General features: G+C 71.5%; 191 protein-coding genes, 1 tRNA gene, 2 pseudogenes and 2 riboswitches. Of the genes and pseudogenes, 102 read left to right on the top strand and 92 right to left on the bottom strand.

Annotated elements, in window-relative coordinates; translation table 11 throughout:
* Nucleotides 1–45: 45 nt before the first annotated feature.
* The 4 genes from MCBMB27_RS05395 to MCBMB27_RS05410 all read left to right on the top strand — a co-directional run bounded on the left by MCBMB27_RS05395 (nt 46) and on the right by MCBMB27_RS05410 (nt 4,171).
* A tRNA-Met gene (locus tag MCBMB27_RS05395) sits at nt 46–122 on the top strand.
* A gap of 536 nt (nt 123–658) precedes the next feature.
* Entirely contained in the window at nt 659–1,144 is a 486-nt protein-coding gene (locus tag MCBMB27_RS05400) for a Ros/MucR family transcriptional regulator (RefSeq protein ID WP_043347515.1), read from the top strand.
* 126 nt (nt 1,145–1,270) lie between these two features.
* Nucleotides 1,271–2,728 carry a Do family serine endopeptidase gene (locus MCBMB27_RS05405; protein WP_043347519.1) on the top strand — a complete coding sequence of 486 codons (1,458 nt, stop codon included), beginning with the start codon at nt 1,271–1,273 and terminating at the stop codon, nt 2,726–2,728.
* Between the two features lie 99 nt (nt 2,729–2,827).
* The gene (locus tag MCBMB27_RS05410) at nt 2,828–4,171 is read left to right on the top strand and encodes a replication-associated recombination protein A (protein ID WP_043385987.1); all 1,344 of its coding nucleotides are present in this window, start codon (nt 2,828–2,830) and stop codon (nt 4,169–4,171) included.
* Nucleotides 4,172–4,209: 38 nt separating this feature from the next.
* On the opposite strand, the gene MCBMB27_RS05415 is transcribed toward MCBMB27_RS05410, so the two are convergent.
* Complete coding sequence (locus MCBMB27_RS05415; protein ID WP_043385985.1) at nt 4,210–4,674, bottom strand: Lrp/AsnC family transcriptional regulator; 465 nt, start codon at nt 4,672–4,674, stop codon at nt 4,210–4,212.
* 254 nt (nt 4,675–4,928) lie between these two features.
* On the opposite strand from MCBMB27_RS05415, the gene MCBMB27_RS05420 reads away from it, so the two are divergent.
* Both MCBMB27_RS05420 and ggt read left to right on the top strand, forming a co-directional pair.
* The gene (locus tag MCBMB27_RS05420; RefSeq protein ID WP_043385983.1) at nt 4,929–5,939 is read left to right on the top strand and encodes a 1-aminocyclopropane-1-carboxylate deaminase; all 1,011 of its coding nucleotides are present in this window, start codon (nt 4,929–4,931) and stop codon (nt 5,937–5,939) included.
* A 217-nt stretch (nt 5,940–6,156) separates the two neighbouring features.
* Nucleotides 6,157–7,926: a gamma-glutamyltransferase gene (ggt, locus tag MCBMB27_RS05425; RefSeq protein ID WP_075380021.1), complete on the top strand. Its 1,770-nt coding sequence runs from the start codon at nt 6,157–6,159 to the stop codon at nt 7,924–7,926.
* Nucleotides 7,927–8,086: 160 nt separating this feature from the next.
* On the opposite strand, the gene purD is transcribed toward ggt, so the two are convergent.
* The 3 genes from purD to MCBMB27_RS05440 all read right to left on the bottom strand — a co-directional run bounded on the left by purD (nt 8,087) and on the right by MCBMB27_RS05440 (nt 11,101).
* Nucleotides 8,087–9,361 carry a phosphoribosylamine--glycine ligase gene (purD, locus tag MCBMB27_RS05430; RefSeq protein WP_043385979.1) on the bottom strand — a complete coding sequence of 425 codons (1,275 nt, stop codon included), beginning with the start codon at nt 9,359–9,361 and terminating at the stop codon, nt 8,087–8,089.
* Nucleotides 9,362–9,457: 96 nt separating this feature from the next.
* A complete protein-coding gene (locus tag MCBMB27_RS05435; RefSeq protein WP_075380022.1) occupies nt 9,458–9,793 on the bottom strand; it encodes a hypothetical protein in 336 nt (111 codons plus the stop codon).
* Nucleotides 9,794–9,877: 84 nt separating this feature from the next.
* Nucleotides 9,878–11,101: an oxalate decarboxylase family bicupin gene (locus MCBMB27_RS05440; protein ID WP_075380023.1), complete on the bottom strand. Its 1,224-nt coding sequence runs from the start codon at nt 11,099–11,101 to the stop codon at nt 9,878–9,880.
* Nucleotides 11,102–11,292: 191 nt separating this feature from the next.
* On the opposite strand from MCBMB27_RS05440, the gene MCBMB27_RS05445 reads away from it, so the two are divergent.
* Both MCBMB27_RS05445 and MCBMB27_RS05450 read left to right on the top strand, forming a co-directional pair.
* On the top strand, nt 11,293–12,564 hold the full coding sequence (locus tag MCBMB27_RS05445; protein ID WP_043756683.1) for an efflux RND transporter periplasmic adaptor subunit: 1,272 nt from the start codon (nt 11,293–11,295) through the stop codon (nt 12,562–12,564).
* Between the two features lie 211 nt (nt 12,565–12,775).
* On the top strand, nt 12,776–15,202 hold the full coding sequence (locus MCBMB27_RS05450; protein ID WP_075381877.1) for a membrane-bound PQQ-dependent dehydrogenase, glucose/quinate/shikimate family: 2,427 nt from the start codon (nt 12,776–12,778) through the stop codon (nt 15,200–15,202).
* A 94-nt stretch (nt 15,203–15,296) separates the two neighbouring features.
* Here MCBMB27_RS05450 and MCBMB27_RS05455 read toward each other — a convergent pair whose 3' ends face one another.
* The 6 genes from MCBMB27_RS05455 to MCBMB27_RS05480 form a co-directional block, all read right to left on the bottom strand.
* Nucleotides 15,297–16,232: a dihydrodipicolinate synthase family protein gene (locus tag MCBMB27_RS05455; RefSeq protein WP_075380024.1), complete on the bottom strand. Its 936-nt coding sequence runs from the start codon at nt 16,230–16,232 to the stop codon at nt 15,297–15,299.
* Nucleotides 16,233–16,348: 116 nt separating this feature from the next.
* Entirely contained in the window at nt 16,349–18,613 is a 2,265-nt protein-coding gene (locus MCBMB27_RS05460) for a xanthine dehydrogenase family protein molybdopterin-binding subunit (RefSeq protein WP_051044588.1), read from the bottom strand.
* 10 nt (nt 18,614–18,623) lie between these two features.
* Nucleotides 18,624–19,667, bottom strand: a complete 1,044-nt coding sequence (locus tag MCBMB27_RS05465) for an FAD binding domain-containing protein (RefSeq protein ID WP_043756687.1) — start codon at nt 19,665–19,667, stop codon at nt 18,624–18,626.
* Nucleotides 19,664–20,155 carry a (2Fe-2S)-binding protein gene (locus MCBMB27_RS05470; RefSeq protein WP_043345413.1) on the bottom strand — a complete coding sequence of 164 codons (492 nt, stop codon included), beginning with the start codon at nt 20,153–20,155 and terminating at the stop codon, nt 19,664–19,666. Before MCBMB27_RS05470 ends, MCBMB27_RS05465 begins: the two co-directional genes overlap by 4 nt.
* A 116-nt stretch (nt 20,156–20,271) precedes the next feature.
* Entirely contained in the window at nt 20,272–20,502 is a 231-nt protein-coding gene (locus MCBMB27_RS05475; protein ID WP_043385962.1) for a hypervirulence associated TUDOR domain-containing protein, read from the bottom strand.
* Between the two features lie 100 nt (nt 20,503–20,602).
* Entirely contained in the window at nt 20,603–20,866 is a 264-nt protein-coding gene (locus tag MCBMB27_RS05480) for a hypothetical protein (protein ID WP_075380025.1), read from the bottom strand.
* A 157-nt stretch (nt 20,867–21,023) separates the two neighbouring features.
* On the opposite strand from MCBMB27_RS05480, the gene MCBMB27_RS05485 reads away from it, so the two are divergent.
* The 3 genes from MCBMB27_RS05485 (at nt 21,024) to MCBMB27_RS28780 (ending at nt 24,099) form a co-directional block, all read left to right on the top strand.
* On the top strand, nt 21,024–22,268 hold the full coding sequence (locus MCBMB27_RS05485; RefSeq protein WP_043345408.1) for a sensor histidine kinase: 1,245 nt from the start codon (nt 21,024–21,026) through the stop codon (nt 22,266–22,268).
* Nucleotides 22,269–22,396: 128 nt separating this feature from the next.
* On the top strand, nt 22,397–23,515 hold the full coding sequence (locus MCBMB27_RS05490; RefSeq protein ID WP_083683397.1) for a hypothetical protein: 1,119 nt from the start codon (nt 22,397–22,399) through the stop codon (nt 23,513–23,515).
* A 308-nt stretch (nt 23,516–23,823) separates the two neighbouring features.
* Nucleotides 23,824–24,099, top strand: a complete 276-nt coding sequence (locus MCBMB27_RS28780) for a CsbD family protein (RefSeq protein ID WP_236952911.1) — start codon at nt 23,824–23,826, stop codon at nt 24,097–24,099.
* A 69-nt stretch (nt 24,100–24,168) separates the two neighbouring features.
* On the opposite strand, the gene MCBMB27_RS05500 is transcribed toward MCBMB27_RS28780, so the two are convergent.
* The 7 genes from MCBMB27_RS05500 to MCBMB27_RS05530 all read right to left on the bottom strand — a co-directional run bounded on the left by MCBMB27_RS05500 (nt 24,169) and on the right by MCBMB27_RS05530 (nt 32,916).
* Nucleotides 24,169–24,618: a BA14K family protein gene (locus MCBMB27_RS05500; protein WP_075380026.1), complete on the bottom strand. Its 450-nt coding sequence runs from the start codon at nt 24,616–24,618 to the stop codon at nt 24,169–24,171.
* A gap of 910 nt (nt 24,619–25,528) precedes the next feature.
* Complete coding sequence (locus tag MCBMB27_RS05505) at nt 25,529–27,235, bottom strand: DEAD/DEAH box helicase (protein ID WP_075380027.1); 1,707 nt, start codon at nt 27,233–27,235, stop codon at nt 25,529–25,531.
* A 9-nt stretch (nt 27,236–27,244) separates the two neighbouring features.
* Complete coding sequence (gene cobF / locus MCBMB27_RS05510) at nt 27,245–28,033, bottom strand: precorrin-6A synthase (deacetylating) (protein ID WP_043345401.1); 789 nt, start codon at nt 28,031–28,033, stop codon at nt 27,245–27,247.
* A gap of 47 nt (nt 28,034–28,080) precedes the next feature.
* Nucleotides 28,081–29,019 (bottom strand): ornithine cyclodeaminase family protein, encoded by a 939-nt coding sequence (locus tag MCBMB27_RS05515; protein WP_043385948.1) that lies wholly within the window; start codon nt 29,017–29,019, stop codon nt 28,081–28,083.
* Between the two features lie 142 nt (nt 29,020–29,161).
* The gene (locus MCBMB27_RS05520) at nt 29,162–30,283 is read right to left on the bottom strand and encodes a DSD1 family PLP-dependent enzyme (RefSeq protein ID WP_075380028.1); all 1,122 of its coding nucleotides are present in this window, start codon (nt 30,281–30,283) and stop codon (nt 29,162–29,164) included.
* A 59-nt stretch (nt 30,284–30,342) separates the two neighbouring features.
* Nucleotides 30,343–31,482: a threonine synthase gene (locus tag MCBMB27_RS05525; protein WP_043385943.1), complete on the bottom strand. Its 1,140-nt coding sequence runs from the start codon at nt 31,480–31,482 to the stop codon at nt 30,343–30,345.
* Nucleotides 31,483–31,653: 171 nt separating this feature from the next.
* Entirely contained in the window at nt 31,654–32,916 is a 1,263-nt protein-coding gene (locus tag MCBMB27_RS05530; RefSeq protein WP_075380029.1) for a D-amino acid dehydrogenase, read from the bottom strand.
* Nucleotides 32,917–32,981: 65 nt separating this feature from the next.
* Nucleotides 32,982–33,090, bottom strand: a riboswitch (glycine riboswitch).
* A 3-nt stretch (nt 33,091–33,093) separates the two neighbouring features.
* Nucleotides 33,094–33,196: riboswitch (glycine riboswitch) on the bottom strand.
* 168 nt (nt 33,197–33,364) lie between these two features.
* Here MCBMB27_RS05530 and MCBMB27_RS05535 point away from each other — a divergent pair.
* The 3 genes from MCBMB27_RS05535 (at nt 33,365) to MCBMB27_RS05545 (ending at nt 34,851) form a co-directional block, all read left to right on the top strand.
* A complete protein-coding gene (locus MCBMB27_RS05535; RefSeq protein WP_043345389.1) occupies nt 33,365–33,700 on the top strand; it encodes a hypothetical protein in 336 nt (111 codons plus the stop codon).
* A gap of 191 nt (nt 33,701–33,891) precedes the next feature.
* A complete protein-coding gene (locus MCBMB27_RS05540; protein WP_043345387.1) occupies nt 33,892–34,149 on the top strand; it encodes a hypothetical protein in 258 nt (85 codons plus the stop codon).
* A 96-nt stretch (nt 34,150–34,245) separates the two neighbouring features.
* Nucleotides 34,246–34,851 (top strand): glutathione S-transferase, encoded by a 606-nt coding sequence (locus MCBMB27_RS05545; protein ID WP_043345385.1) that lies wholly within the window; start codon nt 34,246–34,248, stop codon nt 34,849–34,851.
* A gap of 22 nt (nt 34,852–34,873) precedes the next feature.
* Here the strand turns inward: MCBMB27_RS05545 and MCBMB27_RS05550 are convergent, their stop codons facing one another.
* Nucleotides 34,874–35,347, bottom strand: coding sequence for a DoxX family membrane protein (locus MCBMB27_RS05550; RefSeq protein ID WP_043345382.1), 474 nt, complete (start codon nt 35,345–35,347; stop codon nt 34,874–34,876).
* 149 nt (nt 35,348–35,496) lie between these two features.
* Here MCBMB27_RS05550 and MCBMB27_RS05555 point away from each other — a divergent pair, with 149 nt between their 5' ends.
* Nucleotides 35,497–35,826, top strand: coding sequence for a hypothetical protein (locus tag MCBMB27_RS05555; protein ID WP_043345379.1), 330 nt, complete (start codon nt 35,497–35,499; stop codon nt 35,824–35,826).
* 63 nt (nt 35,827–35,889) lie between these two features.
* Here MCBMB27_RS05555 and argE read toward each other — a convergent pair whose 3' ends face one another.
* Nucleotides 35,890–37,122, bottom strand: coding sequence for an acetylornithine deacetylase (gene argE, locus MCBMB27_RS05560; RefSeq protein ID WP_075380030.1), 1,233 nt, complete (start codon nt 37,120–37,122; stop codon nt 35,890–35,892).
* Between the two features lie 184 nt (nt 37,123–37,306).
* Between argE and MCBMB27_RS05565 the strand changes: the two genes are divergently transcribed.
* The 7 genes from MCBMB27_RS05565 to MCBMB27_RS05595 all read left to right on the top strand — a co-directional run bounded on the left by MCBMB27_RS05565 (nt 37,307) and on the right by MCBMB27_RS05595 (nt 44,524).
* Complete coding sequence (locus tag MCBMB27_RS05565) at nt 37,307–37,609, top strand: hypothetical protein (protein ID WP_043385927.1); 303 nt, start codon at nt 37,307–37,309, stop codon at nt 37,607–37,609.
* Nucleotides 37,610–37,674: 65 nt separating this feature from the next.
* Complete coding sequence (locus tag MCBMB27_RS05570) at nt 37,675–38,541, top strand: alpha/beta hydrolase (RefSeq protein WP_043385924.1); 867 nt, start codon at nt 37,675–37,677, stop codon at nt 38,539–38,541.
* 165 nt (nt 38,542–38,706) lie between these two features.
* A complete protein-coding gene (locus MCBMB27_RS05575) occupies nt 38,707–40,626 on the top strand; it encodes a sensor histidine kinase (RefSeq protein ID WP_075380031.1) in 1,920 nt (639 codons plus the stop codon).
* Nucleotides 40,627–40,981: 355 nt separating this feature from the next.
* The gene (locus MCBMB27_RS05580; RefSeq protein WP_051044734.1) at nt 40,982–41,311 is read left to right on the top strand and encodes a hypothetical protein; all 330 of its coding nucleotides are present in this window, start codon (nt 40,982–40,984) and stop codon (nt 41,309–41,311) included.
* Between the two features lie 178 nt (nt 41,312–41,489).
* Nucleotides 41,490–42,167 (top strand): carbonic anhydrase, encoded by a 678-nt coding sequence (locus MCBMB27_RS05585; protein ID WP_043385918.1) that lies wholly within the window; start codon nt 41,490–41,492, stop codon nt 42,165–42,167.
* Between the two features lie 3 nt (nt 42,168–42,170).
* Nucleotides 42,171–43,739, top strand: a complete 1,569-nt coding sequence (locus tag MCBMB27_RS05590) for a SulP family inorganic anion transporter (RefSeq protein ID WP_236952912.1) — start codon at nt 42,171–42,173, stop codon at nt 43,737–43,739.
* A gap of 419 nt (nt 43,740–44,158) precedes the next feature.
* Complete coding sequence (locus MCBMB27_RS05595) at nt 44,159–44,524, top strand: hypothetical protein (protein ID WP_075380032.1); 366 nt, start codon at nt 44,159–44,161, stop codon at nt 44,522–44,524.
* Between the two features lie 49 nt (nt 44,525–44,573).
* Here the strand turns inward: MCBMB27_RS05595 and MCBMB27_RS05600 are convergent, their stop codons facing one another.
* From MCBMB27_RS05600 to MCBMB27_RS05610, 3 genes are all read right to left on the bottom strand, one after another.
* The gene (locus tag MCBMB27_RS05600; RefSeq protein ID WP_043351523.1) at nt 44,574–44,804 is read right to left on the bottom strand and encodes a hypothetical protein; all 231 of its coding nucleotides are present in this window, start codon (nt 44,802–44,804) and stop codon (nt 44,574–44,576) included.
* A gap of 182 nt (nt 44,805–44,986) precedes the next feature.
* The gene (locus tag MCBMB27_RS05605; protein WP_043756715.1) at nt 44,987–45,652 is read right to left on the bottom strand and encodes a hypothetical protein; all 666 of its coding nucleotides are present in this window, start codon (nt 45,650–45,652) and stop codon (nt 44,987–44,989) included.
* Between the two features lie 118 nt (nt 45,653–45,770).
* On the bottom strand, nt 45,771–46,865 hold the full coding sequence (locus tag MCBMB27_RS05610; RefSeq protein ID WP_043385909.1) for a replication protein RepA: 1,095 nt from the start codon (nt 46,863–46,865) through the stop codon (nt 45,771–45,773).
* An 814-nt stretch (nt 46,866–47,679) separates the two neighbouring features.
* Here MCBMB27_RS05610 and MCBMB27_RS05615 point away from each other — a divergent pair.
* Together MCBMB27_RS05615 and MCBMB27_RS05620 are read left to right on the top strand one after the other, a co-directional pair.
* On the top strand, nt 47,680–48,537 hold the full coding sequence (locus MCBMB27_RS05615; protein WP_043385906.1) for a TrmH family RNA methyltransferase: 858 nt from the start codon (nt 47,680–47,682) through the stop codon (nt 48,535–48,537).
* 169 nt (nt 48,538–48,706) lie between these two features.
* Nucleotides 48,707–48,946 carry a hypothetical protein gene (locus tag MCBMB27_RS05620; protein ID WP_085987657.1) on the top strand — a complete coding sequence of 80 codons (240 nt, stop codon included), beginning with the start codon at nt 48,707–48,709 and terminating at the stop codon, nt 48,944–48,946.
* Between the two features lie 278 nt (nt 48,947–49,224).
* Here the strand turns inward: MCBMB27_RS05620 and MCBMB27_RS05625 are convergent, their stop codons facing one another.
* Complete coding sequence (locus MCBMB27_RS05625) at nt 49,225–51,273, bottom strand: methyl-accepting chemotaxis protein (RefSeq protein ID WP_053610469.1); 2,049 nt, start codon at nt 51,271–51,273, stop codon at nt 49,225–49,227.
* Nucleotides 51,274–52,054: 781 nt separating this feature from the next.
* Here MCBMB27_RS05625 and MCBMB27_RS05630 point away from each other — a divergent pair.
* Nucleotides 52,055–52,480, top strand: coding sequence for a cupin domain-containing protein (locus MCBMB27_RS05630; RefSeq protein ID WP_053610489.1), 426 nt, complete (start codon nt 52,055–52,057; stop codon nt 52,478–52,480).
* A 3-nt stretch (nt 52,481–52,483) separates the two neighbouring features.
* On the opposite strand, the gene MCBMB27_RS05635 is transcribed toward MCBMB27_RS05630, so the two are convergent.
* A complete protein-coding gene (locus tag MCBMB27_RS05635; RefSeq protein WP_053610468.1) occupies nt 52,484–53,665 on the bottom strand; it encodes an MFS transporter in 1,182 nt (393 codons plus the stop codon).
* Between the two features lie 454 nt (nt 53,666–54,119).
* Between MCBMB27_RS05635 and uvrA the strand changes: the two genes are divergently transcribed.
* The 7 genes from uvrA (at nt 54,120) to MCBMB27_RS05670 (ending at nt 63,804) form a co-directional block, all read left to right on the top strand.
* A complete protein-coding gene (uvrA, locus tag MCBMB27_RS05640) occupies nt 54,120–57,239 on the top strand; it encodes an excinuclease ABC subunit UvrA (protein WP_075380033.1) in 3,120 nt (1,039 codons plus the stop codon).
* A gap of 686 nt (nt 57,240–57,925) precedes the next feature.
* Entirely contained in the window at nt 57,926–58,906 is a 981-nt protein-coding gene (locus MCBMB27_RS05645; protein ID WP_043345625.1) for a transporter, read from the top strand.
* Nucleotides 58,907–59,171: 265 nt separating this feature from the next.
* Nucleotides 59,172–60,146, top strand: coding sequence for a S1C family serine protease (locus MCBMB27_RS05650; RefSeq protein ID WP_043345622.1), 975 nt, complete (start codon nt 59,172–59,174; stop codon nt 60,144–60,146).
* 188 nt (nt 60,147–60,334) lie between these two features.
* Nucleotides 60,335–60,604, top strand: a complete 270-nt coding sequence (locus MCBMB27_RS05655) for a GCG_CRPN prefix-to-repeats domain-containing protein (RefSeq protein WP_043345620.1) — start codon at nt 60,335–60,337, stop codon at nt 60,602–60,604.
* A gap of 283 nt (nt 60,605–60,887) precedes the next feature.
* Nucleotides 60,888–61,034, top strand: a complete 147-nt coding sequence (locus MCBMB27_RS05660; RefSeq protein ID WP_012318555.1) for a DUF1127 domain-containing protein — start codon at nt 60,888–60,890, stop codon at nt 61,032–61,034.
* Between the two features lie 89 nt (nt 61,035–61,123).
* Nucleotides 61,124–62,551, top strand: a complete 1,428-nt coding sequence (trmFO, locus tag MCBMB27_RS05665) for a methylenetetrahydrofolate--tRNA-(uracil(54)-C(5))-methyltransferase (FADH(2)-oxidizing) TrmFO (protein WP_043345618.1) — start codon at nt 61,124–61,126, stop codon at nt 62,549–62,551.
* Between the two features lie 50 nt (nt 62,552–62,601).
* A complete protein-coding gene (locus tag MCBMB27_RS05670; RefSeq protein WP_075380034.1) occupies nt 62,602–63,804 on the top strand; it encodes a Zn-dependent hydrolase in 1,203 nt (400 codons plus the stop codon).
* A 66-nt stretch (nt 63,805–63,870) separates the two neighbouring features.
* On the opposite strand, the gene MCBMB27_RS30880 is transcribed toward MCBMB27_RS05670, so the two are convergent.
* Together MCBMB27_RS30880 and MCBMB27_RS05680 are read right to left on the bottom strand one after the other, a co-directional pair.
* Nucleotides 63,871–64,590, bottom strand: coding sequence for a CatB-related O-acetyltransferase (locus MCBMB27_RS30880; protein ID WP_043345613.1), 720 nt, complete (start codon nt 64,588–64,590; stop codon nt 63,871–63,873).
* Nucleotides 64,587–68,540 (bottom strand): glycosyltransferase, encoded by a 3,954-nt coding sequence (locus MCBMB27_RS05680; RefSeq protein WP_075380035.1) that lies wholly within the window; start codon nt 68,538–68,540, stop codon nt 64,587–64,589. Before MCBMB27_RS05680 ends, MCBMB27_RS30880 begins: the two co-directional genes overlap by 4 nt.
* Before the next feature lie 330 nt (nt 68,541–68,870).
* Between MCBMB27_RS05680 and MCBMB27_RS05685 the strand changes: the two genes are divergently transcribed.
* The 4 genes from MCBMB27_RS05685 (at nt 68,871) to MCBMB27_RS05700 (ending at nt 72,440) form a co-directional block, all read left to right on the top strand.
* Nucleotides 68,871–69,503, top strand: a complete 633-nt coding sequence (locus tag MCBMB27_RS05685; RefSeq protein ID WP_075380036.1) for a PadR family transcriptional regulator — start codon at nt 68,871–68,873, stop codon at nt 69,501–69,503.
* Nucleotides 69,504–69,533: 30 nt separating this feature from the next.
* A complete protein-coding gene (locus MCBMB27_RS05690; protein WP_075380037.1) occupies nt 69,534–70,451 on the top strand; it encodes a glycosyltransferase family protein in 918 nt (305 codons plus the stop codon).
* A complete protein-coding gene (locus MCBMB27_RS05695) occupies nt 70,448–71,404 on the top strand; it encodes a glycosyltransferase family 2 protein (protein ID WP_043379762.1) in 957 nt (318 codons plus the stop codon). The genes MCBMB27_RS05690 and MCBMB27_RS05695 overlap by 4 nt, the downstream gene beginning before the upstream one ends.
* Before the next feature lie 112 nt (nt 71,405–71,516).
* Nucleotides 71,517–72,440 (top strand): hypothetical protein, encoded by a 924-nt coding sequence (locus MCBMB27_RS05700; protein WP_075380038.1) that lies wholly within the window; start codon nt 71,517–71,519, stop codon nt 72,438–72,440.
* 9 nt (nt 72,441–72,449) lie between these two features.
* Here MCBMB27_RS05700 and rutD read toward each other — a convergent pair whose 3' ends face one another.
* The 4 genes from rutD to rutA all read right to left on the bottom strand — a co-directional run bounded on the left by rutD (nt 72,450) and on the right by rutA (nt 75,606).
* On the bottom strand, nt 72,450–73,250 hold the full coding sequence (gene rutD, locus MCBMB27_RS05705) for a pyrimidine utilization protein D (protein ID WP_075380039.1): 801 nt from the start codon (nt 73,248–73,250) through the stop codon (nt 72,450–72,452).
* The gene (gene rutC / locus MCBMB27_RS05710; RefSeq protein WP_043756735.1) at nt 73,250–73,636 is read right to left on the bottom strand and encodes a pyrimidine utilization protein C; all 387 of its coding nucleotides are present in this window, start codon (nt 73,634–73,636) and stop codon (nt 73,250–73,252) included. The genes rutD and rutC overlap by 1 nt, the downstream gene beginning before the upstream one ends.
* Before the next feature lie 114 nt (nt 73,637–73,750).
* On the bottom strand, nt 73,751–74,512 hold the full coding sequence (gene rutB / locus MCBMB27_RS05715; RefSeq protein WP_043379752.1) for a pyrimidine utilization protein B: 762 nt from the start codon (nt 74,510–74,512) through the stop codon (nt 73,751–73,753).
* A complete protein-coding gene (gene rutA / locus MCBMB27_RS05720) occupies nt 74,512–75,606 on the bottom strand; it encodes a pyrimidine utilization protein A (protein WP_043756738.1) in 1,095 nt (364 codons plus the stop codon). Before rutA ends, rutB begins: the two co-directional genes overlap by 1 nt.
* A 482-nt stretch (nt 75,607–76,088) precedes the next feature.
* Here rutA and MCBMB27_RS05725 point away from each other — a divergent pair, with 482 nt between their 5' ends.
* Entirely contained in the window at nt 76,089–76,502 is a 414-nt protein-coding gene (locus MCBMB27_RS05725; protein WP_043352578.1) for a DUF4864 domain-containing protein, read from the top strand.
* A 42-nt stretch (nt 76,503–76,544) separates the two neighbouring features.
* Here MCBMB27_RS05725 and MCBMB27_RS05730 read toward each other — a convergent pair whose 3' ends face one another.
* Nucleotides 76,545–76,880 (bottom strand): hypothetical protein, encoded by a 336-nt coding sequence (locus MCBMB27_RS05730; RefSeq protein ID WP_053608222.1) that lies wholly within the window; start codon nt 76,878–76,880, stop codon nt 76,545–76,547.
* A 210-nt stretch (nt 76,881–77,090) separates the two neighbouring features.
* Between MCBMB27_RS05730 and thrC the strand changes: the two genes are divergently transcribed.
* The 8 genes from thrC to MCBMB27_RS05770 all read left to right on the top strand — a co-directional run bounded on the left by thrC (nt 77,091) and on the right by MCBMB27_RS05770 (nt 88,194).
* On the top strand, nt 77,091–78,503 hold the full coding sequence (thrC, locus tag MCBMB27_RS05735; protein WP_075380040.1) for a threonine synthase: 1,413 nt from the start codon (nt 77,091–77,093) through the stop codon (nt 78,501–78,503).
* Nucleotides 78,504–78,663: 160 nt separating this feature from the next.
* Nucleotides 78,664–79,959, top strand: a complete 1,296-nt coding sequence (locus MCBMB27_RS05740; protein ID WP_043379741.1) for a M16 family metallopeptidase — start codon at nt 78,664–78,666, stop codon at nt 79,957–79,959.
* 302 nt (nt 79,960–80,261) lie between these two features.
* The gene (locus tag MCBMB27_RS05745; protein WP_236952982.1) at nt 80,262–83,138 is read left to right on the top strand and encodes an EAL domain-containing protein; all 2,877 of its coding nucleotides are present in this window, start codon (nt 80,262–80,264) and stop codon (nt 83,136–83,138) included.
* 220 nt (nt 83,139–83,358) lie between these two features.
* Nucleotides 83,359–83,598, top strand: a complete 240-nt coding sequence (locus tag MCBMB27_RS30530; RefSeq protein ID WP_236952913.1) for a globin family protein — start codon at nt 83,359–83,361, stop codon at nt 83,596–83,598.
* A gap of 108 nt (nt 83,599–83,706) precedes the next feature.
* Complete coding sequence (locus MCBMB27_RS05755; RefSeq protein ID WP_043352571.1) at nt 83,707–84,075, top strand: hypothetical protein; 369 nt, start codon at nt 83,707–83,709, stop codon at nt 84,073–84,075.
* A 29-nt stretch (nt 84,076–84,104) separates the two neighbouring features.
* A complete protein-coding gene (locus MCBMB27_RS05760; RefSeq protein ID WP_085987674.1) occupies nt 84,105–85,040 on the top strand; it encodes a ferredoxin reductase domain-containing protein in 936 nt (311 codons plus the stop codon).
* 88 nt (nt 85,041–85,128) lie between these two features.
* Complete coding sequence (locus tag MCBMB27_RS05765) at nt 85,129–86,193, top strand: hypothetical protein (RefSeq protein WP_075380041.1); 1,065 nt, start codon at nt 85,129–85,131, stop codon at nt 86,191–86,193.
* A 303-nt stretch (nt 86,194–86,496) separates the two neighbouring features.
* On the top strand, nt 86,497–88,194 hold the full coding sequence (locus tag MCBMB27_RS05770) for a methyl-accepting chemotaxis protein (protein WP_075380042.1): 1,698 nt from the start codon (nt 86,497–86,499) through the stop codon (nt 88,192–88,194).
* 76 nt (nt 88,195–88,270) lie between these two features.
* Here the strand turns inward: MCBMB27_RS05770 and MCBMB27_RS05775 are convergent, their stop codons facing one another.
* Entirely contained in the window at nt 88,271–90,811 is a 2,541-nt protein-coding gene (locus MCBMB27_RS05775; RefSeq protein WP_075381880.1) for a glycogen/starch/alpha-glucan phosphorylase, read from the bottom strand.
* Nucleotides 90,812–91,236: 425 nt separating this feature from the next.
* Here MCBMB27_RS05775 and MCBMB27_RS05780 point away from each other — a divergent pair, with 425 nt between their 5' ends.
* Both MCBMB27_RS05780 and glgA read left to right on the top strand, forming a co-directional pair.
* Nucleotides 91,237–92,823: an alpha-amylase family glycosyl hydrolase gene (locus tag MCBMB27_RS05780; RefSeq protein WP_043379732.1), complete on the top strand. Its 1,587-nt coding sequence runs from the start codon at nt 91,237–91,239 to the stop codon at nt 92,821–92,823.
* Between the two features lie 561 nt (nt 92,824–93,384).
* A complete protein-coding gene (gene glgA, locus MCBMB27_RS05785; protein ID WP_043761084.1) occupies nt 93,385–94,923 on the top strand; it encodes a glycogen synthase GlgA in 1,539 nt (512 codons plus the stop codon).
* Between the two features lie 62 nt (nt 94,924–94,985).
* Here glgA and glgB read toward each other — a convergent pair whose 3' ends face one another.
* From glgB to treZ, 5 genes are all read right to left on the bottom strand, one after another.
* The gene (gene glgB, locus MCBMB27_RS05790; protein WP_053608224.1) at nt 94,986–97,268 is read right to left on the bottom strand and encodes a 1,4-alpha-glucan branching protein GlgB; all 2,283 of its coding nucleotides are present in this window, start codon (nt 97,266–97,268) and stop codon (nt 94,986–94,988) included.
* Nucleotides 97,265–100,543, bottom strand: a complete 3,279-nt coding sequence (treS, locus tag MCBMB27_RS05795; RefSeq protein WP_043379728.1) for a maltose alpha-D-glucosyltransferase — start codon at nt 100,541–100,543, stop codon at nt 97,265–97,267. The genes glgB and treS overlap by 4 nt, the downstream gene beginning before the upstream one ends.
* A 149-nt stretch (nt 100,544–100,692) precedes the next feature.
* On the bottom strand, nt 100,693–104,073 hold the full coding sequence (locus tag MCBMB27_RS05800; protein ID WP_075380043.1) for a maltotransferase domain-containing protein: 3,381 nt from the start codon (nt 104,071–104,073) through the stop codon (nt 100,693–100,695).
* 371 nt (nt 104,074–104,444) lie between these two features.
* Nucleotides 104,445–109,346, bottom strand: a complete 4,902-nt coding sequence (locus MCBMB27_RS05805) for a malto-oligosyltrehalose synthase (RefSeq protein WP_075380044.1) — start codon at nt 109,344–109,346, stop codon at nt 104,445–104,447.
* Nucleotides 109,343–111,148, bottom strand: a complete 1,806-nt coding sequence (treZ, locus tag MCBMB27_RS05810; protein WP_075381881.1) for a malto-oligosyltrehalose trehalohydrolase — start codon at nt 111,146–111,148, stop codon at nt 109,343–109,345. The genes MCBMB27_RS05805 and treZ overlap by 4 nt, the downstream gene beginning before the upstream one ends.
* 264 nt (nt 111,149–111,412) lie before the next feature.
* Between treZ and MCBMB27_RS05815 the strand changes: the two genes are divergently transcribed.
* On the top strand, nt 111,413–112,282 hold the full coding sequence (locus MCBMB27_RS05815) for a lipase family protein (protein ID WP_075380045.1): 870 nt from the start codon (nt 111,413–111,415) through the stop codon (nt 112,280–112,282).
* Between the two features lie 24 nt (nt 112,283–112,306).
* Here the strand turns inward: MCBMB27_RS05815 and MCBMB27_RS05820 are convergent, their stop codons facing one another.
* Nucleotides 112,307–112,582, bottom strand: a complete 276-nt coding sequence (locus MCBMB27_RS05820; protein WP_043357650.1) for a YiaA/YiaB family inner membrane protein — start codon at nt 112,580–112,582, stop codon at nt 112,307–112,309.
* A gap of 48 nt (nt 112,583–112,630) precedes the next feature.
* Nucleotides 112,631–113,317 (bottom strand): PspA/IM30 family protein, encoded by a 687-nt coding sequence (locus MCBMB27_RS05825; protein WP_075380046.1) that lies wholly within the window; start codon nt 113,315–113,317, stop codon nt 112,631–112,633.
* 107 nt (nt 113,318–113,424) lie between these two features.
* On the opposite strand from MCBMB27_RS05825, the gene MCBMB27_RS05830 reads away from it, so the two are divergent.
* Nucleotides 113,425–114,051, top strand: coding sequence for a TetR/AcrR family transcriptional regulator (locus tag MCBMB27_RS05830; RefSeq protein WP_043756762.1), 627 nt, complete (start codon nt 113,425–113,427; stop codon nt 114,049–114,051).
* 222 nt (nt 114,052–114,273) lie between these two features.
* Nucleotides 114,274–115,314 (top strand): ABC transporter substrate-binding protein, encoded by a 1,041-nt coding sequence (locus MCBMB27_RS05835; protein WP_051975949.1) that lies wholly within the window; start codon nt 114,274–114,276, stop codon nt 115,312–115,314.
* Nucleotides 115,315–115,336: 22 nt separating this feature from the next.
* Here MCBMB27_RS05835 and MCBMB27_RS05840 read toward each other — a convergent pair whose 3' ends face one another.
* Both MCBMB27_RS05840 and MCBMB27_RS05845 read right to left on the bottom strand, forming a co-directional pair.
* Nucleotides 115,337–116,914, bottom strand: coding sequence for a DHA2 family efflux MFS transporter permease subunit (locus MCBMB27_RS05840; RefSeq protein WP_043357661.1), 1,578 nt, complete (start codon nt 116,912–116,914; stop codon nt 115,337–115,339).
* On the bottom strand, nt 116,911–118,170 hold the full coding sequence (locus MCBMB27_RS05845; protein ID WP_075380047.1) for an HlyD family secretion protein: 1,260 nt from the start codon (nt 118,168–118,170) through the stop codon (nt 116,911–116,913). Before MCBMB27_RS05845 ends, MCBMB27_RS05840 begins: the two co-directional genes overlap by 4 nt.
* A gap of 77 nt (nt 118,171–118,247) precedes the next feature.
* Between MCBMB27_RS05845 and MCBMB27_RS05850 the strand changes: the two genes are divergently transcribed.
* Together MCBMB27_RS05850 and MCBMB27_RS05855 are read left to right on the top strand one after the other, a co-directional pair.
* A complete protein-coding gene (locus tag MCBMB27_RS05850; protein WP_075380048.1) occupies nt 118,248–118,910 on the top strand; it encodes a TetR/AcrR family transcriptional regulator in 663 nt (220 codons plus the stop codon).
* Nucleotides 118,911–119,111: 201 nt separating this feature from the next.
* Nucleotides 119,112–119,822 (top strand): DUF1013 domain-containing protein, encoded by a 711-nt coding sequence (locus MCBMB27_RS05855; RefSeq protein WP_043352024.1) that lies wholly within the window; start codon nt 119,112–119,114, stop codon nt 119,820–119,822.
* Between the two features lie 150 nt (nt 119,823–119,972).
* Here the strand turns inward: MCBMB27_RS05855 and MCBMB27_RS05860 are convergent, their stop codons facing one another.
* The 3 genes and pseudogenes from MCBMB27_RS05860 to MCBMB27_RS05870 form a co-directional block, all read right to left on the bottom strand.
* On the bottom strand, nt 119,973–121,322 hold the full coding sequence (locus tag MCBMB27_RS05860; protein ID WP_043379718.1) for an MFS transporter: 1,350 nt from the start codon (nt 121,320–121,322) through the stop codon (nt 119,973–119,975).
* Nucleotides 121,323–121,479: 157 nt separating this feature from the next.
* Nucleotides 121,480–122,505 (bottom strand): histone deacetylase family protein, encoded by a 1,026-nt coding sequence (locus MCBMB27_RS05865; protein ID WP_075380049.1) that lies wholly within the window; start codon nt 122,503–122,505, stop codon nt 121,480–121,482.
* Between the two features lie 312 nt (nt 122,506–122,817).
* Nucleotides 122,818–123,918 (bottom strand): annotated as a pseudogene (locus tag MCBMB27_RS05870) (HD domain-containing phosphohydrolase); the annotation flags it as partial.
* Nucleotides 123,919–124,494: 576 nt separating this feature from the next.
* Here MCBMB27_RS05870 and MCBMB27_RS05875 point away from each other — a divergent pair.
* Complete coding sequence (locus tag MCBMB27_RS05875; protein WP_081948571.1) at nt 124,495–125,379, top strand: LysR family transcriptional regulator; 885 nt, start codon at nt 124,495–124,497, stop codon at nt 125,377–125,379.
* A gap of 349 nt (nt 125,380–125,728) precedes the next feature.
* On the opposite strand, the gene MCBMB27_RS05880 is transcribed toward MCBMB27_RS05875, so the two are convergent.
* Complete coding sequence (locus MCBMB27_RS05880) at nt 125,729–126,016, bottom strand: hypothetical protein (protein ID WP_043356965.1); 288 nt, start codon at nt 126,014–126,016, stop codon at nt 125,729–125,731.
* A gap of 122 nt (nt 126,017–126,138) precedes the next feature.
* Nucleotides 126,139–126,549, bottom strand: coding sequence for a DUF1236 domain-containing protein (locus tag MCBMB27_RS05885; protein ID WP_043356963.1), 411 nt, complete (start codon nt 126,547–126,549; stop codon nt 126,139–126,141).
* A gap of 288 nt (nt 126,550–126,837) precedes the next feature.
* Between MCBMB27_RS05885 and MCBMB27_RS05890 the strand changes: the two genes are divergently transcribed.
* Both MCBMB27_RS05890 and MCBMB27_RS05895 read left to right on the top strand, forming a co-directional pair.
* A complete protein-coding gene (locus MCBMB27_RS05890) occupies nt 126,838–128,526 on the top strand; it encodes a thiamine pyrophosphate-binding protein (protein WP_075380051.1) in 1,689 nt (562 codons plus the stop codon).
* 137 nt (nt 128,527–128,663) lie between these two features.
* Nucleotides 128,664–129,107, top strand: coding sequence for a DMT family transporter (locus MCBMB27_RS05895; protein ID WP_075380052.1), 444 nt, complete (start codon nt 128,664–128,666; stop codon nt 129,105–129,107).
* A gap of 47 nt (nt 129,108–129,154) precedes the next feature.
* Here the strand turns inward: MCBMB27_RS05895 and MCBMB27_RS05900 are convergent, their stop codons facing one another.
* Nucleotides 129,155–130,483: an Nramp family divalent metal transporter gene (locus MCBMB27_RS05900; protein ID WP_043357949.1), complete on the bottom strand. Its 1,329-nt coding sequence runs from the start codon at nt 130,481–130,483 to the stop codon at nt 129,155–129,157.
* Nucleotides 130,484–130,639: 156 nt separating this feature from the next.
* Here MCBMB27_RS05900 and mntR point away from each other — a divergent pair, with 156 nt between their 5' ends.
* Nucleotides 130,640–131,101, top strand: a complete 462-nt coding sequence (gene mntR, locus MCBMB27_RS05905) for a manganese-binding transcriptional regulator MntR (RefSeq protein ID WP_020093314.1) — start codon at nt 130,640–130,642, stop codon at nt 131,099–131,101.
* A 24-nt stretch (nt 131,102–131,125) separates the two neighbouring features.
* Here the strand turns inward: mntR and MCBMB27_RS05910 are convergent, their stop codons facing one another.
* On the bottom strand, nt 131,126–132,310 hold the full coding sequence (locus MCBMB27_RS05910; RefSeq protein ID WP_043379837.1) for a zinc-binding metallopeptidase family protein: 1,185 nt from the start codon (nt 132,308–132,310) through the stop codon (nt 131,126–131,128).
* 218 nt (nt 132,311–132,528) lie between these two features.
* Here MCBMB27_RS05910 and MCBMB27_RS05915 point away from each other — a divergent pair, with 218 nt between their 5' ends.
* From MCBMB27_RS05915 to MCBMB27_RS05925, 3 genes are all read left to right on the top strand, one after another.
* Nucleotides 132,529–135,807, top strand: a complete 3,279-nt coding sequence (locus MCBMB27_RS05915; protein WP_053608326.1) for a transglutaminase family protein — start codon at nt 132,529–132,531, stop codon at nt 135,805–135,807.
* A 262-nt stretch (nt 135,808–136,069) separates the two neighbouring features.
* Nucleotides 136,070–138,607, top strand: a complete 2,538-nt coding sequence (locus tag MCBMB27_RS05920; protein ID WP_043357961.1) for a circularly permuted type 2 ATP-grasp protein — start codon at nt 136,070–136,072, stop codon at nt 138,605–138,607.
* Complete coding sequence (locus tag MCBMB27_RS05925) at nt 138,604–139,503, top strand: transglutaminase family protein (protein ID WP_075380053.1); 900 nt, start codon at nt 138,604–138,606, stop codon at nt 139,501–139,503. Before MCBMB27_RS05920 ends, MCBMB27_RS05925 begins: the two co-directional genes overlap by 4 nt.
* A gap of 96 nt (nt 139,504–139,599) precedes the next feature.
* Here MCBMB27_RS05925 and MCBMB27_RS05930 read toward each other — a convergent pair whose 3' ends face one another.
* The 3 genes from MCBMB27_RS05930 to MCBMB27_RS05940 all read right to left on the bottom strand — a co-directional run bounded on the left by MCBMB27_RS05930 (nt 139,600) and on the right by MCBMB27_RS05940 (nt 143,012).
* On the bottom strand, nt 139,600–140,211 hold the full coding sequence (locus MCBMB27_RS05930) for a pyridoxamine 5'-phosphate oxidase family protein (RefSeq protein WP_075380054.1): 612 nt from the start codon (nt 140,209–140,211) through the stop codon (nt 139,600–139,602).
* 22 nt (nt 140,212–140,233) lie between these two features.
* Nucleotides 140,234–141,937, bottom strand: a complete 1,704-nt coding sequence (locus MCBMB27_RS05935; RefSeq protein WP_075380055.1) for a lysine--tRNA ligase — start codon at nt 141,935–141,937, stop codon at nt 140,234–140,236.
* A 205-nt stretch (nt 141,938–142,142) separates the two neighbouring features.
* Nucleotides 142,143–143,012 carry a transporter substrate-binding domain-containing protein gene (locus tag MCBMB27_RS05940; RefSeq protein ID WP_051975947.1) on the bottom strand — a complete coding sequence of 290 codons (870 nt, stop codon included), beginning with the start codon at nt 143,010–143,012 and terminating at the stop codon, nt 142,143–142,145.
* 52 nt (nt 143,013–143,064) lie between these two features.
* Here MCBMB27_RS05940 and MCBMB27_RS05945 point away from each other — a divergent pair, with 52 nt between their 5' ends.
* From MCBMB27_RS05945 to MCBMB27_RS30960, 4 genes are all read left to right on the top strand, one after another.
* Nucleotides 143,065–143,970 carry a hypothetical protein gene (locus tag MCBMB27_RS05945; RefSeq protein ID WP_236952915.1) on the top strand — a complete coding sequence of 302 codons (906 nt, stop codon included), beginning with the start codon at nt 143,065–143,067 and terminating at the stop codon, nt 143,968–143,970.
* Nucleotides 143,971–144,097: 127 nt separating this feature from the next.
* On the top strand, nt 144,098–144,562 hold the full coding sequence (locus tag MCBMB27_RS29465) for a hypothetical protein (protein ID WP_159020304.1): 465 nt from the start codon (nt 144,098–144,100) through the stop codon (nt 144,560–144,562).
* Nucleotides 144,549–144,962 (top strand): hypothetical protein, encoded by a 414-nt coding sequence (locus tag MCBMB27_RS29470; protein ID WP_139231548.1) that lies wholly within the window; start codon nt 144,549–144,551, stop codon nt 144,960–144,962. The genes MCBMB27_RS29465 and MCBMB27_RS29470 overlap by 14 nt, the downstream gene beginning before the upstream one ends.
* On the top strand, nt 144,962–145,420 hold the full coding sequence (locus MCBMB27_RS30960) for a DUF6941 family protein (RefSeq protein ID WP_418287726.1): 459 nt from the start codon (nt 144,962–144,964) through the stop codon (nt 145,418–145,420). Before MCBMB27_RS29470 ends, MCBMB27_RS30960 begins: the two co-directional genes overlap by 1 nt.
* 6 nt (nt 145,421–145,426) lie before the next feature.
* Here the strand turns inward: MCBMB27_RS30960 and MCBMB27_RS05950 are convergent, their stop codons facing one another.
* Together MCBMB27_RS05950 and MCBMB27_RS05955 are read right to left on the bottom strand one after the other, a co-directional pair.
* Nucleotides 145,427–145,861 carry a hypothetical protein gene (locus MCBMB27_RS05950; protein WP_075380056.1) on the bottom strand — a complete coding sequence of 145 codons (435 nt, stop codon included), beginning with the start codon at nt 145,859–145,861 and terminating at the stop codon, nt 145,427–145,429.
* Entirely contained in the window at nt 145,861–146,838 is a 978-nt protein-coding gene (locus tag MCBMB27_RS05955) for an IS1595 family transposase (protein ID WP_075380057.1), read from the bottom strand. The genes MCBMB27_RS05950 and MCBMB27_RS05955 overlap by 1 nt, the downstream gene beginning before the upstream one ends.
* A gap of 112 nt (nt 146,839–146,950) precedes the next feature.
* Here MCBMB27_RS05955 and MCBMB27_RS05960 point away from each other — a divergent pair, with 112 nt between their 5' ends.
* Nucleotides 146,951–147,208, top strand: coding sequence for a helix-turn-helix domain-containing protein (locus MCBMB27_RS05960; protein WP_075380058.1), 258 nt, complete (start codon nt 146,951–146,953; stop codon nt 147,206–147,208).
* A gap of 397 nt (nt 147,209–147,605) precedes the next feature.
* On the opposite strand, the gene MCBMB27_RS29475 is transcribed toward MCBMB27_RS05960, so the two are convergent.
* Nucleotides 147,606–148,358, bottom strand: coding sequence for a hypothetical protein (locus tag MCBMB27_RS29475; protein ID WP_139231549.1), 753 nt, complete (start codon nt 148,356–148,358; stop codon nt 147,606–147,608).
* A gap of 231 nt (nt 148,359–148,589) precedes the next feature.
* Here MCBMB27_RS29475 and MCBMB27_RS29480 point away from each other — a divergent pair, with 231 nt between their 5' ends.
* From MCBMB27_RS29480 to MCBMB27_RS05995, 6 genes and pseudogenes are all read left to right on the top strand, one after another.
* Nucleotides 148,590–149,123: a hypothetical protein gene (locus tag MCBMB27_RS29480; protein ID WP_075380060.1), complete on the top strand. Its 534-nt coding sequence runs from the start codon at nt 148,590–148,592 to the stop codon at nt 149,121–149,123.
* Nucleotides 149,124–149,326: 203 nt separating this feature from the next.
* Nucleotides 149,327–150,451, top strand: a pseudogene (locus MCBMB27_RS05975) (glycosyltransferase family 2 protein); the annotation flags it as partial.
* Between the two features lie 100 nt (nt 150,452–150,551).
* On the top strand, nt 150,552–150,719 hold the full coding sequence (locus tag MCBMB27_RS05980) for a hypothetical protein (protein WP_236952917.1): 168 nt from the start codon (nt 150,552–150,554) through the stop codon (nt 150,717–150,719).
* A gap of 215 nt (nt 150,720–150,934) precedes the next feature.
* Nucleotides 150,935–151,876 carry a nucleoside triphosphate pyrophosphohydrolase gene (mazG, locus tag MCBMB27_RS05985; RefSeq protein WP_075380061.1) on the top strand — a complete coding sequence of 314 codons (942 nt, stop codon included), beginning with the start codon at nt 150,935–150,937 and terminating at the stop codon, nt 151,874–151,876.
* 208 nt (nt 151,877–152,084) lie between these two features.
* Complete coding sequence (locus tag MCBMB27_RS05990) at nt 152,085–152,462, top strand: hypothetical protein (RefSeq protein ID WP_043379694.1); 378 nt, start codon at nt 152,085–152,087, stop codon at nt 152,460–152,462.
* Between the two features lie 331 nt (nt 152,463–152,793).
* Nucleotides 152,794–153,123, top strand: coding sequence for a hypothetical protein (locus MCBMB27_RS05995; RefSeq protein ID WP_043379687.1), 330 nt, complete (start codon nt 152,794–152,796; stop codon nt 153,121–153,123).
* 67 nt (nt 153,124–153,190) lie between these two features.
* Here the strand turns inward: MCBMB27_RS05995 and MCBMB27_RS06000 are convergent, their stop codons facing one another.
* The 5 genes from MCBMB27_RS06000 to pabB all read right to left on the bottom strand — a co-directional run bounded on the left by MCBMB27_RS06000 (nt 153,191) and on the right by pabB (nt 157,369).
* Nucleotides 153,191–153,730 carry a YciE/YciF ferroxidase family protein gene (locus tag MCBMB27_RS06000; RefSeq protein WP_043379685.1) on the bottom strand — a complete coding sequence of 180 codons (540 nt, stop codon included), beginning with the start codon at nt 153,728–153,730 and terminating at the stop codon, nt 153,191–153,193.
* A gap of 295 nt (nt 153,731–154,025) precedes the next feature.
* The gene (locus MCBMB27_RS06005) at nt 154,026–154,532 is read right to left on the bottom strand and encodes a DoxX family protein (RefSeq protein ID WP_043379683.1); all 507 of its coding nucleotides are present in this window, start codon (nt 154,530–154,532) and stop codon (nt 154,026–154,028) included.
* On the bottom strand, nt 154,529–155,392 hold the full coding sequence (locus tag MCBMB27_RS06010) for an aminotransferase class IV (protein WP_075380062.1): 864 nt from the start codon (nt 155,390–155,392) through the stop codon (nt 154,529–154,531). Before MCBMB27_RS06010 ends, MCBMB27_RS06005 begins: the two co-directional genes overlap by 4 nt.
* Nucleotides 155,379–155,984 carry an anthranilate synthase component II gene (locus tag MCBMB27_RS06015; RefSeq protein ID WP_043379680.1) on the bottom strand — a complete coding sequence of 202 codons (606 nt, stop codon included), beginning with the start codon at nt 155,982–155,984 and terminating at the stop codon, nt 155,379–155,381. The genes MCBMB27_RS06010 and MCBMB27_RS06015 overlap by 14 nt, the downstream gene beginning before the upstream one ends.
* Entirely contained in the window at nt 155,981–157,369 is a 1,389-nt protein-coding gene (pabB, locus tag MCBMB27_RS06020; protein ID WP_075380063.1) for an aminodeoxychorismate synthase component I, read from the bottom strand. Before pabB ends, MCBMB27_RS06015 begins: the two co-directional genes overlap by 4 nt.
* Before the next feature lie 376 nt (nt 157,370–157,745).
* On the opposite strand from pabB, the gene rimO reads away from it, so the two are divergent.
* The 3 genes from rimO to MCBMB27_RS06035 all read left to right on the top strand — a co-directional run bounded on the left by rimO (nt 157,746) and on the right by MCBMB27_RS06035 (nt 160,753).
* Entirely contained in the window at nt 157,746–159,107 is a 1,362-nt protein-coding gene (rimO, locus tag MCBMB27_RS06025; RefSeq protein WP_043350679.1) for a 30S ribosomal protein S12 methylthiotransferase RimO, read from the top strand.
* A gap of 143 nt (nt 159,108–159,250) precedes the next feature.
* On the top strand, nt 159,251–160,333 hold the full coding sequence (dinB, locus tag MCBMB27_RS06030; protein WP_043379674.1) for a DNA polymerase IV: 1,083 nt from the start codon (nt 159,251–159,253) through the stop codon (nt 160,331–160,333).
* Nucleotides 160,334–160,525: 192 nt separating this feature from the next.
* The gene (locus tag MCBMB27_RS06035) at nt 160,526–160,753 is read left to right on the top strand and encodes a hypothetical protein (RefSeq protein WP_053608237.1); all 228 of its coding nucleotides are present in this window, start codon (nt 160,526–160,528) and stop codon (nt 160,751–160,753) included.
* Between the two features lie 51 nt (nt 160,754–160,804).
* On the opposite strand, the gene MCBMB27_RS06040 is transcribed toward MCBMB27_RS06035, so the two are convergent.
* The 3 genes from MCBMB27_RS06040 to MCBMB27_RS06050 form a co-directional block, all read right to left on the bottom strand.
* Nucleotides 160,805–161,005 (bottom strand): hypothetical protein, encoded by a 201-nt coding sequence (locus MCBMB27_RS06040; RefSeq protein ID WP_043350668.1) that lies wholly within the window; start codon nt 161,003–161,005, stop codon nt 160,805–160,807.
* A 112-nt stretch (nt 161,006–161,117) separates the two neighbouring features.
* On the bottom strand, nt 161,118–161,744 hold the full coding sequence (gene pncA, locus MCBMB27_RS06045) for a bifunctional nicotinamidase/pyrazinamidase (protein ID WP_043350665.1): 627 nt from the start codon (nt 161,742–161,744) through the stop codon (nt 161,118–161,120).
* Between the two features lie 11 nt (nt 161,745–161,755).
* Entirely contained in the window at nt 161,756–162,733 is a 978-nt protein-coding gene (locus MCBMB27_RS06050; protein ID WP_043379664.1) for a quinone oxidoreductase family protein, read from the bottom strand.
* A 212-nt stretch (nt 162,734–162,945) separates the two neighbouring features.
* Between MCBMB27_RS06050 and MCBMB27_RS06055 the strand changes: the two genes are divergently transcribed.
* The 7 genes from MCBMB27_RS06055 to MCBMB27_RS06085 all read left to right on the top strand — a co-directional run bounded on the left by MCBMB27_RS06055 (nt 162,946) and on the right by MCBMB27_RS06085 (nt 172,262).
* Nucleotides 162,946–163,242, top strand: a complete 297-nt coding sequence (locus tag MCBMB27_RS06055) for an FAD assembly factor SdhE (RefSeq protein WP_043351869.1) — start codon at nt 162,946–162,948, stop codon at nt 163,240–163,242.
* Between the two features lie 25 nt (nt 163,243–163,267).
* Nucleotides 163,268–163,498 carry a hypothetical protein gene (locus MCBMB27_RS06060; protein WP_043351867.1) on the top strand — a complete coding sequence of 77 codons (231 nt, stop codon included), beginning with the start codon at nt 163,268–163,270 and terminating at the stop codon, nt 163,496–163,498.
* Between the two features lie 274 nt (nt 163,499–163,772).
* On the top strand, nt 163,773–167,369 hold the full coding sequence (gene mfd, locus MCBMB27_RS06065) for a transcription-repair coupling factor (RefSeq protein ID WP_053608239.1): 3,597 nt from the start codon (nt 163,773–163,775) through the stop codon (nt 167,367–167,369).
* Nucleotides 167,370–167,517: 148 nt separating this feature from the next.
* Nucleotides 167,518–168,834 carry an AmpG family muropeptide MFS transporter gene (locus tag MCBMB27_RS06070; RefSeq protein WP_075380064.1) on the top strand — a complete coding sequence of 439 codons (1,317 nt, stop codon included), beginning with the start codon at nt 167,518–167,520 and terminating at the stop codon, nt 168,832–168,834.
* Nucleotides 168,835–169,036: 202 nt separating this feature from the next.
* Nucleotides 169,037–170,413 (top strand): tlde1 domain-containing protein, encoded by a 1,377-nt coding sequence (locus tag MCBMB27_RS06075; RefSeq protein WP_075380065.1) that lies wholly within the window; start codon nt 169,037–169,039, stop codon nt 170,411–170,413.
* A gap of 125 nt (nt 170,414–170,538) precedes the next feature.
* A complete protein-coding gene (locus tag MCBMB27_RS06080; protein ID WP_043756806.1) occupies nt 170,539–171,588 on the top strand; it encodes an HpcH/HpaI aldolase/citrate lyase family protein in 1,050 nt (349 codons plus the stop codon).
* A gap of 320 nt (nt 171,589–171,908) precedes the next feature.
* On the top strand, nt 171,909–172,262 hold the full coding sequence (locus MCBMB27_RS06085; protein ID WP_075380066.1) for an endonuclease domain-containing protein: 354 nt from the start codon (nt 171,909–171,911) through the stop codon (nt 172,260–172,262).
* A 7-nt stretch (nt 172,263–172,269) separates the two neighbouring features.
* Here the strand turns inward: MCBMB27_RS06085 and MCBMB27_RS06090 are convergent, their stop codons facing one another.
* Nucleotides 172,270–173,253, bottom strand: a complete 984-nt coding sequence (locus MCBMB27_RS06090) for a GlxA family transcriptional regulator (RefSeq protein WP_075380067.1) — start codon at nt 173,251–173,253, stop codon at nt 172,270–172,272.
* A 53-nt stretch (nt 173,254–173,306) separates the two neighbouring features.
* Here MCBMB27_RS06090 and MCBMB27_RS06095 point away from each other — a divergent pair, with 53 nt between their 5' ends.
* The 3 genes from MCBMB27_RS06095 to MCBMB27_RS06105 all read left to right on the top strand — a co-directional run bounded on the left by MCBMB27_RS06095 (nt 173,307) and on the right by MCBMB27_RS06105 (nt 175,565).
* Nucleotides 173,307–174,050, top strand: a complete 744-nt coding sequence (locus MCBMB27_RS06095) for a DJ-1/PfpI family protein (protein ID WP_075380068.1) — start codon at nt 173,307–173,309, stop codon at nt 174,048–174,050.
* A gap of 96 nt (nt 174,051–174,146) precedes the next feature.
* Nucleotides 174,147–174,485, top strand: a complete 339-nt coding sequence (gene hspQ / locus MCBMB27_RS06100) for a heat shock protein HspQ (protein ID WP_043357318.1) — start codon at nt 174,147–174,149, stop codon at nt 174,483–174,485.
* A gap of 84 nt (nt 174,486–174,569) precedes the next feature.
* Nucleotides 174,570–175,565, top strand: a complete 996-nt coding sequence (locus MCBMB27_RS06105) for a DUF4424 domain-containing protein (RefSeq protein ID WP_043379645.1) — start codon at nt 174,570–174,572, stop codon at nt 175,563–175,565.
* A 122-nt stretch (nt 175,566–175,687) separates the two neighbouring features.
* On the opposite strand, the gene MCBMB27_RS06110 is transcribed toward MCBMB27_RS06105, so the two are convergent.
* Complete coding sequence (locus tag MCBMB27_RS06110) at nt 175,688–176,464, bottom strand: invasion associated locus B family protein (RefSeq protein WP_043379642.1); 777 nt, start codon at nt 176,462–176,464, stop codon at nt 175,688–175,690.
* 454 nt (nt 176,465–176,918) lie between these two features.
* Here MCBMB27_RS06110 and MCBMB27_RS06115 point away from each other — a divergent pair, with 454 nt between their 5' ends.
* Entirely contained in the window at nt 176,919–178,217 is a 1,299-nt protein-coding gene (locus tag MCBMB27_RS06115) for a class I adenylate-forming enzyme family protein (RefSeq protein ID WP_236952918.1), read from the top strand.
* A 162-nt stretch (nt 178,218–178,379) separates the two neighbouring features.
* A complete protein-coding gene (locus MCBMB27_RS06120) occupies nt 178,380–178,724 on the top strand; it encodes a hypothetical protein (RefSeq protein ID WP_043357312.1) in 345 nt (114 codons plus the stop codon).
* A gap of 151 nt (nt 178,725–178,875) precedes the next feature.
* Here the strand turns inward: MCBMB27_RS06120 and MCBMB27_RS06125 are convergent, their stop codons facing one another.
* Together MCBMB27_RS06125 and MCBMB27_RS06130 are read right to left on the bottom strand one after the other, a co-directional pair.
* Nucleotides 178,876–180,120 carry a UbiH/UbiF family hydroxylase gene (locus tag MCBMB27_RS06125; RefSeq protein WP_043756817.1) on the bottom strand — a complete coding sequence of 415 codons (1,245 nt, stop codon included), beginning with the start codon at nt 180,118–180,120 and terminating at the stop codon, nt 178,876–178,878.
* Between the two features lie 491 nt (nt 180,121–180,611).
* Nucleotides 180,612–181,496, bottom strand: coding sequence for an alpha/beta fold hydrolase (locus MCBMB27_RS06130; protein WP_043756819.1), 885 nt, complete (start codon nt 181,494–181,496; stop codon nt 180,612–180,614).
* Nucleotides 181,497–181,593: 97 nt separating this feature from the next.
* On the opposite strand from MCBMB27_RS06130, the gene recG reads away from it, so the two are divergent.
* Together recG and MCBMB27_RS06140 are read left to right on the top strand one after the other, a co-directional pair.
* The gene (recG, locus tag MCBMB27_RS06135) at nt 181,594–183,825 is read left to right on the top strand and encodes an ATP-dependent DNA helicase RecG (RefSeq protein ID WP_170861803.1); all 2,232 of its coding nucleotides are present in this window, start codon (nt 181,594–181,596) and stop codon (nt 183,823–183,825) included.
* 285 nt (nt 183,826–184,110) lie between these two features.
* Complete coding sequence (locus MCBMB27_RS06140; protein WP_043357302.1) at nt 184,111–184,434, top strand: hypothetical protein; 324 nt, start codon at nt 184,111–184,113, stop codon at nt 184,432–184,434.
* 255 nt (nt 184,435–184,689) lie between these two features.
* Here the strand turns inward: MCBMB27_RS06140 and MCBMB27_RS06145 are convergent, their stop codons facing one another.
* Nucleotides 184,690–185,496, bottom strand: a complete 807-nt coding sequence (locus MCBMB27_RS06145) for a DUF502 domain-containing protein (protein WP_374701387.1) — start codon at nt 185,494–185,496, stop codon at nt 184,690–184,692.
* A gap of 116 nt (nt 185,497–185,612) precedes the next feature.
* A complete protein-coding gene (locus MCBMB27_RS06150; RefSeq protein WP_075380069.1) occupies nt 185,613–186,548 on the bottom strand; it encodes a sugar kinase in 936 nt (311 codons plus the stop codon).
* Between the two features lie 743 nt (nt 186,549–187,291).
* Between MCBMB27_RS06150 and MCBMB27_RS06155 the strand changes: the two genes are divergently transcribed.
* On the top strand, nt 187,292–188,245 hold the full coding sequence (locus tag MCBMB27_RS06155; protein WP_236952919.1) for a PAS domain-containing protein: 954 nt from the start codon (nt 187,292–187,294) through the stop codon (nt 188,243–188,245).
* A 137-nt stretch (nt 188,246–188,382) separates the two neighbouring features.
* Here MCBMB27_RS06155 and MCBMB27_RS06160 read toward each other — a convergent pair whose 3' ends face one another.
* The gene (locus tag MCBMB27_RS06160; protein ID WP_043357295.1) at nt 188,383–188,811 is read right to left on the bottom strand and encodes a Ros/MucR family transcriptional regulator; all 429 of its coding nucleotides are present in this window, start codon (nt 188,809–188,811) and stop codon (nt 188,383–188,385) included.
* 608 nt (nt 188,812–189,419) lie between these two features.
* Here MCBMB27_RS06160 and MCBMB27_RS06165 point away from each other — a divergent pair.
* A complete protein-coding gene (locus MCBMB27_RS06165) occupies nt 189,420–190,832 on the top strand; it encodes a DUF4105 domain-containing protein (protein WP_043357293.1) in 1,413 nt (470 codons plus the stop codon).
* Between the two features lie 82 nt (nt 190,833–190,914).
* Here MCBMB27_RS06165 and MCBMB27_RS06170 read toward each other — a convergent pair whose 3' ends face one another.
* Complete coding sequence (locus tag MCBMB27_RS06170; protein ID WP_075380071.1) at nt 190,915–192,147, bottom strand: serine hydrolase domain-containing protein; 1,233 nt, start codon at nt 192,145–192,147, stop codon at nt 190,915–190,917.
* A gap of 364 nt (nt 192,148–192,511) precedes the next feature.
* Between MCBMB27_RS06170 and MCBMB27_RS06175 the strand changes: the two genes are divergently transcribed.
* Entirely contained in the window at nt 192,512–192,838 is a 327-nt protein-coding gene (locus MCBMB27_RS06175; RefSeq protein ID WP_043357283.1) for a DMT family transporter, read from the top strand.
* A 143-nt stretch (nt 192,839–192,981) separates the two neighbouring features.
* Nucleotides 192,982–193,608 carry a cell wall hydrolase gene (locus tag MCBMB27_RS06180; RefSeq protein ID WP_051045108.1) on the top strand — a complete coding sequence of 209 codons (627 nt, stop codon included), beginning with the start codon at nt 192,982–192,984 and terminating at the stop codon, nt 193,606–193,608.
* Nucleotides 193,609–193,668: 60 nt separating this feature from the next.
* Here MCBMB27_RS06180 and MCBMB27_RS06185 read toward each other — a convergent pair whose 3' ends face one another.
* The gene (locus MCBMB27_RS06185) at nt 193,669–193,932 is read right to left on the bottom strand and encodes a hypothetical protein (protein WP_075380072.1); all 264 of its coding nucleotides are present in this window, start codon (nt 193,930–193,932) and stop codon (nt 193,669–193,671) included.
* Between the two features lie 87 nt (nt 193,933–194,019).
* On the opposite strand from MCBMB27_RS06185, the gene MCBMB27_RS06190 reads away from it, so the two are divergent.
* Both MCBMB27_RS06190 and MCBMB27_RS06195 read left to right on the top strand, forming a co-directional pair.
* Complete coding sequence (locus MCBMB27_RS06190; RefSeq protein ID WP_043357287.1) at nt 194,020–194,211, top strand: hypothetical protein; 192 nt, start codon at nt 194,020–194,022, stop codon at nt 194,209–194,211.
* A 199-nt stretch (nt 194,212–194,410) separates the two neighbouring features.
* Nucleotides 194,411–194,818 (top strand): hypothetical protein, encoded by a 408-nt coding sequence (locus tag MCBMB27_RS06195; protein ID WP_043357279.1) that lies wholly within the window; start codon nt 194,411–194,413, stop codon nt 194,816–194,818.
* 288 nt (nt 194,819–195,106) lie between these two features.
* Here MCBMB27_RS06195 and MCBMB27_RS06200 read toward each other — a convergent pair whose 3' ends face one another.
* From MCBMB27_RS06200 to MCBMB27_RS06260, 12 genes are all read right to left on the bottom strand, one after another.
* Entirely contained in the window at nt 195,107–195,652 is a 546-nt protein-coding gene (locus MCBMB27_RS06200; RefSeq protein WP_075380073.1) for a transglycosylase SLT domain-containing protein, read from the bottom strand.
* Nucleotides 195,612–197,138, bottom strand: coding sequence for a flagellar hook-length control protein FliK (locus tag MCBMB27_RS06205; protein ID WP_091954922.1), 1,527 nt, complete (start codon nt 197,136–197,138; stop codon nt 195,612–195,614). Before MCBMB27_RS06205 ends, MCBMB27_RS06200 begins: the two co-directional genes overlap by 41 nt.
* Nucleotides 197,135–198,409 (bottom strand): chemotaxis protein, encoded by a 1,275-nt coding sequence (locus tag MCBMB27_RS06210; protein ID WP_075380074.1) that lies wholly within the window; start codon nt 198,407–198,409, stop codon nt 197,135–197,137. Before MCBMB27_RS06210 ends, MCBMB27_RS06205 begins: the two co-directional genes overlap by 4 nt.
* Complete coding sequence (locus MCBMB27_RS06215) at nt 198,406–199,683, bottom strand: MotB family protein (RefSeq protein WP_075380075.1); 1,278 nt, start codon at nt 199,681–199,683, stop codon at nt 198,406–198,408. The genes MCBMB27_RS06210 and MCBMB27_RS06215 overlap by 4 nt, the downstream gene beginning before the upstream one ends.
* A gap of 2 nt (nt 199,684–199,685) precedes the next feature.
* Nucleotides 199,686–200,342 (bottom strand): hypothetical protein, encoded by a 657-nt coding sequence (locus MCBMB27_RS06220; protein WP_139231550.1) that lies wholly within the window; start codon nt 200,340–200,342, stop codon nt 199,686–199,688.
* Nucleotides 200,315–201,952 (bottom strand): flagellar basal-body MS-ring/collar protein FliF, encoded by a 1,638-nt coding sequence (gene fliF, locus MCBMB27_RS06225; RefSeq protein ID WP_075380077.1) that lies wholly within the window; start codon nt 201,950–201,952, stop codon nt 200,315–200,317. The genes MCBMB27_RS06220 and fliF overlap by 28 nt, the downstream gene beginning before the upstream one ends.
* 169 nt (nt 201,953–202,121) lie before the next feature.
* Nucleotides 202,122–203,288 carry a flagellin N-terminal helical domain-containing protein gene (locus MCBMB27_RS06230; protein WP_043756832.1) on the bottom strand — a complete coding sequence of 389 codons (1,167 nt, stop codon included), beginning with the start codon at nt 203,286–203,288 and terminating at the stop codon, nt 202,122–202,124.
* 267 nt (nt 203,289–203,555) lie between these two features.
* Complete coding sequence (gene fliP / locus MCBMB27_RS06235) at nt 203,556–204,293, bottom strand: flagellar type III secretion system pore protein FliP (protein ID WP_043357262.1); 738 nt, start codon at nt 204,291–204,293, stop codon at nt 203,556–203,558.
* A gap of 58 nt (nt 204,294–204,351) precedes the next feature.
* Nucleotides 204,352–204,834 (bottom strand): flagellar basal body-associated FliL family protein, encoded by a 483-nt coding sequence (locus MCBMB27_RS06240; RefSeq protein WP_075380078.1) that lies wholly within the window; start codon nt 204,832–204,834, stop codon nt 204,352–204,354.
* Between the two features lie 20 nt (nt 204,835–204,854).
* The gene (gene flgH / locus MCBMB27_RS06245) at nt 204,855–205,553 is read right to left on the bottom strand and encodes a flagellar basal body L-ring protein FlgH (RefSeq protein ID WP_043357258.1); all 699 of its coding nucleotides are present in this window, start codon (nt 205,551–205,553) and stop codon (nt 204,855–204,857) included.
* Nucleotides 205,550–206,188 (bottom strand): flagellar basal body protein, encoded by a 639-nt coding sequence (locus MCBMB27_RS28790; protein ID WP_083683405.1) that lies wholly within the window; start codon nt 206,186–206,188, stop codon nt 205,550–205,552. Before MCBMB27_RS28790 ends, flgH begins: the two co-directional genes overlap by 4 nt.
* 400 nt (nt 206,189–206,588) lie before the next feature.
* On the bottom strand, nt 206,589–207,272 hold the full coding sequence (locus MCBMB27_RS06260) for a response regulator transcription factor (protein WP_043357246.1): 684 nt from the start codon (nt 207,270–207,272) through the stop codon (nt 206,589–206,591).
* A gap of 310 nt (nt 207,273–207,582) precedes the next feature.
* Between MCBMB27_RS06260 and MCBMB27_RS29485 the strand changes: the two genes are divergently transcribed.
* Nucleotides 207,583–209,499: a hypothetical protein gene (locus MCBMB27_RS29485; RefSeq protein WP_159020307.1), complete on the top strand. Its 1,917-nt coding sequence runs from the start codon at nt 207,583–207,585 to the stop codon at nt 209,497–209,499.
* 95 nt (nt 209,500–209,594) lie between these two features.
* Here MCBMB27_RS29485 and flgF read toward each other — a convergent pair whose 3' ends face one another.
* Nucleotides 209,595–210,335: a flagellar basal-body rod protein FlgF gene (flgF, locus tag MCBMB27_RS06270; RefSeq protein WP_043348571.1), complete on the bottom strand. Its 741-nt coding sequence runs from the start codon at nt 210,333–210,335 to the stop codon at nt 209,595–209,597.
* 1 nt (nt 210,336) lies between these two features.
* Nucleotides 210,337–211,062, bottom strand: a complete 726-nt coding sequence (locus MCBMB27_RS06275; protein ID WP_236952920.1) for a DUF1217 domain-containing protein — start codon at nt 211,060–211,062, stop codon at nt 210,337–210,339.
* A 307-nt stretch (nt 211,063–211,369) separates the two neighbouring features.
* On the opposite strand from MCBMB27_RS06275, the gene motA reads away from it, so the two are divergent.
* The 6 genes from motA (at nt 211,370) to flhB (ending at nt 216,114) form a co-directional block, all read left to right on the top strand.
* On the top strand, nt 211,370–212,257 hold the full coding sequence (motA, locus tag MCBMB27_RS06280; protein WP_075380081.1) for a flagellar motor stator protein MotA: 888 nt from the start codon (nt 211,370–211,372) through the stop codon (nt 212,255–212,257).
* A gap of 2 nt (nt 212,258–212,259) precedes the next feature.
* On the top strand, nt 212,260–213,189 hold the full coding sequence (locus MCBMB27_RS06285) for a flagellar motor switch protein FliM (protein ID WP_043348563.1): 930 nt from the start codon (nt 212,260–212,262) through the stop codon (nt 213,187–213,189).
* Nucleotides 213,170–213,511 (top strand): hypothetical protein, encoded by a 342-nt coding sequence (locus MCBMB27_RS06290; RefSeq protein WP_236952921.1) that lies wholly within the window; start codon nt 213,170–213,172, stop codon nt 213,509–213,511. Before MCBMB27_RS06285 ends, MCBMB27_RS06290 begins: the two co-directional genes overlap by 20 nt.
* A 91-nt stretch (nt 213,512–213,602) precedes the next feature.
* Nucleotides 213,603–213,995, top strand: coding sequence for a flagellar motor switch protein FliN (gene fliN / locus MCBMB27_RS06295; protein WP_043348558.1), 393 nt, complete (start codon nt 213,603–213,605; stop codon nt 213,993–213,995).
* Nucleotides 213,996–214,009: 14 nt separating this feature from the next.
* The gene (locus MCBMB27_RS06300) at nt 214,010–215,038 is read left to right on the top strand and encodes a flagellar motor switch protein FliG (RefSeq protein WP_043348557.1); all 1,029 of its coding nucleotides are present in this window, start codon (nt 214,010–214,012) and stop codon (nt 215,036–215,038) included.
* 14 nt (nt 215,039–215,052) lie between these two features.
* Nucleotides 215,053–216,114: a flagellar biosynthesis protein FlhB gene (gene flhB / locus MCBMB27_RS06305; RefSeq protein ID WP_075380082.1), complete on the top strand. Its 1,062-nt coding sequence runs from the start codon at nt 215,053–215,055 to the stop codon at nt 216,112–216,114.
* Between the two features lie 290 nt (nt 216,115–216,404).
* Here the strand turns inward: flhB and MCBMB27_RS06310 are convergent, their stop codons facing one another.
* On the bottom strand, nt 216,405–218,567 hold the full coding sequence (locus tag MCBMB27_RS06310; RefSeq protein ID WP_075380083.1) for a malate synthase G: 2,163 nt from the start codon (nt 218,565–218,567) through the stop codon (nt 216,405–216,407).
* Nucleotides 218,568–218,708: 141 nt separating this feature from the next.
* Here MCBMB27_RS06310 and MCBMB27_RS06315 point away from each other — a divergent pair, with 141 nt between their 5' ends.
* A complete protein-coding gene (locus tag MCBMB27_RS06315; protein WP_043379578.1) occupies nt 218,709–219,608 on the top strand; it encodes a LysR family transcriptional regulator in 900 nt (299 codons plus the stop codon).
* 195 nt (nt 219,609–219,803) lie between these two features.
* Here MCBMB27_RS06315 and MCBMB27_RS06320 read toward each other — a convergent pair whose 3' ends face one another.
* From MCBMB27_RS06320 to MCBMB27_RS06340, 6 genes are all read right to left on the bottom strand, one after another.
* Complete coding sequence (locus MCBMB27_RS06320) at nt 219,804–220,613, bottom strand: class II aldolase/adducin family protein (RefSeq protein ID WP_075380084.1); 810 nt, start codon at nt 220,611–220,613, stop codon at nt 219,804–219,806.
* A 515-nt stretch (nt 220,614–221,128) separates the two neighbouring features.
* Complete coding sequence (locus MCBMB27_RS06325; RefSeq protein WP_075380085.1) at nt 221,129–222,412, bottom strand: amidase; 1,284 nt, start codon at nt 222,410–222,412, stop codon at nt 221,129–221,131.
* Between the two features lie 65 nt (nt 222,413–222,477).
* Entirely contained in the window at nt 222,478–223,257 is a 780-nt protein-coding gene (locus MCBMB27_RS06330; RefSeq protein WP_075380086.1) for an SDR family oxidoreductase, read from the bottom strand.
* Between the two features lie 130 nt (nt 223,258–223,387).
* Nucleotides 223,388–223,525 (bottom strand): hypothetical protein, encoded by a 138-nt coding sequence (locus MCBMB27_RS30150; RefSeq protein WP_164706393.1) that lies wholly within the window; start codon nt 223,523–223,525, stop codon nt 223,388–223,390.
* Between the two features lie 576 nt (nt 223,526–224,101).
* On the bottom strand, nt 224,102–224,596 hold the full coding sequence (locus MCBMB27_RS06335) for a hypothetical protein (protein ID WP_043379571.1): 495 nt from the start codon (nt 224,594–224,596) through the stop codon (nt 224,102–224,104).
* Nucleotides 224,593–225,102, bottom strand: coding sequence for a hypothetical protein (locus tag MCBMB27_RS06340; RefSeq protein WP_083683408.1), 510 nt, complete (start codon nt 225,100–225,102; stop codon nt 224,593–224,595). The genes MCBMB27_RS06335 and MCBMB27_RS06340 overlap by 4 nt, the downstream gene beginning before the upstream one ends.
* A gap of 222 nt (nt 225,103–225,324) precedes the next feature.
* Between MCBMB27_RS06340 and MCBMB27_RS06345 the strand changes: the two genes are divergently transcribed.
* Nucleotides 225,325–225,732: a hypothetical protein gene (locus MCBMB27_RS06345; RefSeq protein WP_236952922.1), complete on the top strand. Its 408-nt coding sequence runs from the start codon at nt 225,325–225,327 to the stop codon at nt 225,730–225,732.
* The last annotated feature ends 67 nt before the right edge of the window (nt 225,733–225,799 follow it).

Below are 225,799 nucleotides of genomic sequence, written 5' to 3' on the forward strand. Positions count from 1 at the left end.
CCGCCCATCGCGGCAGGCGCCCCGGACACGCCGAAACACTCTTGGCGCGGGGTGGAGCAGCCCGGTAGCTCGTCAGGCTCATAACCTGAAGGTCACAGGTTCAAATCCTGTCCCCGCAACCAAACACACAAACCCGCCGCGCCCAAAAGCGCGGCGGGTTTTTTCGTTCGGCCGCCCCCTCTGCGCCGAGGGATCTGAGCTGCCCCGACTTCAGGTCGGCCGCCGCGACGCCCAGAATCCACAGGACCTCTCGCGCCGCATTGCGCCCATCACCCGAGAGGGCTCGCTGGAGTTGCTTTCGCCCGCTCGCGATAGCGGCTGGAAATGCATCCTGAGCGCACAATCGACGGGTAACCGCGGGCTTGAAAGCTCTATAGCCCGCGCCGCCGCATCCCTCCGGCTGTAGAAGACGGCCATATCCGACTCGGAAGGACAAAGTGGCAATATCGATTGCGCACAAGCGACGCCCTGGCAGGCATTACTCCTTGAGGTTGAGCGATCAAAATCACTCTTCTTGCGTTGTTTGGACCCTTATACCCCGATCCTGAATTTAAGACTTGACCCATCTTCGAAATGCGATTGTATCAGGCGCCCGAATCGCGACGCAGTGCTTGCGTTCTGGCGAGCTTCGTCATCACGAGAAGGCAACGCACGAGACATGGCTCAGTCGACCGACGGTTCCCTCCGCTTCGTCACTCTCGCCTCTGAGATCGTCTCGGCCTATGTGAGCCACAATCACGTGCAGAGCGCGGATCTGCCCGGCCTCCTCAACGAGGTGCATGCGGCGATCCGAGGGATCTGCGATGCCGGCGCCCCCACCCCGGCCACCAAGGCGACCCCGCAGGAAATCCGGCGCTCGATCACCTCGGATTTCCTGATCTCCTTCGAGGATGGGAAGCCCTACAAGACGCTGCGCCGCCATCTCACCCTGCGCGGCCTGACTCCGGAGGCCTACCGCGCCAAGTGGGGCCTCGCCCCCGACTACCCGATGACCGCGCAGAGCTATTCCGAGCAACGCTCGCAGCTCGCCCGCTCCCTGGGACTGGGGCAGCCGCGCGCGGCGACGGCGGCGCCGGCCCCCGAGCCTGAGCCCGCGCCGCAACCCATCGGGAAGCGGCGGACCCGTAGCAAGGAGGCCGTCTGACGACGCACCGCTTGCCGTGAAGGTGTCGTCGCCCTGCCGCAATCGGCCTCGATAGCGTAGGGCCACAAGGTGCGCCTGCCTTCTCTCGGCCTGGACGGCGCGCCCGCCCCGACGCCGGAGACCTGCATGCTGACCCGCCTCACCCTGCCCGCCCTCGTCGCAGCCCTGCTGGCCGCCAGCCCGGCCGCGGCGCAGATGGCGCGTACGGAGACCCGGGAGCCTGCGAAAGACGGCACGGCGAAGGTCGTGCCCCTCAGCAAGGCCGACGTGCAGCTCTCCTTCGCCCCCGTGGTGAAGCGGGCCGCGCCCTCGGTGGTGAACGTCTACGCGTCCCATGTGGACAAGCGCTCCAGCGCGCGCACCAGCGCCATGGAGGAGTTCATGCGCCGCTTCTTCGGCGAGCCGGAGGGCGGCCGCGGACCCCGGGGCGACCGGGCGCAGCGGTCCCTGGGCTCGGGGGTGCTGGTCGATGCCGACGGGCTCGTGATCACCAACAACCACGTCATCGACAACATGAACGAGGTTCGGATCGCCCTGGCGGACCGGCGCGAGTTCGAGGCCACGATCGTGATGCGCGACACCCGCACCGATCTCGCGGTGCTCAAGATCAAGGAACCGCCGAAGGGCCTCGTGCCGATGCCGTTCGGCGACGCCGACGCCCTCGAGGTCGGCGACTTCGTGATGGCGATCGGCAACCCGTTCGGCGTCGGCCAGACGGTGACGCAGGGCATCGTCTCGGCGCTGGCGCGCACGCAGGTCGGCTCGGCGGACTATCAGTATTTCATTCAGACCGACGCGGCGATCAACCCGGGCAATTCGGGCGGGGCGCTGGTCGATCTGCGCGGCCAGCTCGTGGGCATCAACACCGCGATCTACTCGCAGTCGGGCGGAAGCCACGGCATCGGCTTCGCGATTCCCGTGGGCATGGTCAAGGCCGTGGTCGATGCCGCCCGCGACGGCGCGGGCATCGTGCGCCGGCCCTGGCTCGGCGCGCGCATCCAGAGCGTGACCCCCGACATCGCCGACAGCATGGGCCTCGACCACCCGACCGGCGTGCTGGTGGCGAGCCTGCAGGCCAAGAGCCCCGCCGAGGAGGCGGGCCTGAAGCGCGGCGACCTGATCCTCACCGTCGACGGCCAGGAAGTGGCCGACCCGGAGGCCTTCGGCTACCGCTTCGCCCTCAAGGGCATCCAGGGCAACGCCCGGTTCGGGATCCTGCGCGGCACGACCCGCCAGACGGTGGCGGTCAAGCTCGCTCCGGCGCCGGAGACGCGGCCGCGGGACATGCTCAAGGTGAAGACCCGCTCGCCGTTCCTGGGCGCGACGCTCGTGAACACCTCGCCTGCGGTGGCCGAGGAGATGCAGGTCGATTTCCCCGCCGACGGTGTGGCCGTGCAGGCCGTGGACGAGAACTCCATCGCCGCCCGGGTGGGGCTGCAGAAGGGGGACGTGATCGTAGCGGTCAACGGCGTGCCGATGGCGACCACCAAGGATCTCGACCGGGTCACCCGCAACAGCCTCAATTCCTGGGAAGTGGCGATCAACCGCAACGGCGAGGTCCTGACCTCGGTGTTCGGCGGCTGATCCCGGGCGAGCCCGGCACCGGCTCGCGACCGTGGGCAAGCGTGGGCAAGGTCGGGCGCGCCGCTTGCGCCGCCGGTCGCGCCCGGTGTTGATGCGCAGATGTCCGACCTGTTCGCTTCCGCGGAGCCGCCCTCCGCGCCGGATTCCGGCCGCGCCTCCGGCACCGAGGCGGGCCGCCCCCTCGCAGACCGCCTGCGGCCGCAGAGCCTTGCCGAGGTCGTCGGCCAGGAGCACCTGACCGGGGAGGGCGGGGCGCTCACGCGCCTGCTGCGCGGGCGCAGCCTCGGCTCGCTGATCTTCTGGGGACCGCCCGGCACCGGCAAGACCACCGTGGCGCGGCTGCTGGCGCAGGGCACGGACCTGCATTTCGAGCAGATCTCGGCGATCTTCTCGGGCGTGCCCGACCTGCGCAAGGTGTTCGAGGCCGCGCGCAAGCGCCGGGCGACCGGACAGGCGACCCTGCTGTTCGTCGACGAGATCCACCGGTTCAACCGGGCGCAGCTCGACGCCTTCCTGCCGGTCATGGAGGACGGCACCGTCACGCTGGTGGGGGCGACGACGGAGAACCCCTCGTTCGAGCTGAACGCCGCGCTCCTGTCCCGGGCCCGGGTGCTGCTGTTCCGGGCCCTCGATCCGGGCGCCATCGCGCGGCTGCTGGTGCGGGCCGAGGCGCTGACGGGCCGAGCCCTGCCGCTCACCGAGGAGGCGCGCGGCGTGCTGGTCCGCATGGCCGACGGCGACGGGCGGGCGGCCCTGACCCTGGCGGAGGAGGTGTGGCGCTCGGCGCAACCGGGGGAGACTCTCGATGCGGAGGCCCTGCAGGCCATCGTGCAGCGGCGGGCGCCGATCTACGACAAGGCGCAGGAGGGCCACTACAACCTGATCTCGGCCCTGCATAAGACCGTGCGCGGCTCGGATCCGGACGCGGCGCTCTATTATCTCTGCCGGATGCTCGATGCCGGGGAGGACCGGCTGTTCATCGCCCGCCGGCTGGTGCGCATGGCGGTGGAGGATATCGGGCTCGCCGACCCGCAGGCCCTGGTGGTGGCCAACGCCGCCAAGGACGCCTTCGACTTCCTCGGCAGTCCGGAGGGGGAGCTGGCGCTCGCCCAGGCGGCGATCTACCTCGCCTGCGCGCCGAAATCGAACGCGGTCTACACCGCCTACAAGGCCGCGACCCGGCTCGCCAAGGAGGCGGGCTCCCTGCCGCCGCCGCGGACCATCCTCAACGCGCCGACCAAGCTGATGAAGCGGATCGGCTACGGCGAGGGCTACCGCTACGACCACGACGAGCCCGATGCCTTCTCGGGACAGGATTACTGGCCCGACGCGCTGGGGCGCCAGCACCTCTACGAGCCCACCGAGCGCGGCTACGAGACCCGCCTCGCCGAGCGCCTCGACCGGTGGGAGGCTCTGCGCAAGCAGCGGCGCGGGGAGGCGTAGAGGCGTCCGACGTCATCGCGAGCGCAGCGAAGACAGCGTCATAGGTCGAGGGGCGCGTTGTCGATCACCTCCTTCATCACGAAGAAGGTCCGGGTCTGGCGCACCCCCGGCAGGCCGATCAGCGTGGCGCTGTGGAGGCGGTTGAAGTCGGCCATGTCGGAGACCCGGATCTTCAGCATGTAGTCGAAGTCGCCGGCCACGAGATGGCAATCGAGGAGCACGGGAATCGCCCGCACGGCAGCCTCGAATTCGGAAAAGCTCTCGGGGGTCGAGCGGTCGAGCACGACGCCGACGAAGACCAGGGTACCGCGTCCGACCCGCATCGGATCGATCAGCGCCCGGACCGCCCGCACGAACCCGTCCGCGAACAGGCGCTGGATCCGGCGGTGGCAGGTGGCCGCGCTGGTGCCGACCCGCTCGGCGATCTCGGCATTGGCCATCCGACCGTCCGCCTGGAGCAGGCGCAGGATCTTCTGGTCGATCCGGTCGAGCCCTTCGGACATGGACGATTCTTTCATGTTCGACTGGAGAACCGGACTTTCCTGCGTGATTCTGGCCTGGCAACGCAAGAGACCGGCCTTCGACGCCCAAAGATCGAGAGCACCTTTCATTGCAAATCGGGTAGTTTTCCCTGCGCCTCGAAGATAGGAGCCGGGACCTCACGGCCCGGCCGTTCTCGGGGCCTCGCCTCGATGCATCCGGGCCGGACGGAGACCGCTCCTGCCCCCGGGCGCGTCCCGAGATCTGGAGAGACCCGATGCTGGCACAGTTCGAGCGCTATCCCCTGACCTTTGGCCCGACGCCGATCGAGCCGCTCAAGCGCCTGACGGCTCATCTCGGCGGCGAGGTTGAGATCTTCGCCAAGCGCGAGGATTGCAATTCCGGCCTCGCCTATGGCGGCAACAAGCTGCGCAAGCTCGAATACATCGTCCCGGACGCGATCAAGAGCGGCGCCGACACGCTGGTGTCGATCGGCGGCGTGCAGTCGAACCACACCCGCATGGTCGCGGCGGTCGCCGCCAAGATCGGCATGAAGTGCCGGCTGATCCAGGAGGCCTGGGTGCCCCACGAGGACGCCGTCTACGACCGGGTCGGCAACATCCTCCTGTCGCGGATCATGGGCGCGCAGACGCAGCTCGTGGATGACGGATTCGACATCGGCATCCGCGACAGCTGGAAGCGGGCGCTCGCCGAGGTCGAGGCCGAAGGCGGCAAGCCCTACGCGATCCCGGCCGGCGCCTCGGTGCACAAATACGGCGGGCTCGGCTATGTGGGCTTCGCCGAGGAGGTGCGCAAGCAGGAGGCCGAGATGGGCCTGCGCTTCGACTACGTGGTGGTCTGCACGGTCACGGGCTCGACCCATGCCGGCATGCTGGTGGGCTTCTCCGCCGACGGGCGCGCCCGCAACGTCATCGGCATCGACGCCTCCTGCACCCCGGCCCAGACCAAGGCCCAGGTCCTCGACATCGCGCAGAACACCGCCGCCCTGGTCGGCGCGGGCGACATCGTCGCCGACGACGTGGTGCTCAACGAGGACTACGCCTACCCGGTCTACGGCGTGCCCTCGCAGGAGACCGTGGAAGCGATCCGGCTCTCGGCCCGGCTCGAGGGGATGATCACCGACCCGGTCTACGAGGGGAAGTCGATGCAGGGCATGATCGACCTCGTAAAGAAGGGATTCTTCCCGAAGGGCTCGAAGGTGCTCTACGCCCATCTCGGCGGCGCCCCGGCCCTGAACGGCTACAGCTACACGTTCCGCAACGGCTGAGCCGGGGCGAACGCGCCTCCCATCCATCGCCTCATCCTGAGGTGACCGCGCAGCGGGCCTCGAAGGAGGGCTCCAGGGATCGCAGCGTCCTCTGGAAGGCTCCTTCGAGGCCTCCGCTGCGCTCCGGCGCCTCGGGATGAGGGGGAGGGTGGAGGCCGCGACTCTGGCCTGCAGTCCCCTATATGGCGGCGCGGGACCCGCACCGGAGAGGGCAGGGATGATCGCACCGGCACGCGCGCTGCTCCTGGCCGCCCTGCTCGCCCTGGGCGGCCCCGCCGCGCGGGCCGCCTCGGGGCCGGCCGTGGAGGCCGAGAACGGGATGGTGGTCTCGTCGCAGCGCCTCGCCTCGCAGGTGGGCGCCGACATCCTCCGGGCCGGCGGCAACGCCGTGGATGCCGCGGTGGCGGTGGCCTATGCCGAGGCGGTGGTGAACCCCTGCTGCGGCAATCTCGGCGGCGGCGGCTTCCTGGTGCTGCACGCCGCCGACGGGCGCAGCCGCTTCGTCAATTTCCGCGAGACCGCCCCGGCCGCCGCGACCCGGGATATGTATCTCGACGCGACCGGCACCGTGGTGAAGGGCGCGAGCCTGCGCGGCTGGAAGGCGGCCGGCGTGCCCGGGACCGTGCTCGGCCTCAACACCGCGCTGGCCGAATACGGCACCCTGCCGCTGGCCCGGGTGATGGCGCCGGCGATCGCGCTCGCCCGGGACGGGTTCGTGCTGACCCGGGGCGACACCGACATCCTTGAATCCGGCACCACGCTGTTCGCAGCCCAGGCCAACGTCGCCCGGATCTTCCTGCGCCCGGACGGCAGCCCCTGGCGCCCCGGGGACCGGCTGGTCCAGGCCGACCTCGCCCGGACCCTCCAGGCCATCGCCGATCACGGCTCGGACGCGTTCTACAAGGGTGCGATCCCCGAGGCCGTCGAGGCGGCCTCACGGGCGGGCGGCGGCCTGCTGACGGCGGCCGACTTCGCCGCCTACACGGTAACGCAATCCGAGCCGCTGACCTGCCGCTACCGGGGCGCCACCGTCCTGTCGGCGCCGCCGCCCTCGTCGGGCGGCACCACGCTCTGCGAGATCCTCGGCATCCTCGACGGCTACGACCTGCGGGCGGCGGGGTTCAACTCCGCGCGAAGCGTGCACCTGATGGTCGAGGCCATGCGGCGCGCCTATGCCGACCGCAACCTGCTGCTCGGCGATCCGGCCTTCGTGGCGAACCCGGTCGACCGGCTCCTGTCGCCGGCCTATGCGGAGACGCTCCGGGCCTCGATCCGCCCAGACCGGGCGACCCCGTCCGCCGAGATCCGCCCGGATCCCGGCCTGGAGACGCGGGAGCGGGCCGAGACCACCCACATCTCGGTGATGGACAAGGCCGGCAACGCGGCCGCGCTGACCTACACGATCAACGGCTATTTCGGCGCCGGGGTGATCGCCGCCGATACGGGGTTCTTCCTCAACGACGAGATGGACGACTTCACCGTCAAGACCGGGGTGCCGAACCTGTTCGGCCTCGTGCAGGGGACGAAGAACGCGATCGAGCCCGGCAAGCGCCCGCTCTCCTCCATGGCGCCCACGATCGTGCTGCGGGACGGCAAGGTCGCGCTGGTGGCGGGCTCGCCGGGGGGCTCGCGGATCATCACGATCACCGCGCAGACGCTGATCAACATGCTGGATTTCGGCATGGCGCCGCAGGAGGCCGTGGACGCCCCGCGCATCCACCACCAGTGGCTGCCCGACACGGTCTACGCCGAGCCCTTCGCGCTCTCGGCGGACACGCAAGCGATCCTGCGGAGCATGGGCCACACGCTCGTCGAGCAGAAGCCCTGGGGGGCGCAGGAGCTGATCGCGGTACGCGCCGCGGCGCCCGCGCTCCCCGAGGCGACGTCCTCGGGCAACGACGCTTCGCGCACGCAGGGGATGCGGCCGGGACTGCTCTACGGCGCCAACGACAACCGGAGGCCCGCCGGCGCGGCGGTTGGAGAATAGGGCGCGGTCGGCTGTATCGAAACAACCCCGTCGTGGCGGAACCCGCTCACCAGCACCCTCGACGGTGCAGGCGCGGATCTGCCGGCCGATGCGGGGCGCGCCTGCGGTGCGCCCGAAAAAGGGGGAGGGCCCGGGCTCGTGCGCCCGCGGACCCTGCCGCTCAGCCCTCTCCGGCCTCCCGTGCCACCGCCCGGAACCCGATGTCGCGCCGGCAGAAACCCTCCGGCCAGTCGATCCGGGCCACCGCCGCGTAGGCGCGACCTTGAGCGTCCGTGACGCTGTCGCCCAAGGCCGTGACCGCCAGGACCCGGCCGCCATCGGCCAGGAGCTGCCCGCCCTCGGCCCGGGTGCCGGCCTGAAAGACGTGAACCCCGTCGCCCTCGGCCCCATCGACGCCGCGGATCACCGATCCCCGGACCACGGCACCCGGATAGCCCGCCGCCGCCATCACCACGGTGAGGGCGGCCCGCTGGGCGTCGAATTCTAGGCTTACGCCGGAGAGGTCGCCCTCGCAGGCCGAGAGCAGGGCCGGCACGAGGTCGGAGGCGAGGCGCGGCATCAGCACCTGCGCCTCGGGGTCGCCGAAACGGGTGTTGTACTCGATCAGCTTGGGGCCGTCGGCGGTCAGCATCAGGCCGGCATAGAGGATGCCGGTGAACGGGCAGCCCCGCGCCCGCATGCCGGCGAGCGTCGGGGCGATGATCTCGGCCATCACCCGGGCCTCGATCTCCGGAGTGACCACCCGGGCGGGGGAATAGGCGCCCATGCCGCCGGTGTTGGGACCGCGGTCGCCGTCGAAGACCCGCTTGTGGTCCTGGGCGGTGCCGAGGGAAATGGCCCGCGTGCCGTCGCACAGGGCGAAGAAGCTCGCCTCCTCGCCGAACAGGCACTCCTCGACCACCACCTCGGCGCCGGGCTCGGCGAACAGGGCGGTCAGCGCGTCCTCGGCCTGGTCGAGGGTCTCGGCCACGGTGACGCCCTTGCCGGCGGCGAGGCCATCCGCCTTCACGACGATCGGGGCCCCCTGCTGCCGGACATAAGCCAGCGCCGGCTCCAGTTCGGTAAAGCGCGCGAAGGCGGCGGTGGGGATGCCGCAGGCAGCGCACAAGTCCTTGGTGAACCCCTTCGAGCCCTCGAGCCGGGCGGCGTCGCGGGTCGGCCCGAAGGCACGGATCCCGGCAGCCTTCAGGTCGTCCACCAGCCCGGCGACCAGGGGAGCTTCCGGCCCGACCACCACGAGGCCGATCGATTCCGCCGTGCAGAAGGCCGCCACCGCCGCGTGGTCCGTGACGGCCAGGTCCGGCCGGTTCGTCCCATGGCGGGCCGTGCCGGGATTGCCGGGCGCCGTGAACAGGCGCGTGCAGAGGGGGCTCTGGGCCAGCCGCCACGCCAGGGCGTGTTCACGGCCGCCGGAGCCGATCAGGAGAATGTTCATGCGCACGCCACCATGGACCGAGCTTGTGGGCGAAGCCTGCCGGTGGGCAAAGGTTTTTTTCGGGCTGTCCCCGCTCTGCGCGGATATCCCGGCCGCTCAGCAGCCGATGCAGACGCCCGTGTTGACGCCACCGCGCAGCCCACCCCCGTGGCGACCGAGATGACGGCCTCCATGGATTCCCCTCCGGACTCCCCCCCGGATGCCGCGATAGGGCAGGACGGGTCCGAAGGACTCGAATTGGACGTTGCGCTGGATCGTCTGGTTCAGCGTATTGAAATCCGAGACCCGCTGCTGGTTGAGCGCCCGGATCTGACCCTGCAGGGCGAACGAGGCGTTGGCGGCGTTCGGGTCGTTCTGCTGCACCTGGGCCTGGGCGGCGCCGACCGGGAGGGCGAGCGCCAGGGCGAGGAGCGCGCGGGATGCGGGGCGCATGGGTCCCTCCGTGCAACGTATCGCGATGTATCGCGTGGTCTTTCGAACTCGACGCGCCAGGATCGGTCCGGGTTCCGGGCCGCGTCAACCCGGCACGACCGGGGATTTCGTCTCCGGAAGGGTCTCGACCAGCTTGGCATCCAGCCCGGTATGCGCCTGGACCAGGGGATGCGGGGTCAGAGCCAGCCACTGGGTCAGGGAGATATCGGCATAGCGCGGGCTCTTGAAGATTTCCAAGAATGTCAGTGTCGTGTCGCCGGTATTCTCGATGTAATGGCCCATGGCGAATGGCACGTAGCCCACATCTCCGGCCTGGTAGTCGAAGGTTCGGGCCTTCGATTCCGAGCCGAACACGGTCATCCGGCCCTTGCCCGAGAGGTAGTACTGCCATTCGTCGCCATTCGGGTGCCAGTGCAGCTCGCGCAGGCCCCCGGGCTCGACCTCGACCAGCGCTGCGGCGATCGTCACGGAGGCCGGGAACACCGTGGAATCGGTGATGCGCACGCTGCCGCCCCGGGTGCGGATCGGCTCCTGCGCCAGCATCCGGTGGCTGAACGACTTCGGCACCGGGCCCGAGCCGCCCATCCGGTCGGCCGTGAGCGGGCCGGGCTTCGGCCCGGGGAAGATGTAGAGCTCCTTCTCGGGGATCCGGGCGAAGGCGCTCTCGGGCAGGCCGAAATTCTTCGCGAGCACGTCCTTGGGCGTGTGCGCCAGCCAGTCGGTCAGCAGGAAGGTGGAATCCTCCGAGAAGCCGCCGTCGTCGAACACGAGCAGGAATTCGCAGCCGTCGATCCCGTCGGCGGCGAGCCCCTGGATCGAGTGCGGGATGCCGCCCGGGAAGTACCAGAGATCGCCCGCGCCGACATCGTCCGCGAAGGTGCGGCCGTCTTGGTCGACCGCGGTGATCCGGGCCTTGCCCTTGATCATGTAGGCCCACTCGGCCTCCTTGTGCCAGTGCATCTCGCGGACCGCGCCGGCCTTGAGCCGCATGTTGACCCCCGCCATGGCCTTCGAGACCGGCAGCTCGCGGATCGTGGTCTGGCGCGCCCAGCCTCCCTCCTCCAGTCGCATGTGGCTGTCGCTGAACGACCATTTCAGGTTCGGCATCGTGCCGTGGTCGGTGCCGGGCGGCGCCAGGGTGAACGGCTCCTCGGCGGCCCGGGGCTTATTCTGCGGCCCCAGGATATCGGCGCCCTTGCCCCGGCGCTCGGGGAGGGGCGCGGCCGGCCCGGCGGATTGCGCCGCAGCGGAGGACGCCACCATCGCGCCGCCGACGGCGATGACGGCACGCCTGGAAATCTCGGACATCGCACTCGGTCCCTGCTCTGTCGCAGGGTAACCGGACGCCGGCCGGGAGGATCCGCAACGGGGCACCATCGTGCAGTGCGGCATCTCGCCCGGAGCCTGCGCGCGATCTATATCTTGAATGCACGATCAGACGCGTCCCGATTGGGGGACGAGCGCCCGAGCGGTGCACGGGGCGCGACCCGAGGGCGAGGATGGCGGATCGGGACAGTTCAGCCGCGGGCGAGGCCGGCCGCGCCGCGTCCCACGGCCGCCTGTGGATCGCCCTGCTCGCGCTGGCGGGCGCGGGTCTCCTCGGCTACCGCCACTGGCCGGAACAGTCCCGGGCGGCGAGCTCGGAACCGGCTGCCGCGGCAAAGCCACCGGCTGTGCGGGTCGCCCGGGCCGCCCGGGCCTCCGACACCTTCAGCCTGACCCAGACGGGCACCACCCAAGCCTTCGATACCGCCGGCCTCTATCCACGGGCGACCGGCTACATCGTCGAGCGCAAGGTCGATATCGGCACGCACGTGAAGAAGGGCGACCTGCTGTTCCGGATCAGCGCGCCCGACCTCGACCAGCAGCTGGTCCAGGCGCAGTCGCAGGCGCTTCAGCTCCAGGCGGCGCTGATTCAGGCACGGGCGATGGTCGACCAGGCCGAGGCCAACCGTCACCTCGCCGACGTGACCAACCGGCGGACCGCGACGCTCGCCGGCACCGGGGTCGAGACCCGGCAGAACGCCGACACCTCCCAGGCCGGGGTGCTGGCGCAGACCGCCAATGTCGACGCCGCCAAGGCGGCCGTGAAGGTGGCCGAGGCCAACATCGCCGCGCAGGAGGCGCAGGTCGCCCGGCTCAAGGTCCTGACCGGCTTCGAGGAGATCCGCGCGCCCTTCGACGGGGTGGTGACCACCCGCAACAACGATGTCGGCGACGCGGTGACGGCGGACACGAACACGGGCGCGCCGCTCCTGACCCTGGCGCGGGACGACGTGCTGCGCATGGCGGTGAACGTGCCGCTCTACGCCGCCGACGACGTCCGCGACGGACTCGACGCCAGGGTCGAGGTGGCGCAGATCCCCGGCAGGGTCTTCCCCGGCAAGGTCTCGCGCTCGTCGACGACCCTGCTCTCCACCGCGCGGACGCTGGCGACCCAGGTCGACCTCCCCAATCCGGACGGCACGTTGCGAGCCGGGCTCTACATCACCGTCACTTTGGAGATCCCCCGGTCCTCGCCCGCCGTGACGGTGCCGAACGAGGCCCTGATCTTCGACCAGCACGGGACCCGCGTGGCGATGATCGAGCCGGCCGGGGACGGGACCGGCGTGGTGCGGATGCGCCCGGTCACGATCTTCCGCCAGACGCGCACGCTGCTGGAGTTGCGCGACGGCCTGAACGGCGGCGAGCGCGTCGTCGTGGGGCCGCCGGCCTCATTGCGCGACGGTGACAGGGTCGTCCTGCGTCCGGAGGACAAGGCGGGGGCGTGAACGGCGGCACGCGGTCCAGGGCGATCCGGCCGCTGCTGCCTGCCGCTGCTGCTGCTGCTGCCTGTCGGGCGTCAGGCCCCCCCTGCAGGCGGGCCTGTCCAGCCTTGGGACAGCCACAACCGGCATAAGCCGTCGGACAGACGGTGCTCCGCCGCGGGGTCGACCCCCGGCGCCGTCGTGGCCGGCTGGCTCAAGGATCAGGTTGATCACCGTGGCACTCGGAACCCTCGCACTATCGATCGCGCTGCTTGGCCTGGCCCTGGCATTCTTCGGGGCGAAGCTGGCCTTCGCGGGGGGATCGTCGTTCTACCTCGCCCTGGGGGTCGGTTTGCTGGCCTCCGGCATCCAGCTGACCCGGCGCCGCCAGAGCGGCCTCTGGATCTATGCCCTGATTCTGGCGGCGTCCTTCATCTGGACGATCGTCGAGGTCGGGCTCGACAAATGGCAATGGATCCCGCGCGGCGCCCTGATCTTCGCCCTCGGCCTAGTCCTCTGCCTGCCCGTCGTGGTGCATCGCCTGCGGGACGCGCCCGAACGGGCCTGGGCGCCGAGCCTCGGAAACGGCCCGCTCGCCCTCCGGGCCGTCGTCCTGCTCATCGCGGCCGCGAGCACCGCTTCCTGGTTCGTCGATCCGGTCGAGACGCACGGCATCCTGCCGAAGGTCGCGGAGGCGAGGGCCGCCGTCGATCCGAGCGGCGTCCCCTATCCGGCCGACGACTGGGTCGCCTATGGCGGCACCAATCTCGGCCAGCGCTACTCGGCCCTCGAGGACATCACCGTGGGCAATGTCCAGGGCCTCACGGTGGCCTGGGAGCACCATACGGGCGACCTGCGCGGCGACGGCCGGACGGATTCGAAGGAATTCACCTTCGAGGCCACGCCGATCAAGGTGAACGGGCTGCTCTATCTCTGCACGCCCCACAACATCGTGCAGGCCCTGGAACCCGAGACCGGCCGGCTGGTCTGGGCCTTCGACCCGCAGATGGCGCGGGACGGCCAGTACCAGCACCAGACCTGTCGCGGCGTGTCCTACAACGACTCGACCGGCTACGCGCCGCCGGCGGAGGCGGATCCGGCGACGGCGGGCGCCGTCGCGGCGGCGGTCGCCGAATGCCCGCGCCGGATCATCGCCGCCTCGGTCGATGCGCGGCTCTACGCGCTGAATGCCGATACCGGAGTCCCGTGCCGGACCTTCGGGGCGGACGGGTTCGTCGATCTGACGGCGCAGATGCCGAACCTCCGGCGTGCCGCCTATCAGCAGACCTCGGCGCCGCTGGTGACCCGGAACCTCGTCGTCCTCGGGAGCGCGATCGCCGACAATTACTACGCGGAGAATCCGTCGGGCGTGATCCGCGCCTTCGACGTGCACACCGGCGCGATCGTCTGGAAGTTCGACGCCGGCAAGCCCGACGCGACCGAACCGCTGCAGCCCGGTGCACTCTACGAGCCCAACTCGGCGGTGGCCTGGACGCAGTTTTCGGCCGACGAGGCTCTGGGGCTCGTCTACGTGCCGTTCGGCAACCGGGCGCCCGATCAGGTCGGCGTGTCCCGGTCGAAGGCGGACGAGGCCCTCGTCGACGCCCTGGCGGCTCTCGACCTGGAGACCGGCAAGCTGCGCTGGGCCTTCCGGACCACGTATCACGACCTGTGGGACCGCGATAATCCGTCCCAGCCGGTCCTCCTGACCCTGCCGCAGGGCGACGGGACGCTGCCGGCGATCCTGATCCCCACCAAGGTCGGCAATGTCTGGGTCCTCGACCGCCGCACCGGCGCTCCGATCCGGCCGGTCTCCGAGGTCTCGGTCTCGACCCGGACCGACATCCCGGGAGAGGCGCCGTCTCCGGTCCAGCCGGTCTCGTCGCTCCGCTTCACGCCGGCGCCGCTGAGGGAGGCCGACATGTGGGGCATCACGCCCTTCGACCAGATCCAGTGCCGTCTCGCCTTCCGGTCGAACCGCTACGACGGCAACCCGTTCACGCCGCCGCAGGCGTCAGGCGGCGCGATCATCTGGCCCGGCAATATCGGGGTGTTCAACTGGGGCTCGGTGGCCGTCGATCCGGTCCATCACTGGATGATCGCGACGCCGCAATACCTGCCCTACCTCTACCGCCTGCTCCCGCGCCCGGCGAACGAGCCCGACCGGCGCCTCATCACCACCGATCCGGATTCCGCCCCGGGCAACGAGAATCTCGGCGGCCCCTACGCGGTGTCCATCGCGCACATGCGCTCGGCCCTCGGCGTCCCGTGCAACGCGCCGCCCTGGGGCGTGCGGGTCGGCGTGAACCTCGCGGACGGCACAACCGCCTGGAGGCACCGCAACGGCACCGTCGCCGGGCAGAAGATCGGCGGGGTCGCGGTCCCGATCCCGTTCGCCATGGGTATGCTGGCCCATGGCGGCACCCTGGCCACGGCCGGTGGCGTCGCGTTCACGGCCGCCACGCTCGACGACCGTATCCGCGGCTACGACATGCAGACCGGGGCGGTCCTGTGGTCCATGACGCTGCCGGCCGGCGGTCAGGCCACGCCGATGACCTATCGCGGCAAGGACGGCCGGCAATACGTGGTGATCGCGGCGGGCGGGCACGGCTCGCTCGGCACCACGCCGGGCGATTCGGTCATCGCCTTCCGGCTTCCGTGAGCCGGCGCCCGCGGCGCGAGCCCGGGGATCGCCGGCCTCGCGCCGGAACGGATGGCGCCGGAGGGCCCGGCTCTCCGACCGGGCAGGGGGCGTTCTAGCCCGTGAGCCGCGCCCGCGCGTCGATGCGGGCGAGGCGGGCCAGCAGGTACTCGACCTCGGCCTTCGCCTGCGCGGTGAGCGCCTGCGACGGCTTGCGCTGGGCGTCGGATGAAAAAATTCCCCGGCGCATGAACACGTATTTCCGCACCGCGAGCCCCAGCGGGCCCTGCTGCTGCTCGTAGCGCAGATAGGGGAGGTGGGCGTCGAACAGGTCGTGGGCGGCGTCGCGCTCGCCGGCCCGGCCGAGGCGGACCACGTCGACCAGCATCTCCGGGAAGGCGTAGCCGGTATTGGCCCCGTCGGCGCCGCGCTCGGTCTCGAAATCGAGGAACAGGCCGCCATTCCCCACGAGGATAGAGATGTGGCGCATGGAGCCGTCGCGCTCGAAGCCGCGCAGCGCCGAGATCTTCTCCAGGCCGGGCCAGTCCTCGTGCTTGAGCATCACGCAGGAGGGGTTCTCCGACACGATCCGGCGGATCACCCCCGGGGTCATCTGGACCGAGAAGGTGAGGGGGTAATCCTGCAGCACGAAGGGCACGTCCGGCCCGATCGCCTCGGCGGCGGTGCGGTAATAGCCGACCACCTGATCGTCGGTGCGCAGCGTGTTGGGCGGCGCGATCATCACGCCGGCGGCGCCCAGCTCCATCACCTCCCGCGCGAGGGCCCGCATGGCCGCGAAGCCCGGCGCCGTGACGCCGACGATGACCGGCAGCCGGGTGCGCCCGAGGACGCGCTTGGCCACCGCGAGGCCCTCCGCGTGGTCGAGCTTGCCGGCCTCACCGAGCTGGCCGAGAATCGTCAGGCCGTCGACGGCCGCAGCCCCGAAGAAATCGGTCATCCGGTCGAGGGAGACCTCGTCGATCCGGCCATCCGGATGGAACGGCGTCGGGGCGATCGGCACGACGCCGCGAATGTCGCTGGTGAGAGGCATACCGGTCTCCGTGCTGCTGCGGCGACCGCCGGCCGCCGGTGGGTATGCCCATACTCAAAAATCCCGGGCGCTGCGACGCACCCGGGACGGGATCGGCCTTCGGTCAGGCCGTTCGGTCAGCCCAGCAGCTTGTCCAGGGTGATCGGCATCTCGCGCACCCGAACGCCGGTGGCGTGCCAGACCGCGTTGGCAATGGCCCCCACCGTACCGGTGATGCCGATCTCGCCGACGCCCTTCACGCCGAGCGCGTTCACCACCGCATCGTCCTCGTGGACCAGGATCGCCTCCATGGCGGGCACGTCGGCGTTCACCGGCACGTGGTACTCGGCGAGATTGTCGTTGAGGAAGCGGCCGGTGCGCGGATCCATCTCGGCCCGCTCGTGCAGGGCGAAGGACAGGCCCCAGATCATCCCGCCGTAATACTGGCTCTGGACGAGGCGCGGGTTGATCACCCGGCCCGCCGCGAAGGCACCGGTGAGGCGGCTTACCCGGATCTGGCCGAGATCGGGATCGACCTTCACCTCGGCGAAGACCGCGCCGTGGGCGTGCATGGCGTAGGACGCCTGCGCGGCCGGATCGGCCCCGGCCTTGCCCTGGCCCTCGATGCTGGCGCGGCCGGCCCGCTTGAGGATGTCCGTGACGGACTCGCCCCGGCCCGGATCGTCGCGCCGGGTGAGCCGCCCGTCCGCCGCGGTGACGCCGGCATTGCCGGCGCCGTAGAGCGGGGAGGCGGGGTCGTTGGTGGCCAGCTCCGCGAGCTGCCGGATCACGTCGGCGGCGGCCGCGTGGATCGCGCCGCCGGCGGTGGCGGTGTGGCCGGAGCCCCCCGCGATCCCGGCATTCGGCAGGTCCGAGGAGCCCATCCTGAAGGTGAGGGCGTCCATCCCGATCCCGAGCCCGTCGGCGGCGATCTGGGCGAGCGCCGTCCAGGATCCCTGGCCCATGTCGATCGCCCCGAGCTCCACCGTGCCGGTGCCGTCGGCGCGGATCTCGGCCCGGGCCATCCCCTCGAAGATCAGCGCCGGGAAGGTGGCGGTGCCCATGCCGGTGCCGACCAGGAACCCGTCCCTGTCGCGGGTCTGGCGGGGCTGGAGCGGCCGCCCGGCCCAGCCGAAGGCCTCGGCGCCCCGCCGGTAGCAGTCCCGCAGGGCCTTCGAGGAGAACGGCTTGCCGGTGATCGGCTCGACCTCGGCGTAGTTGGCGAGCCGGAACTCCAGCGGGTCCATGCCGAGCGCGAAGGCCATCTCGTCCAGCGCGCTCTCCAGGGCGACGCTGCCGGTGGCCTCGCCGGGGGCGCGCATGAACAGCGGCGTGCCGGTGTCGAGGCGCACCGCCTCGTGCCGGATGGCGATGGCGGGGCTCGCGTAGAGGGTGCTGGTCGCCCGGCCCGCCGGCTCGAAGAAATCGTCGAAGCTCGACGAGGCGGTGCGGATGTGGTGGTCCAGCGCCGTGAGCTTGCCGGCGGCGTCGGCGCCGAGCCGGATCGTCTGCCGGGTCGGCCCGCGATGGCCCATGGGACCGTACATCTGGGTCCGGGTCGGCACGAGCTTCACCGGCCGGCCCACGAGCTTGGCCGCCATGCAGGCGAGCACCTGCGGCCCGGCCGGCACGCCCTTCGAGCCGAAACCGCCGCCGAGATAGGGGCTGTCGATGTGGATGTCCTCGGGGCGGATGCCGAACAGGCCGGCGAGCCGGGCCTGCGACATGGCGAGCGCCTGGGTCGGCATCAGGAGCGTCAGCCGGTCCCCGTCCCAGCTGGCCACCGCCGCGTGGGGCTCCATGGCATTGTGGTACTGGGCCGGCGTCTCGTAGGTGGCGGCGATCGTCTTCGACGCGGCCGCGAGCCCGGCCTCGACGTCGCCGTCGGTCTCCACCGGCGGCGCACCGACGCCGACCGAATCCGGCGTGAAGGCCTCGCCGGAATCGAGCCCGATCCGCGGGGTCTCGGCCGCGTAGGTCGGGGCGAGCAGCCGGGCTCCTTCGGTGGCCGCCTCCAGGGTCTCGGCGATCACCACGGCGATGGGCTGGTTGGCGTAGCGGACCCGGTCGTTCTGCAGGAGGTCGAGGCGGAAGGTGAACGGCCCGTCCTTGGCATCCGGATCCTTGGCGAGCGCCGGGGCGTGCCCCGGCCGCATCACCGCCACGACGCCGGGATGGGCCTCGGCGGCGGCCACATCGAGGCCGGTGACGCGACCGCGGGCGATCCGGGCGACGCAGAGCGCCGCGTGGAGGGTCCCGGGGGGCAGGTTGTCGGCGGAGAAGCGGGCTTGGCCGGTCACCTTGAGGGGGCCGTCGCGCCGGGTCAGCGGCTGGCCGATGCTGGAGCCGTGCCGGATCGCGCCGGCGGGGCGGTTCGAGGCGGGCGTGGAGGTCGCGGTCATGCGGGTCTCCTCAGACGATGCCGAACGGGGAGGCGGGGAGCGCCGGGATCCGGGCGGGCGTCCCGGCGGCGGCCTGGGTCAGCGCGCGGATCGCCACCCGGCGGGCGAGCTCGATCTTGAAGGCGTTGGCCTCGCCGGTGGGCTTGGCGCCGGCCAGCGCCGCGGCGGCGGCCTTCGCGAAGGCCTCGGGGGAGGGTGCCTGTCCGGAGAGCGCCGCCTCGGCCTCCGCCACCCGCCAGGGCTTCAGCGCCAGCCCGCCCAGGGCGAGCCGGGCCTGCCCGATCCGGCCGCCGGCCTCCAGGGTGAGGGCGGCCGCCGCCGAGACCACCGCGAAGGCGTAGGATGTGCGGTCGCGGACCTTGAGATAGCGGGCATGGCCCCGGAAGGACGCCGCCTCGGGGGGCAGGCGCAGGCCGGTGATCAGCTCGCCCGGCTGCAGCTCCGTCTCCCGCTCCGGATGGTCGCCGGGGAGGTGGTGGAACGCGGTGAGCGGCACCTCCCGGGCGCCGTCCGGCCCGGCGATCTCCACCACCGCGTCGAGGGCGGCGAGCGGCACGCAGAAATCGGACGGGTGGGTGGCGATGCAGTGATCGCTCCAGCCCTGGACGGCGTGGATGCGGGTGGCGTGCCCCAAGGCCGCGCAGCCGGAGCCGGGCGCGCGCTTGTTGCAAGGCGAGACCGCGTCGGTGAAGAAGGGGCAGCGGGTGCGCTGCATCAGGTTGCCGCCGACCGTGGCGGCGTTGCGCAATTGCGCCGAGGCGCCGGCCAGCAGGGCCTCGGCCACCATCGGGTAGGTTTTTTCGAACATCGCGTCGTGGGCGAGGTCGCTGTTGCGCACCAGCGTGCCGATTCGGGTGGCGCCGTCCGGCAGCCGCTCGATCGACGACAGGCCGGGGAGCCGGGTGATGTCGACGACCCGCTCCGGGGTGGCGACGCCGCCCTTCATCAGGTCGACGAGGTTGGTGCCGGCGGCGAGGAAGGCGGTACCCGGAACCTGCCCGGCCGCCACGGCCTCCGGCACGCTCGCCGGGCGGATGTAGTCGAAGGTCCTCACGCCGCGTCCTCCCGGTGCTCCGCTTGGCCGGCCGCGTCCTTTACGGCCTCCAGGATGCCCGCGTAGGCGCCGCAGCGGCAGAGATTGCCGCTCATGCCCTCGCGGATGCGCTCCGGATCGGTACCGGCGTGGCCCTCGCGGATCAGGCCGACCGCGCTCATGATCTGGCCGGGGGTGCAGAAGCCGCACTGGAAGCCGTCATGGGCGATGAAGGCCGCCTGGACGGGGTGCAGCCGGTCGCCCTCGGCGAGCCCCTCGATGGTCAGCACCTCGGCCCCGTCGAGGCTCGCGGCGAGGGTCAGGCAGCTGTTGATGCGCCGCCCGTCCACCAGCACCGTGCAGGCGCCGCACTGGCCGCGGTCGCAGCCCTTCTTGGCGCCCGTCAGGCCGAGGCGCTCGCGCAGGAGATCGAGGAGGGTGACGCGCGGATCGTCGAGGGCGATCTCGCGCGGCTGTCCGTTCAGGGTGAGCCTGAGGGGAATGGTCATGCGGCGGTCCCGGCTTCGAAGGCTGGAACCGTTACAGATAGCCGCCGCCCCGCTCCCGGCGAGACCTTAAGCAAAAAGCGATGTGCGCAAGATCACGGCACGCACAGGTCGGGCGCTTATGCAGACTTGACCTTAACCTCCGAGACGGATTTCAGCACCGTCTTGCCCTTGGCGGTCTTGATCTCCAGGGCCGGCTCCGCCTTCGAGGCCTCGCGCTTGACCGTGTTGCCCTTGATGGTCTTCTTGACATCCTGGGTGTGGACCTTGGTCACCTCGCCCGAGACGGTGCCCTGGCCCCACTTGTAGGTGACATCGTCCCCGGTCTTCACCTTCGCCTTGGCGGTCATGTGCGTCTCCATCGTGGATGCGGGGAAAGGCGCCCCGGGGCAGGGGCGTTCCCGGGTTTCCACGGCCGGAATGCCGCAGGCGGATCGACCCGTTCCCGGCTCACCGGCCGACCTCCCGGCGCAGGGCCGCGACCATCGTCTCGACCGCGGCCTGCGCGGCCTCGCCGAGGTCGATGTCGGTCTCGCCGGCGGTGACGAGGCCACGCCCCTCCAACTCCTTGACCCCCTCCGGATCGGCCTCGTGGCCGGCGCCGTCCCGGCGGATCACCGCGGTGACCTTTTCGCCGCTGACGAGGCGGTGATAGGCCGCGAAGGCGAAGATCGAGAGGGCCTTGTCGGAGAGTCCGTTCACGTCGTCGGCCATGCCTGGCGCCTCCTGCGCTCCGCGCGTCGTATCCGATGGGCGAACGCCGGACGGGGCCGGGGGCTCCGGACCCCGGCCGGGGTGCGACGACGGGTGCGCCCGTCCGAGCGGCGACGCTTCGCGCCGGGCCCGCCTTCCTGCTAGTCTCACAGCTCCCATGACAGCGCATACCGACCAGACCGAAGTGGAACCCAGCCCCGAGGCGGCCCGCCCCCCCGCGCCCCCCGATCTCGACTATCGCCTGCGCCAGCAGGCGATCCTGTCCGAGTTCGGCGTCGAGGCTTTGCGCGGCACCGATGTCGACCACCTGCTGCAGCGGGCTGCGGAGCTGTGCGCGCAGGGCATGGGCGCCGAGTTCTGCAAGGCCCTGGAGTACCAGCGCGGCGCCGACACCCTGCTGGTCCGGGCCGGTGTCGGCTGGGGGCCCGACGTGATCGGGCAGGCCCGGATCGGGGCGGACCTCGCCTCCCCGGCGGGCTTCGCCCTCAAGACCGGGCGGCCGGTGATCTCGAACCACCTCGCCGACGAGACCCGGTTCCGGACGCCGCAGCTCATGGCCGATCACGGCATCCGCCGGGCGATCAACGTGCTGATCGAGAACCGGGACGGCGCCTTCGGGGTGCTGGAGGTGGACGACACCCGCGAGGGCATGTTCGAGGAGGCCGACATCGCCTTCATGCAGGGCTTCGCCAACCTCCTCGGCGGCGCCATCGAGCGCCAGCGCACCGAGAGCCTGCTGCGGGCCGCCCTCGCCCGGCAGGACCTGCTCGCCCGCGAGATGAGCCACCGGGTCAAGAACAGCCTCGCCATCGTGGCGAGCCTGCTCGCCCTCCAGGCCCGGGCCGCCGAAGACCCGGCCGTGCAGATGGCCCTGGCGGATGCGCGCAGCCGCGTCGAGGCGATCGCGAGCGTCCACGACCAGCTCTGGCGGCAAGGTGACAAGGACGGCGACAAGGCGGCGGGCGAAGGGGAGGGGGTCCCGGGCGAACTCGACCTCGCGCCCTTCCTGGAGAAGCTGGTGGCCAACCTCGCCAGCGGCGTGCCGGGCCAGCGGCTCGCCTGCACGGCCTGCCCGCAGCGGATCTCGGCCGACCGGGCGATTCCCATCGGCCTCTTGGTCAACGAACTCGTCACCAACGCGCTCAAATACGCCTATCCGCCCGAGACGCACCCGGGAGGCGGCGAGATCCGGATCCGCGCCGAGCGCCAGCCCGGGAGCCTCGTGGTCGAGGTCGCCGATGACGGGATCGGGCTGCCGGCGGAATTCGAGATCGGACGCAACTCGAAGAGCCTCGGCATGCGGGTGGTCGGCAGCCTCACGCGCCAGCTCGGCGGCAGCCTGACGATCCCGGCCCGGGGGAAGGGCGCCTGCTTCCGCCTGGAGGTGCCGCTGGACGGCTGAGCGCAGCGCCCGGCCGGGGCGGGGACGGGAGAAGGGCTCTGCCCCGTCGCGACCGGGGGCGACGGGCTCGGCGAGACAGAGCGCGAGATTGAGCGCGAGACAGAGCGGATGCAGTGACCGGGATCAGGATGACGGGGGCGCCCCTCGCCGAACGGCTCCACGCCTTTCGGAGCCTCGGGGACAATTGCGAGTTCGGCTTCGTGCAGCGCTACGGGGGGGTCGAGCCCTCCGGCCTGCTGCGCTTCTCCTACACGCCGATGGCGGACCTGATCCGCGGCCTGCGCTGCGGCTTCGCGGATTTCGGCGTGCCGGGCGACCTGCGGCTCTCCGTGAGCGCGGGCGGCACCTACTATTGTCACAGCCTGGCCTACAACATCTGGGCGAATACCGGACATCCGGCCGGCTCGATCGCGCCGGAGGTGCTGCTGGAGCGGGAATACGGCCGGCTGGCCCATCTCAAGCGCAAGATGCTGGACGACCTCGCCGACGGCTCGAAGATCCTGGTGCGCAAGGTCGGCCGCGACGAGCCTGAGGCCGACTTCGCCCGCTTGGCCGAGGCGGTCTGGGCGCATGGGCCCTCGACGCTGCTGCGCGTGACCGAGGCCGGGCCGGACTGGGCTCCCGAGCCGGCCCGGCGCGTCGCCGACCGCCTGATCGCGGGACGGGTCCGCCGCTTCGCGCCGGCGGAGCAGGCCTGGGAGGTCGACCTCGAACCCTGGATGCACCTCGTGGACAGCACCTACGCGCTGGAGCGCGGCGCGGCGCCGAGCCGCCTCGACGCCGCCGCCTTCCCGGAGGCGCTGCCGCTGCCGGGCCGCCTGCGCCGGCATGTCGGCCGGCACCGGGCGAGGGCGCTCAGCGCCTACACCCGGGCGGTGGATCCCGCCGGCTTTCGCGCCGATGCGGTCCACGTGTTCTCGAGCTGGGTGTGGATTCCGGAGGAGTTTGCCGGGGACCGCATCTTCGCGGCGGCCGGCTATGCGCGGCTGGGCTGGCGCGACGCCGACCTGTCGCGGCGGCGGTGCTGGCAGCGCGTCTGGGCCGCGGGTCGGCTGCGGCCCGACGCGACGCGGGAGCCCGTCGGGCTCGGGATGATCGGCACGTGGCGGGACGGATTCTGGTCCGCCGGGGCGCGCTTCGCCGAGGGGCCGATCCCCGGGGATGAGCCCGCGCCGGACCTGCGGATGCCGCCGTTCCGGTTCCCGGGCCAGGATCTCCTCGGACGGCTGCGGCCGCGGTTCCGATAGACCGCCGGGCCCACCGGATCCGGGCTCAGCTTTCGCTTCCCAGAGCGCGGAGGAGTGTGCCGAGGTGGCGTCGTCGGTCCAGCCTCCGGCCCGATGCGCGTGGCCGCCGGGGCGGAGGCCGAGCCCTGGATGCGGGCGGCGTGACGGACCTTGAAGGAGGGCGGGGATCGGAGACGATCGGGCCGCCCGCGCAGGGAGCCGGTCCCGGGATACCGGTTCGATTCCGGCCGATCCGATACGGCTGCACCATTGCCCGGGCGCGCCCCGCCCGTAAATCGCGCTCCCTCGCACAGAACGGGAGATTCCGGATGCGCAGCAGATCGATGATGACCCTGGGCGGCAGCGTCCTCGCCCTCGCCCTCGCCGGCCCGGCCTGCGCCGACGACACCCCGACCACGGCGGGTGCGGTCGATCGGCTCAAGGGCCTGACCAACGAGGCGATCGGAAGCGCGAAGCGCGGGGTCGGCAACCTGACGGAGGACGAGGCCCTCAAGGCGGAGGGCCAAGCGCAGAAGCTCCGTGGACAGGCCGAGCAGGGGCGGGGCAGGGCCAAGGACGTCCGCGAGAACGCCCTCGACCAATAGGGATGCGGCGGGCCCCGGCCGCGCCGGGCGGCCGGGGCCCGCTCCCGTCGGGGCAGAAGCGAGAGGGGCCTACGGGCAGGGATGGCGCAGGCCGTCATAGCCCAGGTAGGTCCCGGAGGCCGGGTCGTAGGAGGCGTAGCGGGCGGCGCAGGACGCCGAGCCGCGCACGACGACCGGGGCGGCGTAGACGGGTGCGGGCGCCCCGTAGACGGCCACGGGCCGCGCCGCGGCGTTGGCCGCCGCCGAGCCGATCACCGCGCCGGCGGTGAAGCCGAGCAGGCCGGCCCCCACGGCCGCCCCCACGCCGGGACCGCGGCGGTCGCCGTAGCCCCAGCGGCCGTACCCGCCGCGGTGCCAGCCTCCCCAACCGGCATGGTGCCAGCCGCCACGGAACTGAGCGTACGCGGTGGGAAGGGCGCCGGCCCGGAGGGCCTCAACCGCCTGTCCGGATGCGGCCTGAACGGGGGCAGCGAGACCCGCCAGCACGGCCAGGGTGGCGACGCCGGTCACGATCCTCATCGGTTCTCTCCATTCTCCAGAGGGGTGGAAATGCCCGCATCAGGCATTTACGAAGCCCAGTAACAATGGATCCGCAGGACCGTTCCAGTCGTGAAAAAGATCATTTTTGTCGCACCGGACGGGTCTGAAACAATTCGATACGAACAAGAGCGACGCGGGCGCGGCGTCGGGCCTTCCTCATCGATGCCGTTGGCGTTCGGTGCGGGGATCCGCATCAGCCTCGTCTTTCGGCACGGCGCATCTGACCATCGCCGGGGGCGCGAATACAGGAGCCGGCATCGGGCTACTTGGACCAGCGCACCTCGGGCGATCCCGTCGACGGCATGGCACCACATGGCACCGCCGTGCCGCGGGGAGGGGGCCCGAACAGCCCTCCCCGGGTGATCGCCCGGCCCGTCCCGCTGGCCGGTGCGCGGCCTCGGTGCGGCTCTGAAGCCGGACCGGTCAGGCCTCAGGGCGGTCGTCAGACGCACGGAACGCAGGGGCCGGTGCGCGGACGGTGGCCGGAACCGGCACCCGCCGCGGGCACCGTTGCTCAAATGTTCCGCAAAATTCCACTTTTTGTTCCACGGCCCGCCTGAGACCGGCCATCGCTCTGGTGATATCCAGAGTTCGCATAAGATATATTATGGAACATAAGCGTCATCCTCGCTCGGGCGAGGGGGCTTGGCTCGGCTTCCGACCCGGTTTGGCGCTCAGGTTCGGCGTGTCGAGCGGACCGGTTCGTAACCGGGATCCTGTCCGGCTCTGTGGCCGGCGCCGGCGGCGCGACCGGGACCGGTGCCGGGACGGCGCGCCGGGCGAGGGCCGTTCGAGCGCCCTCCCCGGTCCCGCCCCTCGGACGGCCTCCGGATCCGTCGGGGCCGTTGCGGCGCGCCGATGGCGGCGAAGCGATCATCCGGAGACGGCGTCAGCCGGCGGGACCGGGCGTCCGGCGCTCGCCCAGGATCCGGCCTTCGCGGGTGCGACACTCGATCTGCTCCGATACGCGGCCCGGTCGGACACGGACGGCGGCCGGCCGCGCCAGGCTCCCGGCGCCCTCCAGGAAGCCCGCGGCGGTCATCGGCGCGTCGCGCCCGCCGCCGAGACCCCGCCACCAGGACACCGCCTTCTCCCGCTCGTAGCCGCTGCGCTCCGGCCGCAGGCGCACGCGCCAGCCGGCCTCGGCGGCGCCGTCCCGCCAGCCGAGCACGAGGTCGAGTCCGTCCGGCGCGGCTTCCAGGTTCAGGGTCGTGACCGGATGCCAGGCGGCCCCGGACCCGCCGGTCTCCGGCGCGGGGGCAGGGCCGGCCGGTTCGGGATCCGGCAATCCGGGATCCGCCGAGAGGATCGCCAGCTCGTCATCGGCCGCGGCCTCGTGCGGGGCCTCGGCGTCCGCGTCCACCTCCGGCTCGGTCCAGCAGGCCTCGCAGGTGGAGGCGTTCAGCGCGATCAGGGCGCCGCAGCCGGGGCAGGGCTTGGCGCGCGGGGCCCCTGCCCCGCTCAGGCCCTGGGTGGCGCTCCGGACCGTCACGGCGTCCACGGGACCGTGCATCCGCACCAGCCCGGCATAATCGAGGATCAGCGCGTCGGCCTTGCCGGGGGCGCAGCGCAGCGCCCGGCCGACCTGCTGCACGTAGAGCCCGGTGCTGCGGGTCGGGCGCAGCAGCGCCACCAGATCGACCTCGGGGACGTTGAAGCCGGTGCCGAGCACGCCCACCGAGGTCAGGCAGCGGATCTGTCCGGCCCGGAACGCCGCCACGATCCGGTCGCGCTCCCGGCGCGGGGTCTCGCCCGAGACGCTCTCGCAGGCATACCCTTCCGCCCGTACGGCGTCGCGGACGGCGTCCGCATGGGCGAGGCCGGCGCAGAAGGCGAGCCAGGCCCGGCGGGAACCTCCGTATTCCGCGAGTTCGGCGACCGCCGCGCGGGTGATCCAGTCGCGGTTGACCGCCGCCTCCAGCTCGCCCGGGATGTAGTCGCCTCCCCGCCGGCCGACGCCGGAGACGTCGAGCTGGGTCAGCGTCGCCTTGGAGACGAGGGGCGCCAGGAAGCCGCGCCGGATCAGCGTGAACGTGTCGGCCTCGTAGGCGATGCCGGAGAACAGCCGGTGCTCGCCCGCGTCGAGGCGGCCCGAATCGAGCCGGTAGGGGGTCGCGGTGAAGCCCGCCACCCGCAGCCCGGGGGTCATCGCCCGCAGGCCCGCCAGGAACCGGCCGTAGCGGGTGTCGGCGGCGCGGGGGATCAGGTGGGCCTCGTCGACGATCACGAGGTCGCGGGGCCCCACCGCGTCGAGCCGGTCGGCCACCGACTGGATGCCGCAGACCAGCACCTGCGCGTCGGCCTCCCGCCGCCCGAGCCCGGCGGAGAAGATCCCGGCCGGCGCCTCCGGCCAGGCGCGGCTCAGTTCCGAGAAATTCTGGGCGACGAGTTCGCGGCTGTGGGTGACGATCGCCACCCGGGCGAGGGGGTCTTGCTCCAGGGTCTCCCGGGCGAGGGCCGCGATGACCAGCGCCTTGCCGGCCCCGGTGGGCAGCACGATCAGGTGGCCGGGCGCCGCGTCGTCCGCCCCTCCCCGCGCCCAGGCGGCCGAGAGCGCGTCGAGGCTGGCGCGCTGATAGTCCCGCAGGCGCAGCATGGCGGCGGTCTAAGCGGGTTTGCCGGTCCTGTCCGTGGCGGCGCGGTCACGGCGCAGCAGGTAGATGTCCATGATCCAGCCGTGGCGGTCCCGGGCCTCCGCCCGGACCCGGCGGATCGCGTCGCCCGTATCGCCCAGCCGGCCGGAGAGCAGGATCTCGTCCGGGCCGCCGAGATAGGCGCCCCAGTAGATCGTCAGGTCCGGGTCGAGATGGCCGAAGGCCGGGTCGCCGTCGAGCATCACCACGACGCTCTCGGCGTCCGCCGGCCAGCCCGCCGCGAGGCGGCGGCCCGTGGTGATCAGCACCGACCCGCCGATGCCGTTCAGCGGCACGCCGTGACGGGCGGCGAGCACCTGCACGCTCGTCAGGCCGGGGATCACCGTCCGGGTGACGGCGACGCGCCCGCGGTCGGCGATGCGGTCGAGGATGCGGAGCACGCTGTCGTAGAGGGCCGGGTCCCCCCAGGCCAGGATCGCCCCCACCTCCCCCGGCCGGAGATGCGCGGCGAAGGCCGCCTCCAAGCGCTCGGCCCGGGCCGCGTGCCAGGCCGCGACGGTGCCGCCGTAATCGGCCGGGCGGCGTTCCCGGGGCGGGTCCTCCACGGTGACGACCCGATGGGGCTTGGCGATATGGGCCGCGCAGATCCGGCGGCGGATCTCGACGAGGTCGGCGGTCTCGGCGCGCTTGTCGAGGACGAACACCGCGTCGACGTCGGCAAGCGCCCGCACCGCCTGGAGGGTCAGGTGCTCGGGGTCGCCCGTGCCGATGCCGATGACCCGGATCTGCCTGTCCTGCATGCCGTCCGTCCTCCGCCGGGGCGGGGGAGGGCCGGCGCCGGCCTCCCCTACAAGCGCGCGTCGGCTTTGGCGAGGATCGCCCGGGCGATGGTCAGGTCCTGCAGGGCGATGCCGGAGGAGTCGAACACGGTGATCGCCTCCGGATCGGTCCGGCCCCCCTCCCCGGTCCGGAGCACGTCGCCGAGGGCCCGCAGGCCGGCGGAAGCCCCCGCGGAGGCGTGCTGGAACTCCCCGATGGTGCGCGACTGCTCCGGCAGGTCGCAGAACAGCTGCGCCCGCTCCAGCAGAGCCGGGGGCAGTTCCTGCTTGCCCTTCGCGTCCGCCCCCATGGCGGCGACATGCGTGCCGGGGCGGACCCAGTCGGCCTCGAACAGCGGCGCGCGGGCCGGCGTCGCCGTGACGATCACGTCGGCGGCCGCGCAGGCCTCCCGGGGCGCGGCCGCCCGCACGGCGATCCCCGAGGCCCCCTGCCCCGCCAGACGCTCGGCGAAGCCCGCGACCTTGGCGGCGTCCCGGGCGACCACCAGCACCGTCCGGATCGGCAGGATCCGGGCGAGCGCCGCGCACTCGAACTCCGCCTGGTTCCCCGCCCCGAAAACGGCGAGCACCGCCGAATCCGGCCGGGCGAGGACGCTGGCCGCCACCGCGTCGGCGGCGGCGGTCCGGTAGGCATTGACGCGGCCCGCCTCGATCACCGTGTCGACCCGGCCGACATCCTGGTCGAACAGCAGGATCACCGAATTGTGCCGCGGCAGGCCCCGGTCCGGATTGCCCGGCCAGAACGAGCCGACCTTCAGGCCGGCATAGTCGGCCGTCGAGCCCGACTTGATCGAGAACCGGTTGGTCGGCTCCGAGCCGTGCCCGAGCACCGCCGGGAACAGGGTGGTGCCCGGGGCGACCGCGGCGATCAGCGCCTCCCGGGCCGCCTCGAACGCCATGGCGTGGTCGACCAGGGCCGCGGAGTCCTCTTCCGAGATGAAGCGCATGGATTCGAAGACCTCCAGAGTCCGGGTTTCAAAAGGGCGTGCCCTTTTGCGGGTGCAGGGCGGCGCCCTGCGGTCGGGGACGCCCGAGCGTCGGGGCGCCGCCCCGACACCCCGCCGAAGGGCTTCAGCCCTTCGGAATCCCCTACAGGGTCATGCCGCGGGCGGTGACCGGCCAGACGGCCTCGACCCGGCCGTTCCGCACGCCCACGTACCAGTCGTAGACGTTGACCGTCGGGTCGCAATGGCCGGGGATCAGCTTCAGGCGCTCGTTGAGCTTGAGCACGTTGCCGGGATCGCTGATCACCCCGTGCTCGTCCGAGCACTTGATGTACGCCACGTCGTCGCGGCCGAACACCACCGGCAGGCCGCTGTCGATGCTCTGCGCCTTCAGGCCGGCATCGCAGATGGCCACATCCGCCTTCGCCTTGCTCATGATCGCCGTGACGATGAACAGGCTGTTCTCGAATTCCGCGATCGGCCGGCCGTCCGCGTCCTTCACCCGCTGGTAGTCCGCGTCCATGAAGACGTAGGAGCCGCATTGCAGCTCGTTGTAGACGCCGCTGCCGCCCTCCAGGGCGAAGCTGCCGGTGCCGGCCCCCGCGACGATATCGCAGGCGAGCCCCTCGGCCTTCAGAAGGTCGACGGTGCGCCTGGTCTCGTCGATCGCCGTCTGGATCAGGGCCTTGCGCTCGCCGTAGTCGCGCACGTGCTGCGCCTTGCCCTGATAGGCCTGCAGACCCGCGAAGCGCAGGCCCGGCGCCTTCGCGATCGCCCTGGCGATCACCAAGGCGGGCTCGCCCGGGGCGACACCGCAGCGGCCGGCGCCGACATCGATCTCCACGAGGCATTCGAGGGTGACGCCATACTGGACGGCCGCCGCCGAGAGGTCGTCGACATTGCCGAGGTCGTCGACGCAGACCAGCACCCGCGCCCGTTTGGCGAGCGCCGCCAAGCGCTCGATCTTCTTCGGCGCCACCACCTGGTTGGAAACCAGCACGTCGCGGATGCCGGCGCTCACCAGCGCCTCGGCCTCGCTGACCTTCTGGCAGCAGACGCCGCAGGCCCCGCCCCGCTCGATCTGCACAGTCGCGATGTCGGAGGATTTGTGCGTCTTGGCGTGGGCCCGGTGGCGCAGGCCGTGCTCCTTCATGAAGCGGCCGAGCGTGTCGACGTTGCGCTCGAAGGCGTCGAGATCGACCATCAGGCAGGGGGTGTCGATCTCCTCGACCGGCATGCCGACGCAGGCGGGAATGTTGTTGCGCATGGTCCGTCTCCTCCGGATCGGGGTGTCTTGATCGGGATGTCTTGGTCAGCGGGCCTGGGTCACGGGGCGAGGCCCAGAAGCTCGGCGATGCGCGGCGTCGCCTTGATGCCCGTGCCGGTGAGCACCACCACGGTGGTCTCCCCGGGCCGGATCGCGCCGCTTGCGGTGAGGTCGGAGAGCGCCGCCGCCGCCATGGCGCAGGTCGGCTCGACGTAGAGGCCGGTGCGGGCGAGCTCCATCAGGGCCGCCTCGATGGCCGCCTCGGAGACCGCCACGGTGCCGCCGCCGGACCGGCGGAGCGCCGCCAAGACCTCGCGGCCGCGCACCGGCTGGGCGATCGAGGCGCCCTCGGCCAGCGTCGGGCGCGGGGTCACCGGCACGAAATCGTCGGCGCCCGCCGCGAACCCGGCATGGAGCGGCGCGCAATGGGCCGGCTGGACCGCGTAGAGCCGCGGCAGGCGGGCGATCTCCCCCCGGCGCAGCAGCTCCGAGAAGCCGATGTCGCAGCCGAGGATGTTGCTGCCCGCGCCGCAGGGGATGATGACGGCGTCGGGCGCGGAGAAGCCCAGATCCTCCCACAGCTCGTAGGCCAGCGTCTTGGTGCCCTGGAGGAAATGGGCCTGCCAGTTGTGGCTGGCGTAGAAGATCTCCTCCGCCTGCCGCACGGCGGCGTCGGCGGTGTCCTGGCGGGTGCCGGGCACCAGCTCGACCGCGGCGCCGGCGGCGCGCATCTGCACGGTCTTGGCCGGCGAGGTCGAGGCCGGGACCAGGATCTTGGCCCGCATCCCGGCGGCGGCCGCGTAGGTCGCCACCGCGGCGCCGCCGTTGCCGGAGGAATCCTCCAGCACCGCGTCGATCCCCTGCTGGCGCAGGATCGACAGCATCACGGACGCGCCCCGGTCCTTGAAGCTGCCCGAGGGCGCGAACCATTCGAGCTTGAAATGGGCGTGGCCGCCCCGCCAGGGCCGGTGCACCAGCGGGGTGCAGCCCTCCCCGAGGGAGACCGGGTCGGAGACCGCCACCGGCAGGGCGGCGGCGTAGCGCCAGAGGGAGCGCTTGGCCGTGTCGATCTCCCCGCGTCCGATCCCCGGCAGGTCCGTGATCATCAGCGGACCGCCCGTCTCCGAGCGCCAGCGGGGCGTCTCGATCGGGTAGGTCGCGCCGGTGGCGGGGTCGAGATAGGCGGCAGATGGAGGCATCGCGGCTCGGTTTCCGGGGCGGTTCGGGAAGATAATACAAAATAATCTTGGTCGGCGCGCCTCCCTTCTCGCGGAGACGACGCCGGGCCGAGGCGGGCGGGGCCCGCCTCGTCAGGGCTCCGCCCCGACAACCCGCCAAAGGGCTTCAAGCCCTTTGGAAACCCGGGCCTCTCAGGCCGCGAGCGGCAGGATCGTCCGCTCCGGGGCGTGCTCGGCGGCGATCGCTCCGGCGACGATCTCGGCGGTGGCCCCCGAGAGGGTCCAGCCGAGATGGCCGTGGCCGGTGTTGTAGAAGATTCCGGGCCGGCGGCCGCGACCGACCTTGGGCAGCATGTTCGGCAGCATCGGGCGCAGGCCGCTCCAGGCCACCACCCGGTCGGTGTCGACCAGCGGGAACTGCTCGCGGGTCCAGTCGACCAGCGGCTGGATCCGGTCGTGGCGGATGTCGCGGTTGAAGCCGTTGAACTCGGCGGTGCCGGCGACCCGCAGGCGCTCGTCGCCGAGCCGGCTCGTCACGATCTTGGCCGCCTCGTCGAGGATGCTCACCTCGGGGGCCGCCTTCTGGGCCTCCGGAGTCAGCAGGTTCACGGTGATCGAGTAGCCCTTGACCGGGTAGACGTTGACCCGGTCGCCGAGCATCGCGGCGAAATGCCGGCTGGCGCAGCCCGCACAGATCACCACCGCGTCGGCCTGCAGGACCTGCGTGTCCCCGGCAGGATGGCCCGCAGCGCGCCAGCCGATGTCATAGCCCCCCTCCCCCGGCGCGATCGTCTCGACGCTGGCGTCCTGGACGAAGCGGACGCCCCTGCGGGCGCAGGCGGAGGCGAGCCCCCGGGTGAACTTGTGGATGTCGCCGGTGGCGTCGGAGGGCGTGAAGAAGCCCCCGTGATAGGTCCCGGCCAGCGTCGGCTCGATCGCCCGGATCTCCTCCGGAGTCACGGCGTAGCGCTCGAGGCCGCCCTCCCGCAGCAGGGCGTTGACTCCGGTCGCCTTCTCGAAGCTCGCCCGGTCCCGGTAGAAATGCAGGATGCCGCGGGTCTTCAGGTCGAAGTCGATCCCCTCGGCCTCGGCCATGGCGAACAGCGCCTCCCGGGCCTTCAGGGCCAGCCGCACGGTCTCCACGGTGTTCTCGCGGTAATGGGCGATCTCGCGGACGAACGCGGCCATCCAGGACAGCTTGTGCCAGGAAGGCTTGGGATTCATCAGCAGCGGCGCGTCCCGGCGCATCATCCAGCGCAGGCCCTGCATCACCGTGGAGAGCTTGTTCCAGACCTCGGCGTTGCAGGCCGAGAGCTGGCCGCCATTGGCGAAGGAGGTCTCCATGGCGGCGTAGCGCTGCCGGTCGAGGACGGTGACGCGGTAGCCGCGCTGGGCGAGCGCATAGGCGGTCGTCACGCCGGTGATGCCGGCGCCGATCACGGCGATGTGGGTCATGGGCTTGGACTCCGGGACGTGGACGCGTGGAGGCCGCCTCAAGCGGTCGGCCGGTTGCGCGCCCCATCTGTCCCGGTGCCTGAGAGCTTGATCCGTCCCGCCCTGGCGCGGCGAAGTACGGACGTCCCCTTCGGCGGGTGCCCACGGGTTCCCCCGCTGCACCTCTCTCCAGATCGCCCTGACGACACGGTTCCGGTGCCTGAGAGTTTCCGGGGCGGTTGCTCCGTCGGCGCCGGGTCCCCTCTGCTGGGAAGATCCCGGTCTCTCCCGCATCGTCACGATGGGCTGTCCCTGGATACGCCGATCGGCCGCAGGGGAGAAGCCCGCCCGTCCCGCCGGCGGCCGATTTCACCGACAGCCGCTGCGCGTTGTCACCGCCACCCACGCTCTCCGCCGGAGCGATCCCAGCCGCCGCCGGTTGACGCTGGATTCTCCGGGAGACACCCCGATGCTGACCAGGACCGCGATCTACGAGGGCAGGGTGCGCGACGCCCGGGAAGAGGAATTCTTCCGCCGGGTCCGGGACGAGTTGGAGCCGTTCTGGCGGCGATTCCCGGGCGTCACCGCCGTGCGGATCCAGCGCGTGGTCTCGAAGGACGCCGACGCGCGGCCGATCGCCATGATCCTGGAGATGGACTTCCCCGATCAGGCGGCGCTGGATGCCTGCCTCGCCTCTCCGATCCGCCCGGAATCGCACGCCGCCACCGAGGCGGTGATGGAGATGTTCGACGGCCGCTTCTACCATCTGGTCAGCACCGGGCGCACCATGTCGCTGGTGGATTAGGACCCGGCCTCGGAAGGTCAATCTCCGCTCGAACGCAACGGCAAGTTTACCGCATATAAACCTATACTGACATATTATAATAGCCTGAAGATAAAATCTCAGGCCTGAACATCAGTTGATCCAGCACTCTTTAAGGGTCTCGGCGCAGGTTCCGTCCGAGCGACACCCTTCTTGTTCAGGCGGACGGCGCGATGGCGAAATGGATTCCTGGCGCGGCCGTCTTCGGCCTCCTGTGCCTGATGATCATCCCGGCTCCCGGGATCTGGGGCGTCCTGATCGGGGCCGCCTGCGTGCTGGCCATCGTCGGCAGCCTGTGCATGCTCGCCCTCGATCGGGTGGCGAGCGCCATCCTCGTCTGGCGCTCGCGGATGCGGGCGCGACGCCCGAGCCCGAGCCGGAGCCGGAGCCGGGTGGTCCATGCCGGCTCCAGGATGACCCGGAAGGTCTGAGCCTCCGGCGGGGCGCCGGGGGCTGGATTCCCCGCGGCATCGGTGCAAGGTCCCGGCGCCGCGATCACGGCGCCTAAGACCAACCGGGACGGTCCGATGAAGCTCCTCTACTCCCCCGCCTCGCCCTATGCCCGCAAGGTGCTGGTCCTCGCCCACGAGACGGGACTGATCGACCGGATCGCCGTCACCGTCGCCGGGGCCTCGCCGACCGGGCCCTCCGCGGAGGTCGCCGCCCACAATCCGCTGGGCAAGATTCCCGCCCTGGTCCTGGAGGACGGCACCGCCCTCTACGACAGCCGGGTGATCTGCGAGTATCTCGACGGCCTCTCGTCCGGGCCGCGCCTGTTCCCCGAAGGCGCCGCCCGCTGGGACGCGCTGACCCGGCAGGCGCTGGCCGATGGGCTGCTCGATGCCGCGCTGCTCGCCCGCTACGAGCGCGTGCTCCGCCCCGAGCCCCAGCGCTGGGACGCCTGGGAGGCCGGCCAGATCGGCAAGATCCGCGCGGCGCTGGACCGGTTCGAGAGCCTGGTCGGCGGGATGCCGGCACTGGATATCGGCACGGTCGCGATGGCCTGCGGGCTCGGCTACCTGGACCTGCGCTTTCCCGATCTCGCGTGGCGGGAGGGCCGTCCGGCGGTCGCGGCCTGGTACGCGCAGTTCGAGCGCCGGCCCTCCATGGCGGCCACCGTGCCGAAGGGCTGAGCTCCCGCCGTGCCGGGCCCCGCTACGGCCGGGCCCGGTCCGCGATCGCGTAGGGATGGGTCGAGCCGAGGGGATCGGCGAGGAAGTCCTGGACCGTCCCGGCGCCCGTGCCGAAGGTGATGAGCAGGAAGCCGCCCGCCAGGGCGAAGTTCTTCAAAAAATCCCAGAACAGCGCGCGGCCCTTGCCCCCCGCCCAGAAATCCCCCGGCACCCAGAACTGCTTCCACAGCAGCGCCGTCACCCCGCAATAGCCGGCGAGCACGAAGGCGGCGGCCCGGTCGGCGACCCCGGTCAGGATGCAGAGCGACATCCCGATCTCGACGCCGAGCCCGATCAGGATCAGCACCGTTGCGGGCGCCGTGGCGTGCACGGCCTCCCGCGCCTGCCCGACCGCGCCCCGGAAGTTCAGGATCTTGTCGAGGGCGCTGAACGGCAGGAACAGCAGCACGAGGAGCAGGCGGACGCTGAACGCGATTGCGACGCTGAGGCTGGCCATGCGCTGAACGGTCTCCCGATCCGGCCCGGTTCGGGCCGCCGATCCAAGGCGCTGATCCAAGCCGCGAGCGGCGCAAAGGTTTCGCGCGGCCCCGCCGGCCGCCTGCAGATCCTGGCCCCCGAAGCGCCCCGTGCGGGCCGGCCCCGGCGGTGCGCAGCGCGTCTTCGATCACGGGCGGCGGCAACGCAGACTCGGACGCCTCAGCCGAGACCGGCCTGCGCCGCGCCCACCTCGTCGAGGCGACGGCGCCCGGCACTCTCGAGAACGCCGTTCAGATCCGCCCGTGGCACGCCGACGTGCTTCGGCTCGGCGGCCCCAACATACACCTCGCGCGCCACAACTTCGTCCTGCCGCTGGTGTGCCGCCTGGTGCATCCCGGCTCCGGAAGCTCGGATGTCGGCCAGGGCGGGACGTCGAGAGCCGAGAGCGAAGCCGAGTCCCGGCGGCTGGTCGACCGCTTCGGCCGCATCCCCTGGTGAGATCGCGCCGCGCGGCGGACGCCCTGCGGGCCGGAAGCGCGCTCGACCGGCGCGGATGTTGGTTCAGACTGGGAGCGCCCCTCGGAACGATGACGCGGAGCCGGTCGTGCAGGTGCGGATCAGCCGCCGCACGAAGCCCGCGCACGCCTCAAGTTCGTCCCGGGTGACGTACTCGTCGGCCCGGTGGGCCCGGGCGATGGAGCCCGGTCCGATCACCACGGCGGGCACGCCGCCGAGCCGCTCGAACAGCCCACCCTCCGTGCCGTACGAAACCTTGGCGTGGCCGTTGCGGCCCGCGAGGCGCTTGGCCAGGGTCACGATCTCGGCCTCCGGATCGGTGTCGAGGCCCGGATAATCGATCAGCGGCTCGACATCGACGCCGCAGGCCGGATCGCCGGCCCGCATCAGCGGCGCCAGCGTCCCGGTGGCGTACCCGATCGCCGCGGCCGCCAGCGCCGCGGCATCGTCCGCGCCGATCGCCCGGTACTCGAACGCGACGCTGCAGGTGTCGGGCACGATGTTGAGCGCCGTGCCGCCCCGGACCACGCTCGACAGGCCGGTGGTGTGGGGCACGTCGTAGAGCAGGTCGCGGGCCCCGTCCCGGGCGATGGTCTCCGCGGACAGGCGGACATGCTCGATGAAGCGGGCGGCGTATTCCACCGCGTTGACACCCTGGGGCGCCAGGGCCGAGTGGCTGGCCCTGCCCCGGAAGGTGAGGCGGGCGGCCGACTTGCCCTTGTGGCCGACCACCACATCCATCCCGGTGGGCTCGCCCACGAAACAGCCGAGTGGCCGCGGCACGCGCTCGAGCATCCGGGCGATCAGCGGGCGCACGCCGAGGCACCCCACCTCCTCGTCGTACGAGATCGCGAGGTGGATCGGGGTGGCGAGATCCGCCGCGACCATTTCGGGCAGGAGCGCGAGGCAGACCGCGAGGAACCCCTTCATGTCGGAGGTGCCGCGCCCGTAGAGCCGCCCCCCCGCCTCCCGCAGGACGAACGGGTCCGACGACCAGGGCTGGCCCTCGGCCGGCACCACGTCGCTGTGGCCGGAGAGCACGTAGCCGGGGCGGGTCTCGAACGGCCCGACGCTGACCAGCAGCGCCGCCTTCCGGCCGGTCGGATCCGGCACCCGCTCCACCGCGGCGCCGTGACCCCGGCAATAGGCCTCGGCCCAGTCGATCAGCGGCAGGTTCGAGCGGTCGCTCACCGTGTCGAAGGCGACGAGCGTCCCGAGCAGCGCCACCGGATCGGGCGGGCCGGAGGGCGGCGGGACGGTCTGTGCGGGCTCTGTCATGGATGGCGTCCTGCAACCGCGCGCGAATCGGCCCGGATGGGGCGCCCGGATTCCTACGGGGTTTTCGGCGCTTCGGGGATCCCGGGCAACGCCCGGACCGCCCGACCGGTCCCGGGAACCGGTGCGGCACCCGAGCGTCGCTCTCGGGGGAGGCCGCCGGAGACCGCCCCTGGGAGCCCGAGCCATGCGTCGCCGTCCCGCTCCGATCCGCGCCGCCCCGATCCTCGCGACCCTGTTGCCGGCGGCCCTGCTGCTGGCCGCCCCGGCCGAGGCCCGGCCACAGGCCGGGACGCCGCGCCATCGCGTCGCGTCCGACATGGACCGGACGCTCGCCCGAAGGGCGGCGCGGGACCGGCCGGACTGGCGGGTCTGGCAGCGGCCGCTCGTCCCGGCCTTCGCTCCGGCGACGCGCGAGCGGGTCGCGGCCCCGCCCTTCACGGGCTGGGGCTACGGCGGCACCCTCCCGGGGGCCTGGCCCGGCTTCTGATCCGCCTCGACCCGGGCCCGACCGCCTGCCATGGTGCGGGCGACCGAAGGCCTGAGACGGACACGATGGTGCTGGAGTTCCGCCTGGACGATCCGACCCCCGCGGATCCGCGCCGCCGCTGGAACGCCCTCGCGCAGGAGGCGCGGGACGCCTGCTACGACAACACCCGCGCGGTGGCCGACAGCGCCGCCCAGGTGGCCGCCCGGAATGCCGCCTCGGCCGCCTACCGGGCCGCGCATCCGGCGGGCCTCGACGTGCCCTACGGCCCGGGCCCCCGCAACGCCCTCGACCTCTACCCGGCCCGGGACGGGGCGGCGCCCTGCCTGGTCTTCATCCATGGCGGCTACTGGCAGCGCGGCGCGCGGGAGCTGTTCGCCTGCTTCGCGCAGGGCCCGAACGCCGCCGGCTGGTCGGTGGCGATGGTCGGCTACACCCTGGCGCCGGAGGCGAGCCTCACCCGGATCGTGGCGGAGATCGGCGCGGCCCTCGACTGGCTCGCCGCCCACGGGGCCGCGCACGGGATCCGCGGCCCCCTGATCCTGTCGGGCTGGTCGGCCGGCGGGCTGCTCACCGCATTGCATCTGGGCCATCCGGCGGTGGCGGCGGGGCTGGCCATCTCCGGCGTCTACGACCTCGCGCCGATCCGCCAGACCGAGCTGGACGCCAAGCTGAGCCTCACCGACGCGGAGGTCGAGACCCTGTCCCCCCTGCGCCGTCCGGCGGTGGCGAAGCCGCTCTGCATCGCCTACGGCTCGCGCGAACTGCCGGCGCTGATCCACGACGCCCGCAACCTGCACGCCCTGCGGGCGGCGGCCCACGCCCCGGGGGCCCTGCTGCCGGTGCCCGATGCCGAGCACTTCTCGGTGCTCGACGCCCTGCGCCGGCCGGGCGGGATCCTGGTCCGGGCGGCCCATGCCCTCCTCGAGGGCTGACGATCCGGGCGATGGGACGATTCCGGGCGTATTTACAACTCCCAATAGAAATTTCGCATCGCCGGAGACCGCTCCCGTCTTGCTGAGGCCCGCGGCGCGTGCTGAGACGGGGGTGCGGGCGCGATCTCCCTCCTCCGGGAGCCGGCCGGATCCGAGGGAGATCGGATGCAAGCGGTCGCGCGATCGGAAACCCCTGCGGCGGCGGCCTGCGCCGATCCCGCGGACCGGGCCGACCGCCGCCGCCGCGGATGGGGCACGCCGCGGCTGCGCGTCGTCCTGGCTTTGGGCTTCGGCACCCTCGGCTTCCTGGCGACCCTGGCGCTCGCCGCCCTTGTGAGCCGGGAGGCGACCCGACGGCTCGAGGCGGAGGTCGGCGGCCAGCTCGCCGAGATCGCCGGCCAGATGGCCCGGAACCTCGATATCGGGATGTTCGAGCGCTGGCGCGACATCCAGATCGCCGCCGCCTCGGACAGCCTGCGCGATCCCGGAACCGCGACGGCGGCCAAGCGCGCCGTGATGGAGCGGCTCCAGGCGACCTACCCGGCCTATTCGATCATCGGGCTGGTCGACGCCGACGGGCGCGTATCCGCGACCAGCACGGGCGCCCTGGAGGGCGCGGACGTCTCCGGCCGGGACTATTTCCGCGGCGGCCTCGAGGGGCCCTATGTCGGGGACGTGCATCCGGCCAAGCTCCTCCAGAGTCTGATGCCTCCGGTCGACACCGGTGCGCGCGGGGCGGCGCGGGAGCCGCTGCGCCTCGTCGATGTCGCGGCCCCGGTCCGGTCGCCGGACGGCCGCGTCCTCGGAGTGCTGGCCGCCCATCTCGACTGGACCTGGGCGCGCGACATGGCGCGCATCCTCGAAGGCGCGCTCCGGGGCCATCGCCAGGGGGCCGAGATCCTGATCCTGTCCCGCGACGGCACCGTGCTCCTCGGTCCGCCCGCCCTGCAGGGCGCGGCCCTGCCCCGGGCGGTCCTGACCGGCGACAGATCCCTCGATCCGCAGGGCACGAGCCGGGTCGGGCCCTGGCCCGACGGCGCCGCGGCATATCTCAGCGCCCACGCGTCCACGACCGGTCACCGGGACTATCCCGGTCTCGGCTGGCAGGTGGTGGTGCGGCAGACGGCCGACCGGGCCCTGACCGCGGTGGCGGCCCTGCGCGGGGACATCCTGGTGGCGGGCAGCGTGGTGGCGCTCGCGGCGGCACTGCTCGCGTGGCTGCTCGCCGGCCTGATCGCCCGCCCGCTGCTGGACCTGGCGGTGGCCGCCGAGACGCTGGGCCGCGACCAGCGGCCGCCGCCGCTGCCCCGCGCCTTCGTGCGCGAAGGCGCGATGATCGCCGACGCCCTGGGCGCGGCGGCGGACGAGCTCGCCCGGCGCGCGGACACCCACCGGCTGCTGATCGATGAACTGAACCATCGGGTGAAGAATACCCTCGCCACCGTGCAGGCGATGGCGGCCCAGAGCCTGAAGAACCTCGGCGGGGACGCCGCGGCCGGGCGCGACGCCTTCGAGGCGCGGCTGCTCGCCCTGTCGCGGGCCCACGACATCCTGACCCGCGAGAGCTGGGCGAGCGCGGACCTGCGCGGCGTCGCGACCCAGGCGATGCGGCCCTTCCTGGGCGCGGAAGTCCCGGGGGGCGCTCGGTCCGGCAGCGATCTGGCGAGCCAGACCTCGTCCGGTGCGCTGCCGCCGCGCATCAGCCTGGAAGGTCCCGACCTGCGGCTGCCGCCCGAGGGCGCGCTGGCGCTCACGATGATCCTGCACGAATTGTGCACCAACGCGGTCAAGCATGGCGCCCTGTCGGTTCCGGGCGGTCGCGCGGCGCTGGTCTGGACGGTGGAGGCCGGCCTAGACACCGATACCCTCCGGGTGACATGGTGCGAGTGCGGCGGCCCCCCGGTCGTCCCGCCGACGCGGAAGGGATTCGGCACCCGCCTGCTGGAGCGGGGCTTTGCCGGGAACAGGACCGCCAGCCTCACCTACGAGGCTGCGGGCGTCGTCTACAGGGCGGCCAATCCCCTGCCCGCCCCCGGCCGCGCGGCCGCGCAGCCCACGCCGCGTCTGCAGGCCGGACGGGCCTGATCCCGCTCCGGCCCGATCGGCTCTCCCTCCCGTTCCACCCCGACATCGACCCCGCCTCACGGCGTCGGGACAGCGGCCGCGCATTCCCTTAGCCCGGCCCCACGGTCCGGCCCCACGGTCCGACAGAGCCCGATCCGGCGCATCGGAACCAGATCCGACTTTAATCCCGGCAATGATTTCGTGACGAGACAAAGACGTGCGCAAACACACTCTGTAGTACATTGGTGATGGATTAAAGTCTTCATTGATGTGATGTGCTGAGACGCACATGAGATTTGCAAGAGTTTGACTATGTTCGACTGACCGGCAGGGATTCGGTGTCCCCGGCCACAAGACGAACGCGCGAGGAAACGCCATGCCCCAGTCACGACACGTCCCGATCCGCGGCACCACCGTCGGCCTCGCCCTGGGCCTCCTGGCCGGACTCCTCGGCGCGCCCCTGGCCGCGCAGGCCGGCGAAGGCGGCGGCGGGAGCCGCCAGGCCGCCGGCGGGGGCCACATGAGTTCCTACGTCAGCGATCCCCATCACGACCCGCGCTCCCTGCACTCGCAGCGCGCCGGGACCGGTCAGCTCCTCGGAGCGCCGATGCTCCACGAGAGGGCCGGCACCACGGTGGCGCGACGCCGCGCGGTCGATCCCCACTGGGCGTCCGGAACCGTAGAGCCCCGCCGGGCCCGACGCTGAGACCGCCCGCCCGGCTCCGGGACGGCTCGCCTTCCTCCCCCGGCCTGGCCGGGGGACCTTCACCCCGACCCGAACGCTCGGGCCGCACGACCCGCCCCCCTCGGGACGGGTCGTGCGGCCCGAGCGGTGTGCCCGCCCCGGTTTCTCCCCCGGTTCTCCCAGCGTCAGAGACCCCTTCATGAACAACATCATCCAGGGCATCGCCAGCTTCCAGGGCAACGTCTTTCCCGGACAGCGGCAGATGTACCAGCAGCTCGTGCGCGACGGTCAGCAGCCGAGCGCGCTGATCATCGCCTGCGCGGATTCCCGGGTCTCGCCCGAGCACATCACCCAGGCGGGGCCGGGGGACCTGTTCGTCTGCCGCAACGCCGGCAACATCGTGCCCCCGGCCTCCGACGTGGTCGGCGGCGTCTCCTCGGCGATCGAGTATGCCGTGGTGGCGCTGGGCGTGCGCGACATCGTGGTCTGCGGCCATTCCGATTGCGGCGCCATGAAGGGGCTGATGAACCGGGATCTGCTCAAGCGGATGCCCAGTGTCGCGTCCTGGCTGCGCCACGCCGAGGCCGCCGAGCGGATCGTCTGCGAGGCCTATCCCGAGGGGATGGACGCGCAGGCCCGTCACCACGCCCTGGCCCTGGAGAACGTGGTGGTCCAGCTCGCCAACCTGCGCACCCATCCGAGCGTCGCCGCCGCCCTCGCCAAGGGGTCCCTGCGGCTGCACGGCTGGTTCTTCGAGATCGAGACCGGTGCCCTCCTGGCCTATGACGGCGCGAACGGGCGCTTCCGGCCGATCGCCGGGGCCGACATGCCCGTGGCGCAGGATTCCTCCACCGGCAGCCGCCTGCAGGCGGCCTGACCCATGCGGATCCCCAGCAGCCTGACCGCCGTCCTCGCCCCGGGCGGCGCCATCCGGACGAACCTCGCCCGGGACCTGCCCGCCTCCGTTGTGGTCTTCCTGGTGGCGCTGCCCCTGTGCATGGGCATCGCCATCGCGTCCGGCGTACCGCCGGAACGCGGTCTCGTCACCGGCATCGTCGGCGGCATCGTGGTCGGCCTCATCGCGGGCTCGCCGCTCCAGGTCAGCGGGCCCGCCGCGGGGCTCGCGGTGATCGTGTACGGGTTCGTGCAGGCGCACGGGCTCGACGCCCTCGGCCCGGTCCTGGTGGTGGCGGGCCTCGTCCAGCTCGCCGCCGGCGCCCTGCGGATCGGCGGCTGGTTCCGGGCGATCTCGCCGGCCGTGGTGCACGGCATGCTGGCCGGCATCGGGATCCTGATCGTCCTGGCCCAGATCCACGTCCTGACCGACGCCCTCCCCCGGGCGAGCGGCCTGGACAACCTCGTGGCGATCCCGGCCGCGTTCTTCGACTTCGTCACCGGCACGGGCGACCGCACCGGCGCCGTGATCGTCGGCGGGTTCACCATCGCGGCGATGATCGCCTGGGAGCGGCTGCGCCCGGCGCGGCTCCGGCTCCTGCCCGGGGCGCTCGTCGGCGTGCTGGCGGGCAGCCTGGCGGCCGGCCTCGGTGGCTTCGCCGTCAAGCGCGTGGCGGTGCCGGAGGCGCTCTTCTCCGGACTCGCCCTGCCGGGGGCCGAGGCCTGGGCGCGCCTCGCCGAGGCCGAGATCCTGATCATGGCCCTGGTCATCGCGGTGATCGCCAGCGCCGAGAGCCTGCTCTCGGCGGCCGCTGTCGACCGGATGCACGACGGCCCCCGCACCCGCTTTGACCGGGAGCTCGGCGCCCAGGGCATCGGCAACCTGATCTGCGGACTCCTCGGCGCGCTGCCGATGACCGGGGTGATCGTACGCTCCTCGGCCAACGTCCAGGCGGGGGCGGTGAGCCGGGCCGCCACGGTGATGCACGGGACCTGGATCCTGGCCTTCCTGCTCGCCCTGCCCTGGCTGCTCGCCCTGGTGCCGACGGCGAGCCTTGCCGGCATCCTGGTGGTCACCGGCTGGCGACTGGCGAGCCCGGCCCACGCCCTGCACCTGCAGGCCCGCTACGGCTGGCTGACCGCCGCGATCTGGCTGGCCACGATGGCCACCGTGGTGGCGGTGGACCTGCTCTCCGGCGTGCTCACGGGCCTCGCCCTGAGCCTCATCCAGGCCCTGCCGAGCCTGCGCAAGGGCCGGCTCCGGATCGAGCACGCGGCGGCCCCGGAGGTGCCCGGCGTGCCGGAGCTGCGCCTGTCGGGGGCGGCGACCTTCCTGCAGCTTCCGAGCCTCACGGCGGCCCTGGAGCGTACCCCCGAGGGCGGCGAGGTCCGCCTCGCCACCGACAACCTCGCGGCCATCGACCACACCTGCCTGGAGATGATCGGCGACTGGGCGAGCCGGCGCAGCGCCGCCGGCAGCCGGATCGCCGTGGTCGGCGGGTCGGGAGTCCCGCACGACCGGCTCGCCGCCGCGGTGGCGGCCCCGGCCCACTAGGAAGCCCTGTGCCGAAGGGGCAGACCCTTCGGCACAGGGCGCGTCGGAGCAGGCCGTTCGGACGCGGGCCCGAAGCGGACGCGGGGCGGGCGGGGTCCGGGCGGGATCCGAAGGCGGGACCGTGGGTCCTGCGGCGGCGCCCCGACGTTTCCACGCGGATCCGAGCGGACGGCGCCCCCGGGCCTGTCCGCGTCGCGGCAGACGGTCGCGGCAACCGGTCGACGGGGCCGCCTTCCGGTCCGTCCCGACGCGGGCCGGGAGCCGCCCGGGTTCGTCGGAACCCGGAATTCCATCGTTTTCACAACCGGTTAATCCTGAATCTTCGCGCCCCCTTAACGGGCGGACCGCCAGACTCGCCGCTACGGCAGGCCCGCTGCGCGGGATCGGCCGCGGAATGGTACTCGTCAGGAGCTTCGTCGATGATCAGGTTCCTCGCGGCTTCGGCCGCATGCCTGGTCCTGTGCGGCGCCGCGGCGGCGCAGGACATGCCCGGCCTTGCGACGCTGCATCCGCCCGATCCCGCCCAGCCGGTGGCGGCGAGCCCCCCCGTCCCGATGCCGGACGGCGGGGTGGCGCCGGGACTGCGCCTGGGATCCGTTCCCGATCCGGACGCGGCCCGTCCCGACCCGGTCCCGACGCCCCCCGGCAGCCTCGCGCTCCGCAGCACCGCGGCCGACGCCGCGCAGACGACCGCCAGCCTGAAGGCCCCGTCCGCCACGCCCAAGCCGTGGTGCGCGCAGGAGCGGCGGGTCGGCACCGGTCTCGGCTTCTGCCTCGTCAATTGATCGGTCCGCCCGGGCCGTGCCGGGCTCTGCCCCGGACCCGGTCGCCGGCTCAGGAGGCCCCGTAGACCGCGACCGCGTCGAAGGTCTCGCCGTCCTCCGGGGCTTGGTCGCGAGAAGCGACGAGGGAGGCGACGAGGAGGACCAGCACGGCCGCTGCGACGGCCGCGACCGCGAGCGGCCGCGTGATCAGATCCGCATGGGCGCGGGCGGCGTGGATCACCGCGCAGCCGAGAAGGAAAATGCACACCTGCGCGGCCGGCGTCGCGAAGGCCGCCGTCATCGCGGCGTCCCGGTCGTCCGATGCCGGCCGATCACGCCGATCGGGTCCATGACGGTGTTCATGTCCGTGTCCATGGCACGCCCTCCCCGGCTGAGGCTGCCGATGCCCGGCTTGACCCGCAGGCGGTCGTCCGCGCCGGCCGGCGTGCCCGAACATGCGGGCGCGGGCGACCCGGCCGGGCGTCACGTCTGCGTGACCGGGCCCCCTCGGGCGGGTTCCGGATCCGGCGGCGCCAGGGCGTAGGTGGCCTCACCGACCCGGCTCAGGGGCCCGCCCGGCCCGGACCGCTTCCACAGCCGCGTGTTGAGGGCCGCCACCGGATCCCGGCCGGGCAGGGTGAAGCCCTGCCCGACGAGCACCTCCAGGATCTCGGCCGCGTGCAGCGGCCGGCCCGCGCGCCCGATCGCCGCGCAGGCCGCCTCCACCACGGCCCGGCCGTAGCGGCGGGCGCCGGCGGCATCCTCCGTGAAGGCGATGGCCGGCGGGATGGCGCCGCGGGCGCCGGCGGCATCGGTCCGGACCACGGGACGCGCCTCCGGACGCACTTCCGGACGGGCTTCCGCCCCCCGTCGTCCGCGCGGCGCGCCGGAATCCTCCGCCGCCGGTCCGGACCGATCCCCCGGCACGCCCGGGTCCCCCAGCGCCGGATCGTCGGCCGGGTCTCCGCGAAGGCGCGCCCCCGGCTCGGGGACCGGATCCGATGCCGCCCTCGCCCCGGATCCGGCGGCTCCCAGGCGGCGGCCGAGTTCGAGGTAGAGCACGAGGTCGGCGATCTGCCGGTCGAGGGCCTCGCGCTGGCGCCGCAACGCGGCGAGCCGCGCCTCGATCTCGGATTCCGACAGGCCCACGCGATGGTCCCTCCGACCTGAGGGAACATCTACCCGTTCTCAGCACCGGTGGGAATGCTCTAGATCGGAATATTCCGTCCCGCCTGAGCGACGGTCGGAATATTCCATCCGGCGAGCCTTATTCCCTCGCCCGCTTCCGCATTCCCTTGGCGGCCGGCCTGGGCGGCACGAGCAGCGTGCTCGGATCGGCCGGATGCAGGGTCAGGCCGCCCTCGTCGAGGACCAGCGGCAGCCGCGGGAAGACCTCGCGCAGATGCGCGAGATCCGCCTTGAACGCCTGCCGGAAGCTGCGGATCGAGGCGTTCTCGGCGCCGAACTGCGCGTGGAGGTTGGCCCAGGTCAGGCGGAGCGGGCGCTGCAGCGACCGCAGGCGGTAGCCGGTCCAGAACAGCAGGTCGAGCTTGCGCGCCGAGCCCGAGAAGGCCCGGGCCGCCCGCACGTCCACCGGCAGGGCGTGCCGGATCAGGGTCTCGTAGAATTCGGGGTCGAAGCGCACCGTGCGCCCCGCCTCGTCGGCCCCCTCGCCGGCGCGGGGGCGCCACAGTTCCAGGCTGCGGAACGGCGGAACGTTGAGGGTGGTGGCGCTGTCGCGCCCGTCCCAGAGGCCGATCTGCATGGAGCAGGCGGCCAGCCGGTTCAGCTGCTCCTTGAACTGGCGGATGGTGCCGCGCTCGCCCCCCGTGACCGCGAAGCCCATCTCGCGCATGAAGCCCGACAGGGTCTCGGCCACCTTCACGGTGGGGCTGCGCTGGCGCACGGCCTCGGTGCAGAGGTGCAGCAAGACCAGCCGGGCCTTCGGGCCGTAGGGCAGCCCCTGGGGCTCGAAGGCGCCCGTCTCCGGATCCTTGATCCGGCCGGCGATCAGGCTGAGGGAGTTGCGCCCGTAGCTGCGGGAGAATTCGCGCACCGGCCCGGGGTCGCGGTAGGGCAGGCCGCACAGCGCCAGGACCGAATGGATGTGCTGGAGGCTCGACGGGAGCGCCGGCTCGCTCTCGATCACGAGGCGCACCGCGTCGCGGCGGCGCTGGTCGCGCGACAGGCCGGCCCGGCGGCTCTCCTCCTCACCCAGGAGGGCGGCCTGGGCATCGCGCTCGCGCTGACGGTGGAGCACGTGCTCCACGATCTGCGCGAACAGAAAGCCGCCGCGCGCCGCCTCGATCTCGGCCTGCAGGTCCGGGTCGTGGATCCCGGCGATCTTCTCCTCGATGCTCATCGCCCCTCGGTCCGCGGCACAGGGGCGCGTTCGTCCGGCGAACGGGAGAACGGCCCGATCCTGCCATGCCACGATTCGGACGCCGCGGACCCGGTTCGATCGGGCTTGTCCCGGCAATCCACGCTTCCCCACTCCCGGCCCGCCCCCGAATGCAGGCGCATGACCGGGGCCGGGTGACCGCGGCCCCCCTCCGGCCCCGCGCGACGCAGAGTTCGATACGGGGTCCGTCCGCCGCCCGATCCCACGCAGAGTTCGATACGCCCACCCGCCCGCGTTCCGTCCCCGTTATCCACCGGCGCGGGCCGGAATCCCCGCCGAATCCGATACGCCGCCGCGCAGATTCCGATACGCCAGGTCGCCGGTCCGGCGCAGAATCCGATACGCGGCCGCGCAGAGTTCGATGCGCACCCACGCAGAGTCGGATGCGCAAAACCACATCAACCCCATGGCCAGAATGAGGAATTTCGGACTGCATATAACTTGCCGAACTGACTCTCTGAAAGACTCTTCCAGATAATCTTCCTAGTGGCGGAGAGCCTGTTCGTTCTGACGAACGAACCCTGACCGCACCGGAAGCGCACAGGGTACGAAGGGAATGTATGGTGGTTTTCCACATTCCCTCGAATTGCCGCCGTCGCCGCTTGACGATCCGCAGAGCCTGGATGGCGGCGGGCCGGCCGGCTTCGTCACGGGGACCGTCGCGATCCCCGCGATGGCGGCTTGACGCGGACGATGCCGCCCGGTTTCTCGGAGCCGTCCCAGAGGGCCCTCAGATGAAGAGCGTGCCGATGCCTCCCTTTCCGATCGAATCCCGATGACGGACCGCCGCGATGACGGCCGTCCGTCCGGCGGTCGCCCCGCCCCGAATCGCCCGCACGGGCCCCGACGTCCGGCTCTGCGGCCCGGCAACCGCCCCGGCAGCCGTCCCGGCGCGGCGGGCCGCCAGCGGGAGGCGGACGGCGACGGGCCGGCCGTGCTCTATGGCTGGCATCCCGTGGTTCAGGCCCTGGGCAATGCGCAGCGCGGCCTGCAGCGGCTGCTCGCCACCGAGAACGCGGCGGCGCGGCTGGAGGCGGAGTTCGGCGGCGCCTTGCGGATCACCCCGGAACTGGTCCGGCCGAGCGAGATCGGCCGCCTGCTCGGACCGGACGCCGTCCACCAGGGACTGTATCTCGAGGCCGAGCCCCTGCCCGCCCCGGGGCTCGACGATCTGCCCGCCGACGCGCTGCTGCTGGCGCTCGACCAGATCACCGACCCGCACAATGTCGGGGCGATCGTCCGCACCGCCGCGGCCTTCGGGGTGGCGGGGATCGTCACCACGGCGCGCCACGCTCCGGGCGCAACCGGGGTCCTGGCGAAATCCGCCTCCGGCGGCCTGGAGCACGTGCCGTTCGTGACCGTCCGGAACCTCGCCGAGGCGCTGATCGCCCTGGGGGAACGCGGCTTCACCCGGGTCGGCCTCGATTCCGACGCGCCGGAAAGCCTCGACGCCGTGACGGTCGCCCGGCCGCTGGTGATCGTGCTGGGCGCCGAGGGCAAGGGGCTGCGCGAGCGCACCCGGAGCTGCTGCGACCTGCTGGCGCGGATCCCCTTCGCGGGGGCGATCCGCAGCCTCAACGTCTCGAACGCCGCCGCCATCACCCTCTACGCCCTCGGCCGGACCGAGACCTGACCGCGACCTGACCGCGACGCGGACCGACGGCCCGGTCGAGACACGTTCGGAAACACGGAACCGGCGCCGGAAGCCCCTCTTCCGACTAGGCAGTTTCCGCAACTTCCCGTAGAGTTGCGGATGAGGGGGGCGTAGGCTGGAAGGCTGCGTCCGGATGCTGGACGATGTGATGACCTATGGCGGCTGGGCCGTCGGCCTGGTCGCTGTCGGCGTATGGACTTGGCTCGCGCGGCGTGCCTTTCCGAGTTTCGAATCCTTCGTGAGGGGCTTCGACGACGAGCTGCAGCTGGGCGCCAGCCCGGAGGAGCGCGCGCGCAGCGCGCGCTGGCATCAGGTCCGTCAGGCCGCCGTGGCGCTGACGGCCGTCGCGGCCCTGTGCCTGTCGATCGGGTTCGCGATTCCCGACTGAGCCCGCCGATTCGGCCGCGCCGGATCCGCGCGCTCACCGCCTCGGCCAGATCGATGTGGCGCTCCTGACCTTCCGGCACGGTTCCGGAGGCCGGCGTGCACTGAGGGCGCGGGGCGTCCCGGCGTTGGGCCGCGGCAGGACCCACGACAGATCCCGGATTCGAAGGCGCCGGGACCCTTCGCGGGTGCAGGGGGTGCCCTGCCGTCGGGCATGGCCCGGTGACGCCGGGGCGCCGCCCCGACACCCCGTCCGAGGGCGCGCCCTTCGGAAGCCCCGGCTCAAGCCGCCCGGATCCGGGTGAGGAAGCCCTCCGCGGCCTCCCGCAGGTCGCTCGCTTGGCGGGACAGGTCCCCTGCTGCCCGCAGCACCTGTTCGGAGCCCCGGCTGGCCGCGGCGGCGGCCTCGCCGACGCCCGCCATGTGCCCCGAGACCCCGCGGGTGTCCTGCGAGGTCTGGGCGGTGGTCCGGGCGATTTCCGCGGTGGCGGCGCCCTGCTCCTCGACCATGGCGGCGATCTCGGCCCCGATCCGGGCGAGGTTGCGAATCACCTCGGTGATGCTGCCGATGGACCGGACCGAGGCCTCCGTCGAGCCGGTGATCTCGGCGACCTTGGCGGCGATCTCCTCGGTGGCCCGGCTGGTCTGGGTGGCGAGGTCCTTGACCTCGGCGGCGACCACCGCGAAGCCGCGGCCCGCCTCGCCGGCGCGGGCGGCCTCGATCGTGGCGTTGAGCGCCAGCAGGTTGGTCTGACCGGCGATCTGCGAGATGATCGCGACGATCTCCCCGATGCTCCCGGCCGCCTGGGCGAGACGGTGCACCTCGCTGGCGGTCCCGTCCGCGTCCCGGGTCGCGGCGGCGGCGAGGTCGGCCGAGGCCCCCACCTGTACGCCGATCTCCCGGACCGAGGCGGTGAGTTCCTCGGTGGCCGCCGCCACCGTGTCGGCCGAGCGCGCGGCCGAATCGGCGGATCCGGCCACCGTCCGGCTGAGATCCGTGGTGTCCTGCGCGGTCCGGGCCATGCCGTGCGCGGAGGCCTCCAGCTGGGCGGCGGCCGCCGAGACGGCCGCGACGATGCCGCCGACCTGGCGCTCGAAGCTGTCGGCGAGGCCCAGGGCGGCGGCGCGCTGCGCGGCACTCGCCTCGGCGGCGAGCCGCTCCTGCGCGGCCCGGGCGGCGCGACGCTCGGCGACGCTGTCGCGGAAGGCGACGGCGGCGGCGGCGATCGCCCGGACCTCCCGCGGGCCCCCCGACGGGATCGCCAGATCGGCCGTCCCCTGGTCCCGGCCGATCGCGGTCAGAACCTGCGCCATCCGGGCGAGGGGGCGCGCGATCGCGGTGCCGAGCCAGACCGCGAGGCCGGCCGAGAGGGCGAACAGGGCGAGGCCTCCGGCGATCCAGAGGGTCAGCATCCGGTCCGCCCGGGCGCGCAGGGCGCCGGCGGCGGCCTCCAGATCGGCGGTGAGCCGGTCCTCCACGCCCTTCAGGGCATCGATGCGCTGCGTGGCGAGGCCGAACCAGGAAGGCGCGTCGCGGAAGGCGAGCGGCGTCCCCGGCATCGTTTCCTGGGCGATCCTGCGCAGGCGCGCGACCGCCCGGGCCGGCTCGGTCGCCTCGGCGGCGTCGAGCAGGGTCGTCTGGGCGGCCTCGGCCCCGGCCCGGAACAGGCCCGCATAGGTCGCCTGCTCGGCCGAGAGGGTGGCGAGCCGGCGCGCGGCCGCGAGGTCCAGGTTGCCGGAGGCGAAGACCGCCGAGGCGGCGGCCCGCTCCTGGCCGGCGGCTTCCTTCATGGCCAGGAAGGCCGCGTAGGCGTTCGCCCGGGCGGCGAGGCCGGCCTCGTCGATCGCCCCGCCCATCGCCCGCACGAGCCCGAGCCCCTCGCCGATCAGGCCGGTGTAGTAGCCGGCCGCCTGGGGGACGCCGGCCGTCAGGGCATCCACCGCCAGCCGCTGGTCGGCGAGCCCGGCGAGCGCCTGGCCGAAACCCGCGCCGCGCGCCGCGAAGGCCGGGCCGTACTGCGTGGCCGCCGCCATCGCCCCGGGAAGGTCTGCGAGAGCCGCGTCGGTGCGCACGCGCTGGGCGGCGAGTTCGGGCCCGAACTGTGCGCCCTTCGCGCCCAGGAACAGGCTGGAGGCGCCGCGCTCGCGCTGGGCCTCATGCACGAAGGCGCTGATCCGCGAGGCGAGGCCGACGAGGCTCTCCACCCGGTCCATCTCGGCGCGCCGCGCCCACTGGTCGGACACCGTCCAGCCGGCGGCCCCCGCGAAGGCGAGGCTGGGGGCGAGCGCCACGACCAGGATCCGGGCGCGAAGCGAGGAGAGGAGGATCATCGGCGGCAGGACATCTCGGAGAACAGAACGGAGCTTGGCCGCAGGTCATAAAGATCTGGTTATGTTGACCTGCCCGGATTCGGTGCAGCTCTGCCTGATCGGATGGCAGTTTCGGTCGGGGCGGCGCTGTCGGTGTGCAGGTTTGCCAGGTCTTCAGCGCGGGGATCATCGGTTCCGGGGATCGCCCGTGCGGGGGCGGGCCGTCTTTCATCAGCGGCGGTACTTCGGCGGAGGCCGTCCGGGGAATTCGCTCCCCCGGTTCTATTGCGGGGCGCGGGATCGTGACCCTGCGCCGGGTCATGCGGGACCGCCGCCGCCGGAGCGCCCTGAACCGCCGGGTCCTCTCCAGCGGAGGGCGACAGCTGCGCCCTTCCGCGCCCCGGCCCGCGTCGTCTCCGCCACCGCCGCCCCCCGGGCCGGGATCGTCGCTCTCGTCACCCCGATCGACGACCCGGAGCGGCTGATTTCCGGCTCCGCAAGCGCCGGAGCCTGTGGCGGTCCCGGGCGTTCCCGTCCCGGCGCGCGATGGGCGGCCCGCAGGATGGGCGGCCCGCAGGATGGGCGGCCCGCAGGACGTCGCCGCCGGGGCGCACGCCTCGACGGGCTGTCTCGCCGCGTTGACGCGGGGCGCCTGCGCACCACCCTGGGTGAGCATGACGGGGGGATCGACCCCGCGAGCCCGCGGCGTGCCCCGGCGCCGATCGAGAGCGGGCGGGCCGAGGACAGGATCGTGCGCGACGGTTTTCGGAGTGAGGAGGACGTGATGTCGGAGGCGGAGGCGATGGCGGACGCGGCGGGGACCGGCATCTTCGACGTGGCGGCGCTGGCGGCGGCGCTGCCCGGCAGCGCCCAGACCCTCCTGGTCGACACCTATCTGACCAACCGGGAGGCCGCGAGCGCCCGGGTGTTCCGGGTCTACCGGCCGACTCCGCCGCACTACCACGCCACCTGCGACGAGTACCTCTACTGCCTGTCGGGCCGGGGCACGGTCTGGCTGGGCGACCCGGCCGCCGCGACCGCATTCGGCCCCGGTCAGCTCCTGGTCTTCGAGAAGGGCACGGTCCACGCCATGCCGGAGATCGATCCCGCGGAACCGGTGGTGTTCCTCGCGATCGACACCCCCCGGCGGGCGCCCACCGACATCGTCTTCGTGAACCCGGAGGACGGCAGCCCCGCCACCTTCATGGCGCGCAACGCCGAGGCGTGAGCCTCACACCGGCAGGGACCGCCCGGCCGCCGCCACGGCGAGGAGCAGGGCCGCCACGAGCAGGAGCGCGGCGGACAGGCCCAAAGCCTGCGCGGCGAAGCCGATCAGCGCCGGGCCCGCCAGCACCCCGGCATAGCCGAGCGTCGTCACCGCCGGCACCGCCACGCGCGCGGGCATCGCGGTCTGGCGGCCGGCCGCCGTGAACAGGACCGGGACGATGTTGGCGCAGCCCGCCCCGACCAGGGCGTAGCCGGCGAGGGCCGCCTCCCAGGCCGGGACCAGGACCGAGAGCGCGAGTCCGGCGGCCGCCAGGAGGCCGCCGAAGACCACCACGGGCCGCCGCCCGAGCCGGGCCACGACCCGATCGCCGGCAAGGCGCCCGGCCGTCATCGTCACCGAGAAGGCCGCGTAGCCGAGCGCCGCCCAGGCCGGATCGAGGCCCCGCTGCTGGATCAGGAACACCGCGCTCCAGTCGAGGGCCGAGCCCTCGGTGAGGAACACCACGAAGCAGAGCAGGCCCAGCACCAGCACGACGCCCCGGGGGCGCGCGAAGGCGGGGCCTCCGCTCCCCCCTGCCCGCTCGGCCGGCAGGATCCCGGGCCAGGCGGCCGCGAACAGGGCCGCGATCCCGGCGACCAGGAGCAGCACGCTCCGGCCCGCGCCGAGCCCGGCCGCCAGCAGGCCACTGGCGATCAGCGCCCCCAGGATGCAGCCGAGACTGTAGAGGCCGTGGAAGCCCGACATCATCGGGCGCCCGCTGGCGCGCTCCACCACGACGGCCTGCAGGTTCATGACGCAGTCCACCGCCCCCATCCCGGCGCCGAACAGCACCAGCGCCAGGGTGAGCTCCACGAGCCCATCGCCCACGGCCAGCACCGGCAGGGCGAGGCCGATCGCCAGCGTGCCGGCGAGCAGGACCGGCCGGAAACCGAGCCGCGAAGCCGCCGCCCCGGCGCTCGGCATCGCCAGGATCGAGCCGATGCCGAAGGTGAGGAGCAGCAGGCCGAGCCCCGCCGCGTCGAGGCCGGCGCGGTCCTGCACCAGCGGCACCAGGGGCGCCCAGGTGGCGTTGGCGATGCCCACGATCAGGAACAGCAGCCGCGTGGACACGCTCTGTCCGCGGGCCGCATTCCGGTCCCCCGCCCCGCCGAGGGCGACCGGGTCGGTCAGGTCGAGCGCTGGCATCGGCACCTGTCGATGGAGTCGAGTCCGAGGGTGGATCCCGGCGACGTGGGGCCTCGGTTCCCGCGGTGCAACACCGGGCCGTCGTCGCGCGCGCCGTGCCGCGCGCCCGGAGGGGACACCGGCGGCCCCATGCGTCGGCGACTTGCCCGGTTCCTCGCAGGCGCCCTCGCGCGCCCGCTTGGACGCCCGCTTGGACGCCCGCTTGGACGCCCGCTCGGGCGCTGCCGGAACGCTTTGCCGCGCGCGCAAGGGCGGCGGCTCGTTCGCCGAGCGGTTGCCGCCGTACGCGTTTCGTTCTAGCAAGGGCGGCGCATGACGGACCTGCGTCCCGCCGGCCCCACCTTGCCGTCGGCCCCCTCGGGCTCGACATGTGTCGGAGCGGCGGCTGGCCCGCGCGCGAATCCGATCCGGATCCGATCCGACTGCGTCGACGCCTCGAAAGACCGCCGCCCTCATGGCCAAAGCCCAAGCTGGAAGTCGTGCCGCAAGCCGCGCCGGCGCCGCCCAAGCTGCCCCGACAGCCGCCGCGCAGACGGCGTCCAAGGCTCCGAAAGCCGCCACCGCCGCCCCGGCCCCGCAGCCCAAGCCGACCCGCGCGAAGTCCGAAAAGCCCGCCCGCCCTGGGGCGGCCGCCGAGGCCGCGATCGACGCCAAGCTGGCGGCCCTGTTCGACGCCGCGCCGGCGAGCGCCCATGACCGGCGGGTCATCGCGGTCCGGGGGGCCCGGGAGCACAACCTCAAGAACGTCGACCTGACGATCCCCCGGGACAAGCTCGTGGTGTTCACCGGGCTGTCGGGCTCGGGCAAGTCGTCGCTGGCCTTCGACACGATCTACGCCGAGGGGCAGCGCCGCTACGTCGAGTCGCTCTCGGCCTATGCCCGCCAGTTCCTGGAGATGATGTCGAAGCCCGACGTCGACCAGATCGACGGGCTGTCGCCGGCGATCTCCATCGAGCAGAAGACCACCTCCAAGAACCCCCGCTCCACCGTCGGGACGGTCACCGAGATCTACGACTACATGCGCCTGCTCTGGGCGCGGGTCGGCATCCCCTACTCGCCCGACACCGGCCTGCCGATCGAGAGCCAGACCGTCCAGCAGATGGTCGACCGGGTGCTGGAATTGCCGGAGAAGACCCGGCTCTACCTGCTGGCGCCCGTGGTCCGCGGACGCAAGGGCGAGTACCGCAAGGAAATCGCCGAGTACCAGAAGAAGGGCTTCCAGCGCCTGCGCGTGAACGGCGAATACTACGCCATCGACGACGTGCCCAAGCTCGACAAGAAGTTCAAGCACGACATCGACGTGGTGGTCGACCGCATCGTGGTCCGGGCCGATATCGGCTCGCGGCTGGCCGAGTCCTTCGAGACGGCCCTGGAGCTGGCCGATGGCATCGCGGAGGTCGTGTTCGCGGATGCCCCCGAGGGCGAGACGCCCCGGACCATCACCTTCTCGTCGCGCTTCGCCTGCCCGGTCTCGGGCTTCACCATCGCGGAGATCGAGCCCCGGCTGTTCTCGTTCAACAACCCGTTCGGCGCCTGCCCGACCTGCAGCGGCATCGGCCACGAGATGCGGATCGACCCCGAGCTGGTCATCTCCGATCCCGCTTTGAGCCTGAAGCGCGGCGCCGTCGGTCCCTGGGCGAAATCGACCTCGCCCTATTACGGCCAGACCCTGGAGGCGCTGGCCGAGCATTTCGGCTTCAAGACCAGCGTCCCGTGGCAGAGCCTGTCGGAGACGGCCCGTGCCATCGTGCTGTACGGCTCGGGCAAGCAGGCGATCCGCTTCGCCTACGACGACGGGTTGCGCAAGTACACGGTCAACAAGCCCTTCGAGGGCGTGATCCCGAACCTGGAGCGCCGCTACAAGGAGAGCGACTCGGACGCCGTCCGGGAGGAGATCGGGCGCTTCATGAGCGAGACGCCCTGCGCCGCCTGCGGCGGCAAGCGGCTGAAGCCCGAGGCGCTCGCCGTGAAGGTCGCCATGGCCGACATTGCCGATGTCACGGCCCTCTCAGTCAGTGAGGCGCATCGCTGGTTCTCGGAGCTGCCGGAGAAGCTGACGGCGAAGCAGAACGCGATCGCGGTCCGGATCCTGAAGGAGATCCGCGACCGGCTGAGCTTCCTGGTGGATGTCGGCCTCGAATACCTGACGCTCGCCCGCGGCTCCGGCTCCCTCTCGGGCGGCGAGAGCCAGCGCATCCGGCTGGCCTCGCAGATCGGCTCCGGCCTCACCGGCGTGCTCTACGTCCTGGACGAGCCGTCGATCGGCCTGCACCAGCGCGACAACGAGCGGCTGCTCGGCACGCTCAAGCGCCTGCGCGACCTCGGCAATTCGGTGATCGTGGTCGAGCACGACGAGGACGCGATCCTGCAGGCCGATTACGTGGTCGATGTCGGCCCGGGCGCCGGTATCCACGGTGGCGAGATCATCGCGCAGGGCACTCCCGCCGAGGTCCTGGCCAACCCGGCCTCGCTCACCGCGAAATACCTCACGGGCGAGATGTCCGTGCGCACGCCGACCGCGCGCCGAAAAGGCCGCAAGGGCAAGCTCGGCCTGTTCGGCGCCCGGGGCAACAATCTGAAGGATGTCGATGTCGAGATCCCGCTCGGCACCTTCACCTGCATCACCGGCGTCTCGGGGGGCGGCAAGTCCACCCTGGTGATCGACACCCTCTACAAGGCGATCGCCAAGAAGCTGAACGGCGCCCTGGAGCACCCGGCCCCCTACGGACGGCTGGAGGGGCTGGAGCACCTCGACAAGGTCATCGACATCGACCAGTCGCCGATCGGGCGCACGCCGCGCTCGAACCCCGCCACCTATATCGGCGCCTTCACGCCGATCCGCGACTGGTTCGCGGGCCTGCCGGAGGCCAAGGCACGGGGCTACCAGCCCGGCCGCTTCTCGTTCAACGTCAAGGGCGGGCGCTGCGAGGCGTGCTCGGGCGACGGCGTCATCAAGATCGAGATGCACTTCCTGCCGGACGTCTACGTCACCTGCGACGTCTGCAAGGGCAAGCGCTACGACCGCGAGACCCTGGAGGTGAAGTACCGGGCCAAGTCCATCGCCGACGTGCTCGATTCCACCGTCGAGGAGGCGGCCGAGCTGTTCAAGGCGGTGCCGGCGATCCGCGACAAGCTCGAGACCCTGAAGCGGGTCGGCCTGCACTACGTCCATGTCGGTCAGCAGGCCACGACCCTGTCGGGGGGCGAGGCACAGCGGGTGAAGCTCTCCAAGGAGCTGTCGAAGCGCGCCACGGGGCGCACCCTCTACATCCTCGACGAGCCGACCACCGGCCTGCACTTCCACGACGTCGCCAAGCTCATGGAGGTGCTCCACGAGCTGGTCGACCAGGGCAACACCGTGGTGGTGATCGAGCACAACCTCGAAGTGATCAAGACCGCCGACTGGGTGATCGACATGGGTCCCGAGGGCGGCGACGGCGGCGGCCGGGTCGTGGCGCAGGGCACGCCGGAAGAGATCGCACGCTCCAAGGCCAGCCATACCGGCCGGTTCCTGCGCGAGGTGCTGGAGCGGCGCCCCGCGGCGCCCGCGCGCCGAGGCCGCGCCGCCGAGTAGCGCGCCAAACCTTCCGGGTAAGCGGCGGCGTCGGACGCACCGGCGACAGGGCCGGCCGCGGGCCCTCCCCCACACAGGACGGGCGGGACGCGCGGCCCCGGAGGATCGGCCCCTCCGGGCGGGGACGCGCGAATCCGCGAGCCCGACGGGAGGAGGCAGGCGGTTCGGACCGGCGCGATCGCAGGCCGGCGCGGCAGTTTCTGCCGGGTGCCGTCCGCATATCCGCCCGGCCGGGCGGTGATTCGAGCCGCGGGGCGCCGGTTCGGGCCAGCCGCGGGCCGGTTCGAAGCCGGATTCCGGTCCGTATCCCGGCCGGGCGGCCCGCCCGGCGGCCTGCCCGATCACCTCCCCGACCTTGCCGGATTCTCCCGTGCCCCGGCGCGACAACAGCTTGACCATTCAACGATATTTTGCCGGACCCCCCCGTTTGGGCCGGGTCTGTGGACAGTGTTGCATCGCCGCAAAAATGCGGCTTTTGCGCAACGGTTCAGCCGGTTGTGGCGTTTCGGCGAGCATTCCACTGTCTTTCCGCAGGTCTCTGTAGAATAGTCGCAGACGTTGAGACGGGCAGGCTCCGTGGGGGCGCTCGGTAGGTCCGAAGCCGGCAGCCGCGATTGGCGAGCAGACCGGCAAGGAAGTGCCGAATGCGGGACGGAAGCCGTGGGACCTTGGGAAGGAATGAGAAAATGATGAAGAACTGGCTCGCGGCCGGCGCGGTCGCGCTCACGGTCGGCATGACCTCGACGATCGCGCAGGCGCAGACCACCACGGTTCCCGGCGAGCAGGTCGGCCTCGCCGTCGGCGCGCCGCTGCCGGAAGGCCTCTACGCGATCAACACGTTCACCTACCGCCGCACCGACGCGCCAAACTCGCCCGACACGGCCGTCAACATCCCGGTCCTGGTCTGGTCGACCCCGTTCGTGCCGTTCGGCGGCCGCGTCGAGCTGCTCGTGGCGCCCCCGACCGTGTTCGCCTTCACCCGCAACCCGGCGGGCGTGCGCAACAAGGACATCTCGATCAACGTCGGCACCTTCGTCGGCGGCATCTGGGCCTTCGACCTCGGCAACAACTTCGGCGTCAGCTTGCTCGGCGGCGCCTACCTGAACGACCTGAACGGCGACCGCGGCTCGATCATCACCGCGAACGGCACGACGGCCACCCCGGTCCTGCCGCAGCTCTCCTCCAACACCTACCGCTTCGGCATCGCCGGCAGCTACACCGGTGACGGCTGGAACATCACCGCCAACCTGACCGCCAACATCTACGACTCGCCCGGCCGCTTCCCCGGCCAGGTCGGCGCCGCCATCGGCCCGATCCGCCTCTCGGACGCCCTGAACTTCGACCTCACCGCGACGAAGAAGTTCGGCAACTTCGAGATCGGCCCGATCGCCTACGGCACCTACAACTTCGACATCAGCCAGGCCAGCGCGGCGGCCGGCAACCGCGGCCGCTTCGCCATCGGCGGCCTCGTCGGCTACGACTTCAAGATCTTCACCGTCCAGGCCTACGTCGCCCGCGACGTCGTGACCGGCGCGCAGTACACCAACGCCTTCGGCCGCACCCGCGACAACTACTCCACCGACGGCTGGATCCGGTTCATCGTGCCGCTCTACTCGCCGGCCCCGGCCGCCTCGCCGGTCCCGGCGGCCCTGGTCCGCAAGTACTGAGACCAACCCGAGACACCGGGCTCCCCGCCGCCGCGCGGCGGGGGCGCCCGGATCTCCGACAGGCCGTCCTCCGGGACGGCGCGCCGCCCGGCACCGCCGGGCGGTTTTTTGTTGTGCCGGCCCCGCCGCGGGCCGCCCCGAACGGGCCCGTTCCATGGGTCGCAACCGACCGCGGGTGACGCGGGCGGCGCTGACATCCTATGGTGTGCCGATGGCGCGGCTCCGGCGCCGACCGGAGCGCAGGCGGACGAGCCGAAGGAAAGTCATGGCGACGCAGGGCGAGTGGAAGATCCCCGCGCAGGCCCAGCCCAGGCCCGCGGATTACGGCTACGACCTCGACCGGGCGCTCTCGGCCGTGCTGGCCCTGTCGGCGCGGATCCCGGAGAGCGCGTTCACCGCCGAGACGCTCGGCACCGAGCGCGCCGGCAACGGCGTGGTGATCCGCGAGGACGGTCTCGTGCTCACCATCGGCTACCTCGTCACCGAGGCCGAGAGCGTCTGGCTCACCACCCGGGACGGCCGCTCGGTGCCCGGCCACGTCCTCGGCTTCGACGCCGCCACGGGCTTCGGCCTGGTCCAGGCGCTCGGCGATCTCGGCGTGCCGGCCCTTCCGCTCGGCCGCTCGGCCGGGCTGAAGACCGGCGACCGGGCCGTGCTGGCGGGGGCGGGCGGGCGCCAGCGCTGCGTCGCCGTCGAGGTCGTGGCCCGGCAGGAATTCGCCGGCTACTGGGAATACGTCCTCGACGAGGCGCTGTTCACCGCCCCCGCGCACCCGCATTGGGGCGGCACCGCGCTGATCGGTCCCCAGGGCGACCTGCTCGGCATCGGCTCGCTGCAGCTGCAGCAGGGCGGCGCCGGCGCGGCGCGGCCGATCAACATGGTGGTGCCCATCGACCTGCTGACGCCGATCCTCGAGGACCTCGCCACGCGCGGGCGGGCCAACCGGCCGCCGCGCCCCTGGCTCGGCCTCTACGCCACCGAGAGCGAGGAGGGCATCGTCGTGATGGGCCTCGCCGATAACGGTCCGGCCGAGACCGGCGGCCTCCAGGCCGGCGACGTGATCGAGGCGGTGGCCGGCGAGCCGGTGGCCGATCTCGCCGCCCTGTTCCGCAGCGTCTGGGCGCTCGGCGAGGCCGGGGTGCGGGTGCCCCTCACGGTCCGCCGCGAGGGGCGCGGCGTGAAGCTCGCCCTCGTCTCCGGAGACCGGGAGCGGTTCCTGCGCACGCCCTCGCTGCACTGAGGCCGCCCGGAGCGCGCAGCCGTCGCGCTCCGGGCGGCGTCGCCGCGGGTGCCGTCGCGGGTGCCGTCTTGGGTGCCGTCTTGGGCCTGTACCGGGCACAACTTACGGCTCAGCGACTGTTCAGGTGGCGGCGTCGAATCTGCAACGACCGGCTCCCGATCCGCCGGAAGCGTTGAGGAGATCCAGTCATGACGGTTCTGAGCGCACCGCGCGCGAAGGCGCTCGTGATGGCCGCCGCGATCGCCGGCGGCCTCGGGCTCGCGGGCACCGCCGAGGCGGCCGGGGGCTGCGGCCCCGGCTTCCACCCGAATCCCTGGGGCATCTGCCGGCCGAACTGGGGGCCCCGGCCCTACGGATACTGGCGGCGGCCGATCTACTATGGTGGCTATGGCGGCTATTACCGGCCGCGGCCGTTCTACCGGCCCTACGGCTTCTACGGGCCGCGCCCGTTCTACTAAGCCTCGCGCCGGGCGATTCGAACGGCATGACGGGCGTCCCGCCGACCGGCGGGGCGCCCGTCGCGCGTTGTGGGAGGCTTTCCGGGGCCTGCATGCGCACAAAGAATGACCATTTGGAAACCTTGCCGGTTTCTTAAGCCCGGTATGCACTTTCCGCAGGTCTGATGCTTGACCTTGCGACTCCTGCTGCGCTGCGGCGGGATTATATGTGCGTTGCACCAACAAGAGGCAGCGATGCGCAATGAGGCGCCGTCGTCTGCTCGAACAGAGGTCACAGCACACCATGTCCGCCGCCCGTAGCGTCCTGAGCCGCGTCCGCGCCTATCTCCGGTACCGCGACACCGTTTCCCAGCTGTCCCGCCTGTCGGACCGCGACCTGGCCGATCTCGGCATCAACCGCAGCGAGATCCGCGGCGTCGCCCGCGTCTGATCCCAGCGTTTGATCCCAGCGTCCGAGCCGAACGCCGTGAAGGACCGTTGCCCGTTGATCCGGGCGGCGGTCCTTCGCTATTTTCAGGCATGACACAGACCATCCATATCGTCGGCGGCGGCCTCGCCGGATCTGAGGCCGCCTGGCAGGTGGCCGAGGCCGGCCATCGCGCCGTGCTCCACGAGATGCGCCCCGTGCGCGGCACCGAGGCCCATCAGACCGACGGGCTCGCCGAGCTCGTCTGCTCGAATTCCTTCCGGTCGGACGACCCGGAGGGCAACGCGGTCGGGCTGCTGCATCAGGAGATGCGCACGCTCGGCTCGCTGATCATGCGGGCGGCCGACGCCAACCAAGTGCCGGCGGGCGGGGCGCTGGCGGTCGACCGGGAGGGGTTCTCCGCGGCGGTGACCCGGACTCTGGAGCAGCACCCCAACGTGACCCTGGTCCGCGGGGAGGTCGAGGGGCTGCCGCCGGAGGCGTGGGGCCCCTGCATCGTCGCCACCGGCCCGCTCACCGCACCCGCCCTCGCCGAGGGGATCCGGGGGCTTACCGGGGCCGAATCCCTCGCCTTCTTCGACGCCATCGCGCCCATCGTCCACCGCGACTCGATCGACATGGAGGTGGCGTGGTTCCAGTCCCGCTACGACAAGCCGGGGCCGGGCGGCACGGGGGCGGACTATCTTAACTGCCCGATGAACCGGGAGCAGTACGACGCCTTCGTGGCCGCCCTCGTGGCGGGCGAGAAGATCGGGTTCAAGCAATGGGAGGGCACGCCCTATTTCGACGGCTGCCTGCCCGTCGAAGTGATGGCCGAGCGCGGGCCCGAGACCCTGCGCCACGGCCCGATGAAGCCCGTGGGGCTCACCAACCCGCGGGACCCGCTGGTCAAGCCCTGCGCGATCGTGCAGCTGCGCCAGGACAACGCGCTGGGCACCCTCTACAACATGGTCGGCTTCCAGACGAAGCTGACCTATGCCGAGCAGGTCCGGATCTTCCGCACGATCCCCGGCCTGGAGCGGGCCGAGTTCGCCCGCCTCGGGGGCCTGCACCGCAACACCTATCTCGACAGCCCGCGCCTCCTCGACGCCACCCTCCGGCTGAAGGCCCGGCCCGCCTTGCGCTTCGCCGGCCAGATCACCGGCTGCGAGGGCTACGTGGAGAGTGCCGCGGTCGGGCTGATGGCCGGCCGCTTCGCCGTCGCCGAGGCGGCCGGCCGGCCCCTCGCCCCCCTGCCCCAGACGACGGCCCTCGGCGCGCTCATCGCCCACATCACCGGCGGCCACGTCGCGGCGGACGGCGAGGCCAACGCCCCGCGCTCGTTCCAGCCGATGAACGTCAATTTCGGCCTGTTCCCGCCGCTCGCGCAGGCCCCCCGCAACGAGACCGGCCGGCGCCTGCGCGGGCCCGAGAAGGCCGCGCTGAAGAAGCGCGCGCTCACCGACCGGGCCCGGACCGACCTCGCCGCCTGGATGGCGGGGACGCAGCCGGCGGACTGGAGACCTGCGGCGGCGGAATAGGAAGGCGCATGCGGCTTGCAGGGGGGCGCCCTCCAGCATCCGGGCCCCGCATGATCGAGATCGACACCCGCGCCTTCCTGGCCGACCTGTACGCCCTGCGCGAGATCGGCCGGTTCCGCACCGGCGTCCACCGGCCGACCTTCTCGCCCGAGGACATGGAATCCCGCCGCTGGCTGATGGCCAAGCTGGAGGCCTGCGGGCTCGCGGCCTCCATCGACGGGATCGGCAACGTGCTGGGGCGCCACCGCGGCCCCGGCCCGCATCTCCTGGTCGGCAGCCATATCGAGACCCAGAACGAGGCCGGCTGGCTCGACGGGGCGCTCGGGGTCGTGGCCGGGGTGGCGCTGGCCCGGGCCGGCCTGCCCGTCGACGTCGTCGCCTTCGCGGACGAGGAGGGGCATTTCTCCGGCGGTTTCCTGGGCAGCCGCTCGGCGATCGGCGACCTGACCGAGGCCGAGATCGACGAAGCCCGCAACCGCACCGACGGCACCCCCCTGCGCGCGGCGCTCGAAGCCGCGGGCCTGGCCGGCCTGCCCCGGATGCGGCTCGATCCGGGCCGCTACCGCGGCTTCCTGGAGATGCATATCGAGCAGGGCACGCAGCTCGAATCCGCTGGCCTGCATCTCGGCGTGGTGAGCGGCATCGTGGCGATCTGGCAGTTCCGGATCGTGTTCGAGGGCAACCAGGACCATGCCGGCGGCACCACCATGGCGGAGCGCCGGGACGCGGGCCTCTCGGCGGTGCGGTTCCTGGCGGCGATCGACCGGGCGTTTCCGAAGGTCTGCGGCCCGCGCAGCACCTGGACCACCGGGCGGATCACCCTGGATCCCGGCGGCTTCAGCATCATCCCGGGCCGGGCGGAGGTGTTCTTCCAGTTCCGCGACGTGGCGATGCCGGTGCTGGAGCGGATGGAGGCCTGCCTGGAGGCGCTGGTGCGCGAATCGAACCGGCGCGAGCGCTGCCCGGCGACGCTGACGGCCCTCTCCAAGGCGATCCCCGCCCCTTGCGACCCGGACCTGATGCGCGCCCTCTCGGAGGCCGCCGAGCGGGTCTGCCCCGGCGGATGGCAGGTGATGCCCTCGGGGGCCGGACACGACGCGCAGAACGTCGCCCGGATCCTGCCGGCCGCGATGCTGTTCGTGCCCTCGATCGACGGCATCAGCCACCATTGGGCGGAGGATACGAGCGACGCCGACCTCGCCCTCGGGGTGCGGGCGCTCGGGGACGCGGCCGCCCGGGTGCTGGCGGGGTGAGCGTACCGTGCCCCGGGCTCTCTGCCGATCGGCCGGAGGGAACGGGCCGTCGCGGCGCCCCGGACCTCAGGCGCCCGGCAGCAGCGACTGGATCGGGATCAGGTCCGGCCGGTATTCCTGCATCCCGCCGGCGATCCGCTCCTCCACGGCGTCGAGGAATTTCTCCGGGTCGGTGATCGAGCACTGGCGCAGGTCCCAGAAGGCGTAGCGCCACCACTGCACCTTCAGGTAGCGCTCGATCAGCGCGTCGGGGAAGCGCATCTTCACGATCCGGGCCGGGCTGCCGGCCACGATCGCGTAGGGCGGCACGTCCTTGGTCACCACCGCCATGGCGCCGATGATCGCCCCGTCGCCGATCGTGATGTCGGGCATCAGGAAGGCGCCGTGGCCGATATAGACGTCGTTGCCGATGCGCACGCGCTTGGGCCACAGATAGGGGCCGCAGATCTCGTAATCCTCCGCCCGCGGGTCCAGGCGGTCGAACACCGCCGAGTGGTGCGTGTAGAACAGCGGCGAGGTCGAGCCGCAATGGACCGGGTGGCTGCCGCGCCCGACCTGGACGCTCTCGCCGATCGAGCAGTAGCGGGCGATGTCCGCGCCGAAATAGTAGCCGCTCACCGCGTACGAGAAGGCTCCCATGGTGAGGCAGTAATCGATGCCCATCCACTTGATGCTGCACGGTGGCTCGAAGGTGCAGTCCTCCGGCAGTCCGAACGGAGCCGGATGCAGCACCGAGATGCCGCGCCGCAGCATCTCCTGCTTCATGTCCTCGTTGACGGAGATCATGCGGCGTCCTCGTCGATGCGGCGGCGTTCCGACCCGGCCGGTGCCGGGTCCAGGCCATAATAATCGTGCAGCAGGTCGCCGTAGACGGCGGCCCGGATCGGTCCGGAGAATCGCCCCGCATCCGAGACGTCGAGGGCGAGCAGCCGGTCGTTGAAGGCGGCCGGGTCGGTGACGAGGGCGCAGGGCATCAGGTGGCCGTTCGGATAGGCGCGCAGCCGCTCGGCCGGTGCGCCGAGGTCGAAGGCCGCCACCGGCAGGCCGGTGCGCAGCGCCAGCGTCAGCGCGTACGAGTAGGTCTCCGGCCAGATCGCCGGCAACAGGACCAGGTCGGCCGAGACCCGCCAGACCAGGTCCAGGGCCTCGTGGTCGCCGGCGTAGCGCCCGGTCTGGGCGACCCCGACCTGCTCCAGGCCGACGGCCAGGGCCGGGTCGGAGAAGCCCACGATCGAGAAGCGCAAAGGCAGCTTCCGATCCTGCGCGTCGGTGGCCAGCGCCTGCAGGAACAGCCCGCCCTTCGTGGCGCTGATCGCGCCGAGCACAGCGACGCGGCGGACGCGTCCGGGCCGCTTTAGGGCGGTGGAGCGCACGCTGCGCTCCGGCTCGACATGCGGCCGGACCGTGACCGCGAGATCCGGGTACACGTCCCGGATCCGGCCCGCCGTGTCGGCGGACGGCGCGAACACCCGCGAAGCCCCCGCCAGGAACGCCCCGAACGCCGCCCGCCGCTCCCCCGGATCCGGCTCCTCGAACCCGTCCGCGTCCGAAGCCAGACAGGCCCGGCACGCGCTGACCGGCGCCAGCCCGCAATAGCGCCCGTCCGGCTGGACGAGGTGGTTGCGGTGGCAGACCGGCGAGTAGTCGTGCAGCGTCCAGGCGTAGGGCCGGCCCGACCCCGCCACCCGATCCATCAGCGCCCGCGCCGCCGCCCAGCGCAGCCCCGCCAGCGAGTGCACGTGGATCAGGACCGGCGCCAGCTCTGCGATGAAGCCGGCGAGTTCGTCCGCGTCCCGCGGCAGGTACAGGCTGTCGAGGTTGGGCAGGTACAGGAATTCGGGGCTGCGGTAGGCGACGTGGACCTCGAGGTTGCGGGTCCGGTCGATCTGCAGGAGCACGACGCTCAGGCCCTCGGCCCGGGCCTGGGCGACCATGTCGTCGATGTGCCGCTGGATGCCCCCGCCCCAGGAATGGGTCACGTACAGGAGCGCCCGGCCGGCGAAGTGCCGGGCCAGCCGCGCCCGGTCGAGCCGCGCCCGCCCGCGCCGGCCGGGATCGGCCTGGACGAACTGGCCGACCCGGGCCGGGTAGTCGGGGTGCTTGGCCAGCAGGGCCGCCTGGCCCTGGACGTACTCGCCGCCCTCGTCGAGCCCGAACGAGATCTGGCCGGCATGGTAGACGAACACGTCCTCGGCGAGCAGGTTGACGAAGCCCGCCTTGATGGCGCGCAGGCACCAATCGTTCTCCTCGCCGTAGCCCTTGCCGAAGGCCTCGGCGTCGAGGGTGCCGACGGCGTCGAGCGCGGCGGCGGTCATGTACATGCAGAAGCCGACGCCGGTGGGCACGGGCACGGCGTGGCCGCGGTTGACCTGCGCGGCCATGCGGTCGAGATCGGCGCGGTCGATCTCCAGCGGCATGGTGTTGTTGGCGTTGAAGCGCGGATAGGAGCAGATCGTGGCGTTGTTGGACAGCGGCGTGACGCTGCCCACGCGCAGCCCCGCCCCGGGTTCGGCCCCGGCTTCGGCCTCGGGTTCGACCTTGGGTTCTGCGTGGGCGACGAGCCGGTCGAGCCAGTCGCCGAAGACCTGCGCGTCGGAATTGAGCAGGACGACGGCGCGGCCCTGGCGCAGGCCGAGGGCGCGGTTGACCGAGCGGACGAAGCCGAGGTTGCGTTCGTTCTCGACGAGGTGGAACAGGCCGCGGCCGGCGAGCCGGGCGAGGTCTGCGGTGAGTTCCGGGTCGGGGGAGCGGTCGTTGACGGCGAGCAGGGTGAAGGGCGTGGCCTGGGGCTGGGACAGGCAGGCGTGGAGGGCGCGCAGGGTCTCGCCGCGGCCCTTGTAGACCGGGACGATCACGACGACCCGGGCCTGGTCGATGGGCAGGGCCCGGGGCAGGCGGTCCCATGCGTCGGGCGCGGGGGCCTCCATGGGCGGGTAGGTGCCGAGATCCTCGGGGGCGGCCATCAGCCCGGCGGCCCGGCCCGTGCGCACGTAGTGCAGGAACGGCGACTCCCCCGCACCCAGGAGATGGCCGTAGGTCTCCCTGTAGAACGCGATGGAGAAGGTCGCGCTCGGATCGCGCCCCTCGTGCTGGCCGTAGGCGACGAAATGAGCGAGCGGTCCGCCGGGGGCGTCGGCGGCGTCGGGGTTGCGCTTGGCGTAGAAGGCGGCGTCGAAGAACGGCGCGATCAGGCGGGCCTCGTCGGCCAGCGCCGCCGCCCGCGAATCCGGCGTGCCGTAGCGGGGGTGGAAGGCACCGGCCGAGATGTCGGCGCCGTGCAGGAGGGCCGTGGCGAGGACGTGAACGAGGGGCGCCAGCCCGGTCTCGCGCACCCCGGGATGCGCGTCGCAATAGGCCTGTCCGTCGAAATCCGCCCTGGGGTTGCGGCCGTTCCGCCAGCCGGTGTCGCAATAGTCGCGTACGGCGTCGTCCGCCTCGGACAGCCCGTAGCGCGCCCGGTAGAAGCCGTGGTCGAAATGCCCCGCCACCAGCCGCGCCTGCAGGTCCAGGAGCCCGTCCCGGTCGCAGGCCGCCTGCCCGATCGCCCCCAGCCAGCCCGTATCGGCGATCGGCGCCCGCGCCGGGCGCAGGCCGCAGACGCCCAGCAGCGCGGCCAGCGTCGAGCGCCCGGGCCCCGGGTCGCGCAGCTCCCGCCAGCCCGCCTCGGCGAAGTGCAGGTACGGCTCCCGCCCGCCCACGTCCGGGTAGGTCGCCCGGTACCAGTCCGCATCCACCGCCGGCAGGTTCAGCCGGTGCGGCTCGGCGAACGGCGCGCCCCCGGACAGCCGGGTCTCGGCGACGTAGCGGAAGAACGGGTCGTCGCCGACCGCCCGGCTGCCCGCGCGGGCCTGCACGAAGCCGGCCGGGTCGAAGTCCGGCCGCGGACTGACCCGCGCCCGCCAGCCCTCCGCCACGTAGTGGCGCAGCAGCGCGGCGTCCGAGGCCCCGGCCAGCGCCTCGGCCTGGGGGCCGGGCAGGCGCTGCCGGTAATGGGCGGCGTCGAAGTAGGGGGCGAGGGTCTCCATCCGCAGGGCCAGCGCCGCGTCCGGGTCGGGCCGGGCGGGTCCGCCGTTGCGGACGTAGTGCACCAGCGGGTTCTGGGTGGCGAAGGTGAGGCCGCGGGTGAGGCAGTAGGCCAGGGTGTCGAACTGCGGTGCCGGCTCGCGGCCCTCGCGCCAGCCGGAGGCCATGTAGTGGTCGACCGGATCGACGCCGGCGGCGGCGAGGTCGGGGTTGTTGGCCAGGTAGAAGGCCCCGTCCACGAGGCGGCGGGCGAGGCGCTCGGCCCGGGCCGTGTCGGGCTTGGGCAGGGGCGCGCCGGCCGCCCCGCCCGCGCCGCCACCCTCGCCGCCGCCCTCGCCGCCGGCCCGGGCGCGCCGGTGCGTGAGGGCGTGCAGGAACGGGTTGATGCCGGCCCGGGCGAGGTAGGGGCGGTCGGCGAGGTAGGCGGCGGAGTCGAAGTCGGGGCGCGGGTCGCGGCCCTCGCGCCAGCCGCGGACGAGGTAGTCGCGCACCGGATCGGCCGTGATCCCGTACCAGCTCGCGTAGAAGGCCGCGTCGACATGCGGGGCGAGGGCGCCGATCAGGCGCGCCTCGAGATCCGCACCGGTCGCCGCACCGGCCCAGCGGCGGTGCAGCGCCGCCGGCTTGGCCAGCGGATCGCGCAGCCGGCCGAGGCGGCGCCGCATCCGCGTCAGGGCCGAGGTCCGGCCGGTCCCGTCGGAGCCGCGGCGCATCTCAGGACTCTGCGGAGGGGCGTTCGCCGCGGGCCGTCACGAGGCGCGGCATCCATCGGCCGCCCGCCGGGCGGGCGCGGTCGAGGCGCGGGGCTCTGATCGGGTCATGGGCGGCAGCTGGCGGGCAGCGTCGGGGGCGCAAGGCGGCGCGGGAGCGGTCATCCTGTCGGACACCTGTCGCACTAACGGAACCGGCGGAATCCGTAAACCGTGGGTCGCCGGCACCGTCCGCCCAGGATGGCTGCGTCGCGGGTCGGAGGCAGGCGCCTTGCGGGCATCCGGTTTTCGATATATCTTATATTCAGACATATCGAAATCGAGTCGAAAATCATGCACCCACACCGCCCGGATGTCCTGCACGCCGATCCCTTCGATGCCTTCCGCGTCCGCGCCCATCGCGGTCCGATGGGGGGCGATCCCCGCGGGCGGCACGGTCCGCACGGCCACCACGGTCGCGGACCCGGGGAGCGCCGGATGTTCGGCCGGGGCGGTCGGGGCGACCTCGCGCGCTTCTTCGCCCACGGCGACCTGCGCCTCGTCATCCTGCACCTGATCGCCGAGAAGCCGCGCCACGGCTACGAGATCATCAAGGCGATCGAGGAGCGGGTCGGGGGCGCCTACAGCCCGAGCCCCGGGACGGTCTACCCGACGCTCACCCTCCTGGAGGAACTCGGGCACGTCACGGTCACCCCCGGGGAGGGCACCAAGCGGTTGCACACGATCACGCCGGAAGGGCAGTCCGTCCTGGACGGCAACCGCCCGGTCCTCGACGCGATCCTCGCCCGGATGGCGGAGGCCGAGGCCGCCCGGGGCGACGGTCCGCCGCCCTCGGTGGTGCGCGCTCAGGAGGGTCTGAAGCTCGCCCTGCAGATGCGGCTCGCCCGCGGTCCGCTCAGCGCCGAGCAGGCCGCCGCCGTCACGGCCGCGCTGGAGGCGGCGACCGCCGCGGTGGAACAGGCGTGAGGGATCGCGATCGCCGCCGGGACGCGACCGGTGCCTGACCCGCGGCTCAGCCGCCTCGTACTCGGGGTCACCCTGTTCCGGCCGGGTCCGGAACAGGTGGAGCGCCTGTGCGCCCTGGCCTCGGCCGGCTTCGCGGCGGTGATCGCCTTCGACAATGGCGGCCTCCCGGCCGGGGCGGCGGAGCGCCTCGCCCGGGCCGGCGTCACGCTGCTGTCGGAGGGGACGAATCTCGGCATCGCCGAGGCGCTCAACCGGATCGCCGCGGCCGCCCAGGCCGCGGGCGCCGGGGCCCTCCTCCTCCTCGACCAGGATGCCGAACCGCCCGAAGATCTCGCCGCCGCGCTGCTGACGGCCCAGGACCGGCTGCGGGCGGCCGGGATCCCGGCGGCGGTGGTGGGCCCGGCCCCGGCACCGGCGCCGGGCCACAAGGCGCCCGCCTACCCGCCCCGTCCCGGCGCGCCGGGGCATGGCGACCTCGCCCCGGTGCAGTTCCTGGCGACCTCGGGCTCGCTCGTCGACCTCGCCGCCTTCGCCCGGGTCGGGCCCTTCCGCGGCGACTTCTTCATCGACGGGGTCGAGCTCGAATGGTGCTTTCGCGCCTGGAGCCTCGGCTACGGCTGCTACCAGACCCGCGCCGTCGCGATCCCGCACCGCGTCGGCGGCGGGACGATCCGGGCCTTCGGGATCGCGATGCCGCGCCAGCCCCTGTTCCGCATGGGGACCTATCTGCGCAACGCGATCTACGCGTGGCGGCTGCCGCACGTGCCGCTGCGCTGGAAGCTCGCCCAGGCCGCCTACCTGCCGCTCCAGGCCGGGCTGTACTGGGCGGATTCGGGCTGGCGGCCCGCCGTGCTGCTCAGGCTCCTCGCGGCCGCCCGCGACGGCGCCCTCGGGCGCCTCGGGCCGCCCCGGGATCTGCCCAGAGATGAGCCGAGAGATCTGCCGTGACCGACCGCCCTGCCCTCGACGTGGTGATCGTCAACTGGAACGGCGGCGGGCTGCTGCGCGCCTGCCTCGCGAGCCTCGCGGCCGCGCAGGACGCCGCGGCCGTGCAGGTCACCGTGGTGGACAACGCCTCGACGGACGGCTCCATCGAGACCCTGCCCGCCCTGCCCCGCCCGCTCCGGCTGATCCGGAACGCCACGAATCTCGGCTTCGGCCGGGCCTGCGACCAGGGCGCCGCCGCCGGCGACGCCCCCGCGATCCTGTTCCTCAACCCGGACACGCAGGTCGCGCCCGACGCGCTCAGCGTGGCTCTGGCCGCGCTGATGGCCGACCCGCGGACCGGGATCGTCGGCGCGCGCCTCGTCGAACCCGACGGGCGGACCGCGCGCTCCTGCGCCCGGACCCCCTCGGCGCTGGGCCTCCTCGGCCGCGCCCTGGCGCTGGACCGCCTCGGCCTCCTGCGGCCGCACTTCCTCCTCGAATGGGACCATGCCGCGGACCGCGCCGTCGACCAGGTGATGGGCGCCTTCCTGATGATCCGCCGCGACCTGTTCCGGATGCTCGGCGGCTTCGACCCGCGCTTCTTCGTCTACTGGGAGGATGCCGACCTCTGCGCCCGAACCCGGGCGGCGGGCTTTTCCGTGCGGCACGTGGCCGGGGCGGTCGCCCGCCATCTCGGCCAGGGCACGACCCGGCAGGTGCGGGCGCGGCGGCTGTTCTACTTCCTGCGCAGCCAGATCCTCTATGCCGGCAAGCACCACGGCGTCGCCGCGGCCCTCGCCCTGACGGCGGCGAGCTTCGGCGCGCAGGTGCCCCTGCGGCTCGCCCTGGCCCTCGCCCGCCGCTCCCCCGGGGAGGCCGCGGAGGTCCTGCGGGCGGCGGGCCTCCTGGCCGCGGCGCTGCCGGGGCTCGTGCCGGACCTCCTGGGGTCCGCGCGCGCGCGGGCCGCCGGCTGAGCGGGATGGCGATGCCGCACGCGACCCGAAGCGCCCTCCGCGCATCCCCGCTCACATCCGCCGGCCGCCTCATCGGCCGGGCCGGGGCCGCGGCGCCGCACCGGATGCGGCCGTGAACCTGACCTTCGCCGGGGACGGCCGGTTCTGGGCCTGCGCCTTCCTGGGCCTCGGCCTGCCGGTCTGCCTCGCGCTGGCCTGGATCGATCTACCCGGCGAGACCCCGTCCGCCCTCGATGCCTTCGTCCGGCTCCCCCGCATCGCCGCGTTCCTGAGCCTGGGTCTCGCCGCCCTGGCCGTGGCGACCCGGGGACGGGCCGCGCTGTTCGCGCTGCTGTGCTGGCCGGCCTCCCTCGCGGCCGCCTCCGGTCCGGACGGGCTCGTCCTCGCGCTGGCGGCCCTCGCCGCCGCGCTGCTCAGCCCCCGGCCGATGACGGGCCGGTACAGGCCTGCGCGCCTCGCCGGAGCGACGCTGGCGATCGCCCTGGTGGTGCTGGCGCGGCCGGCCTGCGCCCCCCTCGCCGGGATGCTGCTGGTGCCGTTCCCGCCGCCGGGACGGCTTGCCCGCACCTGCCGGGAGCGGCTGCCCCTCGCCGCAATCGCCCTCTTGCCCGCCCTTCTGCCGGCCCTCTCGGCTGCGAGCCTCGGGACGCCGCACCCCGCCGGAGCCGGGCACGGGCCCGTGGCCCTGCCCGTCCCGCTGCCCGGTTTCCTCTTCGGGCTCTGGGCCGTCGCGCTGCTGGTGCCGCTGGTCGCGCTGCGGCGCGGCCCCCTGCCCCCGCGGGCGGAGCGGCTGTGGCTCTCGGGGGGGGCGCTGCTCGGCCTCTGGCTGATGGTCGGGGCGCAGGCCCTCGCTCCGGCGGGCGGCCCCGGCGGGCTGCAGATCCGAGACCTCCTGCCGCTGGCGCCGATGCCGATTCTGGCCTTCGCCCGGGGGCGGATCGGCACCGCGGCGGCCCTGCGCTGGCCGGCCCTGCTCGTGGTGCTGGCCGCCGCTCTCGACGCGGTGGCGCTGCCGATGATCGCGCTGCGGCTGTAGGAGAAACGCTCAGTCCCGGTCGAGGAAGTCCAAGAGTGCCCGGTTGAACGCCTCGGGCCGGGTGACGCTGTGGGCGTGGCCGCCGTCGGGGGCGAGGGCGAGCCGGGCCTTGGGCAGCGCCGCCGCCAGCCGCTCGGACCGCGTGTAGGGCACCAGCACGTCGTCCCGGGCCGCCATCACCAGGGTCTCGTGGCCGATCGATCCGAGACGCTCCGCCACCGTGAAGCGCTCCAGGGCGGCGATGCGCGCCAGCACGGTCTCGGCGCCTGGGAAATGCGCCAGCGCCTGCGCCTCGTCGCGGGCGACGCGCTCGGCCTGCGCGGAGAGCCAGGGCGCCGGGTACAGGAAGATCGCCTGGGCCCGCACGAAGGCCTCCGGGCCGCCCCCCGCCAGGATCGCCCGGCGGGCCGCGAAGCAGCGGCGCGTGGCCGGGTCCAGGGCGTCCCAGCCGTTGATCACCACGATCCGCCCGACCCGGTCGGGCGCGTCCAGCGCCATCTGGAGGGCGATCAGGCCGCCCAGGGCGTGGCCGACCACGTCCGCCCGGTCGATCCCGGCTTCGTCCAGCACCGCGCACGCGTCCCGCGCCATGGCGGGGATGTCGTGGTCCGGCCCGAGGGGGCCGGGCGAGCGCCCGGTGCCGCGATGGTCGTAGGTGACGACCCGGAACCGCGCGGTCAGGGCCGCCATCTGCGGCGCGAAATAGCCGGCCCCGCCGCCGAGCCCCGGCGAGAGCAGCACCGGCCGCCCGTCCGCCGGGCCCGCCACCGCGTGATGGAGGGAGGCCGCCCCCGCCGCGTGCCTGGCCATCAGCGGCCGATATGGGCGACGGAGGCGATCTCCACGCGGGCCTCGGGCTTCACGAGGCCGCACTGAATGCAGTAGCGCGCCGGTTTCTCGCCCGGAAAATACTCCGCGTAGACGGCGTTGATCGCCGCATAGTCGGCCCAGTCCGCCAGGAAGACGTGGTTGAAGGTGACGTCGGCCATCGTGCCGCCCGCGGCCTCCACCACACCCTTGATGGTCTCCAGCACGTGGCGGGTCTGGGCCGCCGCATCGCCGACATGGACCACCTGGGCATCCGCATCCAGCGGCAGCGTGCCCGAGACGTACAGGACCCCGTCGGCCAGCGTGCCCGGCACGTAGGGGGCCAGCGGCTTGCCGGTTCCCGGCGGTATCACGACCTGCTTGGGCATTCCCCTGCGCCTCCCGCACGCGACCTGTCGGCCGGCCCTTGCAGGCTGCGCGGGAGGCCGCAGCGCGGCGGCGTTCGGGCACCCTGCCGGTCACCGGCCGGATGCGCGATGCACTTATCCGGCCAGGTCGACGCCGGCAGCGTCAACCGCAGCGGGTGAAGGCGCCCCGAGGGCCCTCTCGAAGGCGGGGACGTCCGAGACCCAGCCGAAGAAGGTCTCGATATTGGCGAGCGCCGCGTGGTGCAGGCTCTCCGGCCCGGCCTGGTGCGTGGCGTCGGCCAGCACGATCCCGAAATACTCCCGGTGGAACCCGTCCCGCAGGGTCGACTCGACGCAGACGTTGGTGGCGATGCCGGTGAAGACCAGCGTGGTCACGCCCCGGGCCCGCAGGGTGCTGTCGAGGGGCGTGTTGTAGAAACCGCTGTAGCGCGGCTTGCCCATCACGATGTCGCCGGGCTCCGGCCTCAGGGCGTCCACCAGCGCGTAGTCCCAGGATCCCTTGGCGAGAAGCTGCGTGTTCGCTTCAGGATTCCGGCGCATCGTCTTGAGGGCGTTGGATTTGTGCCAGTTCGGCGAGCCCGGGCCTCCGGCCTCGACATAGGCCGGGTCCCAGCCGTTCTGGAACCACAGGACCGGGATGCCGGCGGCCCGGGCCGCCGCCACCGCCCGGGCGATCCGGGCGATCACCGGGCCCGTGCCCGACACGTCGAAGCCGGCCCGGTCGAGGTAGCCGCCCGGGCTGGCATAGGCGTTCTGGACGTCCACGACGATCAGGACCGTGGTCGCTGGATCGAAGGCGATCGGCTCCGGGCGGGCCGGCAGGATGACGCCGCCGTGGCGGCCGTTCGGGTCGCGATATCCGGCGGGGGCGTCCATCAGGCCACCTCGGGCAGCGGCGCCGCCGTCACGTGCCGGCGCGACCGCATCAGCGGCTGGATCCGCGTCCCGAACGCGTCGAGGCCCTTGAGGAAGTCGTCGAAGACCAGCAGCACGCCCTCCACCCCGTCGATGGTCATGACGGCGTCGAGCATCGCGGCCACGCCGGCGTAGCTGCCCACCAGGGTGCCCATGTTGAGGTTCACCGCCGAGGCCGGGTCGGCGAGCTGGCGCACGTTGGTGTCGCCGCCGGACTTGGTGTCGGCCGCGCCCTGGAGGCCGAGCCACGCGATCGCCTCGGAATCCGCACCCGCCTTGTAGTGCGCCCAGGTGGCCATCGCCGCCTCGTCGGTCTCGTCGGCGATGATCATGAACAGGGCGAAGGCCGTCACCCGCCGCCCGGTCCGCGCGCTGGCTTCCGCCAGCTTCTCCACCACGGGGGCGAAGGCGGTCGGCGTGTTGAGCCCCTTCCCCAAGCAGAAATTGTAGTCCGCGTACTGGGCCGTGAAGGCCAGGCCGGCGCCGCTCTGGCCGGCGCAGATGATCTTCATGGGGGCCTGCGGACGGGGGCTCAGCCGGCAATCGTTCATCTGGAAGAACGTGCCCTTGCGGTCGCTGACACCCGTCTCCCACAGATCGCGCAGAATCTGAGCATACTCCGCTAAATAGTCGTAACGCTTGGCAAAATACTCATCCCCGGGCCAGAGGCCCATCTGGTCGTATTCCGGCTTCTGCCAGCCGGTGATGAGGTTCAGGCCGAAGCGCCCGTCCGAGATCGAGTCGATGGTCGCGGCCATGCGGGCGACGATGGCGGGCGGCAGGCACAGAGTCGCCGCGGTGGCGAACAGCCGGATCCGGGTGGTGACGGCGGCGAGCCCCGCCATCAGGGTGAAGGATTCGAGGTTGTGGTCCCAGAACTCGGTCCTGCCGCCGAAGCCGCGCAGCTTGATCATCGACAGGGCGAAGTCGAGGCCGTAGCCCTCCGCCTTCAGGGTGACCGCCTTGTTGAGCGCGAAGCTCGGGCGGTACTGCGGGGCGTTCTCCGAGAGCAGCCAGCCGTTGTTGCCGATTGGAATGAACACCCCGACGCTCATGGCCGGCCCGGCTCCGGGCGCCGGCCCCGCTCCGGGCGCCAGCCCGGCTCCGGGCACCGGCCCGGCTCCACGGTCCGGAGCGGCCGCGTCCGGGATCGCGTCCGGGATCGCGTCCAAGGGCGGCCCGGTTCGGGGGCCGGCGCGATCGTCCGCATGGCTCTGCATCATCGTCCCACGCTCCGTCCGGTCGGTTCCGCCGGAACCGAGTCGACGCGCGGAGGCTCGCAAAACCGCGGCGGAGGGTCAAACCCGCGGCGCCCGTGCGGCGCGAAAATGCCTATCTTTCCAGCGGCTTGCACAACTGAGGCGCGATGTCTGCTCAACCCGTGCGCGCGTCCCGTCCGGCCGCGCCGACCCGCCGAGACAAGCTTTCGTGCGGCAAGATTACCGGCGATGTCGGGCATCGATTGCCGTCGACGGAGCGGAGACCATCTTCACACGACAATGATAAATCTCGATCCGACCCTGCCGGAGTGACATCGATGCGCGTGTGGCCCGTCCTGCTCCTCGTCCTCGGCCTCGCGGGACCGGCGGTGGCCGACGAGGCGGCGCGCGCGGCGGCCCGGGCGGTGATCGCCAAGCAGGAGCAGGCGCTGGGCCGCGACGACGCGCAGACCGCCTACGAGCAGGCCGCGCCGGGGATCCGGGACCTGTTCCCGAATGCCGACCTGTTCATCGGCATGGTCCGGAACCAGTATCGTCCGGTCTACCGCCACCGCAGCTTCGTGTTCGGCGAGGCGCGGGACACGGACGAGGCGGGCGTGGTCCAGTCGGTGGCGATCCAGGACGAGTACGGCATCGACTGGACGGCCGAGTACAGCCTCGCCCGGGACGCGGACGGGCAGTGGCGCATCACCGGCTGCCGCCTGGTCAAGGCACCCGGCGCGCGCGCCTGAGGGGTGCCCGCCACCGTCGCGGCGGGCACGGGCCTGTCGGCCTCAGGGCCGGAACGCCGCGAGCCTGTCGAGCATCTGCAGGGCGACGTCGGCGCAGGCCTTCGTCGAATCGTCGTCGGCGCATTTCACGTCGAGGCGCGCGTCGCCGCGCTCCAGCACGATATGGGCGGCCCGCGACGGCGGTGGCGGCGGCGGAGGTGGCGGCGGGGGCCCGTCGGGACCGGGGCCGCGCCTCGGGTCGCCGGGCGGCGGCGGGGGTGGCGCGCCGGCCTCGGGGCCGGGCCGCGGGCCGCCGGGCGGCGGCGGTGGGGCCTGCGCGAAGGCGGCGGTGCCGCACAGCAGCGCCGCGGCACCCGCGAGGGCGATGAGTCGGGTCATGTCGGCTCTCTCCGAGGCTCGATCCGCCCCGCCGGCTGGGGCGCCGCGGGGTGCGCCGGCTCTATGGCGTGCCCGGGAAACCGGCCCTGAACCGGCCCGTTCAGCCCCGGTTAAAGGCCGGGCCCCCCGGGCGGACCGGCCGCGTCGTCCGGAGCTTTCGACAGGCCCGCCCGCATCGTGTAGAGGGAGCGCCTTCCCTCGGAGGACCCTGTGCTCCACGTCTCGACTCGCGGCGCGGCCGCGCCGCTCTCCTTCTCGGACGCGCTCCTGGCGGGCTTGGCCCGCGACGGCGGGCTCTACGTGCCGCAGACCTGGCCGCAGATCGGCCGTCCGGAGATCGCCGCCCTGGCGGGCCGCCCCTACGCGGAGGCCGCCAAGTGCGTGCTGCGCCCGCTGATCGACGGCGACGTCGCCGGTCCGGACCTCGACCGGATGATCGACGCGGCCTACGCGACGTTCCGCCACCCGGCGGTCTGCCCGCTGACCCAGCTCGACGACAACCTGTTCCTGCTGGAGCTCTTCCACGGGCCGACGCTCGCCTTCAAGGACGTGGCGATGCAGCTGCTCGGGCGGCTCATGGACCACGTGCTGACCCAGCGCGGCGCCCGTGCCACCATCGTGGGCGCGACCTCGGGCGATACCGGCTCGGCCGCCGTGGAGGCCTTCGGCGGCCTCGACCGGGTCGACGTGTTCATCCTCTACCCGCACGGGCGGGTCTCGGAGGTCCAGCGGCGGCAGATGACCTCGGTGCCGGCGCAGAACGTCCACGCGCTGGCCGTCGACGGCACGTTCGACGATTGCCAGAACCTCGTCAAAGCCCTGTTCCAGCACGCCGATTTCGCCGATGCGGTGCGGCTGTCTGGCGTCAACTCGATCAACTGGGCCCGGGTCGCCGCGCAGGCGGTCTACTACTTCACCAGCGCGGTGGCGCTGGGCTCGCCGCACCGCCCGGTCTCCTTCGCGGTGCCGACCGGCAATTTCGGCGACGTGCTCGCCGGCTGGGTCGCCAAGCAGATGGGCCTGCCGGTCGGGCGGCTGATGATCGGCACCAACGCCAACGACATCCTGGTGCGCACCCTGGAGCACGGCGCCTACGAGCTGCGCGGGGTCGTTCCCACCACCTCGCCCTCCATGGACATCCAGATCTCGTCGAACTTCGAGCGGCTGCTGTTCGAGGCGCTGGGGCGCGATTCCTCCTCCCTGTCGCGGCTGATGGCGGGGCTGAAGCAGTCCGGCGGGTTCTCGCTGAGCCCCGAGGTTCTCGCCACGGTCCGCTCGGACTTCGACGCCGTCGCGGTGCCGGAGCCTGACGTGATGGAAGAAATCGCCCTGACCCAGGCCGCCACCGGGGTGGTGCTCGACCCCCACAGCGCCATCGGCGTGCGGGCCGGGCGGCGGCTCCTGGAGCAGGATCCGGCGACCCCCGTGGTGGCGCTCGCCACCGCGCATCCCGCCAAATTCCCGGATGCGGTCGCCAAGGCCACGGGCGGCCTGCGCCCCGCCCTGCCCCCGCACCTCGCCGACCTGATGGACCGGCCCGAGCGCCTGACCCGGGTGGAGAACGACCAGGCCGCCCTGGAGAAGCTCATCCGCGAGCGCGCTCGCATCACGAGGGGTGCGTGAGCTTGGCGCGAGTCGCGCGACGAGCCCCCTCTCCCGAGCGGGAGAGGGTTGGGGTGAGGGTCGAGAACCGTCCGGAGAGGTCGCACCCCTCACCCTGTCCCTCTCCCGCACGGGAGAGGGGACCCGCGCCGCATCCGGCGCCCCGCGCGACGAGCCGTCGATGAACCAGCACTTCTCCACGCACGCCGCCTCGCCGTCCCTGCGCACCACGCGGCTCGACAACGGCGTCACGGTGGTCACCGAGCCGATGCCCGGGGTCGCCACCGCCAGCCTCGGCGTCTGGGTCGGGGCCGGCTCGCGCAACGAGCGCGCCGACGAGGCCGGCCTGTCCCACCTCATCGAGCACATGGCGTTCAAGGGGACGCGGACGCGCTCGGCGCAGAAGATCGCCGAGGAGATCGAGAATGTCGGCGGCGAGATCAACGCCGCCACCTCCACGGAGGGGACGAGCTACACCGCCCGGGTCCTGGGCGAGGATGCCGGCCTCGCCCTGGACGTGATCGGCGACATCCTCACCGATTCGGTGTTCGACGCGGGCGAGCTCGCCCGGGAGAAGGGCGTGATCCTGCAGGAATACGCCGCCGTCGAGGATACCCCCGACGACGTGGTCTACGACGCGTTCACGGAGGCCGCCTTCCCGGACCAGCCGGTCGGCCGGCCGATCCTCGGGCGGCCCGAGACGATCCGGAGCTTCGACGAGGCCGGCATCCGCGCCTATCTCGACCGGGAATACACGCCGGACCGCATCGTCGTCGCCGGCGCCGGGGCCGTGACCCACGAGGCGATCGTGGCGGCGGCCGAGCGCCATTTCGGGGGGCGGCCCGCCAAATCCGCCCCCGCCTCCGTGCCGGGCGTCTACGGCGGCGGCGAGCGGCGGATGCCGCGCAAGCTCGAGCAGGCCAACGTGGTGATCGGCCTGCCGGGCCTCTCCTTCCGGGACGACCGCTACTACGCGCTGCACATGTTCGCGCAGGTGCTGGGCGGCGGCCTGACCTCGCGGCTCTGGCAGGAGGTGCGCGAGACCCGCGGCCTCGCCTACGAGATCCAGGCCTTCCACTGGCCCTTCTCGGATTGCGGCCTGTTCGGGATCGGCGCCGGCACCGCCGGGGCGGACCTGCCCGAACTCGTCGACGTGACGCTGGCGGCCACCGCCCGGGCGGCCCGCGACCTCGACGCCGTCGAGATCGCCCGCGCCAAGGCGCAGCTCAAGGTCTCGCTGCTCTCGGCGCTGGAGACGCCGGGCGGGCGCATCGAGCGCAACGCCCGCCAGATCCTGGCCTGGGGCCGGGTGATCCCCGCCGGAGAGGTGATCGACAAGGTCGACGCCGTCACGGTGGCGGATGTCCGGGCCGCGGCGGCCGCGATGCTGCAGGGCACGCCGACGCTGGCGGCGATCGGCCCGATCCGCAAGCTGCCCGCCCTCGACAAGATCGCGGGTGCGCTCCGAGCGGCCTGAGAGGCGGTCGGATCTCCGCGAACAGGGATCCGGCTCCCCCGCATCCCGAGGCGCCCGCCGACGCGGGCACCGCAGGCTGCGGGGGCGTGTGGAATGGACCGGTTCCGAGACGCTCAGAATCCTGCCGCGGAGCCGCCCCCCGCCCCGCCCAACTTGATTTGGCCGCAAAGGGGCGCGATCCGCGGGCGGTGGACCGGCCCCGGGGCGACCTTGCCCCAGGTGAGGCCCACCCCTATCGATCAAGGCCGCCCGGGCGGCTGACGCCGAACCTCGCACGGCCGGAAGTCAAGACACCCTTGCGCATCCTCGCCCTCCTCCTGTCCCTGGTCGGCGGTCTCGTCGGTGCCCTCGCGCTGGGGGGGCCGGCCCGGGCCGTGGAAGCGGTCCGCGTCACCCTCGACGCGCCGGTGATCGACCTGACCACCGCGATCGAGCGCTACCGCTCCGACGGCGACCTGATCCAGATCTCCACGGCGCCCGGCAAGGACGGCATCGTCCGCCGCATCGTCGTGAAGGCCCGCGACGCCGGCGCCCGGCCCGACTGGATCGTGTTCGCGCTCACCAACGACACCGACGAGCAGATCGACCGCATCCTCGTCGCCCCGCATTTCCGGCTGGTGGATTCCGGGGTGATCTGGCCCGATCTCGGCGGCTCGCGGATCGCCGCCATCACGGCGAGCCAGGGCATCCGCCCGGAGCGCGACGAGAACCCGGAAGCCGACCAGTTCACCATCACGCTGGATCCCGGCGCCACCGTCACCTACGTGGCCGAACTGCGCGGCTCCAACGTCCCCCAGCTCCGCCTCTGGGACCAGGACGCCTACCGCCGGAAGGCCGCAGGCCTGACCCTCTACAAGGGCATCATCATCGGGATCAGCGGCCTGCTGGCTCTGTTCCTGACCATCGTGTTCGTGGTCAAGGGCGCGATCATCTTCCCGGCCGCCGCCGCGCTCGCGTGGTCGGTGCTCGCCTATGCCTGCATCGATTTCGGCTTCCTGCAGCGGGTCTTCCCGGTCACCGAACTGGCCGAGCGGGTCTACCGGGCCTCCGCGGAGGCGGTGCTCGGGGCGACGCTGCTGGTCTTCCTGTTCGCCTATCTCAACCTCGCCCGCTGGCACGTGCGCTACAGCCATGTGGCGTTCTTCTGGCTCGCCTTCCTGGCCGGCCTCGTGGGGCTCGCGGTGTTCGACCCGCCGGTGGCGGCGGGCGTGGCCCGGATCTCCATCGCGGCGGTGGCCGGCATCGGCCTGCTGCTGATCGTCTACCTCGCCGCCCATAACGGCTACGACCGCGCCATCCTGCTGGTGCCGACCTGGCTGCTCCTCGTCGTCTGGGTGACGGCGGCGGGCTTCGCGGTCACCGGCCAGATCGGCAGCGACCTCGTGCAGCCGGCGCTGATCGGCGGCCTCGTGCTGATCGTGATGCTGATCGGCTTCACGGTGCTCCAGCACGCCTTCGCGGGGGGCGGGCTCAGCCACGCCCTCGTGTCCGACACGGAGCGGCGTGCGCTGGCGCTGACCGGCGCCGGCGACGTGGTGTTCGACTGGGACGTGCCCGCCGACCGGGTCTTCGTCGGCCCCGAGATCGAGGGCCAGCTCGGCCTCGCCCGGGGGACGCTGGAGGGACCGGCCACCAACTGGCTCGGCGCGCTCCACCCCTTCGACGTGGAGCGCTACTCGGCGGCCCTCGACACGGTGATCGAGGAGCGGCGTGGCCGCATCGTCCACGATTTCCGCCTGCGCTCGGAGGCCGGCGCGTTCTTCTGGTACCGGCTGAAGGCGCGGCCCGTGATCGGCGCCGACGGCGAGGTGATTCGGGTGGTCGGCACCATCGCGGACGTCACCGAGGTGAAGACCGCCGAGGAGCGCCTGCTCCACGACGCCGTGCACGACAGCCTCACCGGCCTGCCGAACCGCGAATTGTTCGGCGACCGGCTCGATGCGGCGCTCGCCTTCGCCGGGCAGGACCAGCGCCTCAAGCCCACCGTGATCGTGCTCGACGTCGACCGGTTCAAGGGCATCAACGACGCCATCGGCCTGTCGGCCGGCGATTCGATCCTGCTGACCCTGTCGCGCCGGCTCGGCCGGCTGCTGCGGCCGCAGGACACCCTGGCCCGGGTCGCGGGCGACGAGTTCGCGGTGATCCTCCTGTCGGAGCGCGACCCCGACCGGATCCTGGCCTTCGCCGAGATGATCCGCCGGGCGATCGCCACGCCGATCACCTACGCGGACCGGGAGATCTTTCTGACCGTCTCGATCGGGCTCGCCCTCTACGAGGCCGGCGCCAACCTGAAGCGCGACGAGGTGTTCAAGAGCGCCGAGATCGCCATGATCCAGGCCAAGCGCAACGGCGGCGACCGCATCGAGGTGTTCCGCGCCCATATGCGCACCGACCGCTCCGACCGGCTGATGCTGGAGAGCGATCTGCGCAAGGCGATCGAGCGCAACGAATTGCGGGTGCTGTTCCTGCCGGTGGTCCGCCTCGAGGACCGCACGGTGGCGGGGTTCGAGACCGTCCTGCGCTGGGACCATCCGAAGCTCGGCCGCATCCCGGCCTCGACCTTCATGCCGCTCGCCGAGGAGAGCGGCTTCGTGGTCAATCTCGGCATCTTCGCCCTGGAGCGCACCGCGCTGGAACTCGCCGCCTGGCAGCGCTCCCTGGAGGTCGAGCCGCCGATCTTCGCGGCTTGCAACCTGTCCTCGCGCCAGCTCCTGCGCCACGACCTCCTGCACGACGTGAAGACCGTGCTGGCCCGCTCCGGGGCCCTGCCCGGCTCGCTCAAGCTGGAATTCAGCGAGAGCCTCGTGATGGAGAATCCGGAATACGCCGCGCAGATGCTGGCCCGGATCCACGACCTCGGCGCCGGCCTGTGCCTGTCGGATTTCGGCACCGGCTACTCGGCGCTCTCCTATCTCCAGCGCTTCCCCTTCGACACGATCAAGGTCGACGCGACCTTCGTGCGCCAGATCGGCACCGGGCAGACCGCGATCCTGCGCTCTATCGTTCGCATGGCGAGCGAATTGAACCTCGCCATCGTGGCGGAGGGCTGCGAATCGGAAGCCGACGCCCAGGCGCTGGCCGGGCTCGGCTGCGAATACGCGCTGGGCCCCGCCTTCGGCGAGCCGATGACCATGCTGCAGGCCCGCCAGATCGTCGGCGCGGCGCCTGAGGCGGCCTGAGATCCCTCCTGCGGGGCCGACAGCTGTGCTGCCGGCCACCGACACCATCGCGGCCGGGGATGCGATGCCTCCGGACCACGTCAGGCTCGTGCGGGACGGCTTCGCGAAGGTGCGGCCCATCGCCGGGACGGCCGACCTGTCCTGAGGCCGCCTGTTCGAGGTCGCCCCGCAGGTGCATCCCTGCTTCCCCGCGCACAGGCCCGAGCAGACGCCGACGGCCATGCTCGGGCCGGCGGTGGCCAGCCCGAGCCATCCGGAGACCGGGGCGCCGGCGCTCCAGGCTTCGGACGCAAGGCCCGTGGCCGACACGCAGGACGCCCCCTGCGCGCCGGTGGGCGCGCCCCTGCCGTGGCCCCTGGAACAGGGCCTCGGCGCGGACTTCACCCCGGAGGTCCGGGAGGCCCGGACGGAGACCCACGCGCTGGCCGCCCGCGCGATACTGCAGGCGGACGCGGCCTGAAGGCCGAAACGGCGAAAGCCGTCGATCGGCTTAAGCCACCCTTAACCATGTTCGACCAAGCTCCTGTGGATGGACGGGCCCTTCAGCGCCCGGGAAGGGGATGGTCGGATGGCCGAGGCGGCACGGCGTTACCAGCAGGCAGGGGGCTCCGACCTCGTGCGCCGCCTGATGGCCCGGCCGGTCCGGCTGGAGCAGCAGGCCCGGACCCGGATGCCGCTCCGCGATCCCCGCCATGCCGATCCATCCCCCGAGGCCTTCGACGATCCGTCGGATGCGCTGGACGAGGCCGACGAGATCGCCCGCCTCGAGACCGAGCTGCAGGTGATGAAGGCGGTGCTCCGGGCCCAGCGGCAGGAGGTCGAGTCGCTGCGGGCGCAGCGCCAGCTCCTCACCGACTCGGCCCCGACCGACGATGTCCGCGCGACCCGCGAGCGCTGGGCGGCCCTGGTCGACTCGCTCCTGATCCGCGCCCGCTGATCCGTCACAAGCGCATGCGGGGGAGAGCCATGGGGGCGCGCTGCTCGCTCGTCGTCAACGGTCGGTCGGTGCGTGTCTCGACCGGCGATACGCCGCTGGAGGCCGCGCTGGCCGAGGGCATGATCGCCCCGCTCCAGGCGCAGCCCGGCAACCTGCTCGCCGGCCAGGGCCTCGCTCAGGGCAGCGCCGCACCGTCCGGTCGCCGTCATCCGGCCCGCCGGGCCAGGGCCGAGGCCCTGCGCCCGGCCCTTCCCGGCGCCCCGATCCAGGGCCAGGAGGCGGCGGCGCCGCCGCCCGTGGCCGTCCGCAAGGGCACGGTCACGGAAATCCGCCGGCTCAGCCCCGGAATCCTCGAGGTCGTCGCGACCCTGACCCGGCGCCCCACCGGCGAGCCGGGCCACCAGGCGCTGGTGACCTTCGCGGGCCTGCCCACCCTGACGCTGTCCCCGACCCTGCGGGTCGACGGCACGACCGAGATCAACGACGTGGTGTTCCACGTCGCCCGCGACCCCGAGGGCGATCCCCTCGACGCGCTCCGCCTCGACCAGCCGGTGCGCCTCAAGGGGCCGGTCGGCCGGGGGCAGTACCGCCCCGGGGGCGGGCGCCTCGTGCTGGTGGCGGCCGGCGCCGGCTTCGGCGCGATCTGGGCGATCGCCCGGGCGGCCCGCTACGTCGAGCCCGCCCGCGAGATGGCCCTGGCCGTCGGCGCCCGCGACGCCCTGGACCTCTACATGCGCGAGAGCCTGGACTGGCTGCGCCGCACCGGCGTCGGCCGGATCGTGCTCTGCGCCGATCGCGGCCGCCAGCGGCCGCCGGACGTGCGCTCCGGCCCGCTCAGCGCCCACCTGCCGAGCCTGCGCGCCACCGACGTGGTCCACGTAGCGGGCGACGTCTCGACGGTCGGCGCCGTGCAGGTGCTCGCCGCCGCGGTGGGCGCCCGCTGCTACCCGATCGTGATCGACTGACCGCCGTCGCCTCGACGCGGCGGCGTCCGGCTGCTACCGGCGCCGGGCCGGCCGCACGGGGCCGATCCTGAGCCCGATCCGAGCCCCGATGGTCCGCGTCCTCTGCCTCGGCTACAGCGTCACGGAGCTGCCGGGCTATGTCGAGCGGGCCAACGCCCTGGCCGAGGCCGAGGGGCGTCCGGTCACCTTCCTCCGCAGCGGCTGGGGCGGCCATTCCCTGCCCTCCATCGCCGCCCTGATCGACGAGATCCTGGACGCGCTCCCCTGCGACGGCGTCCTCCTCGAGCTGTTCACCGGCAACGTCCGCTACTTCGACGGCGCGACGATGCGGGCCTATCTCGACGACATCCTCGCGGCGACCGCCCGGCGGGACCTGCCCGTCGCCTTCCTCAACCTCCACCAGGGCGGCGTCGACTACGCGGCCGAGCCCGTCGCCGGCCTGCTGGCGGAGTACCGCGCCCTCTACGGGATCCCCTATCTCGACATCGCCGCCCCGGTGGCGGCCGCGGGCGCGGGCGACATCACCTACCTCCTGACGGATGCGACCCACGTCACGCCGGTGGGCGCCGACCTCTACGGCACCCTGGTCTACAGCTTCCTGCGCGCGCCGCCCCCGGGCCGCGCCTATATCGACCGGTTCCGGACCCTGCCGGGCCGGTTCGAGGCCGTGCCGCTGCGCGCCCTCCCCGGTCTGACCTGCGGGTTCGCCCTGCGCCGCAACGGCATCCCGCTGGACTTCCTGGAGATTCCCGAGGGCACCCGCGTCACCGTCCCCCTCGGGCGGCCCCGCGACGTGATCGGTCTCCTCGTGACCTACGGCCCCCAGGCGGGCACGCTGACGGTCCAGGACCCGGCGAAGGGACGGGGGCACGATCTCGTCGCCTACGACGAGTTCTCCTACTACACGCGCTCGATGTTCCGCAGCGTCACCCTGCCGGCGGCGCGCGCGCTGACGATCGCGCAATCGGCGGAGCGGCCGGACATCGCCCTGCGCAAGGGGGCGCCGGATCCGGGCCCGCGGATCGGGCGCGTGTCGCATGTCGTCTGCCGGCGCAGGCTGAGCCTCGCCCAGCGCGCCGCGCGCCTGCTGCACCGGCTGCGGCGCGGCCTGCGCCGCCTCGGGCCGCGGTTCGGCCTCGTCCGCGGGGCCTGAGATTCCGGCCCGGGCCGGGCGCGAAGGAGACGCCGGGCCTCACGGCGCCCGCCCGCGCCCGCCGGCGAGACCGCTCCATCCCCGACCCGGATCGGCCAGGCGCTCCCGGACGCGCGCCCACACCGCTCGATCGGTTCAATGGCGCTGATGTATTTTTTCGATATTATCAGTATTTGCATATGAACAAATATTCGTTTCATTCTTCGAGTGATCTGTCGTCGCCAGACGATCGTGGCGGCGCGTGGATCTCTGCCGCGGTCTTATGCTAAGGGATATTTTGAAATCATGAGGGGATCGGATGATATGCGGTTTCTACGGAATGCAAGCCTGCATGTAAAAATGTCCGTGCCCATCGTGTTCATGGTGATCGTCGCTACGGGGGTCGTATTTTATTCGATTGTGGGTCTCAAATATATGGAGGAAAGAAACATATATCTGGTCGATTATTATTTCGCTAGGCTCGAGATATTCGCGAAAGTTCGCGAAAAATTCGTCGATGCCGCGCTCATGAATCGCAATTTGATCATCGGCCGCCCTGAAGGGGACCTCCCGCTCTTTCGCAGGCGCTACGACGAGGACGTCAAGGCCGTGGCCGACGGCATCGAGACGCTGGCCGAGGGCTCGCGGCGCGAGGAGATCGCGGCGATGCAGCGCCAGATCGGGGCGATCACCCGGGACTATTTCGACCTGCTCGACCGCTCCAACTACCTCGCCCTCCGGAACGACCGGTCTGCGGCGATCCAGGTCGGCGTCGTCGCGAGCCGTGAGGTCCGGGCGCAGTTCGACAGGGCGGCCCAGGATTACGAGGCGCAGGCGACGGCCCGCCTCCGCGAGGCGAGGCGCGCGTCCCGGCAGGAGGCCGAGCAGGCGCGGACGGTCCTGATCGGCTCCGCCCTGGCGGGCCTGCTCGCCGCCTTGAGCCTTTCCGCGGTGATCGTCGTCTTCGGCGCGACGCGGCCGCTGCAGCGCCTCGTCGCCGTCCTGCGGCGCATGGCGCAGGGCGACGTCGAGGCCGCGATCGTCGAGGCGCAGCGCGGCGACGAGATCGGGATGGTCGGGCGGGCGGTCGAGGCGATCAGGACCATGGTCGCCCGCAACGCCGCCGCGGAGGCCGAGCGCCGACGGCGGGCGGACGCTGAAGCCGCCGCCGTGCGCAAGGAGGCCACGATGGACCTCGCTCGGACCTTCGAGGAGGCGGTGGCCAGGATCGTCGAGCAGGTCTCGTCGGCCGCGGGAGAACTGGAGGGCACCGCCCACCAGATGACGACGACCGCCCAGGAGACGGCCAGCCAGTCCGGCGCGGTGGCGGCGGCGGCCGAGGCGGCGGCGGCCAACATCAACGCGGTGGCGGCCTCGACCGAGCGGCTCGGCAGCGCCATCCAGGCGATCGGCCATCAGGCGAGCGGCTCGTCCGACCTCGCGCAGCAGGCGGTCGGCGAGGCCGACCAGACCGCCGGCCTCGTGGCCGAACTGCAGCAGGCGGCCTCCGAGATCGGCGACGTGGTGCGGCTGATCGCGTCCGTCGCCGAGCAGACCAACCTGCTCGCGCTCAACGCGACCATCGAGGCGGCGCGCGCCGGCGAGGCCGGGCGCGGCTTCGCGGTCGTGGCGGCCGAGGTGAAGGCCCTGGCCGAGAAGACCGCCAAGGCGACCGACGGGATCGCCGCCCAGATCGGCCGGATCCAGGGCGTGACCGGTTCCGCGGTCGGCGCGATCGGCGGGATCATCGACCGGATCCGCGAGATCAACGGCGTGGCGATCGCGATCGCCGCGGCCGTGGAGGAGCAGGGCGCGGCGACCCAGGAGATCGTGCGCAACATCGCCCACGCGACCCGGGGTGCCACGGCGGTGACCGGCACCATCGTCGGGGTGGCCGAGGCCTCGGAGCGCACGGGCGTGGCGGCCGATCACGTGCTCGCGGCCGCCACGGCCCTGTCACGCCAGTCGGAGCGGCTGTCGGCGGAGATGGACCGCTTCCTGGTCGGCGTTCGCGCCGCCTGAGGGCCGGAGCCTTCCGGAGCGGGCAGGCCCCGCGCCGACCCGCTTCCGCATGGGAGCGGGTCGGGCGGCCGACGGCTCAGCCCAGGCGGACCCGCCAGATCTCCTCGGCGTATTCGCGCATCGCCCGGTCGGAGGAGAACCACGCCATGCGGGCGGTGTTGCGGATCGCCTTCGCCCACCAGCCGCGCGGATCGCGCCATGCGGCGTCGATGGCGCGCTGTACCCGCCAGTAATCGTCGAAATCGGCGGTGAGCAGGTACTGGTCGCGCCGGCGCAGGTCGTCGGTGAGCGGCCGGAACCGGCCCGGCTCCTCCGGCGAGAACCGCCCCGCGGCGATCATGTCGAGGGCCGCCGCCAGCCGCGGCGAGGCCTGGATCGCCTTGGCCGCGTAGTCCGGCTCGGCCTGCCGGGCCTTCACCCCGTCGGCCTCCAGGCCGAAGATGAAGATGTTGTCCGCCCCGACATGGTCGCGGATCTCGATGTTGGCGCCGTCGAGGGTGCCCACCGTGAGCGCGCCGTTGAGGGCGAACTTCATGTTGCCGGTGCCCGACGCTTCCAGCCCAGCGGTGGAGATCTGCTCCGACAGGTCGGCGGCCGGGATGATCGCCTCGGCGAGGCTCACCGAGTAGTTCGGCAGGAACACCACCTTCAGCCGGCCCGCGACCTCGGGATCGTCGTTGACCGCCTTGGCGACGTCGCAGGCGAGCTTGATGATCAGCTTGGCCTGGACGTAGCTCGGCGCCGCCTTGCCGGCGAAGATCTTCACCCGGGGCGTCCAGTCCCGGTGCGGCTCGGCCTTGATCGCCTGATAGAGCGCCACGGTCTCGAGGATGTTGAGAAGCTGGCGCTTGTACTCGTGGATGCGCTTGACCTGCACGTCGAACAGCGCGGCCGGATCGACGTCGATGCCGGTGCGCTCGGCGATGAGGTCGGCCAGGGCCTCCTTGCGCTCCCGGCGCACGGCCGCGTAGCGCGCCACGAAGACCGGGTCCTCGGCATGGGCTTCCAGGCCCCGCAGCAGCTCGGGATTGTCCAGCACGCCGGCGCCCACCGTCTCCACGGCGAGCCGGGTGAGGCCGGGATTGGCGTTGTGGAACCAGCGGCGGAAGGTGATGCCGTTGGTCTTGTTGACGATCTTGTCCGTGTCGAGGGCGTGCAGGTCGGAGAAGACCGTCGAGCGCATCAGGTCGGTGTGGAGCGCCGAGACGCCGTTGACCCGGCGCGCGCCATGGAAGGCGAGATGCCCCATGCGCACCCGCCGCCCGTGCGACTCGTCGATCAGCGAGATCGAGGCGAGGTAGGCGGCGTTGTCGGAGGCGGTGTCCTGGCGGGCGTGCTTGGCCTGCTCCTCCAGATGCATCCAGTTGATCAGGTAGATGATCTGCATGTGGCGCGGCAGCAGCCGCTCCATCAGCTCCACCGGCCAGGTCTCCAGCGCCTCGGGCAGGAGGGTGTGGTTCGTGTAGTGCAGCGTGTGCGTGGTGACGTGCCACGCATCCTCCCAGGAGAGGCCGTGCGCGTCGATCAGGATGCGCATCAGCTCCGGCACCGCGATGGCCGGGTGCGTGTCGTTGAGCTGGATCGCGGCGTGGTCCGGCAGGGACCGGACGTCGCCGCGCTCGGCCACGTGGCGGGCCACGAGATCCTGGATCGAGGCCGCGGTGAAGAAGTATTCCTGGCGCAGGCGCAACTCCTGGCCCTCGGCCGAGGAATCGCTCGGATAGAGCACCCGGGAGATCGCCTCGGCGCGCATCCGCGCCGCCACCGCGCCGACATGGTCGCCGCCGTTGAACCGGGCGAGGTCCACGGGCTCGCCGGCCTCGGCCTTCCACAGGCGCAGGGCGTTGACGTGGCGCCCGCGCCAGCCGACCACCGGCACGTCGTGGGCCACCGCCCGCACGGTCTCGGCCGGCTGCCAGTGCCGCCGGATCACCCCCTCCTCCGCGGAGGACATGGTCACGGTGCCGCCGAAGCCGATGGCATAGGTCGCCTCGGGCCGGGCGAATTCCCAGGGATTGCCCTCGGCGAGCCAGGTCTCCGGCGCCTCGCGCTGCCAGCCGTCCTCAAAGGACTGGCGGAACAGGCCGTGGTCGTAGCGGATCCCGTAGCCCATGGCCGGGATGCCGATGCTCGCCATGCTCTCCATGAAGCAGGCGGCCAGCCGCCCGAGGCCGCCATTGCCCAGAGCCGCGTCGGGCTCGGCCTCCTGCACGGCGTCGAGGTCGACCCCGAGTTCCCGCAGGGCGGCGCGGGTGGTCTCGGTCAGGCCCAGGTTGTTCATCGCGTCCGACATCAGCCGGCCGATGAGGAATTCCAGCGACAGATAGTAGACGCGCTTGTTCGGCACGCTGCGCTCGGCGGCCAGGGCGGCCGCCACGATCCGCTCGCGCAGGGCCAGGGCGGTCGCCGCGAACCAGTCGCGCGGGCGTGCGGTCTCGGGCGTGCGGCCCAGCGCGAAGGTGAGCTTGGCGCGGATCGACTCCCGCAGGTCGACCCCCGCGTCACCACTTGCGGACAGCACCGGGGCGGTCCAGGAGCCTGCGGCCGGGGCCTCGGGAGCGCGCTCGTCGCGCGCGACATCTTGTGGCACAGGCCGGGTCAGAACATCGTTCAACACGTGCGGGTCCCCCAAAGTCGTCGCCCCGGATTCTAGCGCCGGGGGTATCGTGGGCGGATTATCTCTTTTGATGGATTGCCGCCGCATGAACGGACGGACGATCCGTGCCCCGAAGCATCCGACGATGCGGTCGGCTTCCGGCGAAGTCGTGGCAGCGCCGCTCGATCGGAGCCCGCGGGTACGCTGAGAGACATATGGCGCGGCGGCGTGACATTCCAGGCACAGATCTGCGCGACGGCGCTGCGCGAAGGTCATGCACGCCGGCGATGCGGCTCACGGTCATGCCCGGGACGCGGTTCTCGACGGGCGCTCCGTGTCGGGCGCGCCGATCCGCGCCCGCCCGGCGCGCGCCCGGAGCGCATCCGTCGCCGGTCGCCAGCACGCCGGTCAGCGGTTAAGCGTGGGCCGCCAACGGGAGGGGCAGCATGACCGACACTGTCTGGTGGAAGCGCGGGACCGTCTACCAGGTCTATCCCCGCTCCTTTCACGACACGAACGGCGACGGGGTCGGCGACCTGCCGGGCATCACGGCGCGGCTGGACTACCTCGCCTGGCTCGGGGTCGACGCCGTCTGGATCTCGCCCGTCTATCCCTCGCCCATGGCGGATTTCGGCTACGACGTGGCCGATTACTGCGGGATCGATCCGCTGTTCGGCACGCTGGCCGACTTCGATGCCCTCGTGGCGGAGGCCCATCGGCGCCGGCTGAAGGTGATCCTCGACTTCGTGCCGAACCATTCCTCGATCGCGCATCCGTGGTTCGCCGAGAGCCGGTCGTCGCGCACGAGCCCGAAGCGCGACTGGTACATCTGGCGCGATCCCGCCCCCGACGGCGGGCCGCCCAACAACTGGCTGTCGAATTTCGGCGGCCCGGCCTGGACGCGCGACGAGGCCACCGGCCAGTACTACTACCACGCCTTCCTGGCGGAGCAGCCGGACCTGAACTGGCGCAACCCCGCCGTGCGGGCGGCCATGCACGACGTGCTCCGCTTCTGGCTGGAGCGCGGGGTCGACGGGTTCCGGGTCGACGTGATCTGGCACCTGATGAAGGATGCGGGGTTCCGCGACAACCCGGCCAATCCCGACTACGCGCCGGGTTCCCCGGAGATCAACCGCTTCACCCAGGTCTACTCCGCCGACCGGCCCGAGATCTTCGACGTGATCGCCGGCATGCGGGCGGTGCTGCGCGACTACGGCGAGCGCGTCCTGATCGGGGAGATCTACCTGCCGGTGGAGCGGCTGGTCGCCTATTACGGCCCCGACCTTACCGGTGCCGACCTGCCGTTCAATTTCCAGCTGATCCAGACCCCGTGGCGGGCCGACGCGGTGGCCGAACTCGTGGCCGATTACGAGGCGGCCCTGCCCGAGGGCGGCTGGCCCAACTGGGTGCTGGGCAACCACGACCAGCCGCGCATCGCCGCCCGGGTCGGGCAGGCGCAGGCCCGCATCGCCGCGATGCTGCTGCTGACCCTGCGGGGCACGCCGACCCTCTATTACGGCGACGAGATCGGGCTCGGCCATGTTCCGATCCCGCCGGAGCGCGCCCGCGATCCCTGGGAGTACAACGAGCCCGGGCACGGCCGCGACCCGGCGCGCACCCCGATGCAGTGGGACGACAATCCCCAGGCCGGCTTCTCCACGGCCGAACCCTGGCTGCCGCTGGCGGAGGATTGGGCAGCCTGCAACGTCGAGAGCCAGCGCTCGGATCCGGGCTCGATGCTCACCCTGTACCGGCGGCTGCTCGCCCTGCGCCGCGACCACGCGGCGCTCGCCGTGGGCGGCTACCGGGAGGTGCCGCTGGGGATCGCCGCGGTGTTCGCCTACGAGCGCTTCGCCGACGATGCCGTTCTGCGCGTGCTCCTGAACTTCGGCGCGGCGTCGCAGGATCTGCCGCTGCCCGAGGGCGACTGGACCGTGCTGCTCTCGACCCGTGCGGGGCGGGCGGGCGAGACGGTCGGCCTCACCCTGGCGCTCGGACCCGCCGAGGGGGTGATCCTGCGCCGCGGCGGGTGAGCCGGACCGGATCCGCCCATCCGGGTGCGGCGCCTCGGCGCGGGCGCCGGTCCAACGGCCCGGCGGCGCCTCATGGTCCGAGCCGGGGGCACGACATGGCTTGCGGCCGGAGCCCTGGCTGCTGCGGCCCACGACCGTCCTCGCGCGCGCGGTGCCATACCTCAGGGCTGCGCGCCGTCGGCCGTCGGGCGCGGGGTGGATGGCCTCGCTCCGCTCGCAGAGACGGCAGGGCCGAAGCCCCCAGCCGGACACGGTCCAGGCGCGCAGAACGTGATTCGGGATAGGGCGGTGCCGCTGCGGCGCGGCCCTGTGCATCGACGTTGGGCCGATGCCGCCCCATCCCGGAAGCCGCCCGGCCTGCCGAAACTTGCCGCGCCGCCACGATTTCGTGCTGCGACGCCACATAGGTAAGTGAAGCTTAATTCTCACGGTGGCCTATTTTGTGCGTCGCAGCGGAACCGTCGCGACGGAGGAGTATTAGCCGTGGTTGAGATCGCGACAGCCGTGCCTGCCCGATCGTCTGCCAGACCGGGGCATTCCGCCCGGCCAGGATCAATGCTGATGCTCGATACGCGCCGTGGTGGTTCCTTCGCCGAGTGGTCGTCCGGCGAGGGGGACGGCGTCGTATCCGTACCGGTGCCGGCCCGTCCGGCCTCGCTGCGCCGCCGCATCCTGTACGCCACGCCCGAGATGGCCGACTTCGTGAAGACCGGCGGCCTCGGCGAGGTCTCCGCCGCCCTGCCCCGGGCGCTGGTGCCGCACTACGACATCCGCGTGCTGATCCCGGGCTACCGGCAGGTCCGCGCGGCGTTCCCCGAGATTCCGGTGGTCGCCCGTCTCGAGGGCTTCGCGGGGGTTCCGGCCTGCGACCTCGGCCTGGTCGAGGCGGCCGACGGCCTGCGGATCTACGTGCTGCTCAGCCCCGACCTCTACGAGCGCGACGGCACGCCCTACGGCGACCAGCACGGCGATTTCGGCGACAACGACCTGCGCTTCGCCCGCCTCAGCCTCGCGGCGGCGGACCTCGCCGCCGGCGCCGACCCCGACTGGGCGGCCGACCTCCTGCACCTCAACGACTGGCAGGCGGCCCTGGCCCCGGCCTATCTCGCCTGGCGCGGCCGGCGGGTGCCGAGCGTGCTGACGATCCACAACCTCGCCTATCAGGGCCTGTTCCCCCGGGACGCCCTGCCCCGGCTCGGCGTGCCGGAGGCGGCCTTCCAGGTCGACGGCGCCGAATTCTACGGGCAGCTGTCCTTCCTGAAGGCCGGCATCTTCTACGCCTCGCAGGTCACCACGGTGAGCGAGACCTACGCGCGGGAGATCCAGACCCCCGAGTTGGGCTGCGGCCTCGACGGGCTGCTGCGCACCCGCGCCGGTCAGGGCCGGCTCGCCGGCATCCTCAACGGCATCGACGAGACCTGGGACCCGAGCACCGACCCGCACCTCGCCACGCGCTTCGAGATCGACGACTGGAAGGGCAAGCGGGCCAATGCCGAGGCGGTACGCCAGCAATTCGGCCTCGCGGTTTCCCGCGGGCCGCTCTTCGCCATCGTGTCGCGCCTCGTCCACCAGAAGGGCATCGACCTGAGCCTGCAGGCCGCCGAGGCGATCGTGGCCGAGGGCGGCCAGCTCGTGGTGATCGGCCAGGGCGAGGGCCGGTTCGAGCAGGCGCTCCGGGGCTTGGCCAAGCGCCATCCCGAGGCGGTCGGCGTGCATGTCGGCTTCGAGGAGGCGCAGGCCCGGCGGATGTTCGCGGGCAGCGACTTCCTGCTGATGCCCTCGCGCTTCGAGCCCTGCGGGCTGGCCCAGATGTACGCGCAGCGCTTCGGCTCCCTGCCGATCGTGCGCCGCACCGGGGGCCTCGCCGACACGGTCGAGGACGGGGTGACGGGCTTCACCTTCGCGGAGGCCTCGGCCGCGTCCTTCGGGGCGGCGGTCCGCCGGGCGCTGGAGGCCTTCGGCCAGAAGAAGCGCCTCAACGCCATGCGGCGGCGGGCCATGGCGGCCCGCTTCGGCTGGGATCAGGCCGCCGACAATTATGCCGGGCTCTACGGCCGGGCCATCGGCAACAGCACCGCGCTGCGCTGGCGGGCCGCGTAGGGCCTTCTCGCGGACGCAGCCGCCTCAACCCCCTCCCCCAGAGGGGGGAGGGGAGTCTCCGCTCACCCTTCCAGCAGGAAGATCATCGTGGCGAGCGGCGGCAGGGTCAGCGACAGGCTCTGCCCCTGGCCGTGGCTCGCCTGATCCTCGGTGCGGCGGCCGCCCTGGTTGCCCAGGTTGGACCCGCCATACACGCCGGCATCCGAGTTGAACGCCTCGCGATAGAACCCCGCCGCGGGCACGCCGATCCGGTAGCCCTCGCGCGGCACGGGCGTGAAGTTCGAGACCACGATCGCCACCTCGCCGGGCTTGGCGCCCTTGCGGGCCCAGGCGATCACGCTGTTGTCCTGATCGTCCGCCACCAGCCACTGGAAGCCGGTATGCTCGACATCACGGCTGTAGAGGGCCGGCGTCGAGACGTAGAGCCGGTTGAGATCGCGCACCACGCTCTGCACGCCCTTGTGCAGCGGGTCGTCGAGGTGGTGCCAGTCCAGGCTGGTGTCGTGGTTCCACTCCCGCTCCTGGCCGAACTCGCCGCCCATGAACAGCAGCTTCTTGCCGGGATGCCCCCACATGAAGCCGTAATAGGCCCGGAGATTCGCGAATTTCTGCCAGCGGTCGCCCGGCATCTTGCCGAGCAGCGAGCCCTTCCCGTGCACGACCTCGTCGTGGGAGAGCGGCAGGACGAAATTCTCCGAGAAGGCGTAGAGCAGCCCGAAGGTCAGGTTGTGGTGGTGGTAGCGGCGGTGGATCGGATCCTCCTGCATGAAATGCAGGGTGTCGTGCATCCAGCCCATGTTCCACTTGAAGCCGAAGCCCAGGCCGCCCGTATAGGTCGGATGCGAGACGCCGGGCCAGGAGGTCGATTCCTCCGCCACCGTGATTGTCCCGGGGGCGTGGCTGTAGGTCGCCTCGTTGGTCTTCCGCAGGAAGTCGATGGCGTCGAGGTTCTCGTTGCCGCCGTAGCGGTTCGGGATCCACTCGCCCTGGCGGCGGGAATAGTCGAGGTAGAGCATCGACGCGACGGCATCCACGCGCAGGCCGTCGAGGTGGTAGTGCTCCAGCCAGAACCGGGCGTTGGCGGCGAGGAACGTCGCGACCTCGGTGCGCCCGAAATTGTAGATGTAGGTGCCCCAGTCCTGGTGGAAGCCCTGGCGGGGATCGGCGTGCTCGTAGAGGTGGGTGCCGTCGAACTGGCCGAGCCCGTGCGCGTCGAGGGGGAAGTGGCCCGGCACCCAGTCGAGCAGCACGCCGATCCCGGCCTCGTGGGCGGCGTCCACGAAGGCGGCGAAATCCTCCGGCGTGCCGAAGCGGCTCGTCGGGGCGAACAGCGAGACCGGCTGATAGCCCCAGGACCCGTCGAACGGGAACTCGGTGATCGGCAGCATCTCGATATGGGTGAAGCCCAGATCCTTGACGTAGGGGATCAGCCGTTCGGCGAGCTCCCGGTAGGTCAGGTAGCGGTTCCCCTCCTCGGGCACCCGCGCCCAGGAGCCGAGATGGACCTCGTAGACCGAGATCGCCGCGTGGCGCGGGTCCTTGGCGCCGCGGGTGCTCATCCAGCCCGAATCGCGCCAGTCGAACTCGCCCGACCCGTGGGTGACCGAGGCGGTCTCCGGCGGGTGCTGGGCCGCGAAGGCGACCGGGTCGGCCTTGAGCGGCACCAGGGCGCCGTCGGGGCCGCGGATCTCGAACTTGTAGCGCACGCCGGCCTTGAGGCCCGGCACGAACAGCTCCCAGATGCCGCCGTCCTGCCAGAGGCGCATCGGGTGGCGGCGCCCGTCCCAGTCATTGAAGTCGCCGACGACGCTGACCTTGCGGGCGTTGGGCGCCCAGACGGCGAAGCGGAAGCCGTCGATGCCGTCGAGCTGGCCCGACTGGGCGCCGAGCATCCGGTAGACGAGGTTGGTGCCGACCTCGCGCAGCGTCGCCACGTCGTACTGCTCGATTGAGGAGCCGAAACCGTAGGGGTCGTAGCGGCGGCGCTTCGTGCCGTCCCAGGATTCGACCTCGATCTCGTAGAGCGGCCGGTGCTCGCCCTCGACCCGCGCGACCCAGAATCCGTCCGGATGGCGCTTCTCGAACGGCACGGTGCGGCCGTCCATCACCAGGGTGGCGGCCCGCGCCTCGGGGAGCACGGCGCGCACCTCCCAGGCCTTGGGCCCGACCCGATGGGGGCCCAGCACCGAGAACGGGTCGCCGTGATTGGCCGCCATCAGGGCCGCGATCGCGTCCGGATGGACGCTCGGCGTCTGCGCGACGCCGGAGCCCGGGACATCCGCGTTCCGCGCCGTCCCCGCTTCCGGGGCGGCCCGTCGTGCGAAGGTCTCGTCGATCGCCGTCATTCCAATGCTCCGGGCTCGTGTCCGTCCGTGTCCAGAATGGTCAGAACCCCACGGGCGGGGATTTCGATCCAGTCCGGCCGGTTGTTGGCCTCGTAATCGACCTCGTACAGGGCCTTGGTCAGCAGGCAGAGGCGCAGCAGCCGCGCCCGGCTTCCCAGGTCGGTCACGGCGGCGCGCGAGCCCTCCACCGCGGACTCGTAGCCGGCGAGGAACGCCGCCTCGATCATGCCGCGCCACGCCGTGGCGGCGTCCCGCGCCCGCCCCTCGGAATCGGCGAACCGGGCGGTGATCTCCCGGATCACCGTCTCGGCGCCGTACGCGAAGGAGCGCATCAGCCCGGCGACGTCCCGCAGGGGCATCGACTTGGCCCGGCGCTCGTCGGCCGGACGCGAGGGCTCGCCCTCGAAGTCGACGATGATCAGGTCGTTCTCGGCGACCAACACCTGTCCCAGGTGGTAGTCACCGTGGATGCGGGTCTTGTGGGCGCCCCGGACCGGCTCGGCGGTGAGCGCGGCGATCAGGGCCTCGACCTCGCCCCGGCGCTGGCCGAGTTCCGCGCAGGCCGGCTTGCCGGCATCGAGCCCCCGGTCGGCCAGGCCCTTGAGCGCCCGGAAGGCACGCTCCGCCTGGTGGCGGGCGTCGCGCGCCAGCACCGCGAGATCGTCCCCGGTGAACGGCTCGGCCGCGAAGGCCGGATCGTCGGTCTCGATCGCCAGCGCCGCGTGCAGCTCGGCGGTGCGCCGCCCGAGCAGATCCGCCCAGGGCCGGTGGGCCTGGAACGCCTCCTCGGGGCTGGCGGCCTCGCTCTCGGGGGTGAGCACGACGGTCTCGAAGTCCCGGCGCAGGCCCTCCAGCATCAGGGTCCAGGCATCGCCCTGGTTCACGACGAATTTCTGAAGGATCGCGAGGGCCGTCCGGGTCCCGTCCTCGGCGACGTGCTCCAGCGTGCCGAGCAGGGCGGGGGTATTGGAGAAACCCGCCTGCTCGGTGAGGAAGCGCCCGACCTCGATCTCGGGATGCAGCCCCGGCTGCAGGCGGCGCAGCAGCTTGAGCATCATCTTCGAGCCGACGGCGATCGAGGTGTTGCTCTGCTCCGCCGACAGCCGGCGGATATCGGCCACGTCGACCGTGACCTCCGGGTCGAAGGCCGAGGTGACGGCGAAGACGAGGCGGCCGCTCTCCGTGGGGATCACACGGCCCTGGCGCATGTCGTCGATGAGGCAGGCGGCGAAGTCGTTGGAGCCGGCCGCGCCGTAGAGCAGCCCGGTCCGCGGGCCGCGGCGCACCCGCGCCACCGCGAAGGGCATCAGCGCCTCGTCCTCGCGGCCCTCCTCGACGCCGACCGGCATGAAGTACTCATGGCTCTCGCCGTTGGCGAGCTGCACCTGCAGCCGCGGCAGCAGGAAGCGCGCGCTCCCGTCGACGTCCTTCAGGGCGGCGCAGTCGACCACCTTCGTGGCCTTGATCCGCGAGCCCTTGGCGCCGAACCAGCGCCGGCTCGTCAGGAACGGCGGCACCACCGTGCGCTCGAAGGCGACGCGCTCGCGCCCGCTCATCAGGGTCTCGATCCCGCCGGTGAGCACCAGGGTGAACAGCTCCGGCGGCTCCTGCTGCGGGCCGACCACCCCGGAGCGCGCGGCGCTCAAGCTGAACCAGTAGAAACCGTAGGACGGCAGGGTCAGCAGGTAGGGCAGATCGCCGATCGGCGGGAACTCGGTGCCGCCGGTGAGCTCGATCGGCACCGCGGTGCGCAGTTCCGACAGGTCGAGCTGCACCGCCTGGGGCGCCCGCGACAGGTTCGCCACGCACAGGATCCGCTCGTCCTCGTGCTCGCGGATCCAGGCCAGGACCTTCCGGTTGCTGGGATAGAGGAACTGGATCGTGCCGCGCCCGAGGGCGACGCTGTTGTTGCGGATCGCGATCATGCGCCGCGTCCAGTTCAGCAGGCTCGTCTGCGCCTGGGTCTGCGCCTCGACGTTGATGGCGTCGAAGCCGTAGATCGGGTCCTGGATCGCCGGCAGGAACAACTTCTGGGGGTTCGCCCGGGAGAAGCCGCCGTTGCGGTCCGGGGACCATTGCATGGGCGTGCGCACGCCGTCGCGGTCGCCCAGATAGATGTTGTCGCCCATGCCGATCTCGTCGCCGTAGTAGAGCACCGGCGTGCCGGGCATCGACAGGACGAGGGACTTCATCAACTCGATCTTGCGCCGGTCGTTCTCGAGGAGCGGCGCGAGGCGGCGGCGGATGCCGAGATTGATCCGGGCGCGGCGCTCTGCGGCGTAGAACGACCAGAGGTAGTCACGCTCCTCGGCGGTGACCATTTCGAGCGTCAGCTCGTCGTGGTTGCGCAGGAAGATCGCCCATTGGCAGCCCTCCGGGATCTCCGGGGTCTGGCGCATGATGTCGGTGATCGGGTGCCGGTCCTCCCGGGCGATCGCCATGTACATCCGCGGCATCAGCGGGAAGTGGAACGCCATGTGGCATTCGTCGCCGTCGCCGAAATACTGGGCGGTCTCCTCCGGCCACTGGTTGGCCTCGGCCAGCAGCATCCGGTCGGGGTAGCTGGCATCGAGGGCGGCGCGGATCTTCTTGATGACGTCGTGGGTCTCGGCGAGGTTCTCGCAGTTCGTGCCATCGCGCTCGATCAGGTAGGGGATCGCGTCGAGGCGCAGGCCGTCGACGCCCATGTCGAGCCAGTAGCGCATCACCTCGATGACGGCCTCGAGCACCGCCGGGTTGTCGAAGTTCAGGTCCGGCTGGTGGCTGTAGAACCGGTGCCAGAAATACTGCTTGGCCACCGGGTCCCAGGTCCAGTTGGACGCCTCGGTATCGAGGAAGATGATCCGCGTGTCCCGGTACGGCTCGTCGGTGTCCGACCAGACGTAGAAGTTGCGCTCCGGCGAGCCGGGGGGCGCCTCGCGGGCGGCCTGGAACCAGGGGTGCTGGTCGCTCGTGTGGTTGATCACGAGTTCGGTGATGACCCGCAGGCCCCGGGCGTGCGCCGCCTCCACGAAGGCCTTGAAGGCCTCCATGGTCCCGTAGGACGGGTTGATGTCCCGGTAATCGGCGATGTCGTAGCCGTCGTCGCGGAGCGGCGAGGGATAGAACGGCATCAGCCAGATCGCCGTGACGCCGAGATCGCGGACATAGTCGAGGCGCTGGGTCAGGCCCTCGAAGTCGCCGATCCCGTCGTTGTTCGAGTCGAAGAACGACTTGACGTGGATCTGGTAGATGATGGCGTCACGGTACCATTGCGGGTCGCTGCGATCGATCATCGCGTCGCTGCCTCATCGGTCGAATCTGACGGGACCGGCGGTGGGAACCGGCCGGGAGCGGGCGGACGACCGCCGCGCGGGTGCAATGGTCGGCGACGGGGAGGCCCGCCGCCGGGGTCAGGTGCCACGGTCAGGTGCCACGGGTGGCCTCAGCCCGCAACCCGCCGCGGCGCCCGCAGGCGCCAGATGACGCAGGATCGCTCGGCCGGATCGAGGGCGATGCGGTGGGATTTGCCGCGCAACTCGAACGTGTAGCCCTGGAGCAGGTCCTCGACCTCGACGGCGCCGTCGTCGGGCAGGCCGAACAGCCAGAGCGGCACCTCGTAGGTGCATTCCTGGCGGTTCTTCGGGTCGAGGTTGACCATGGTGAAGATGCAGTTGTCGCGCTCCGGCGTCGCCTTGGCGTAGGCGATGATCTGGTCGTTGAAGGCCCCGGTGAAGACGACGTTGCGGAAATCCCAGAGGGCGGGGTTCTCGCGCCGGATCGTGTTCAGCTTGACGATGTGCTCGCGGATGTTGCCCGGCCGGTCGTAGTCCCAGGCCTTCAGCTCGTATTTTTCCGAGTTCAGGTACTCCTCCTTGCCCGGATACGGCGCGGCTTCGCACAGCTCGAAGCCGTTGTAGATGCCGTAGACCGACGACAGGGTCGCGGCCAGGGTTCCGCGGATGACGAAGCCGGCGCGTCCGCTGGTCTGAAGGAAGTAGGGATTGATGTCGGGCGTATTCGCAAAGAAATTCGGGCGGTAGTACTCGCCCATCTCACCGGCCAGCTCCAGGGCGTAGTCGGTCAGCTCCTGCTTGGTGTTGCGCCACGTGAAGTAGGTGTAGCTCTGCTGGTAGCCCGCCTTGGCGAGCTTCTTCATCATCTTCGGCCGGGTGAAGGCCTCGGCGAGGAAGATCGCGTCCGGATAGCGCCCGTTGACCTCGCCGATCACCCATTCCCAGAACGGGATCGGCTTGGTGTGGGGGTTGTCGACCCGGAAGATGCGCACGCCCCGGGCGCACCAGCCGAGCAGGATGTCGCGCAGCTCGATCCAAAGCCCGGGCAGGGCGCCGCCGTAGAAGTGGACGTTCGAGATGTCCTCGTACTTCTTCGGGGGGTTCTCGGCGAATTTCAGCGTGCCGTCGGGGCGCCACTCGAACCATTCCGGATGGTTCTTGATCCAGGGATGGTCGGGCGAGCACTGGATCGCGAAGTCGAGGGCGATCTCCATCCCGTAGGCGTGGCTCGCCGCAACCAGCCGCTCGAAATCCTGAAGGGTGCCGAGGTCGGGATGCACGGCCTCGTGGCCGCCCTCCGCCGCGCCCACCGCGTAGACCGAGCCGACATCGCCGGGCTCGGCCGTGAGGGTGTTGTTCTTCCCCTTGCGGTTGGTCCGGCCCACGGGATGGATCGGCGTGAAGTAGAGGACGTCGAAGCCGAGCTCGCGGATCTCGGGCAGGCGCCGGATGACGTCGTCGAAGGTGCCGTGGCGGTTCACGTCCATCGACTGGGAGCGCGGGAAGATCTCGTACCAGGCGGAGAACCGGGCCGCGAGGCGGTCGGCGATCACCGGCAGGGTCAGGGGATAGCGGGTGAGGTTCACCCGCTCGGCGTTCCGGCGCACGAGGCGCGACGCCTCGGGGTCGAGGATCCGGTCGAGCTGGGCGGCCGAGCCGGTCTCCTCGGCGGCGAGCGCCGCCACGAGCGCGGCGAGGCGCTCGGCGTCGCGGCCGCCGCGGGTCCGGGCGAGCGACGCCGCGGTCCCGACCAGGGCCACGCCCTCGATCGTCTCCAGGCGGACATCGACGCCGGCGGCGCGCTTCTTCAGGGTGTCGCGCACCCAGGACGAGAAGGCGTCGCGCCACGCGATCAGGGTGAACTCGTAGCGGGCGTTGCGCTCCAGGGGGAAGTGCCCGGCCCAGCGGTCGTTGTCGACGAAGACCATCGGGTCCTCGCGCCACGCGTCGCTGCCGGCGACCCGCGACAGGATCGCGGCGTCGATGATCTCGTGGCCGTCGGAGAAGATGTCGGCCTCGACCCGCAGGGACTCGCCGACGATCCGCTTCACCGGCGAGCGGCCGCCGTCGAGCTCAGGGCTGACCGCCTCGATCACCACCCGCCCCTCCCCGTCCGGGGTGCCGCGCTCGGGGAGCCGGGCGACCTCCTGGGCGCTGGCCGCCAGGATGCGCAGCTCGCCCGGCATCAGGTCGATGGCGCTGCCGGGATGGAACGCGATCGGCTCGGCCTCCGGGGTCCGGTCGACGAAGGTGCCGAGCATGCCGCCGGTGCGGGCGATGAGCGACCCAGCCTCGACCGGCACCGGCTTGTCGGTCGGATTGTAGAGCACGATCAGCCCGTGCCGGGCTGAGGCCGGGTGGCCGGTGTCGAAGCGGGCGAGCGCCACGTAGTCGCTGTCGGGGGACGAGATCCGGATCTGCGCGCCCTCGACATTGGCGGCGGGCAGCTCCGCCCGCAGGGCGTTGACCGCCCGGATGAAGCCGGAGATGTCGATGCCGGTCTCGTGCTCGCGGTCGCCCGGGGTGGTCTCGACCACGTGCAGCGCCCGGCGGTAGCCCCATTCGTAGCCGATCGGCATCAGCACGCCGGCCGAGAAGAAGGCGGCCAGCGCGTAGCGGGTGCGCAGATGGGCCGCCACCGCCTCAGGGCCGCCGCCGATCCCGGCGGCGAGCCGCGTCATGTCGTGGTTCTCCGGGAAGGCGATGGAGGGCGCCAGCACCCGCAGGCGCTCGTACTGCTCCAGGGCCCAGGGCTTCTTCAGGTCCCACCACGCGAAGGAGTTGAACAGGTAGTCGAAGCCGGCGCCCGCCGTGGCCCGGGCCTCCTCGAAGGTGCAGCCCAGGGTCTCGGCGGCGAAGAGACAGGCGGGATCGCGCCCCTTGGCCTCCCCGATCAGGACGCGCCAGGTCTCCGGCGGCACCTTGTAGGCCGCATCACAGCGGAAGCCCGCCACGCCGAGGTCCTGGAGCCGGGCCACGTAGGCGCCCCAGATCCGGGTCAGCTCATCCCGGGCAGCCGGCGTGTGGTAGTCGAGTTCGGCTAGGTCGCCCCAGACGGTGCGGATCGACGGATCGTCCGGATCCACCGCCGCCGGGTGCATGATCGAGCCGTCGGGCTCCTTCATGAACAGGTCGGGCCGCTCCGTGGCGAGGCGGGCGTTGTCGGCGGTGTGGTTGATCACGAGGTCGGTCATCACCGACAGGCCGAGGGCCTGCGCGGCCGCGCAGAAGCGCTGGATCTGCGCGTCGTCCGGCGTGCCGTCCGGGTCGCGGAACCGCTCGTCGAGCCGCTCGGGATCGGCCACCGCGTAGAGGCTCCGGGAGCCGCCGGTCTGGTGGAACGGGTTCAGGTAGATCCAGTCGAAGCCGAGCGCGGCGATCCGCGGCAGCTCGGCGGTCCAGTCCGCGACGCGCCCGACCAGGAGCGGGAACAGGTTGTAGATCCGCGGCCCCTCGGCCCGGGGCGCCAGCGCGGCCGGCAGGACGGCCTCGGCCCCGGTCGTCGCAGCGGCTTTGGTCGGTGCGTTCATGCTGGCTTCTGGCTCCCGTTCCTGTGTCGTAACGCCCGAACCGCCCGGGCGTGCCTTCGCGTGGGACGGCGGGATTGTCAGGTCCGCGCCGTCCGCCTCTCAGCAGATTCGCATGACAGGACCGCGAGGGACCTGCCGACATGGTCTTCGTGGCAGGGACGGACCCGCGCACGCTCCCTCCCGCCGCTGCGGGGAAGGGTGGTCCCCGAAGTCCCGTGACGGGGGCGCGACGGTGCCGGAGAAGGCGGCGGCCTTCATGCCGGCTCCGCCCTTTTCGGAAGCCGGGTTCCCCGCTCCCGACCCGGCCTGACGGCCGGCCCACCCTCCCCCGCGGAGGGGGGGAGGACGATCCGCGGATCCGGCCGCTCCCCTCACGGCTCCCGCCGCAGGACCGCGTAGGGCAGATCCCGCAGGAGTTCGCCGAGGTCGGCCCCCTCCCCCGCCACGATCCGCCCCGAGGCGAGGTCGCGCCAGCGCGTCCCCGCCCCGAGATCGACCCGGGTCCCATTAAAGGCCTCACCCGGCCAGACCGCCTCCCCGACGAAGCCCGCCACCAGCCGCGGTACCGCCACGAACAGGTCGCCGCCCTCCTGGCCGGGATCGGTCCGACGGTAGGCGATCACGTGCCCGGCCCGCGCGCCGGTGGCCGGGACGGGTTCGTAGGCGGCGCTCGCGTAGAAGTCCGGTCGCTCAGCCCGCTCGGCCAGAAGCGCCGCGAGGGTCGCCTGCTTGACCCGCCCGTCCGGCCAGTGCGCCAGCAGCTCCGCGGGCACGCCGCCCTGGTCCAGCATCCGCCCCAGGGCCGGGTAGTCCACCGGGCGGCGGTTGTCGGGATCGACGAAGGAGAAGTCCCAGATCTCCGTGCCCTGGTAGGTGTCGGGCAGGCCCGGCAGGGTGCATTTCAGGACCGTCCGGCCGAGGCTCGCCAGCATGCCGAGATGGGCGAGCCGCCGGGCGAAGGGCCGGAGCTGCGCCAGGAAGTCCGAGCCCGGGGCGATCAGCGCGGTGAACAGCTTCTTGACCGCGCCCTCGTAGACCGCGTCGACATTGACCCAGCTCGACCGGCGCTTGCCCTCGCGCATGGCCTTCTCGCCGTAGGCGATCAGCCGGTCGCGGAAATCCTCGATCGCCCCGGCCTCGTCCCGCTCCAGCAGCTCCAGCGGCCAGGCGCCCAGAATGGCCTGGAAGAACATCCACTGGTCGTTGGCGTCGGGGGCCGGCTCGCCGTCGATGCGGGCGAGGTGCGGGCCGGCGGTGCGCTGCCACAGGTCCCAGGCCTTGGCCCATTCCTCCGGGATCTCCGAGAGGGCGAGCAGCCGCGTGCGGGCATCCTCGCCCCGCTTGGTGTCGTGGGTCGCCGTGGTGATCATGGCGCTCGGCCAGTCCCGGGCGCGGGCGATCTGGAGGTCGTGGAAGTGCTCCGCGTCGATCCCGTACTCGCCCGGATCGCCCCCGACCTCGTTGAGGCCGAGCAGGCACGCGTAGCGGTAGAACAGCGTGTCCTCCAGGCTCTTGGCCATGACCGGGCCGGTGAGCTGCTGGAACCGGCGGCGGAAGCGCAAGGCAACCCGCGGATCCGGCCGGCCCGCCCCGGCGGTCTCGATCCGGCCGAGCAGGACGTCGGCGGCGAAGTCGTGGACCGAGCGGTCCGGCAGGCTCGACCAGCGCTTGGCCTTGGCGACGGCGCCCTCGATCAGGCGCACGTCCTCGGGCTCGACCTCGCCCTCCTCCAGTTCCGGCGGCAGGTAGCTCCGGTAGGTCGGGAAGCGCGCGATGATCTCGATCAGCGCCCGGCGGAGCGCGTTGACGGTGAAGTCGCGGGTCCGCCGGTCGGAATCGGCCACCTCCTTGAGGTCGGTGGTCAGCACCTCCAGCTCGCTCGCGAAGCTGATCTCCAGGATCTCGGCCTTGGCGGCACGGAGCTGGAAGCCGTAGGGCTCGTCGAAGCCCGTGGCCCAGGTGTAGAGGCGCTCGACCTTGCCGCGCTTCCCCTTGTCGACCAGGATCCCGTCGAGCTGGTTGAGCACGTCGTAGCCCGTGGTCCCGGCCACCGGCCAGGGCCGCAGCCGCTCCCCGGGCTCCAGGATTTTCTCCACGACCACGTAGAAGCCCGGCCCGACCGCCGCCTGGAGCGCCCTTGCGTAGCCCAGCGGGTCGGCCAGCCCGTCGATATGGTCGATGCGCAAGCCGTCGATCCGGCCCTCGCGGATGTGCCGGAACACGGTTTCGTGCGAGCGGTGGAAGATGTCGGACAGCTCGACCCGCAGGCCGGCGAGCGAGTTCACGTCGAAGAAGCGGCGGTAGTTGATGTCGCTCGACGCCACCCGCCAATGGGCGAGCCGGTAGGCCTGCGCTTCCAGCAGCCGGTGCAGCGGCCCGAAACTGTCCGGGCGGCCCTTGAAGCCGTTGAGCAGGGCCAGCGTGCTGGCGGTGGCCTCCTGGATCAGCGGCGAGACGCCGTGGATCTCGGCGAGCCGGCGCTTCAGCCCCTCGGCCTCCTCGGGGAAGCCTTTGCGGCGGGTCTCGTCGGTGTCGATCGCCATGGCCCGCAGGCGCTCGGAGATGGCGAGCAGCTCCGCGGTGGTGTCGTCGTCCACCGCCCCGATGGCGGCGATCACCCGGTTGAGGATGGTCGGGTAGCTCAGCGGCCGGATCGGCAGCTGGTGCTCGTAGTGCCAGACGCTGAAGGCGCCCTTCTCGGGATCGAATTTGAGCACCAGGGTGCCCTGCTCCAGGGCCTCGCCGTAGCGCTCGCCCAGGAACGGGATCACGAGGTTGCGCCCGGCCCCGAGCCGCTGCCAGTCGATGTCGAAGGCGTCGGCGAAGGGCGAGAGCGAGCCCCATTCGAGCACCGAGAGCCACCACGGGTTGTCGGACCCGCCGACGCCCATGTGGTTCGGGACGATGTCGAGGAGCAGCTTGATCCCGTGGGCGTGGAGCGTCTCGGAGAGCTGGACGAAGCCCGCCTCGCCGCCGAGTTCCGGGTTGATCGCCCCGTGATCGACGATGTCGTAGCCGTGGGTCGAGCCGGGCCGTGCCGTCTGGAGCGGCGAGGCGTAGACGTGGCTGATCCCGAGCCGGTGCAGGTAGGGGACGATCCGGCCGGCATCCGCGAAGGTGAAGTCCTTGTGGAACTGCAGCCGGTAGGTCGAGCGCGGCGGCGGCGCGGCGAGCCGCGCGGCCCCCGAGCGCGGTCCCCGTGCCTCCGCCGACAGGGCGGCGGCCAGCTTGGCCAGCGGCCCGCCGGGGGCGGCGATGTCCGCGAGGTCCCGGTCGAGCTTGCGCCGCCAGTTCGGGTAGCCCTCGGTGGAGCCCGGCACGTTGGCCTGGGCGAGTTCGGAGACCACGTCCTCGTACTGCACGGCGGTCAGCATCGAGGGCGCCCGGGCGAGGTAGCGGGCGGCGGCCTCGAATGGCGCGGCATCCGGGGGCTCGGCCGAGGGGAGCAGCTGCTCGCCGGCCAGCGCCTCGGCGAGGCGGCGGCGCTCGACGACGCGCTCGGCCCGCTCGCCCTCGGCCCGCTCCTGGTCGTAGAGGCCGAGCGACTGGCGGGTGTCGGTGTCGACCCCGCGCCACCAGCCCACGAAGGTCGGCAGGTCGTGGGTGGTGATGGCGGTGAGCGCGTCGCGCGGATAGGCCGACGGCGCCTTGAACCGTCCGTCGCCTTCCCGCTCGAAGGCGAGGATCCGGTAGCTCAGCACCCCGGCCCGCATCAGCGCGTCCGAGAAGCCCTCCGGGGCGGTGCCGAGATCCTCCGCGATGACGAGGCACTTGTTGCGGTGGCTCTCCAGCCGCAGCACCGCCAGCATCGGCTCGAACGGCATGGCCACGTAGGCCCCGGCCTGGGCGCCCGCGCCCAGCGGGATCAGGAACAGGCGGGCGAGCTGGAAGGCGTGGTCGATCCGGATCGCGCCGGCATGGCGCATGTTGGCCTGGACCAGGGTCCGGAAGGCGGCGAGCCCGTCGCGCTCCATCTCCAGCGGATCGAACGCCGGCAGGCCCCAGTTCTGGCCCTTGGGCGCCAGCAGATCCGGCGGCGCGCCGATCGACACCTTGTCGGCGAAGCGCTCGGGATGGGACCAGATCTCGGAGCCGCCCCGGTCGGCGCCGACCGCGAGGTCGCGGTACAGCCCGACCCGCATGCCGGCGCCCAGAGCCGCCGCGGAGGCCTCTTCGAGCTGCCGGTCGGCGAGGTATTGCAGCCAGGCGTGATAGCCGACCGCCTCGGCATGCTCCGCCGCGAAGGCCCGCACCGCCTCCGTGCCGGCCCGGCGGTACGCGTCCGGCCAGTCGCCCAGCCAGTGCGCGCCCTGCCCCCGGAAATGCTCCGACAGGGCCTCGAACAGGGCGTGGGATTCGAGATCCTCGCCGCCCGCCTGCCGGAAGCGCGCGAAATCCGCGTCCGTGCCGGCCCGGGCGGGGGAATCCGCCCAGAGGGCCCGGAGCACCGGGTCGAGCACGTCGTGGACGCCCTGGTGGTCGACCAGCGCCGCCTCGCGGAGCGCCGTGATCGCGTCCGCGCGCGCATCGAGCACCGCCTCGGCCCGGGAGCCGGCGAGCCCCGGCAGGCTGCGCGGGGCGATGAACAGCGTCTCCAGGAACAGGCGCGAGGAGGGCGAGTAGGGGGAGATCTTGGTCCGGTCGGAACCGAACAGGGCGTGGACCGGGCTGAGCCCTAAGAACGCCGCCCCGCGCAGGGCCGCCTCGCGGGCGGCCTCGCCGGCATCCGCGTAGGTGCCGATGCCGATATTGGTCGCCGAGCGCAGTCCGTAGAGCTGGGCGGCGAGCCCCCAATCGGAGGCCCCCTCATCCGTGTAGGGGCGCGGGCGCCAGCAGCGCTGCGGCGCGGCGATCACCCAGGCCTCGGTGCGGCTCTGGCCGGCCTGCACGATGAGTCGGTGATAGCCCGGGGTCAGCGGCGGCAGCTCGAAGCCGGGATCGGATCCTTGCGGGTTGGCCCGTCCCTCCCGGGCGGTGCCGCGCTCGTCGACGAGGCGCCAGACCAGGGTGTGGGGCGCCCCGTCCTGCAGCCGGACCGGAACGCGGGCGGCCCGGCGGGCCTCCACCGGCAGGAGCGGCGGGATCAGGCCGCGGCGCAGGCGCTCGACCTCGGCGAGGCTCCCGGCGATCGACGCCTCGTCCTGGACCGCGAAGCCCAGGGCCGCCAGCAGGCCGCGGCGCACCGCCAGCGGCGTCTCGACGGGCTTGCCGAAGGCGTCGGTGTAGCCGGCGGCGACGCCGACCAGGTCGGCGAGTTTTTCGAGGGGGCTCACGCGTGGGACTCCGTCAGGAACACGCCCGTCCAGGACGGGAGATCGCGTCCGGCCCCGTCGGGGGCGTTGGTCCAGACCGGCCGGGCACCGCCCGGATCGACCGCGAAGGCCTCGGTCCCGACATTGGCGACGAAGCGCAGGGTGCCGGCGCCGAAGCGCCACGTGCAGTCGACCACGTCCGCGCGCGGTATCGTGGCGGCGGCGCCGTCATAGCCGGACTTCGCCAGCGTCACGACCACGTCGCGGCGCAGCCCCAGGAGGCGCGTCGTCTCCGCCAGCACCTCGCGGTGGGGCGAACGCTCCCGCTCGGACCAGTCGAGCTTCGAGGCCGCGAAGGTCTCGCGCTCCGTGGGATCGGGGATCTTCCCGGTGTCGTCCGCAAAGGCGGCAAAGCTCTTGAATTCCCGGCGGCGGCCGTCGCGCACCGCCTTGTTCAGCTCCTCGTCCGGCGCGAAGTCGACGAAGAACAGGAACGGCGCCGAGGCCGACCATTCCTCGCCCATCCAGAGCATCGGGATCTGCGGCGCCAGCAGGAGCCCGGCCCGGGCGAGATCGAGTTTCTTCGGATCCGCGAGGTGGTTCAACCGCTCGCCCAGCGCCCGGTTGCCGACCTGATCGTGGTTCTGGAGGAAGGTCACGAAGGCCGACGGCGGCAGGTGCCCGGAGGGCTCGCCGCGCGGATGGTTGTCGAGCGTGGCGAACGGCTCGCCCTGATACGCGAAACCCTCCGCGAGGCAGCGGGCGAGGTGCGCGACCGGTTTGTCGGCAAAGCTTTTATAGTAGCCGGCGTCCTCGCCCGTGAGCAGGACGTGCCAGCAATGGTGCAGGTCGTCGGCCCACTGGGCATCGTGCATCTTCGGGCGCCCGGCGGCGTCCCGCTCCAGCCAGCGGGCCTGGTTGGCCTCGTTCTCCAGCATCAGGTGGATCTGCCGGTCCGGAAAGGTCTTCCGGACCGTCTCGCCGAGCTCGGCCAGGAAATGACGGGGCGAATCGTCGAGGATCGCGTGGACGGCGTCGAAGCGCAGGCCGTCGAAGCGGTATTCCTCCAGCCAGTAGAGGGCGTTCTGGATGAAGAACTGGCGCACGGTGGCGCCGCTCTCCTTGCCGTCGAAGTTGATGCCCGCGCCCCAGGGGGTCTGGTGGCGCTCGGTGAAGAAGGTCTTGGCGTAGGCGTGGAGATAGTTCCCGGCCGGACCGAAGTGATTGTAGACCACGTCGAGATAGACCATCAGCCCGAGCCCGTGGGCGGCGTCGATCAGGCGCTTGAGGTCGTCCGGGCGGCCATAGGCGCCGTCGGGGGCGTAGGGCTGGACGCCGTCGTAGCCCCAGTTGCGCGCGCCCTTGAAGTCGGCGAGCGGCAGCAGCTCGATGGCGGTGACGCCGAGCGCCTTGAGGTCGGGCAGCCGGGCCTGCAGGCCGGCATAGGTGCCCTCCGGCGTCGCGGTGCCGACATGGCACTCGTAGATCACCGCCTCCTCGAAGGGCCGCCCGGTCCAGTCCGCGTCGGACCACGCGAAGGCCCGCGGGTCGATCACCTCGCTGAGGCCCGAGACGTCGTCCGGCTGGAAGCGGGAGGCGGGATCGGGCACCACGAGGTCGCCGTCGATGCGGAAGCCGTAGCGGGCGCCGGGCTTCACCCCGGGCAGGGCGGTGCGGCGCCAGCCGCCGCCGGATTCCGGCAGCGGGTGATCGGCGCCGTCGACGACGAGCGCGACGCTCTTGGCGGTGGGTGCCCAGAGGGCGAAGCGGACGCCGCCCTCGACCATCTCGGCCCCGAAATCCATGCTGTGGGCGCGCCGCATCGGGCCACCGTCCTCGTCATTGGCCGCGCGCACCGGGATGCAAGCGCGGCAGGATCATCTGTCGTGGGAGAAGGCCCCGGGCCCGATCCGGTTCCCGCAGCGCAGCTATGGCGGAGCGGCCGGGTGGCAATGGGTCGACGACTGGGTCGACGAACGGGTTGACGCGCGGGGGCGACGGGCGCGCGGAAACTAAGCCGCAGTTCCGTCCGTGCGGGGCGGCCCTATCTTGAGCCGCCGGCATTCGCGTCGGTCTGGGAGCGGACACTGGGTCGGGCGCACATCATCGGCATCCACGGGCTCGCCAACAAGCCGCCCCGGGATGAGAAGGCCGCCTGGTGGCGCGCCGCGATCCGCGAGGGGCTCGACCGCAATCGCGGGCTCCGGGTGGCGGAGGCCGACCTGCCCTTCACCTTCGTCTACTGGGCGGACCTGCGCTACCCGCAGCCGCTCGCGGGCGACCGCAACCGCGAGCCCTACCGCCCCGATCACGGCCTCGGGCCGTTCCCCTCCCCGGCGGGGGAGCCGGACCGCGCCGAGCCGACCCTCACCGACCGGATCTATCGCGGCCTGTCGCACCTGCAGGAGGCCGCCGGGCTGACGCCGGTGGATGACCTGATCCTGGAATACCGTCTCGACGATCTCTGGGGCTACCACGAGGACGCGACCTTCCGGGCGGCGGCGCGGGCGCGCCTGCGCGACGTCCTGGCGGCGGCCGCGGCGGATACCGTGCTGATCGCCGCGCACTCGATGGGCGGCCTGATCGCCTACGACGTTCTGCGCGCCGCCGAGGCGGAGGGGACGCCGATGCCCCGCTGCGCCCTGGTCACCCTCGGCGCGCCCCTCGGCCTCGCCGAGCTGAAGCTGAAGCTCGCCGACGCGTACGGCGACCTCCGGGTGCCGGCGGCGCTCACCGCCTGGACCAACCTGATGGACCGCCAGGACATCGCCACGGTGGGCGACGACCTCGCGGCCCTCTACGCGCCGAATGCCGCCGGCGTGCGGGTGCGGGACGTGCCGGTGATCAACGCCTACCGGAGGCCGGACGGCGCCGAGAACCGGCACAAATCCTACGGCTACCTGCGGACCCCGGAATTCTCCCGGGTGGTCGCCGCGTTCCTGGAGGCTGCGGACTGAGCGGCGCCGACCTCGGGGATCGGCTCAGAGCCGGCCCGGCACCGCCTCCCGCAGGACGCGCTCGGTGGCGGCGTCCTCGATCTTGTTGATCAGCCGTTTCGCCTCGTGCTCGTCGCGCAGGGTCTTGGCCAGGGTGAAGGTCGTGCCCGTGAGGAACAGCGACGCCATGGCGAGGTAGCCCTTGATCCAGATATCCGCGGGCAGGAAGAAGATGCCGATCGTCAGCATGGCGGCGGCGGCGGCGAAGCTGACCAGCGTGAAGGTCTTCCAGGCGCCGGTATGGGGCATCTGCGGTGTCATGGTGCGGTCTCCTGAGGAAGGATCGGACGGGGGGGCGTGCGGCGCCGGTCAGGCCCCGGCCCTGAGGCGATCCAGCACCGCCCGCGGATCCGTGCGGGGGCGGCCGTAGCCCGCCGCCTCGAGATCGGCCTCGATCCCGCCCGCGGTCCCGGCCTCGAGATCGGCCTCGAGCTCGGTCAGCGCGGCGGCGACGTCCGCCTCGGCCGCCTGCCGCTCGCGCAGGCGCGCCAGCGTCCGCTCGGCCTCCCCGAGGGCTCCCGCCGACAGGGTCGTGACCCGGCGGCCCTCGAGGCCGGCCCGCCGCAGCGTCTCGGTGGTGCGGGCGGTCTGGAGCCCGCGGTCGAGATCCCGCAGCCGCTCGCCGCCCTGGGCGACGAGGCGCTTCAGCCGCTCGACCTCGGCGGCGAAGCGTTCGGCGGCGGCCCGGCGGTCGGCCCGCTCGTCCTCCAGCGCGGCGATGTGGATCGCCGCCCCGGTCCCGAGATCCTCGCGGCCGTCGGCCAGCGCCCGCCGCGCCCCGTCCGACAGGGTGTCGATGCGGGTCCCGATGGCGTCGAGGGCGCGCATCTCGGCGGCGTGGTAGGCCAGGGCGACGGCCAGTTCCCGCCGGGCGGCCGCCAGGGCTCCGGCGGCCTCCCGGATCTGCTGGCGGAGGATCGTCACGGCATGGGCGTCGTGGATCGCCTGGGCGTTGTCGGCGATCACGCCGCGCATCAGGAAGGAGAGGGTCCTCATCACGGTTCACCTCGCGAAGAACGACGGGCCGGATCGCATCCGTAATTTATTGAACGTCGTTCATGAAACAGGTAAAACACGCGGCGCGCCGCGTCGCAAGGGATAAAATGAACGAGGTTCATAAAAAAGTGCGCGGACGGCCGCGGAAGGAGCCGGGCGACCGCGCGGCGGATCGCCGGGCCCTGATCGAAGCCGCGGTGGCGATCCTGAACGCGGGCGGCGCGGCGGCGCTGACCGCCCGCGGCGTCGCGGAGCGGGCCGGCACGGCGGTGGGCTCGGTCTACACGCAGTTCGACAGCCTGGAAGTGCTGCGGCTGGAGGCCAACGCCGTCACCATGCGGCGGCTCCGGGACGCCCTCACGGAGGCGCTGGCGGCCTGTCCGTCGCGGGGGACGGAGGCGCGGCTCCTGTGCTTGGCCGATGCGTATCTCGCCTTCGCGGCGGGGCACCATGCCGCCTGGGCGGCGATCTTCGAGCGCCGCACCGTGGCGGCGCCGGATTCGGTGCAGGCCGACATCGCGGCCCTGTTCGGGATCCTGGAGGGGGTGCTGCGCGACGGCGGCCGCCTCGCCGAGGCGGAGATCCCCGTGATGGCGCGGGCGCTGTGGTCCAGCGTCCACGGCATGACCTATCTCGCCGATCTCGGCAGCCTCGGGCCCCTCGGCGTGGACGACGTGCGGCCGATGATCGACGCGCTGGTGCGGGCGGCGGTCCGGGGCTTCTCGGCGGGCTGAGTGCCCGCGACGGTGGCGGCCCCGGCGCGGGCGCTGCGTCCGGCGGTGCGGAGCCTGCCCGATCGTCGGCCGCGCCGGTCGCGCATCGGGGGACGTTGCCGCGCCGGAATCGGCGGATCGGGGCGGCGGGGCCTTGCGCGCGCCGACCCGAACCTGTCCACTCGCGCCCAACGACACATCCGGATCGGACACGAATCCGCCGGGGTCACAGGGAGATGCGTCATGGTGGGTACGTCGCGGACGGGCGCGTTGCTGCTGGGCTGCCGCCGGCTCCTGCGGGCAGGACCGGCCCTCCTGCTGGCGGGGCTGGCGCTCGCCTCCCCCGCCCGGGCCGACGACGCCAAGGTGCGGATCAGCCGGCAGCCGGGCTTCGTCTACCTGCCCGCCGTCCTCGCCGAGCAGCACAAGCTGATCGAGAAGCACGCCAAGGCCGCCGGCCTCGGGGACGTCGCGGTGGAGTGGGTCAACCTGACGAGCGGCGCCGCCGGCAACGACGCGCTGCTCTCGGGCAATATCGACATCGTCGACAGCGGCTCCACCAACATGCTGCTGCTCAACGACCGGACGCGGGGCGACGTGAAGGGCCTGTGCGGCGTCGGCACCACGCCGATGCTGCTGCTCACCCGCAACCCGGACGTGAAGACCCTCGGCGACTTCTCCGGCAAGGACAAGATCGCCCTGCCCTCCGTGAAGGTCTCCTCGCAGGCGGTGCTGCTCCAGATCGCCGCCAAGAAGGCCTTCGGGCCCGAGAACGCCACCAAGCTCGACCCGCTCACCGTCCAGCTCGGCCATCCCGACGCGGTGGCGGCGCTGGCGAGCCCGCACAACGAGATCAACAGCCACTTCTCGCTGCCGCCGTTCCAGCAGCGCGAGCTGCAGGATCCGGCGATCCACACGGTGCTGAACTCCTTCGAACTCGTCGGCGAGCCGGTGAGCAACGCGATCCTCTACGCCCGGACCGGCTGGTACACCCGAAACCCCAAGCTCGCCGCCGCCATCGTGGCTGCGATCGACGAGGCCAATGCCGCGATCGCCCGGGACCCGCTCCAGGCCGCCAAGGATTACGTCGCGGCCACCAACGAGAAGACGCCCCCCGAGACCCTGGTCGCGATCATGAAGGAGCCGGGCACGAACTTCTCCACCACCCCCTACGGGATCATGCTCCAGGCCCGGCACTTCTACGCGATGAAGACCATCAAGGCCGAGCCCAAGGACTGGAAGGACACGTTCTTCCCGATCGTCCACAACCTGCCGGGGAAGTAGCCCCCGGCGTCGCATCGGCCCGTCAATGCGCCTCCACCGGCCCGGCGGCGCGCTGGGGCTTCTTGAGGATCGCCACCACGGCGAGGCTCGCCACGAGGCTCACCCCCACCAGCCAGAACCCGTCCGCGTAGGCCATGACGGTGGCCTCGCGGCGGACCTGTTGCGCCAGCATGCCCAGAGCCGCGCCCTTGGCGGCCAGCGGGTCGGCGATGCGGGCGTGCATCCCGGCGGCGAGCGCCGCGAGCCGGTCCTGGGTGCGGGTCGCGTTGACGGTGATCGCCTCGGCCAGCACCGAGAAGTGGAAGTGCTCCCGCCGGTCGATCATGGTCGACAGCAGGGCGATGCCGATCGAGCCGCCGAGGTTGCGCATCATGTTGGACAGCGCCGAGGCGTCGGCGGTGTCGCGCGGGCCGAGGCCCACGGTGGAGAGCTGCGAGAGCGGGATCGTGAACAGCGGCTGGCCGATGGCCCGCATGAGCTGCGGCAGGATCAGCTGGTCGGCGCCGACATCGTGGGTCAGGCCGACATTGATCCAGCAGCTCGCGATGAAGAACAGCGTCCCGGTGACCACGAGCAGCCGGGCGTCGACGGCGCGCATGAGCAGGGGCATCATCGGGAACAGGACCAGCTGCGGCAGGCCCGACCACATCACCACGGTGCCGATCTGCTCGGCATTGTAGCCCTGGATCTGCGCGCAATAGACCGGGATGATGTAGATCGACCCGAACGACACCGCGCCCAGCACGGTCATCAGCACGCAGGCGCCCCCGACCGAGCGGTTGGCCAGGACCCGCAGGTTGATGAAGGGCTTGGCCGCCGTCAGCTCGCGGACGATGAAGCCGGTGATCCCGGCGACGGCCAGCCAGCTCGCCTCGACGATCACGGGCGAGCCGAACCAGTCCTTGCGCTGCCCCTCCTCCAGCACGAAGGTCAGGGCCGGCAGCCCGGTCGCCATCAGGCCGATGCCGATCCAGTCGCCCTTGAGCAACTCGCCCCAGCGGGCGGGCGCGGCCTCGAAGGCGCCGAGCTGGATCGCCGCGGCGATCGGCCCGAAGATCAGGTTCAGGTAGAAGATGTAGTGCCAGGACAGGTTGTCGGTGAGCCAGCCGCCCACCGTCGGGCCGATGGCCGGCGCGAAGGTCGCCGTCAGGCCGAACAGCGCGATGCCCACCGCCTGCTGGCTCTTCGGCAGCCGCGTGCGCACGATCACGATGGCGGTGGGGATCAGCACGCCGCCGGTGAAGCCCTGGCCCGCCCGGAACAGGATCATCTGGCTCAAGCTGGTCGAGAGCGCGCAGGCCAGCGAGAAGGCGGTGAACAGCAGGGTGTTCACCGCGAGGTAGCGGCGCAGGCCGATCACCGAGGACAGCCAGCCGGTGAGCGGGATCACGATGATCTCGGCCATCAGGTAGGCGGTGGAGATCCAGCTCCCCTCCTCGGTGGAGGCGCCGAGCGCCCCCTGGATGTCGGCGAGCGAGGCGTTGGTGATCTGGATGTCGAGGATCGCCGTGAAGGCGCCGAGGATCGCGCCGAACACGGCGAGCCAGTCCCGGGCGCTCGCCTTTGCCTCGGGCCCGGCCACGGCCGGCACGGGGCTCATCGGGGCAGGGCCTCGCTGACCAGCGCCGGGGCGGGCTTCGGCCTGCGGCGGGCGGGATCCACCGGCTCCACCGGGTCGGCGGTGTGGACCGTCGCCTCCACCGACAGGCCGGGGCGCAGGCGGCCGACGAGCGGGTCGGCGGGATCGAGGGCGACGCGCACGGGCACGCGCTGCACCACCTTGGTGAAGTTGCCGGTGGCGTTCTCCGGGGGCAGCAGCGCGAATTGCGAGCCGGTGCCCGGGGAGAAGCTCTCGATCCGGCCCTCGAATGCATGGTCGCCGAAGGCGTCGACCGTGACGGTGACGCGCTGGCCCTCGACCATGTGCCCGGTCTGGGTCTCCTTGAAGTTCGCCACGAGGTAGATGTCGCGGCCCATCGGCACGAGGGTCAGGAGCCCGGTGCCGGGGGAGACCACCTGCCCGATCCGCAGCGCCCGGTCGCCGGCCACGCCGTCGATCGGCGCCAGGATGGTGGCGTAGCTGAGGTCGAGCTTCACCCCCTCGACCTTCGCCCGCGCCCCTTCGAGGCTCGCCCGGGTGCTGGCCTCCAGGGCCTTCAGGCTGTCGATCTGCTTCTGCGCGGCGTCGAGCGCGGCGGCGGACTTGTCGCGGGCGGCGTGGCGCTGGCGCAGGTCGGCATCCGCCTGCTGCTGGCGCTGCACCGTGCCGGAGCCGGTCTGCAGCAGGTTCTGGTAGCGGGTGTATTCCTGCTGCGCGAAGGTCAGCGCGGCCTCGGCATTGGCGAGGTCGGCCCGCGACGAGGCGACCTGCGCCTGCTGCTGGATGATCGCGGCGGCGACGCCCAGGACCTGCGCCTTGTCCTTCTCGACCTCGGCCTCGGCCTGCTTGAGCTGGACCCGGTAGGACCGATCGTCGAGGCGGGCGATGACGTCCCCGGCCTTGACCGGCTGGTTGTCGCCGACCCGCACCTCCGCGACGGTGCCGGCGATGCGCGGGGCCACCGTCACCTTGTCGGACTGGAGATAGGCGTCGTCGGTCACCTCGAGGAAGCGGCCGACGGTCCACCAGTGCCAGCCGTAGGTTCCGGCGCCGCCCAGCGCGAGAACTCCGAGGAGGGGCAGCACGATCCGCGCGCGGCGGCGACGCGGCGCCGATGCGGAGGCCGGCGCAGGGACCTGGGCCGGGGCCGGGGTCTGGGTCTGGGCCGGGACCGCGGCGGCGGCGACCGGGGCGGGCGCCGGGGCACCCGCGACCGGGTCGGCACTCTTGAAGCTGTCGCTGCGACGTGCGTCCATCGGGTCTGGCCAGAATCAAAACGGTACGGTATCGTTTTGATAATGCGCGGGACGGCTTCGGGCAAGGAGAATCGCGGGTGACGGTCACGGAGATCGCGGGACAGCGGCGGGGCGGCCGGCCGACGCGCGCGGAGGCGGTCCGGCGCGAGGCGCACCTGATCGCCGTGGCGACCACCCTGTTCCTGGAGCGCGGCTTCGACGCCACCTCCATCGACGCGGTGGCCGAGGCCGCCGGGATGAGCAAGCCGACGGTCTATGCCCGCTACCGCGACAAGCGGGCCCTGTTCGAGGCGGTCCTGCGCGAGCGGATCGCCGCGTGGCTGGCGCCGCTCTCCGCCGCCGCCGAGGCCCAGGCCGCGCAGGGCGGGAGCGACGACGTCGAGACCGCCCTGCAGGATCTCAGCCGCACCCTGCTGGCCCACGGGCAGTCGCCGGGGGCGGCCATGCTCAAGCGCAACCTCGTGGCCCAGGCCCTGCAGTTTCCCGAACTGGCGCGGCTGGCCCACGAGGAGGGCTGGCTGCGGGGCGTACGCGCCGTGGCGCAGCTGCTCGACGCCTTCGCCCAGCGCGGCCGGATCGCCGTGGCGGATCCCGAGATCGCGGCCGACCTGTTCCTCAGCCTCGTCCTGGGCCGGTCGTCCCAGGCGGCCCTCTACGGCATCGCCACCGATCCGGAGACGCAGGAGCGGCGGCGGCAGGCGGCGGTGCGGCTGTTCCTCGACGGGGTGCGGCCGCGCTGAGGGGCGGCCGGTCGTCCCGGCCCCCGGTGAATCCGCAGGCGGGCTCTCCGAACCGCCGAACCCGTGATTGCGCCCCTCCCCGCCCGGGCCTATAGTGCCTCATCCCCATTCGACAGCGTGAGACGGGACATCCGGATCGGTCATCCGGAGCCCGCGGCCCGATGCCCGGCCCCCGTCCCGCCAGGCCGGAGCACGAGAGACATGTCCCAGGGTCCGCTGATGCCCAAGGCGACCGCCGTCTGGCTGGTCGAGAACACCTCGCTGGCCTTCGAGCAGATCGCCGATTTCTGCAAGCTGCACCCGCTGGAGGTGAAGGGCATCGCCGACGGCGAGGTCGCGGCCGGCATCAAGGGGCTCGACCCGGTCTCCACCGGCCAGCTCACCCGCGACGAGATCGAGAAGGCCCAGAAGGCGCCGCACTACAAGCTGAAGCCGGCCGTCTCGAAGGTGAAGCTGCCGGAGGTGAAGCGCACCACCAAGGGCCCGCGCTACACCCCCCTCTCCCGCCGCCAGGACCGGCCGAACGCCATCCTGTGGCTGCTGCGCAACCACCCGGAGCTGAAGGATTCGCAGATCATCCGGCTGGTGGGCACCACCAAGTCGACGATCCAGCAGATCCGCGAGCGCACCCACTGGAACTCGGGCTCGCTCCAGCCGATGGACCCGGTGACCCTCGGGCTCACCACCCAGATCAACCTCGACTTCGAGGTCCAGCGCGCGGCGGCCGACCGCCCGGCCGCGGTGGCGGCCGAATCCGGCGCCTCGTTGCTGCCGACGGAGGTCTCGACGGCCCGCGAGGCGGACGAGCGGGAGCACGCGGACGATCACGGCGGCCGCGAGGAGCGGCTCGATGCCGATTCGGTCTTCGCCAAGCTCAAGGGCCGGCACCACGACGAGGACGATGAGGATTAGGACCGGCCTCCGCCCTGCCCCCTGGGCCGGGCGGGCCCATGGCGGCCTGTGCAGGATCCGGCCCCCGCTCCACCGGAGTCGGGGGCCGCTTTGCGTCTGGCCGGGCCTGGGACCGCCGGCCGCCGGCGGGGCGGGACCCGGCGGATCGATCTATTCCGGCAGCGGCCGGCCCCGCGTCTCCGGCATGAACCACGGCACCACGAGGCCGATCACGTAGACGCTCGACAGGGTCAGAGCCGCCGCGGCGACGCCCCCGAAGGCGGTCACGATCTGCCCGGCGAGGATCGGGAAGATCCAGGCGATCAGCCGCGCGCCGTTGAAGACCACGCTCGCCGCCGTCGCCCGCACCGCCGGAGTGAACAGCTCCGCGAGGTAGATCGCCATCCACGAGAAGGCGAAGCCCAGGGTGAAGAACCCGTTCAGGAAGGCGAGCCCCATGAACGGCACCAGCCCGCCGGTCCAGAGGTAGCAGGCGAGCGACGTGACGATGCAGCCGACATAGGTGACGAGCAGGAAGGCGCGGCGGCCGATCGCGTCGGCCACGAAGCCCGAGATCACGTAGGCGGTGATCGCCCCGACATTGTAGATGATGCCCATGCGCGGGCCCCAGAGGTTGGCCGGCTCGCCCGCGGCCTTGGCCAGCCCCTCCGTGTAGGCCGGCAGCCAGGACGAGACCGCCCACCAGCCCACCGTGGTGGCGAACGACATGGCGGTGGCCAGCAGCACCCGCCGCCGGCTCTCCGGCTCCCGAAAGATCTCCGCCAGGGTGAAGGGGCGTTGCGCGGCCCGCGGGGCGTGGCCGGCATCCTCCGCGGTGGCGGCCCAGCGCTGCGCCTTGAGCGCCTGCATCCACTGCTCGGATTCCTCCAGCGCCCGCCGCAGGTACAGGCAGACGAAGGCCGGCAGGGCACCCAGCGCGAACAGGATCCGCCAGGATTCCGGGCCCAGGGGCTCGGTGGCCGCGAGCACAGCCCACACGATGGCGGCCAGCACCGCGCCGCCGCCGAAGCCCGATTGCAGGAAGCCGCAGCCCTTCGGCCGCGCCCGGTTCGGCCAGGTCTCGGCCACCAGGGCGATGCCGGTGGACCATTCCGAGCCGATGGCGAGCCCCGTGATGAACCGCAGGATCGCGAGCTGCGTGAAGCTCCCGGCGAAGGCGGTCAGCCCGGTGAAGACCGCGTAGCCGAGGATCGAGATCATCATCATGCGCTTGCGGCCGATATAGTCGGCCGCGATCCCGCCCATGAGGCCGCCGATCCCCCAGCCGAGCAGCGTGATGCCGATGGCGAGCCCCACGTAGGAGGCCGGCGCCTGGGCCTGCTCGGGGGTGAGGATCGAGGCCAGCGCCGGACGCAGGGCGTAGACCAGGGCCACCGCCTCGTAGCCGTCGAAGATCCAGCCGAGATAGCTGCCCCACAGGATCCGCCAGTGGCGCCGGGTGAGACCCGCGTACCACGGAGCGCTGGCCGCCTCGCCTAAGCCCACCTCGCCCGCGCCCATCGTCCGTTCCTCCCGCCCGGGACGCGTCGGCGGCGCCCGCCCCGCCCTGATAGGTCGGTTGTGGCATCGGGTCGACCACATCCGGGTAGCCGATCCGGCGCCCCGGCGATCACGATCGCATCACGCCCGCACCGCGGGGGCGGACGCGATGCGGGGCTCAGCGCGCGGCGTCGAAGGCCGCGAGAAAGGCCGCGAGGTTGTCCGGCAGGGCCGCGCAGAGGTAGCCGCCCTCCTGCACCAGGGCCGTGGGCAGCCCGGCCCGGCCGATCCGCTCCGCGGCCCCGACGAATCCCGCCCGGGTCACCGCGAGGGCGCCGATCGGGTCGTCCGCGGCGGCGTCGAGGCCCAGCGCCACCACGAGGGCCCGGGGCCGGTGCGCGGCGACAGCCGCGAGACCCGCCTCCAGGGCCTCGAGCCAGGGCGCGTCCCCCGAGCCCGGCGGCAGCGGCAGGTTGCGGTTGAACCCCGCCCCCGACCCGGTCCCGGTCTCGTCGGCGTAGCCGGCGAAGAACGGGAAGTAGTCGGACGGGTCGGCATGGACCGAGACCGTCAGCACGTCGGCGCGGGCGTAGAAGATCCCCTGCGTGCCGTTGCCGTGATGGACGTCGATGTCGAGGATCGCCACCGGGCCGCCGGTGGCGACGCGCATCCGCTCGGCCGCGATGGCGCTGTTGTTGAGGAAGCAGAAGCCGCCGGCGGACTCCGCGTAGGCGTGGTGGCCGGGCGGGCGGCACAGGGCGTAGGCGTGTCCCGCCGCGAGGGCCGCGTCGGCGGCCGCGACCGCGCATTGCGCCGACCCGTAGACCGCCGCCCAGGTGCCGGCGCGGATCGGCGTCGAGGTGTCGGCGGTGTAGAGGCCCAGCCGCCCGAGGAGGCCGGCGGGCCTCCGGTGCATCTGCGGCCGGGCGAAGGATCCGGTCAGGATCTCGTCGCCGATGTCGGGGATCTCGCCCCGGCGCGCCCAGGCCTCGGCCAGGAACGCCACGTAGTCCGGATCGTGCACCGCCCGGATCGGGTCGAGGCCGTGATCGGCCGGTTCGGCGAGGTCGTGGCCGCCCTGCAGGGCCGCGTCGCGCAGGATCGCGTAGCGGGCGGCCTGCTCGGGATGCGGGATCGGCGTGCCGCGCCGCAGGTAGCGTTCGGGATCGTGCCGGCCTGAATCGGGCGTGTGGAAGATGCGCATGCCGGAAGGTTAGGGGCTCCCGGGGGATGCGTCATCCGCCCGGCCCGCGCTCAGATGAGGTAGACGGTGCCGTCCGCGCGGAACACCTTGGGGCATTTCGCCCCGTCGACCAGGCGCCGGGCCGCGTCCAGGGAGATCCGGCGGGCCAGGGCGATCTCCGGCAGCGTCTTCCAGGTCGTGGTCATGGTGCGGCTCCGTCCGTGATCCGTGCGAGTCCGCGATCAACGGCGCAGGCGAGCCCGGGTTCACCGAGGGCGTCAGGAGCGCCTCGGGGCTGCTGACGCGCCATCCCGCGGGGGCCGGCGAAGGGGCGGCGACCTCGCGGAGCAGGGTCGGCACCCGCGCCCAGGGTTCGGTGACCGGCCCCGCATTCGGCCGCATCCCCGCCCGGTTCTGCCCGCCGGCGATGCGGATGTCCGGGAAGCGCGCGCAGAAGGCCTCCACGCAGGCCGGGTCGAAGTGGCGGCCGCTGTCGGCGCGGATGCAGTCCAGGGCCGCGTCGAAGGGCAGCGCAGCCTTGTAGGGCCGCGCGGTGGTCAGGGCGTCGAACACGTCCGCCACCGCGACGATCCGGGCCGAGAGGGGAATCGCGGCGCCGACGAGCCCGTGCGGGTAGCCGCCGCCGTCCCATTTCTCATGGTGAAACTCGGCGATCTCGGCGGCCAGCCGGATCAGTTCGGAGGCGCTCCCGCCCAGGATGCGCCGGCCGATCGCCGGATGCGTCTTGATCAGGTCGAACTCGTCCCGGTCGAGCCGGCCGGGCTTGAGCAGGACGCCGTCCGGGATGCCGACCTTGCCGACATCGTGCAGGGGCGCCGCGAGATAGAGGTTGCGGCAGACATCCGGCGCCAGCCCGAGCCCCTCGGCGACGATCTGGCTGTAGCGGGCCACCCGCCATGTGTGATCGCCGGTGTCGTTGTCGCGGTACTCGACCGCCAGCGCCAGGCGGAAGATGATCTCCTCCTCGCGCTCGCGCATGTGGCGCAGGGCGGCCTCCACCGCGCCGTCGAGCCAGGCCGCCTGCTCGGCGAGCCGCCGCACCGCCCGGGCGAGCCGGATCATGTTGCGCAGCCGGACGGTGAGTTCGACGCCCTGCATGGACTTGTCGAGGAAATCGGTCGCCCCCGCCTCCAGGGCGGCGAGCCGCACCGCGTCCGAGATGTCGCTCGTGATCATCACGATCGGCACCTGCGCGTAATGCGGGATGGTCCGCATCTGCCGGATGAAGGCGATCCCGTCGATGCCGGGCATGTGGCAGTCGACCAGGACGATATCGAAGGCCCGCATCCGCGCCTCGACCATCGCGGCGACCGGGTCGCCGTGATCGGTGACGGACATGTCGGGCTTGGCCTCCAGCAGGCGGCGGAGGCGCATCCGCATGGTGGCGCTGTCGTCGACGAGGAGCGCGTCCATCAGCGGTGCCCGGACCGGTTCGCGGGCGTATCGGAGCCGGAGCGCCGCAGGCGATCGCGGGACGGCCGGTCGATCCCATGTTCTGACGCAGAAGCCATCGTCGCGAAGCCTTGCAAGACTATTCGATGATCATTGAGACATACGGCGTTAACGTCCGGTAAATCTGAATTGAAACAGGATTGCTGATATTTGCAGAATTATTGACTTTTGCGAGGGGCGTATTTGGATTGTTCCGAAATTGACCCGGATTTTCTGCGTCGATAGACCGGTGAAATTGCGCGCTATACCGTGCCGGATACCTCGGGACTGGTCCGTCTCTGCCCGGGACCGGCGCGCCCGGCCGTTCCTGCAGCGCCCCCTGGGCTCGGGCTCGGGCCGACGCCGGGGCGCGGCCGGTGGGAATTCCTGACAGACGGGCGGCCGGCCGCTACCGTGGCCCGGCGACGGCCGGGGCCGTCGACGCGCGACCGGGCCAGAACCGGGCCAGAGCCGGGCCAGGGCAGGGCAGGTCCAGGGCCGGTTCCGGGCTGCCCGGGCCGCGCCGGTGCAGATGGCGTGTCGGGAGGCGCCTGCGCGATGATGCGGTTCGATCTCACCGATCTCGGCCTGTTCCGGCACGTGGTCGAGGCCGGTTCGATCACCCACGGGGCCGCGCGGGCGAACCTCGCCCTGGCGGCCGCCTCGACGCGGATCCGGCTGATGGAGGAGTCCCTCGGCGCGGCGCTGCTGACCCGGGGCCGGCAGGGCGTCAGCCCGACCCCGGCCGGGCGCGCCCTCCTCGTCCACGCCCGGGAGGTCCTGGCCGGGGTGGAGCGGTTGCGCGAGGAGATGGCGGCCTTCTCGGGGAGCGCCTTCGGCCAGATCCGGGTGCTGGCCAACACCAACGCGCTGACCGAGTTCCTGCCGGACGCGCTCTCGGCCTTCCTGGCCGATCACCCCGGGATCGGCGTCGAGATCGACGAGCGCACCTCCGAGGAGATCGTCGGGCTGGTGGCCGAGGGGGCGGCCGATCTCGGCATCCTGTCCGGCACGGTGGATACCGGCTCGCTGCGGACCTTCCCGTTCCGGGAGGACCGGTTCGTGCTGGTGGCGGCCCGGGATCACCCCCTGGCGGCGCGCGGGACGATCCCGTTCGCCGAGCTGCTCGGCCACGACCTCGTCGGCCTCGACCGGCGCAGCGCCATCAGCCGGTTCCTCGTCGCCCAGGCGGTGCGGGAGGGGCGGCCGATGCGCCTGCGGGTGCAGCTGCGGGACTTCGACGCCGTCTGCCGGCTCGTCGAGGCACGGGTCGGGCTGGCGGTCCTTCCCGAGAGCGCCGCCGCCCGCGCCGCCCAGGGCCTCGCCCTGGCGGTGGTGCCCCTCGCCGATTCCTGGGCGCGGCGCGACCTGACCCTGTGCCTGCGCGACCTCGACGGGCTGCCGCCGTTCATCCGGGCCTTCGTGGCACAGCTGCGCGCCTGAGCGTCGCCCGGCCTCCGCCCCGGGCCCGAGGCGGGGAGACCGCAGAGCACCGCGATGGTCGCGGACATGATGCGCGTCGTCCGCGGGCTCGATCCGCATAGGGTTTCCGATGGGGCCGCCGTTCCGTCCGGTCCTGAGGCGCGACGGGCCGGTGATGATCGGCGACGCCGTCGAGACCGCCTGCCCGCGTCCAGGTGCCGGCCTGCGACGCTCGCGGCCTCGCGGTGGAGACCGGCGCCTGCGCAACCGCGTCGCCCGCACGGCGATCCGTCTCGCCGTTGCCCCCGGGCCCGCGGCGTCCCTGGCGCTCGGCCTGGGGGAGCGTTTGGCGCGCCCTGACGCGGCGGCGTCAGCGCCAGCGCTCCTCCGTGCAGGCCAGCACGTAGACGACGTGCATGCAGCGGGCCTGGGCGGCCTGCGAGGTCGCGTCGCTCATGCACGCCCGCATCCCGGCGGAGAGCAGCCCGCGATCGACGTCCTGATCCCGGGCGCAGGTGAAGATGGGCTGGAAGCCTTCGAACCGGCTCACCTGCCAGAAGATGACCACGAACGCGAGCAGACAGAACGCGCAGACCAGGAGCCGGTTGTCGTAGAACCAGTGTCTCCGATCGGCCTCTGCGGTGTTGCGCGCGCTCATCCCGTCACCGGGGGCGCCGACAGGATCGCGGTCTGGGCCACCTGTGTCCTCCGCAGCGGATCGCCCGCGCCATCTCGCCGAATCCCTCAGCCGCGCCAGCCGCGCCCACCGGGAGGGAACCGTCAGTCGATCACCTCCACGATGCGGCGCGTGCGTGGCTCGACGAGCACCGGATGGCCGTTGACGATCGTGTAGCTGTACTCCGGCAAAGCGAACTCGCGCGGGACATCGTAATACACGACGCCCTCCTCCGGTAGCACGGTTCCGACCCGAACGGGGCCCGCGAGGGCGACGGACGGGCGGCGCTCGCCGAGGGCGTAGATGCGGAAGCGCTCCCGCCGGTCGACGCCGAGGATGCCGTTGGCCGTGCCTACGGCGGCACCGATCGCGCCGCCGACGATCGCCCCGAGGGGGCCCGCCATCTCCTCGCCGCGCGAGGCGCCCTCCTGGGCGCCGCGCTCCAAGCCTTGCGCCTGCGCGATGGCGGGGAGGCCCAGCGTGGCCAGGAGCGCAAGGGGAGCCGCGATCCGCATGGGTGTCGTCCTGGTCGGTGGCATGGACCTTCAGGCCTGCGCCTGAGGGGGCGGGAGCATCCCGGCCACGGCAGGTTACGCCAGAAAGGCTGCCGATCGGTTGCGGCCCGCCGCACGCCGTCCGCAAGGGGGCCGCATCGGGCGCCGGCCCCCTCTTCCGGCCCCCTCTTCACGCTCGGCGTGACGGTTCGGCTCTCGGTCGGCTCTCGGAATGCGGGCGGAGCCGCGGCATTGCCCCGGCCCGCCCATGGTTTAGCCTCCCGCTGATTCCGCCGGAGAGGACAGGGCATGTTGATCGAGACCGTGGAGACCGCCGGCCGGCGCCGGGGCGCCGACCTCCTGGTGGAGGTGCTGCGCTCGGAGGGGGTGCGCTACATCTTCGGCAATCCCGGCACCACCGAATTGCCGCTCATCGACGCGCTCACCGAGGCGCCGGACATCGCCTACATCCTCGCCCTGCAGGAGGCGACCGCGGTGGCGATGGCGGACGGCTACGCGCAGGGCGCCCGCCGGCCCGCCTTCCTCAACCTGCACACGGCGGGCGGCCTCGGCCACGCCATGGGCGGGCTCGTGAATTCCCAGGTCTCCGGCACGCCGCTGGTGGTCACCGCCGGGCAGCAGGATCTCCGCCACGCGCTGACCGACCCGCTGCTGATGGGCGACCTCGTGGCCATCGCCGACCCGGTGATGAAGTGGGCCCGGGAGGTGACGAGCCCGGACCAGATCCCGATCCTCCTGCGCCGGGCCTTCCACGATGCCGCCGCCGCCCCGTCCGGCCCGGTCTTCCTGTCCCTGCCCATGGACGTGATGGAGGCGATGAGCGCCGTACCGGCGGGCGAGACCTCGACCATCGACCAGCGGGCGGTGGCGGGTTCCCTCGACCGGCTGGCGGACAAGCTCGCCGCCATCGCGCCCGGCCGCCTCGCCCTGATCGCCGGCGACGAGATCGACGCCTCGGACGCCTCGGCCCAGATGGTCGCGCTCGCCGACCTGCTGGCGGCGCCTGTCTACGGCTCGTCCTGGCCGGCCCACATCCCCTTTCCCACCGCGCACCCGCTCTGGGCCGGGAACCTGCCGACCCGGGCCGACGCCATCGCCGCCATCCTCGGGCGCTACGACGCGGTGTTCGCGCTGGGCGGCAAGTCGCTGATCACCGTGCTCTACTCGGAGGTCTCGGCGGTGCCGCCGGGGGTGCAGGTCTTCCAGCTCTCGGCCGACGTGCGCGACCTCGGGCGCACCTATGCCACGAGCCTCTCGACCGTGGGCGACATCCGCGCCTCACTGGACGCCCTGCTGCCGCTGCTCCGCCCCCGCCTCGCCGACCGGGCCGAGGCCTTCGCGCAGCTGCGCGCCCAGGCGGTGACCGCCCGGGCCGAGCGGCGGGCGACGCTCGCCGCCGCGGCGGATGCGGCCTTCGAGGATCCGGTGATCGCGCCGCTGGTCGCCGCCCGGGAGGTGGCCCGCGCGGTCGGGGCCGAGACCACCATCGTGGACGAGGCGCCCGCGACGCTCACGCACCTGCGCACCTTCCTCGACAGCCCGTCGGCCCATCAATACGCGGCGATGCGCGGCGGCGTCCTCGGCTGGGGCATGCCGGCCGCGGTGGGGTTTTCCTTGGGGCTCGACCGGGCGCCCGTGGTCTGCGTCGTGGGTGACGGGGCCGCGATGTACTCGCCCCAGGCCCTCTGGACCGCCGCGCACGAAAAACTTCCGGTCACCTTCGTGGTGATCAACAACGCCGAGTACAACATCCTCAAGACCTTCATGAAGGGCCAGGCGCACTACGCCTCGGTGCGGGCCAACCGCTTCATCGCCATGGACCTCACAGACCCGCGCATCGATTTTCCGGCCCTGGCCGCCTCGATGGGGGTCCCCGCGCAGCGCGTGACCCGGGCCGCCGACATCGCCCCGGCGATCGAGGCCGGGATCCGGTCGGGAGGGACCAACCTCGTGGAGGTGGTGGTGCGGGCGACGTGAGGGGCCGCCCCTCCGCCGACCTCCGAGGGGCGCGGCCTGAGGGCCGTCGCGGCGTTCGGACACAGAGGCTGCCGAGGAACACGGACGTCCGGCCCGGGCTGCCCTAGGGATCAGTTTGACCGGGCGGGATCTCAGCCATGTGGTACCTCTACGGTTTCGCGCTGCTGGCCGGCGTGGCCAACGCCGTCCAGGCCGGACAGAACGGGACGCTGTCGAAGGGGCTGGCCGAATCGCTGGTCGCCGGCCTCGTGGTCGCCGCCGGGACCGCGAGTTGCATCCTCGCGGTGGGGCTCATCTCCGGGAGGCTCGCCTGGCCGACGGCCGCGCAAGCCCTCGGGATGCCCTGGTGGGCGTGGTTCGGCGGGGTCCTGGGCGGAGGCATCATTCTGGCGCAGTTCGTCGTGGCCCGCCAGATCGGGGCCGCCCCGTTCCTGGGCCTCCTCGTCACGGCCGGGGTCGCCACATCGATCGTGCTGGACAATTTCGGGTGGGTCGGCTTCGAGCGCCACCCCGCCAGTCTCTGGCGCATCCTCGGCGGCGTGCTGATGATCGCCGGCGTCGCCCTCGTCGCGCTGTTCTAGGAGCAAAACCGGGCCGGCCGATCACATCGACCGGCCGCCCCGCGGGCTTACCCCAGCCCCGGCACCGGTATCCCGAAGGCCGCCGCCAGCAGGACCATGTTGAGGGCGAGCACCACGGCCGCCCCCGCGACGGCCGCCGCCTGGGTGAGCGGCCCGTTGGCGAAGGGACCCATCACGCTCCGGCGGCGGGTGAACACCACCAGCGCCACCATCGGCACCGGCAGGGCCAGCGACAGCACCACCTGGGACAGGACCAGCGCCCGGGTCGGATCGACGCCGATCGCCACCACCACGAAGGCGGGCAGCATGGTCACGAGCCGGCGCACGAGGAGCGGGATGCGCCAGCCGGTGAAGCCCTGCATCACCAGCTGGCCGGCGAGCGTCCCCACCACCGAGGAGGAGATTCCGGAGGCGAGCAGCGACACCAGGAAGGCCGCCCCGGCCGCGGGGCCGAGCAGCGGCGTCAGGGTCCGGTAGGCCTCGCCGATCTCGGCGACCCCGCTGTGGCCGGCATGGAAGGCCGCCGCCGCCATGATCACCATCGCCATGTTGACGAGGCCCGCGAGCAGCAGCGCCACCACCACCTCGCGGTTGGAGTAGCGCACCAGAAGGCGCCGGTCGGCCTCGTTCCGCGGGCTGCCGCGCCCCTGGGTCAGGCCGGAATGCAGGAACAGGGCGTGCGGCATCACGGTGGCGCCGATGATCCCCACCGCGATGGTGAGCGCCTCCGCGTCCGGGATCCGCGGGGTGACGAGGCCCTTCGCGGCCTCGCCCCAGGCCACCGGGGCGATCAGCAGCTCGATCGCGTAGCAGAGGCCGATCGTGCCGACCATCGCCCCGATGGCGATCTCCAGGGGCCGGAAGCCCTCGTGCTCCAGGAGCAGGATCGCGTAGGTGACGATCGCGGTGATCGCCATCCCGGCCATCAGCGGCATGCCGGTGAGCAGCGACAGGCCGATGGCGCCGCCGAGGAACTCCGCGAGGTCGGTGGCCATCGCGGCGACCTCGCTGATGCCCCACAGGGTGAGGCGCACCGGCCGCGACGTCGCGTCCCGGCAATGCTCGGCGAGGTTCTTGCCGGTCACGATGCCGAGCTTGGCCGACAGGGCCTGGAACAGCATCGCCGTGAAGTTGGCGAGCAGCACCACCCAGAGTAGCCCGTAGCCGTAGCGGGCGCCGGCCTGGATGTTGGTGGCGAAGTTGCCGGGGTCCATGTAGGCGATCGACGCCGTCACGGCCGGACCCGCGAACAGCAGGAACCGGCCCCGTCCACCCGCCCGCCCTTCGAGGACGTCGCGGATGGCGCTCTCCGTCCGCCGGCTCATCGCCCCGGGCGGGGCGCCCCCGGGGGCCGTCCCGGCGTTCGGCGCCACCATGCTCACCCTCTCCTCAAAGATATAGCTCGGGCTATATTCAGGGCTGCGGCCGCGGGATTCAAGGGGTTTTCCGCGTGCCGCGTGGGACTCCCCTCCGGCCGCCGGTTTTTGCTAGACAGGGGCGGGGCGGCGTGTGCGTGCCGAGAGGGAGAGCCGATGCAGGAACCGTCCGAGCCGGGCTCGCCCGAGACCGCGCTGGTCGATCCCGAGCGGCACGTGGAGAGCTTCCGGCAGGCCCGCGAGGCGCGGCGGTCCGAGCTGGTCGAGGATTACGTCGAGCTGATCGACGACCTGATCGGCGACGGCGGCGAGGCGCGCCAAGTGGACATCGCGGCCCGCCTCGGCGTGGCGCAGCCCACCGTCGCCAAGATGCTCAAGCGTCTGTGCGAGGACGGGTTCGTCCAGCAGCGGCCCTATCGCGGCGTGTTCCTGACCGAGGCCGGCCGCCGGCTCGCCGCCCAGGCGCGGGAGCGCCACCGGATCGTCGAACGCTTCCTGTGCGCGCTGGGGGTGAGCCCCGAGACCGCCCGGCGGGACGCGGAGGGGATCGAGCACCATGTCAGCGCCGAGACCCTGGCGGCGTTCCGCGCCTTCGCGGAACGTCACGGGGGGGCGTGAGGCGCCCGTCCGTCCGCCCTGCCCTCACACCGTCGGCGCAGGCACCTTCTGGCGCAGGCCCAGGATCACCGCCCGGAGCATCTCGGCGCCCGCCTCGCCGGCATCCGGCAGGATGCCGGTGCGGGAGGCGTAGATCCGCTCGTGCACGAAGGCGAGCTTGGCGATCACCGTCGGCGTCAGCTTGAACGGGTAGAGCGCCGGCTGGCCCATGCTGTGGGAGAGCGAATTGATCGCGTAGGTCAGCGGCAGCCACGCCGCGATCAGCCGGTCGAGATCCTGGGTGTTGTAGGGGTCGAAGTCGATCACGGTCGGTGCCGCCTGCCCGTGGCGCAGGCGCGGGCGCACATGCAGCTCGAAGGTCGAGGCGGTCTCCACCGTGTCGACGATGTGCAGGTAATGCGCGAAGGTCTCGGCGAAGTCCTCCCAGGGATGCGCCGTGGCGTAGGCCGACACGTAGGCCTCGTCCCAGTCGGCGGGCGCGCCCCGCGCGTAATGGTTCTGCAGCGCCTGGACGTAGTTCAGGCGCTCGTCGCCGAACAGCGCCCGGAAGGCCCCCATGGTGGGGCTGTTCATCACCAGCAGGTACCAGAAGTAATGCCCGATCTCGTGCCGGAAATGCCCGAGCAGGGTGCGGTAATGCTCGCCGAACAGGATCCGGCGGCGCTCCCGCTCGACATCGTCGGCCTCGGCGATGTTCATGGTGATCAGGCCGTTGATGTGCCCCGTCAGCACCGGCATTCCGCCGGAGAAGCTCTCGGACGGATCGGCCAGGAAGTCGAAGGCCAGCCCGTCCGTGTACTGGGCGCGGGTGGCGAGCGGCAGGTCCAGGCGCAGCAGCGAATAGAACAGCCTGCGCTTGGCGGCCTCGATCTGGCGCCAGCGGGTGAGGTTCCAGGTCTGCGACAGGTCCGGCACCACGCGGTTGTGGCGGCAGGCGGTGCAGTAGATGTCGGGGCTGTCCTCCGGCACCAGCCAGTTGCAGGCCTCCGAAACGGCGTTGTTGCACAGGCGGTAGCGCCGTCCGGGATCCGCGTAGGCGTGGAAGACCTGCGCGCCGCCCATCAGCGGGTGCGCCGAGGCCCCCTGCGGCTCCAGGGCCGAGACCTCGTGGACCACGCACGTATAGCCCAGCTGCCGCGCACAGCTCTCGCAGGCGGTCGCCTCGAAGGTGACCGGCTGGTCGCAGGCCTGGCACTGGAAGATCTTCATCGCGCGGTCCCGGGCCGGCACCCGGCCCACCTGCCGGTCAAAGCGGGGCCAAGCGGCAAAGTTCCGGCCAGAGGTTCGGAGGCCTGGGCGCCGCCGCACGGAAATTGCTTGTGTCTCGGTTCGTGTCGCATAACCGCGCGGTGGGGGGCGATGGTCGACCCGCCGTGACGTCCGGAACCGGCGCCGAGGCCGGATTCGATCCTTCAGACGGAGCCATCGTGTCGATCAAAGCCGCCCTGCACCACGTCACGCATTACCGCTACGACCGGCCGATCAGCCTGGGCCCCCAGGTGATCCGCCTGCGCCCGGCCCCGCACGCGCGCACCAAGGTTCCGGCCTACGCGCTCACGGTGACGCCCGCCAACCACTTCCTGAACTGGCAGCAGGATCCGAGCGGCAACTGGCTCGCCCGCCTCGTCTTCCCGGAGAAGACCGACGAGCTGAAGATCCAGGTCGACCTCACCGCCGACCTGGCGGTGATCAACCCGTTCGACTTCTTCGTCGAGGATTACGCCCAGACCCACCCCTTCGCGTACGACCCGGACCTCGCCGAGGAACTGGCCCCCTACCGCGCGCCGGTGGATGCGGATGGCCCCGAGATGGCGGCGCTGCTCGCCCGGCTCCCCGCGGAACCCAGCACCGTGCAGTTCCTGGTGGCGCTCAACGCCCAGATCGCCCGGGAGACCGCCTACGGCGTGCGCATGGAGCCCGGCGTCCAGACGCCCGCCGAGACCCTGCGCCTCAAGAGCGGCTCCTGCCGGGATTCGGCGTGGCTGCTCGTGCAGGTGCTGCGCCGGATCGGGTTCGCCGCCCGGTTCGTCTCCGGCTACCTGATCCAGCTCGTGCCCGACACCGTCGCGGTCGACGGCCCCACCGGCACCGCGTCGGACTTCACCGACCTGCATGCCTGGGCCGAGGTCTACCTGCCGGGCGCCGGCTGGATCGGCATGGACGCGACCTCGGGTCTGCTCACCGGCGAGGGCCATATCCCGCTCGCGGCGACGCCGCATTACCGCTCGGCCGCGCCGATCTCGGGGGCGGTCGAACCGGCCAAGACCGAGTTCGGCTTCGCAATGAGCATCACCCGCGTCGCCGAGACGCCGCGGATCACCAAGCCGTTCTCGGACGCGGTCTGGGCGTCCATGGACGCGCTCGGCGAGCGGATCGATGCCGACCTCGCCGCGCAGGACGTGCGCCTGACCATGGGCGGCGAGCCGACCTTCGTCTCGGTGGACGATTTCGAATCGCCCGAATGGAACATCGCCGCGGTCGGCCCGACCAAGCGGGGGCTCGCCGACACGCTGATCCGGCGCCTGCGCGACCGGTTCGGCCCGGGGGGGCTGCTGCATTACGGCCAGGGCAAGTGGTATCCCGGCGAGAGCCTGCCCCGCTGGGCCTTCGCCCTGTACTGGCGCAAGGACGGCCAGCCGATCTGGCGGAATCCGGACCTGATCGCCCCCGAGGCGGCCGCAGGCCAGGCGGGCGAAGCCACGATCGCGCAGGCCAAGGCCCTCGCCGACGCGCTGGCCCGCCGCCTCGGCCTCGCCGACTACGTCATCCCGGCCTTCGAGGACAGCGAGGTCTGGGAGAAGAAGGCCGCCGAACTGCCGGTCAACGTCACGCCCGCCGCGGCCCGGTCCGGCTCCGTGGAGTTCGACGCCCGGATCAAGCGGGTCTACGAGCGGGGCTTGGCTGAGGCCGCGGGCTACGTCCTGCCGCTGGCGAGCCTGCCCACCGGCAGGGACGGCGATGCCGACCGGGTCTGGATCTCGGAAGCCTGGGACTTCCGGCGCGGCGCCGCCTTCCTGGTGCCGGGCGACTCGCCGGTGGGCTTCCGCCTGCCCCTGTCGTCCCTGCCCTACGTGCCGCCGGAGCACTATCCCTACTACCAGCCGCAGGACCCCCTGGAGTCGCGCCCGCCCCTCACCGACGGGCGTCCCGGCGCGACCACCGTCAACGGTTCAGGGATCACCGGCGTCGCGGTGCGCACGGCGCTCTCGATCGAGCCCCGCGACGGGGTGGTGCGGGTGTTCATGCCGCCGGTGCAGCGCGCCGACGAGTATCTCGAACTCGCCGGCCACCTGGAGGCGGCCGCCGCCGAGCTGAACCTGCCGATCCAGCTGGAAGGCTACGAGCCGCCCTACGACCCGCGGATCGGCGTGATCAAGGTCACCCCCGATCCGGGCGTGATCGAGGTCAACGTCCACCCGGCCGCCTCCTGGCGGGAGGCGGTCGCCATCACCACCGACTTGTACGCCGAGGCGAGGCAAACCCGGCTCGGCGCGGAAAAATTCATGACCGACGGGCGCCACACCGGCACCGGCGGCGGCAACCACGTGGTCATGGGCGGCGTCACGCCGGACGATTCGCCGTTCCTGCGCCGGCCCGACCTGCTCAAGAGCCTCGTGCTCTACTGGCAGCGCCACCCGGCGCTCTCGTACCTGTTCTCGGGCCTCTACATCGGCCCGACGAGCCAGGCCCCCCGCATGGACGAGGCGCGCCACGACGGGCTCTACGAACTGGAGATCGCGCTCGCCCAGATCCCCGCCCCCGACGCGCCCAACATCCCGCGCTGGCTCGTCGACCGGGTGTTCCGCAACATCCTCGTGGACGTCACCGGCAACACCCACCGGGCCGAGATCTGCATCGACAAGCTCTACTCGCCGGACGGGCCCACCGGGCGCCTCGGCCTGCTGGAGTTCCGGGCCTTCGAGATGCCGCCGGACGCCCGGATGAGCCTCGCGCAGCAGCTCCTGCTCCGCGCCCTCGTGGCCTGGCTGTGGCGGGAGCCGCAGACCGGCGGCTGTGTCCGCTGGGGCACGAACCTCCACGATCGGTTCATGCTGCCGCATTTCCTCTGGTCCGACTTCCTCTCGGTGCTGGAGGATCTCCGGGCGGCGGGGTACGCTTTCGATCCGGTTGCCTTCGAGGCGCAGGCCCTGTTCCGGTTCCCGGTCTTCGGCACGGTCGAGCAGGGCGGGGTCCGGATGGAGCTGCGCCAGGCGCTGGAGCCCTGGCACGTGATGGGCGAGGAAGGGACCAGCGGGGGCACCGTGCGCTTCGTCGACAGCTCGGTCGAGCGGCTGCAGGTCAAGGTCGAGGGCTTCGTGCCCGAGCGGCACGTCATCGCCTGCAACGGCCGCCGGCTGCCCATGACCGGCACCGGCCGCGGCGGCGAGGCCGTGGCGGGCCTGCGCTTCAAGGCGTGGCAGCCGGCCTCCTCGCTGCATCCGACGATCCCGGCCCACTCGCCGCTCACCTTCGACATCCTCGATGCCTGGAACGGGCGCTCGCTCGGCGGCTGCCGCTACCACGTCGCCCATCCGGGCGGCCGCAACTACGAAACCCATCCGGTGAACGCCTACGAGGCGGAGGGGCGCCGCCTCGCCCGGTTCCAGCCGCACGGCCATACCCCCGGCCGGATCGACATGCCCCGGCCGGAATCGAGCGCCGAGTTCCCCCTCACCCTCGACCTGCGGATGCCGGCCCCGCAATGATCCGCGATGTCCACACATCTGGGTCGGACACGGACGCGGACGACAGAGCGCGACGCGCCCCCTCTCCCGTGCGGGAGAGGGTTGGGGTGAGGGACGAGAGGCTTCAGGGGCGACGCGCCGGCAGGACGCGCCCCTTTCGGGCAGACCCGACCCCTCACCCTGTCCCTCTCCCGCATGGGAGAGGGGACCCGCGCTCCCTTCTGCGGCCGCGTCGCCGTCCACGCTGTGTGGATCCGCAAGCCGCAGTGACCGGGGGGCCGTGATGGAGGCGGCGCTCGCGGGCAGCCGCGGCCGGGCCGAGCGGCCGGAGGGCCCGCGGGAGCGCGTCGCCCGCTGGAGCGCGGGCTACCGCCCCGCCCCCGGCCGGCCGGACGAGTTCCTGGGCCCGGACGGCGCTCCGCGCGGGGCGTGGCCGCGCCTGCTCGACCGTCTCGGCGGCCTCACCGAGCCGGAGATCATGGCCCGCTTCGTCGCGGCGGAGCGGCACATCCGGGACGCGGGCATCTCGTTCCGCATCGCCGGCGACCAGCGGGAGCATCCCTGGCCGCTGGGCTGCCTGCCCCTGGTGATCGAGGGGTCCGAGTGGGCGGCCCTCAGCGCCGGGATCGTCCAGCGCGCGGAGCTGATGGAGGCGATCCTCGCCGACGTCTACGGGGATGGAAGGCTGGTCGCCGAGGGATTGCTGCCCGCCGCGATCGTGGCCGGCACGCCGGAGTTCCTGCACCCGCTCCACGGCGTCACGCCCCCCGGCGGCCATTACCTCAAGCTCTACGCCGCCGATCTCGGCCGGGGCCCGGACGGGCGGTGGCAGGTGCTGGCCGACCGGACGCAGGCCCCCTCGGGTCTCGGCTGGGCGCTGGAGAACCGGATGGTCCTGGCCCGGACCTTCCCGGACTTCTTCCAGGACCTCCACGTCGAGCGCCTGCCGGCCTTCTTCCAGGCCTTTCGCGATGGCCTGGCGCTGGGAGCCGAGCGCGTCGACCCGCGGATCTGCCTGCTGACCTCCGGCCCCTACAGCAGCACCTATGTCGAGCAGGCGGCGCTGGCCCGCTATCTCGGCCTGATGCTGGTGGAGGGCGACGACCTCGTCATGCGGGACGGCCGCCTGCACGTGCGCACCGTCTCGGGCCTGAAGCGGGCCGACGCCCTGTGGCGGCGGATCGACTCCGACTTCCTCGATCCCCTGGAGCTGAATCCGGCTTCGCGGCTCGGCGTGCCCGGGATCCTCGAGGCCCTGCGCAACGGCTCCCTGGTGATGACCAACATGCCGGGCTCGGGCCTCGTCGAGTCGGCCGCGCTCGCCCCCTATCTCGACGGCATCGCCCGGCGCGTTCTCGGCGAGCCCCTGCGGCTCGGCCATCCGCGCACGTGGTGGTGCGGCGACCTGGAGGGCTTGGCGCACGCCCAGGCCAACCTCGACAGCCTGACCCTGCGCCCGGCCGCCACGCCCCAGCGCGGGGCGGGGCGCGACGCGATCCTCGCGGGCCCGGTCCTGGCGGCCGAGCGGGAGCGGGTCGTCGCCGCCCTGCGCGACCGGCCCTTCGACTACGTCGCCCAGGAGGCCGCGCCGCTCTCGACCATGCCGGGCTGGGAGCGCGGGCCGGATGGCCTCGTCCTGGTCCCCCGCCCCTTCGTGGTCCGCGTCTTCGCCACGCGGACGCCGCTCGGCTGGCAGGTCATGCCCGGCGGCTTCTGCCGGGTCTCCGAGCGCGAGGACGTCGACCCGATCGAGCTGCGGCTCGGCATCCGCTCCGCCGACGTCTGGGTGCTGTCCGAGAAGCCGGTCGCCGCGCCCCTGATCGGCACGCAGGCGGCCCCGCGGGTGCGGCGGGTCGGGGGCCATCTCCCGGCCCGGGCCGCCGACGGCCTGTTCTGGCTCGGACGCTACCTGGAGCGCGGCGAGGCGGTGATCCGGCTGGTGCTCGCCCATCTGCGCAGCGTCGGCGACGCCGTCGGGACCGACATCTCGGGCGCCCTCGACACGCCCGCGGCCCTGGCGCTCCGGGCCCTCCTGCACGAGTGGGGCGCCATCGGCGCGGCAGACCTGCCCACCGCCCGCCTCGCCCTGGAGGCGCTCGCCGGGCGCGATCGGCCGGGCTCGGCGCGGTCCCACATCCTCGCGGCCCGCCGCAACGCCGCCGCGCTCCGCGCCCGCCTGTCCGGCGAGGCGTGGCGGGTGCTGGCCGACCTGAACGAGTTCCTGTCCCTCAACACCGAGCGGGCCTTCACCGAGTCGCAGCTCGCCGGCCGCGCCGAGCGGGCCCTGAGCCAGCTCGCGGCGCTCGCCGGCCTCACCCACGAGAACATGAGCCGCGCCGAGGGCTGGCACTTCATCGAGCTCGGCCGGCGCATCGAGCGGGCGATCAACACCGGCGCCTTCGCGCTGGCCTTCGCCAACGACGAGGCGACGCCCGGCTGCCTCGGGGTGATGCTGTCGCTCTGCGATTCGCAGATCAGCTACGGGCGGCGCTACCTGCAGGGGGCGGCCCTCGATCCGGTCCGCGACATGGTGCTGCTCGACCCCTACAACCCGCGCTCGATCGCCTTCCAGGCCGAGGCGATCACCCGGCACCTCGCCGACCTGCCGGCGCTGGCCGCGGACGGCATCCCCGAGCCCCATTGCCGTCTCGCCACCCGGATCCTGGCGGAGCTGCGCAGCGGCGAGGCCGCGGATTTCGACGCCGTGCGCCTCACCGCGCTCGCGACCGACCTGGAGCGGCTGGCCGACGGCATCGCGGCCCGCTACTTCCCCACCGGGCCGAACGCGCTGCGCCCCGAGAAGCTGACGGGGCTGGCGTGATCTACACGCTGCGCCACCGCACCACCTACCGCTACGGGCGGCCGGTGCACTTCGCCCGCTGCACCCTGCGGCTCAAGCCGCAGGAGGGCGAGGGCCAGAGCGTTCTGGCGAGCGCCGTCACGATCGACCCGAGCCCGGCCCGCGCGGTGATGCGGCGCGACTATTTCGGGATCGAGGCCGTGGCGATCACCCTGGAGGCGCCGCACACCACCTTCAGCGTCGAGGCGCTCTCCACCGTGCGGGTCGAGCGCCCGGCCCCGCCGCCGCCGGAATTCGGCATGGCCTGGGAGCGGGTCCGCGACGCCGTGGTGGCCGGGCGCGACCTCGCCGGCCGGGCGCCGGTGCATTTCCTGTTCCCGAGCGGCCGGGTGCCGCTGCTGCCCGCGATCACCGACTATGCCCGGCCGAGCTTCTCCGCCGGCCGCAGCGCCTACGGGGCGGCCCACGACCTGATGCTGCGGATCGGCCGGGACTTCCGCTTCGATGCCAAGGCGACCACCGTCTCCACGCCGCTCGCCGAATCCTTCGCGCTCCGGGCCGGGGTCTGCCAGGATTTCGCCCACGTGATGATCGCGGCGCTGCGCGGCATGGGCCTGCCGGCGGCCTATATCAGCGGCTACCTGCGCACCGTGCCGCCGCCGGGCCGCCCGCGCCTGCGCGGGGCGGATGCGAGCCATGCCTGGGTGGCGGTCTGGTGCGGGGACGGCTGGCTCGGCCTCGACCCGACCAACGGCGTGCCGGTGCAGGACGACCACATCGTGGTGGCCCGCGGCCGCGACTACGGCGACGTGGCCCCCGTGGACGGCATCGTCAGCGGCTCGGGCAAGCAGCGCCTCAAGGTCGAGGTCGACGTCATCCCCGATACCGAGACGCAGGATCTCGCTCTGGTGGGGTGAGGGATCCCGGAGCGGCCCGCCGGCTGGTGCCCGAAACGTCCACCCCCCCTCAGGATGAGGCAGCGGGTCGGACAGGCCGGCGCCCAGACTCGTCCCTCACCACATCGTCTTGGCCGCCCGCTCCGGCCATTCCGCGTCGTAGCGCTGGCCGCCGACTGCGCCTGCGGTGAGCGCCGCGAGGATCGACCCGGGCGTCGGCAGGCTCGCCGGATCGACGCTGGCATCCGGATCCCACAGCTTGGCCCGGATGATCGCCCGGGCGCACTGGAAGTAGATCTCCGCGACCGTGATCACGATTGCGGTGCGCGGCGCGTGGCCGTCGACCCGGAACGTGGCCAGGAGATCCGGATCGGCCGAGATCACCGCCCGCCCGTTCACCCGGAGCGTCGTGCCCGAGCCCGGGATCAGGAACAGCAGCGCCACCCGCGGATCGCGCACGATGTTGCGGAGCGAGTCGATCCGGTTGTTGCCGCGCCGGTCGGGCAGGATCAGCGTGCGCGGATCGGCGACCCGCACGAAGCCCGGCTGGTCCCCGCGGGGGCTGCAATCGAGCCCTTCCGGGCCGCTCGTCGCCAGCACCGCGAAGGGCGAGGCCTCGATCAGCGCCGCGTAGTCCGGCGTGACCGAATCCGCCACCTTGGCGGTGGAGGCGGCCGCCGGGGGCGCGGTGTAGATCGCCTCCAGGGCGGCGAGGCTGTCGACGACCATCACGCCCTCCTGCGGTCCTTGCTCACGCGACCTTGGCCGTGCCGGCCACGAAGGCTTCGTGCTCGGCCACCAGCGCGCCCGAGAGGGCCGCCTCGATCAGGCTCCGGGTCTCCGCCACGCCGTAGAGGGCCACGAAGGAGCCGAAGCGGGGTCCGCGCGCCTCGCCGAACAGCACGTTGTAGAGGCTCGTGAACCACGCCTGCGACACGCCGGGCCGCCCGTCCGGGCTCTTGGCCTTGCCGGACGTGTCGGGGAAGTGGCGCCGCCCCACCTCGTAGACCGCCGCCTGCAGGGCCTCCGGATCGGTGGAGCCGGCATGGTCCCTGAGGGTCTCCGACAGATCCTCCAGGGCCGCCCGCTCCTCCGGGGTCGGCGCCCGGTAGGTCTTGGCCGGCCGCACGAAATCCGAGAAGTATTTCAGCGCGTGCTTGACCAGCCGGTCGAGGCCCGGATGGGTCTCCGGCCCGGTCTGCGGCGCGTAGCGGCGGATGAAGCCCCACAGCACCGCCGGATCCTCGGTGTTGGCCACCGCGGCGAGGTTGAGCAGCATCGCGAAGGTCAGGCTCGCGCCCTCGACCGTCTCGGGCTCCGGCGGGGTGCCGGCGTGCAGGTGCCAGACCGGGTTGCCGAGGCGGAGCTTCGCGTCCTGGCCGGCATAGCGGTCGAGGAAGCCGATATACTCGTCGACGTGCCGGGGGATCACGTCGAAGAACAGACGCTTGGCCTCGCGCGGCTTGTTGTACATGAACAGGGCGAGCGATTCCGGCGTGCCGTACTTGAGCCACTCGTCGATGGTCAGGCCGTTGCCCTTCGACTTCGAGATCTTCTGGCCCTTCTCGTCGAGGAACAGCTCGTAGTTGAAGCCCTCCGGCGGCTCGCCGCCGAGCGCCCGGGCGATCTTGGCGGAGAGCTTGACCGAATCGATCAGGTCCTTGCCGGCCATCTCGTAATCGACGCCCAGCGCCACCCAGCGCATCGCCCAGTCGGGCTTCCATTGCAGCTTGGCGTGGCCGCCGGTCACCGGGGTCTCGTAGCGCTCGCCCGTGGCGGGATCGCGCCACGCGATGGTGCCGCTGCCGGCGTTCACCGCGTCGATCGGCACCTGCATCACGTGACCGGTGACCGGGTGGAGCGGCAGGAACGGGGAGTAGCTCGCCGAGCGCTCGGCCCGCAGGGACGGCAGCATGATCTCCATGACGGCGTCGTAGCGCTCCAGCACCCGCAGCAGCGTCGCGTCGAACACGCCCGAGCGGTAGCATTCGGTCGCCGATCGGAACTCGTAGGCGAACCCGAAGGCGTCGAGGAAGCGGCGCAGCTCGGCGTTGTTGTGCGCCCCGAAGCTGTCATGGGTGCCGAACGGGTCCGGCACGCGGGTGAGCGGCTGGTTGAGATGGCCGGCCAGCATCTCGCGGTTCGGCACGTTGTCCGGAACCTTGCGCAGCCCGTCCATGTCGTCCGAGAAGGCGATCAGCCGGGTCGGCACCGCGTCGCGGGTGAGCACCCGGAAGGCGTGGCGCACCATGGAGGTGCGGGCGACCTCCCCGAAGGTGCCGATATGCGGCAGGCCCGAGGGGCCGTAGCCGGTCTCGAACAGCACCTCCGTCTTGCCGGATTTCTCCAGCCGCGCCACGAGCTTGCGCGCCTCCTCGAAGGGCCAGGCGGCGGCGTTGGCGGCGGCCTCGATGATGTCGGGGTCGAGGGTCAGGGCTGGGGAGGCGGCTTGCATGTCTTCGGGGATGAACGCGAATTGGGAGCGCGCACCCTAGAGCGGTTCGCATCGGAGCGGAACGCCTGACGGTGCAATGCGGGGTTCCATCGCGCGCCCGCGCTCGTGGCCTGAGCTCGTGGCCTGAGACTGCGGTGCCCGGCTCCGCCGCCCCGTCCGGCATGAGCCGGTCGACGGCGGCATCATCGCCCAGGAAGGAAGTCCGTCAGAACGGGCTTACCGGGAAGAACCGCAGGTACAATTCGGTGTACTTGCCGTCGTCCCAGACCCGCTGGAGCGCGTCGTCCAGGGCCCGGGAGAGGGCGGCGTCCTCCGGGCGGGTGATCAGGCCGATCCCCTCCCCGAAATAGCGGTTCTCCAGATAGTCGCCGCCGATGAGCGCGCAGCACGTCTCCGCGTCCTGGCCGCCGACATAGAGGGCGAGGTTCAGGCCGTCGGCGAACAGGTAGTCGATCTCGCCGCGCTTGAGTGCGCCCTCGGCCGCCGCCAGGTCGGTGAAGTCCTTGGCCACGGCCTTCGGGAAGAACGCCTTCAGGTAGGCCGCATGGGCGCTGCCGGCGATGACCCCGACGCTGCGGCCGGCGAGCGCCACCGCCGAGGGGACGGGCAGGCCCTTGTCGGTCCGGGCGGCGAACCGCGCCGGCCAGCGGAAATACGGCCGCGTCGCCAGGAATTTCTGCCGCAGCGTCGCCGTCAGGGGAATGGCGGCCGCGACCACGTCGCCCTGCCGGCTGTCGAGGGCATCGAGCAGGGTGTCGAAGCGGCGCGCCTGCACCGTGCAGGTGATCGTCAGCTTCTCGCAGACGGCGCGGGCGAGCTCGACCACGAAGCCCGTCGGGTTGCCGTCGGGGCCGGCGAAGTGCAGCGGCGGGAACTCGTCGTCCGTGAGGAAGCGGACCGCCCGGCCGGTCTGGGGCGCCTCGATCCGCTCGCCCCGGCTGCGCGGGTTCCAGAAATCCGGCACCGTGACGGCGGGGGTGGCGGTGACACCTGTGGCCTCGGCGGTGGCACCGGCTGCAGCACCGGCGGGCGCGGCCGGGGCCGCGAGGAGCGCGGCGGCGAGCACGGCCGCCATGCACCGGGATGGGATGCGTGTCCTATCGCCTCTTGACGATCGGGAGGGGGTGGTGCTCCTCTCGGAGCGTGGGGGCGGGGACTGGCTCACCCTCCTCCTCTACCACGTCCTGGGGCCACCGGGGGAGCGCGGCGTGTCGGTCCAGCGCCCGCCCGCGGGGCCGGCGGCCCTGCCGTCGGAGATCGCCTTCCTGCTGGCCGAGGGCGTCGACGGCCGGCTGCTGGTCCGGGCGGCCGCCGCGGCGGCCGCGGCCGGGACCGACGCGGCGACCGCTCTGCTGAATGCCGGCCTGATCGCCGAATCGGCCTATTACGAAGCCCTGGCCCGGGCGCTCGGCGCCCCCTACCTCGACGGCCCGATCCCGTTCGGCCTGGGCCTGCGCTTCCCCGACAGCCTGGTGGCCGGTCTCGCGCCGCTGGCGCCGGGATCGGTGTCGCCCTGGGTGCTGGCGCCCCGGGGCCGGGCGATCGCGGACCTCCTCGACGCCCCGGGCCGCGCTCCGTGCCGCGCCGCCATGCCGGCGATCACCAGCCCCACGCGCCTGCGCGAGGCCGTGTTCGCGGCCATCCCCGAGCAGGTGGCGGATCATGCGGCGCACGACCTGCGGCGGCGCGCGCCCGAGCGGGCGACGGCCCCCGAGCCCGCCCTCCGCTGGCTGCTGGTCCTCGCCCTCGCGGTCACCGCCGCGCTCTGCCTGTGCGCGGCGCTGCCGCCCCCGCTGACGCGCGCGGTGGTGATCGCCGGGCAGATCCTGTTCCTGGCCATGGCGGCCCTCCGGATCGCGGCCCTCGCCATCGCGGCCCCGGTGGAGCCGGAGGCGGTGGCGCCCCTCGCCGAGGCCGACCTGCCGGTCTACACGGTCCTCGTCCCCCTCCACCGCGAGGCGGCGGTGGTGCCGGACCTGCTCAAGGCGCTCTCCGCCCTCGATTATCCGGTATTATGCAGCAACCTCACCTAAAAGCGTTGAGGTAGGCGGGCAACCTATGTGGCATACCGATTACCATAGGTAGAAAATTGCTCTAGGTAGGAGGCAAGCGGCGCGCCGCCGCACTTCCCCTTCCAATTTGTTGACTTACATGGCAACAGTGGCTGAGCTCGTCGATGCGAAGGAATTGCACCCAATCGGCGGCTCGCGTCGGGAGCCGGTGCCAAACCCCAGGCGTTTCTACGCAACAACACCGTGTGCCGCGTGGCTGGACAACATCAATCGAAACAACCCCGCCTCACCCGATGGCCTAGAGGAAAGCCCAAGATTACAACTTTTTGGAATATTAAAAACATTTATTAATAGGGGTGAAATGAGACTTGATAGAGAATTTCACCCAATGCGGCCAGGCGAGAAGAACATCTGGGAAATAACTACAGCAGAGCTTCGAATTTTTGGTTTTTTTTCTGAGATGGATGAATTTATCGCAGTGGTCGCCGATTATAAATCTAGAATAATTACGTACAGCTTGTATCCAACATATCGACAAATGGTTGAAAATTTTAGGTCCGCCCATCAGGTCAATTACGTCAGACAAAACGGTGTAGCCTATGTTCTTTCTTGATGTTGACGAACGCGAGGAAGCGCAGTCTGGTTTTCTGGCCGACATAAAAGGCAAATTACAATCTGCTTTTCATGAAGCCAAAAAACGCGATCACGCCACATTCCACAGCATTGGGCAGAAGCTCGGGATCAATAGATCCGCAATTTATAGACAGCTTAAATTCGGAAGCAATCTAACAGCAAAGTCCATTTCTGATCTGGCCTGGGCGCTTGGGAAGAAGCCAACTCTATTACTTGTGGATATTGTTGAGCATGAAGTAAAAACGACTTCTCCATCAGACGTGGATAGTTCTTCGGCGCGCAAATTGAGGGTGGTTGTCGACAACACAAATAAAAAGGTCGTTGACGAGGCAGAGGAAGACACATCTTCCGGCGCTTTTTTTGACGCACGGGTGGCGTGATGTTGCACGGCAATGTAATATACTGCGATGATGTAAGAGTAGAAAACACGGGCAAACTGATACTAGTCGGTGTGTACAATACGGATATGGTTGTCAACGCGCGACCTCCCGCGTCGCTTGCTCAGATACAGCTAGTAGTACGCATCAGGACATCAATCGAGTATGCTGGAGACAGTCTAAAAACAAAAATATACCTTCCGACAGATCATGATAGCCCAAGCATTATCCAATCATCAACCATACCGAATGCGCCTCCGCCGGAAATTCTAGGCAGTATGATCCGGGCGTATCCCGACGCCCCCATCACAATGAATATGTCTTTCAATGTTAAGATCGCAAATGTTATCGTTGAAGAGGATAGTTTTATAAAAGTAGAGGTAGAATGCAAAGGAGAGACTGCTAGACTTAATCAGCTGCGTATAAATGTTGTTCAACCACAACCATCAAAACCGGCTTGACGGGCTTTATTCGAGAAGTCGCCATACCCGCACGCCTTTTCGTTTGCCAGCATCCCCAATCCGTCCTTGCATGGCGGCTCGCGAGAGGTTTTGAACAAGACGGTAGGCTATGGCCTTCCGCAGCATCACGTCGCCCTCGTCCCAGGCCTTTGCGCGGATGATGGCGCGCGTGATCTCCCGCGTGTCGAGTGGCTTCCCGGCCTCCTCAAGCGCCGCCTTGCACAGCTTGAACATCTCTCCGTAGGCGAACAACCGGTTGAGGTTGGCGTAAGCTGGGAAGCGGGTCTGAGTAGACGGCGACAGGTCATAGAGCGCGAGCACAGCGTTCACGCTGGATAGATCGCGCTCCGCGGCGGAGAGTTGGCGCCGTAGCTCCTGGATGTGCGCTTCGATCTCGTTGCGCTTCTCAGTGAGGGTGCTGACGATCTGAGGGAGGGCCATCAGGCGCCCACCTTCACAAGCTGATGGCGCTGCCAGTAGCCCTTCCAGACCTGAGACGGAGCGTGGGTCAGCGCAGCGCTCGCGATGATGGCGTACTGGCCGCCGTTGGACACGCGGCGATAGTTCTCGCGCCAAGCCATCTCACGAGCGTAGGCAGAGAGGTACGGGCCGGCGATCCGGTGATGCACGCCAGCCTCAGAGCGCCGCAGCCGGGCAAAGTAGCTCTCTGCCTGATTGGTGCAGGCCTCGCCGTCGCTGTAGCTCTCCTGATGGTTGATGCGGTGGGTGGTGAAGCTCTTGTGCAGCCGGTCCCAGCCCTTCGCCTCGTCAGCATGAACGACGGAGCCGGGCAGCACGCGGGCCTCAATCGTCTCCACGGACTCGGCCTCGGAGCGGAAGGCGAAGGTGAGAGCCTTGCCGTTGCGCTCGCGGATCACGACGACGACGCGGCGCTTGCCGGTCTGGTTCTCGGCAAGCCGGCGGTCCTTCCGGTCCTCTTTGCGGTTCTCGGGGCGGACGTGGCCGCCGAAGTAGGCGCCGTCGACCTCGACGGTGCCCGACACGGTAGCCTCGGCCGTCTCAGCCGCGACAGCCTCACGGAGCTTGTGCGCCATCACGAACGCCGTCCGGTACTGGACGTTCAGGTCGCGGGAGAGCTGGAGCGCGCTGTGGCCCTTGGCGCCGTTGGCGAAGATGGCGATGGCAAGGAGGTGATCGCGGATCGGGAGCTTGCGCGACGCGAAGATGGTCCCGCTGGTGACGCTGTACTGGTGCCGGCACCCAGCGCACTTGAACAGCTTGCGGGTAGCGATGAACGAGTGCTTGAGGCAGCCGCAGCGCGGGCAGAACGGCTGCCCCTCAGTCGCCTCCCAGCGGATAGCCTTGAACGTCTCCCAAGCCGCGTCGTCGGACAGGCGGGCGACCTGAACGAGCGAGAGGGAGCGGGCGGCTTTGGAGAGGAGGAAGTGCTGAGCCATCGCGGCCACCCGAACGTTTTGCGTTGAGGTGAACGTTATGGGTTGATTTGGATCAGGTCAACGCTTTTCGGTACTTGACGCGAAAAAAGTTGTTCCCTATCTCTCAGTGACGATGACGCCAGCGCATTGCCGAGCCGCTAGAGGATGGTTGGATTGGTCGCAAACCGACCTATCCAAGCGCGCCAATATCGGACTGAGCACAATCCGCCAGTTTGAGAACGGCATCCGCACGCCGATCACCAACAACATGCTGGCGATGCAGCGTGCGTTTGAGGAGGCCGGCATCACCCTTACGGATGAGCCGGCCGGGATCATTTACGCCGGCACGGGCGCATCACCGGACAAGAACGGGACCGGTGCCGCTCCGTGATGGGAGAGGCCGCGCACGATCTTAGAGACCGTGCCACCGTTGACGCAGAAGTAATGGGACGCCTTGCCCTGACTCCAGCCGAGTTCGAAAACGGCATGGAGGATGTGGCAGGCGGTGAGATGGTCGCAAGGGAACTCAGGCATAGTCGGTCCTTAACGCCGTTGAGGCGAATTGCAGGGGACCGGCTTGAACAAGGCGACCAAAGGTGCGACTCTAGACCTGTTGGGGCTGTCGCTCTTGGTCGCTGTCCAAACCGGGTAGTGATTGTGTGATGGTTCTGGCTCAGGCCGGTGCGCTAACACCGGCCTGAGCCGTTAGGCTCTTCTGAGCCCGTGGTTGTCGGCCACGACGTTCTCCTCTGTTGGCGCCTAGCGGGACGCGGGGTGGAACGAATAGGTCAAACGAGACGAAGCGCCCTTGGGCGCCCATCATCGTCCGACCCGGCATCTGAGCCGTTCGACGCGGGAACGTCGGACGGCTCATTCTTTTTGAGGGTACGGGAGTAATAAGCCCCGTCCTTCTCAAGTCGGCCTTGCCGAACCAATCGGGCCAGCGCGCTGTATCCGTACTGAGGATTGCGTTCGACACGCTTTGAATATTCCTCGTGCTCGCGAAGCTTGGCGATCACATCACGGGGCAAAACGCGATCCCATTCCCCAACGAGGCTGAGAATGAATGCGTTGACGCCAGACGAACCTCGATCGTCTGCATCATCATCCAATTCTCCGGACGCCAAGAGATCTTCGTACAAGTCGATGCGATAGAATTTATCGCCATGCCTTACGATCTGACCGTCTTTGTGCATCCGATACAGAGCGTTGTAGACACCGTTTGGATTGCGGACGATCCTCTCTTTTGCTTCCGCGCTACCATGTTCTTTGATGAACAGCGCCACATCCTTGGGGAGCATTCCGAAATCGGCCGCAGCTAAGGCGTCCGCTACCGCCTGGCGCCAGATAGAAACCTTCTCAGGTCCCTCCTTGGCTCCAGCAACCGCCTCTTCGATGCTTGAGAGTAGGTCGTGGGGGACGATGAGCTTGATGGCCTCGAACCACTTATCCTCAGCCTCAAGCTGACGCTGAAGCTTCTCAAGCTCCTCAGCGATCTGCTCGCGCTTCATCTTGCGCGCGAGGATGTCCTCGCGGGTCAAGCTGAAACTCCAAGGCGACGACTCAGCCACGCCACACACTCCGGGTCGAGTTGTAGCCTGACGCACTCTAAGTCCGTTTGCAAGCCCTCTCTCCCATTCGCCTCCGGAGGGTGGGAGGTGTGGAGGGCCAGAGTGCTGGAGGTCATGACCTACGGAGGTCCACGCTGGGCCTAGCAACGTGAGCTAGGATGAGCCAACCTAAGCGCGGGTTGGTCTGAGTCGGGCTGGGTGATGGGGCTGCGTTACGAAAACCTTGATCCCGAAACCCGCCGCTTCATGCTCGAAGAGATCGAGATGGATGCGGCCTCCGACCGCATCCATCTCAGCGCGTACCTGACACAGCGCGCACAGGGTGATTGGCCAGATTGGCTTCGCGAGGCTGCACAATCTGGAACGGACGACACGTTAGCGGCTCGACTGCGCATGGGCACGGCGTTGAACCGCACGACGATGCGCCGGACGCGCGGCGGCTACACACAAGCCAAGGTGCCCTACAACGCAGCCGAGGTTTTGGCCGAAGGTGAGTTCAACCGGTTTTATGTGCGGGGACTCAGCCGCCGGGCCTTGTCGGAAGGCATTCCGCGGCTTGAGGTTTACCGCGCGAAAGCCGTGATGCAGCCAAGGCCCGAGTCGCAACGACTCATCGGACTACTCGTTGATCCGGATATCCTGCTGCTAGATGTCCGCCGCAGTACTGGCGTGGAGACAGCCTTGGGTGTCCCTCCTGGCCCCGGATCCGGCATCACTGTTCGCATCCCCCGCTAAGCCGAGATGCACAAAGCCTTCGGCGTCGGCGGAATAGTCGAAGGCCATATCCTCCGGTTCAAGATGGTAAAGCTGCGTCCGGCCTGTGAGTCCGATGCCGTGCCGCCGGCCTAGGTCCGATAGCTCACGCAGGTAGGCTTCCTCGTTCATCACGCTACCCTCCTACCTCAACGCTTTTAGGTGAGGTTGCTGCATAATACCGCGATTATCCGGCCGCCAAGCTCGACATCAAGCTGCTGCTCGAGGCGGACGACGCGGAGACCGCTTCCGCCCTTCCCCGGGACACCCTGCCGGCCCGGTTCGAGGTGATCACGGTGCCCCCGGGCGGCCCGCGCACCAAGCCCCGGGCGCTCAACGCCGCGCTGCCTTTGGCCCGCGGCGCCCTGCTCACGGTCTACGACGCCGAGGACGTGCCCGATCCCGGACAGCTGCGGCTGGCGGCCGCCCTGTTCGCGCGCCTGCCCGCGCGCACCGCCTGCCTCCAGGGGCGGCTCGTGATCGACAATGCCGGCGATTCGTATCTCGCCCGCGTCTTCGCCCTCGAATATGCCGGCCTGTTCGACGTGCTGAACCCGGCCTTCGCCCGCTGCGGCCTGCCGGTCCCCCTCGGCGGCACCTCGATGCACCTGCGCACCGCGGTGGTGCGGGCGCTGCACGGCTGGGATGCCCACAACGTCACCGAGGATGCGGATCTCGGGCTGCGGCTGGCGCTCGCGGGCTACACCGTCGGCGACCTGCCCAGCCCCACCTTCGAGGAGGCCCCCGCCCGTCTCGGACCCTGGCTCGGCCAGCGCACCCGCTGGCTCAAAGGTCTGGTCCAGACCAGCCTCACCCACGGGCGGCGCCCCCTCGACACCGCACGCAGCCTCGGCGGCCTGGAGACGCTCTGCGCCGTCGCGCTGGTCCCGGGGACGGTGGCCTCGGCGCTCGCCTACCCGGTCTGCCTCGTCGCGGCGGCGTGGTCCTTCCTGGTCCTGGAGATCCCGGCCGCGCCCGCCTTCCTGGACAACCTGCCCACCGGGCTCGCCATCACCCTGTTCGGGACGGGGCTCGCCGCCCTGGTCCTGCCCGCCCTCGCCGGCTGCGCCCGGCGCGGCTGGGGGGACCTCGCCCAGTCGGTCCCGTGGATGCCGGTCTACTTCCTGCTGGTCAGCCTGGCCGCGTGGCTGGCGCTGATCGAGCTGGTCCGCGCCCCGCTGCGCTGGAACAAGACCCGGCACGGCCTCGCGCGGACCTCCCGCAGCGGGCGGCGGGCCCGGCGCGGGCGGCCTGCGACACCCTGCGACACGGCGCGCGGGCCGGACGGCGGCGCATGCGCCTCCGCTTGATCTGGATCAGTCGCGCCGACCGGCGGCACCGCTCACGTCGGCGCCCGGCTCGTGCCCGCGCCCCGGGCGGCCGGTGATTCGCCTCGCGGCGGCCCAAGCGATGCCGGCCTTCTGCCTCCGACACACCCTTGAGCATGCGGACGGCCGCTGCGGCCTCGCTTTCGCCAGCGACCACCTGGAGGCGGACGGCGTGGAGGCGGCGATCCGTGGTGCCCGGGAGCTGGGCCGGACCGCCAGCCCCATGCTCCTGACCGGGGCGCGGTGCTGACGGATTCGGCCGGCCGGATCCTCTGGTCGTTCACCCTGGCGCTGCCCCGGGAGCCGCTCTGCGTCCGGGCGACGCGCTGACGGCCGCCGGAGTCGGATGCCCCCGGGGCCCGCGCGTCGATGGCCCGCTGGCGCGGCCGGACCTGCATCGCGATCCCGAGGGGCACGCCGGCGGGCGGATTTCCCTGCGCCGCGCCATGCTCTAACGCCATCCGCATGAGCGAGACACGCGATGCGGGCCGGCCTGGGCCGGGCGGGGCGAAGGCGGCGGGTGCTGCGGAGGAGGCGCCTCTGAGCCGGCTCCTGCGCCTGATGGCGACCCTGCGCGATCCCGTCGCCGGCTGCCCCTGGGACGTGGCGCAGAGCTTCGCCACCATCGTGCCCTACACGATCGAGGAGGCCTACGAGGTCGCCGACGCGGTGGCGCGGGGGGATCTGCGCGACCTGCGGGACGAACTCGGCGACCTGCTGCTTCAAGTGGTGTTCCACGCCCGCATGGCCGAGGAGCAGGGCGCCTTCGCTTTCGACGACGTGGCCCGCGCCATCGGCGACAAGCTGGTCCGGCGCCACCCCCACGTCTTCACCCCGGACGGCACGCCCCTGCCCGCCGGCTCGCCCCTGCGGGATCCGGCCCAGGTCGAGGCCCAGTGGGCGGCGATCAAGGCGCAGGAACGGGCGGCCCGCCAGAAAGAGCGGCAAGAGGCGCGGCAAGAGGCGCTGCAGGACACAGGCGCCGCGCCGGATCCGGCGCCGGACCCGCTCGGCGGCGTCGCTCGGGCGCTGCCGGCCCTCGCCCGGGCGGAGAAGATCTCCCGGCGGGCGGCCGCCTACGGCTTCGACTGGGACGAGGCCGCCCAGGTCGTCGACAAGGTCCGCGAGGAGACCGACGAGGTCGCCGAGGCCCTAGCGGCGGGCGACCCGCAGGCCCTGTCCGAGGAGATCGGCGATCTCCTGTTCTCGGTGGCCAACCTCGCCCGGCATGCCGGGATCGACCCGGAGACCGCCCTGCGCGACGGGACCGCCAAGTTCGAGCGCCGCTTCGCCGCCATGGCGCGGCACCTCGCGGCCTCCGGGGGCGCCCTCGGCCGCTCCGACCTCGCCGCCATGGAGGCGGCGTGGCAGGCGGCCAAGCGCGACGAGGCGGGGGGTGGGCCGTAGCGGCGCGTGGCCCGGATCCGAATCGGGCGACCGCCTCGCGAGATCCGCGACTGGGACCTTCGTCTGTCCGCGTTCGAGCGGCGCTGTCAGGCCGCGCCGCTCGAACGCCCGCGGCCCGATCTGCGGGCTCGTCGCGGCGGATCCGCCGGGCTCCGCAACGGTGATCCGACGCGTTGGCGTTCCGGCCGCCGGGCGTTAAACCCGCGCCATGTTCGATGATGCAGCCGCTCAGCGCTATCTCGCGGGACTGGCTCCCGTGGCGGCGGGATCGGTGCGCTGGCTCATCTACGATCACGACCGGCAATGGGTCTCGGTCGTTGACGGCAATCTCGTGTCCCTGCGGCAGGATTGCCTGCATGTCCTCGGCGCCTCCGCGGAGGCGGACGCCACCGCGTCCCTCGTCGATGCGATCCGCGACTTCCTCGCCGAAGGGACGGATCGCACCCCGCAGATCGTCGCCCTCTCGTGCGCCGTGCTGATGCAGAGCGTCGGGGATCTCGACGCGGTGTTCGATCGGATCCGGTCCGGCGTCATGGCAACCCTCGTCTATGCCGAGGACGTCGTGGTCAGGCCCGTCGCCGCGTAGGGCAAATCGGCACTGCCCGTCCTCGCCGCCCGGCACGCCGGCGACGGCGGCCTTCGCGGCAGCCGGGGGCGGCTTGATCCCGCGAGGCACCCGCGCTCTCGACAAGGGGCTTCCGGGCGCGCGTCGGCGGACCGCCGACGCCGGGATTCCCGCTCCGGACGCGCCGGCTCGGATTGAAGGAACCTCCCCCGTCCAGGTTCCGAGGCCGAGCGGTGCCACGTTCCTGATCGACCGCGCCGCGATCCGCGCCGGGGTTACCCGCGGCGATCCTCCGCGGCTCCCCGGCGCGCCGAGGGCTCGACACGGGGCGGTCCGCGGATATGTTCCGCGCATGCGCTTCGCCCTGCCCGTCCTCGCCGCCCTCGCCGTCACCGCCGCCCTGTCCCGGCCCGCCGCGGCCGAGACGGTCGTCCAGGATCGGTTCGGCTGCCACAGCCAGGAGGTCACCGACCGCCTGTTCAAGCTGGTCATGGCGGGCGACGAATCCGGGTTCGGGCAGTTGCTGAAGGGCAGCCTCGCCAGCGGCGAGTGCCGGTCCTTCAAGCCCGGCGAGGAAGTCCGGCTCGAGTCCCGGACGATGAGCTACGGCTGCCTCGCCCTGAAGGACGCGCAGGACCGCTGCTACTGGACGCCGCTCAGCGCCATCGAGAAGGCGAACTGAGCCGGGCCCGGCCGGAGGGCGGCCCCGCTGTCCGGCACCCGCGAGGGGCGCCGGGCCCCGTGGGCGATCAGGCGCCCTTCTTGCCCTTGCCCTTCGCCGGTTCCGCCTCGCCCTCCCCGGCATCGGCCGCCGCGTTGATCGTCCCGGCGATCCGGGAGAGCAGCGCGTCGGTGGTCTTCTCTTCCTGCAGGGTCTCGTCCAGGAGCTTGGCGGCATCCGCGTAGCCGAGCTGCTCGGCCCAGGTCTTCAGGGTGCCGTAGCGGGCGATCTCGTAATGCTCCACCGCCTGGGCGCAGGCGGCCAGAACCGCGTCGGCGGCCGGGCTGCCCGCGAAGTCGTCGAGGTCCTCCTCCATCTCGGAGACGATCCCCTGCATCGCCTCGCAGGTCTTGGCCCGGGCCGGCTTGCCGATGATCTCGAAGACCTGCGTCAGGCGCTCCACCTGCTGGGCGCTCTCCTCCGCATGGGTCTCGAAGGCTTGGCGCAACGCGTCGTGCTCCGCCGCCTTGGCGGACTTCTTGAGCGCCTTCACCGACTGCTTTTCGGCATAGTAGACGTCCTTCAGGGTCTCATAGAAGGCGTCCTGCAGCGTCTTCTGCTTGGCCATGGCGGTCTGTCTCCGTTGAAGGGCCACCGTCGGTGTCGGCGGCCTCCTCGGTGAACCCCGGTCCGGCCGGCTGTATCCGGGCGATATCTTCGGCCTGTGGAGGAACCTTTCGGGGTTTCGAAGGCGCCCCACACCGCGTCGGGCAGAGACGGGCGGGCCCGGGTCGCGACGCGTCGGCCTGTCGTCCGCCGTTCGGGGCCGGGGGGCGGTCTTCCGGGCCGCCTGGCGGCCGGTCCATCGCCCGGGATCCTGTGATCAGGGCCTGCCGGGATCCGGGGATCCGGGGATCCTGTGATCAGGGATCCCGGATGGGGGCCTGCGCGTCCCGTCCCGGTGGCGTCGGCGGGCGCTGCGGAGCGCGGGCGGTCCGGGGCGCGGCGCCGGCAGATCCGCGGTCCCCGCCGAACGGCCAGTCGATCAGCCCGCCGGCCCAGAGCGCCGCCCAGACGAAGACCGGCTGAAACGCCAGGCGCGGGCCGTGGTACCACCAGGAATCCGGGATGCCGGCGATGGCGACGTGGTCGAAGGCGTGCTTGAGGTTCGCCGGGTAGACGCAGACCGCGTAGAGGGCGAGGCCGAGCGCGGCCGCCCGGCGGAACCGGCCCGTCAGCAGGCCGACGGCGCCGGCGATCTCGCACAGGCCGGTCGCCAGGATGACGAGCCGCGGCTGCGGCACCCAGTCGGGCATCAGCGGCAGCATCGCGTCGGTCGCCACGAGATGCACCACCCCGATGAAGGCGTAGAGGGCCGCGAGCCCGTAGCGGAGCCGGCGGCGGCCCGTCTCGACCGCTTGCCCGGTCACGCGACGGACTCCTCCGCCACCCCGCAGGCGCGGGCCACCGACTCGCGGAGCGCCGCCCTGAGGCGGACAACCGCCGGGTGCCCGAGGCTGGCGAAGGCCGTCTCGCCCACCGCCGTCACGGGGGCGAGGAGCCGCAGGGAATTGGTCAAGAACACGGCCTCGGCGCCCATCAGGTCGGGCAGGCTCAGCGACCGCTCCTCCGCCCGGAGCCCGCATCCGGCGGCGAGCGCCAGGATCTCCGCCCGCACGATCCCGGCGAGGACGCCGTCGGTCAGCGGCGGCGTCATCAGGATCTCTCCGAACAGGCCGAACAGGTTGCCGGTGCCCGCGCAGGCGACGCGTCCCCGGGTGTTGCAGAACAGCGCCTCGTCGAACCCCGCCGCGGCGGCGTCGCGGGCGGCCAGCACCGCGTCGCCGTAGCCCAAGGTCTTCAGCCGGGCGGCCGGGGACGTGTCGTTGCGGGCGATCGAAGTCGGCCACAGGCGCAGGGGCGCGAAGGCCGCGCTGCGGGCGCTCGGCGCCGCGGTGGCGAACAGGGTCGGGCTCGGATCCTCCGGCGGCTTCAGGCCGCGCGGGCCGGAGCCGCGGGTGAGGGTGGTGCGGATCGCGAGCCGCTCCCCGGTCCCGCCCCCCGCGCCGGCCAGCGCCCGCATGGCCTCCCGGATCCGGTCCGGCGCGGCGGGGATCCCCAGCGCGTCCGCGGAGGTCACGAGCCGGGCGATGTGGGCCTCCGCGAAGGCGACCCGGCCGCCCAGCGCCAGCGCCGTGTCGAACAGGCCGTCGCCCAGCGTCAGGCCGCGGTCGGTGAGGTCCAGTGGCGCGGTCGTCCCCGCGACGAGGGCGCCGTCACGCCACAGCATCGCGCTGTCCCTCCCGCCAGGCCCGGGCCAGCCCCAGAAAATTGGCGAACAGGGCGTGGCCGCCCTCGGTCAGGACCGATTCCGGGTGGAACTGGATGCCGTAGGTCGGGTGGGTCCGGTGCGACAGGGCCATCACCTCCCCCTCCTGCGAGACCGCGTCGACGGAGAGGTGCTTCTCCATCTCGGGGCCGGGGGTCACCACGAGCGAGTGGTAGCGCCCCACCGGCATCGGCGCCGGCAGCCCGGAAAACAGCCGCTCGCCCGTATGGGCGATCGGCGTCATCTGCCCGTGCAGGGGCCGCTGCGCCCGCGCCACCGTGCCGCCGAAGGCCGCGCCGATCGCCTGGTGGCCGAGGCAGACGCCGAGGATCGGCACCGCCCCCGACAGCTCCCGGATCGCCGGCAGGGAGATGCCGGCCTCCGCCGGGGTGCAGGGGCCGGGCGAGACCACCAGGGCCTCGGGGGCCAGCGCCCGGATGCCGGCGACGTCCAGGGCGTCGTTGCGCACGACCCGGACCTCCTCGCCCAGCTCCTCCAGGTAGCGGACGACGTTGAAGACGAAGGAATCGTAGTTGTCGAGGACGAGGATCATGCGAAGGCCTCGAAGACGCGGGCGGCCTTGGCGAGGGTCTCGTCGTATTCCGGGCCGGGCTCCGACAGCAGGGTCACCCCGCCCCCGGCCTGCAGGACCGCCTGTCGGTCGTCCATGAACACCGTGCGGATCGCGATCGCGGTATCGAGCGCCCCGTCGAAGCCGATCCGGCCGATGGCGCCGCAATAGAGTTCCCGGGCGTCGCCCTCGATCTCGGTGATGATGTCCATGGCGCGGATCTTCGGGGCGCCGGTGATCGAGCCCCCCGGGAAGGTCCCTTCCAGGAGGTCGAGGGCGTCGAGCCCGTCGCGGAGCTCTCCGGTCACCACCGACACCAGATGGTGGACGTTGGCGTAGGTCTCCAGGCCGCAGAGCGTCGGCACGGCGACGCTGCCCGGCGCGCAGACCCGGGACAGATCGTTGCGCAGCAGGTCGACGATCATGACGTTCTCGGCCCGCTCCTTGACGCTGGCCTGGAGCGCCTCGGCCGCCGCCCGGTCGGCCGCCGGGTCGTCCGAGGGGTTATCCGCGCGGCGGGCGGTGCCCTTGATCGGCCGGGTCTCCACGTGACGGCCGTCGAGGCGGATGAACCGCTCGGGCGAGGACGAGGCGACGGTCAGGCCCTCCAGCTCCAGATAGGCGCCGAAGGTCGCCGGGTTGGTGGCGCGCAGCCGCCGGTAGAGGGCGAACGGATCGAAGCCGGCCGGGAGATCGGCGGTGAAACGCTGGGCGATGTTGGCTTGGTAGATGTCGCCCGCCCGGATGTAGGCGCGGACCTTTTCGACAGCCTCTTCATAGGTTTGTCGGTCGAAGTTCGAGCGCCATGTGAGCGGCTCCGGCGCTCCGGCGGCGGCCGCGCTCGGGATCTCCGCGCCGCCGAGCCGGTCGGCGAATCGGGCGAGCCGCGCCTCCGCGCGGGCCTGCCGCTGGGCCGGTGCGGTCTCCGGGAACCCCGTGGCGACGAGCCGGCAGGTGCCCGCGGCGTGATCGATCACCAGGGCCGTGTCGTAGAAGTTCAGGGCGATGTCGTCGGTGAGCCCCGCCCGCCGGGCCGGCGGCGCCACCCGTTCCAGCGATGCCCCGAGGTCATAGGCCAGATAGCCGATCGCCCCGCCGGGGAAGGGTTCTTCGGCGTCCGGTTCGATCCGGTACGGCGCGAGGCACGCCCGCAGAGCCGCGAAGGGACCGCCCGGCACCGGATTTCCGTCGAGGGTCGCGTGCCCGTCGCGGTAGCGGAAGCGTGCGAACGGCTCGGCGGCCACGATCGAATGGCGACCCAGGGAGTCGTGCCGCATGGCACTGTCGAGGAAGGCGAGCCCGGGCAGGGCGCGCAGCCGGGCCGCCGCCGCGACGGGATCGATGAAGGGGATCTCTCGGGTCCACATGACCGGGTTCGGGCTGTTGTCCTGGGCGAGGGCGGGGCAGATCCTGTCACGCTGCCGTCGCACAGGCGATGCCGCGGGGGAAGCGGCAGTTGCACGCAGGGACCGCCCCGGGGGGCAGACAGGGCGTGCTTCCGACGCAGACCGCGTCCCCGCGGCTTCATGTGGGATGTCAGGGCAGGCGCGCAAAGTCCTGGTCAAACAGCCAGGTTTCCGGTTCTGCGTCAGCGGCGCGCGCCGGTCCGGTCACCCCTGCGGCGGCCGGTCTCGCGCGGCGGCGCGGGAGCTTGTATAGGAACCGCGATCCCGAATTCCCGTCCTCGCGCTTCGGGCGACCGATCCTCGGTTGCCCGCGCCGGGCCTGTCCGACCCGAATGCCATGACCGCCACGCCTGCTCCCCGCGGCCCCGCTCCCGGAGCCGAATCCAAAATCACGGCCCCCAAGATCTCGTTCGTGTCGCTGGGCTGCCCGAAGGCGCTGGTCGATTCCGAGCGGATCCTCACCCACCTGCGCGCCGAGGGCTACGAGCTGGCCCGCCGGCACGACGGCGCCGACGTGGTGATCGTCAACACCTGCGGCTTCCTCGATTCGGCCAAGGCGGAGTCGCTCTCGGCCATCGGCGAGGCCATGGCGGAGAACGGCCGGGTGATCGTCACCGGCTGCATGGGCGCGCAGCCGGAGGAGATCCGCGAGAAGTATCCGGATCTCCTGGCGGTGACCGGGCCGCAGGCCTACGAGTCGGTGGTGGCCGCCGTCCACGAGGCGGTGCCGCCGGCCCACGACCCGTTCCTCGACCTCGTGCCGCCGCAGGGGATCAAGCTCACCCCGCGCCACTACGCCTACCTGAAGATCTCGGAGGGGTGCAGCAACCGCTGCAGCTTCTGCATCATCCCGTCCCTGCGCGGGAACCTCGTGAGCCGCCCCGCCGCCGACGTGCTGCGCGAGGCCGAGAAGCTGGTGAAGGCCGGCGTGAAGGAGCTGCTCGTCGTCTCGCAGGACACCAGCGCCTACGGCGTCGACATCCGCTACGCCGAGAGCCCGTGGCGCGACCGGCAGGTCCGGGCCAAGTTCTACGACCTGACCAAGGAGCTCGGCGAGCTCGGGGCCTGGGTGCGGCTCCACTACGTCTACCCCTACCCGCACGTGGACGAGGTCATCCCGCTGATGGCCGAGGGCAAGGTGCTCCCCTACCTCGACATGCCGCTCCAGCACGCGAGCCCGTCGGTGCTCAAGCGCATGCGCCGGCCCGGCAACCAGGAGCGCCAGCTCGACCGGATCCGGAGCTGGCGGCAGACCTGCCCGGACCTCGCGATCCGCTCGACCTTCATCGTCGGCTTCCCCGGCGAGACCGAGGCCGAGTTCGAGGAGCTGCTGGCCTGGCTGCAGGAGGCCAAGCTCGATCGGGTCGGCTGCTTCGAGTACGAGCCGGTGGCGGGCGCCACCGCCAACGCGCTCGGCGACCTCGTGCCGCCGGCGGTGAAGGCCGAGCGCAAGCGCCGGTTCATGGAGACGCAGAACGGCATCGCGCTGCGGCTGCAGCGCGCCAAGGTCGGCAAGCGGCTGCCGATCATCGTCGATGCCGTCGAGGGCGGGGTCGCCCGGGGCCGGTCCAAGGCCGACGCGCCGGAGATCGACGGCACCGTCCACGCCGCCTTCCGGCGCCCGGTGCGGGTCGGCGACATCGTCACCGTGAAGATCGACCGGGCCGAGGCCTACGACCTCTACGGCAGCGTGGCGTAAGGCTATTCCCGTCTTCGCTGCGCTCGCGATGACGGGCGCGGGCCGGACTCCTGTTGAAGCCCTCTCCGACGCGGCTTGACCCCGCCGGCCCACCGCGGTCTTTGGAACAGAGCAGGAACTCACCGCGGATCTCCGAGGCGGCGATGGATCCGGAGGTCGCGCTCCGCAAGATCATCCACATCGACATGGACGCGTTCTACGCCTCCGTGGAGCAGCGCGACGACCCGTCCCTGCGCGGCAAGCCCCTGGCGGTGGGCGGCTCGCGGGAGCGGGGCGTCGTGGCGGCGGCGAGCTACGAGGCGCGCAAGTTCGGCGTGCGCTCGGCCATGCCGTCGGCCACGGCCCGGCGGCTCTGCCCGGACCTGCTGTTCGTGAAGCCGCGCTTCGAGGTCTACCGGGCGGTCTCGGAGGAGATCCGCGCGGTCTTCGCCCGGCACACGCCGCTCATCGAGCCGGTGGCCCTCGACGAGGCCTATCTCGATGTCACCGAGAACCTCCTGGGCCTGCCGACGGCGACGGCCGTGGCGAAGGCGATCCGGGCCGAGATCCTGGAGCGCACCGGGCTCGTGGCCTCGGCCGGGGTCTCGTACAACAAGTTCCTCGCCAAGGTGGCGTCCGACCACAGGAAGCCGAACGCCCTGTTCGTCATCACCCCCGCCATGGGGCCGGACTTCGTGGCCGAACTGCCGATCGGCCGGTTCCACGGCGTCGGTCCGGTCACCGAGGCGAAGATGAAGCGGCTCGGGATCGAGACCGGGGCGGATCTCCGCGCCTGGACGCCGGAGCGCCTGCGCGAGACCTTCGGCTCCGCGGGCGCCTACTACCACGCGGTCGCCCGGGGGATCGACGAGCGGCCGGTCCGCGCCCACCGGGTGCGCAAGTCGATCGGGGCGGAGACCACCTTCTCGGAGGATACGGCGGCCTTCGAGGTCCTGGCCGCCCGGCTGGCGCCGCTGTTCGACAAGGTCTGGGCGGGGGCCGAGGCCAAGGGGATGCGCGCCCGGACCGTGACCCTGAAACTGAAGTTCTCGGATTTCGCCCAGGTCACCCGGGCGAAGTCGCTGTCCGTCCCCGTCGCCGACCGGGCGGCGCTGGAGCGGATCGGCCTCGACCTGCTCGCCGGCCTGTTCCCCCTGCGGCGCAGCGCGCGGCTGATCGGGGTGTCGCTGTCGGGCTTCGCGCAGGACGCGCCCGAGGCGCCGCTCCAGCTCGGGCTGGCGCTCTGACGGGGCGCCCCGTCGCGGGGCGGCGCCCCGTCGCGGGGCCCTGTCGCGGAGCGCCGTCGCGCGGCCCGCGCTGATGCGACGCGGGATCGTCGTGCGGTCGCGCACGCCGGGCCCGCGCGGCCGCGCCCACATGGGATCCATCCGGCGCGGACCGGCATTCCCCGGGACCGCGCGCACCGAAGGGTCCGTCCCATGTCGAAGCCCGCCGTCCTGGCCCTGTCCGCCGCGCTCCTGCTGACCGTCCCGGTGGGCGCCGCCCGCGCCGACGGCACCGCCGCCTTCGGGGCCGCCAACGCTGCGCAGCTCCTGGGCTACACCGCGAGCCCCGCCCAGCTCTACGTCCCGGCGAGCGGCCCGTCCGCCGGGTTCGCGACCGGGCCGGCGCCGCAGCGGCCGAAGCCGCCGGCCCGCGCCCGCTGACCGGGATCGCCCGGGCCGGGCCGGCCCGGGCGTGCCGTCACCCCGGCTCGGTCAGGCGTTCTTGCGCGGCCGGTGGTCCGGGTCGACGCCGCCGTCGCGCTTCGTCTCGTTGTCGACGTCGCCCTCGAAGGTCGAATCCGCCTGCAGATCCGCGGGGTCGGCGCCGCTCATCCCCTTCGACGTGCCGATCCCGGGATTGCCCTTGAGGTCGGCGTCCGTCGGCGTGTCGGTCTTCGGGTGCTTGCCTGACATGCTGGCTCCTGACTGGCATCCTGCCCGGATGCCGATGTCGGGCCAACGCGTCGGGGCGGGGGCGGTCTCCCGCGCGGCATGCGGCGGTTCGCCTCCCGCGCCCCGGGGGCGCTCAGCCGATCTGCGCCGCCGCGATCCGGCGGACGCCCGCCGCCTCCATCCGCGCCCAGGCCTGCGCCAGCGACCCGTCCACGTCGATCCCGCGCACCGCATCCTCCACCACGAGGACCTCGAAGCCGGCGTCGCGGGCGTCGAGCGCGCTCCAGGCGACGCAGAAATCGGTGGCGAGGCCGCACACGGCGACGCGGGTGATGCCGCGCTCCCTGAGCGCCCCCGCGAGGCCCGTGCGCGTGGCCCGGTCGGCTTCCAGGAAGGCCGAGTAGCTGTCGACCCGGGGATCCAGCCCCTTGCGCACCACCAGGCTCGCCCGGTCGGTGGCGAGCCCCGGCGCGAAGGCGGCCCCGCGGCTGCCCTGGACGCAGTGCCGGGGCCACAGCACCTGCGGCCCGTAGGGCAGCACGATGGTCTCGAACGGCGCCCGACCGGGATGGGTCTCGGCGAAGGAGACGTGATCCGCCGGGTGCCAGTCCTGCATCAGCACCACATGCCGGAAGCGGTGCTGGAGCGCGTTGATCGGCTCGACCACCGCGTCGCCCCCCGGGACGGGGAGCGCCCCGCCCGGCAGGAAATCGACCTGCACGTCGACGACGAGGAGCAGGTCGGCGTTGCCGGGCGTCACGGTCGCGGGCCTCAGGGCAGCATCACGATCGAGCCGGTGGTCTCCCGGCCCGCGAGGTCGCGGTGGACCTGCTGCGCCTCGGCCAGCGGGTAGGTGGCGTTCACCGCGATCTTCACCGCGCCGTCGCGCACCACCTTGAACAGGCGGGCGGCCGCCTCCTCCAGGGTGGCGCGGTCCGACGTGAAGGTCGCCAGCGTCGGGCGGGTCACGTAGAGCGAGCCGCGCGGGGCCAGCAGGCCGAGGTCGAGCCCGGTGATCGCCCCCGAGGCCGAGCCGAAGCTCGCCAGGAGGCCGAGCGGCGCGAGGCTGTCCAGCGAGCCCATCAGGGTCGCCTGCCCGACGCCGTCATAGACCACCGGCACGCCCTTGCCGCCGGTGATCTCGCGCACGCGCTTGGCGACATCCTCCTCGCGGTAGAGGATGACGTGGTCGCAGCCGTTCTGCTTGGCGAGTTCCGCCTTCTCGGGGCTGCCGGCGGTGCCGATCACGGTGGCGCCGAGGTGCTTGGCCCACTGGCAGGCGATCAGGCCGACGCCGCCGGCGGCCGCCTGCCACAGGATCGTGTCGCCGGGCTTCACCGCGTAGGTCCGGTGCAACAGGTACTCGACGGTCAGGCCCTTGAGCATCATGGCGGCGGCGGTCTTCTCGTCGACCCCCTCGGGGATCGGCACGGCCGCGGAGGCCGGGATCACCGGCTCCTCGGCGTAGCAGCCGTCCGCCACCGAGCCGTAGGCGACCCGGTCGCCGGGCTTGAACTGCGAGACCCCCTCGCCCACCGCCGTGACGGTGCCGGCGCCCTCCTTGCCGGGGGTGTAGGGCATGTGCGGGGACTTGTAGGCGCCGGTGCGGAAGTAGATGTCGATGAAGTTGACGCCGATGGCGGCCTGCTTGACGCGGATCTGCCCAGGGCCGGGCTCGGCCAGGGGCACGTCCTCGAAGCGCATCACCTCGGGGCCGCCGTACTCGTAGACCCGGATCGCCTTCGGCATCGTCCTGCTCCCGCTCGCCGCCCCGTCCGGGGCGTTGCAGCCCGAGATAACGGAGCGCCCGCCGGAGGCAATTCGTTTTTGGGCCCCCGTACGCCGCCCGTGCGCCGGTTGTAACCCGCCCAGGGGCGCCGCCGTTCTGGATCCGCCGGTCCCGGGCGCCTATCTAGCCCTCGTCCCTGCTCCTGCCCTTCCTCAGCCGAGGTCCGAGATCCATGTCCGGCACCACCCGCACGAGCGCCGACCTCGATCCGCGCCGCCGCCGCCTCCTCTACCGCGCCTGGCACCGGGGCATCCGCGAGATGGACCTGATCATGGGCCGCTTCGCCGATGCCGAGATCGGCGACCTGTCGGAGGCGGAGCTCGACCAGTTCGAGGCGCTGATCGAGGTGCCGGACCGCGACCTGTTCAAGTGGCTCACCGGCGAGGTCGAGACGCCGTCGAACTACGACACGTCGGTCTGGCGGCGGGTGCGGGCGTTCCACCGGCACGACGCGCCGATCCATTCCTGAGAGCGACCGGTCGAGAGTGCCCGCGATGGACGAACCCAAGCCCAACTACGATCACCCGGCCCGGTCGATCGCCACCGAGCTGGTGGTGCGGATCATGCTGGAGATGATGGAGCGCTCCGATCCGGCGCTCCGCGCCGAGATCCTGCGGCAGGCGACGGTGCGCGCCGGGGCGATGACCGAGCACATGCCCAACGCGGATTTCTTCCGCGGCCGGGTCGAGGCGGCGCTGGCGGAGATCGTCGGGCCGGACGCCTGAGGGGCGTGCGCCGGGGTATCCCCGGCCCCGACGCGGCGCGGGCCGCGGCCTCTTCCATGCGGGAGAGGGGACCCGCGCGCCATCCTGCGCCCGGCTCACCGACGATCGGCCGCCCATCGGCGCAGGGCCGTTCCCTGCCGCGACGGAGCGTCCATATAGGCTCTGTCCCGCCGCCCGGCCGCCGCCGCCATGCTTTATCGCGGCGGCCCGATCGGCTAACGCCACCCGACCCCTACCCCTGACGCGCCCGGCGGGATTTCCCGCGAAAGACCCGATGGCCAAGCCTCAGCCGAAGCCCCCCGCCCCCGCCGCCAAGCCGCAGGTCGCGCGCTTCGCCCTGCCGAAATCCTCGGCGCTCGCCCGGGCGATCGACGCCCTGAAGCGCGGCGACAGCCCGGTCCTGGCGAACGCCCCGGAGGGCTTCGACGCGCTGGCGCTCGCCGACCTCGCCCGCGCCCTGGCGCCCACCGTCGACGCGCCGGCCGTGCTGGTCCACGTGGCGCGGGATTCCGGACGCTCGGCCTCGTTCCAGGCGGCGCTCGGCTTCGTCGCGCCCGAGATGGACGTGATGAGCCTGCCGGCCTGGGATTGCCAGCCCTACGACCGGGTCTCGCCGACCACGGCCACGGCCGCCGCCCGGATGACGGCGCTCGCCCGCCTCGCCCGCACCCGCTCCGCCGAGGACCGCCCGCGGATCCTCTGCACCACGGTCAACGCCCTGGTGCAGCGGGTTCCGCCCCGCACCCACATCGCCAAGGAGGCGTTCTCGGCGGCGATCGGCAACGTCGTGTCCATGGACGACGTGGTCGCCTGGGTCGAGGCCAACGGCTTCCTGCGCACCGGCACCGTGCGCGACACCGGCGAGTATGCGGTGCGCGGCGGCATCCTCGATCTGTCGCCGCCGGGCTTAGCCGCGCCGATCCGCCTCGACTTCTTCGGCGACACGCTGGAATCGATCCGCGCCTTCGATCCGGAGACGCAGCGCACCACCGGGCAGCTCCGCTCGCTGGACCTGATGCCGATGAGCGAGGTCCAGCTCACCACCGAGACGATCCGGCGCTTCCGCCAGGGCTACATCCAGAGCTTCGGCGCGGCGACCCGGGACGACCGGCTCTACGAGACCGTGAGCGAGGGGCGCCGCTACGCCGGCCTCGAGCACTGGATGCCGCTGTTCTACGACCACCTCGACACGCTGTTCGACTATCTCGGCGGCGTGCCGCTGGTCTTCGACCCGCAGGTCGAGGACGCCGCCGCCGAGCGGATCAGCCTCGTCCAGGATTATTACCAGGCCCGCGAGGGCGCGATGAAGACGCCGCAGGCCGGCGTCGCTCCCTACAAGCCGCTGCCGCCCCGGGCCCTCTACCTGACGCCGAACGAGCTGAAGGAGCGGATCGCCACCGCCACGGTGGCGCGGCTGACGCCCTTCGCGCAGCCCGAATCCGCGGAGCGCGCCGTGATCGATTGCGGCGCCAAGGCCGGGCGGAGCTTCGCCCCCGAGCGGGCCGACGAGAATGCCAGCGTGTTCGACGCCGCGGTGGCGCATATCCGCGACCTCCAGGGATCCGGTCATCACGTGATCCTGGGCGCCTGGTCCGACGGATCCCGCGACCGGCTCTGCGGCGTGCTCACCGACCACGGCCTCAAGAAGCCGGTGGCGATCACGCGGCTCACCGACGTCTACGCGCTGAAGCGCGGCACCGACGCGGCGGTCGCCGTCTGGGGCCTGGAGGCGGGCTTCACCGCGGGCGAGCTAGCCGTCGTCTCCGAGGGCGACATCCTGGGCGACCGGCTGGTCCGCCAGAAGCGCAAGGCCAAGAGACCCCAGGACGTGATCCTGGAGGTGCAGGCGCTCCAGCCCGGCGACCTCGTGGTCCATGCCGACCACGGCATCGGCCGGTTCGTCGGCCTCAAGACGATCCACGCCGCGGGTGCCCCGCACGATTGCCTGGAGCTGCAATACACCGGCGGCCTGCTGCTCCTGCCGGTGGAGAATATCGAGCTCCTGACCCGCTACGGCTCGGAGGATTCCGAGGTCGCCCTCGACCGGCTCGGTGGCGGCGCGTGGCAGGCCCGCAAGGCCAAGATGAAGCGCCGCATCCTCGAGATGGCGGGCGAATTGATCAAGGTCGCGGCCCAGCGCTTCGTCCGGAAGGCCCCCGCCCTCAAGGCGCCGGAGGGGCTCTACGGGGAATTCGCCGCCCGCTTCCCGTTCGAGGAGACCGAGGATCAGGCCAACGCGATCGACGCGGTGCTGGACGACCTCAATGCCGGCCGGCCGATGGACCGGCTGGTCTGCGGCGATGTCGGCTTCGGCAAGACCGAGGTGGCTTTGCGCGCCGCCTTCGCGGCGGCGATCTCCGGCAAGCAGGTGGCGGTGATCGTCCCCACGACGCTGCTGGCCCGCCAGCACTACCGGACCTTCGCGGAGCGCTTCAAAGGATTGCCGGTCCAGGTGGCGCAGCTCTCCCGCTTCGCCTCCGCCGGGGAGATGAAGCAGACGCGGGCGGGGCTCATCGCCGGCACGGTCGACATCGTGGTCGGCACCCACGCCCTCTTGGCCAAGAACATCGCCTTCAAGGATCTCGGCCTGATCATCGTGGACGAGGAGCAGCATTTCGGCGTCGCCCACAAGGAGCGGCTGAAGGCGCTCCAGGCCGACGTCCACGTGCTGACGCTGTCGGCGACGCCGATCCCGCGCACGCTCCAGCTCGCCATGACGGGGGTGCGCGAGCTCTCGATCATCGCGACGCCGCCGGTGGACCGGCTGGTGGTGCGCACCTTCGTGACACCCTTCGACCCGCTGACCATCCGGGAGGCCCTGCTGCGCGAACGCTACCGCGGCGGCCAGTCCTTCTACGTGGTTCCCAGGATCGAGGATCTGGCGGAGGTCAAGAAATTCCTCGACGCCGAGATGCCCGAGATCAAGGTCGCGGTGGCCCACGGCCAGATGGCGGCCGGCCAGCTCGAGGACGTGATGACGGCCTTCTACGAGGGCAAGTTCGACGTGCTGCTCTCGACCACGATCGTGGAATCGGGCCTCGACATCCCCACCGCCAACACGCTGATCGTCCACCGGGCCGACATGTTCGGGCTGGCCCAGCTCTACCAGCTGCGCGGCCGGGTCGGTCGCTCGAAGGCCCGGGCCTACGCGCTGTTCACCACGCCGGCGAACCGCCAGCTCACCGCCCAGGCCGAGCAGCGCCTCAAGGTGCTCCAGAGCCTCGACACCCTGGGCGCGGGCTTCCAGCTCGCGAGCCACGATCTCGACATCCGCGGCGCCGGCAACCTGCTCGGCGACGCGCAGTCCGGCCACATCAAGGAGGTCGGCTACGAACTCTACCAGCAGATGCTGGAGGACGCGGTGACGGCGCTCAAGGCCGGCATCGAGGACGTGCCCGAGGAGGCGTGGTCGCCGACCATCGCGCTGGGCGCCCCGGTGACCATCCCGGAGACCTATGTGGAGGATCTCGGCGCGCGGCTCGCGCTCTACCGGCGCCTCGCCACCCTCCAGGACGATGCCGAGATGGAGAGCTTCGGCGCCGAACTCATCGACCGGTTCGGGCCGCTGCCGCCGGAGGTGGAGCAACTCCTCAAGATCGGCACGATCAAGATCCTCTGCCTCAAGGCGAATGTCGAGAAGGTCGAGGCCGGGCCGAAGGGCGTGGTGGTCCATTTCCGCGACCGCTCCTACGCCAACCCGCAGGGGCTCGTCGCCTACGTGGCCGAGCAGGCCTCCTTCGCGAAGGTGCGGCCCGACATGAGCGTCGTGTTCGTGCGCGAGCTGAATACGGTCCCGGCCCGGCTCAAGACCGCCACCGAGGTGCTGCGCAGCCTCGTGAAGATCGCCGAGCGGGGGAAGAAGGCGGCGTAACGATCCGCCCGATAGACTCCCTCATCCTGAGGTGCCCGCGTCAGTGGGCCTCGGCACCTCAGGATGAGGGGGCAGGTGGGAAAGCCGTGTGTGTTGCACCGCCCGCCCATCTCTGCTCTCTCCGTCGCGAATCCCAGGAGACGCGTGGATGGCAAACCCGGCCGCAGCCAGCGCCCCGTCCGATCCGGCAAGATCCGAGAAAAACGCCTTCCTCACCCCCCTGTTCACCGACCGGCGCGTCGCCGCGGTGCTCGGGCTCGGCTTCGCGCAGGGCATCCCGTTCCTGCTCGTCTACGCGACCCAGTCGGCGTGGCTCGTCCAGGCGCAGGTGCCGCTCGCCACGATCGGGCTGATGAGCGAGCTGACCATCGCCTACAAGCTCAAGTTCCTCTGGGCCCCCTTCCTCGACCGCCACGACGCGCCGCTCATCGGCCGCTGGCTCGGGCGGCGCCGGGGCTGGATCGTCGCCACCCAGATCCTGGTGGCCCTGGCGCTGGCCGGCGTCGCCTTCGGCGATCCGGCCCACTGGCTCGCCTGGACGGTGGCGTTCTCCCTGGCGCTCGGCGTGGCCGGCGCCACCCAGGACGTGGTGATCGACGGCTGGCGCATCACCGCCGCGCCCCCGGAGCGGCAGGCGCTGATGTCGTCGTGGTCGGAGATCGGCTACCGGATCGGCAACCTCGCGGCGGGCGCCGGCGCCCTCTACCTGTCCGACGCCTATGGCTGGCGCGCCGCCTACCTGTGCATGGCCGCCCTGATGGCCCCCGGCACGATCGCGGCCCTGCTCGCCCCCGAGCCCCCCGCCCCCGAGACGCCCGCCACCGGCGGATTCGTCGAGACCGTGTGGGCGCCGATCCGCGACCTCCTCGCCCGGCTCGGGCCGCTGGCCGTGCCGGTGCTGGCGCTGGTCGCGGGCTTCCGGATGCCCGGCTACGTCTCGAACGCCATGGCGATCCCGCTGTTCAAGACGCTGGGCTACTCCAACACCGACATCGCCACCGTGACGAAGCTGTTCGGCTTCTGGATCGCGCTGGGCGGCACCTTCCTGGCGAGCGCCATCATCCCGCGGATCGGCATGATGGCGAGCCTGCTCATCGGCACCGTGACGGCCTCGGCCTCGCACCTCGCGCTGGCCTATCTCGCGTGGCACGGCGGCCATGGCGGGGCGGCGTTCTGGACCTTCGCGCTGACCGTGGGGATCGACGGCTTCGCCTACGCCTTCGCGTCGATCGTGCTGATCACCTACATGTCGCGGCTCTCGGCGACCGCGCACGCGGCGAGCCAGTACGCCCTGCTCACGTCGCTCTGCGCCCTGCCGGGCAGCCTGCTCGCCGGGTTCTCGGGCTTCGTGATCGAGCGGACCGGGTTCACGTGGTTCTTCGTCGGCACATCGCTGATCGGCGTGCCGGTGGCCCTGCTCTGCCTGCTGGTCGCGCGCCGCCACGGGCCCATGGACACGCCCTGACAGGCGATCTGAGGCTGTGTCCCAACACGGGAACGCGCGCGGAAACTGTCTCTTTAGCGGGGATTAACCACAGCACGGCTTAATGGGGTGGACGGTTGATGTCCTCCCCAGACGGGCGACCCAGGCCACGTGCGCGGAAACAAGCTTTCGCGGGCGAACGGCGGCGGCTGCCCACGGGGAAGCGCGTACGCGAGTTCCCCGAATGGCCCAGGCTGCGTTGTCCCAAGCCGCGTTCCAGACCGCGTATCCGAGCGCGGCGCCCCTGCGCCGGGCGCCGCCGCGCATCACCTACGTCGAGACCGTCTACGATCCCGTCATCCGCACCCGGGCGCCCTACCCGAGCGCCATGCGGCGCGCCCGCCGCCGCGCCCGGCTGACGGCGCTCATCTCCCTGACGGGCATAACCCTGGCCGGCTGGGCCGTGTTCAGCCAGCCGCAGGGGCCGGCCCGGATCGACCAGCAGACCGTCGCCGCGACCGGGGCGATGTCCGGGCTCCCGCCGGTCGCCGCCCCGGTCCGGCACGCCGCTCGCAACGTCGCGCCGAAGCCGAGCATCGCCTGGATGCTCGATCCGAGCCCGGCGCTGGGCTCCGGTTCCGCGACGGCCTTCGGCGAGGCCCCGCCGACCGCCACCTTCCAGATCGCCCGTGCCGAGCCGTCCCCGGCGGTCCGCGAGATCGCCCGGCAGGTTGCCCGGGCCGAGCAGTCCAAGGCCGCGCAGACGGCCGAGCAGGCCCAGATCCGGATGCCCCAGAGCCGGATCGCCCAGGCCAAGATGGGCGAGACGACCACGGAGGCGCCGGCCGCCCCGGTCCGGATCGCCGCGGCCGAGCCCACGCCCGCCGCCCTCGCGCCCGCCTCCGTCCTCGTGCCGCTGCCGGTGTCGCGTCCGCCCGAGCTGCGGCGTGCGCCCGCGGTCCCGGCCACGCGGGTGGCGACCCGCGCCCTGCCCCGGACCCGCGACGTGTTCCGCGCCGCGATGGCCGAGGAGCCGTCCTTCTTCGAGAAGCTGTTCGGGGTCGGTGCCGCGGCCCCGTCACAGGACAGCCGCCAGGAGCCCCGTCAGGCGCTGGCCTATGCCAGCCCGGACGCCCTGCCGCAGGAGGCGCCGCGCACCCGGATCAGCCCGGAGCCCGATTCGGTGGCCGGCACGGCCGTCTACGACATCACCGCCCGCACGGTGACGCTGCCCTCCGGCGAGGTGCTGGAGGCCCATTCCGGCCTCGGCGAGGCCATGGACAACCCGCGCTACGTCCACCTGCGCATGCGCGGCTCGACGCCGCCCGGCACCTACACGCTGACCGAGCGCGAGCGCCTGTTCCACGGGGTCCGGGCGATCCGCCTCAACCCGGTGGGCGGCAGCGCCGCGATCCACGGCCGCGACGGTCTGCTGGCCCACACCTACATGCTGCGGCAGCCCGGCGCCTCGAACGGCTGCGTTTCCTTCCGCGACTACAACCGCTTCCTGCAGGCCTTCCTGCGGGGCGAGGTCCGGCGCCTCGTGGTGGTGGCCGGCAGCGAGGCCGGCGGCATCCTCAACCGGATCGGCCTGGCCGGGCGCCGCGGCAGCCGGGGCTGAAGCGCGACAGGGTTGACGACCGTCTGAGCCGAAAGTTCGAGACTTCTTCGGCGCGGCGCGGCTTTACGCGCCCGCCCCAGCTGCCTTAACGGGGCTCAGACGCCAGCCCTGACAAGAGGCACCCGATGAAACTGCCCCGCCGCTTCTTCCAGCCCCTCGCCACCGGCGCGCCGGCCCCGTTCCGCGAGCTGCCCGTGCGGCTGGAGCGGATGATCCACTTCGTGCCGCCCCACAACGACAAGGTCCGCGCCCGGGTGCCGGAGCTCGCCGGCACGGTCGACGTGGTGCTGGGCAACCTGGAGGACGCGGTCCCGGCCGACCAGAAGGAGGCAGCCCGCAAGGGCTTCGTGGCGATGGCCCAGGCCACCGACTTCGCCGCCACCGGTACCGGCCTCTGGACTCGGATCAACGCCCTCAACTCGCCCTGGATTCTCGACGACCTGTTCACGATCGTGGCCGAGGTCGGAGACAAGCTCGACGTGGTGATGGTGCCCAAGGTCGAGGGGCCGTGGGACATCCACTACATCGACCAGCTCCTCGCCCAGCTCGAGGCGCGCCACGGCGTGACGAAGCCGATCTTGGTCCACGCGATCCTGGAGACCGCCGAGGGCGTCGCCAACGTCGACGCTATCGCGTCCGCCTCGCCGCGGATGCACGGGATGAGCCTCGGGCCGGCGGATCTCGCGGCGTCCCGCGGCATGAAGACCACCCGGGTCGGCGGCGGCCACCCGGATTACCGGGTGATCGCGGACCCGGCGGGCGACGCGCCCCGGGCCAGCGCCCAGCAGGATCTCTGGCACTACACCATCGCCAAGATGGTCGATGCCTGCATGGCCAACGGCATCAAGGCGTTCTACGGCCCGTTCGGCGACTTCTCCGACGGCGCGGCCTGCGAGGCGCAGTTCCGCAACGCCTTCCTGATGGGCTGCGCGGGCGCCTGGACGCTGCATCCGAGCCAGGTGGCGATCGCCAAGCGGGTCTTCGCGCCGGACCCGGCCGAGGTGGCCTTCGCGGCCCGGATCGTCGAGGCCATGCCGGACGGCACCGGCGCCGTGATGCTCGACGGCAAGATGCAGGACGACGCCACCTGGAAGCAGGCCAAGGTCATCGTGGATCTCGCCAAGCTGGTGGCCGCGAAGGATCCGGAGCTGGCGGCGGTCTACAAGCTGGGGTGAGCGGCTGCCGGATTCGGGCGTCGTGTGCGGCGCCGCGGTGACGGGACGAAACGCGGGTCCCCTCTCCCGTGCGGGAGAGGGACAGGGTGAGGGATCAGGTCTGTCCGGAAGAGGCGCGCCCTGTCGGCGCGTCGATCACGTGCTTGATCCTGAGCGTTCTCGCCCCTCACCCCAACCCTCTCCCGCACGGGAGAGGGGGCGCGTCGCGCCGGTCTGGACCGGTGCCGTCGCGGACCCGAGCGCTTCTTCGGGTCAGGCCCGCGCAAGCGAGGCCTCCGTATCATCCGCCGGATCCGCGATCGCCCTGCCGGAACCGAGCGGTGACCAGATCGATCCCGCGCGCCCGCTCGCTGCGGCGCGCTCAGACATCCGCCGAGGCTAAGCTCTGGCGCGTTCTGCGAAACCGCGCCCTGAACGGCTGGAAATTCCGCCGCCAGCACCCGATCGACCGATACATCGTCGACTTTGCCTGCATAGAGGCCAAATTCATCGTCGAAGTGGACGGGGCAACGCATTCCACCGATGCCGAGCTCGTCCGAGACGCCATGCGGACCGAAATCCTCGAATCGCTCGGCTTCGCCCTGCTCCGCATCCCGAACGCGGACATCCACGACCATCGCGACGGCGTGCGCGAGACGATCCTGGCGGCCCTCGAGCGCCGCGACACGGTCTAGTCCCCCCTCATCCGCCGAACCGCGCCCGATACGCCTGCGGCGTCGCCGCGACGTGCCGCAGGAAGCTGCGCCGCAGCGTCTCCTCGGAGCCGAAGCCGCAGGTCCGGGCGATGCGCTTCACCGGCTGCGCCGTCTCGGCGAGCGCCCGCCGGGCCGCCTCCACCCGCAGGCGCTCCACGGCCTTGGCGGGGGTGAGGCCGGTCGCCTCCAGATAGTGCCGGCTCAGGCTGCGCGCGCTCATCCCGGCCGCCGCGGCCAGCGCCGGCAGCGACAGGTCGCCGGACAGGTTGTCCGCCATGAAGGCGTGGAGCCGCCCGAACCGCTCCTCGCCCGCCTGCAGGGCCAGCGCCGCGCTGAACTGCGCCTGCCCGCCGGGGCGCTTGAGGAACATCACGAGGTGGCGCGCCACCGCCAGGGCGGTCGCGCGGCCGAGATCCTCCTCGACCAGCGCCAGGGTCAGGTCGATGCCCGCCGTGACCCCCGCCGAGGACCAGACCGGGCCGTCGCGCACGAAGATCGGGTCGGGCTCGATCCGGGCGCGCCGGTAGCGCGCGGCGAGCGCGCCGCAATGCTTCCAATGGGTCACGGCCCGCCGCCCGTCGAGGAGCCCCGCCGCTCCGAGCAGGAACGCGCCGGTGCAGACCGAGGCGACCCGGTGGGCCCGGCCCGCCCGGGCCCGCACCCAGGCCACCAGGGCGGCGTCGTCGCAGGCCGCGACGACGCCGGGGCCGCCCGCGATCACCAGCGTGTCCACCGGCGCCGCGAGATCCGGCAGCGGGTCGGCCACCAGCCGCAGGCCCGCCGAGGCGGTGAGCCCCGGGTCGCCGGCCGCGATCACCCGCGGCGCGTATGGGGTCCCGGCGCCGCCGTGCTCGTTGGCGGTGGCGAAGACCTGGAGCGGCCCGGCCACGTCGAGGAGCTGCACCGACGGGAAGGCCAGCACCTCGATCGGTCGCGGTTGATCTGGCGAGAAACGAGGGCTCTTTGGCATTTCGGCCAGATCCTGACGCGGTAGGGTGTCCCTGTCCACCACGGAGGCCCGGCATGATCCCGCCCGACACCCATCTGCAGATCGGCTCGCTCCTGTTCGAGGGGCTGGACCAGATCGACCTCACCGGCCCGTTCGAGGTCCTGTCCCGGGTGCCCAACAGCACCTACCGGGTCTACGCGCCGAGCCTGGACCCCGTCCGCGACGTCCGCGGCCTCCGGATCCTGCCGGATGCCACCCTGGCGGAGGCCCCGCGGCTCGACGTGCTGCACGTCCCGGGCGGCCAGGGCCAGGAGGCCCTGATGCGGGACGCGGCCGTGCTCGGCTGGATCCGCGACCAGGCGGCCGGGGCCGGCCACGTCCTCTCGGTCTGCACCGGCGCGCTCCTCCTCGGTGCGGCCGGTCTGCTGGTGGGGCGGCGGGCCACGACCTACTGGAACGCCGTCCACCTGCTCCCGTTCTTCGGGGCCGAGCCGGTGGATGAGCGCGTCGTGATCGACCGCGACGCGGACGGCCGCACCTGGGTGTTCGCGGCCGGGGTCACCGCGGGCATCGACGGGGCGCTGCGGCTCGCCGCCGCGCTGCGCGGCGACGAGGCCGCGCAGGCGATCCAGCTCGGCATGCAATACGCCCCCGAGCCGCCCTTCGACAGCGGCACGCCCCGGACGGCCCCGCCGGCCATCGTGGCGCAGGCGCGGGCGGCCGCCGCCGACCTCACCGCTCGGCGCGAGGCCACCGCCCGGGCGATCGCGGCCGAACGCGGCATCCGGCCTCCCGAACCCGCGTCCGTCACCCGATGACGCGCAGGCCGATGCGCGCCGTTACCGGTCGGCGGCACCGACCCGGTGACAGGCCCCGTCAACGGACCTATCTGTCCGTTCTGGACGGACTGAACCATGACGGACGTAACACTGAGAACCGCGAAATTCGCGATCGGCGCCGTGGTGCGCCACCGGATCTACCCGTTCCGCGGCGTCGTGTTCGACGTCGACCCGGTGTTCGACAACACCGAGGAATGGTGGCTGGCGATCCCCGAGGAGGTCCGGCCGCGCAAGGACCAGCCGTTCTACCACCTGCTCGCCGAGAACGCCGAGACCGAGTACGTGGCCTACGTGTCGGAACAGAACCTCCTGCCCGACACGTCGGGCGAAGCCCTGCGCCATGCCGGCATCGCCGAGATGTTCGAGCGCGACGCCGCCGGCGCATACCGGATGCGGGACCGCCCCACGAACTGAGCGGGCCGGGACTCGTCAAGATCCTGGCAACGCCGCCGCGATAGCCTTCCGTGACGGCCCGTGCCGTCGCACGGGCCCGACACCATGATCCGACCTGTCGCCGCCGCGCTTCTGGCCGCCGGCCTTCTCTCGATCCAGGCCCGCGCCAACGATAGCGCCGCCGAACTCGATGCCGGCGGGCTGGTCCTGAGGCGCGAGCCCGGAATCGCGCTGGCGAGCGAGGACCTGTCGATCGCCAGCGACCGGATCGGCGTCTCCTACCTGTTCCGCAATCAGGGGCAGGAGCCCCGCACGGTGCGGATCGCCTTCCCGCTGCCGCCCATCGACGGGCGCGAACTCAGCTTCTCGGCCCTCGCGCTGCCGCAGCCCGAAAGCCCGAACTTCGTCGGCTTCACCGTGACGGTGGACGGAAAGCCGCTCGCACCGGAGCTGGAGGAGCGGGCCTTCGTGGGCGAGCGCGAGGTGACGGACCTCCTCCGCCGCCACGACCTGCCCCTGAACCCGCTGCGCTTCGACGCGATCAAGGCGGCCGAGAAGCGGATCGGCACCGCCGCGTGGGCCGAACTGGTCAAGGCCGGCCTGTTCCCCGAATCCGAGGGGATGACCGATCGCATGACCGAGGGCCTGTGGCGCAGCGAGGCGAAGTTCCACTGGCTCCAGACCTTCCCGCCCGGGCAGGATATCCGCATCGCGCACAGCTACGCGCCGGTGAACGGCTTCCATTTCCTCGACCTCAAGGACGCCTCCCGCGAGGGCTACCGGGCGACCTACTGCCTGGACGAGGCCGGGCTCACGGCGATCCGGCGCCTGCAGGCGAAGGCGGCGGATCCCAGCGGCTACCTGCGCGCCACCGTGGTGCCCTACATTGTCACCACGGCGCGCAACTGGGCCGCGCCGATCGGGCGCTTCACCCTCACGGTCGACAAGGGCAGCCCGGAGGCGGTGGTGAGCTTCTGCCGCACGGGCATCCGGAAGACCGGGCCGACCACGTTCCGCTGGGAGGCCCGGGACTACGTTCCCGACCAGGATCTGCGCGTGCTGATCGTCCAGCCGGGTTCGGGCCCGGCGGGGACCCGGTAGATCCCGGCGCCGGGCGCCTCAAACGCGAAGGGCCGGACCTCGCGGTCCGGCCCCCGATACGGACCCGCCGCGCGGCGGATCGATGGCGCTCGCGGTCCCGGAGGACCGCGGACGAGAAGCCCTTACTTGGCGGCGGGGGCCGGCGCCGCGGCACCGGCGGCCGGAGCGGAGCCCTGCTGCTGCTCCAGCTTCTTGCGCATGTCCTCGGAGCGCTTCTCCAGCTCGGCCTGGAGCTTCTTCTGCTGCTCCTCGAGGACCTTCGGGTCGATGGCCGGGCCGTCGAAGGCCTTGCCGAAGCCGGTCAGCGGCACCGCGAAGGTGACCTCGCGCTGGGTCTGGTTCTGGACCGAGACGTTGAGGGTCGTGCCCTTCTTCATCGCGGCGATCACGCCGGCATCGACGCCGCCGGCCTCGGCGAAGCAGCCGTTCGGGAAGCAGACCGCGAAGCGACCGGCGGTCGCCGCCTGGCCGTCGACGCTGAAGCGGATGCCCGGCTGCAGCAGCAGGCCGAGCGGCAGCAGGTAGCGCACCACGCGCACCTCCTGCTTCTGGGCGGCGTTCTTCATCTCGTAGACCGCCACTGCCAGCACGGGCTGGCCCTGGTCGGACACGAAGTCGCGGGTCGTGTAGCAGATGTCGGTGCCCGAGCCCTGATCCTTGCCGCAGACCTTGGTCCAGTCGGCCTGGCTCGGCTCGGACTTCACGGCGACGATCTGCGGGCCGGTCTGGGCGGCCGGGGTGTTGGCCGCCGGGGTGCCCGGGGCGGTCGGCGCCGGCGCGGCCGGCGCGGGAGCGGCGGGCTTCTTCGGCTGCGCCAGGGCCGGCGCGGCCGCGAGACCGAGGCCCGCGAGGCCGAAAAGAGCGGCGCGCGCGAGCGTCGCGGTGCGGGTGAAGGACATCGGCTCTGACCCCTTGGAAGAGACGTGGTGTGGCTGGCAGGATGCGGAGCCGGCCTGGCGGCAGGTCCGCCGGACCGTCCGGATGCCCGCCGCGTTGGCGTGCCGCCCGGAACTCCGGATGAATCGGTCCGGCCATCGGGCGGGACGGGCGCCCGTCTGCGCGCATCCCTCACCCCGGCGACCGGGCGGCCTGCCTTTCCCCTTGAATGAGGCGAAGGCATGACACCGCGGCCGGGGAGGCTGTCGGAACCGTCCTGGCCGCGCCCGGCCCCCGATAGGCCCCCATACGCCCGGCCGCAAGCACGACGTTGCGCGGGCGCGAGGCACGAGCGCGTGATCGGGGCACGCCGTCGGCCGCCGGCGGCCGCCCTCCGGCGGCGGCCCCCTTAGCGGTCGGTTAACCCTGCCGGGCCGAGATGATAGGAGTTCTGCAGGATCGGCGGGGGCGGCGGGTGTGAGCGCGTTGGCGGTGGCGGAGTGGGCGGCCGACGCCGCACTGGACGCGTCCGCGCGATCCGAGGACGCGCCCGAAGGCCTGTCCGAAAGCTTCTTCGGCGGCCTGTCCGAGGGTCTCGCGGCCCGCCTCTTCGCGGCGGCTCTGACGGGCCCCCAGCGCACGGTCCTGCGTGATTCGGGTGACCGCGTCGCTTGGTGCGGGCGCCCGGCCATCACCTGGACCTACGCGGCCGCCGCCGAGATCGTCGGGCGGCTCGCCCGCGGGATCGGCGCGTGGCGGCTTCCCGCCGGCAGCCGGATCGGCCTGTGGTTCTCGGGGGGCGCCGAATCGACCCTCGCCCATCTCGCCGTCGAGGCGGCGGGCCACCTCCCCTGCGCGATGCCGGCCGTCTGGGATTGCGCCGAGCTCTCCGCCGGGATCGAGTCCGCCGGCCTCGTGGCCGTTCTGACGGAGGGCCGCCGCGGCGCGCGTCGGCCCGCGGAGGACCTCACCCGCGCGGCCATGCGCCATTTCGGCCTGCGCTACCTCGCGGCCTTCGGTCCGAGCGTGCCGGACGGCGTGATCAGCCTCGACGCGATGGCCCTGGAGCGGGGCGTGGTCGAACCGGCGCCGAGCCGCGGCCTCGTCACCTTCGCGGGCGGCGATCCCGGCCGGCCCGTCTACCGCAGCGCCGCGGCGCTCGCGGCGGCGATCGCCGCCCATCTCGACGCGCTGCCCCTGTCCGCGGACGAGCGGATCCTGACGCTCCTGCCCGGCCACGACCTGCGCGGCCTCGTGACCGGCCTCGGCGCCGCCCTAGCGGCGGGCGCCGGCCTGGAGACCGTGCTGCCCTTCGACGAGGCCGGGTTCCGCGCCGCCCTCCTGCGGCCGGTGCCCACCCGGCTCGTGGTCCCGGCCCTGGTCGAATCGGCCATTGCCGCTCTGCCGCTGCCCTGGACCGTCCGCGTCCTCGACGTGGTCCATCGCGCGCCCGCGCGGTTGACCCCGCGGAGTGCCGGGCTCGCGGGCCCGCAGCGCCTCGATTCGCTGGTCCTGGGCGAGGCGCTGGTGCTCACGCGTCCCGGCCTGGAGGACCTCGCCGCGACCCTGGCCCATCCGGAGGACGCGCTCCTGCCGCGCACGCTCCTGGACGTCGGCCACGGGCCCGCGGGCGGCCTCGGCTGTCGTGGGGCGGCCTGCGCCGCACAGGCGCTTCCCCGGAGCGGAAACCCGGAGACGGATCCGCGCGCGTGGCGGGATTCGGGCTACCGCCTGCTCCTGTCGGGCGGGACGGCCGTGGCGGTCGCGGCGACCTGAACGGCGGCGCCGCGCCGGTTCATCCGGCGCTCAGGCGGCGCAGATAATCTCGCATCTGCACACGGACCCACGGGATCCGAACCGCCTGTTGGCGGGTTCTGCATCGGATTGTCGTGACGGCTATCTTTCCAAGTCGTCCGGGATGGAGTACCGCTCAAGCTTATGGGTGCGCTGCAACAAGTGCTCGTGGTCGACGACGGCGTCCGCGCCGTGGACCGGTCCCTCTCGGGCGAGCTGGCCAGCCTCGGCTATGCGAGCGTGACCGCCTCGATGGAGGCGGCGGACGACGTGCTGGCCGTGATCGCCCGGCCGGCCGCGGTGCTGCTTCAGGCGCCCACCCGCCGCGATCCCGCCTATGCCCGCCGCGCCGCCCGCCTCCGCGGCCATCTCCGCGACCGCGGCATCCCGGTGATCCTCATCAATGATCCGGGCGGGGCCCGGGCGGGCGGCCCGGTGGACCTCGCGACCCGCCTCGGCGCCTACGTGGCCGCCCAGCCGGATCTCTGAAGCCGCAGGCCCCCGTACCGCCTTAACGGGCGTCCCTGAACCGTCTCGTCCGTGCGCGCGCAGCGATCTCAGGGCCGCGTGTGCCGTCGGGCGCCGAATGCCCCGGGATTGCGGCGCGCGCGAAGACGCCGGCTGTCGCGGCGCCCGCGGTTCAGCGGGCCGCCCGCATCAGCTCCGGGGCGCCGAGCCGGGGCAGCACGCCCTCCCGCATCACGAGCCGGCGCAGCGGTCCGAGCTGCGTCATCGCCAGCAGGCCGAGGCCGCGGAGCGCGTCCACCGGCAGCAGGCCGGTGAGCAGGCTGCGGTTGAGGAGATCCACCGCGGCGGTGCGCGCCGCCGTGTCGACCCGGCGCGCCCGCGCATAGGTGTCGAGCACCGGGCGGCTGCCGGGATCGCGGCGGTCCCGGGCGGCGACCAGCAGGGTATCGCGCAGGGTCGCTGCGTCGCGCAGGCCGAGATTGAGCCCTTGGGCGCCGATGGGTGGGAAGACGTGGGCCGCCTCCCCGATCAGAACCAGCCGATTCGCCACCGGCCGGGTCACCGCGAGGCCGCGCATGGGCACGAGGCCGCGGGGGCCGTCGACCCGCATGGCGCCGAGCATCGCCCGGGCCTGCCGCTCCACGGCTTGGCCCAGAGCGGCGTCGTCGAGGGCTGCGAGACGCCGGGCCGCGCCCTCCCCGGTTACCCAGACCAGACTGGACCGGTGACCGCCCGGCAGCGGCACCAGGGTGAAGGGACCGGACCGGGTGTGGAACTCGGTGGAGACGTCCCGGTGCGGGCGCGCATGGGCCAGGATCGTGGTGATCGCGCTCTGTGGGTAGGTCCAGTCGCGCACGCGGACGCCGCTGGCGGTCCGCAGCGGCGAGCGCGCGCCGTCGGCGGCCACCACCAGCCGGGCCTCGACCGCGGCGCCATCGGCCAGGGCGATGCGTGCCGTCGCTTCGCCGGGCACGGCGCCGGCGGCGTCCGCCTCGACCAGGGTGAGGTTGTCCTGCGCCCGGGCGCGGGCGCGCAGGCTCTCGACCAGCCGGGCGCTCTCGACGTTCCAGCCGAAGGCGTCGAGGCCGATCTCGGCGGCGCGGAAGCGTGCCGGCGGCGGCCGGAACAGGCTGCCGGTGTCGTCGACGATCTGGAGTTCGCAGAGGGGACTCGCGTGCGGCGCCACCGCCTCCCAGGCGCCGAGCGCCTCCAGGAAGCGCACGGACCCATCGAGGAGCGCGACGGTCCGCCCGTCCGCCACGGGGGCGTGGCGGCCGACCAGCGCCGTGGGGATCCCCTCCCGGGCGACCGCCAGCGCCGCGGCGAGACCCGCGGCCCCGGCCCCGACCACGGCGACCTCGAACGGCGTCGCGGCGCCTCCGACCTGGCCCGCTTCGACCTTGGCTCCTTCGGACATGTTGCCCCGCACGCGCTCCGCTCGTTCCTGGGTCGGCCGGGCTCCGCGCCCCCCGTCCGGGAGATGGCCGCCGCCACGGTCTCCCGTCGGCGCGGCCCATGCCCGTATCTGAGCATTCCGCCCTCTCTGCCAAGCCCGATCCGCGCAGGCCACAGCGCCGCACGCCCGGAGATCCGCATGCCGTCGCGATTCGATCCGACCTCCCGCTTCGCCAGCGTGGCGCCGCGCGCCGGATCCCGGAAGCGCCGCCACGCCTGCTGCGGCACCGGGCCGATGTCCCTGCCCCTCGTCGCAGGGGGCTACGCGGTCGCGGGATACGGCATCGCGGTGGCGCAGGTGCGCCGGGCCCGGACCGCCCTCTCCGCGATGGCCGAGGTCCGGGCCCTGGCCGCGACGGAGGCCTGGGCGGCAGCCGAGCCCGGCGGTCTCGACCGGGGCGAGACCCTGTCGGCCCACCTCGCGGTCGATCTGCTCCGGGCGGCTGATCGCCGTCAGCCCAGGAACGCCATCAGCTCCGAGACGACCGCGTCCGGCCGCTCCTCCTGGAGGGTGTGGCCGCAATCCAGCGCCCGGCCCGAGACGGTGGTGGCCTTCTCGCGCCAGGTCGCCAGCACGTCGTAGGTCTGGCCGACGACGCCCTTCGCGCCCCAGAGCGCCAACAGGGGCGCCGCGACGCGCGCCTCCGCATCGGCGGCGTCGTGCTCCAGGTCGATCCCGGCCGCCGCCCGGTAATCCTCGCAGATCGCGTGGCGGCAGGCGGGGTCGGCGTAGCAGCGCAGATACTCGGCGAAGAGGTCCGGCGGGGTGGAGCCGGGCGTCTTGGACTGGCCCTCGACGTGGTGGCGGAGGAAGTATTCCGGATCGGCCCCGATCAGCGTCTCCGGCAGGGGATGGGGCTGGATGAAGAAGAACCACCAGAAGTACCGGGTGGCGAAATCCTTGTCGGTGCGCGCGTACATGGTCGCGGTCGGCGCGATGTCGAACAGGGCGATCCGCTCGACCGCGGCGGGATGGTCCAGGGCGAGGCGGTGGGCGACGCGCCCGCCCCGGTCGTGCCCGACCACGGCGAAGCGGTCGTGGCCGAGCGCCCGCATCACCGCGACCGCGTCGGCCGCCATGGCGCGCTTGGCGTAATTGGTATGCCGGTCCCCGCCCGGGGGCTTCGACGAATCCCCGTAGCCGCGCAGGTCCATCGCCACCACGCTGTGGCGCTCCGCGAGTTGCGGGGCGACGTGGAGCCACGTGGAGAGGGTCTGCGGATGGCCGTGCAGCAGCAGCACCGGCGGGCCCGAGCCGGCCGACCGGGCATGGATCGTCACGCCCGGTGCGGTCTCGATCCGGTGCCGGTCGAAGCCCGGCAGGAAGTCGCTGGCCATGGGATCGGTCTCTGGGCTCGGTCTTCATCGGCCGCACTGGCGCGCCGGGATGCACCGGATGATAAGGCGCCTCCGGCACCATGTCCGCCGAACCGCCATGACAGATGCACGCGCGACTCAGGACCCGGCCTTGAAGGACCCCGACGCGGCCGAGTCGTCCGAGGGCGAGGTCGCCCGTGCGCGTCCCGCCGCATCGGCCGACGCACCCGCCCTGCGCCCGAGCATTCTCGACGCCCTGTTCGCGCCGGCCCGCGCCCTGCCGGGCATCGGCCCGAAGATGGCGCCCCTCATCGAGAAGCTGCTCGGCACCCCCGAGCGCGAGGCCCGGGTCGTGGACCTGCTGTTCCACCTGCCCCAGGGCGGCGTGGCGCGGAAGCTCATGGGCTCGATCAGCGACGCGCCCGTCGGCGAGCCGGTGACGATCGGCGTCACCGTGGTGGCGCACCGGCCGGCCCAGATCGGTTCGGGCCGGCGCCCGCACCGGGTTCTGGTGGAGGATGCCACCGGCGACATCTCCCTGGTCTTCTTCGGCATGCCCCGCGCCCGGGTGGAGAAGATGCTGCCGCTCGGGGCGCACCGCTACATCACCGGCCGGATCGACCTCTGGGACGGCACCCGCCAGATGGTCCACCCGTCCCGGATCGTGGACGAGGCGGGACTGGCCGAGCTGCCCGCCGTCGAGCCGGTCTACGGCGCCACGGAGGGGCTGACCTCGCGGGCGATCAACAAGCTCGCGGTGGCGGCCCTCGACCGGCTGCCGGTCCTGCCGGAATGGCAGGACCCGGCCTGGCTGGAGAAGAACCGCCTGCCGGCCTTCGCGGATGCGCTCCGCCTCGAGCACCGCCCCGAGGAGGCGCCCCCGAAGGCCGAGGATCCGCTCCAGCCGCCGCCCGCGACCCCGTCCCGGAAGCGGCTGGCCTACGATGAACTCCTGGCCTCGCAGCTCGCGCTCGCCCTCCTGCGCGCCCGCCAGCGGCGAAAGGCCGGCCGGGTCAATGCCGGCGACGGCGCCCTGAGCGCCCGCATCGAGGCCGCCCTCCCCTTCGCGCTGACCGGCGCCCAGGCGCGCGCGGTGGCGGAGATCCGCGCCGATCTCGCCGCGCCCCGCCGGATGCTGCGCCTGCTCCAGGGCGATGTCGGCTCCGGCAAGACCGCGGTGGCGCTGCTGGCCATGGCCTCGGCGGTGGAGGCCGGCCGTCAGGCCGCCCTGATGGCCCCCACCGAGATCCTCGCCCGGCAGCATTTCGAGCGGCTCAAGCCCCTGGCCGGCGGTCTGCGCCTGCGCCTGATGACCGGCCGCGACCGCGCCGCGGAGCGCAAGAGCACGCTCGCCGCCCTCGCCGCGGGCGAGATCGACATCCTGGTCGGCACCCATGCCCTGTTCCAGGAGGCGGTCACCTTCCGCGATCTCGGCCTCGCGGTGGTGGACGAGCAGCACCGGTTCGGCGTCCATCAGCGCCTCGCGCTGGGCGCCAAGGGCGAGGCGGTGGACTTCCTGGTCATGACCGCGACGCCGATCCCCCGCACCCTGGCGCTGACCTTCTTCGGCGACATGGACGTCTCGATCCTCGACGAGAAGCCCGCCGGCCGCCAGCCGATCCGCACGATCACCCTGCCCACCGAGCGGATCGACGAGGTGGTGGCCGGCCTCGCCCGGGCCATCGCGGGTGGCGAGCGGGTCTATTGGATCTGCCCGCTGGTGGAGGAATCGGAGTTCGTCGACCTTGCCGCCGCGGCCGAGCGCTTCGACGACCTGCGGCAGCATTTCGGCGATGCGGTCGGGCTGATCCACGGCAAGATGCCCGGCCCCGAGAAGGATGCCGCCATGGCCCGGTTCGCCGCCGGGGAGACCAAGCTCCTCGTCTCGACCACCGTGGTGGAGGTGGGCGTCGACGTGCCCGAGGCGACCATCATGGTGATCGAGCACGCGGAGCGGTTCGGGCTGGCGCAGCTGCACCAGCTCCGCGGCCGGGTCGGGCGCGGCTCGAAGGCCTCGTCCTGCCTGCTGCTCTACCGGGGCCCGCTCGGGCAGGTGTCGCGGGCCCGGCTCGAGATGATGCGCGCGAGCGAGGACGGGTTCCGCATCGCCGAGGCCGACCTGAAGCTCCGCGGCGAGGGGGAAGTGCTGGGCACCCGGCAATCCGGCATGGCCGCGTTCCGGCTCGCCCGCCTGGAGAGCGATGCCGCCCTGCTGGAAGCCGCCCGCGACGATGCCCGCATGATCGTCGAGCGCGACCCCGGACTGAAGAGCCCCCGCGGGCAGGCGCTGCGGGTGCTGCTCTACCTGTTCGAGCGCGAGGCTGCGATCCGCTTGATCGGCGCCGGATGAACGGTTTCGTTCAGGAAAGTCCGGTGTTCCTGAACGGTGGGGGCGGGAATCGCCCTCGCTCGGCCAAGCCGGGAGGCCGATGCCGCAATGTCACAGGCTCTCGGGAAAGACCAATCTTATCAAGAACTTGTTGGGATTAGGCGGAAGCTTGGCCGCGTCTTGGCGGCGGCCCGGCAGGCTCCGGACAGGCCTCGCGATCTTGCATCAGCCATATTCTTCCCTTAACTGGAGATGAACGAATGGCCCGGTAAGCCGGGACATCACGGACGAATCTGGAGGACGGACATGTCGAACGGACTGTTCCAAAACCTGCCGGGCTCCCACGAGATGGCCGGTATCCAAGCCCTGCCGACCGAGCCCTGGCTGCTGCCGATCTCGGATCGCGCCGCCGAGGCGGCCGGCAAGACCGCGGACGAGTTGCAGGCCGCCGTGCGGCGGGCCGCCCGCCCCTTCTGGCTGGCCGCCAACGGGCTGTGCATCGCGCTGGGTCTCGCCCTCACGCTCCAATGCGCCGCCGGCTGGGGGCCGACGCCCCCCCGCAGCGCCGTGACGGTCGCGCAGGCGACCCCGCCGACCATCGCTCCGCAGACGGCTTCGCTGCAGCGCTGAGCCGCCGCGGAACGGACGGGATTTCCAAGGCATTCCAGGCCGGTCCGCACCTGTGCGGGCCGGCCTTTTTCGTCCGCCCTGCAGGCGGCATCGGCCCCGCCTTCAGGGGCTTTCCGAGGGAGACGACGCAATCCGGCGGCGCGTCACGCCGCGCGGGCGGCCGCGACCGGGTCGCCGTGTTGCGCGCGTTGACGGGTCGGTCTCGGAGCCGGGCGGGCGCCGCGCCCGAAGCGGGCCTGGCCCGGAAGCGCGGCCTCACGCGTCCTGCGGCTCCCGACGCGACACCGTTCCGCCGGCCTGCTGGGCCGTCCGCAGGGTCGCCGCCATGGCGTTGAGGCGCCCCTGCGGATCCTCGGGCTGGATCACCCCGGCCGACATCACCAGCTTGGCGGCGTCGTCGACGCTGATGGCGAGTTCCACCACCTCGGCGCGGGGCAGGTAGAAGAAGAAGCCCGTGGTCGGATTGGGGGCGCAGGGCAGGAAGACGCCGACGAGTTCGTCGGCGGGGGCGCCCCGGGCGCGCAGCGCGCCCTCGACCTCGTGGCCGGCGGGAGCCGACAGGAAGACCACGGACCATGTGCCCTTCACGGGGAACTCCACCAGCCCCACCGTGCGGAACGACGTGCCGTTGGCCGAGAACAGGGTCTCGAAGATCTGCCGCAGGCCCTTGTAGAGGCCGGAGATCACCGGCGTCCGCGCCAGCAGGACCTCGCCGAACTCGATCACCGAACGGCCGACGAGGTTGGCCGTGAGGAAGCCGAGCAGCGTGACCGCCAGGAAGGCGATCACGAGGCCGAGGCCCGGGATCGAGAACGGCAGGTAATGGTCCGGCAGGTAGCTCGCCGGCACCAGCGGCTTCACGAACGAATCGATCAGCGCGATGAACCACCACGTGATGTAGGCGGTGATGGCGAGGGGGCCGGCGACGATGATCCCGGTGAGGAAGTAGGTGCGCAGCCGGCCGCGCGCGCTGACCCGCGTCTTCGGGGCGCCGCCGCCCGCGGCTGCGTCGGGCTCGGGAATCTGGATCGGCGGGGGAATCGGCGGGGGACTCGGCGCCACGGGTGCCCTCTCGGCCGCACCACGCGCGGCGATGAAGCTGCGGGGATCGTCCCCCGGGAGCAGAGGTAGCGGTTGCGCCTGTCCGCCTCAAGGGCGGCCCCCGGTCCCGGCGACCCTCAGGCGTCCGAAGCGGGCTGCCGGACGGCGGGTGCCGGCATCGCGTCCCGGGGAATCACGGCGCCGCGATGCCCGATCACCGCCCCGGCGAGGCGATGGGCCTCGCCGGCGGCGGCCTCCGGTGCCAGCCCGGCGATGCGCGCGGCGAGATAGCCGGCCGCGAAACTGTCGCCCGCGGCCGTGGTGTCGACGACCCGCACCGCCGGCCCGGCCGGCACGGCGGTGTCGGCCGCCCCGTGCAGCACCCGGGCGACGGGCCCGGATCCGCTGGAGGCCTTGAGCACGATCTCGGCCCGACCGCGATGGCGCAGCACCTCGTCCGCCCCCGCCGCGCCGAAGAGCCAGTCCAGATCCTCCGCCGAGGCGAAGATCAGGTCGGCCAGCGCCAGGGCCGCGCGGAAGGCCGCCCGGGCCTCGTCGTGGTCGGGCCAGCCGCGGGGCCGGTAATTGGTGTCGAAGGCCACCCGACCGCCTCGGTCCCGCAGGCGCGCCAGCGTCCCGAACAGGGTGGCGCGCCCGGTCTCGCCGTAGAGCGAGAGGCTGATGCCGGACAGGTAGACGAGGTCGTAGCCGGCCAGTGCCGCCTCGGTCTCGGCGGCGCCGGGCCCGGTGAAGAGGTCCCGGGCCGCGGCGCGATCACGCCAGTAGTGGAAGCTGCGCTCGCCCGCGGCATCCGTGCGGATGATGTAGAGCCCCGGCATCCGGCCCGGCAGCCGCCTGACCCGGTCGAGGCCGATGCCCTCGCGGCCCCAGGCTGCCGCCATCGCGTCGCTCCAGACATCGTCGCCCAGCGCCGTCACGTAATCGACCCTGACGCCGAGACGCGCGAGATAGAGCGCGGTGTTCAGCGTGTCGCCGCCGAAGCCCTGGACGAGGGTCCCGTCCGGGCGTTCGGACAGCTCGACCATGCACTCGCCGATGCAGGCGACCCTCATGCGGTTCCTCCCGGTGTGCGGCCCACCTCCCCGCATTGTTCGGCCCGACCTGTCAACCGTCCGCCGGCGCGGCCGCGCCGGATCCCGGATCCGCGCCCCTCCATGCGGACCGGCGACCGATTGAACACGCGACCATGGCCGCCGGCGCGAGGTGATGAGAATAAATATTTGCTCCGTAATATTTATGAAATCGTCTTGTGGCCCGGCGTATTAAAATATCTTCGTTACGAATATGGATCGCGATTTATCCAATATCCAGTGAATAGCTCGGGGAAATATGGCGTTGACAAGCCTCTTGCTCGGAATAGATCCAATGTTATCGCGGATGATCATTGTTTTGAAACATGCGTGAGCGAGACACGGTGCCAACTTTTGCGGGTGCACTGATCGAGAGCCGGTCGCGATGCGGTTCAGGCGGCGCGCCGCGGGGGCGGATGAGGGTTCCGCAGGCGGGATGTCCGTGTAGCGGAGCGTGGCAGGCGCAAGCCCGCAGGTCATGGGCTGCATCACGATGATCTGGGTCGGATTGGATAGGAATGCTGTATTGTAAAATAGATTCCGCAAAACATTTTACATTATTGCTTGAACATAGAGCTCAATTATGAATTAATTGCAATAAAAATTCCTTGTTCGGATGTGTGGAACGATGATATGGTCCGCGCGGTGCTGAGATGTTCCATACTGCTTTAAGCGCTCTGACATTTTCTTCGGGAGAGTTCCTGACTCTCACGGAAAGTCGTGGGATGAGCGGTGCGTGGAGCTGGGTCTTCGCGGGTGGGGAGCAGATCTGGTCTCCGGGATTCTACCGGTTGCTCGGTCTGGTGCCGAATGCCGCGAAGGCGCGCTATGACCTGCTGCTCAGTCTGATCCACCCGGAGGATCGGCACCTGATGCCGGCGCTGACCGATATCCGGCAGGGGCATGTCCCGCGCGAGGTCATCGTGCGGGTGATCCGGCCGAACGGCACGGTTCGCACCCTGTCGCTGACGATGGAGATCCGGTTCTCGACGGAGGGGCGCCCCGTCGCCCTCAACGGCACGGCGCTCGACGTGAGCGACCGGGAGCAGCTGGCGCGCCTGCGGCAGGAGGAGCGGCGGCGCCAGGGCGCGCTCTATCTCACGGAGCACATCACGACCTTCTCGATGGGCCTCGATCGCATCCGCGAAATCCCGTTCGCGGTCGCCCAGGTCCACGGCCTCCCCCTCGAGGAGATCTGCGCCGATCCGTATCTCCTGATCGTTCCGGAGGAGCGGAGCGCCTTCCAGGCGGCGGCCGCGGAGCGGATCGAGCGGCGGGCGTTCTTCCAGGGCACGGCCCACGAGCGTCTCGCCAACGGCGAGCTCTGGCATTTCCGGATTCTCACGATGCCGATCTGGGACCTGGACGGGACCTATCTCGGGCGTGGCGGCCTCAAGTACCCTGTCCGCAGCCATGCCCCCGTGCCGGTCGGCGCGCACGAGGGCCTGGAGCACTCCGTCACCGGGCACCATCTGCGCGCCGCCCGGGCCCTGCTCGACTGGTCGATGATGGATCTCGCCCAGGCGAGCGGCCTGTCGCATTCCACGGTGCGGCGCCTGGAGGACGACAGCGAGCATCGGGGGAGCCGGTCCCGCCTGCACGCGGTCGATGCGTTGCGCCGGGCGGGCGTCCGCTTCGTTCCCATCGATGACGGGACCCTGGCCGTCGCCCGGGTCTGAGCCGCGCCCGCGCGCGGCGGGCCCCCACGGGGCAATCCTGCCGCGCCGGCCCGCAGCCCGGATCCGCGCCCGCCCGTCTCGGCACCCGTCTCGGCGCCCGGATGGGGCGTCGAGGGGCGGTGCGGACCGGGTTTCGCTCAGGCCGCCTTGTGGCCCAGCTGGATCGCCTTGGCGATCTCCGAGCGCTTGGCGGCGTAACCCGGGGCGACCATCGGGTAGTCGGCCGGCAGGCCGTACTTGGCCCGGTAGCGCTCGGGCGTCAGGCCGTGCGCGGTCAGGTGGCGCTTCAGGGTCTTGTAGGACCGGCCGTCGATGAAGCTGATCAGGCCATCCTGCTGGATCGAGGATTCGATCTGTGCGGCGGTCGGGCCGGTCCAGCCCGCACCGGATCCCGAGGCGCTCCCCTGCAGGACCGTTATGGCCGTATGCACCTGATCGATCAGAACCGGCAGGTCCCCCACCCCCACCGCGTTCCGGGACACGTAAGCCGCAACCAGTGAAGCCGTGCACTTGATCAGATCTGTGTTCAGATCTGAGGCCTTTTCGTTCAATTCGATCGTATTCATGTATCCACCAGTGCGTAGAAACGAAGCTTGAGCATCAGCGCACCGACAAATCCGAACTCTTAATCGTGATTTACCGCCCGATCATGCGCCGAATTGCTTCGAGTCTGCCAAGATTGGCGCGTAACAATACAAAAACTGTGCGATTTGTCTACGGTTTATCTTAAGATGTGCTTTGAACACATTCTGTTCTTGCGAGGCAACATGAGGTTGCCATCTCGGGAGGCTTCGCAAATATTGCGCAGTGGCGGCGTTTGCTGCGGCGGCCTGCGGCCGATGACTGCGAATGGTCGCGCGATGACAGGCTGTCAGCGGCCGAATCAGTCGCGGAGACGTGGGACAATCCGGGATGCCGCCGGGCCGCGGGAGGCGCGGGCGAGGCGGCGGCACGGTCGTCGTCCCGGCCATCCGCGACCGGCGCGGGGGCGCGGGGGCGCCCGTGCGAGGCCGCGATTAACAAAGTCCTCAGGCAAGTTGTGGATCGTCGTCTCGATCGTGCGCCTCGCGCGCTCCTCAGACCTCGTGCGTGTCGGGAGCCTCGCTCCGGCCGTGACGGCATGGCGGGATCTGTGCGAGAGGCTCGTTGACGCGCGCTTTCGAGGGCGACCCCTATGTCCGGACCGTGTTCGACCTCCATCCCGCGTGCGCTCTCGGCGCTCGACGCGCCCGGACCGGGCGGCGCGGACGCCGCCGGCGGCCGGATGGCGCCCCTCTGGATGCTCCTCGTCGGGCGGGCCGCGGTCCGCCGCCACTGGCACCTGATCGTCGCCACGGGCCTGCTGTGGTCGTCGCTCGGCATCCTCGTGGCGATCGATTCCCTGGACGGGGCGCTCCACGTTCCGGACCGGTGGTTCGGCCTGATCCTGCTGGCGGAGGGCGTGAGTTCCCTCGCCGCCGGCCTGTCCGCGCTCGGCGCCGCCCGCCGGCTGCGCCTGTTCAAGGGCGTGCTGCTGTCGGTGATGGCGGTGCTGATCATGATGGCCACCCGGCACAGCACCTTCCTGCTCGCCATGATCTTCGGCATCGCCTTCACGGTGGACGGCGTGGTCCGGATCACGATCGCGAGCCTGCTGAAGTTTTCCGGCTGGCGGATGTCGGTGGCCCTGGGCGGCCTCAGCATCGCCTTCGGCCTGTTCCATCTCCAGCCCTGGCCGACCTGGTATGCCGGCACGGTGGGCTACTGCATCGGGATGTTCCTGATCCTGAACGGGGCCAACCTCGCGCTGGCCGGGCTGCGCACCCGGCGCCTGGGCACAGCCGAGCCGGCCGCCTCCGTCGGCAACGCCGAGCCCGGCAGCCTGACGGTCTATGTCTGGACCCCCACCGGGCAGGCGACGACCCCCGCCGGCCAGCGGCTGATCCGGCGCTACGTCGCCTCCGTCGACAAGGCGGGGCGGTTCTCCACCGGCCACGCCGCCCTGCAGCAGGGCGACGACCTCTACATCAGCCACTATCCCGCGGTGGAGATCGACCGTTCGCCTGCCAACCTGCGGTCGAGCCTGCGGGCCGGCCCCGAGAACGACGTGCCCGGACGCTTTCTGCCCTCCCACGAGGCGGAGGTGGCGGATTGGTGCCCGGCGACGGTGGCGGTGACGCTCAACGGCATCGACGCCGCCCGGTTGCGGGCGTTCTGGGCGTACTACAGCGCCGACACCACCTACAATTTCATCAGTCGCAACTGCTCCACCACGGTGGCCCAGGCCTTGGACATCGCGGTCGAGGGCGCGTTCAGCCGCGGCGGTCATCCCTGGCGGCAGCTCGCCGCGGCGCTGACCACGCCGGAATTCTGGGCGGCGGCCTTCCTGCGCAACGGGGCGCGGTCGATGACCTGGACCCCGGGCCTCGTGCTCGACTACACGCGGGCTCTCAGCGCCCTCGTCGATCCGGCCTCGCCGGTCCCGTCGATCGCGTGGCGGCGGGTCGGATGGCGTCTCCTGCGCAACTGGCGGGCACGGGGTCTGACGCCGCTGAGCCCGCTCACCCAGCAGTCCTCCGTGCGGGGGGGCGGACCGACCGAGGCCTGACCGGGCCTCGACCGGAGCCTTGTTGGCCGAAGCCTTCTCGGTGGAAGCCTTCTCGGTCGAAGCCTTGGCCGCGGCGCCCCGCTCAGGGATCCTTGCGTGAAACGGGGGGGCGACCGGCGGCGAGATCGGCCGCGATGGTCTGCATCACCGCGAGCGTGTCGATCTCGTCCTGCTCGGCGCCGTGATCGCTGAGCTTGACGATCACCGTGCCGGTCTCGCGGTTCACGTAGATGTACTGGCCGTAGACGCCGATCGCCGAGATGTCGTCGTCCTCGCCCCCCGGGGCGTGCCACCACTGGGCCGAGTACTGCCAGCCGTCGACGTCGCGCCGGGCCGGCGTCATGATCCGCTCGATCCAGCGGGCCGGGACGATGCGGTTGGCGTTCAGCCGGCCCTGGTCGGCCACCAGCAGGCCGAGGCGGGCGAAGTCGCGGGCTGTCGCGTTGATGCAGCAGAACGCCTTCTCGACGCCGCCGGGCCGGTCGAGGTTCCAGGTGGCGTCGGCCTGGGCACCCATCGGCTTCCAGATCCGCTCCGAGAGGATGTCGGCCAGGGGCTTGCCCTCGACCCGGGCGAGGATCAGGCCGAGCAGCTCTGTGTCGATGCTGCGGTAGCGGCCCTTGCTTCCGGGCTTGAACGCCAGATGCGCGTTGTCGCGCACGAAGGCCGTGATGTCGCGCGTCAGGTACATCCCCGCGGTACCGGTCAGGGGATGCCGGGGATCGTAGTTCTCCGGCACCGCGATCCCGCTCGCCATGTCGAGGAGGTTGCGCACGGTGATCTGACCGAACACCGCGCCGTTCTTCAATTCGGGCAGGAGGGCGGAGACCCGGTCGGTCTCGGCGAGCTGGCCCCGCGCCACCGCGGCGCCGACCAGCAGCGAGACGATGGACTTCGCCACCGACCACGAGGGAAACAGCGTCTCCGGTCCGGTTCCCGCGCGCTGCCATTCGTGGATCAGCACCCCGTCCTGCACCACCAGGAAGGCGTTGGTGTGGGTCGCCGCCAGCACATCCATCAGCGGGACGGTCTTCCCCTTCCAGGGGACGCGGTCGAGGATCGGGCGCGGCCGGGCCGGCAGATCGCTCGCCCGCGCGGGGGCCTGGACGATCCGGCTCGGGAACCACGTGCCCACCGACGACGGCTCGATGACCGCGAGGGCCGTCAGGGTGACGGGGTCGGGGACGTTGATCAGCGCGGCGGCGGTCCAGGCGCAACCCAGAACGGCGGCGCCGCCCGCCGCCGCGATCACGCCCCAGCGGCGGCCCCGGCGCGTGCGGGCCGGAGAGTCCGGGATCGCCAAGGACGCGGTCATGCTGGGTCTGTGTCGCTCTGGATCGTCGCTGTCGCGCGGCCGCCATCGCGGCGGTGGGCCGGCGCGCAGCCACCATGCGCAGGAGGGCTTAACGAAAGCCCCAATCGGCCCACGCCCGGCCGCAGAACCGGGCGCGGTGCGCCTGGCTCAGCGCCCACGAAGGTCCGGGACGCTGGTTCGGAAATGTTCATGGATCAGTGGCCTTGTGTCGGGCGGCGGCCGCCGATGTCCTGCGGCCGATTCGAAGCAGACTTGGGCCGGCCCTGCGCTCCTCCGTCTGCTCGGGCGTCCGATTCCAAACAGGTTCTACACGCCTCGACCGCCCGATTCACGCAGCCTGTGCAGCCCGAAAGTTCGCCGTGCCATGAATCCGTTCCTGATCCTCGGGCTCGCCATCGGCGCTGAGGTCACCGCCACCCTGGCGCTGAAGGCCGCCGAAGGCTTCACGCGTCCGGGACCGACGGTGATCGTGGCCCTCGGATACGGGACCGCCCTGTGGCTGATGTCGACCAGCATGGACCTGCTGCCGATCGGCGTCGTCTACGCGATCTGGTCGGGGATCGGCATGATCGGCGCGGCGCTCGGCGGCGCGTGGCTGTACGGCGAGGCGATCAACCCGACGATGCTGGCGGGCATCGCGGTGATCGCCGTGGGCGTGACCATCCTGGCCGCCGGCCAGGGCCAGCACTGAGGCCCGGGTTCAGGGCCGGCCCCGAGGCGGGAACGCCCTCGCCACATCCTCGCCGCGAACGTGCCGTCAAGCTTGGCCTTCGCCCGGTCGGAGCGGAACACCGCCCGACGCGGCAGGCTGGGGGGAGCACGGAGCGCACATGCATGCAGGGTAGCGAGAGGACGAAGGTCGGTCCTGCACTGATTGTCCTGGCGGTAGCCGGGGGCCTGGGGGCCTGCAACACCGCTTCGCCGGTTCTCACGACGGGGTCGATCCCCGACCGCAAGCCGCCGATGGTCGTCAGCGATGCCGAGCGCGATTGTCTCGGCCGCGCCATGTATTTCGAATCGAACCGGAGCGACAGCGACGGGCTGGTCGCCGTCGGGACGGTGGTCATGAACCGGCTCGAGAATGCGGTCTTCCCGGGGGGCATCTGCGCGGTTGTCGGCCAGCCGGGACAGTTCGCGCCGGGCGTGCTCACCAAGCCGATGCAGGAGAAGGACCTGCTGAAGGTTGCCGATGCCGCCGATGCCGTCCTGGCCGGCGAGCGCCACCCGAAGGTCGGGAAGGCGATGTATTTCCACACCGCCGGCCACCGGTTCCCCTACACCAACATGCACTACGTGGCCGTCGCCGGGGGCAATGCCTTCTACGAGAAGCGCGACAAGCGCATGGCAAAGCAGGACAAGCCGGATCCGCAGGACAAGCCGGCCGCACCGGCGGCGCCCGCCCTCCCCGCGACGGTCCTGACCTTCGCGGCCGTACCCGCGCCCCCGTCCGCGAGCCATTGACAGCGCACGCGCGACCCGGCCGCCGCAGCCTCTGAAGGCGGCTGCGCGGCCGGGCTTCGATCAGCCGGCCGCCGCGTCCGTCGCGCCGGTCGCGCGCAGGTTCCGGGCCTGCTGACGAGCGGCCGCCAGGACCCGTTGCCGGCTCCGCGGCTCCCGCAAGGCATGCCACAGGCGGAGCAGCTCCAGGGTCGGCATCGGGTCGCAGTCCGATCCGGACGCGCCTCCGGCTTCGGAGCCGGATTCCTGGAAGAAGATCTCGACCGGACTTTCGAGTGCCTCGGCCAATCTCCTCAGCAGAACGTCGGCTTGGCCGGGCGGGATCATGGGGCCTCCTGTTTCTGCGCGGGCGATCGAACTCGATCCATACCTTTAAGTTGTATGCTCGGCATTCAACCAGGTTACCGCCCCGCCATGTCCGACGAAGACGGTTTTGACCGCATGGTGGAGACGGCCATCGCGGCCCATCAACTCCTGGCCCTACACGGCACGTCGACGATGCAGCTCCTGTCCCGGCTGCTGCTGATGGAAATCGGCACGGAGATCGCGGCGCGGCGCGATGCCGAAGCGGCCGCCAACGACAATCCAGATGTCCCGGAGGCGTAGAGCCCGTTTCGCCGGCCGCGGAAGCCGGGTGGCCGTCCTCGGCGAGACCGGCTTGACCCGTAATCACGCGCGCCGTGAAATGGAACGAGCGGGCAAATCTGTTGATCGGCCTCTCCGCCCGAGCAGGCGGCATTTACACCGACGGGTAAAGGCCTAGCTTGTGGGTAGAAACTACCCACGAATCACGGATCCCTCGCCGATGATCGCGAAACGGGTAGCGCTCGCCGGTGCGCTTCTCCTGCTGAGCATCACGCCGTCCGCCTCCCAGCTGCGCCGTCCGATGACGTGTACGGAGGAGGCGTCCGTCGGTCTCGATGCCGCCACGCCGGAGGGGGCGAAGCCGCAGCCCCAGAAGGCCCGGACGTTCTCGCTGGTCACCAGCGGCGGCCTGCTGACCGTGATCTCGGCAGGACGCTCCGACTATTACGAGTGTCAGACCGCCTCGCCGCGTCTGAATGAGCGCACGCCGCGCAACGCGATCAAATGCCAGAACGGCGTCTATTTCCTGCTGATCGACCTGAACAAGCTGAACTTCGTCGAGGCGCAGCTCAATCCCGAGGAGCGCAATGCGATCAAGGTCAGCTACGGGAGCTGTCGAATCCTGTAGCGACGGAGCGGGATCGTCCGTCGGCGCGGCGACGGCCGGACTAATCCATACGGATCAGGACATAGGCGGCGGCGGCGACGGCCGCGAGAGTGAGGGCCACCAGCAGGGCCATCTTCCCGGATGGTGCTTCCGGCGGCTCTGGGGCGTCGGTCATGCGGCTCCTCCAGGCCGGTGAACGGACGATGACCGCCGTCCTGCCCGGTGATCGTGAGGTGTCGGGTGGCCTCTGGCGAAAGACCCCGGTTCTTCCCTTGGTTCCATGGACGCTTCCGGACTGCCTTCCGGCTCTCACTGGCAGAAGCGCGTGGCGGCGGGCGTCCACTGGCCGAAACCCGTCACCACCATGTTCGCCACGACCCGGCAGATATAGATCTTCTGCGCCGCGTTGTTGTGCGGGCCGGCATGATAGCGCGCCACGGCCATCGTCCAGCTGCCTTCCCGCTTCTTCAGGTCCCGGAGGAATTGCGTCGCGTAGTCCACGTTCGCGTGCGGGTCGATCATGGCCTCGACCGAGCCGAACTTGCCGCCGTGATAATGGTGATTGATCTGCATGCAGCCGAGATCGATCAGGCGCGCGCCCCGGCGGCGCGCCTCGGTGAAGTGGGCGAGCACGTCCTGGGGCCCGGTCGCGAAATAGGCCGTTCCTTCGATGTTCATGGCATAGGGCTGGAGCGAGCCGCGTTTGCCCGTCTCCGTGAGGCCGACGGCGTAGAGGACGCCGAGAGGCACGCCGTAACGGGCCGAGGCGCGGCCCATCTCGGCCTCACACACGTTTGCGGCGGCCGGAACCGCGCTACAGATAAATGCCGCCGTCGCGAGGACGTATCGTCTCATCGATCCGCTCTCCGTCGCGCCGGCCGGTGGCCGAACGATGCGCCGCCTGTCGTTGCCCATCCTCCCGGTGACCCGGTCGAGCCCCCCCGTTCGCGAAGGAGGACTGACCCTGCGACGGAGCCCCTTCGGCAGAGCCTCCCGCATCGGCCGGTCGCGCTTGAGCGACCGTGACATCGGCTTGGTGGTGCGCCTGCTTGAGAAGGTCCGTGAGGATGGCCGCATCCCGCTGCAGGAGCGCGGCGGTTTCCGGCCGCGAGGCGCGCAGGTGCGTCTCGAGCTGGCCATTCGCCAGTCGCAGCTCCACGGTGACGGTTCCCAGCTCTTCCGGCCTCAGCTGGATCCTGAGCACCCGCAGCGGTCCGTCGGGCGCGGTCCCGGTCGCCGGGTCGGCGTGATTGCCGACCGCATCCGGACGGGCCGGCACCGCACGCGCGATCTCATCCTCGATGGCAGCGGCGATCATCGGCAGGGTGATGGCGGGCAGGCCCGTCTCTGTCCCGACGCTGTCCCTGGGGGTCGGGACGGAACTGCCGGCCCGGCTCTGATGGCCTGCGGCCGCGAGGATCGTACGGGCGATTCCGGGGACCGCATGGCTGTCCGCAGGCACGCTCAGGTCGGACGTGCCGGGCGCGGTGATGGCCGCGCGCACCGCCGTGTCTGCGGGATCCTGGGGCGCGAGACCGGTCGCGGCCCGAAGCGTCCGCGCCGCGGTGGCGATGATGTCGCCCAGTCCCGGCCGGGCGAGGTTCTGTCCGGCCACAAAGGGAGCCCCGGAGGCCGCCGGCGCAGCTTCGGCGGGCATCGCCGTGTCTGCCGGACCCTGGGGCGCGAGACCGGTCGCGGCCTGAAGCGTCCGCGCCGCGGTGGCGATGACGTCGCTCAGTCCCGGCCGGGCGGGGTTCTGTCCGGCCACGGTTGGTGCCCCGGAGGCCGCTGGCGCAGCTTCGGCGGTCCCGGACTCGGGCAGCGCTGCCGGAGGCAGCACGGGTTTGAAATGGACCGCGCGGTCGAGCACCGTGACGTCCGGCTTGGGTCCTGATCCGGCAAGCAGCCCCTGCGCGGATCCCGCCCCGCGCACCAGCGCGGGTGCGGAACGGGCTGCGGCGTCGGGGGCTGTCGTGCGTGGCCCCGGAGAGCCGCCGGTCGCGGGGCCGTCGGAGGCGGCCGCCGGATGGGCGGTGTTCAGGACGTTGGCCAGCGCCGTCGCGGCGGCGCTTGCCGGATCGGCGGGGGAGAGCGCGGGTGTCACGGTCGCCTCGTCGGGGCGGCCCTTCGCGACAGGTCCCCGCGGCTCCGCGGCATCATCCCGGTCCTCGTCGGACGAGGGCGTGGAGGGGGGCTCCGCGATCTCGCGCAGGACATCCCCGAAGGCGCCGGGCCGGCCTCTGTCCGGCGGGGTCCGGAGGTCGGTCTCCGGATGGGACCGTGCCATCTCGCGATCGGACTTCGGCGCGGGTCTCTGAACCGTGGCGGCGATCAGGGTCACGGAGTTGCCTTCTGGAGGAGCAGATCGATCTGGTCGATCGTGGCTTGGGCCTTGGGAATCAGTCTGGCCGCGCCATCGGTGGAATCCGCCGCGGCCTGCGCCTGTCGCGATGGCGCCGTGTCGGCCACCGGCCCCACGCGCGTGCCGACGAGACCGCGCCCGATCTCCTCGGCCGTCGCAAGCGCCGTCTTGAGGAGGGGGATGTCGCGGGCGGGAAGCTTGGATCGGTCGAGGGCCTGCAAGGTCCGCAGCCCGGGCTCGAAGGTCGCCAGGTCCACGATCTCGGCCGCCGCCCGGTAAAGGCGTCCCTGGGCCGCCTCCGGACTCTCGGGCCCGCAGAGCGCCAGGGCCTTGTCGGCGGCCAGGCGCGCCGAGGCCGTCTTGCCCTCCTGGATCGCCGTACGGGCGATCAGCAGGTACAGATCGCGCCGGCTCCCGGCAGCCAGTTCGTTGACGATCCTGTTGAGGGCCCCGAAGCGCGCCTCGTCCCGGCCGACATCGAACTGAGTCAACTGGTAGGCGAGGCGCTGCCTGAAATTGCCAGCGTAAACCGAATGCGGAAAGCGGCGCAGATACTGAATCGCCAGGGCTTCGAACCTGTGCAGATCGCCGATCTGCCCGAGGGCGAAGACCTCGCGGCGCAGGGCTCCTTCCTCGCTGAGGGTCCCCGGCAGCAGCAGCCGCACGCGATCGAGCAGGGCGATCGCCCGGACCGGATTCTCGGTCACGATGAGCGAGGCCTGCGCCAGGCCGACCGCACCGGCGAGCGTCGGCGGCAGACCCGCCGTGTCGAAATCCCTGAGGAGGCGGTTCGCGTCCGCATCCCGCCCCTCGATATAGGCTAGAGCGCCGCGGGCCAGCGTCGCCTCCCGGTCGCCCAGCCCGTCCAGCGCAGTCAGACGACGCAGGATCGCCGGCCCCCCGCCGCTCAGGGAGAAGACGATGGCGGCTCTGACATTATGCCCGTCGGCCCAGACTTCCGGTGCCGCAGCCAGAAGATCCACGTTGATCCGGGCGATCAACCGCGGCTGACCCTCGTGGGCGGCCACCGAGCCGGACGCGACCCGGTCCTGCAGCAATTGTAGCGTCCGCACCGCGGCAACGGGACCGGCCCTCAAGCCCTGGGAGTCCAGGGCCGCCCGTGCCGGCACGGACTCCGGAAGCGCGGGACGGTCCGCCTGCGGAACCGCCGTGGGCGCCGGTTCCGCGACGGCTGGATCCACGAGCCCTGTAACGAGCGCACCGAGGGCACCCAGCAGGATCCGCCTCATCCCGGAATTCCTTGGAGAAGGATCTCGATCCGCCGGTTCTCCGGCGCCTTGGGATCTGGCGCGTTGCGCGGCATCCGGTTGGCCGCCCCCTCAACGCGCCAGATCCGCGCCTCCTCGATGCCCGCTCGGATGAGCATGTAGGACGCCATGTGGGCGCGCGCCGTCGAGAGCCGCCAGTTGTCGTAGACGTCCGAGCGGAACGGCCGACTGTCGGTATGGCCGCGGATGATGAGCCGGCCCGGGCGCGAGGCCAGCGCCTTCGCGAGGCGCTCCATGGCCCGCACCATCTCGGGACGGGGCTCGGCCGAGCCCACCGCGAACATGCTGAAATTCAGGTCGTCCGTCACGTTGATCAAGAGCCCCTCCGACGTCCCCTGAACCTCGACGCGGGGACCGGGCGCGGAGGGCGGGAAGATCTTGGCGATCTCCGCTTGCAGCGCGGCCTGGGCCGCAGCGGTCGCCGCCGGGATCGGGGCCGACCCCGCGATGGGAGCCTCCGCCGCCTTGGCGCCGGTGTCCCTGATCTCCGCCACCTTGTTTGCCGTCGCCGTGTGTCCTGTGGCCGTCTGTCCTGCTGCCTTGGCCTCGGGGGCCTTCGCCTCCGCGGCTTGGCGATCTTGGCGATCTTGGCGATCGGACACCGGCGGTTCAGCCTCCGTGCTGTCCGCGTCTCCGGCTCCGCGCGCATCGGGCCTGGCCTGGGCCGGCGGGGGTGTGATCCCGGTTGGGGCGGGCCGGTCGGTCTTCGCCGGCGACAGGGTGGTCACCTGCCAGTACAGCGGATCGAACGGATCCCGGGCCACGTCGCCCCCCCGCCGACCCGCTTCGCCGAGATCGCCGATCGTGGTGCTCTGGGGCTTGTCCGGATCGGACTCGGTCGCGAGGTGCGCCAGGACGGAATAGGGATCCTGGAACAGTTCCCGCTCCCGCCCCGCCGATCCGGGCGGCAGGGTGCCGGATCTGTCCCGCGTGCCGGCGGCGGCCGCCGTGTCGCTCGCCTTGTTTCCCTCCTTCGAATCCGTCGAACCCGGCTGAGGATCGCTGAGCCCCTTCCGAAGCGGAAGAGGCTGGGAAAGGCTGATCGGATTGAAGTAATTCGCTATGCTGGTCTTGGTCTCATCGCTCGTGACCCTGGTCAGCCACAGGACCAAGAACAGCGCCATCAGCGTCGTCATAAAGTCGGCAAATGCGATCTTCCAGACGCCGCCATGATGTTCGTTGTCGTCCTGCGGGGGCCGGCGGACGATAATGATCTCGGGGTGATCGTTGGCCATGCTCAGCGGTCCTCGATGAGGGCGGCGATACGGTCACCCCATGCCTGGAGCCGGGTCTCAATGACGGTCCAGTTCGTCTGAATGCGCAGGTCAGGTCTGCTGTCCGGCGACAAGGCGAGTCGGTCAGGCGGCAGATTCAGGCGCCGGGCCAGCGCCTCCACGAGATCCGGCGGCCCGCTCAGGGTGAGCGTGCCCGTCTGACTGTCCGCCACTAGAGTGGACACGGTCGCCTGCAACTCGCGGATCGCCTCCTGCTGCAGGGCTTCCGCCAAGAAGGGCTGGAGGACCCGCGTCAGGCTCCCGGCCAGACGGGCTTCCAGCATCTGAACCTGCTCGGCGAAGCCGTTCGCCAGGACAGCGGCTTCCGTTTCGACCCAGCGCTGCCGTGTCTCCGCCAGGGTGGTAGCCGCCGCGGCGCGTTCCGCCGCCGCGGCGGCCTCAGCCGCCCGAGCGGCCAGCGCCTCGCCCTCTCGGCGGCCTTCCGCGCGCGCCTCAGCCGCGATGGCATCGGCGTCCTGCGGGGGGGCGGCCGCGTCGGCCGGATCCCGTTTGGCGATCAGCGCCGCAAGGGTGGGGGACGATCGCTGACCCGCATCCGAAAATACGGTCCAGATCGGAGGTGCATCCACCATTACGCGGCCTCGTCGCGCGTGAGCCATTGTTTCAGGATGTTGGCGACCTGCTCTTCGTCGAGTTCCACCAGCTGCTCGAGCTTGCGGATCGGCGAGCGCGTGACGTGCTCATTCAAATCCTCGATCAGGCTGGGATCCGAGGATGCCCCGACCTGCTCCGCTTGCGGCACGCCGAGCGCCGCCGCGAGGTCCATTGGGGCGACGGTGAGTTCGGTTCCGACCTCCGAGGGGCGGGCGAGGATGGCATTGACCGCTGGACGCAAGCCGAACCAGATGAGCAGGCATCCGACAATCAGGATCGTGGCCGCGTTGATCAGGGTTCCGGACTGCCGCATCAGGACGTCGCCGACACCCAGGGCCGGCGTGGGGGCGAGAGGCTGACCTTCGTCGATGAAACTGACGGCCGCCACCTTGATCTGGTCGCCCCGGCCCTTGTTGAAGCCGGCCGCTGACGCGACCAGTTGCTCGATCTCTGAAATCTGCGGCTCCAGATCGACCTTGGCCCCGTCTTTGACGCTGCCCGCGAGCGCCTCGAGGCGGGACCGGTTCACCAGAACGGCGACGGACAGGTTCTTCACGGAATAGCCGTCGCTGACGGTCTGGACCGTCTTCGAGGAGATCTCGAAGTTGGACAATTCCTCGCGGCGCTGGCTTTCTGAACTCGACGCATCGGTCCCCTCGGAACGGACGCGCTGATCGGGCAGGTTCTGCTGAGCGGTGGTCGGCTTCTGGGGGGCGCGGTTCTGCGAACTCTCCGATTCCTTGATTGTCCGCAGCGAGCGCTCGACCTTCTGGTCGGGATTGAAGATTGTCTCGTCCGTCTTGGTCTTGTCCGTGTTGAGCCGGGCAACAACGCTGATTTCGAAATTGTTTGGCCCCAGATAAGGGGTAAGCGTGCGGCGGACGTTGTCCTGGATCTCCCGGGTGACGGTTTGCTCGAGGCTCGTCAGCCGGCCGGCCGGCGCCGTGGTGGCGTCGTCGCCGGCGAGCAGGACCGTCCCATCGGTATTCAGCACGGTCACCTTTTCCGGCTTCATGCCGGGAATGGCGGCGGCGACGAGCTGCCGGATCGCCGGCGCGGTCGAGGCATCGTTGGCGGGCTCGGTGCGCACGACCACTGAGGCCGAGGCGGGCTGCTGCTCGCGGCGGAACGAGCCGGGATCGGGCATCACGATATGGACCCGGGCTGCCTTGACGCCCTTGAGCGTCTGGATGGTGCGGGCGATCTCGCCCTCCAGGGCCCGGACCCGGGTGATGTCCTGCATGAACGAGGTCAGGCCCAGCGAGCCCAGGTCGTTGAACAGTTCGTAGCCGGCCTTGCCGCTCTGGGGCAGGCCCTTCTCGGCCAGGAGCATGCGGGCCTGCGCGGTCTGCCCGTAGCTGACCAGAACCGATGTGCCGTCCGCACTGACGTCGAAGGGAATCCCGGCGTCCTTGAGCGCCACGCCCATGCGACTCACGTCGTCACGGCTCAAGCCGGAATAGAGGGTCTCCCGGAGCGGGCGGCTCAGGTAATAGGCCCCCAGGCCTATGGCGAGGAACACGGTCAGTCCCACCAGCCCGAGGGCGATCAAGCGCCGGGGCCCGAGCTCCAGGATATTGTTCCACAGCTTCTCAATGTGTTCGCGACCGGGCATCGGCAGGACTCGGTATCCACCACAGTGGCTCTGCCTCCGCATGGCGGATCAACCTTGCGCGAAGGTGGCGTAACGCGCGGCTTCGGCAAAGGAAAAAGCCGCGCATCCGAAGACGCGCGGCCTGAATCAGATCGGCGATCTGGTCTTGATATTGCTCAGGTGAGCCGGATCAGTTCCGGAACAGGCTGAGGATCTGCTGCGTGTTCTGGTTGGCGATCGTGAGCGACTGGATGCCGAGCTGCTGCTGGACCTGAAGGGCCTTCAGCTTCGTCGACTCTTCTTCCATGTTGCCGTCCACCAGGATGCCGATGGAGGTATCGTTGGCCTTGGACAGGACGTCGGTGTAGTTCTGGAACGACTGCATCTGCGACTTGAGCGCACCGAGGTTGGCCGCCACTTCGGTCATCGCGGAGGAGATCCGGTCGACCATCGAGATGTAGGCGTTGATCTTCGACAGGTCGTTCGGCAGGACCGTCGAGATGTCCATCGTGTCAAATTTCAGGTTGTAGGCCTTGAGGAAGCCGTTGTTGTCCGCGCCGAGCACGGAGTATTCCTTGTTGAGGATGCCGCCGGTGCCATCCTTGCCCACCTTGGCCGAAGCATTCGCCGACGTCCGCGCGCCCTCGAAAGTCGCCTTGGCGGCATCGTAACTGGCCTTCGCGCTCGTGTAGGCGGTCACGTCCGCGGAGGTCTTGCCGCTGCTGGTGTAGGCCGCATAGGCGGCGTCGTACGTGGCTTGCGCCGTCGTCCAGGCCGCCAGCGACGTGGTCGCGGCACTCGTGCCGGCGCTCCCGTTGCCCGTCTTCGCATCGTACAGCTTGAGCTTGTTCGTGTCGATGTCGGTCGTCGTCAGGATCGGCTGGCCCAGCACCCGGGTGAAGCCCGAGACGACCTTCCGGATCGGCGAGTAGGTGGGCTGGTTCGAGTCGACCGACAGCCAGGCTTCGCCGGCCTGCGAGGCATCCGCAGCATAGGCGCGGAAGCGGGAGAGGGTCGCATTGAGATCGTCCTGGATCAGCATGCGGTCGACGCCGACGCCCGACGCCGTGGTCAGCTTCCTTTTGACCTCCTTGAGCTCGTCGACCATCGTGTTGAGGGCCTGGTACGTGATGTTGACGACGCCCAGGCCCTGGCCGATCGAATCCTTGACGGCGCCGAGGGCGGAATTGTCCTGGCGGATCTGGGTGGCGATCGCCCAGTAGGCGGCGTTGTCCGAAGCGCCCGCGATCTTCAGGCCCGTCGTGATGACGTCGTTGGTCTTGTCCAGGTTCTGGCCGATGAGCTTCAGCGTCAGCTGCGCCGTCATCGCGGCGTTGTTCGTAAACAGGCTCGACATAACGATGTCCCTTGGAAGACGTTGTTTCTGGGACATGCCGGATTCTCGCCGGCATAGCAGGGCGGCTTCATGCCTTTGAGATCGCCCGTCCGGGTCGGATCTCAACCTGCTATCAATGCTGCACCGAACGAGAGATGACCTTTGTGGCCGACCAATCCATTTGCAGCGCTGATGTGATGGACTGGCTATCCTCGCAAGTCAACGTCAAAATAGACCCGTCGTGGAAAAATTTATGACGCCTCGACCTTAGAATTGTTTCGGGTCTGATTAGAAATACGATTTCACAAGACCGCTGATCAGCATGTTCCATCCGTCGATCAGTACGAAGAACAGGATCTTGAAAGGCAGCGAAATCACCGTCGGCGGCAGCATCATCATACCCATGGACATGACCAGCACCGCGATGACCATGTCGATGACGAGGAAGGGAAGCGCGATCAGGAAGCCGATCTCGAAACCGCGCCGCAGTTCGGAGATCATGAAGGCCGGGATCAGGATCCTCAGGTCGGATCTGCCGCCATCCGGCGCCTTGGACGCATTGGCCGCGGCCATCTCCGCGAAGGTGTCGAGATCCTTCGGTCGGACATGGGCCAGCATGAAGTCCCGGAACGGCGCGGTCACCTTGGCGAAGGCTTCCTCCTCGCTGATCCTGTTCTCGGTGAGCGGGCGGACGCCGTCCTGCCAGGCACGATCGAAGGTCGGCCCCATGACATAGAAGGTCATGAACAGCGACAGGCTGATCAGCACGAGATTCGCCGGGGCGCTCTGCAGGCCCAGCCCCGAGCGGAGGAACGAGAGTGCGACGACGAATCGGGTGAAGCTCGTCACCATGACAAGGAGACCCGGCGCGATCGACAGGACGGTCATCAGCGCGATGAGCTGGATCATCCGCCCGCTGATCGAGCCGTTTCCTGGGGGCAGAACCTGGTCGAGGCTGAAATTCTGCGCGTGCGCCGCCGTGGCGACAAGGAGGAGCGAGCTCGCGATCCAGACGCGACGCAGCATGGTGTGACTGATCCTGATGATTGTCGGCCGGGGTCGAAGAGGTTGCCGACGGAGCGCCCTACTGGACGACGAGTGTTTCGATGAAGAAGTCTTGGACTTGGCCATTGCTTCGGATCTGGACGCGTTCGGTCAGATCCTCGCGCAAGTGGCTCAGGCCGCTCGGTCCCTCGATCTGCGCGACGGTCAGGGTGCGCAGGTAGCCGACGATGTCCTGGCGGATCTCCGCGGCGATCGCCTTGGGGTTGCCGAGGGCCCCACCCTTGACGACGATGGACGATTCCAAACGGACCCAGACATCGCCGGGGCCGGCAAGGTTCGTCACCACGGTGCCGAGACTCGCGACAGTCGCGTTCGCATCGTAGGGGGCCACCTGCTGGACGCGCTCCTCCTCGGCCTTCTTCCGCTCGTCGACGGCCTTCTCGATCCGTGTGGCCATGTAGAGGCCGCTCGCTCCCCCGACCCCGACCGCCAGGACCGTGAGCATCGCGAGGAGGAGCAGCCAGCGGAGCTTGGAGCGGCGGGATGTGGAATCGGAAGCCATGGATCTCGCCAGCCTCGGGTTCAGAACGGCGTGGCCAGGTCGTAGACCTGCTGGACGACGGCGGGCTGCTGCACCTCCATCAGGCGCCCCCGGCCGCCGTAGGAAACGCGCGCCTCCGCGATCTTGTCGTAGTCGATCGTGTTCCGGCGCGAGATGTCGCGCGGACGGACGATGCCGGCGATGTTCAGGACACGGACCTCGTAATTGACCCGCACTTCCTGCGAGCCGCTGATCAGCAGGTTGCCGTTGGGAAACAGATGCGTGACGACGGCCGCCACGGAGAGCCGGAGCTGCTCTTTGCGGTCGATGGTGCCCTGCCCCTTCGTCGAGGAATTGCCATTGACCTCGTAATGGTTCTTCGACTCCGGCGTGAGACCGAACAGGTCGAACTGGAGATCCAGGCTCGACTTGGCGCGCGAATCGCGCGACCGGTCGGTGGCATTGTCGAACTGGGCCTTGTCGTTCATCGCGATGAGAACGGTCAGCACGTCGCCGACATTCTTGGCGCGCGGATCCTGAAACAGGTCCGCGCTCTGCTGGGCCCAGGTCGAATGGTACCCCTGACCCTGCGTCGCCACGTAGAGCGGCGGCACGCTGTCGTGGTTCGGATCGATGCCGAGGCCCACGGGGCTCAAGGCCGGCGCGCGGCCGATCTCTTGGATGGGCGTCGCGCAAGCCCCGAGGGCCGTGAGCGCCGCGATGGCGGCCAAGCGCTTCATCCTGATGTCTCGCTGTCCTGCGGATGGCGGTCCCCCTCGTCCATACGCGGCTGGGGCTGCGCCTTGACGGCCTCGCCGGGCCTCTGGGGCGTCGGCTTCTTCGGCGGGGTGTTCGTGATGACGTTGGCCAGGCGCGCGGCCCGACCCGGTTCCATCTCGTTCAGGATCGCGCTGGCGATGCGCGCGTCGAGCCGTGTCAGGATCGCGGCTGCCGCCTCGCTGTCCATGGCGGTCAGTTGCTGCGCCGCTGCCTCGGGCCGCATCCGGGCGTAGATCGCCGTGACGCTCTCGTCCGCCTTGGCGAGGAAGGCTTGCCGGCGCTTCAGCCATTCCTCGTACTCGGCACGCTTGGCCTCGAGCTGGCTGATCCGGTTGCCGGAATGGACGACGTCCCAGCCGGCCGATGACGTCGCGCGCGCCGGTCGCGTGCCGGCACCGTTGGCCTCAAGGTGGCCCGTATGGGTCGCCGCCATCGTCAGAGCCGTCTTGTCCATCAGGTCCCGGAACGGGGTCAGGTCCCGGGCGCGATAGCCAGGCGTGTTGGCATTCGCGATATTGCCAGCGATCACGGCTTGGCGTGCCGCAAGATGTTGCAGCTGACGGGATGCGATGTTGAACAGAAAGATCGGGTTCATGACCTGTCGGCTTTCTGACGGGATAAGTCAGGAGGCGGGAAAATCCCGCTGGCGAGGGGCGTATCCTGGGCCGCAACGTTCGTTGTACGGCGCAACATTGTTCTGCAGGCGGATCTTTCCTCGATCTGTCTTGTCCGAAGCTTGTGGCGGCCTCCCGCCGCGCTCTCGGGGGGGGCGCGTGTCCGGTCCGGCCGTTCCGCGGGTTGATCCCCGTGCGGTCTGGGAGGCGCGGAGCCGGCGTCCGGCACGCCCAGGCTGCGGCCGGATCATCTCCGCGCTGCCTCTCATGCCGGACATACGGGCCACCGGACGATGGACGTCCGGCCGCCTGTCCGCGACGGGCCGGCCAGGAGACCGGCCCTTGTGATGAGCGGATTCCCGCGGAACTCGGATAGAGAGATCAATTCACGAAGGCATACCCGAGATAACGCCGTACTTCGATAGGATCGAAACTCAGCTTCTGCCGAAGTTTCTTGCGAAGTTTACTGATGTGGCCCTCGATCACGCTTTCGTCCACGTCGCTCGTGAAGGCGCCGTAGACCGCATTGAACACCTGCTCCTTGGTCATCCGGCGCCCGCGATTGCGGACCAGAAATTCGAGGATCTGGCGTTCGCGGCGCGGCAGGGGCATTTTTTCCCCATCGACGTCGGGGTCGCGGCCGTCGAAGTACACCCTCAGCCGCGCGGTCCGGTCCGCCACGACGCTGTCGCTGGCCCTCTCGCGCTGCGAGCGCCGCCATACGGCCTCGGTCCGGGCGAGGATCTCGCGGACATGGACCGGTTTGCGGACGACGTCGTCGATGCCGGCTCTGAACAGATCCAGCGTCTCGGTCAGGCAGCGGGTCTCGATCATCGCGATGATGGGTGCGCGGGACCGCTTCTGAATCATCTCCGGCAGATCGGGCCGCTGCTCACAATTGCCCAGGAGGAAGCCCTGGACGGCGTCCAGATCCGTCTCGGGGGCGGACTGAATCCAGCCTTCGAAATCATCGGCCACTAATCCAACCGATGTCACGCCCTCGCGATTGAAGTTGGCCACGTAACCATCGGTAACCATCGGCCGCTCATCGACAATGACGTACATTGCCATAAGTCTCCGTCGACATTTTTGCGTGAAAGATCAAAACTTGTCTTTTCTTTGTCTCTGATTCCCCAATTTTCTCAATGGATCAAACATGAGACAGCGTCAACATCCTGTTATGAAGTTCTATCGAAGAAAATTTGTAGACATTTTTAGCAAAAATAGAGACATGATAGCCAAGAATAAAGAAATAATCGTAAAGTTGATCGAATTTTGTGGCGTTTGCGGAATGGTGCGTCCTATATTGCAGGATCCGCTAGGATGATCGCACGCGCCCAGCGACGCTTCGATCCTGCGAGATCTGCCTGAGCCGATGTCCGAACGACACACCTTCACGCCTGATTCGGCGCGACCGGACGCGGGCGCTGCACAGGCGCCCGATGCGAGCCATGCGGTTGGCAACAGGAATCGCTGGTCGCGGGTCGTCTTCGCGTTCGAGCGTTTGATCGGCGACCGCTGGTATGAGTTCAACGCATACATGATCTGCGCTGCTGCCGAGGGATGTCCGGGCGTCCGGGACTTCGCGGCGATCGGTGTCGCATTCCGCGCGCAGGATCAGTCCGAGATCGATTTCGGCCGCATCCCAGGATTGGCGCGGACCTCGATCGACGCGCACGGAGACTGGATCGCCGGACCGATGTCGGAGGGCGGCGCGGGCTCGATCGGCGCTCCCATCCGCTGCCGCTTCTATCTCCCGGCGCCCGCCTCCCAAGTCGGCGTGACCATCAGGAGCTGGCGCAACACGCACCCGTTCCGGATCGTGCAGCCGGAGATCCGGCAGGCCGTTCCGGACGCGGCCCACCCTGAGGACGGGGCCCCCGAATCGGCGCGGGGCTGGTTCGGCCAGGACAGCCGGATCGTCCTCGGTCCCCGGCCCGCCTGGTTGCGGCACGGGCTGGTTCCCGGGCGTGCCCTCGTGTTCAAGGGGCAGGTCATCGCGCAGGGCCAGTCGGACGGTGCCCTGGCTCAGGTGTCCTTCCGCGACGCGCGGGGCAACCCGATCCCGCCGCCCTACCCCGGTACCCTGGCCACCCTGTCGATCCCCGCCTTCCTCGACATCCCGGTCCACCGGGAGGCCTACCGCTTCACCCTGAAGGTCTCGCCGCCCCCCCAGGCGGCGACGGTGGAGATCGGCTTCGCCACCTGGGATCCGGATGCGCGCCTTGCACTGGCCGCCGCACCGGACGTGTTCCTGGACGACGAGTTGCGCTTGGCCAATCTTGCGGAGGAAGCCGGCCCGGACGCCGAAGCCGTCCTGGCGCATCTGCTCGGCCGCCTCGGCGCCCCGCGGCCAACCCAGGGCGCCGCCGCGGGGTCGATCCTGCCCTATCTCGACCCCGCCCTTCTGGAGGAAGCGCCGTCGCCGTTGCGCAGCGTCGCGCTCCTGCGGGACGGGCCGGACGCCGCGGCCTGGGCTGACGGTTCCGTCAGTCTCGCGTCTTGCCCGGCCTGGGCGCTCCCGGAGGTGCCGGACTGGGGGAGCGATCCGTTCCGGTCGCATGCGTGGCGCCTTGCGTTCCAGTCCCTCTCCTGGACCTGTGCGGCCGCTGGAAATCCTGAGCGCGCGGTTCGGGACCGGGCGGTCGCTGTCGCCCTGGCCTGGTCCCGCGCGAATCCCTGGGGCCGGCCGGCCGACACGCTGAGCCTGCATCCCGCCTGCATGGCGATGCGCCTGGAGGCGATGCTGTGCCTGCTGGGCGCAGCGATGCGGGATGGCGATGCGGCGGACCGTTCGGCCGTCGAGCGTCTGGGTGCCGAGATCGTCCGGCATGCCGCGGCCCTGGCGGAGATCCTGGCCCAGCACACGGTGGCGGGGTCGTTGCTGGAGGCGCAGGTGGCGGCGTCCCTGATGGTGGCCGGCGTCACCCTGCCGGCCTTTCCGATGGCGCGGCACTGGACCGACCTCGCGATGATTGCCCTGCGCAGCGGCTTCGAGGCGATGATCGATCCCGAGGGGGCGGTCACGGAGCCATCCTACCACCGCAGACTCGAGATCCTCACGCTCGCCCTGGTCCTGATGCCGGTCCTGAAGGGCCGGCCGGATCTGGCCCCCCTGGCGGATATCCTCGACCTTCGCCTCGCGAGGGCCTGGGGCGGGCTGATCGCGCTGCTCGAGCCGGACGGCGCCCTGCCGCCTTCGCCGAGCCTCAGCAGGGGGGTGTTGATGCGGATGCGGCAATGGCCGAACCCGATCTCCCGGACGACTCCCCCGACTCTGACGAGGGGATGATCGTCCCGGTCCTCCAGCACGCGGGCGAGCCGGTCGAGGGCGTTCATGCTCATCTCAGCACGCGGCAGCCTTGTGGAGTCCACGATGGCGGTCGCTTACGCGCTCGGGCCGAGGCCGCGGATCGCGTCCTGTAGCGAGGATTCGGTTTCGGCCACCGCGGCGGCCGCATTCTGGAAGGTGCGCGTGATCTCGATGAGCCGGGACATCTCCATGACCGGATTGACGTTGGCCCCCTCCTGGAATCCCTGCTGAACCCGGACCGTGGTCGCGTCGCGCTGATTGAAGTCCAGGATCGGCTGGCCCGGCCTGTCCGACGCGACGGCACCGCCGGCGACACGGGTGAGTTTCGCGGCCGGGTCCAGACGGAACACGCCGAGTGCGCCGATCTGATTGGTGCCTTGGGATATGATCCCGTCCTGTCCGATCGTGATCGGGGGCCCTTCCGGATCGACGGTCAGGGGCGAACCGCCGGGGTCCAGGATCGGGCGCCCGCTCAGATCCTGCAGGTCGCCGGCCGCCGTGACCTGCATCCGGCCGTCGCGGGTATAGACCGGACCTCCTGGACCCCGCACGGCCAGCCAGCCGTCCCCCTGCACGCCGACGTCGAGGGGCGAATCCGTCTTGATGAGCGGTCCGGCCTTGCGCGACAGGAAGGTCTCGCCCGGCGTCGTGAACGCGACCTCGCGCCCGCCCGCCTCGGACAGGATCGTCTCGAACTTGACCTCCTCCGCACGGTAGCCGGCGGTCCCGAGATTGGCGACGTTGGTCGCCACGGTGTTCAGGCGCTGTTCGAGCGCCATCTGGGCGGACAGCGTGACGTAAAGCGACGCCTGCATGTCAGTGCCCCTCCAGCCGGATGGATTGCAGCTTGAGCAGGAGCCCGGTGTCGAAGCCCGAATCGGACCCGCCGAAGAGCGACAGCGTCGGCGTCGATGCCGTATCGTTCTTCTGATCCCACATGATCGTGAAGCGCTTGATGAATTTGTCGAGTTTTTCCGGATCCTGGAAGCTCGCGATGTCGAGCTTCCGGTTTATCAGGGCGGCCTGAGCATCAAGGTTGCTCATCGCCATCTCGGGAGGGAGTCCAAGGGCTGTTCGAACGACTTCCGCCAAAGCCTTGTCGGCCAGGATGCCGAACGCGGACTTGATCGTTCCCGCCTGGCGCTTGAAGTACAGGGCCAGGCGTGTGCCCTCGTCTTGCTGGCCGGCATCGCTCTCGAGCTTCTGGCGGACATAAGAATCGATCGGTGCCTGCCTGGCCTCGGGACGCTGCGTTGTGTTGGCGCCGTGGGTTTGGAAGTCGAAGGCGTTCGCAAATTCTCGAAATCGCGCATCTTGAATGCGATCGACCAAGCGCATTCCGTTCGCGTCAGGCGGCCCTGCCAGGATCTTTCTCATGAATCCCTTGGCGTAAGCCATGTCATCTAAGCCGAAGGCTTGCATGGCGAAATTGAAGATGCGCGCATTGCCGATGAAATCATCTACCGATTTTATCTCGGAAATATGATCAGAGTAATATTTTATCTCTCGAGAATTTGCCTTTTCCGACGCTTTTTCGCTCATAGTTTTTGTAATATCTCTAGATATAAGCTTATAATTAAGATAAGTTGATGTCATGTCCGGGTTCCTGATCTTGTTGGATCGGGTTCAGAAAGAAATTAACAAGAATTCGGATCGCCGATATATCGACCGCTGCAGATGTACAGGCCGCGGATGCTGGGCGTCAGCCCTAGGGCCGGGAGCTTGTCTGGGCCTTGCACGGTCGATCTCGAAACGTGTTGCGTTGGAGCGCCGCGAGATCGCTCCAGCCCGACGCAAGCATGACCGTCTACGGCCCGGTGTAGCGATCCATACGACGTCGAGGCGCTACGTGGGTGTTATCATCGGCTTGCTGACCGCGATGGTCTGTGTCGCGGGCGGCTTCTGGGCCATGGGCGGCCACATCATGGTCGTCTGGCAGCCTTTCGAATTCATCATTGTCGGGGGCGCCGCGATCGGTGCGTTCATCGTCGCCAACCCGGCGCGGGTGGTGATGGACACCGCCGGTGCGGTCCGGGATGCTCTGTTCGCTCGGGAGCCGAGACAAGAGGATTACCTTTCCTTGCTCGGACTTTTATTCGCGCTGGTACGGGAACTTCGGTCAAAGCCGCGCAACGAGGTCGAACATCACTTGGACAGACCGGATCAGTCCGAGATCTTCAAGGCCTATCCGCGCGTGGCGCGCGACCAGGAACTGACGCTGTTCATCTGCGACTATGTCCGTCTCATTCTGGTCGGCAATGCGCGGCCCTACGAGATCGAGGCGCTGATGGAGGAGGAGATCGCGACGCACCGCGGCGACAAGCTGAAGGTCTACTTCGCGCTGATGAACATGGCCGACGGCTTGCCGGCCCTGGGGATCGTGGCGGCGATCCTCGGTATCGTGAAGGCAATGGGGGCGCTCGACCAATCCCCCGCCCTGCTGGGAAGCCTGATCGGGGCCGCCCTGGTGGGCACCTTCACCGGCATTCTCGTCTCCTACAGCGTCGTGGCGCCGCTCGCCAACAAGGTGAAGGCGACCCGCGAGGCGCAGGCCCGGGTCTTCATCATCGTCAAGCAGACTCTGCTGGCCTTCATGAACGGCGCGCTGCCCCAGATCGCCGTCGAGCATGGCCGCAAGGCCATCACGGCGGCCTACCGGCCGACGATCGACGAGGTGGAGAACGCGACGATCACGGGCGCGCCGCGCAGCGAGAGCGCCCTGCGTGAGGCGGCTTGATCATGGACAAACAACCGGTCGCCAACGACATCCGGGATCGGCTCCTGGACGCCGCAGGGCTCTCCCTCGATCGCCTGCCGATGCTGCACGTGATCCTCGACCGGGCGGCGACGTTCTGCGCGGAGCAGCTCCGCCACCTCGCGGCCTCCCCGGTCTACTTCTCGCTGAGCAATGTCGAGAGCCAGCGGTTCGGAGACATCCTGGAGCCCTACGAGGCGAACGCGGTCGCCGGCATCTTCAAGGCGCCCGAATGGGACAGTCACATCCTGGTCGGTTTCGACCGCGACTTCATCTTCACGATGGTGGAGGCGCTCCTCGGTGCCGACGGCTCCGAACCGCCGCTCGACGAGGAACGATCCTTCTCGAATATCGAGATGCGGATCGCGCAGCGCCTCTTCGAGCAGATCGGCAAGGCGATGCAGTCCGCATTCGCGCTGGTGGCGGACACGCCGTTCAAGCTCGAGCGGACGGAGCTGCGAATGGATTTCGCCGTCATCGGCCGCCGGAACAACCAAGCGGTGGCGGCGAAGTTCGTCCTGCAGGCGCTCAATCGCGGCGGAGAGATGTTCATCGTCATCCCGCAATCCGTCCTGAATCCGATGCGGCAGAGCCTGGCGCGGATCCTGGTGGGTGAGACCTCCGCCCGGGACTCCCGGTGGACGAAGCAGATCGCCGGCGAGGTGCAGAAGACGCCGGTGACCCTCAAGGCGATCCTGGAGGAGAAGCAGCTGACGCTCGGCGAGATCGCCGAGCTCAGCGTGGGCCAGGTGCTAGAACTGCGGGCGACCCCGCGCAGCCGTGTCAAGCTGGTCGGCAACGACCGCGATCTGTTCTGGTGCGATGTCGGGCAGGAGGAGGGCGGCGTCGTCCTGCGCGTGGACCGCTTCATCGATCAGGATCAGGAATTTATCGATGATGTTCTCTCTCGCTGAGGCCCTGCTGTTCGCGGCCCTGGTCGCGACGACCGCCTGCCTCGTACCGATGTACATGCGTCTGAAGCGGCTCGACCGGTATCATGCCCAGTACCGCGACATGGTCGATTGGAGCGCGTCCGCCCTCGTCGGCGCGAGCAACGCCGTCCAGTCCTTCGCCCAGGACGGGCGTGTCGTCCTCGAAGATCTGAGCCGCGAGATCGAGTGCGCCAAGGTGGCCCTGGCCGAGCTGAAGGCGGAGCGGATCAGGCTGGCGAACGCGGCGCAGCCCGGCGATGCGAGCCCTGAACCTGCCGTCGGCGGCAACCTGACGAGCGCCTGATGCCGGCTCAGCCGACGTGGCCCCCCTCCCCCGCGACCGCCGGTCCCGGTGCGGCTCGGCCGCGAATCGTCCCATCCTTGAGGAGCGTTTGATGTCATCCCCCGCAGACCACGTGAATGTCGAGTCCGGGACCGGGAGTGGGCATAGCGACAGCCTGTTCGCCAAGATCGAGGCGCATGCCGACGGCCAGCGGGCGCAGGACGAGCGCTTGGGCCATGGCCGGAATCTCGATTCCATCCTCCGGATTCCGGTCTTGATGCAGGTGGTCCTCGGATCGGCCACGATGCCGGTCGCCAACCTGATGAAGCTGGGCCGAGGGGCGATCGTTCCCCTGGACCATCGCGTGGGCGAACCGGTCGACGTCGTCGTGAACGGCCGCGTCATCGCCCGGGGCGAAGTCGTCGTGGTCGAGGACGACAATTCCCGCTTCGGCGTGTCCCTCACCGAAATCGTCGGTCCCGCAGCGGCCGATTCCAACGGCTGAGAGGAAGCAGCGCCATGGCCGCAGGTTCCATGACCAAAGTCGGTCGAAGAGTGCTGACCCCTGCCGAGGAGGTCGCGGCCGTCCTCATCGCGATGAAGAAGACGACGGCCAGCCGGCTCGTCAAGTATTTCGACCAGGCCGAACTGAAGCAGATCACGCGCGCCGTCTCGCAGCTCGGACCCGTCCCCAAGCCGCAGCTCGAGACGATCGTCGAGCAGCTGGCGGCCTTCTTCGCCGACGGGGCGAACCTGATCGGGACGGCCCGCGAGATGGAGAAGCTGCTGGAGGGGGTCCTGCCTCCGGAGCAGATCGCCGAGATCATGGCCGATGTGCTCGGCGGGGGGGAGCGGTCGATCTGGGACCGGATCTCGAACGGCTCGGAGACGGCTCTTGCCGCCTACCTGATCAAGGAACATCCGCAGACCGCGGCCCTGATCCTGTCGAAGGTCAAGCCGGCCTGTGCCGCCAAGGTGATGGCCCAGCTCCCGGCGCCGATGCGCAACGCGGTCATGCGGCGCATGCTGACGTTCAAGCCGATCGTCGAGACCACGATGAAGATGATCGAACAGACCATCCACGAGGACTTCATGATCAATCTGGCGCGCAACGCCGCGGCGGATACCCATTCGCGCATGGCCGACATCATCAACAAGATGGAGCGCCAGAGCATGGAGGAGGTCCTGGACAACCTCACGCAGTCGCGCCCGAAATCGGCGGAGATCCTGAAGAGCCTGCTCTTCACCTTCGACGACATCATCAACCTGACACCGCGGGCCCGCACGACCCTGTTCGACCAGATCCCCCACGAGAAGGTCATCCTGGCGCTCAAGGGCACGAGCGGACAGCTGCGCAACGTCGTGCTCAGTGCCCTGACGGCCCGCGCGCGGCGCCTGGTGGAGCACGAACTCGAGGGCGGCGAGCCCGCCTCGCAGCGGGATGTGCACGAGGCCCGCCGCGCGATCACCGATCAGGCGCTCGAGATGGCCGCCCGAGGCGAGATCGAACTCAGCTCGGCGGATTCGGATGAGACCTACATCCGCTGAGCGGGACTGCCGCGATGTCGGATGACAAGGAGAGCAAAACCGAGGCGGCCAGCGAGAAGAAGATCAGCGACGCGGTCGCGCAGGGCAATACCCCGTTCTCGCGCGAGGCCCCGGTCTTCGCCTCGATCATGGGCCTGCTGGTCTTCCTCGTGTTCGTGGTGCGGGATCAGGGGGCTGCATTCGTGCGGCGGCTCACCCTGCTCCTCGAGCAGCCGCGCAACTTCAGCGTGGAGACCAGCCCGGACGCCACGCGCCTCGTTCACGCCCTGGCCCTGGAAATGGGCCGGTTCCTGTTGCCGGTTCTGGTGATCCTGCTCGTCGCCGGGATCGCCGCCTCGATCTTTCAGAACGCGCCCCGCATCGTGTTTGATCGCATCCAGCCCCAATGGTCTCGCATCTCGCCCGCGAGCGGCTGGAAGCGGATCTTCAGTACACAGGGGTTCGTCGAGTTCGGGAAGAGCCTCTTCAAGTTTCTGGCGATCGGCGGCATGTCCTTCATGGTTCTGCGCGCAGACCGGTACGAGATCGTGGACGCCATGTTTGTGGATCCGATCGGCCTGCCCGAGTTCCTGCTGACCCTGTCGGTCCGCCTCATCTCGGCCGTCAGCGTGGCGACCATCGCGCTGGTGGCGGGCGATCTGGTCTGGTCCCGCCTGCGCTGGCAGCGTGACCTGCGGATGTCGCGACAGGAGCTGAAGGACGAGTTCAAGCAGCTCGAGGGCGACCCGCTTGTGAAGGCCAGGCTGCGCTCGCTGGCGCAGGACCGGCTGCGCAAGCAGATGATGGCGGCGGTGCCCCGCGCCACGATGATCCTGGCGAACCCGACGCACTACGCCATCGCGCTGCGCTACGATCAGAGCGAGAGCGACGCCCCGGTGGTGCTGGCCAAGGGGGCGGACCTGATCGCCCTGCGCATCCGCGAGATCGCCGAGAGGAACCGGATCGAGGTGGTCGTCGACAAGGCCCTGACCCGGGCGATGTACGACCACGTGGAGATCAATCAGGCAATCCCGGCGGAATTCTATCGGGCGGTGGCGAATCTCCTCGTCTACGTGATGACGCGCAAGCGCCGCTGAGCGGCCGCGGGTGACCGGCCCGCGGATCGGGGAACCCGGCCTAGCCGGCCGGCGCCCCCCCCGGCGGGCGCCGGCCCTCAGAAATGCGGGAGGGCGCGCCGCGGGTCGACGATCGCTTGTCGAACCCGGCCCCTGATCCTGGCGCCCGCGTTCCCCGGCCTCGAAGGCGGATGCGGGGAAACGCGGTGATCCCCGAAGGCCTCCTGCGAGTCCTCCTGCGAGGCCCCCGCTGCGCTCCGGCGCCTCGGGATCGGGTCGCGCTCGGGCGGATCGCAGGCCGCGAGACGGCCTCAGGCCGCCCGACCGTCGGCCTGCCGGCGCTTCGCCTCCCGGCGGAACCGGTGCAGCACGAACTCGGTGTAGCCGTTGGGCTGGCGCGCGCCCTCGAACACCAGGGCCTCCGCGGCCCGGAAGGCCGGGCCGTCGAAGCCCGGAGCCATCGGCCGGTAGGCCGGATCGCCCGCGTTCTGGCGGTCGACCACCGCCGCCATCCGCCGCAACGCCGCGTCGACCTGCGCCCGGTCCACGATCCCGTGGCGCAGCCAGTTGGCGATGTGCTGGCTGGAGATCCGCAGGGTGGCGCGGTCCTCCATCAGGCCGACCTCGTGGATGTCCGGCACCTTCGAGCAGCCGACGCCCTGGTCGATCCAGCGGACCACGTAGCCCAGGATCCCCTGGCAGTTGTTGTCGAGCTCCTCCCGGATCGCCTCCGGCGCAAAGGCGCCCTCGGCGAGGGGCAGGGTCAGCATGGCGTCCCGGGTCGCGGGCGCCCGGCCGGCCAGATCCGCCTGGCGGGCGCGGACATCCGTCCGGTGGTAGTGCAGCGCGTGGAGCGTGGCCGCCGTCGGCGACGGCACCCAGGCGGTGTTGGCGCCGGCTTCCGGGTGGGCGCCCTTCGCCTCCAGCATCGCCGCCATCTGGTCGGGGGCGGCCCACATGCCCTTGCCGATCTGCGCGTGGCCCGGCAGGCCGCAGGCGAGGCCGGCATCGACGTTCCCGTCCTCGTAGGCCTTGATCCAGGCGGTCGCCTTCATGGCGTCCTTGCAGACCACCGGACCGGCCTCCAGGGAGGTGTGGATCTCGTCCCCGGTCCGGTCGAGGAAGCCGGTGTTGATGAAGAACAGCCGGTCCGCCGCGGCGGCGATCGCCGCCTTCAGGTTGAGCGTCGTGCGCCGCTCCTCGTCCATCACGCCGATCTTGAGCGTCCGCGGCGCGAGCCCGACGAGGGCCTCGACCCGCCCGAACAGCTCCACCGCGAAGGCGACCTCGTCGGAGCCGTGCAGCTTCGGCTTGACCATGTAGACCGAGCCCGTCCGGCTGTTGCGCAAGGAGCCGGTCCCGTTCAGGTCGTGCAGGGCGATCAGCGCGGTCACCGCCGCGTCGAGGAGCGTCTCGGGGATCTCGGCGCCGTCGAGGGTCACGGCGTCGGTGTACATGTGATGGCCGACATGCCGGACCAGCATCAGCGACCGCCCCGGCAGGGTCAGGCTTCCCCCGTCGGGCGCCGTGTAGGTGCGGTCCGCGGCAAGCCGCCGCTCGACGGTCCGGCCGCCCTTGGACAGGGTGGCCACGAGGTCGCCGCGCATCAGGCCGAGCCAGCTGCGATAGACCGCGACCTTGTCGGCCGCGTCCACGGCGGCGACCGAATCCTCCATGTCCATGATGGTCGAAAGGGCGGATTCCAGCACCACGTCGGCGATGCCGGCGGGGTCGGTGCGGCCGATCGGGCTCGTCCGGTCGATGACGATCTCGACGTGCAGGCCGTTGTGGCGCAGCAGAAGCGCGGTCGGCGCCTCGGGGGCGCCGGTATAGCCCACGAGGTCCGCCGTGCCGGTCAGGCCGGCGCTCCGTCCGGCACCGAGAGCGACGGCGAGGCGGCCGCCCGTCACCGAGAAGCCCACCGCATCCCCCCAGGAGCCGACGCTGAGCGGGGCGGTCGCGTCGAGGAGGGCCTTGGTCTTGGCCACCACGGCGGCGCCCCGGGCCGGGTTGAACCCGGTGCCGGGGGCGAGGTCGCCGTCCTGCGGGATCGCGTCGGTGCCGTAGAGGGCGTCGTAGAGGCTGCCCCAGCGGGCATTGGCGGCGTTGAGCGCGTAGCGGGCGTTCGAGATCGGCACGACGAGCTGGGGCCCGGCGATCTGCGCGATCTCCGCGTCCACGTTCTCGGTGGTCACCCGCACAGCGTCGGGCTCCGGCTGCAGGTAGCCGATCTGCGTGAGGTAGGTCGCGTAGGCGGCCGGATCATGCGGCAGGCCGCGATGGTCGCGGTGCCAGGAATCGATGTCGGCCTGGAGGCCGTCGCGCCGGTCGAGCAGCGCCCGATTGTGCGGTGCGAGGTCGCGGACGATCGCCGCGAAGCCCGACCAGAACCGGTCGGCCGAGAGGCCGGTTCCGGGCAGCGCCTCCTCGGACAGGAAGGTGCGGAGATCCTCGGCGACGACGAGATTCGACATGCGATCCTCTGGGAAATGGGGCGCCGTGCGTCAGAAAAAGTCGAACGGCCCGTGAAATTTTTTTGATCTCACAGCGATAGACCGCTTGGCACCCGCCGAAAAGGCGGCAAAAGGGATTTGATTTTTTCCGCAGCGTTGAGAATGAACGACCAGAGCGACCTGGAGATCTTCGCCCGGGTGGTGCGGACCGGCAGCCTGACCCGGGCCGGGTCGGAACTCGGCCTGTCGGTGGCGGTGGTCTCGAAGCGGCTGAAACGGCTGGAGGAGCGGCTCGCTGTCCGCCTGCTGCACCGCACCACGCGGCGGCTGGCGCCGACCGATATCGGCGCGGCGTTCTTCGAGCGGATCGCCCCGATCGTCGACGCCATCGCGGAGGCCGAAAGCCTCGTCTCGCAGAACGCCACGCGGGCGCGGGGGACGCTCCGGGTGACGGCGCCGAGTTCCTTCGGGCGCCTGCACATCGTCCCGCATCTGGGGGCCTTCTTCGCCCTCCACCCCGACCTCGTGCTGAACCTGGAGCTGAGCGACGATTTCGAGTCCATCATCGAGCGCGGCTACGACCTCGCCATCCGGGTGGGCGCGCTGGAGAGTTCCGGACTGACGGCGGTGCGCCTCGCGCCGGTGCGGCGGGTTCTGTGCGCGCGGCCGAGCTACCTCGATGCGGCGGGGCGACCGCAGACCCTGGACGATCTGCGCGGCCATGTTTGCCTCGCCACCGAGAACCAGAACCCCTGGCGGCTCATCGGACCGGAGGGACCCTGCACGGTCACCGCGTCGGGCCCCCTGCGCACCCATTCCAACGAGGTGGTGCGCGAGGCGGTGATCGGCGGCCTCGGGATCGCGCTCCGCTCCACCTGGGACGTGCACGCGGAGCTGCGCGGCGGGCTCTTGGAGGTGGTGCTGCCCGCCTACACGGCCGCGGCCTCGGCGGGCATCTTCGCGGTCTATCCGAGCCGCGCCTTCGTGCCCGCCAAGACTCGGGCCTTCATCGCGTTCCTGAAGCAGACCTACCGGTCGAGCGGGGCCTGGACGGAGGGGTGAGGGGTGGGCCGAGGGGTGACGCGTCCCCCTCCCCCGCAGAGGCGACCGACGTCACACGGCCGGCGCCGCGCGCTCCGCCTCACGAGGGAGAGGGGACAGGCACTCGTCGCTCACGACTTTGATGGCCGGCGGAATACGGGTGAAACCGCCCGCCCGGAAGCGGGGGCGCGGATCCCACCCGATCGACGTCGCGCCTCACCCCGCCGCGAAGACATCGGGATCGGTCCGCGCCAGCATCCGCTTGAACGCCGCCCATTCGTTGTCGGGCGCTCCCTGGACGACGACGCGGTCGTAGCCGGCGGCGTATTGCCCGGCGGTCTTGGTTGCGATGGCGGCGGAGGGCCGGATCACCGGCGCGCCGGCCGCCTGGATCGCCAACTGCGCTCGGCACGAGCGCTCCATGTTGTGCATCAGCCGGAACGCCTCGCCGACCGTGCGCCCGCAGGTCAGCAGGCCGTGGTTGCGCAGCACCATCACGGGCTTGTCGCCGAGATCGGCCACCAGCCGCTGCCGCTCGTCGAGATCGAGGGCGATGCCCTCATAGGCGTGGTAGGCGACGCGCCCCGTGAACTGCATCGACCACTGGTTCAGGGGCAGCAGCCCCTCCTCCTGACAGGAGACCGCGACCCCCGCCACCGTGTGGGTGTGCAGCACGCAGATCGCGTCGGCGCGGGCGGCGTGGATGGCGCTGTGGATCGTGAACCCGGCCGGATTGATGCCGAGCCCCATCGGGTCCGCGAGCACGTGGCCGTCGATATCGACGGTGACGAGGTTCTCCGGCGTCACCTCCTCGAAGCGCATCCCGTAGGGATTGATCAGGAACCGGTGCCCGTCCCCCGGCAGCCGCGCCGAGATGTGGGTGTAGATGCTGTCGTCGAGGCCCAGCCGATGGATCAGCCGGTAGGCGGCCGCCAGATCGACGCGCATCGCCCGGACCGCCTCCTGAATCCCTCCGCCGGACCCGGCGTCCCGGTCCGCGACGATCGACGGCGTGGCTGCGCTCATGCGACGGCTCCCTGCCGGTCGGCCTGATCGGGATCACCCCCGGCGCGGGCGGTCCCGGTCTCCCGGCGCGGTCGAGCCCCGGAGGACGCGGTTCGGGCCGGGATCGCCGCCAGGGTGCACGATGGGACGCCATCCGGCAATGCGCGGGACCGGGCCGGCCGGCACCGCGGCTCGAGGTGTTCGGGGCCCGCTCCTACCCACGCCCGCCGCGATGCACCGTGACGCGCCTCGGGGCGTCGGTCCGGTTCAGCCGCCGGGAAGCCGGCTTTAGCAACGTTGCGTTCGGGCTTCGCGGCGTCCCGCGTCACCCCGGCGGCGTGAGGTTTGGGCCATGCCCCCGGCGGCGCAGCGCGCGGGGCCGCGATAGTGTGTCCGGATGCGGGGGCGCTCCCGATGGACGGTGGCCGTCTTTGCGAGCGCAGCGAAGCAATCCAGGGTCGCGCCACGTCCACCGAGGTCACGCTGCCCTGGGTCGCTTCGCTGCGCTCGCGATGACGGGAGCGGCGCGGAGCGCCCTACCCCGCCAGCGCCGCCTCGATGCCGGCGCCGAGGGCCAGGAGGCGGCGGTCCTGCCCGTGGCGGGCGAGCAGCATCAGCCCCGCCGGCCGGGCGAGATCCGGCATCGGCAGCGACAGCCCGGTCAGATCGAAGAAATTGCCGAAGGCCGTGTTGCGCAGCATCAGGCGATTGGCGTTCAGGAACGCCGCGTCGTCCGCCTCCAGCGGGGCGGTGAGCGGCGCCGTGGTGGCGGTCGCCGGGAGGGCCAGCACGTCGAGGGGGGCGAGAACCCGGTCGAAGGTGGTGATCAGTTCGGCCCGCCGGCGCATCGTCCGGACGTAGCGCGCCGCCGTCGCGGTCCGGCCGGCCAGGATGCGGCGGTGGACCCGCGGGTCGTAGCGGGACGCCGCGCTGTCCAGCCAGTCGGCATGGATCGCCGCGGCCTCGATCGCCGCGATAGAGCCGTCCGGCATGGCCGCGTCCATCGCGGCGAGGAGATCGTCGATCGGGTGGTCGACGATTCGGGCGCCAGCCCGGGACAGGCAGGCCAGCGCGCGCTCGAAGGCCTCGGCCACGAGCGGCTCCGTCTCGGTGAACAGCAGGCCCCGCGGCACGCCGACGCGCAGGCCCGCGACGGGGAACGCCTCCAGCGGCACGGGCTCCGCGCCCGCCATCACGGCGTCGGCGGCCGCGCATTCCGCCACCGTCCGGGCGAGCGGACCCAGCGAATCGAGGGCGTAGGAGAGCGGGAAGGCCCCGTCCAGCGGCACGCGGCAGGCGGTCGGCTTGAAGCCCACGACGCCGTTCAGCGCGGCGGGGATCCGGACGGAGCCCCCCGTATCCGACCCGATCGCGATGTCGCTGGTCCCCTGCCCCACCGAGACCCCGGCGCCCGAGGACGAGCCCCCCGGGATGCGCGCCGGATCGGCGGCGTTGCCGGGGGTGCCGTAATGCGGGTTGAGGCCGAGCCCCGAGAAGGCGAACTCGGACATGTTGGTCTTGCCCAGGATCACCGCGCCGGCCCGGCGCAGGCGGGCGACCACCGGGGCATCGGCCCGCGCCGGCGCCGCGTCGGCCAGCAGGATCGAGCCGGCGCGCGTCGTCTCGCCCGCCACGTCGAACAGGTCCTTGATCGAGACCATCGCGCCGTCGAGGGGGCCGAGGGAGATCCCGCCCCGGCGGCGGGCGTCGGCGGCGTCCGCCGCCGCGCGGGCCTCGGCGGCGTAGAGCCGGGTGAAGACCGCCTCGTCCCCCTCCCCGATGCGGGCCAGCCGCGCCTCGACGGTCTCGCGTACGCTCATGATCCTCACCGCGCGATGTTGCGGGCCGTCGATGCAAGCGGAGGGCCCGGTCGGGCCCCCGCCCGTCAGAACGTGCCGGGATAGGCGCCGCCGTCCATCAGCAGGTTCTGGCCGGTGATGAACCCCGCCTGCCGGCTGCACAGGAACGCGCAGGCGGCGCCGAACTCGTCGGGGTGCCCGAACCGGCCGGCGGGGTTGGCGCGCGCCCGCGCCTCCAGGAACTCCTCCACGGTGGTGCCCGCCTTGGCGGCGCCGGCTGCGGCGTTGCTGCGGATCCGGTCCGTGTCGAAGGGGCCGGGCAGCAGGTTGTTGATAGTCACCCCGTGCCGCACCGTCTGCCGGGCGAGGCCGGCCACGAAGCCCGTCAGCCCCGATCGGGCGCCGTTCGACAGGCCGAGATGCTCGATCGGCGCCTTCACGGCGCCGGATGTGATGTTGACGATCCGGCCGAACTTGCGGGCGATCATCCCGTCGACGGTCGCCTGGATCAGGGCGATCGGCGCCAGCATGTTGGCGTCGAGCGCCCGGATCCAGGCGTCGCGGTCCCAGTCGCGGAAGTCGCCGGGGGGCGGCCCGCCGGCATTGTTGATCAGGATGTCGGGCTCTGGGCAGGCGGCGAGCGCCGCGGCCCGGCCGGCCTCGGTGGCGATGTCGCCCGCGACGGCGGTGACGGTGACCCCCGTCTCGCTGCGGATCTCCCCGGCGGTCCGCTCCAGGATCTCCGCGTTGCGGGCCGTGATCGTCACCGCGACGCCCTCGCGGGCCAGCGCCAGGGCGCAGCCCCTGCCCAGTCCCTTGCTCGCCGCGCAGACGAGCGCCCGGCGCCCGCTCAAGCCGAGATCCATGGGGAGCCTCCGTGACCGGCCCTCGCCGCGAGGGCATCCGCCGCGTCATAGCCCGCCGGACGCCCCCCGCGGAAGCGATCCGGGACGGGGCCGCGGCCCTCTCAGGCGGTGTTCGGCCGGCGCCCGCCGCTCACCACGTGCGCAGGTCGCGGGCGCCGGGCCCGTCGGGACGCTCCTCCCGCTCCGGGGCGACGAACCCGGCCCACAACAGGGCCACCGCCCCGGTGAGAAGCGGAAGGGACGTGCTGAGGACGAGGCTGAGGGTCACGGCGATCCTGCCAGGCGGACGATGTCGAGACGACGAGGTCAGGCTCTTTTGGTCCGAAAGTTGTTTTCGTGAGCTTAAGGTTGCCGGTCATATTGAAGAGGCCGCGCCAAAATCTGCATGCGCTGCACCGCTCCAGTCACCGACTGCGCGGTCGGGCCTCCCCGTCCGGGCGGAATCTGCGGCCGTGGCGCTCCGCATCGGGATGTCGCACGCCTGTTCGAGGACGGATCCGCGGAGCGACGGACCGGAGGCCGGCTCACGACTGCATCAACCCGCGCGATCCCCAGGCCGACGCGATCCCCAAGCCGGGCAGGCCACGTTCGCGCGCTCCGTCGCGGGGCGGCCTCTCCCCGAGATCTCACCCGTCGTGGATCGCGCCGGAGACGGCCTGTCGCCGCGCCTGTCCGACGCCTGCGTCCGAGATCTGCAACCGGACATCGCCGTGTCTCACGGCCGGATGGTGCCTAGGGCTGGGCGCAGCCTGCGGTCGGTGTCACGGCCCTGCCGGCAACCGCGTCATCCGGCCCGCGCCTGTCGAGCCCGCCGGGGACGCCGGGGGGGCCGCTGCGCGCCGGCTCACGGCTGATCCGCGGCCTCGGACAGGGCGCCGAATTCGCTGACCATGCACTCGTGCATCCGGCGCAGCCACCCCCGCGCTTCCGTCCGCTCGGCCTCGGCCCGTTCGGCCCGTTCGGCCGCCGCACGGGCCTGCGCCTCGGCCTGCTCGGCCCGCTCGAGTGCCGCCCGCAGCAGCGATTCAGCGTGGCGGGCCCGGTCCTCCGCGGCGCGGCGTGCCGTCTCGGCCGCGCGCACCGAATGCTGCGCCTCCCGGACGGACTCGCGGGCGCTCGCCTGCAGGCCGCGGACCCGCGCTGCGACGCCGCGCACGGCGGTCAGGGAGGCCGACCAGTCATCCGCCTCCGCTTCGGCCGCGGGCCCGGCCGAAGCGGCGCCGGAGAACAGGGCGACGACCCGGTCGATCGGCGCGGCGTCGCCGTTGCGAGGCCCGACCGGGTAGGTCAGGGGATGGGACTCCATCGTCTCGGCCCGCGCCCGGGCGGCGCCGCTCATGCCGCCTCCTGATCGGTGAGGTCCGAGAACTCGGACAGGATCGCCTGCTGGACGCGTTCCAGCCATTCCTCGGCCTGCCGCGCCCGGTCCTCGGCGGCGCGGACGCGGGCCTCGGCGGCCCTGGCGCGTTCCTCCGCGGCGAGGACCTGGGCCTCGGCGCGCACCTGTGCCTCGCGCGCCTGCATCTCCGCCGTCCGGGCGCGCTCGTTGGAGGCGTGGATCTCCTCACGCACCTGATCCAGCACCTGTTCGATGCGCGCCTCCCGCTCGCGGGCTTGCGCCTCGATCTCGCGGGCCTGGCGGGCTGCGGCCTGGACCCGGAGGATGAGGGCGTCCCAATCCTGCGGCGAGGCCGGCGGCTTCTGAAGCTCGGCCCGTGCGTGCAGCGACGAGACGACGCGCAGGACGTTGCCGAGGTTGGTTTCGGGCCCGACGCCGGAGTCGCGCTGGGTCTTGTCTGCGGGTCGAAACCGAGGGTCGTTCAGAAGCCTCTGCAGCTCGCTCACGGATCCTCTGCTCCCTCTCGATCCAATTCCGATCCGCCTAGACTGTTTAGAATAGTTAACAAACAATTAAATGCGCTGCTGGCCGATTGTAGAATGTTAACACGATGGGCTCCGCCGCCACGCGGGATCCGGCCCTGGCGATCGAGGCCCCCGCCGCAGGCTCGACCGCGCGGGACGCGCCCGGCCCGGATCCGCGCGGCCGGGTGCCGTCGAACGGACCCGGTGGGCCTGCGCCCCGAGGCCGCTGCCGCGCTGCCGGATGTGACGTTTGATACCGAAATCGCGCGGGGAATGAACGCGAATACAGATCGTCGCAGGACGCGATGGCTGGTTCGTCAGGAGGTCACGATGGCCGAGGAGCGCGTGGACGAGCCCTGGAGGCCTGCCTTCAAGACCGGGCAGATCTTCTTCGGGCGCCCGCTGGAATGCTGCGATTGTCTCATCTGGGAGCTCAGGGCATCCGGTGCGATGATCGAGCTTCATCCGGAGGCGATGCCGCCGCACACCCTGCGCCTGATCTCGATCGCCCTGCTCCTGAACCAGCCGTGCGAAGTCGTCGGGCGCGATGGCCGGAGGATCGAGTTGAGGTTCTCCTCGGGTTTGGACCGCCTGCTCCTGGGGGCGCGATGACGCGGGCGCCCGTCCGGCCTGCGGGCGACCCCGCTCCGCCACGGCCCGTGCTCATCCGACGCCGCAG

The sequence above is a fragment of the Methylobacterium phyllosphaerae genome, assembly GCF_001936175.1.
Taxonomy (GTDB): Bacteria; Pseudomonadota; Alphaproteobacteria; order Rhizobiales; family Beijerinckiaceae; genus Methylobacterium; species Methylobacterium fujisawaense.

What these genes read in the sequence shown, in the direction of transcription:
- MCBMB27_RS05400 (WP_043347515.1), top strand. Translation starts at nt 659, where the DNA reads ATGGCTCAGTCGACCGACGGTTCCCTCCGCTTCGTCACTCTCGCCTCT.
- MCBMB27_RS05405 (WP_043347519.1), top strand. Translation starts at nt 1,271, where the DNA reads ATGCTGACCCGCCTCACCCTGCCCGCCCTCGTCGCAGCCCTGCTGGCC.
- MCBMB27_RS05410 (WP_043385987.1), top strand. Translation starts at nt 2,828, where the DNA reads ATGTCCGACCTGTTCGCTTCCGCGGAGCCGCCCTCCGCGCCGGATTCC.
- MCBMB27_RS05415 (WP_043385985.1), bottom strand. Translation starts at nt 4,674, where the DNA reads ATGTCCGAAGGGCTCGACCGGATCGACCAGAAGATCCTGCGCCTGCTC.
- MCBMB27_RS05420 (WP_043385983.1), top strand. Translation starts at nt 4,929, where the DNA reads ATGCTGGCACAGTTCGAGCGCTATCCCCTGACCTTTGGCCCGACGCCG.
- ggt (WP_075380021.1), top strand. Translation starts at nt 6,157, where the DNA reads ATGATCGCACCGGCACGCGCGCTGCTCCTGGCCGCCCTGCTCGCCCTG.
- purD (WP_043385979.1), bottom strand. Translation starts at nt 9,361, where the DNA reads ATGAACATTCTCCTGATCGGCTCCGGCGGCCGTGAACACGCCCTGGCG.
- MCBMB27_RS05435 (WP_075380022.1), bottom strand. Translation starts at nt 9,793, where the DNA reads ATGCGCCCCGCATCCCGCGCGCTCCTCGCCCTGGCGCTCGCCCTCCCG.
- MCBMB27_RS05440 (WP_075380023.1), bottom strand. Translation starts at nt 11,101, where the DNA reads ATGTCCGAGATTTCCAGGCGTGCCGTCATCGCCGTCGGCGGCGCGATG.
- MCBMB27_RS05445 (WP_043756683.1), top strand. Translation starts at nt 11,293, where the DNA reads ATGGCGGATCGGGACAGTTCAGCCGCGGGCGAGGCCGGCCGCGCCGCG.
- MCBMB27_RS05455 (WP_075380024.1), bottom strand. Translation starts at nt 16,232, where the DNA reads ATGCCTCTCACCAGCGACATTCGCGGCGTCGTGCCGATCGCCCCGACG.
- MCBMB27_RS05460 (WP_051044588.1), bottom strand. Translation starts at nt 18,613, where the DNA reads ATGACCGCGACCTCCACGCCCGCCTCGAACCGCCCCGCCGGCGCGATC.
- MCBMB27_RS05470 (WP_043345413.1), bottom strand. Translation starts at nt 20,155, where the DNA reads ATGACCATTCCCCTCAGGCTCACCCTGAACGGACAGCCGCGCGAGATC.
- MCBMB27_RS05475 (WP_043385962.1), bottom strand. Translation starts at nt 20,502, where the DNA reads ATGACCGCCAAGGCGAAGGTGAAGACCGGGGACGATGTCACCTACAAG.
- MCBMB27_RS05480 (WP_075380025.1), bottom strand. Translation starts at nt 20,866, where the DNA reads ATGGCCGACGACGTGAACGGACTCTCCGACAAGGCCCTCTCGATCTTC.
- MCBMB27_RS05485 (WP_043345408.1), top strand. Translation starts at nt 21,024, where the DNA reads ATGACAGCGCATACCGACCAGACCGAAGTGGAACCCAGCCCCGAGGCG.
- MCBMB27_RS05490 (WP_083683397.1), top strand. Translation starts at nt 22,397, where the DNA reads ATGACGGGGGCGCCCCTCGCCGAACGGCTCCACGCCTTTCGGAGCCTC.
- MCBMB27_RS28780 (WP_236952911.1), top strand. Translation starts at nt 23,824, where the DNA reads ATGCGCAGCAGATCGATGATGACCCTGGGCGGCAGCGTCCTCGCCCTC.
- MCBMB27_RS05500 (WP_075380026.1), bottom strand. Translation starts at nt 24,618, where the DNA reads ATGAGGATCGTGACCGGCGTCGCCACCCTGGCCGTGCTGGCGGGTCTC.
- MCBMB27_RS05505 (WP_075380027.1), bottom strand. Translation starts at nt 27,235, where the DNA reads ATGCTGCGCCTGCGGGACTATCAGCGCGCCAGCCTCGACGCGCTCTCG.
- cobF (WP_043345401.1), bottom strand. Translation starts at nt 28,033, where the DNA reads ATGCAGGACAGGCAGATCCGGGTCATCGGCATCGGCACGGGCGACCCC.
- MCBMB27_RS05515 (WP_043385948.1), bottom strand. Translation starts at nt 29,019, where the DNA reads ATGCGCTTCATCTCGGAAGAGGACTCCGCGGCCCTGGTCGACCACGCC.
- MCBMB27_RS05520 (WP_075380028.1), bottom strand. Translation starts at nt 30,283, where the DNA reads ATGCGCAACAACATTCCCGCCTGCGTCGGCATGCCGGTCGAGGAGATC.
- MCBMB27_RS05525 (WP_043385943.1), bottom strand. Translation starts at nt 31,482, where the DNA reads ATGCCTCCATCTGCCGCCTATCTCGACCCCGCCACCGGCGCGACCTAC.
- MCBMB27_RS05530 (WP_075380029.1), bottom strand. Translation starts at nt 32,916, where the DNA reads ATGACCCACATCGCCGTGATCGGCGCCGGCATCACCGGCGTGACGACC.
- MCBMB27_RS05535 (WP_043345389.1), top strand. Translation starts at nt 33,365, where the DNA reads ATGCTGACCAGGACCGCGATCTACGAGGGCAGGGTGCGCGACGCCCGG.
- MCBMB27_RS05540 (WP_043345387.1), top strand. Translation starts at nt 33,892, where the DNA reads ATGGCGAAATGGATTCCTGGCGCGGCCGTCTTCGGCCTCCTGTGCCTG.
- MCBMB27_RS05545 (WP_043345385.1), top strand. Translation starts at nt 34,246, where the DNA reads ATGAAGCTCCTCTACTCCCCCGCCTCGCCCTATGCCCGCAAGGTGCTG.
- MCBMB27_RS05550 (WP_043345382.1), bottom strand. Translation starts at nt 35,347, where the DNA reads ATGGCCAGCCTCAGCGTCGCAATCGCGTTCAGCGTCCGCCTGCTCCTC.
- argE (WP_075380030.1), bottom strand. Translation starts at nt 37,122, where the DNA reads ATGACAGAGCCCGCACAGACCGTCCCGCCGCCCTCCGGCCCGCCCGAT.
- MCBMB27_RS05565 (WP_043385927.1), top strand. Translation starts at nt 37,307, where the DNA reads ATGCGTCGCCGTCCCGCTCCGATCCGCGCCGCCCCGATCCTCGCGACC.
- MCBMB27_RS05570 (WP_043385924.1), top strand. Translation starts at nt 37,675, where the DNA reads ATGGTGCTGGAGTTCCGCCTGGACGATCCGACCCCCGCGGATCCGCGC.
- MCBMB27_RS05575 (WP_075380031.1), top strand. Translation starts at nt 38,707, where the DNA reads ATGCAAGCGGTCGCGCGATCGGAAACCCCTGCGGCGGCGGCCTGCGCC.
- MCBMB27_RS05580 (WP_051044734.1), top strand. Translation starts at nt 40,982, where the DNA reads ATGCCCCAGTCACGACACGTCCCGATCCGCGGCACCACCGTCGGCCTC.
- MCBMB27_RS05585 (WP_043385918.1), top strand. Translation starts at nt 41,490, where the DNA reads ATGAACAACATCATCCAGGGCATCGCCAGCTTCCAGGGCAACGTCTTT.
- MCBMB27_RS05590 (WP_236952912.1), top strand. Translation starts at nt 42,171, where the DNA reads ATGCGGATCCCCAGCAGCCTGACCGCCGTCCTCGCCCCGGGCGGCGCC.
- MCBMB27_RS05595 (WP_075380032.1), top strand. Translation starts at nt 44,159, where the DNA reads ATGATCAGGTTCCTCGCGGCTTCGGCCGCATGCCTGGTCCTGTGCGGC.
- MCBMB27_RS05600 (WP_043351523.1), bottom strand. Translation starts at nt 44,804, where the DNA reads ATGACGGCGGCCTTCGCGACGCCGGCCGCGCAGGTGTGCATTTTCCTT.
- MCBMB27_RS05610 (WP_043385909.1), bottom strand. Translation starts at nt 46,865, where the DNA reads ATGAGCATCGAGGAGAAGATCGCCGGGATCCACGACCCGGACCTGCAG.
- MCBMB27_RS05615 (WP_043385906.1), top strand. Translation starts at nt 47,680, where the DNA reads ATGACGGACCGCCGCGATGACGGCCGTCCGTCCGGCGGTCGCCCCGCC.
- MCBMB27_RS05620 (WP_085987657.1), top strand. Translation starts at nt 48,707, where the DNA reads ATGACCTATGGCGGCTGGGCCGTCGGCCTGGTCGCTGTCGGCGTATGG.
- MCBMB27_RS05625 (WP_053610469.1), bottom strand. Translation starts at nt 51,273, where the DNA reads ATGATCCTCCTCTCCTCGCTTCGCGCCCGGATCCTGGTCGTGGCGCTC.
- MCBMB27_RS05630 (WP_053610489.1), top strand. Translation starts at nt 52,055, where the DNA reads ATGGCGGACGCGGCGGGGACCGGCATCTTCGACGTGGCGGCGCTGGCG.
- MCBMB27_RS05635 (WP_053610468.1), bottom strand. Translation starts at nt 53,665, where the DNA reads ATGCCAGCGCTCGACCTGACCGACCCGGTCGCCCTCGGCGGGGCGGGG.
- uvrA (WP_075380033.1), top strand. Translation starts at nt 54,120, where the DNA reads ATGGCCAAAGCCCAAGCTGGAAGTCGTGCCGCAAGCCGCGCCGGCGCC.
- MCBMB27_RS05645 (WP_043345625.1), top strand. Translation starts at nt 57,926, where the DNA reads ATGATGAAGAACTGGCTCGCGGCCGGCGCGGTCGCGCTCACGGTCGGC.
- MCBMB27_RS05650 (WP_043345622.1), top strand. Translation starts at nt 59,172, where the DNA reads ATGGCGACGCAGGGCGAGTGGAAGATCCCCGCGCAGGCCCAGCCCAGG.
- MCBMB27_RS05655 (WP_043345620.1), top strand. Translation starts at nt 60,335, where the DNA reads ATGACGGTTCTGAGCGCACCGCGCGCGAAGGCGCTCGTGATGGCCGCC.
- MCBMB27_RS05660 (WP_012318555.1), top strand. Translation starts at nt 60,888, where the DNA reads ATGTCCGCCGCCCGTAGCGTCCTGAGCCGCGTCCGCGCCTATCTCCGG.
- trmFO (WP_043345618.1), top strand. Translation starts at nt 61,124, where the DNA reads ATGACACAGACCATCCATATCGTCGGCGGCGGCCTCGCCGGATCTGAG.
- MCBMB27_RS05670 (WP_075380034.1), top strand. Translation starts at nt 62,602, where the DNA reads ATGATCGAGATCGACACCCGCGCCTTCCTGGCCGACCTGTACGCCCTG.
- MCBMB27_RS30880 (WP_043345613.1), bottom strand. Translation starts at nt 64,590, where the DNA reads ATGATCTCCGTCAACGAGGACATGAAGCAGGAGATGCTGCGGCGCGGC.
- MCBMB27_RS05680 (WP_075380035.1), bottom strand. Translation starts at nt 68,540, where the DNA reads ATGCGCCGCGGCTCCGACGGGACCGGCCGGACCTCGGCCCTGACGCGG.
- MCBMB27_RS05685 (WP_075380036.1), top strand. Translation starts at nt 68,871, where the DNA reads ATGCACCCACACCGCCCGGATGTCCTGCACGCCGATCCCTTCGATGCC.
- rutD (WP_075380039.1), bottom strand. Translation starts at nt 73,250, where the DNA reads ATGGCCAGGCACGCGGCGGGGGCGGCCTCCCTCCATCACGCGGTGGCG.
- rutC (WP_043756735.1), bottom strand. Translation starts at nt 73,636, where the DNA reads ATGCCCAAGCAGGTCGTGATACCGCCGGGAACCGGCAAGCCGCTGGCC.
- rutB (WP_043379752.1), bottom strand. Translation starts at nt 74,512, where the DNA reads ATGGACGCCCCCGCCGGATATCGCGACCCGAACGGCCGCCACGGCGGC.
- rutA (WP_043756738.1), bottom strand. Translation starts at nt 75,606, where the DNA reads ATGAGCGTCGGGGTGTTCATTCCAATCGGCAACAACGGCTGGCTGCTC.
- MCBMB27_RS05725 (WP_043352578.1), top strand. Translation starts at nt 76,089, where the DNA reads ATGCGCGTGTGGCCCGTCCTGCTCCTCGTCCTCGGCCTCGCGGGACCG.
- MCBMB27_RS05730 (WP_053608222.1), bottom strand. Translation starts at nt 76,880, where the DNA reads ATGACCCGACTCATCGCCCTCGCGGGTGCCGCGGCGCTGCTGTGCGGC.
- MCBMB27_RS05740 (WP_043379741.1), top strand. Translation starts at nt 78,664, where the DNA reads ATGAACCAGCACTTCTCCACGCACGCCGCCTCGCCGTCCCTGCGCACC.
- MCBMB27_RS30530 (WP_236952913.1), top strand. Translation starts at nt 83,359, where the DNA reads ATGCTCGGGCCGGCGGTGGCCAGCCCGAGCCATCCGGAGACCGGGGCG.
- MCBMB27_RS05755 (WP_043352571.1), top strand. Translation starts at nt 83,707, where the DNA reads ATGGCCGAGGCGGCACGGCGTTACCAGCAGGCAGGGGGCTCCGACCTC.
- MCBMB27_RS05760 (WP_085987674.1), top strand. Translation starts at nt 84,105, where the DNA reads ATGGGGGCGCGCTGCTCGCTCGTCGTCAACGGTCGGTCGGTGCGTGTC.
- MCBMB27_RS05765 (WP_075380041.1), top strand. Translation starts at nt 85,129, where the DNA reads ATGGTCCGCGTCCTCTGCCTCGGCTACAGCGTCACGGAGCTGCCGGGC.
- MCBMB27_RS05770 (WP_075380042.1), top strand. Translation starts at nt 86,497, where the DNA reads ATGCGGTTTCTACGGAATGCAAGCCTGCATGTAAAAATGTCCGTGCCC.
- MCBMB27_RS05780 (WP_043379732.1), top strand. Translation starts at nt 91,237, where the DNA reads ATGACCGACACTGTCTGGTGGAAGCGCGGGACCGTCTACCAGGTCTAT.
- glgA (WP_043761084.1), top strand. Translation starts at nt 93,385, where the DNA reads ATGCTCGATACGCGCCGTGGTGGTTCCTTCGCCGAGTGGTCGTCCGGC.
- glgB (WP_053608224.1), bottom strand. Translation starts at nt 97,268, where the DNA reads ATGACGGCGATCGACGAGACCTTCGCACGACGGGCCGCCCCGGAAGCG.
- treS (WP_043379728.1), bottom strand. Translation starts at nt 100,543, where the DNA reads ATGATCGATCGCAGCGACCCGCAATGGTACCGTGACGCCATCATCTAC.
- MCBMB27_RS05800 (WP_075380043.1), bottom strand. Translation starts at nt 104,073, where the DNA reads ATGAACGCACCGACCAAAGCCGCTGCGACGACCGGGGCCGAGGCCGTC.
- treZ (WP_075381881.1), bottom strand. Translation starts at nt 111,148, where the DNA reads ATGCGGCGCGCCCACAGCATGGATTTCGGGGCCGAGATGGTCGAGGGC.
- MCBMB27_RS05820 (WP_043357650.1), bottom strand. Translation starts at nt 112,582, where the DNA reads ATGACACCGCAGATGCCCCATACCGGCGCCTGGAAGACCTTCACGCTG.
- MCBMB27_RS05825 (WP_075380046.1), bottom strand. Translation starts at nt 113,317, where the DNA reads ATGAGGACCCTCTCCTTCCTGATGCGCGGCGTGATCGCCGACAACGCC.
- MCBMB27_RS05830 (WP_043756762.1), top strand. Translation starts at nt 113,425, where the DNA reads ATGAACGAGGTTCATAAAAAAGTGCGCGGACGGCCGCGGAAGGAGCCG.
- MCBMB27_RS05835 (WP_051975949.1), top strand. Translation starts at nt 114,274, where the DNA reads ATGGTGGGTACGTCGCGGACGGGCGCGTTGCTGCTGGGCTGCCGCCGG.
- MCBMB27_RS05840 (WP_043357661.1), bottom strand. Translation starts at nt 116,914, where the DNA reads ATGAGCCCCGTGCCGGCCGTGGCCGGGCCCGAGGCAAAGGCGAGCGCC.
- MCBMB27_RS05845 (WP_075380047.1), bottom strand. Translation starts at nt 118,170, where the DNA reads ATGGACGCACGTCGCAGCGACAGCTTCAAGAGTGCCGACCCGGTCGCG.
- MCBMB27_RS05855 (WP_043352024.1), top strand. Translation starts at nt 119,112, where the DNA reads ATGTCCCAGGGTCCGCTGATGCCCAAGGCGACCGCCGTCTGGCTGGTC.
- MCBMB27_RS05860 (WP_043379718.1), bottom strand. Translation starts at nt 121,322, where the DNA reads ATGGGCGCGGGCGAGGTGGGCTTAGGCGAGGCGGCCAGCGCTCCGTGG.
- MCBMB27_RS05865 (WP_075380049.1), bottom strand. Translation starts at nt 122,505, where the DNA reads ATGCGCATCTTCCACACGCCCGATTCAGGCCGGCACGATCCCGAACGC.
- MCBMB27_RS05875 (WP_081948571.1), top strand. Translation starts at nt 124,495, where the DNA reads ATGATGCGGTTCGATCTCACCGATCTCGGCCTGTTCCGGCACGTGGTC.
- MCBMB27_RS05880 (WP_043356965.1), bottom strand. Translation starts at nt 126,016, where the DNA reads ATGAGCGCGCGCAACACCGCAGAGGCCGATCGGAGACACTGGTTCTAC.
- MCBMB27_RS05885 (WP_043356963.1), bottom strand. Translation starts at nt 126,549, where the DNA reads ATGCGGATCGCGGCTCCCCTTGCGCTCCTGGCCACGCTGGGCCTCCCC.
- MCBMB27_RS05890 (WP_075380051.1), top strand. Translation starts at nt 126,838, where the DNA reads ATGTTGATCGAGACCGTGGAGACCGCCGGCCGGCGCCGGGGCGCCGAC.
- MCBMB27_RS05895 (WP_075380052.1), top strand. Translation starts at nt 128,664, where the DNA reads ATGTGGTACCTCTACGGTTTCGCGCTGCTGGCCGGCGTGGCCAACGCC.
- MCBMB27_RS05900 (WP_043357949.1), bottom strand. Translation starts at nt 130,483, where the DNA reads ATGGTGGCGCCGAACGCCGGGACGGCCCCCGGGGGCGCCCCGCCCGGG.
- mntR (WP_020093314.1), top strand. Translation starts at nt 130,640, where the DNA reads ATGCAGGAACCGTCCGAGCCGGGCTCGCCCGAGACCGCGCTGGTCGAT.
- MCBMB27_RS05910 (WP_043379837.1), bottom strand. Translation starts at nt 132,310, where the DNA reads ATGAAGATCTTCCAGTGCCAGGCCTGCGACCAGCCGGTCACCTTCGAG.
- MCBMB27_RS05920 (WP_043357961.1), top strand. Translation starts at nt 136,070, where the DNA reads ATGGAGGCGGCGCTCGCGGGCAGCCGCGGCCGGGCCGAGCGGCCGGAG.
- MCBMB27_RS05930 (WP_075380054.1), bottom strand. Translation starts at nt 140,211, where the DNA reads ATGGTCGTCGACAGCCTCGCCGCCCTGGAGGCGATCTACACCGCGCCC.
- MCBMB27_RS05935 (WP_075380055.1), bottom strand. Translation starts at nt 141,937, where the DNA reads ATGCAAGCCGCCTCCCCAGCCCTGACCCTCGACCCCGACATCATCGAG.
- MCBMB27_RS05940 (WP_051975947.1), bottom strand. Translation starts at nt 143,012, where the DNA reads ATGGCGGCCGTGCTCGCCGCCGCGCTCCTCGCGGCCCCGGCCGCGCCC.
- MCBMB27_RS29470 (WP_139231548.1), top strand. Translation starts at nt 144,549, where the DNA reads ATGTTCTTTCTTGATGTTGACGAACGCGAGGAAGCGCAGTCTGGTTTT.
- MCBMB27_RS30960 (WP_418287726.1), top strand. Translation starts at nt 144,962, where the DNA reads ATGTTGCACGGCAATGTAATATACTGCGATGATGTAAGAGTAGAAAAC.
- MCBMB27_RS05950 (WP_075380056.1), bottom strand. Translation starts at nt 145,861, where the DNA reads ATGGCCCTCCCTCAGATCGTCAGCACCCTCACTGAGAAGCGCAACGAG.
- MCBMB27_RS05955 (WP_075380057.1), bottom strand. Translation starts at nt 146,838, where the DNA reads ATGGCTCAGCACTTCCTCCTCTCCAAAGCCGCCCGCTCCCTCTCGCTC.
- MCBMB27_RS05960 (WP_075380058.1), top strand. Translation starts at nt 146,951, where the DNA reads ATGACGCCAGCGCATTGCCGAGCCGCTAGAGGATGGTTGGATTGGTCG.
- MCBMB27_RS29480 (WP_075380060.1), top strand. Translation starts at nt 148,590, where the DNA reads ATGGGGCTGCGTTACGAAAACCTTGATCCCGAAACCCGCCGCTTCATG.
- MCBMB27_RS05980 (WP_236952917.1), top strand. Translation starts at nt 150,552, where the DNA reads ATGCCGGCCTTCTGCCTCCGACACACCCTTGAGCATGCGGACGGCCGC.
- mazG (WP_075380061.1), top strand. Translation starts at nt 150,935, where the DNA reads ATGAGCGAGACACGCGATGCGGGCCGGCCTGGGCCGGGCGGGGCGAAG.
- MCBMB27_RS05990 (WP_043379694.1), top strand. Translation starts at nt 152,085, where the DNA reads ATGTTCGATGATGCAGCCGCTCAGCGCTATCTCGCGGGACTGGCTCCC.
- MCBMB27_RS05995 (WP_043379687.1), top strand. Translation starts at nt 152,794, where the DNA reads ATGCGCTTCGCCCTGCCCGTCCTCGCCGCCCTCGCCGTCACCGCCGCC.
- MCBMB27_RS06000 (WP_043379685.1), bottom strand. Translation starts at nt 153,730, where the DNA reads ATGGCCAAGCAGAAGACGCTGCAGGACGCCTTCTATGAGACCCTGAAG.
- MCBMB27_RS06010 (WP_075380062.1), bottom strand. Translation starts at nt 155,392, where the DNA reads ATGCTGTGGCGTGACGGCGCCCTCGTCGCGGGGACGACCGCGCCACTG.
- MCBMB27_RS06015 (WP_043379680.1), bottom strand. Translation starts at nt 155,984, where the DNA reads ATGATCCTCGTCCTCGACAACTACGATTCCTTCGTCTTCAACGTCGTC.
- pabB (WP_075380063.1), bottom strand. Translation starts at nt 157,369, where the DNA reads ATGTGGACCCGAGAGATCCCCTTCATCGATCCCGTCGCGGCGGCGGCC.
- rimO (WP_043350679.1), top strand. Translation starts at nt 157,746, where the DNA reads ATGACCGCCACGCCTGCTCCCCGCGGCCCCGCTCCCGGAGCCGAATCC.
- dinB (WP_043379674.1), top strand. Translation starts at nt 159,251, where the DNA reads ATGGATCCGGAGGTCGCGCTCCGCAAGATCATCCACATCGACATGGAC.
- MCBMB27_RS06035 (WP_053608237.1), top strand. Translation starts at nt 160,526, where the DNA reads ATGTCGAAGCCCGCCGTCCTGGCCCTGTCCGCCGCGCTCCTGCTGACC.
- MCBMB27_RS06040 (WP_043350668.1), bottom strand. Translation starts at nt 161,005, where the DNA reads ATGTCAGGCAAGCACCCGAAGACCGACACGCCGACGGACGCCGACCTC.
- MCBMB27_RS06050 (WP_043379664.1), bottom strand. Translation starts at nt 162,733, where the DNA reads ATGCCGAAGGCGATCCGGGTCTACGAGTACGGCGGCCCCGAGGTGATG.
- MCBMB27_RS06055 (WP_043351869.1), top strand. Translation starts at nt 162,946, where the DNA reads ATGTCCGGCACCACCCGCACGAGCGCCGACCTCGATCCGCGCCGCCGC.
- MCBMB27_RS06060 (WP_043351867.1), top strand. Translation starts at nt 163,268, where the DNA reads ATGGACGAACCCAAGCCCAACTACGATCACCCGGCCCGGTCGATCGCC.
- mfd (WP_053608239.1), top strand. Translation starts at nt 163,773, where the DNA reads ATGGCCAAGCCTCAGCCGAAGCCCCCCGCCCCCGCCGCCAAGCCGCAG.
- MCBMB27_RS06070 (WP_075380064.1), top strand. Translation starts at nt 167,518, where the DNA reads ATGGCAAACCCGGCCGCAGCCAGCGCCCCGTCCGATCCGGCAAGATCC.
- MCBMB27_RS06075 (WP_075380065.1), top strand. Translation starts at nt 169,037, where the DNA reads ATGGCCCAGGCTGCGTTGTCCCAAGCCGCGTTCCAGACCGCGTATCCG.
- MCBMB27_RS06080 (WP_043756806.1), top strand. Translation starts at nt 170,539, where the DNA reads ATGAAACTGCCCCGCCGCTTCTTCCAGCCCCTCGCCACCGGCGCGCCG.
- MCBMB27_RS06090 (WP_075380067.1), bottom strand. Translation starts at nt 173,253, where the DNA reads ATGCCAAAGAGCCCTCGTTTCTCGCCAGATCAACCGCGACCGATCGAG.
- MCBMB27_RS06095 (WP_075380068.1), top strand. Translation starts at nt 173,307, where the DNA reads ATGATCCCGCCCGACACCCATCTGCAGATCGGCTCGCTCCTGTTCGAG.
- hspQ (WP_043357318.1), top strand. Translation starts at nt 174,147, where the DNA reads ATGACGGACGTAACACTGAGAACCGCGAAATTCGCGATCGGCGCCGTG.
- MCBMB27_RS06105 (WP_043379645.1), top strand. Translation starts at nt 174,570, where the DNA reads ATGATCCGACCTGTCGCCGCCGCGCTTCTGGCCGCCGGCCTTCTCTCG.
- MCBMB27_RS06110 (WP_043379642.1), bottom strand. Translation starts at nt 176,464, where the DNA reads ATGTCCTTCACCCGCACCGCGACGCTCGCGCGCGCCGCTCTTTTCGGC.
- MCBMB27_RS06120 (WP_043357312.1), top strand. Translation starts at nt 178,380, where the DNA reads ATGGGTGCGCTGCAACAAGTGCTCGTGGTCGACGACGGCGTCCGCGCC.
- MCBMB27_RS06125 (WP_043756817.1), bottom strand. Translation starts at nt 180,120, where the DNA reads ATGTCCGAAGGAGCCAAGGTCGAAGCGGGCCAGGTCGGAGGCGCCGCG.
- MCBMB27_RS06130 (WP_043756819.1), bottom strand. Translation starts at nt 181,496, where the DNA reads ATGGCCAGCGACTTCCTGCCGGGCTTCGACCGGCACCGGATCGAGACC.
- recG (WP_170861803.1), top strand. Translation starts at nt 181,594, where the DNA reads ATGACAGATGCACGCGCGACTCAGGACCCGGCCTTGAAGGACCCCGAC.
- MCBMB27_RS06140 (WP_043357302.1), top strand. Translation starts at nt 184,111, where the DNA reads ATGTCGAACGGACTGTTCCAAAACCTGCCGGGCTCCCACGAGATGGCC.
- MCBMB27_RS06150 (WP_075380069.1), bottom strand. Translation starts at nt 186,548, where the DNA reads ATGAGGGTCGCCTGCATCGGCGAGTGCATGGTCGAGCTGTCCGAACGC.
- MCBMB27_RS06155 (WP_236952919.1), top strand. Translation starts at nt 187,292, where the DNA reads ATGAGCGGTGCGTGGAGCTGGGTCTTCGCGGGTGGGGAGCAGATCTGG.
- MCBMB27_RS06160 (WP_043357295.1), bottom strand. Translation starts at nt 188,811, where the DNA reads ATGAATACGATCGAATTGAACGAAAAGGCCTCAGATCTGAACACAGAT.
- MCBMB27_RS06165 (WP_043357293.1), top strand. Translation starts at nt 189,420, where the DNA reads ATGTCCGGACCGTGTTCGACCTCCATCCCGCGTGCGCTCTCGGCGCTC.
- MCBMB27_RS06170 (WP_075380071.1), bottom strand. Translation starts at nt 192,147, where the DNA reads ATGACCGCGTCCTTGGCGATCCCGGACTCTCCGGCCCGCACGCGCCGG.
- MCBMB27_RS06175 (WP_043357283.1), top strand. Translation starts at nt 192,512, where the DNA reads ATGAATCCGTTCCTGATCCTCGGGCTCGCCATCGGCGCTGAGGTCACC.
- MCBMB27_RS06180 (WP_051045108.1), top strand. Translation starts at nt 192,982, where the DNA reads ATGCAGGGTAGCGAGAGGACGAAGGTCGGTCCTGCACTGATTGTCCTG.
- MCBMB27_RS06185 (WP_075380072.1), bottom strand. Translation starts at nt 193,932, where the DNA reads ATGATCCCGCCCGGCCAAGCCGACGTTCTGCTGAGGAGATTGGCCGAG.
- MCBMB27_RS06190 (WP_043357287.1), top strand. Translation starts at nt 194,020, where the DNA reads ATGTCCGACGAAGACGGTTTTGACCGCATGGTGGAGACGGCCATCGCG.
- MCBMB27_RS06195 (WP_043357279.1), top strand. Translation starts at nt 194,411, where the DNA reads ATGATCGCGAAACGGGTAGCGCTCGCCGGTGCGCTTCTCCTGCTGAGC.
- MCBMB27_RS06200 (WP_075380073.1), bottom strand. Translation starts at nt 195,652, where the DNA reads ATGAGACGATACGTCCTCGCGACGGCGGCATTTATCTGTAGCGCGGTT.
- MCBMB27_RS06210 (WP_075380074.1), bottom strand. Translation starts at nt 198,409, where the DNA reads ATGAGGCGGATCCTGCTGGGTGCCCTCGGTGCGCTCGTTACAGGGCTC.
- MCBMB27_RS06215 (WP_075380075.1), bottom strand. Translation starts at nt 199,683, where the DNA reads ATGGCCAACGATCACCCCGAGATCATTATCGTCCGCCGGCCCCCGCAG.
- MCBMB27_RS06220 (WP_139231550.1), bottom strand. Translation starts at nt 200,342, where the DNA reads ATGGCTCACGCGCGACGAGGCCGCGTAATGGTGGATGCACCTCCGATC.
- fliF (WP_075380077.1), bottom strand. Translation starts at nt 201,952, where the DNA reads ATGCCCGGTCGCGAACACATTGAGAAGCTGTGGAACAATATCCTGGAG.
- MCBMB27_RS06230 (WP_043756832.1), bottom strand. Translation starts at nt 203,288, where the DNA reads ATGTCGAGCCTGTTTACGAACAACGCCGCGATGACGGCGCAGCTGACG.
- fliP (WP_043357262.1), bottom strand. Translation starts at nt 204,293, where the DNA reads ATGCTGCGTCGCGTCTGGATCGCGAGCTCGCTCCTCCTTGTCGCCACG.
- MCBMB27_RS06240 (WP_075380078.1), bottom strand. Translation starts at nt 204,834, where the DNA reads ATGGCTTCCGATTCCACATCCCGCCGCTCCAAGCTCCGCTGGCTGCTC.
- flgH (WP_043357258.1), bottom strand. Translation starts at nt 205,553, where the DNA reads ATGAAGCGCTTGGCCGCCATCGCGGCGCTCACGGCCCTCGGGGCTTGC.
- MCBMB27_RS28790 (WP_083683405.1), bottom strand. Translation starts at nt 206,188, where the DNA reads ATGAACCCGATCTTTCTGTTCAACATCGCATCCCGTCAGCTGCAACAT.
- MCBMB27_RS06260 (WP_043357246.1), bottom strand. Translation starts at nt 207,272, where the DNA reads ATGTACGTCATTGTCGATGAGCGGCCGATGGTTACCGATGGTTACGTG.
- MCBMB27_RS29485 (WP_159020307.1), top strand. Translation starts at nt 207,583, where the DNA reads ATGTCCGAACGACACACCTTCACGCCTGATTCGGCGCGACCGGACGCG.
- flgF (WP_043348571.1), bottom strand. Translation starts at nt 210,335, where the DNA reads ATGCAGGCGTCGCTTTACGTCACGCTGTCCGCCCAGATGGCGCTCGAA.
- MCBMB27_RS06275 (WP_236952920.1), bottom strand. Translation starts at nt 211,062, where the DNA reads ATGAGCGAAAAAGCGTCGGAAAAGGCAAATTCTCGAGAGATAAAATAT.
- MCBMB27_RS06285 (WP_043348563.1), top strand. Translation starts at nt 212,260, where the DNA reads ATGGACAAACAACCGGTCGCCAACGACATCCGGGATCGGCTCCTGGAC.
- MCBMB27_RS06290 (WP_236952921.1), top strand. Translation starts at nt 213,170, where the DNA reads ATGATGTTCTCTCTCGCTGAGGCCCTGCTGTTCGCGGCCCTGGTCGCG.
- fliN (WP_043348558.1), top strand. Translation starts at nt 213,603, where the DNA reads ATGTCATCCCCCGCAGACCACGTGAATGTCGAGTCCGGGACCGGGAGT.
- MCBMB27_RS06300 (WP_043348557.1), top strand. Translation starts at nt 214,010, where the DNA reads ATGGCCGCAGGTTCCATGACCAAAGTCGGTCGAAGAGTGCTGACCCCT.
- flhB (WP_075380082.1), top strand. Translation starts at nt 215,053, where the DNA reads ATGTCGGATGACAAGGAGAGCAAAACCGAGGCGGCCAGCGAGAAGAAG.
- MCBMB27_RS06310 (WP_075380083.1), bottom strand. Translation starts at nt 218,567, where the DNA reads ATGTCGAATCTCGTCGTCGCCGAGGATCTCCGCACCTTCCTGTCCGAG.
- MCBMB27_RS06315 (WP_043379578.1), top strand. Translation starts at nt 218,709, where the DNA reads ATGAACGACCAGAGCGACCTGGAGATCTTCGCCCGGGTGGTGCGGACC.
- MCBMB27_RS06320 (WP_075380084.1), bottom strand. Translation starts at nt 220,613, where the DNA reads ATGAGCGCAGCCACGCCGTCGATCGTCGCGGACCGGGACGCCGGGTCC.
- MCBMB27_RS06325 (WP_075380085.1), bottom strand. Translation starts at nt 222,412, where the DNA reads ATGAGCGTACGCGAGACCGTCGAGGCGCGGCTGGCCCGCATCGGGGAG.
- MCBMB27_RS06330 (WP_075380086.1), bottom strand. Translation starts at nt 223,257, where the DNA reads ATGGATCTCGGCTTGAGCGGGCGCCGGGCGCTCGTCTGCGCGGCGAGC.
- MCBMB27_RS06335 (WP_043379571.1), bottom strand. Translation starts at nt 224,596, where the DNA reads ATGAGCGGCGCCGCCCGGGCGCGGGCCGAGACGATGGAGTCCCATCCC.